The following is a 192,676-nucleotide window of genomic DNA, read 5'->3' as shown; positions in this document are numbered from 1 at the left end:
TGCTGGCAACATAGGACGAGGGTTGCGCTCGTTGCGGGACTTAACCCAACATCTCACGACACGAGCTGACGACAGCCATGCACCACCTGTATACCGACTAAAAGGGGCTCTATCTCTAGAGCTTTCCGGCATATGTCAAACCCAGGTAAGGTTCTTCGCGTTGCATCGAATTAATCCGCATGCTCCGCCGCTTGTGCGGGCCCCCGTCAATTCCTTTGAGTTTTAGCCTTGCGGCCGTACTCCCCAGGCGGGGCGCTTAATGCGTTAGCTGCGGCACGGAACCCATGGAATAGGCCCCACACCTAGCGCCCAACGTTTACGGTGTGGACTACCAGGGTATCTAATCCTGTTCGCTCCCCACACTTTCGCTCCTCAGCGTCAGGTAATGCCCAGAGAACCGCCTTCGCCACCGGTGTTCCTCCTGATATCTGCGCATTTCACCGCTACACCAGGAATTYCGTTCTCCCCTGCATACCTCTAGTCTGCCCGTATCGGAAGCAAGCCATGAGTTAAGCCCATGGTTTTCACTCCCGACGCGACAAACCGCCTACGAGCCCTTTACGCCCAATAATTCCGGACAACGCTCGCACCCTACGTATTACCGCGGCTGCTGGCACGTAGTTGGCCGGTGCTTCTTCTGTAGGTACCGTCACTTGCGCTTCGTCCCTACTGAAAGAGGTTTACAACCCGAAGGCCGTCATCCCTCACGCGGCGTTGCTGGATCAGGCTTCCGCCCATTGTCCAATATTCCCCACTGCTGCCTCCCGTAGGAGTCTGGGCCGTGTCTCAGTCCCAGTGTGGCCGGTCACCCTCTCAGGCCGGCTACCCGTCGAAGCCTTGGTAGGCCATTACCCCACCAACAAGCTGATAGGCCGCGAGCACATCCTCCACCGAAAAAACTTTCCACAACCAGTCCATGCAGACGGTCGTCATATCCGGTATTAATCCTAGTTTCCCAGGGCTATCCCGAAGTGAAGGGCAGATTACTCACGTGTTACTCACCCGTTCGCCGCTCGAGTACCACCGAAGTGGCCTTTCCGCTCGACTTGCATGTGTTAAGCACGCCGCCAGCGTTCGTCCTGAGCCAGGATCAAACTCTCCGTTGAAAAACAACAACCACACCAACCCGAGGGCCGATGCGGAAAAAGAGATGCCTCCTGACAGAAACAAACAACTAGCTCAACTCTTTCGAGTTATTGCCAGAATCATTGTTCTACCAAAGAAATCCGAATCCTCACATCCAAAGACATAAGAAGACGGGGCATAACAAACTAATTCGTCGACTATGACACACTGTTGAGTTCTCAAGAATCAGACGTACACCGGTTGTTTTGGGCCTTTCGGCTTCGCTTCCGGCGACTTTCCAAACTTTAGCGGGTTGATTTCGGCTTCGCAATTCGAAGCTTTCTCAGCCCATCCTGCGCACGCCACATCGACTCCGATTTCCGAGGGCACCTTGCGGGCACGTTCGAAGATCTTCGTTTATGTGAGTGGAGGTGGTCGTCGGGGGCCGGCCGCCCGATCTTGCGATCTTGCTGCCCGCCGCTCCCTGGCGACCCGGTGAACCTTAGCGGGTTGTTTTCCGCTTCGCAATTCGAAGCTTCCAACTTCCCTCACCTGCGCACGCCACATGGACTCCGACTTCCAAGAGCCACCCTGCGGGCGCACTCGAAGATCTTCGCTCTGTGTTGTGGAGGTGGTCATCGGGGGCCGGCCGCCCGATCTTGCGATCTTGCTGCCCGCCGCTCCCTGGCGACTCGGAGAAGATTAGGGGACCTGCGGGGGTTGTTCAAATCGAGCGGGCGTGACCCGGGCCACATACACGTTTTCGCAGGTCAGAGGCGGTTTCAGCCCTCTAGGACCGCGATCCCACGCGTGTCGGCGACCGTCCTGGCCCCCGCCAGGCGCATCGCCTCGACCGTCTCCTCGCGCAACCGGGCGTGCAGATCGGCCACGCCGCGCTCCCCGTCGACGAGGGCGAGCAGCGGCAACCGGCCAAGGAACGCCGCGTCGGCGCCGAGCGAGACGGCGGCCATGACGTCCAGTCCGGAGCGCAGGCCGCCGTCGACGTAGACCTCGGCCTCTCCCCCCACCGCGGTCAGCACCCCGTCGAGGCAGGAGACCGTCGTCGCGGCCCGGTCCAGCTGGCGACCGCCGTGGTTGGAGACCCACACCCCGCGGGCGCCGGCCTGCACGCACCGGCGGGCGTCGTCGGGGCGCAGCACTCCCTTCACCACGACCGGGAGGCCGGTCACCCCGGCGAGCCAGCCGATGTCGTGGGGCCCGAGGTCGAGCGCCTTGTCCGAGCCCGGCTGGTCGTCGTACCCGGGGTCGAAGTTGACCCGCACGATGGCGGGATCGACCAGGTCCCAGATGTTCTCGCCGGTGCCGTACTTGGTGGCGACCACCGGGGTGTCGACGGTGAGGACGACCGCCCGGGCGCCGGCCGCGACCGCGCGCTCGAGCAACGGCTCGGCCAGGGTGCGGTCCGCCGGCAGGTAGGCCTGGAGCCACCAGGCCACGCCGGTCGCGCCGATCTCGGCGAACGACGTGCCCGCGTTGCTGGAGACCACCATGACGGAGCCCGCGGCGGCGGTGGCCCGCGCCATGCCCAGCTCCCCGTCAGGGTGCACGGCCCGCTGCAGCGAGCTGGGGGCGACCGCCCAGGGCACCTCGAGCCGGTGTCCGAGCAGGGTCACCGAGGTGTCGACGTCGGTGACGTCGCGCAGCACGTGGGGGTGGAAGCGCACCCCGGCCCAGGCTCCGACCGCCTCGGCGGCGGACACCCCGTCACGGGCACCCGTGAGGACGTACTCCAGGACCGGGACGGGCAACGCGGCGCGGGCACGCTCCTCGAGAGCGCCCACCCAGCCTCCGTCCCCGGTCTGCGTCATGGCGGGTCAGCCGACCTCGACGCCGGCGAAGTTCTTCTTGCCGCGGCGCAGCACCAGCCAGGTGCCGCCGATCAGGTCGGCCGCGGTGGGCACCTGCTCGGGATCCTCCACCCGCTGGTTGTTCAGGTAGGCGCCGCCCTCGGAGACGGTCCGGCGGGCCTCGCCCTTGCTCTTGGCCAGCCCGGTCACCACCAGGAGGTCGACCACGCTGGGCAGCTCGCCGTCGATCCTGGCCGAGCCGGCCTCGCGGAGGGCGGCTCCCAACGTGTCGGGACTCAGCCCCATGAGGTCACCACCCCCGAACAGCGCGGCTGACGCCGCCTTCACCTGCTCGGTCTCGTCGCGTCCGTGGACCAGGGCGGTCACCTCGTCGGCGAGCCGCTTCTGGCCCAGGCGCAGGAAGGGCTTCTCGGCGTGCTGCGCCTCGAGGTCCTCGATCTCCTCGTGGGAGAGGAAGGTGAAGATGCGGAGCAGCTCCCCGATCTTCTCGTCCTCGACGTTCAGCCAGAACTGGAAGAAGGCATAGGGCGAGAGCATCTCGGGGTCCAGCCACAGGGCGCCGCCCTCGGTCTTGCCGTACTTGCTGCCGTCGGTCTTGGTGATGAGCGGCGTTGCGAACGCGTGGGCATGGCCCTGGTCGGCGCGGCGGATCAGCTCGACCCCGCCGGTGAGGTTGCCCCACTGGTCGGAGCCGCCGAACTGCAGCGTCACGCCGTGGTCGCGGTAGAGGTTGAGGAAGTCCATGGACTGGAGCAGCACGTAGCTGAACTCGGTGTAGGAGATCCCGGACTCCAGGCGGCGCTTCACGGTCTCGCGCCCCAGCATCCGGTTGACCGGGAAGTGCTTGCCGATGTCGCGGAGGAAGTCGATGGTCGAGAGGTTCTCGGTCCAGTCGTAGTTGTTGACCATCGTCGCGGCGTTCTCGCCCTCGAAGGACAGGAACGGCTCGATCTGGCGGCGTACGCGCTCCACCCAGTCCTTGACGGTCTCGAGGGAGTTCAGCGTCCGCTCGCCGGAGTCGCGCGGGTCGCCGATCATGCCGGTCGCGCCCCCCACGAGGGCGTAGGGCGTGTGGCCGGCCAGCTGGAGGCGGCGCGCGGTGACGATCTGGACGAGGTTGCCCAGGTGCAGGCTCGGCGCGGTCGGGTCGAAGCCGACGTAGAACCGGACGCTCCCCTCGGCCAGCGCAGCACGCAGGGCGTCGAGGTCCGTCGAGTGGGCGATGAGGCCGCGCCACTCGAGGTCGTCGAGGAGGGTCGGGTCGATCACGGCGGGTGCCTTCCGGAGCATCGGGTACGGAGGTGTCGGGTCCCAGCCTGCCGCATCGACCGTGCGGAGGACCAACGGGTTCGACCCGGGCCCTATCGTGGTCGGCGGCCCCGAGGAGGAACGGACACGTGATCGCAGGCAGGTACACGCTCGACCGCGAGATCGGTCGCGGCGGCATGGGCGCGGTGTGGCTCGGGCGCGACGAGGTGCTCGGCCGGTCCGTGGCGCTCAAGCGCATCGGCATGATGCCGGGCGGCTCCAGCCCCGACCTCGAGCGCGCCGAGCGGGAGGCACGCCTGGCGGCACGCCTCAACCACCCGCATGTCGTGGCCGTCTTCGACCTCGTCAACGACCAGGACCAGCAGTGGCTGGTCATGGAGTACGTCGAGGGGGTCACCCTCGCCGAGCTGGTCCGCCGCGACGGCGCACTCACCCCCGAGCAGGCCTCGCCCCTCGTCGCCCAGGCAGCGGACGCGCTCGCCGCGGCGCACGAGGCCGGGATCGTGCACCGCGACGTCAAGCCCTCCAACATCCTCGTCACGCCGCAGGGGCAGGTGAAGCTGTCGGACTTCGGCATCGCCCGCGCCCAGGCGGACGCGTCGCTGACCCAGACCGGGCTGGTGACCGGCTCGCCGGCGTACCTCGCCCCCGAGGTCGCCTCCGGCCAGACCGCCAACGGCGCGAGCGACGTGTGGTCCCTCGGCGCCACCCTCTTCCACGCCCTGGCCGGCCACCCGCCGTACGACGTGGGCGACAACCTGATGGGCGCGCTCTACCGGATCGTGCACGAGGACCCGCCGCGGCTCGAGGGAGCCGGCTGGCTCGCGCCGCTGCTCGAGGCCACGATGACCCGGGAGCCCGCGGAGCGCTGGTCGATGGCCCAGGTGCGCGACTTCCTCGCCGCCGGCCCCACGGGCACGGTGCTGCACCCCGTCCCGACCAACTCCGTGCCCGGGGCGGACCCCACCCGCACCCAGGTGCTGTCCGCCACCACCGCCGCACCCGCCCCGGTCGCCCCGGCCCCACCGGTGCCCGCGCGGCGCCGACCGGCACGCGCGCTCCCGGTGCTGGTCGGCCTGGCCGTGCTGCTCGTCGGCGGTCTCGTCGCCTGGGCCGCGCTGTCGGGCGGGGACGGGGGCTCGCAGACGCAGTCGCCACCCGGCGGCAGCTCCTCCTCCTCCTCGCGCACACCGTCGCCCTCGACCTCACCCAGCCCCTCGGAGTCGCCGTCCTCGAGCACCGGCGCCACGCCCGCCGGCATGGAGTCCTTCATCCAGGACTACCTCGCCACGGTCACCTCCGACCAGAAGGCCTCGTGGGAGATGCTCACGCCCAAGTTCCAGGAGGAGAGCGGCGGGTTCGGGAAGTACAAGGGATTCTGGAAGACGATCGAGTCCGCCCGCCCGACCTCCATCCAGGCCGATCCCGACACGCTCCAGGTCCACTACGGGGTGGACTACGTCCGCACGGACAGGTCCCGGGTGTCCGACACGGTCACCCTGCAGCTGGTCTACGACGCCGCGAACGACAGCTACCTGATCGACGGCGAGGCGTAGCCGCAGCACCCGACTGCCGCGTCCCGCCCACTCGGGGACGCCGGGCCCCCTATCGTTGGGCGGCAGGAGGGTCTGGATGGATCTGGCACGGCTGTATCGGGACATCGTGGAGACGTCACCCGACGGAATCTGGGTCTTCGACCTCGAGGGTCGGACCGTCTACGCGAACGCCCAGATCGCCCGGATGTTCGGCGTCGACCCGGCCGCCGCGCAGCGCCTGAGCTACTTCGACACGCTCGACGAGCTGGGCCGACAGCAGTTCCGTGCCCACCTGGACGACCTGGCCGAGGGGCGCTTCAACGACGGGGACGTCGAGAGCCAGTTCGTGCGACGCGACGGCTCGGTGTTCTGGGTGCTGGTCGGCGAGAGCCCGCTCCGCGACGAGCAGGGCCGGCTGACCGGGGTGCTGCACCGGATCAGTGACTACAGCGGGCGACGTACGACCGTCGACCGGCTCCGGGAGAGCGAGCGCCGGCTGGCCGAGGCCCAGCGCATCGCGCTGATCGGCAGCTGGGAGTGGGACGTCGAGCAGGACGAGATCACCGGGTCGGAGGAGCTCTACGAGCTCTACGGCCTCGACCCGGAGGGCTTCCCCGCGGCGTACGCCGACTTCCTCGAGATCGTGCACCCCGACGACCGGCGTGCCGTCCACGCCGAGGTGCAGAAGGCCGTGCGCGGCGCGGACGACTTCATGTTCGTCGCGCGGGTGGCGGGCCCCGGCGGCGTGTGGGTGTGGACCCGCGGCCGCGGCGTCTCGATCCGCGACGCCGAGGGCCGCGTCGTCGCGATGTCCGGGACCCACCAGGACATCACCGAGACCAAGATGGCCGAGCTGGCCCTCGAGGACTCGGTCAGCCAGAACACCCTGATGCAGGCGGTGGCGACTGCGGCCAACGAGGCGCGCACGCTCGAGGACGTGCTGAGCCAGGCCGGCGCGCTGGTGCTCCTGCACGACGACTGGGAGCGGGCCCGGGCCTTCGTGCCCTCCGCCGACGGGCGCGGCGTGGTCCCCCTCTACGTCTACGACGACGACCAGGACGTCGACCTCGACACGCCCGAGGTCGCCGCGATGGAGCTCGCGCTGGCCAACCGGGCCTTCCACGAGCGCTGCAGCGTGTGGGACGACGACCGGCTGACGATCGCGTTCACCGTCTCCCACCGCCACGAGGTGTGCGCCGTCGTCACCATCACGTCGGCGCCGCCGCTCTACCGCCACGCGATGATCCAGTCGATGGTCGAGCAGGTGGCCGTCCAGCTGGGCTTCGTGGCCGAGCGCGAGCGGGCCGAGCGCGCGCTCGCCGCCGCGCGTGACGGCGCGATGGAGGCCTCCCGGCAGAAGTCGGAATTCCTGGCCACGATGAGCCACGAGATCCGTACGCCGCTCAACGGCGTCATCGGGCTCAACGACCTCCTGCTCCGCACGGACCTGACCAGCGACCAGCTGCGGCTGGCCTCGGGGGTGCAGGTCGCGAGCCGGGCACTGCTCTCGGTCATCAACGACGTCCTGGACTTCTCCAAGATCGAGGCCGGGAAGCTCGAGCTCGAGCGGCTCGACTTCGAGGTGCGCCCCGTCTTCGACCAGGTCGCGAGCGTGCTGGCCGAGACGGCGCGGCGCAAGGGCCTGGAGCTGATGGTCTCCTGCCACCCCGACGTCCCCGAGGTGCTGGCCGGCGACCCGACCCGTCTGGCTCAGGTGCTGACCAACCTGGGCTCCAACGCCGTGAAGTTCACCGAGCAGGGCGAGGTGTTCATCCGCGCCACGGCGGACCTCCCCGTCGACGGCCGCACCGTGCTGCGCATCGAGGTGTCCGACACCGGGGTCGGCGTGGGCGACACCGACGTCGCGACGCTGTTCGACCCCTTCACCCAGGCCGACGCGTCCACGACCCGGATCTACGGCGGCACCGGACTGGGCCTGGCGATCTCGCGGGAGATCGTCGAGGCGCTCGGCGGGACGATCGGCCTCGAGCCCAACCCCGACGGAGGCACGCTGTTCTGGTTCACGGCCGTCTTCGACGCGCCCGCGGGCACCGCCACCGACCCCGACGACGTGTACGCCCGCAGCTGGCTGGCCGGGCGCCGGGTGCTGGTCGTCGACGACAACAGCCACAACCGGCTCATCCTGCAGGAGCAGCTCACGTGGTGGCAGGTCCGCTGCGCGGCCGTCGACGGCGCGGACGCGGCGATGGTCGCGCTGGCCGACGCCGCCGCGGCGGGTGACCCCTTCGACGGGGTGCTGCTCGACATGGCGATGCCGCGCCGGGACGGGCTCGACCTCGCCCTGGACCTGCGGAGCCGCCCCGAGTACGACGACCTGGTGCTGCTCATGCTCACCTCGCCCCCGGTCCCCGAGGGCGCACGGTTCGAGGCAGCACGGATCGCCGACTGCCTGAACAAGCCGGTCCTCTCCGGCAGCCTCCGGACCGCACTGCTCGCGCACCTGGCAGGGGTGGGCCCGCGACCGAGCGTGCCGGTCGCCGAGGTCGAGGACTCCGCCAAGCGACACCGGGTGCTGGTGGTCGAGGACAACCCCGTCAACCAGATGGTCGCCGTGGGCCTGCTCGAGGCGCTGGGCTACCACGCCACCACGGCGGATGACGGGCTGTCGGCGATCGACGTACTGCTCGAGGAGTCGTTCGACGTCGTCCTGATGGACGTGCAGATGCCGCGGATGGACGGCTATGCCGCGACCCGTGCGATCCGGGAGCGTCAGGACGGCGGGCCGCGGATCCCCGTCGTCGCGATGACCGCGGCGGCGGTCGAGGGCGAAAGGGAGCGCTGCCTGGCCGCGGGCATGGACGACTTCCTCACCAAGCCGGTGGACCCCTCCGCGCTCGCCGCGGTGCTGCAACGATGGATCGAGACCACCCCGGACGACGCGATGTCCCCGGACCGACAGAGGGAGACAGAAGTGCCGGACCGCGCCCCCATCGAGGGCCTGGACGAATCACGGCTCGACGAGCTGCGGGAGCTGGACCCCAGCATGGGCTACCTGAACCGGGCGATCGGCAACTTCGTGGGCAACACCCCCGAGACGCACCGCACGATCCGCGCGGCCCACGACGCCGGCGACGCCGCATCGCTCAAGGCCGTGGTCCACAAGCTCGCCGGAGGCGCGCTCAACCTCGGGGTGACCGCGGCCGGCCGGACCGCCCAGGAGATCGAGCTGCTCACCGACGAGGGTTCGCTCGAGGGCACCGCCGACCTGATCGACCGGCTCGGCGAGGAGCTCGAGCGCGGCCGGGACGCCCTGCAGGCCTATCAGGCAGCGCACCCCCCGACCGACGACTGAGCGCCGCGTGACCCCCGTCACCGCAGGGAGTGATCCCCTCGGGAACGGGTAATGAACCGGACATGAGGAACTTGATCGGCATCCTGCTCGTCGTCTGGCTCGTGATCGGTGCCGCGGCGGCCTTCCAGCGCGGCTACTTCGGCAGCGACCGCGACGTCAGCTGCAAGAGCACCGGCGACACCGTCCTGACCATCGTGGCCGGCCCGCTGAACTACGTCGGCGCCAACCCCAAGGTCGACTGCAACGTCAAGGCCCCCCGGCCCTCGAAGTGACGCCGTCCACGAGCTCCGGACGGCCGGCGACGTTCGGCTGAGCTCCACCCGGCCGAGGAGGGCCCGCAACCCCATAATTGGGTAAGCCTCGCGCGTGAAACCCCTGCCAACATGGGGGTTTCCCGGCGAGAGGTGGATCCGGCATGCGACGGAGAGGCGGCCCCCTGCGGCCACGCACGGCCGACCGTCTGGGGATCGTGGGGCTCACCATCGCGGCACTGGCCTGCGCCGGCGCGATCGTGGGTCTCCAGACCGCCGAGGGCGCCACCGGCGAGGACCCGCCGGACATGCAGACGATCATCCCGCTGAACTCGTTCAGCATCGTCAACGGCACGAACGGGCCGGAGTTCCGCTACACGCACTACGTCTTCAACGCCGGTCCGGGCCCGCTGCAGATCCAGCCGGAGTACAACCCGGCGTCCGGCCTCTACGACGGCCGCCAGCAGACCTACGTCTACAACAACGGCTGGCAGCTGGCGAGCACCCGGAAGCTGCCCGACACGTTCTTCTTCCACGCCGAGCACGGGCACTTCCACTACCCGCTCGCGTCCTTCGGCCTGTACGCCGTCGCGCCCGACGGCGGGCTGGGAGCACCGATCGTGGTCTCCCCGAAGAACGGCTTCTGCATCGCCGACTCGTTCGTCTACGACACCACGCTCCCGCACGCCGGGCAGACCGCGGTGCAGCCGGGCACCTGCGCGGACCCGACCACGATGCGTGGCATGAGCGTCGGCGGCGTGGACGAGTACGACTACCGCGACCCCGGCCAGGCCATCCCGTTCACCGGCGTCCCGGACGGGACCTACTGGTTCCGCGGCATGACCGATCCCAACAACGACATCGCCGAGACCAACGAGGCGAACAACGAGACCGACGTCCTCGTGACGGTCACGACCCAGGGCACCAACCGGGTCGTCACCACCGGCGAGGTGCGCCACCCCGACACGACGCCGCCGCCGCTCACCCTGTCCGCGCCGGCGGACGGATCCAGCGTCTCCGGCACCGTGAACCTGCAGGCCGACGCGGCTGCCGGGATGACCGTGCAGTTCCTCGTGGACGGCACCGTCGTGGGCACGTCGGCCTCCACCGCACCGCCGTACACCCTCAGCTGGAACTCGGGATCGGTCCTCGACGGCGAGCACTGGATCGCGGCCCGGACCACCGACGCGCTGGGTCGCACGAACACCACGGCCGCGGCCGCCGTGCAGGTCGGCTCCGGCGGCTCCTCGTCCACGTCGACGACCTCGGTCACCCCGGCCCCCGGCCCCCTGGCGGTCGTCGGCCAGGCCAGCCAGGACTCCTCGACGACCGGTGGCCCGACCCTGAGCAACGTCCCGGCCGGCGCGATGCTGCTCGCGTTCGTCTCGGCCGACGGCCCGCAGGCCGCCAACGCGCAGTCGAGCACGGTCACCAGCAGCGGCCTCACCTGGAGCCTGGTGAAGAGGAGCAACGCCGCCTTCGGCACCGCCGAGGTCTGGCGAGCCTTCACGGCGTCGGCCATGCCGACCGTGCAGGCGACGGTGGCACTCACCCGACCAGGCTTCCGGCAGTCCGTCGAGCTCGTCGCCTTCACCGGCGCCCAGGGCGTCGGGGCCGTGGGTGGCGCGTCGGCCACCACGGGCGCGCCCGCGACGACGCTGACCACGACGACCGCAGGCGGCTGGGTCTGGGGCGTCGGAAACGACTGGGACGGTGCCGTCGCGCGCACGCCACGCAGCGGGCAGGTCATCTCCCACCAGCTCGTCGACCAGCAGATCGGTGACACGTTCTGGATGCAGAACCTCAGCACCGCGACGCCCGCCGCCGGCACCGCCGTGACGTTCGGCGACACCGCGCCGACCAACCACCAGTGGAACCTCGCGGCCCTCGAGGTCGTGCCCGCCGGTGTGTCCTCGACGTCCACGTCCTCCACGTCCTCCACGTCCTCGACGTCGTCCACCTCGTCGACGTCGTCCACCTCGACGTCGTCCACCTCGTCGACGTCCTCGACCTCGTCGACGTCCTCCACGACTCCCCCCGCAGACACCCAGGTCCCGACGATCTCGATCACCGACCCGCAGAACGGCGCCACCGTGGGCGGCATCATGCAGATCGGCGCGATCGCCGCGGACAACGTGGGCGTCACCTCGGTCCAGTTCAAGCTGGATGGGGCCAACCTCGGAGCGCCGGTGACCGCACCCCCGTTCGCGACCACTTGGGACACGCGCACGGCGACGGCCGGGACCCACTCACTGACCGCCGAGGCCCGCGACGCAGCGGGCAACGTCGGCACGACAGCGACGCCGGTCGTCGTCACCGTCGACAACTCCGCCGCTCCCCCCGCCGTGATCTCGGTCGACCGGTCGGTCGTGATCAAGGCGCGCGGGAAGCTGACCTCGCCCACGCTGTCGACGACGGTGGCCGGCGAGACAGTGCTGGCGTTCGTCGCGTACGACGGCCCGACGACGGTCGGAACGCAACGCAGCACCGTCACCGGGGGCGGTCTCACCTGGTCCCTGGTCAAGCGGACCAGCGCCCAGCTCGGAGTGAGCGAGATCTGGAGCGCCAAGACGACCGGCCTGCTCAGCAACGCCCGGATCGTGGCCACACCGACCGTCAACGGCTACGACGGGATGCTGGACGTGGTGACGTTCAAGAACGCCAACGGCACCGGCGTGGCGGCCTCGTCGGCGGCAGCGTCGGGCGCCCCCGACGTCTACCTGCCGGGCGTCGCCACCGGCTCGTGGGTGTGGGCGGTCGGCAACGACTGGGACGGCGCGACCGCGAGGACCCCGGTCAGCGGGCAGGTGCTGCACAACCAGTGGATCGACACGCCCGTGGGCGACACGTTCTGGGTGCAGATGGTCGCCGGCCCCAACACCGGACCGCCGGGACTCGTCACGATCCACGACAACGCCCCCACCAACCACCAGTGGAACTACACGGCCGTGGAGGTCAAGGCCGCACCGGCCGGCTGATCAGGGTCGGACCTGCACCACGTCGAAGTCGGTGCCCGCAGGAGCACCGGGCCCGAACGGCGGCGGGAACCCGAGGTCGAAGCGGCCGTTGACGAGGGCGAGCGTGCTCCCGTGGCGAGCGACCGTCGTCGGGACCCGGAAGAGGTCGGAGTGGATCACCTGGGTCACCCGGCCGCTGGTGAGGTCGGGCGACAGACGCACCTCGGCCACCGCGTTGGCGAAGTTCTCCACCACCCAGGCGGTGCGCCCCTCGACCTGGAGGCCGTCGAGCGTGCCCGGGACGAGGGGGATGCCGGTGAGCGTGACCTGCCTGCTCGCCCCGGTGGCGGGGTCGACCAGCGCGAGGATCCCGAGGTCGGTGTGGTTGACCATGAGCAGGCCGGTGTCGGTGCTGTCGATCCCGTTCAGCCCGAACCCGGACGTCACCGCACCGGCGGGGCCGGTCACGGTGATCGGCTCGGTCGTCCCGAAGGTGCCGTCGGCCCGGATGGGCACCCGGTAGATCCGGGGCGCGAAGGTCTCGGTGAAGTAGAGCGCGTCGGGCGTGATCGCGACATCGTTGCTGAACGTGGAACCGGCAGGGCCCAGGACCAGGTCGGCCACGGTCGACCCGTCGGCGGTCGAGTAGACGTAGGCGTGACCGGTCGCCCCGCCCGCGACGACCAGCCACCCGCGTTCGCGGTCCACCCGCATCCCCAGGGCCTGCTTGCCGGTGTTGTCGACGAAGCGGGCACCCGCGCCGGTGCGCAGGTCGCCGCGGTAGATGTCGCCGTCGCGGAGCGAGCCGACGTAGAAGGTGTTGCCGGCGCCGACCGCGATGCCCTCGGGCTGGAAGTCCACGGGCAGGGGGACGGAGTCGGGCCTCGGAACGGCGGCCGCGGGGACGGCCAGGACGGGGACGACAGCGAGGGCGAGGAGGGCGGTGAGTGTGCGCATGGTGGGCTCCGGAGGCGGGGTTCTCCCGGCCCACACTGCTCCGCGGGCCGCCCGGCTGCATCCCTCAAACGGGCTACCGCCCGGTCTTGCGCCTCCGCAGCCCCGCGGCCCGCAGCCGGGCCACCAGCTCGCGCGAGGCCACCGGCTCGGCGCCGGCCGCCACGACCCGGTCGTACCACTCGGCCGGCACGTCGTAGTGGTCCCGGTCGAAGCCCCGCTCGGGGATCCCCAGGGCGCGGGCGAAGACGTGCAGCTCGTCGTAGGAGGTGTCCGAGGCGAGGTGCGACCAGAGCCGGCCGTGGCCCGAGGCGTTGGGCGGGTCGATCAGGATCATCCAGCGACGGTACGCGTCATCGTGTGGTCGAGCAGCAGCCGCCACGACCGGAGCAGACCCGCGTCCACGTAGCTCTTGTACGACGCCCCCGGCCGGACCTGGCGGTCGAGGTGGAACTGCGTCACGCCCGCCTGCACGAGCCACGGCACGTGCTCGGCGAGCAACCCGCTGCCGGGCATCAGCAGCCGGGCGAACTCCGGCGCGGACTGGGCGGTGGCGAGGAGGTCGTCGTACCCGACGGCCATGCCCTGCGGCGAGCCGGCCGAGCGGACCGCGACCAGGCCGGGCAGGCCGGCCAGCTGGCGCCAGGCGCGGGCCGGTTCGAGGGTCGCGTCGACGGCGTCGTGGAAGGTCCAGGGCACGCCGGGCAGCGAGTCGGCCAGGTGGGTGCAGACCTCGGTGTCGATCCGGAGGTCGCTGTCGAGGAAGCCGAAGGACACCCCGGCCGCGCCGCAGCGGAGGTAGTCCTCGGCCAGCCCGACCAGCCGGGTGAGCTCCCCGCCGGTGGTGGTCCACGAGTCGTTGAGCCGCAGCAGGACGAAGACGGGCAGGTCGGTCTCGCGGCAGACCGATGAGACGAGCGCGGGCTCGGGGGACAGACCGTGCGTGCCGTCGCCGGCACCGGCCAGGTGCAGGCGGTCGGCGCGGCCCTCCTCGGCCCCCGGCACGTCGCGCGGTCCGAGCACCGTCACCTCGAGCAGCGCGTCGCTCATGCCTCGACTGTAGGTCCGCGGCTCCCCCGCCCGTCGGAGGCGCGTCGGAGGCGCCGGGGGGACGCTCCCTTGCCCCCGAGGCATGATGGAGGACGTGGACGACACCCTGCTCTTCGAGGCCCGAGCCCGTGTCCTGGCCGACCTGCAGGCCCGCCACCAGGCCACCGCCGAGGCCGTGTCGCTGCTCGAGGACGCCTGCGCGGACCGGAGGTGGTGGGCCGAGCAGTGGCCGGCCGGCGAGGCGTACGTCGCCGGGCTGGTCGCCCAGGACGTGCAGGACGCACTGCTCGACTCCGTCGGTCGGTGGCCGCTGTGCCTGACCTGCGACACGGACGAGCCGCTGCACGCGCTGCACATCCAGCCGGACCTCGGCGGTCCCGACCCGGTGTGGGTCTGCGAGCAGTCCGACCAGGCGGTCGCCCCGCTGGGTGGGCTCTAGGCTCCTAGCCCTCTTGGCCGAGCTGGACCCAGAGGGTGAACCGGTCGGCGCGGTAGACCGAGCGGGAGACCTCGACGACCTTCTCGCCCACGAGCGCGCGGCGCGAGTGGCGCAGGACGGGGGCGCCGGCCTCGACCTCGAGGTGGCGGCCCTCCTCCTCGTTGGCCACGTCGGCGTTGATGGAGTCCTCGGCCCAGGTCGGGCGCAGACCGCGCTGGCCCAGGGCGTCGTAGAGGCTGGTGGGCATCCCGCTCTGCAGGAAGCCGGGGATCAGCACCTCGTTGAGGTAGGCGTCCTCGATGCACATGGGCACGCCGTCGGCGCGGCGCAGTCGCTTCCAGTGGATGACCGCGTCGCCCTCGGTGAGGGCCAGCGCGCGGGCCACGCCGGGGCCGGCCTGCTCGCGGCGGGCGAGGAGGGTCTGCGACTCGGCGAGCATGCCGCGGCGCGCCATCTCCTCGGTGAAGCAGGTCAGCCGGCTCGCCGCGCGGCGCGGGCGCGCCACGAACGTGCCGCGACCGGGGATGCGCTCGAGCAGCCCCTCCACGACGAGTGCGTCCATGGCCTGACGCACGGTCATGCGCGCGACGCCGAAGCGGTGCACGAGCTCGCGCTCCGACGGCGCCGGGCTGCCGGGGGCTGCTCCGGAGACGAGGGACCGGACGTACTCCCGCACCTGGACGTGCTTCAGCGCTCTGCCCTCGGACACCAGCACTTCCTCCACGTAGGGAAGCGTAAGCGGATATCACACCCCCCGTCCCCGGTTCCAGGGAGGTGAGGGCCAGATCTCATTCCGTGGCTCACTCCGTGGCGATCGCGCGCAGGATGTCGAGGCGGGCCGCGCGCCGCGCCGGGAACACCGCCGCGAGCACCCCGATCAGGAGCGCGAGGACGAGGAAGACGGCCAGCTGGGAGGTCGGCACGCTGATGACCTCCAGCCCCTGGTCGCGCAACGCGTACATCAGCGCGACGCCGAACCCGATCCCCAGGACGACGCCCAGCAGCGCCCCGAGCACGGCGATCACCACCGACTCCAGCGTGATCATCCAGCGCAGCTGCGCGCGGCTCAGCCCGATGGCGCGCAGCAGCCCCACCTCGCGGGTCCGCTCGATCACCGACAGGGCGAGGGTGTTGACGATGCCGAGGACCGCGATGACCAGCGCGAGGCCGAGCAGTGCGTAGATCAGCTTCACGAACTGGTCGATCGGCCCCCGCTGCCCCTGGGCGAACTCCGCCTCGTTCTTGACCGTCACGATGGGCAGGTCGGCCACCACCTGCTCGAGGTCGTGCTGGACGCCGACCTGGTCGCGGGCGAAGACCACCAGCGCGTTGTCCTGGTCGGGGAAGCCGGCGTCGGTCAGCGTCTTCAGCGTGGTCAGGATCGGCGTGAACACCAGCGGGTTGTCCTCGTAGGTGCCGACCACGCCGTAGGTCTGCTTGCCGGTCGGCATCTGGAGGGTGACCGAGTCGCCGACGCCGAGGTCGTGGTCGGCGGCCCACTTCTGCCCCAGCAGCACCGTCCCGTCGCGCAGGTCCGAGGTCGAGCCGGTCGGCGTCCGCAGGTTGAGCCCGTCGATCTCGGCGGGGTCGGTGGCGGCCATCCCCTGCCGGTCGCCGTCGCGCTTCACGAACGCGTAGCGCTCGCGCACGATCCGCTCCACGCCGTCCACCTTGGCCATCCGGTTGGCGATGCTCGGGGAGAACGGTCCGCCGAAGACGTTGCTGACCACGAAGTCGCCGATGAAGTTGTCCGCCACCGACTTGTCGATGCTCGACTTGGCCGAGTCGCCGACGATGGCCATCGTGCAGGCCAGGGTCAGCCCGATCATCAGGGCCGAGGCCGTCGCGGTGGTGCGACGGGGGTTGCGCAGCGCGTTCTGCCCGGCGAGCCGGCCGACCGACCCGAAGAGGGCGCCGTACGACGCACGGGTGAGGGCCAGGAACGGCTGGCTGATGACGGGGCTGGCCGAGGAGACGCCGAGCAGGATCGCGAGCACGCCGCCGCCGACGAGGTAGCCACCGTGCGGGGCGTTGCTGAAGAGCCCGAGGTAGAGCAGGCCGAGTCCGAGCACGGTGAGGATGGCGCCGAGCAGCAGCCGCCGGTGCAGCGCCGACTCGGGGAGGGCCACGTCGTCGCGGAGCGCCTGGACGGGCGCGATCCGGCTGGTCCGGCGGGCCGGCAGCCAGGCGGCCGCCATCGTGACGAGCACGCCGACGGCGTACGCCGCCACGACCGTCCGCGGCGCGAAGACGAGCGGCTGGCCGGACAGGTCGAGGCCGTAGCGGGCGAAGAAGGCCCGGATCCCCATCGCGAGGAGGACGCCGAGGCCCAGGCCGAGGGTCGAGCCGACCGCGCCGAGCACGAACGCCTCGAGCTGGACCGACCAGGTGACCTGGCGCTTGGACGCCCCCAGCGCGCGGAGCAGGGCCAGCTCGCGGCTGCGCTGCGCGACCAGCATCGAGAAGGTGTTGACGATGAGGAACGCCCCGACCACCAGCGCGATCCCGGCGAAGATGAGCAGGAAGGTCGTCAGGAACGAGATCGCGTCGAGCAGCTGGGAGGCGGCCTCGTCGGCGGCCTTGTCGCCGGTCACCGCCTCCACGGAGGCCGGCAGCACCGTGGCGACCTGGTCGCGGAGCTCGGCCTGGGAGACCCCTGCCCTGGCGGTGACCCAGACGTCGGTGAAGGCGTCCTTGCCCCCGAGGAAGAGGTGCTGGGCCGTCGCGGTGTCGAAGATCGCCAGGGTCGCGCCGTTGAGCGAGCCCCCGTGCTCGAAGTCGGCGATGCCGACGAGCCGCGGGGTGAGGGAGGCCCGGTTGGCGGCGGTGACGAGGTGGACCCGCTCCCCCACGAAGTAGTCGGCCTTGGCGGCGGTCCGGGCGTCGAGGACGACCTCGTCGGACCCGTGCGGCTCGTGCCCGACGGTGATCGAGAGGCCCTCGAGTCCGTGGCCGGCCGGCGCGGTGGTCCAGTTGGCGCCGATCGCGGGTGGCCCGAAGCCGCCGACCACCTTGTTCTTCTTGTCCACCACGAAGACGCCGAAGGCATTGACGTTGCCGTCGACCCGCGCGGCCCCAGGCAGGGTGCGGAGCTCGTCGAGGAGGGCCGCCGGCACCGTGCGCGTCGACGGGGTGCCGTCGACGGTCTGCCCGCCGACCGGGCGGACCACGACGTCCCCGACGGTCGAGGCGAACAGTGCGGTGAAGCTGCGCGACAGCGTGTCGGAGAAGACCAGCGAGCCCGCGACGAAGGCGACCCCGAGCACGATCGCGAACGTGCTCATCAGCAGCCGCAGCTTGCGGCCGAGCAGGCTCTTGAGGGCGGCCCGGACCATCAGGCGCCCGCCTCGGCCATCCGGGTCATGATCTCCAGGACCTGGTCGCGGCTCGGGTCGCGGATCTCGTCGACCACCCGGCCGTCGGCCAGGAACACCACGCGGTCGGTCCAGGCCGCGGCGACGGGGTCATGGGTGACCATCACGATCGTCTGGCCGTGCTCGGTCGCGCTCTTGCGGAGCAGCTCGAGCACCTCGGCGCCGGAGCGCGAGTCGAGGTTGCCGGTGGGCTCGTCGGCGAAGACGATCCGTGGGCGGCTGACCAGCGCGCGGGCGACCGCGACCCGCTGCTGCTGGCCGCCGGACAGCTCGTTGGGCTTGTGCGACAGCCGGTCCCCCAGGTTGACCGTCGCCACGACGGCGTCGTACCACTCCCGGTCGGGCTTGCGGCCCGCGATGGCCAGCGGGAGCAGGATGTTCTCCTCCGCGGTCAGGGTCGGCACGAGGTTGTAGGACTGGAAGACGAAGCCGATCTCGTCGCGACGCAGCCGTGTGAGGGCCTTGTCCTTCAGGGTCGTCAGGTCCTGCTCGCCGATGAAGACGTTGCCGGAGTCACCGGTGTCCAGCGCCGCGCAGCAGTGCATCAGCGTCGACTTCCCCGACCCGCTCGGTCCCATCACCGCGGTGAACTCGCCCTCCTCGAGGTCGAGGCTCACGTCGTCCAGGGCGGTCACCAGGGCCTGCCCGCTGCCGTAGGTCTTCGTCAGGTTGCGCACGCGGGCGGCCGCTGTCATGGGTCAACGATCCCGCAGGGCGCCAACTCCCACCACCGGGATCGCCCTGAGGGATCCCCGAACCTCCGCGACACTCTCGAACAATTGTTCGATCCCGCGCTATCCTCGAGGGCATGGACTTCCAGGGTTCGCTCTTCGCCCCGCCCACGGGCGGGCTCTCCTTCGAGGACGTCGCCCGGCACCGCCTCACCCGGGGCGCCTGGGTGGACGTGACGCGCAGCTGGCTCCCCGACGCCGACGACGTGTTCCGCGCGCTGGTCGCCGACGTCCCGTGGCGCGCCGAGCGACGGCAGATGTACGACCGGGTGGTCGACGTGCCGCGCCTGGTCCACACCTACGTGGCCGGGGAGGACCTCCCCCACGCGGCGCTCACCGCGGCCCGCGAGGCACTCACCGCCCACTACGAGCCGGAGCTCGGTGAGCCCTTCGTGACCGCCGGGTGCTGCTACTACCGCGACGGCCGCGACAGCGTCGCCTGGCACGGCGACACCATCGGCCGCGGCCGGACGCAGGACACCATGGTCGCGATCGTGTCCGTGGGCGACCCCCGCCGCCTGGTGCTGCGGCCCCGGGGCGGCGGGGAGTCGACGTCGATCGTAATGGGCCACGGCGACCTGGTGGTCATGGGTGGCTCGTGCCAGCGCACCTGGGAGCACGCCGTCCCCAAGGTCGCCCACGCCGGGCCGCGGATCTCGGTGCAGTTCCGCCCGCTCAATGTCTTTTGAGACGAGCAGCGTCGCCCGAGGAACGAGGGCGGCGCGTGGGCTCGGCCAGGTTGAGCAAGCCGCGCGACCGAGGAACGAGGTCGCGACCGGCGCGTCGAAACCCCTGTGACGTACGCAGGGCGGCGACCCCTGGGGGTCACCGCCCTGGCGCGCCTCGCACCTCAACCAACGAGAGGATCAAAACTTCACGGTCGGGGCGACTTCCTGGCCGTCTGGGGCGTCGTAGAACTCCCGCTTGTGGACGTTCGCGATGCCGGTGAGGAACATCCACGGGACGGTCTGGGTCAGCTTGTTCAGCGACGCGACGGCGTCGTTGTAGTACTGCCGGGCGAAGGAGATCTGGTTCTCGGTCTCGGCGAGCTGCTTCTGCAGGTCGAGGAAGTTCGTGTTGGCCTTGAGGTCGGGGTAGGCCTCGGCGACCGCGTTGAGCTTGATGAGCGACTGCTGGAGCTCGGCGTCGGCGGCGGCCTTGGCGGGCACGTCGTCACCCTTGGCGGCGGCCTGGACTCCGGCGCGGGCCCGGGTGATCTCCTCGAAGACACCCTTCTCGTGCGCGGCGTACCCCTTGACCGTCTCGACGAGGTTGGGGATCAGGTCCGCGCGACGGGTCAGCTGGACGTCGATGCCGCCGAGCGCCTCCTGGGCGCCGATGTCGCTGGTGCGGAGCTTGTTGAAGCCGCTGATGACGAAGCCCACCAGGGCCACGAGCACCACGACTGCCACGATGGCGTAGAGCATCAGTCATTCCTCATTTCTGGGTTGTACGACGAGTGTGGGTCACCACGAGCCGCCGCCGCCACCGCCGCCACCGCCGCCGCCCGAGAAGCCTCCGCCGCCGGACGAGGAGCTCTGGGTGGCCTGGTAGGACGAGATTGCGGAGTCCACGGTCGAGGAGAAGTCGTCGACCATGGAGGACACGGGATCGTTGTAGTGGCTGCCGACGTAGGCGCCGGCGAGGTAGGACGGCACCGGGGGCTCAGAGCCGGTCTCGGTGCGGTACTTGTCGGCCCACTCCTTGGTGCAGCCGAGCGCGACGGCCCACGGGATGTAGGCCGTGTAGAGCTCCTGGCGGCCGGCGAAGTCGAAGCGGTCCTTGCTCGACGGGGTCGACAGGACCCGGTGGAAGCCGCCGATCCGCGACCAGAGGTCGCGCCCCGAGGCGGTGCGGCGCGTGCCGGAGCCGGTGCGCACCAGCGGGAAGGCGCCGATCGCGAACGCGCCGGGGACCAGCCCGACCATCGACATCGAGAGCGGGTTGAAGATCGCGACGGCCAGCGCCGCCAGCAGGCCGGCGATGACCACGAGTGAGCCGGCGCCGCCGAGGCCGCTGGTCACCATGTGGCCCGAGGTCCTGGCCCAGCTCTTGACCGAGTCGTCGAACGTCCCGATCTCGGACTTGAGGCGCTTGCCTGCCTCGACGTCCTTCTTCGACGCCACGAAGGTCGTGCCCGGGCCGCCGAGCAGGTGCGCCACACCGGAGGAGACCGGGTCGAGGCCTGCCCAGCCCTCGGCGCCCTTCTGGTCGGTGATCGACCAGGTGTCGCCCTCGCGGTCGAGGCTGACGGCGCCCTTCTCGGCGGCGTACATCAGGGTCCCGACGTACGCCGAGCGGTCGACGTCCTCGGTGAGGAGGTACTGCGCCTGGGCCGGGCCGATGCCCTCGGGCGGGGCGTACATGAGCGGGAACTGCGGGTTGGTCTCGCGGGCGCGGGCCGCGATCCGGGCACCGAGGCCGAAGGCGGCCAGGCCGAGCAGGACGACCAGCCCGAGCAGGATCGCGTCGGGTCCGAGCACCGGGTCGAGCGCCGGCACCCACGGCCGGGTGTCGCCGGCGGGCGGCGTGGCCATGTCGAGACCCGCCTTGACCGTGACGGGGGTGTTGGCCGGGAGGTGGCCGGTGCGGACGTGGAGGGTGGTGCTGCCCTCGCCCTTGGCCGTGCAGCCGCTCGTCGCACCGGACCCTGTCGCGCACTGGACGTGCTCGGCCGCGACCGGGAGGTGCACGGTCAGGTTGGTGGCGTCGATCTCCTGCTTCCAGCCACCCGGGACGAGGTTCCAGTAGAACTGCGACCGGCTCCCGTCGGTGCCGGGCTCGATCACGCCGTCGATGGAGTAGCGGATGACGTAGACGTGCTCGCCCGGCGTCACGGTCTCGGTGGGGGAGCCGATCTTGGCGATCTTGAAGCGGCCGTGGTCCTCGGAGAGGTACTCCACCGGGACGGTGCCGTCGTCCAAGGAGACCGAGATGTCGTGCACGACGCGGCGTGCGTGCGGCGCGCTCGGGTCGGCCCGGTCGAAGAACCGGAAGATGCCGTGCCGGCCGTAGGGGAAGTCGACGGTGAGCTTCTCCACGACGGCGAGGTCACCGGACTCGTCGAGGGTGAAATCGGCGACGTAGGAGGTGATGGTCGTCGACTCGGGGCTGTTGTCGGCGGAGCCGTAGTTGAACAGGGCCGCCGGGATGAACAGGACGGCCACGAGCACCGCGAGGCCCACGGCGTACCCCACGACACGCTTCATGGCTGGAGCCTAGGGCTCGGCGCCTCGTCCCGTCGGAAAACCGCGTGCCCGCTGTCGGTGGCCACTGGGAGACTGCTCGGCGATGAGCACCCCGACCGCCGCCCCCCGTCCGACCCTCGCCTCCTTCTGGCACGACCTGCCGCGCGAGGGCAGGCTGATGCTGTCCGTGGTCGTCTTCGAGTTCCTCGGCACGGGCCTGGTCCTGCCGTTCCACGTCGTCTACCTCCACGAGGTCCGCGGCTTCGCGCTCAGCGACGTCGGCCTGCTGCTCGGCCTGCCGCCGCTGGCCGGCTTCCTCGTCGTCGGGCCGGGTGGGGCCCTCATCGACCGGCTCGGGGCGCGGGTCATCGTGCTCACGGTGCTGTCGCTGCTGATCGCGGGCGACGTCCTGCTCGCCTTCGCCGAGACCCTGCCCGTCGCCGGCTTCGCGCTGATGCTCTCGGGCATCGCCTTCGGCGTCTCGTGGCCGGCCTTCCAGAGCTTCATCGCCGCGGTCGTGCCGCCCGAGCTCCGGCAGCGCTACTTCGGGGTCAGCTTCTCCCTGCTCAACCTCGGCATCGGGATCGGCGGCATCGTCGGCGGCGTGGTCGTCGACGTCGACCGGGCCGTGACCTTCCAGGGCATCTACCTCGCCGACGCCGTGAGCTACCTGCCCTCCCTGTTCCTCATGCTGGTCCCGCTGCGCCACGTGGCGGGGCGCGTCCAGCACGACCCTGAGGAGGTGGCCGCATCGGGCGGCGGTGGCTACCTCGCCGTGCTGCGCCGACCGGCCGTGGCGCCGCTCATGGTGCTGTCGTTCGTGTCGTCCTTCGTCGGCTACTCCCAGCTCAACGCGGGCATGCCCGCCTTCGCGCGGGCCGTCGGCGAGGTCTCGACGCGCGGTCTCGGCTTCGCCTTCGCGGCCAACACCGTGGTGATCGTGCTCCTCCAGCTGGTCGTGCTGCACCGCATCGAGGGCCGCCGCCGCACCCGCGTGATCGCGGTGATGAGCGTGCTCTGGTCGCTGTCCTGGCTGCTGCTCGGCGCCTCGGGCCTGGTGCCCGGCACGCTCGGGGCGACGCTGCTCGTCGCCGCCTGCGCCTCGGTCTTCGCGCTCGGCGAGACCCTGCTCCAGCCGACCATCCCGGCCCTCGTCAACGACCTCGCGCCCGATCACCTGCGGGGCCGCTACAACGCCCTGAGCTCGGCGTCCTTCAGCCTGGCCGCGATCATCGCGCCGCCGATCGCCGGCGCGCTCGTGGGGCACCACCTCGGCAACGTCTACATCGGCCTGCTCGTCGCCGGCGCGCTGGTCTGCGGCGCGCTCGCCGTCCTGCACGTCGAGCCGCAGCTGCCGCCGGCCGTCAACGGCGTCCGCCCGCCCACGACCGCGGACGCCGAGGAGCCTGCCTTCGTGCCGACCCCGACCGGCGTCCCGGCCGGCACGCTCGAGTCCTCGGGATAGTCCCCACCGCAATTGCTGTCGATCGGGCGATTTCACGACAATTGCGTTGGGGACTATCCGTCACATCAGTCCCGCCCGCTGAGCCACCAGATCACGAGCGCGACCACGGCGAGCACAGCCGCGACCGGCTTCCAGTAGGCCCGCAGCAGGATCGGGAGGGCGGTCGCGCCGAGGTCGAGCGCGTCGTCCCCGTCGTACGCCGGGGGCGGAGGCGGCGCGACCGCCGGCGATGGCCGGGGTGACGGAGCCGGCTCCGGAGCCGCAGCCGCGGGTACGGCAGCGGGTGCGGGCCCGGGCTCGGGCTCGGGCTCGGGCGAGAGCCGGTTCTCCAGGCAGGCGACGAACTGACCGAGCAGCTTGTCGGAGACGTCCTGCATGACGCCGCGCCCGAACTGCGCCGGCTTGCCGGTGATCGCGAGGTCGGTGACGACCTCCACGTCGGTGGACGTCGGATCGGCGGCGCCGGCCGCCATGGCCAGGGTGACCGTGGCGCCCGCCGTGCCGTTGCCGCGCTTGTCCTTGCCGTTGGCCTCGACCACGAAGCGGTGCGCCGCCTCGTCCTTCTCCACGAACGTGCCGGACCCGTTGTAGACCAGCGCGATCGGTCCCAGCTTGACCTTGCAGGAGCCCTGGAAGGTGTCGCCCTCGACCGAGGTCACCGTGGCGCCCGGGAAGCAGGTCGCCAGGCCGGCGATGTCCTGGAAGTGCGCCCAGGTCTCCTCGACCGGGGTGGGGACGGTGAAGCGGTGGGTCAGGTCCACGGGCCTCAGGCCCCCGCGGCGGCGAGCACCGCTCGCCGGGTCAGGACCGTCGCGAGGTGCCGCCGGTAGTCGGCGTCGCCGTTGAGGTCCGAGGGCGGGTTGGCGCCATCGGCAGCATGCGCCGCGGCCGACCGCACGGCCTCGTCGGTCGCAGGCTGGCCGGCCAGTGCCTCCTCGACCGTACGGGCCCGCAGCGGGGTCGAGCCCATGTTGGTGAGCCCGACCCGGGCCTCGGCGATGGTGCCGCCCTCGACCCGGACAGCGGCGGCGACCGCGACGATCGGCCACTGGTGGGCGACGCGCACGAACTTCTCGTAGTGGGCGCCCCAGCCGGTGTGCTTGGGGATCCGGACCTCGGTGAGGATCTCGCCCTCGGCGATCGCGGTCTCGAAGAGGTCCACGAAGAAGTCGTCGGCCGCCACCGTGCGGGTGCCGCCGCCGCCGGCGATCACGAACTCCGCCCCGAGGGCGAGCGCCGGCGCCCCGAGGTCCCCCGCGGGGTCGGCATGCGCGAGCGCGCCGCCGAACGTGCCCCGGTGGCGCACCTGCGCGTCGGCCAGGTGCTCGACCGCCTTGGCGATCAGGGCTGCGTGCCGCGCGACGAGCGGGTCGGTGCCGACGGTCGCGTGCGGCGTCATCGCGCCGATCACGATCGCGTCGCCGTCCTCGCGGATGCCGCGCAGCGACTCGATCCGCCCGAGGTCGACGACGACCTCGGGCGCGTTGAGCCGCATCCGCAGCACCGGCAGCAGGCTCTGCCCGCCGCCCAGGACCTTGGCGTCGTCGCCGTGCTCGGCGAGCGCGGCCAAGGCCTCCTCCACCGACGTGGGCGCGAGGTAGTCGAACGCTGCGGGAATCATGCGCCCGCTCCTTCCGTGCTGTCCTGACCGGGTTCGCCGTGACCGAAGTGCGGCATCGCCGCGCCCTCCGTCGAGCCGCCGGAGCCGGCACTGTTGATGGCCTTCCACACGCGCTCGGGGGTGCACGGCATCTGGATGTCGTTGACGCCGAGGTGGCGCACGGCGTCGACCACCGCGTTGACCACCGCCGGGGTGGAGGCGATCGTGCCGGCCTCGCCGACCCCCTTGGTGCCGAGCGTGTTGGTCAGCGACGGCGACGTGGTGTGGTCGATGTCGAAGCTGATCGTGTCCGCCGCGGTCGGCAGCAGGTAGTCGACGAAGGAGCCCGACACCAGCGTGCCGGCGTCGTCGTGCACCGCCTCCTCCCACAGCGCCTGTGCGATGCCCTGGACGAGGCCGCCGTGCACCTGCCCCGCGACGATCAGCGGGTTGATGATGTTGCCGATGTCGTCGCAGCAGACGTACTTGCGCATCCGCACCGCCCCGGTCTCGGTGTCGACCTCCATCGCGCACAGGTGCGTGCCGTGCGGGAAGTTGAAGTTCACCGGGTCGTAGGTCGCCTCCGAGTCCAGCGACGGCTCGACGCCGTCGGGCAGGTTGTGCGCGGCGAAGACCGCGGTCGCGATCTCGCCGATGGCCAGGCCCTGGTCGGTGCCGCGCACCGAGAACCGGCCACCGGAGAACTCCAGGTCGTCCACGGACGCCTCGAGCAGGTGGGCCGCGATCGGCCGGGCCTTCTCGATGACCTTGTCCACCGCCTTGACCAGCGCCTCCCCACCCACGACGAGCGAACGGGAGCCGTAGGTGTCCAGGCCCTTGTGGGCGATCTGGGTGTCGCCGTGCAGCACCTCGACGTCCTCGAAGGCGACCCCGAGCCGGTCGGCCACGATCTGGCTGAACGCCGTCTCGTGACCTTGCCCGTGCGCGGAGGCGCCGGTGACGACCTCGACCTTGCCCGTTGCGAGCATCCGAACGCTCGCGTGCTCCCAGCCGCCGGCTCCGTAGTTGAGCTGGCCGAGCACCCGGCTGGGCGCCAGGCCGCACATCTCGGTGAAGGTCGAGACGCCGATGCCGAGCTGGACCGGGTCGCCGGACTCGCGTCGGCGCCGTTGCTCGGCACGCAGCTCGTCGTACCCGAACATGTCCATCGCCCGGGCCGTCGCTGCCTCGTAGTTGCCGGAGTCGTACTCCAGCCCGGCGACGGTGGTGAAGGGGAACTCCTCGTGCCGGATCCAGTTCTTCTCGCGCACGGCGATCGGGTCGACCCCGAGCTCGGCGGCCAGCTCGTCCATCAGCCGCTCGATGGCGTACGTCGCCTCCGGGCGCCCGGCGCCCCGGTAGGCGTCGGTCCAGGTCTTGTTGGTGAAGACCGTCTGGCAGTTGAACCGGTAGGCCGGGAACTTGTAGATCGCGTTGAACATGAACGCGCCGAGGACCGGCACGCCGCCGCCGACGATGGCGACATAGGAGCCGAGGTCGGCCAGCAGGTCGACCTTGAGGCCGGTGACCCGGCCGTCCTTGGTCGCGGCGAGGGTGAGCTTCTGCCACTGGTCGCGGCCGTGGTGGGCCGAGACGAGCGACTCGCTGCGGGTCTCGGTGTACTTCACCGGCTTGCCCAGCCGGCGCCCGACCGCGAAGGCGATCATCTCCTCGGGCGTCTGCTGGAGCTTGCCTCCGAAGCCGCCGCCCACGTCGGGCGCGATCACCCGGATCTTGGACTCCGACACCCCGGTGGTGGCGGCCAGCGCAAACCTCAGGATGTGCGGGATCTGGGTCGCCGACCACACGGTGATCTGCTCACCGGTCGGGTCGACCACGACCGACCGGGGCTCCATGAAGGCCGGGATGAGCCGCTGCTGGCGGTACTCCCGCTCGATCAGGATGCCCTCGGAGCGGGCCCGGTCGATCGCCTCGTCGACGTTGCCGCCGGTCCCGGCATCGGCCGAGTCGAAGCTCCAGAACGCCGACTTGTTGGTGCCGAGGTCGGGGTGGGCCAGGACCTTGTCCTCGGCGGCCTCCTTGAGGTCGAGCGCGGCCGGCAGCACGTCGTAGTCCACGTCCACGAGCTCGGCGGCGTCACGGGCCTCGGCGGCGCTGCGCGCGACCACCACGGCCACGATCTCGCCCGCGAAGCTGACCCGGTCGCTCGGCATCGGCAGGTGCGTCGGCGTGAGCTGCTCGGTGGTGATCGCCCAGGCGTTGATGCAGACACCCTGGGACTCGCCGAGGTCGGCGCCGGTCAGCACCGCGACGACGTTGGTCGCGGCCTGCGCGGCGCTGGTGTCGATCCCGGTGATGCGGGCGTGTGCGAAGGGGCTGCGCACCATCGCGAGGTGCAGCATGCCCGGCAGCGTGATGTTGTCGGTCCAGCGCGTGCGGCCGGTGATCAGCCGCTGGTCCTCCTTGCGGCGCCGGTCGCGGCCGATCTCGCGCTCGACCTCGGGGCGTTGCTCGACCGCGGTCATGACGTCGCCCCTGCGGTGGCGCCGGCCGCGTGCTGCACGGCCTTGACGATGTTGTGGTAGCCGGTGCAGCGGCACAGGTTGCCCTCGAGCCCGAAGCGGATCTCCTCCTCGGTCGGGTGCGGGTTCTCCTTGAGGAGGTCGACGCTCTGCATGATCATGCCGGGCGTGCAGAAGCCGCACTGGAGGCCGTGGCACTCGCGGAACGCCTCCTGCACCGCGTGCAGCTGGCCGTCCTGCGCGAGGCCCTCGATGGTGGTGACCTCGTGGCCGTCGGCCTGGACGGCCAGGACGTTGCACGACTTCACGCTCGTGCCGTCGAGGTGGACCGTGCACGCGCCGCAGTTGCTGGTGTCGCAACCGATGACGGTGCCGGTCTTGCCGAGTCGCTCGCGGAGGTACTGCACGAGAAGCATGCGGGGTTCGACGTCGTCGGAGACCGATGCTCCGTCGACGGTCAGGCTGATGCGCGTCATGGACGACTCCCTGGGCATGGCCGGATACGTGTGATGCCGATCACGCTAGGAGCACGGGGTTGCCAACAGGTTGGCTAGGAGCGGGCGACCGCCAGCCGGCCCTTGAGCAGCGGCACGGCGGGATGCCGGCGCCCCGCGAGCGAGGCGAGGCAGACCTCGATCACCTCGGCGTCGTACGGCGCGAGCTCGCTGTAGCGGACCACCGCATCGGGCTCGGGGTCGGCCAGCAGCGCCTCGCGGACGGCCACGGCGACGTACTCGGCCAGCTCCCCCAGCGCCGGGGAGTTGGTGCCGGGGAGCAGGTCGCCGCCGTAGGCCTCGACAGCCGCCCGGACGTGGCCGCGGCGGAGCAGGCCGAGGACGTGCTCGACGTCGGTGACGACCGGCATCATCAGCCGGTAGGGCCGCGAGGACAGCTGCCCGCCGAGCGCCGATCGCAGGTGGGAGACCTCGGCCTTGAGGGTCGAGAAGGTCACCGCCTGGTCGCCGTAGACGAGCGCGTGCAGCTGCTCCAGCGACAACCCCTCCGGGTGCATGGCGAGCAGCGCGAGCACCTCGGTCTGGCGGCGGTTGAGCAGCAGGCGCTGGCCGTCGAGCCGCGTCTCGGCGGTGCCGAGCAGGGTCATGACCAGGCCGGGGTCGTCGGTCTCGTCGGCGACGACGCCCGGGTGGTGCGCGGAGTGGGGCATGGCGGTCTCGATCAGCGCGGCCATCACGCGGGCCGTCGCGAGCCCGATCGGGTGGGTGCGGTCCCAGGTCGTCGACAGGTCGAGGACGCCGAGCTGCGCGCCCGTGACGGGGTCGTGGACCGGGGCGGCCCAGCACACCCAGTTGTGCACGATCGGCGCGTAGTGCTCGGCGCTGAAGACCATCGCCGGCCGGTCGAGCCGGTTGGCCAGGTCGAGGGCGTTGGTGCCGACGCTCTGGTCGTCCCAGCGGCCGCCGGCCACGAAGTTCACCGTCTCGGCCTTGCGCCGCATGACCCGGCCGCCGTAGGTCCACAGGATCCGGGTCTGCGCGTCGGTGACCGCGATGACCAGGTCGCCGTCCTCGGCCGTGCGGCGCAGCTCGGCCTCCACCCGCTGGACCGCTGTCTGCAGCGGGGAGCCGCGCCACAGCGCGGCGGTCTCGCCCTCGTCGGCGAGCGGGGCGTGCGTGACGTCGTGGCTGATGGCGGCCTCGGAGCGGGCCCAGCTGCTCAGGATCTCGGGCCGGACGAGCGGCTCGGCCTCGTCGCCGTCCTCGACGAACGCGGTCCAGGCGCGCATGGCCTCGACCCTGCGTCCCTGCAGCTCGCTGCGCGCCACGGTCCCCCCTGGGAGTCGTCGTTGCCGCAAAACTAGCACCGGCCAGGTGACGGGCGTCACAGTCCGTCTGGGTCTGCCCGGGTCAGGCCAGGTCGCGGTGGATCCGCCCCTCGGTGGTGCCGAGCCGCTCCCCCGAGCCGCCCCACCGGCCGGCGATGATCTCGGCGGCGATGCTGATGGCGGTCTCCTCCGGGGTGCGGGCGCCGAGGTCGAGGCCGATCGGGCTGGAGAGCCGGCCGAGCTCCTTGTCCTCCAGGCCCGCCTCGCGCAGCCGCGCGACCCGGTCGTCGTGGGTGCGGCGCGAGCCCATCGCGCCGACGTACGCCACGTCGGGGAGGCGGAGCGCCACCTCGAGGAGGGGTACGTCGAACTTCGGGTCGTGGGTCAGCACCGTGATCACCGTGCGGCTGTCGATGCGGCCGGCGTCGCGCTCGGCCTGGAGGTAGCGGTGCGGCCAGTCCACGACCACCTCGTCGGCCTCGGGGAACCGGGTGTTGGTCGCGAAGACGGGCCGGGCGTCGCACACGGTCACGTGGTAGCCGAGGAAGGAGCCCACCCGGGCGACCGCCGCGGCGAAGTCGATCGCCCCGAAGACCAGCATCCGCGGCTTCGGCGCGAACGCCCACACGAACACCCGCATCCCCTCGCCGCGGCGCTCGCCGTCGGGGCCGTAGGTCAGGGTCGCGTTGTGGCCGCTCGCGAGCAGGCCGAGAGCGTCGTCGTGGACGGCGTCGTCGGCGCGCGTCGAACCGAGCGATAGTCCGGCACGTTTCTGTTGTTGCGGATCGGTCCCACCAACGATTTCGTGACGGACTATCCCCTCGTCGGGGCGGACAACGAGCCGGCGCCCGAGCCAGGCCGGGTCGGGGTGCTCGATGACGGTGGCGAGGGCGACCGGGCGGCCCGCCTCGATGTCGGCGGCGATCTGCCCGAGCTCGGGGAAGGTGTGCTGGTCGACCTTTTCGACGTAGACGTCGAGGATGCCGCCGCAGGTCAGCCCGACCGCGAAGGCGTCGTCGTCGGAGACGCCGTACCGCTGGAGGACGGGGGTGCCGGACGCGACGACCTCGCCGGCCAGCTCGTAGACGGCGCCCTCGACACAGCCCCCGGAGACCGACCCGACGGCGTCGCCGGAGGGCCCGACCAGCATCGAGGCACCGGCCGGGCGCGGCGCGGACTGGAAGGTGGCCACCACGGTGGCGACGCCGACGGTCTCGCCGGCCCGCCACCAGGTCAGCAGCTCGGTCAGCACGTCACGCACGGGAGACCACCTCCACGAGGTCGGCATAGGTCGCCAGCGAGTGGCCGGCGAGGAAGTCGTCGACGTGCGGCAGGACTGCCAGCACGCCCTGCTGGACCGGCTCGTAGCCGGCCTTGCCGCGGTGCGGGTTGACCCACACCACGCGGTGGGCGACGCGGTGCAGCCGCTCGACCTGCTCGGCCAGCAGCGCCGGGTCGCCGCGCTCCCAGCCGTCGCTGAACACCACGACGACGGCGCCACGTGCCATCCCGCGCTGCCCCCACCGGTCGAGGAAGATCTTGAGGGTCTCGCCGAGCCGGGTGCCGCCGGACCAGTCGGGCACGGTCTCGCCGGCCGCGACCAGCGCCCGGTCGGGGTCGCGCAGCCGCATCGCCCGGGTCAGGTGGGTCAGGCGGGTCCCGACCGTGAACGTCTCGACCACGCCGCGACGGCGCCCGGTCGCGCCCGCGACCGTGAAGCGGTGGGCCAGACGCAGCAGGGCGTCGGCGTACCCGCTCATCGAGCCGGACACGTCGACCAGGAGCACCAGCCGCCGGGGCCGGACCCCGCGACGGCGCCAGGAGATCTCCGCCGGCTCCCCCATCCGGCGCAGCGAGGAGCGCAGGGTGCGGGAGGCGTCGACCTGGCCGCGACGCCAGGGTTGGTGGCGGGCCGTGCGACGCACCGGCGGCCGGGGTCGCAGGGTCGCGAACATGCCGGCGAGCCGCTGCCGCTCGGCCGGGGACAGGCGGGCGACGTCGCGGTGCCGCAGCACCTCGGCGGCGCTGGCGCGCGCCCGCACCACCTCCTCGGACTCCTCGCCCTCCCCCTCCCCGTCGGTCTCCGGAAGGTCGGAGAACGCCGGCACGGTCGGCGGCGCCGGGCGCGAGCGCGGCAGCCCGTCGCGGGCGTTGAAGTAGGCCTCGAAGACCTGGCCGTAGCGCTCGAGGTCGTCCGGGCCGGCACAGAGCGTGGCCCGCCCCGCGTCGTACGTCGCCCTCCGGTCGGCAAGCCCCAGCAGCGCGACCGCCTCGAGGAAGCCGTGGGACCGGTCCTGGGTGACCGGCACTCCGGCCGCCCGGAGCGCACGCGTGAAGCCGAGCAGCACCTCGTCGGCGCCGCGCACCCAGCCGGCGTCGGTGGTCGAGCCTGTCGAGACCGTCATGTGCGCAGCATCTGGTCCAGGGCGTGCCGGACCCGGTCGGCGTCCTCGCGGTACTTCACGAGCGCGCCGAGCGTCGCGGCGGCGGTCGCCAGGTCGAGGTCGGTCGTGCCGAGGTGGTGCAGCGCCCGGGCCCAGTCGAGGGTCTCGGCGACACCGGGCGGCTTCTGCAGGTCCTGGCGGTCGCGGAGCTGCTGGACGACCTCGACGACCTGGCGGGCCAGCCCGGCCGCGACCTCGGGCGCGCGGGAGCGGACGATCTCGACCTCGCGCTCCAGGCCCGGGTGGTCGATCCAGTGGTAGAGGCAGCGGCGCTTGAGCGCGTCGTGCAGCTCGCGAGTGCGGTTGGAGGTGAGCACCACGATCGGCGGGGTCGCGGCCCGCACGGTCCCCAGCTCGGGGATCGTCACCTGGTAGGTCGACAGCACCTCCAGCAGGAACGCCTCGAACTCGTCGTCGGCGCGGTCGACCTCGTCGACCAGCAGCACCGCGGGGCTCTGCTGGAGCGCGGCCAGCACCGGGCGGGCGAGCAGGAAGCGGGCGTCGTACAGGCTCTTCTCGGCCTCCTCGACGTCGGCGGTGCCGCCGGCCGCCTCGAGGGCGCGCAGGTGCAGGATCTGCCGCGGGAAGTCCCAGTCGTACAGCGCCTGGGTGGCGTCGATCCCCTCGTAGCACTGCAGCCGCACCAGCGGCAGGTCGAGCGCCTCGGCCAGCGCCTCGGCCAGCGCGGTCTTGCCCGTGCCGGGCTCACCCTCGAGCAGCAGCGGCCGCTGCATCTTCAACGCGAGGAAGCCGACGGTGGCCAGCGACTCGTCGCAGAGGTAGCCGGTCCCGCCCAGGGCGGCGGCCACGTCGCCGGTCGACTGCAGATCCATGTGTCGAGGCTACTTCGGGGCGCGTTGGCGCTGGGTTGGCGGCCGGCCGGCGGCCGATCAGGCAGGGGTGTCGCGGTCGCGGCCCGTGGCCAGGTCGCCGCACTCGACCAGGAAGACCATGTGGGTCGCCAGGTAGTCGCGCGCGCCGCGGTCACCGGTCGCCGTCTCCAGCACGCCGTGCCAGTGGTCGCGGCCGATCAGGACCGGGTGGCCCGGCTCCCCGTCGTACGACGCCCGCGCGAGCGTGCCGTGGTCGGTGCCGAGATCGGTGACCCGCCGGACCACGTCGGCCGAGACATCCGGTAGATCGACGAGCGAGACCACAGCGGCCGAGGCGTCCCCGTCGGCGACCGAGGCGAGGCCGGCGCGCAGCGAGGCGGACATGCCCTCGGCCCAGTCCTCGGCGACGACGACCGCGACGCCGAGGTCGCCCAGCAACGGGGAGGCCTCGTCGGCGGCCGCGCCCAGGACCACGGTCACGTGGTCGCAGCCGCCCTCACGCAGCGCCCGGACCCCTTGGACGAGCCACGGCTCGCCGCCCTCGTCGCGGACCAGCGCCTTCGGCTGGCCCATGCGGGTGCCGGCACCGGCGGCGAGAAGGATTCCCTGGAGCGTCACGCGCCCACCTTGGCAGACGGACCCCGATCAGCCGGGGAACGCCTCGGCGTAGAGCGCCGCGAGCCGGGCGTCGTAGGGGCCGCTGAGCCCGCAGACCGTGACCCGGCCGTCGGTGGCCGAGACGAGGTAGCGGCCGCCGTCCTGGAACTTCACCGCCCCGACGAGGGCCTGCATCACCTCCGGGTCGGCCTGGACCTTGACCAGGTCGGTGGCGTCGCCGGCGTAGAAGTGGGTCGGGACCAGCGTCACCAGGTCGGCGGAGATGTCGGTGACGGTGCCGTCGAAGGCGATCGCCTGCGTCGAGAGGATCCGCGCGGACGGGACCATGCACTTGCCGCTGGTGGCGGCCGGCGCGGAGAGCTGGGTCACCGTCGGGTCGCCGCCCGCGCTGGGGACCTCGTCGCCGGCGTCGTGCCTGAGGAACCCGAAGACCCCCACGCCGGCGATCAGGACGACCGCCGCGGCGGCGACGATCCAGGTCAGCAGGCCGCGGCCGTGGGTGCCGTCCTCGCGCGTCTCGGGCGGCTCGTAGTGGTGCACGTCGGCGTGCAGGTCCTCGGTCCGGTCAGTGGCCATCGTGTCCTCCAGGAGTCTGGCCACCCGAGACGGGTCAGCCGGTGGCAGGTCGGACGCCGGGTCGATCGCGCGCAGGCGGGCCAGCAGCGCGTCGTCCCGGTCGAACTCGTCGAGCTCGCTCATGACGTCCTCCCTTCTCTCGACTCCTCATGTCCGGCCGGCCCGGAGACCTTTCGCAGGGCCTCCTTCAGCTGCTGCCGGGCCCGGTGCAGCCGGATCGAGGCCGCGTTGGAGGTGATGTCCATGACGGTCGCGATCTCGCTCGGCCCCAGCTGCTCCCACGCCCACAGGCGCAACAGCTCGGCGTCGTCGGGGCGCAGCCGGCCGAGCGCCTCGGTGAGCAGGTCGTCGGCGCCCTCCCCCGGCCCGGGCACGGTGGCACGGGGCGGGTCGACCGCCGCGATCTTCGCGGCCAGCCGCTCCTGGCGCCGCGCGCTGCGCTGGGCGTTGGCCAGGCAGTGGCGGGCCACGCCGTAGGCGTAGGGCAACGGCTCGGCGGGCAGGTCCTCCAGCCGCCGCCAGCAGACCAGGAGGGTCTCGGCCAGCACGTCCTCCGCCGTGGCGGGGTCGGTACGCCGGGCCAGGAACCGCCGCAGCGGCTCGACCAGACCGGGCGCGGCCCGCTCGAAGCGGGCGCGCCGGTCGTTGCTGTGTCGATCGTCGTGTCGGTCGTCCCCGTGTCCGTCCACCTGCCCCACGGTGTCACATGTCCGGACGGGGGCCGATACTTTCACCGCCGCGCGGACGAGTGCCTGCGGTAGTGGTCGCGCCAGATCAGCCGGTGCACCGGGATCCACCGCGGAATGTCACGCAGACCCGGGATCAGCGGCAGGAACATCAGGCCCAGGGTGAGGACCATCATCAGTCCCCACACGAGCGCATCGGCGTTCTCCGAGGTGGAGAACGGCTGCACCTGGTACCAGAACGTGTAGAGCCACATCCACGGCTGCCCCGGGTAGTTGCCCGTCTCGTTCATCATGCCCCACTGGTCACCGCCGAGCTTCTGCACGACCGCGAGGTCCTCCAGGTAGGCGCCGTCCGAGAGCAGCAGCATGGCCCGGGTCTGGTCGCCTCCGTAGAAGTTGCCGGACGACGTCAGCCCGCCCTCGAGACCGCCCGACTGCGCCACGGCGAGGAGCCCTGCGGCCAGCGCCGGCACGGGGCCGTAGTCACCGGTCGCGGCCTTGGCCGGGTCGCCGCCCGGTGCGGCGGCCAGCGCGTCGGAGTAGCCGGTGGCCCACGCCTGCTGCTGGGTGGCCGACGCGGCGCGCCACTGCTGGACCGCCGACGTGACGGCGGCGTTCCCCGTCTGGGCCTCGAGCGGCTGGAGCACCAGGTCCGCGGAGTCGACCGGGATCCGGACCCCGCCCCACTTCTGCAGGGAGAGCCCGAGGAGCTTCTGGCCGTCGCTCGCGTGGTTGTACGGCGCGCCGTACGTCGCGCTCGTGGTCGTGCCGGCCAGCTCGGCGGTGGCCGTGGCCACGACGTCGGCGGGATCGGCCGTGGCCCAGCCCTGCATCGTGATCGCCTTCTCGTCCGGGGAGGAGAAGGCGGCGGCCAGGACCGCGGTGAGCAGCGTCATCGCCACCAGTGCGATGACGAACTCCTTCACCAGGTCGTAGGGGCGGGTCGGGAAGTCGTGGGAGTCCGGGGTGCTTCCCCGCGCTCCCCGCGGCGTCCGGACGGCGATGGTGACCATGTCAGCGTCCTTCCTCATCCAGCGGCGGCACGACGCCGTGGCGACGGACCAGCACGATGTGCCACACGACGATCGCCACGACCACGACGGGCACGAGCACCGCGTGCCACAGCAGCATCTGACCCGGGTTGAGCACGTTGAACCAGGCGCCGACGCCGATGGAGTTGATGCCGTCCTTGGCCTCGGCGCTGATCCACTGCGAGTCGAAGTTCGACTGCGACAGGTAGCCCGTGAACGCCGCGCCGATCGAGGTCACGAAGGCCACGACGCCGGTGCTCCAGGTCAGCGCGCGCCGGCCGCGCCAGGCCGCCATCCAGAACTTGCCCCAGAGGTGGACGACCATGGTGGCGAAGAAGAGCTCCACGCTCCACAGGTGCATCGAGTTCACGAAGTGCCCCAGCGACGACTCGTGCCACCAGGCCGCGCCGCCCACGGCGAGCGCGGCACCCGTGCCGAGCACCACCAGCAGCGAGGCGAGCGAGAGCACCCCGAAGACGTAGATCCAGGAGGCTACGTACGCCGGCTGCCGGTCGGGCAGGGCCTGTCCCGGCGGGACGAGCGTGGACAGGCGCGTGCGCAGCCCGACGGTCCAGCTGCGCTGGTCCTCGGGTGCGACCCGGGTGCTCATCGCGGGTCCCGGTCCGTCGGGTCCTCACGCTTCCCGTGCGGGAAGGGCAGGACGATCGCGAGCAGGAAGACGACGACCATCGACACGATGATCGAGGCGTTGGTGGCGCTGATGCTGATGACGCCCCAGTGGAGGTAGTGCCCCGCCGCGAGGGCGGTGGAAGGGTGGAACCACATGACCGGTCACCTCGAGCCCCGGGTGCCGGGTGGCGCCCGCTGGCTCCAGCGTGGGCCGCGGATCGGGCGACCGGTAGGGCCGATGGCCCGGGCCGAAGGTCACCTCGTGGGTCAGCCGACCCGGTCCCAGCCCCGCCGCGGCCGGTGGCTGCCGAGCTGGACGTCCCGGCTGCGGTAGACGATGTAGGGCCGGGTCAGGTAGCCCAGCGGCGCGCTGAAGACGTGCACCAGCCGGGTGAAGGGCCAGAGCGCGAACAGCCCGAACGCGACCAGCGCGTGCAGCTGGAAGCCCAGCGGGGCGTCGGCCATCAGGGACGCATCGGGGTTGAAGGCGAGGAACGAGCGGTACCAGACCGAGACGCCCTCGCGGTAGTTGTAGTCGCCGCCGACGGTGAGGATCGAGCCGGCCACGGTGTTCCACATCCCCAGGACGATCACCGCGGCCAGGAAGGCGTACATGACCTTGTCCATGGGGGTGGTCGCGGAGAAGACCGGTCCGGTGGTGCGGCGACGGTAGATGAGGATCGCCATGCCGACCACGGTCATCACGCCGGCGAGCAGTCCGCCGGCGACCGCCACCAGCAATGGCGCGAAATCGGCCGCCCCTCCCGGGAGACGGCAGCAGGGCCCCGGTCCGAAGACCGGGGCCCTGCTGGTGGAGCGTGTGGTGAGGCGGGACTCAGAAGTCCATGCCGCCCATGCCACCGGACGGGTCGCCCATCGGGGCGGCCTTCTCCGGCTTGTCGGCCACGACGGCCTCGGTGGTGAGGAACAGCGCGGCGATCGACGCGGCGTTCTGCAGCGCCGAGCGGGTCACCTTGGCGGGGTCGATGATGCCGGAGGCGATCATGTCGACGTACTCGCCGGTGGCCGCGTTGAGACCGTGACCGGGGGTCAGGTTGCGCACCTTCTCCGCCACGACGCCGCCCTCGAGGCCGGCGTTGATCGCGATCTGCTTGAGCGGGGCGTCGGACGCGAAGCGCACGATGTTGGCACCGGTCGCCTCGTCGCCGACGAGCTCGAGCTTGTCGAACGCGGTGGCCGCAGCCTGCACGAGCGCCACGCCGCCACCGGCGACGATGCCCTCCTCGACGGCCGCCTTCGCGTTGCGAACGGCGTCCTCGATGCGGTGCTTGCGCTCCTTGAGCTCGACCTCGGTGGCCGCGCCGACCTTGATGACCGCAACGCCGCCGGCCAGCTTGGCCAGGCGCTCCTGCAGCTTCTCGCGGTCGTAGTCGGAGTCCGACTTCTCGATCTCGGCGCGGATCTGGTTGACCCGACCCTCGATCTGGGCGGTGTCGCCGGCACCCTCGACGATGGTGGTCTCGTCCTTGGTGATGACGACCTTGCGGGCCTGGCCGAGCATCTCGATGCCGGTCGACTCGAGCTTGAGGCCGACCTCCTCGGAGATGACCTGGCCGCCGGTCAGGATCGCGATGTCCTGCAGCATGGCCTTGCGGCGGTCACCGAAGCCCGGGGCCTTGACGGCGACGGACTTGAAGGTGCCACGGATCTTGTTCACGACGAGCGTGGACAGGGCCTCGCCGTCGACGTCCTCGGCGAGGATCAGCAGCGGCTTGCCGGACTGCATGACCTTCTCGAGGAGCGGCAGCAGGTCCTTGACCGAGGAGATCTTGGAGTTGGCGATGAGGACGTAGGGGTCCTCCAGCACGGTCTCCATGCGCTCCGGGTCGGTCACGAAGTACGCCGAGATGTAGCCCTTGTCGAAGCGCATGCCCTCGGTGAGCTCGAGGTCGAGCCCGAAGGTGTTGGACTCCTCGACGGTGATGACACCTTCCTTGCCGACCTTGTCCATCGCCTCGGCGATGATCTCGCCGACGGTGGTGTCAGCGGCGGAGATCGAGGCCGTGGCCGCGATCTGCTCCTTGGTCTCGATGTCGATCGCCATGTTGGACAGCTGCTCGGAGACAGCGGCCACGGCGGCCTCGATGCCGCGCTTGAGGCCCATCGGGTTGGCACCCGCGGCCACGTTGCGCAGACCCTCGCGGACCATCGCCTGGGCGAGAACGGTCGCGGTCGTCGTGCCGTCGCCGGCGACGTCGTCGGTCTTCTTGGCGACCTCCTTGACGAGCTCGGCGCCGATCTTCTCGTAGGGGTCCTCGAGCTCGATCTCCTTGGCGATGCTCACACCGTCGTTGGTGATCGTGGGGGCGCCCCACTTCTTCTCCAGGACGACGTTGCGGCCCTTGGGACCGAGGGTGACCTTGACGGCGTCAGCGAGCGTGTTCATGCCACGCTCGAGGCCGCGCCGGGCCTCCTCGTTGAAAGCAATAAGCTTGGGCATTTCAGCCATTCCTCACGCGTATGAGTTCATGGGGACCCGATCGGTGGGCTGCCCGCGACGGACGGTCGAGACTTGCTGGCGAACCCTTTCTCGCCAGGGTCTGGACCTCAACGTCACCGATCCGGTGTTGTCACTCTCATGCTACGAGTGCCAGCGTCATGTTTAGCACTCGACCCCCGAGAGTGCAAGGAGATCGCGGCTACCGTGGGGGTCATGCACCTGCCCGACCAGCTCCGCACCCCCGTCCCCCTCATCGGCGCCCCGATGGCCGGCCCGGGCGGCGGCCGGCTCGCCCACGCGGTCGGCGCGGCCGGCGGCCTCGGGATGATCGGGGTCGCGGCCACCCGCGACGGCGGCTGGATCCGCGGGCAGGCGGCGATCGCCGGCGCCGACGGGACGCCGTACGGCGTGGGCCTGATGGCCTGGGCCCTGCCCGACGCCCCCGACCAGCTCGAGGCGGTCCTCGAGCTGCGCCCGGCGCTGGTCTCGGTCTCCTTCGGCGAGTACGCCGGCCCCCTCGGCCGGCTGCGCGAGGCCGGGATCCTGACCGCGACCCAGGTCGGGTCGCTCGACGACCTCGAGGCCGCCCTGGACGCGGGTGCCGACGTCCTGGTCGTGCGGGGTGCCGAGGCGGGCGGCCACGGACGCAACGCGATGGCCACGCTGCCGCTGCTCCAGCTCGTGCTGGACCGGACCAACCTGCCCGTCTACGCCGCCGGCGGGATCCTGAACCACCGCGGGCTCGCCGCCGTGGTGGCGGCCGGTGCCGCGGGCGCCTGGGTCGGCACCGCCTTCCTCGGCTGCGTCGAGACCGACACGTCCCCGCGGGCCCGGCAGGCGCTGTTCGCCGCCACCGAGACCGGCTACGGCCGGGTCTTCGACGTGGCCCAGCAGGCGGCCTGGCCCCGCGAGTTCGGGGGCCGTGCCGTGGCCAACGCCTACTTCGACGCGTGGGTCGGCCACGAGGACGACCTCGACGAGGCGGCGCGCGAGCGCCACCGCAAGGCCGTCGAGGCCGAGGACTTCACCACCGCCCACCTCTACGCCGGCGAGGGAGTGGTCGCGCTGGAGCACGAGCTCACCGCCGCCGACGTGGTGGCGGAGTTCGCCCGGGCACTGCCCTCAGCGTGAGAGCCGGGCCGCGACGGCCTCGGCGAACGGGATCGCGTTGAGGGGCATCACGTCGAGGTAGAGCCCGGGCTCGGTCACCTCGATCTCGCTGACCACCAGCCTGCCGTCGTGCCGCATCATGTCGACGCGGCCGTAGACGATCTCGGCGCCGATCAGGTCCGCCGCCGCGGCGACGGCCCGGGCCGCCAGCAGCGCGGCCTCGTCGGTCAGCTCGACCGGCCGGGAGCGGCCGCCGAAGTGCTCGTGCACCCGGATCTCCCCCGAGGCGGGACGCTTGTCGACCTGGCTCACCGGTCGGCCGTCGATGACGAAGACCGAGGTCTCGCCAGTGTCGCGCACCGACTCCACGAGCGGCTGCACCACCCACGGCCCGCCCGGGCTGTCGGCCGCGGGCAGCCAGGTTCGGGCGTCGTCGACGACCTCGACACCGAAGCCCCCGGCGCCGACGCGGGGCTTGACGACCGAGACGCCGTAGCCGGCCGCGGCGAGCCGGACCTCCTCGTCGTCGTCGGCGGTCCGGGTCGGCACGACGGGAAGGCCGGCCTCGGCGAGGTCGACGAGGTAGCCCTTGTCGGTGTTCCAGCGGAACACCTCGACCCCGTTGAGCAGGGCGGGGCCGACCCCCGCTGCCCAGCCGAGGAACTCCCCGAGCCGGCTGGTGTAGTCCCACGTCGACCGGACGGCCACGACCCGGGCCGCAGCCCAGTCGACCGACGGGTCGTCCCACAGCACCCACCGGCTGGCGATGCCGGCTGCGTCCAGGGCCGCGTCGAGGGCGACGTGGCCGGGCTCGCCGTCGGGCCAGTCCGCACACGTGACGAGCAGGACGGGAGGCGGGCTGGTCACCCCACGGACCCTACCGATCCGACGGCTGTGCCGGGGGCTGGTGACCGAAGGGCACGTGTTCCTCCACGCCCAGGGCGGCCAGCACCGACGGCAGCATCGCCCTGGCGGTCCGCTTGTAGCCGAGCGCACTGGGGTGGAACCGGTCCAGGCTGAACATCTCGTCGGGGTTGGTGATGAAGAACGGGCCGACCACGTCGGCCAGCGACACCGCGTGCGCGCCGGACCGGACCGCCGCCGACGCCTGCGCGGCGGCCAGCTGGCGCGAGGCCCGCGAGCCCAGGGAGCGCAGCGGCTGCGGCACCGGCCGTAGCGCGCCGAGGTCGGGGCAGGTCCCCACGACCACCGCGCTCCCCCGCTCCCGCAGGACCGCGATCGCCTCCTCGAGGTGCTTGACCGAGTCCGCGACGGGCACCCGGTGGGTCACGTCGTTGCCGCCGACCACGATCACGGCGACGTCCGGCACGTAGCCCGGTCGCAGCCCGGCGATCTGGGCGCCGAGCATCGAGGACTCCGACCCGACCACGGCCCCGGTGGTCAGCCGCACCGACCGCTGCGTCGCCTTGGCCAGCCGGGTCGCGAGGCGGGCCCCGAAGGTCTCCTTCGGCAGGTCGGCCCCGAGCCCGGCCGCGATCGAGTCGCCGAGCACGAGCAGCTCGATCGGGTCGCCGTACTTCTTCTTCCAGACCTTGTCGGCGCGGGGTGCCTGCTCGCCGAGCGGCTTGCCGATCATCCGGCGCGCGGCCTCGGCCTGGCGGTGCAGGAGCTCGCGGGCGCCGTACCCGATCCCGCCGGTCGCCAGGCCCACGGCGGCGGCGCCGATGCCGAGTCCGAGCAGGCGTTGGAGGAGTCGTTCGCGATTCACCCCCCAGTGGAACCACGGCGACCTGAACAGTCCCCGACGAGATCGTGTGCGGGACGTGTCGATTTCGCCCGCCCTCGCCCGTCATCTCGGTGACAGACTCCTTCACACCACCTTGAGAGGACCGACCATGACCGAGTACGTCGTGCTGATTCCGGGCAACGAGAGCAGCTGGCTGAACGCCACCGAGGAGCACAAGGCGCAGATGTACGCCAAGCACGGCGAGTTCCACCGCCTGCTCGGCGAGCGTGGCCACAAGGTCGTCGGCGGCAACGAGCTCACCCACTCCGGCACCGCCAAGGTGGTGCGCGGCGAGCTCGACGCGATCACCGTCACCGACGGCCCGTACGCCGAGACCGTCGAGCAGCTGACCGGCTACTACGTCGTCGACACCGACGACCTCGACGACCTGCTGCAGGTCTGCGGCATCCTGGCCGGCGCCGAGGGCGCCATCGAGGTCCGCGGCACCGTCGACCACTCCGGCGGGATGTGACCGACCCGCTCGCCGCCGTCCTGCGCGACGAGTGGGGCCGACTGCTGGCCCTGCTCGTCGCGCAGTTCCGGCGGCTCGACCTGGCCGAGGACGGCCTGGCCGACGCCTTCGAGGCCGCCGCCCGCACCTGGCCCGGCGACGGGGTCCCCGCCAACCCGCCGGCCTGGCTGCTGACCACCGCGCGCCGCCGGATCATCGACCGGCTGCGCACCGAGACGGTCGCGGACCGGGCGCTGCCGGTGCTGGCCGTCGAGGCCGACCTGACCGAGGAGGCGCAGCGCACGATGGCCTTCCCGGAGGGCCCCGACGGGCCTCCCGGCCGGATCGGCGACGAGCGGCTCCGGCTCGTGCTGCTGTGCGCGCACCCCTCCCTGCCCCGCGAGGCGGCCGCCGCCCTGACCCTGCGGCTGGTGCTGGGCGTCCCGACCGAGGACGTCGCGCGGCTCTTCCTCGTCAGCACGCCCACGATGGCGGCCCGGCTGACCCGGGCCCGCAAGCGCCTCGCCGGACAGCACTTCGCCGTCCCGTCCGGCGCCGAGCTCGACGCCCGGGTCGGGGTGGTGGCCGACGTCGCCTACCTGGCGTTCACCACCGGCTACGCGCCCGCGTCCGGGGCCGATGTCCTCCGCGCCGACGTCGCCGGGGAGGCGATCAGGCTCGTCCGGGTCCTGCGGGACGTGCTGCCGCCGGACCACCCGCGCGCCGAGCTCGACGCGCTGCTCGCACTGATGCTGCTGCAGCACTCCCGCCGCGACGCCCGGGTCCGCGACGGCGCGATCGTGCTGCTCGCCGACCAGGACCGGTCGCTGTGGCGGCACGAGGACGTCGACGAGGCGGTCGAGCTGCTCACCCCGCTGGCCCACGCGCCGGCGGCGCCGTACCTCCTGCAGGCGTTGATCGCCGCGGAGCACGCCATCGCGCCGGACCCCGCGGCGACGGACTGGTCCCGGATCGCGGACCGCTACCGCGAGCTCGACGAGCTCACCGGCTCGCCCGTGGTTCGGCTCAACCGGGCCGTGGCGGTGGCCGAGGCGGACGGTCCGCTCGCCGGGCTGCGGCTGCTCGAGGGGCTCGCCCTCCCCGGCCACCGGCTGCCGGCGGCCCGGGCCGAGCTGCTCGCCCGGGCGGGACGTGGCGACGAGGCGCGCACGGCGTACGACGAGGCGATCGGCCGCTGCCACAACCTGGCGGAGCGGGCGCACCTGGTGCAGCGCAGGGCCGAGGTCCCCCCGGGCTGAGCCCATGTCCTCCTGCGCGCGACCGGTCGCCCGCGGCACGCTGGGCACATGACCACCGACGCACCGACGCGCGGGCAGGTCCCGGTGAGCCCGGGGCAGCTCGAGTGGCTCACCCACGAGATCAGCACCTGGCAGGGCGAGGGGCTGCTGACCGAGGCACAGGCTGCCGCAATCGCCGGCCGCTACCGGGCCGGCCGGCGCTTCTCGATCGGGCGGCTTCTCCTCACCCTCGGCGCGATGTTCGTGGGGGTCGGGCTCATCTGGCTGGTCGCCGCGAACCTCGACGCGCTCTCCCCGCTCGGCCGCTTCGTCGCGGTCGCCGCGATCTGGCTGGCCGTGCTGGTCACGGGCGAGGTGCTCGCCCGTCGCCGGACGAGCCACCCCGGGATCCCGGCGGCCGTGGTGGGGGCAGTGCGCCTGCTGGCCGCGCTCGCCTTCGGGGCGGTCGTCCTCCAGGCCGCCGACAGCCTGGACTCCTCCACCCAGACTGGCCTGGCCGGCTACTGGGCGCTCGGCACGCTCGTGCACGCCTACGCCGCCCGGGCGACCATGCCGCTGCTGGTCGGCATCGCCACGGGGGCCTTCTGGGTCCTCACGCGGTCGGGGAACGACCCGAGCGGACTGGCCGTGGTGCTGTGCCTGACCGGCGCCGCGGTGCTGGCGGTCTCACTCGCCGTGGTGCACCAGCGCTGGCTGCGCGGGTTCGCGGCCCCGTGGCGGGAGGCGGGTGCGCTGCTGGCGCTCGTCGGCCTGTTCGTGGCCGCCCTGCCCTTCGTCGACGCCGCGCACTTCGCGTGGACCCCGGCCCTGGCGATGGTCGTGGCGGCGGCCGGCGCCGCGGCCGTGGCCGCCCTGGTGCTCGCCTCGGGCACCGACCGGTTCGAGCCGCTCGGCGCGCTGGCGGTGAGCGGGATCGCCATCGGCCTGGTCCTCTGGGACGCGGGCAGCGACACCGACGCACCGCTGACCACGGGCGCGGTCCTCCACGCCGTCCTCAGCGTCGTCGTCTACGTGCTCGCCGCCGTGGCTGTCGCCGTCGTCGGCACCCTGCGGGACAGCTGGCGGCTGACCGGCCTCGCGACCGCGGCCCTCGTGGTCTTCACGACCTTCCAGAGCTTCGCGGTCTTCGCCCGCGTCATCACCGGCGCCTGGCTGTTCCTGCTGCTCGGGCTGGTCTTCCTCGCGACCGGCGTGCTCTTCGACCGGGCCCGCCGGGAGATCGCCGCCAACCTCGAGGACGCGGACTGAGCAGTCCCCGGTCGGTCAGCCGCCGGCGACGGCGGGGATGACGGAGATCTGGGTGCCGTCGGGGGTCGCCGTGGCCAGGTTGTCGAGGAACCGGACGTCCTCGTTGCCGACGTAGACGTTGACGAAGCGGCGCAGCTGGCCGGCCTCGTCGAGGATCCGGCCCTTGATCCCGGCGTAGCTGGCGTCGAGGTCGTCCAGCACCTCCGCCAGGGTGCCGCCGGCGGCGGTCACCTCGGACTCGCCGCCGGTGTAGGTGCGGAGGATGGTCGGGATGCGGACGGACACGCTCATGGGGGCTCCTGTCGGGGTGGTCGGGCGGGGCTCAGGCCGTGCTCAGGCCAGGCCGGTCGCCGCGAAGGCGGCGTACGACGGGTCGATGGTCGCAGCGGGACCGACCGAGTCGGCGACCGCGTCGAGGGTCTTCAGGCCGTGGCCGGTGTTGATGACGACGGTCTCGAGGCTGGTGTCGAGCTGACCGGTCTCGACGAGCTTCTTCAGGACGCCGACGGTGGTGCCGCCCGCGGTCTCGGTGAAGATGCCCTCGGTGCGGGCCAGCAGCACGATCGCCTCGCGCACCTGGTCGTCGGTGATGTCCTCGACGGCACCACCGGTGCGGCGGCAGATGTCGAGCACGTAGATGCCGTCGGCGGGGTTGCCGATGGCCAGGCTCTTGGCGATCGTGTCCGGCTTGACCGGGCGGATCGCGTCGACGCCGGCCTTGTAGGCCACCGACACCGGGGAGCAGCCCTCGGCCTGGGCGCCGTACACCTTGTAGGGCTTGTCCTCGACGAGCCCGAGCTTGATCAGCTCCTGGAAGGCCTTGTCGACCTTGGTCAGCTGCGACCCGGACGCCACCGGGATCACGATCTGGTCGGGGAGCCGCCAGCCGAGCTGCTCGGCGATCTCGTAGCCCAGCGTCTTGGAGCCCTCGGCGTAGTAGGGGCGGACGTTGACGTTGACGAACGCCCAGCCGTCCTCCTCGCCCGCGATCTCCGAGGCGAGCTTGTTGACGTCGTCGTAGTTGCCGTTCACGGCGATCAGCGAGTCGGTGTAGACGGCCGAGTTGACCTGCTTGGGCTTCTCGAGGTTGCTCGGGATGAAGACCACGGTCTTGATGCCGGCGCGGGCACCCGCCGCCGCCACCGCGTTGGCCAGGTTGCCGGTGCTGGGGCAGGCGAAGACCTTGGCGTGGAACTCCGTGGCGGCGCTCAGCGCACAGGCCACGACCCGGTCCTTGAAGGAGTTGGTGGGGTTGGTGCTGTCGTCCTTGACCCACAGGTTGTCGATGCCGAGCTCGCGGCCGAGGTTGTTGGCCCGGAGCAGCCGCGTGAAGCCGGGCTCCATGTTGGGGCTCTGCTCGATGTCGGACGGCACGGGCAGCAGCGCCTTGTAGCGCCAGATGTTGGCGGGTCCGGCCTCGATCTCCTCGCGGGTCACCTGCGGGAAGTCGTAGGCGATCTCGAGCGGACCGAAGCACTCCGGACACGCGTAGTGCGGCCCCAGCTCCACCTCGTGCCCGCACTCGCGGCACGAGAGTCCCTTGGCGTGCCCGAAGGCACCCTCGCGCAGGGTCGGCTCGGACGGGGTGGTCGTTTCGGCAACGACAGTGCTCATGAGTCCTCCTTCTCATCTTCCCCACCGCGTCTCTCGCGCCGGGCCGGAATTAGCACCGTTTCCACGAACCGCTTCCCGTCACGGACGACGGTGGGCGGAGGCTCGTGGCGGTTGCCGGGACTTCACTGGGCCGTTCCCTCAGTCCCTCTCGATGAGCTGGTGGAAACAGTACGGCGTGCGTCTCAGCATGTGCACGTCGAGTCCACATGGTGGAGGTTGCTTGCCGCGTTGTTTGTCGCCCGCTTCGCGGGCGGGGTGCCGCTGCGCGGGGCAGCCTCCCCGGGGGTTCCTCCACCCGGCTGGGCCGGCGGGACGCTCCCGTGGACCCCACGCACGGCGCAGGGTCGGACGCGTCGCCGCCCACGACGTCCGCCGTGGTTGCGGTCCGCTGGGGCGGCGCCACGCACGACTTTTACGCGCCGTGCGTGGGGTCCCCGTCCGCGCCCCACCGTCCCGGCTGCTTCCCGGCCACCGGGCGGGCGGGGATCAAGGGTCGCCCAGCTGACCCGTTCCGGGCTGACGCGGCATGTCCCCTGTCATGCGGCAGCGCGGACCGGGTGGTCGACCGGACCTTGTTCCCCGCCCGCCCGAGAGCCCGGGTACGGCCCGGGGACGGCGGGGCGAGCACGCGGGCCCCTCGCGAGGTCCCGTAAAAGGTCGGCGTGGCGCCGCCGACGGCGAACACGGAAGGAAACCGCCTGTAGCGGCGACACGGCGACCCAAGGGACTCGCGAGGGGACCGTGGGAGCGCCCCGTCGGCCCCACCCCGGAGCCCGACGTCCCGGGAAGGCAGCCCCGCGCAGCGGCAACCGCCCGCGAAGCGGGCGAGACCTAGTCGCGAAGCATCCGCGCATCGAGCGTCAGCTGCCGCAGCAGGTCCAGCACCCCCTGCGGCCCCTTCACGACCACGTCGCTCAGGGGGATCAGCGAGCTCTCCTCGTCCGAGGCCGAGCAGACCAGCAGCGTGGGCAGCCCCCGGCGACGCAGGTCCGCGACCGCCTCGAACGCCTCGACGTCCCCGAGGTCGTCGCCGGCGAACAGGAACCCGCCCGCCTCGAGCTGCTCCACGAGGCCCTCGACGACGAGCCCCTTGTGCATGCCGTGGGAGCGGATCTCCACGACGTTGCGGCCGGGCTCGACGACCAGGTCGTGGGCGGCGGCGAGGTCACGCAGTCCGGGGAGGACGCGCTCGAAGGCGCCCTCGGGGTCGGGGAGGCGGCGGGTGTGCACGGCCACGGCGAGGCCCTTGTCCTCGATGAACGCGTCCGCCGCGTCCGCCGCGCGGAGGGTGCGCGGCAGCTCCCGCAGGAAGCTGGCGAGGCCGGAGGGGGGCCGCGGGGAGATCACGCGGCGGTGGGTGGAGCTCCAGCGCTCGTTGCCGTACTGCCCGAAGAGGTAGAGCTCCTTGCCGGTGTCGCCGATCGCGTTGCCGACCTGCTCCAGCCCGCCGAGCGCGAGGGCCTGCCGGGCCGGGCGGCCGGTGATCACCGCGATCGCGGCGACCTGGGCGGCGAGCTCGACGAGGACCTCGGAGGCCTCGGGGTGGATGTGGGCCGCCTCGGGGTCGTCCACGATCGGCGACAACGTGCCGTCGAAGTCGAGCCCGACGACGGTGGAGGCGGCGGTGCGCACCAGCGCGGCGTACCGCTGCTCCCCCTCGACTGAGGTGAACTCCATGGCCCAACCCAATCACGACCGGGGGTCGCGGTGGGCGGGAGGGAAGGATCAGGCGGCGTCTGAGGTGAGGATCACGGTCAGCCGGTCGAGGCGCATCGGGTCGATGGCGGGCTCGAGGCGGCGGATGCCCAGGTCGAGGGCCAGCACCTTGGCGGCGGCCTTGAGCCGCTGCGGGTAGTAGACCGTCGAGCTCGGGATGGTGCCGTACCAGTTGTCGGAGCCGACGACCTGCCAGCCCGCGTCGGTGGCGCGCGAGGCGATCCGGCCGGCGAGGCCGGTGATGCCGGAGTTGTTGTAGACCTCGACGTAGACGGCCGAGCGCTTGACGGCCGGCTCGAGGTGGCGCGGCTTCTGCACCTTCTGGGGCGCGGCGGAGGCCGACGGGCTGGGCGCCGCGTGGGCGACGTTCGTGACCTTGCGCTCGGTGGGCGCGGGGTCGCGGGTGGCGACGAAGGCGATGCCGGCCATGGCGACGGCGATGATGCTCAGCATCACGACGGGCGAGGGGAAGACCACGCCCCGCTGGTTGCGGGGCCGGTGGGCGAGGCGGGACATGCTCAGACCTCGAAGCCCAGGCGGCGGGCGGAGCGCTGGCGCTGGCGGGCGGCCCGGAGGCGCCGCAGGCGGCGGACCAGCAGCGGGTCGGCCTCGAGGGCGTCCGGCCGGTCGATCAGGGCGTTGAGGACCTGGTAGTAGCGCGTGGAGCTCATGTCGAACTTCTCGCGGACTGCGGTCTCCTTGGCACCGGCGTACTTCCACCACTGACGCTCGAACTCGAGGATCTCGCGGTCGCGCTCGCTCAGGGTCGGCGCGGCCTCGGCCTCGAGGCCCTGCAGCGCGTTCGCGGCATCCATGCGCAATCTCCCCGTGTGATCAGATGGTGTTCCGACGCCAACTGTAGGCGACGAACCACATCGATGTCATTCGCTCCCGGCGAGTCGCGGGGAGCAACTGGGACACACCCGAGGAGGACCCGTGAGCGACACCTGCGGTTGGGGCGTCCTGGCCACCGGCCGGATCGCCCGGAGCTTCGCCACCGACCTCCGCGAGGTGCCCGGAGCCCGGCTGGCGGCCGTGGGTTCGCGCAGCCAGGAGTCCGCCGACGCCTTCGCACGGGAGTACGGCGACGCCGCGACGACCGCCCACGCCTCCTACGCCGCGCTGGTGCAGGACCCCGCGGTCGACATCGTCTACGTGGCCTCCCCCCACGCGCTGCACCTCGAGCACGCCCGGATGGCCTTCGAGGCCGGCAAGCACGTGCTGTGCGAGAAGCCGCTGACCCTCAACACCGCCGAGGCCGAGGAGATGGTCGCGCTGGCGGCCCGGCACGACCGGTTCCTCATGGAGGCCATGTGGATGGCCTGCAACCCGGTCATCCGGGCCCTCCAGGACCCCGACCGGTTCGGGACGCCGCGGCAGGTGCACGCCGACCTGGGGTTCGTGGTGGACCGTCCGGCCACCGACCGGCTGCTCGACCCGGCGCTCGGCGCCGGCGCCCTGCTCGACATGGGCATCTACCCGCTGACCTTCGCGCACCTGCTGCTGGGCGAGCCGACCCGACTCGCCGCGGTGGCCAACCTCAGCGAGAGCGGCATCGACCTCGACGTCGCGGTCGCCGGCCTGCATCCCGGCGGCGCGATCTCCGCGCTCAGCGCCTCGATGACCTCGGTCTCGCCCCGGACGGCCACGGTGGCGACCGACCGCGGGACGCTCGTCGTGCCGACGCAGTTCCACCACCCGACGTACGCCGAGTGGACGCCCGTCGGCGGCGAGACCGAGCGGATCGAGGGTGCCGAGCCGTTGCTCGGCAGCGGCCTGGGCAACGAGGCGGCCGAGGTGCAGCGCTGCCTGCGCGAGGGGCTGCGCGAGAGCCCGCTCGTCCCCCACGCGCAGACGTTGTCGCTGATGCGGCAGATGGACGACATCCGCGGGCAGGTCGGGGTCCGGTACGACGCCGACGGCGCTTGAGGTCCGTTGACTAGGGTTGGGGCCGTGCCAGCCGCCGGAACCGCCGATCTCGTCATCGTCGCCAACAGGTTGCCCGTCGACCGGGTGACCCTGGCCGACGGCAGCCCGGGCTGGCGCACGTCGCCCGGCGGGCTGGTGACCGCGATCGAGCCGGTGCTCCGCGCCAACGACGGCGTGTGGGTGGGCTGGCCCGGCGGCACCGAGCAGGACCTCCAGCCGTTCGAGTTCGACGGGCTCTCGCTCGTGCCGATGACGATGTCGGCCGAGGAGGTCAAGGACTTCTACGAGGGCTTCTCCAACGGCACCCTCTGGCCGCTCTACCACGACGTCGTGGCCAAGCCGGAGTTCCACCGCGAGTGGTGGGACGCCTACGTCGGCGTCAACCAGCGCTTCGCCGAGAAGGCCGCCGAGCTCGCGTCCGAGGGCGCGACCGTGTGGGTCCACGACTACCAGCTCCAGCTGGTGCCGCAGATCCTGCGCTCGCTGCGACCCGACCTGCGGATCGGCTTCTACCTGCACATCCCCTTCCCGCCCGCCGAGCTGTTCCAGCAGCTCCCGTGGCGGCGCCAGATCCTCGAGGGGCTGCTCGGCGCCGACCTCGTCGGCTTCCAGATGAACGGCGGCGCCCAGAACTTCGTGCGCCTCGTCCGCCAGCGGGTGGGACACAAGACCCACCGCGACCTCGTCTACCTGCCCGACGGCCGCACCGTGAAGGCGGCGGCGTTCCCGATCTCGATCGACGCGAAGGGCTTCGAGGAGCTGGCCCGCTCCGAGCAGGTGGAGAAGCGTGCGGAGACGATCCGCGACGCGCTCGGCAGCCCCCGCAAGGTCTTCCTCGGGGTCGACCGCCTTGACTACACCAAGGGCATCTACGCCCGGCTGCGCGCCTTCAGCGAGCTGATCATCGACGGGCACTTCGACGTCGAGGACGCCGTCTTCGTGCAGGTCGCGACGCCCTCGCGGGAGCAGGTCGAGCAGTACCGCATCCTGCGCGACGAGATCGACCGGCTCGTCGGCCACATCAACGGCGACCTCGGCCGGATCGGCCGCCCGGCGATCTCCTACCTGCACTCCTCCTACCCGCGCGAGGAGATGGCCGCGCTCTACCGGGCCGCCGACATCATGGTCGTCACGCCCTACCGCGACGGCATGAACCTCGTGGCCAAGGAGTACGTCGCGACCCGCTACGAGGACGACGGGGCCCTGGTCCTCTCGGAGTTCGCCGGTGCGGCCGACGAGCTGCGCCAGGCCTGGCTGGTCAACCCCTACGACATCAACGGCATGAAGACCGCCCTGCTCGAGGCCTACGCCGCCGACGAGCGCGAGCGCGGCCGTCGGATGAAGGCGATGCGCAAGACCGTGCTCCAGCACGACGTCGCCGCCTGGGCCGACGCGTTCCTGCTCGAGCTGGCCGCCGCCCGCGGTGCGCACGGCAAGACCGTGCGACCGGCCAAACGGTCGTGAGGTCGCGCGGGACGCCGTACGTCTGCGCCGGGGTGAGTCAGGCATGTGGCGCTTTCAACTGTCCATCCGGGCGCGTCGGACCGCGGGGTCCGGTAATTTTCGCCCCATGGATCTGATCCCCAAGGCCGATCAGGTCGTCTCCGCAGCGAGCAACGTCGCCCACAAGATGTTCTACGGCGGGCTGGCGGACCTCCGGCCGATGCCTCGCACGCTCATCGACGAGGGCACCCTGCGCGAGCTGTACCACTACCGGCCGGCCGCGAAGGTGCAGGAGCAGGGCGACCCCGTCCTGCTCGTGACCCCGCTCGCCGCCCCCGCGCTCTGCTTCGACCTGCGCCGCGGCTGCTCCCTCGTGGAGCACTTCGTGGCGGCGGGCCGCCCGACGTACCTCGTGGAGTACGGCGAGGTGTCGTTCAAGGACCGTGCCCTGGGCATGGAGCACTGGATCGACGAGGTCATCCCGACCGCGATCCGCGAGACCTCGATGCACGCCGGCGGCCGCCCCGTGCACGTGATCGGCTGGAGCCTGGGCGGGATCTTCTCGCTGCTCACCGCCGCCGACCAGCCGGACCTGCCGATCGCGTCGGTGACCGCCCTCGGATCGCCCTTCGACGTGTCGCTGGTGCCGCTCGTGGCGCCCCTGCGGCCGCTGCTCAGCATCGCCCCCGGCCGGGGCATCACCCGCACCTACCAGGCACTGGGCGGGGCCCCGAAGCCGCTGGTGAAGTGGGCCTTCCAGCTCTCGTCGTTCCAGAAGATGGTGACCAGGCCGCTGGCCGTGGCCACCCACCTCGACGACACCGAGTTCCTCGCGCAGATCGAGGCGGTCGACCGGTTCACCGCCAACATGATCGCCTACCCCGGCCGGACCTTCGGGCAGCTCTACCACCGCTTCGTGAAGGGCAACGCCCTCGTCGGCGGGTCCATCGACTTCGGCGACCGGACCATCTCGGTGGCCGACATCAAGGCCCCGGTCCTGGTCTTCGGCGGCGCCACCGACGGCATCGCCCCGATCCCGGCCGTCAAGGCGGTCGTGCCGCTGCTCTCCTCCTCGGAGGAGGTCCGCTTCGAGGTCGTCCCCGGCGGCCACCTCGGCATGCTCACCGGCCGCTCGGCGCGCACCTCGACCTGGCGGGTGATGGACGAGTGGATCTCGCAGTGGTCCTCCGACGCCGAGGACGAGCCGACCCCCGAAGCTGCCGCGAAGAAGGCCCCGGCGAAGAAGGCTCCGGCGAAGAGGACTCCGCCGAAGAAGGCCGCCCCGCGGAAGGCGGCGGCCTCTGCGGCGTCGAAGCACGGCGTGCCCGCGAAGAAGGCCGCCCCCGCGAAGAAGACCGCGAAGAAGTCCAGCCCGGACGCGATCGGGTCCAACCCGTCGCGTCGCTACGGCTCCGGTGGGTCGCGGGCGCTGACCCGCTGACGGCCGGCGGGCGGAATCACCGGTCAACCGGTGATTCCTGACGTTCTGGAGGGGGCGGGCTCAATCGGTGTTAGCAACGGTCATGCTGCTGCCGGGTTGGCGAGCAGTCGGGCGAGTGCTTGGGCTGGGGTCTGCATGTCGAGGGTAGGACGGGGCCGGGCGTTGAGCTTCGCGGCGACACGGGCGAGGTCGTCTGGGGTGTGGGTCGCCAGGTCGGTGCCCTTCTCGAACCAGAACCGCAGCAGCCGGTTGGTGTTCTCGTTCGACCCGCGCTGCCAGGGCGCGTGGGGGTCGCAGAAGAAGATCGGCATCTCCAGGGCGACTTCGATGTCGCGGTAGAGGGCGAGCTCGACGCCACGGTCCCAGGTCAACGAGCGACGCAGGTGGATCGGAAGCTGACTCATCTCCCGGATCATCGCCTCGGCCACGCTGGTGGCGTCGTGACGGCCCGGGAGATGGAGCAGGATCACGAACCGGGTCGAGCGTTCGACCAGGGTCCCGATCGCGGACTGGTTGCCGGCGCCCATGATCAGGTCGCCTTCCCAGTGCCCTGGCACGCCGCGGTCGGCGGCCTCCTCGGGCCGGTCCCGGATCGTGAACGCTTCGCGGTACAGGCTCTTCCCGCGGCCGTCGTTGTGCCCCTGGGGTTTGCGGGCACGTCGTTTGGTCAGCAGCTGCGCGGCCAGGTCCTTGCGCAGGCTGCCGCGGGTCTGGACGTACAGCGCCCGGTAGATCGTCTCGTGCGACACGCGTGCCATCCTCGCCTGCCCGTCACTGCCTGGATGGTCGGCCCGCAACGCCGCGGCGATCAGTTCGGGTGACCAGCCGTCGTCCATCCAGGTCTCGATCCGGCGACACAGCCCCGGGTTGTCGTGCAGCTTGAATGCTTTGGGGCGTCGGCGACGTTCGTGCGCGGCACGGTGCGCGACCGCACCCCAGTAGGAGCCGTCGGGGCCGCGGTTGCGAGTGACCTCGCGGCAGACCACCGACCTGTCACGGCCGATAAGCCGCCCGATCTGGGCGTAGGAACAGCCACACATCAACCCGACCGCGATCATCGAGCGGTCCTCGCTGGTCAACGGGCGCCGTGCCCGGGCCGGCTCGTCGGGTCCGCTCGCACCGGGCACCATCGACGGCACGGTCCCGGGCAGGCCGCCCCTCGCGCCGAACCGGATCACTGGAGTCACAAGACCCGAGGATCGCCACCACGATGAGGCAGTCTCTCGCGACACACCGACTCCGTCCGCGGCCCGTGACAGCGATGCACCGCCACAGACCAACTCGAAGAACTCAGCACGCGTCTCGTAGGAGAACAACTTCGGCACAACAACGCTCCCATCGGGTCAGCGTTGCTTCGACCGATTGAGCCCGCCGGGTTGCAACGCCCGAAAACGTCAGGAAGTGCCCGGTCGGTGGGGCTGGTGGGACGCGTGATGCACGGGCCCGACCCCCGTCACCGGGCCGGCGTGCTCCGCGCGAACTCCTCGACGGACTCCAACGTGTAGCTGCCGTGGTCGGTGCCGAGGCCCTGGGCGACGTGCGCGGCGGCGGCGCACCCGAGCTCGGCGGCGCCGCGGAGGTCCCGGCCGAGCGAGAGCCCGCGCAGGAAGCCGGCGGAGAAGGCATCGCCGCAGCCGGTGGTGTCCACGACCTCGATCGCGTACGCCGGCACCTCCACCACGTCGTCGGCGGTCACCACCAGCGCCCCCTTGGCACCCTGCGTCACCGCGACGCAGCCGGCCCCGGCGGCGACCAGCGCGCGGGCACCCTCCTCGAGCGACGCGGCGCCGGTGAACCCGAGCACCTGCTCGTCGTTGGGCAGGAGGTAGTCGGTGTGCGGCAGCGCGTCGGCGATCCAGGCCAGCAGGTCGGGGTCGCCGGGGGCGAGCACGTCGACGGACGTGGTCGCGCCGATCGAGCGGGCGTGGGCGAGCAGCTCCCCGGCGGCCGGACCGCCGAGGAACTCCGGCCCGCCCAGGTGCAGGTGGGTGATCCCGTCGAGCGCGGCCAGGTCGAGGTCGTCGAGGGTGAAGGCCCCGTTGGCGCCGATGCAGTGCCACGCAGGCCGGTCGCCGTTGGGTCGCACCGGGATCACCGACGCCGACGTCTGCTGGTCGGCCTTGCGCACCAGCCCGTCGACCGAGACGCCCTCGGCCGCCAGCATCGCGAGCAGGCTCGCGGCGATCGGGTCGTCCCCGACGGCGCCGTACGACGCCACCTCGGCGCCGAGCCTCGCCAGCACGACGGCGGTGCCGCCGGCGGTGCCGGCCGGGCTGAAGCGGATCGTCTCCACGAGCTGGCCCTCGGAGCCGTCGGGGATGCCGGCGATGCCGATGACGTGGGTGTCGAGGACGTGCACGCCGACGGTGGCGATCTTCATGCGGGGTTCTCCTGGGTCGTGCCGTACTGGCGGGCGATGGCCGCGACGATCACGGCCTCCTGCTCGGCGGGGGTGAGCTCGCGGGGCGTGCCGAGGGCGCTCGCGCGGTGGTGCAGGGCGGCCAGCCACTCCAGCAGCAGGGCGTGGTCGACGGCCTTGGCGAGGCTGGAGCCGATCGCGACCGAGCCGTGGTTGGCCATCAGCGCGGCCTGCCGGTCGACGAGCGCCTCCCGGACGAGCGCCGCGAGCTCGGGCGTCCCGAACGTCGCGTACGCCGCCACCCGGATCGGACCGCCGAGCAGCAGCTGCTGGTAGTGCAGCACCGGCAGCTCGTCGAGCACGCACGCGACCGCGGTCGCGAAGGGCGCGTGGGTGTGCACGACGGCGCTGGTGCCCGTGGCGGCGTACACGCCGAGGTGGAGGTCGAGCTCGGAGCTGGGCACCAGGGTGCCCTCGACCACCCGGCCGGAGAGCGTCACGACGGTGACGTCCTCGGGCGTGCAGTCGGCGAGCACCACGCCGGTCCCGGTGACGGCGACCAGGTCGCCGACCCGGGCGCTGACGTTGCCGGCGGTGCCGATCAGGAGCCCCTCGGCGGCGAGCCGTCGGGCGGCCGCGGCGACCGCCGCGACCAGGTCGCCCGTCACGCGCTCACCGGCGTCACCGGGGGATCCCGGCCAGCCCGGCCGCGGTCGCGTGCCGCTCGAGGTAGGCGGTGACCATCGTGATGCCCTCCTCGATGAGGACCGGATCGCCCTCGAAGTCGTGCTCGAAGGCCAGCTGGAAGACCCGGTCGCCCACCTCGACGGCCATCAGCGTCATCTGCTGGGTCAGGTCGGGGCCGGCGAGGCCGGCGTCGCGGGCGAAGGCGAAGAGGGTCTCGGCCACCCGGGCGTTGTGCTCGCGGCCGAACTGGTGGACCGCGGCGTTGGTGCGTCCGCGCAGGTAGATCTCCACGAAGGCGCGACGGCGGTGGTAGACCGTGACGAAGGCCAGCATCGTGGTGCGCACGACGCTGGAGACCGAGAGCACCTCGAGCTTCCCGAGGTCCTCGAGCACCTGGGCGTCCATCTCGTCCATGTCGCGCTGGGCGAGGGCGAGGAGGACGTCCTCCTTGTCGGCGAAGTACTGGTAGAGCGAGGCGACCGGGGCCCCGGCGGCCTGGGCGATGTCGCGGGTGCTCAGCGACTCGACGCCCTGCTCGACGACCAGCCGGGCCGCCGCGTCGAGGAGGCCCTCGACGCGGCGGCGGCTGCGCTCCTGCCGGGGGACCCGTCGCTTCGGGGGGGAATCGGAGGTCCGTACCGGAGGCATGGGCGTCAGCATACGACAGGAATAGAAAACTGACACATGTTCACGTTAGTATCGTTCAACTGCACCGCCCCCGCGCCGACGTACCGAGCCCCAGGAGCCGCCATGACCCAGCCCCAGCTCTCCCGCCGCACCCTGATCGGCAGCGCCTCCCTGGGCGGCCTGCTCGCCGGGGCCACCGTGGGCACCGGGGCCCTGACCGCCGGGGCCGACGCGGCCGCCGGGTCGCTGCAGGGCGCGCTCCCCCGCAAGGTCGACGTCGTCGTCGTGGGTGGCGGCATCTCCGGGCTCGTCGCGGCCCGCAAGGTCGCCCGCGGCGGCCGCAGCGTGCTGCTCGTCGAGGCCCGCAACCGCGTCGGCGGCCGGGTGCTCAACCACCACCTGACCGGCGTCGGCGAGCACGGCCAGACCATCGAGTCCGGCGGCGCGTTCATCGGCCCCACCCAGACCCACATCGCCGCGCTGGCCAAGGAGCTCGGCGTCGCGACGTTCAAGGAGTACAACACCGGCAACTCGGTCTACGTGTCCTCCACGACCGGCCGGATGGAGTACTCCGGCACCGTCCCGCCGGACCCGACGATCCTCCCGGACGCGGCCAACCTGCTCCAGCAGATCGACACGTACGCCGCGGAGATCCCCGTCGACGCCCCGTGGACCCACCCGCGGGCCGCGGAGTGGGACGCCATGACGCTCGGCGAGTGGATCCGCGCCAACGCCGCCAACAAGAACGGCGTGGAGAACCTGATCCGCTGCTGGACCCAGCCCGGCTTCGGCGCCGACCCCAGCGAGCTCTCCTTCCTCTACACGCTCTGGTACGTCGCCTGCTCGGGCGACGAGCAGAACGTCGGCACCTTCGAGCGCAACTCCGACACCGCGGGCGGCGCCCAGGAGCGTCGGTTCGTCGGCGGCTCCCAGCTGGTGCCGCTGCGCCTGGCCGAGAAGCTCGGCGACATCGTCGCGCTGGCCGCTCCGGTCCACCGGATCGAGCAGAAGGACCACGGCGTCACCGTCCACACCGTCCGGGGCAACGTCGTGGCCAAGCGGGTCATCGTCGCCGCGCCGCCGCCGCTGGTGCTCGACATCGACTGGTACCCCCACCTCCCGGCCCGCCGCCTCCAGCTGCTGCGCCACGTCGACATGGGCCAGCTGATGAAGTGCGACGCGATCTACAAGAAGCCCTTCTGGCGCGAGGCCGGGCTCAACGGCTTCGGCATCAACGACTCCGGCGCCTGCCGGGCCGTCTTCGACAACTGCCCCAAGCCGGGCGAGCCCGGCGTGCTGCTCGCCTTCGTCGGAGGCGACACCTGGCGCACCTACGGCGTGATGACCAAGGCCAAGCGCCGCAAGGCCGTCCTCGAGGGCTTCGCCGCGATGTTCGGCGACGAGGCGCTGCACCCGATCGACTACGTCGAGCACGACTGGACCCACGAGCGCTGGACCAAGGGCGGGCCGGTGGCCAACTACTCCCCCGGCACGATGCTGCAGTTCGGCTCGGCGATCCGGAAGCCGTTCGGCCGCGTGCACTGGGCCGGCACCGAGACCTCGACCTACTGGACCGGCTACATGGACGGCGCCTGCCGGGCCGGCGAGCGCGCCGCCGTCGAGGTGCTGGAGCAGCTGTGAGGCGACTGGTCGCGCTGCTCACGATCGTGGTCCTCGCGGTCTCTGCCGCACAGGGGACGGCAGAGGCCGCGCCGGCCCGCGAGAAGTGGGACACGCGGGTGTTCTCGCTGGTCCCGTCGCCGGGCTACCCGGCGTACGTCCTGGCGCACCGCAACGGACGCGTGTACGCCGGCAGCTACTCCAACCCGCAGGGCGACTCGCAGCGCTCGCGGGTCTTCGAGTGGTCGGGCTCCGGCGCGCTGCTGCGGTCGTGGACGGTGCCGGGCCAGGACCTGACGACCGAGCGCGGCGTGCAGGTGGCCAACCAGGACGCGCGCGGGCGGCTGGTGCTGCTGGAGAAGTCGCGCGCCCGGGTGATGACGCTCGACGTGCGGACCGGACACTTCCACACCTGGGCGACGCTGCCGGACCTGCCGACGTGCACGCCCGGCACCACCGGCCCCGACTGCTCCCCCAACGCCGCGGACCTGCCGGCGATCCCCAACTACGCGACATGGGGTCCGGGCGGGGCGCTCTACGTCACCGACTACGGCCAGGCGGTGATCTGGAAGATCCCGCGTGGGACGGTGGAGCCGCGGGTGTGGTTCGCCTCGCCGCAGCTCGACGGGTCCGACTTCGGGACGACCGGCATCGTCTTCCGGCCCGGTCGCCGCGACTTCCTGATCAGCCAGCAGTCGACGGCCGTCGACGCGTCGGTGCCGACCGACGGCAAGCTCTACGCCCTGCCGCTGCTGGACTCCGGGCGGCCCGGCACGCTCACGACGCTGTGGACCTCCTCCCCCGGCGACCTGCCCGACGGCTTCGGCATCGCCCGGTCCGGGCACGTCTACGTCGCCAACGCCGGCCTCTCCAACCAGCTCGTCGAGCTCGGGCCCGACGGCACCGAGATCGCCCGCTTCCCCGACGCGACCGCCAACGGCTCGACCGGCTCGTCGATCCCCTTCGACACCCCGTCCTCGGCGACGTTCTTCGGCACCCGGGTGCTGGTGGCCAACCAGTCGTACTTCGGCGACACCTCCCACCACGCGATCCTCGACGTTGCGGTCGGTGAGCGCGGGCGGGCGACGTACCTGCCGAGCTCCGCATTCTGGCGCTGAGCCGGGGAGGAATCACCGGTTAACCGGTGATTCCGGCAGGGGCTAACGTGGCCGCCATGAGCGCGCTGGCGGGACTGGTCGAACGCGGGCTGGTGGCGCCCGACTGGGCGGAGGCGCTGGCGCCGGTGGACGAGCAGATCGGCGCGATGGGGCAGTTCCTGCGGGCCGAGATCGCGGCCGGGCGCGCCTACCAGCCGAGCGGGGAGCACGTGTTCCGGGCGTTCCAGCGTCCGCTGGCCGACGTCCGGGTGCTGGTGGTGGGCCAGGACCCCTACCCCAACCCCGCGCATCCGATCGGGCTCAGCTTCGCCGTACGGCGTGACGTGACGCCCCTCCCGCCGAGCCTGGCCAACATCTACCGCGAGCTGGCCGACGACGTCGGCGTCACCCCGCCGCCGCACGGCGACCTGACCGCCTGGGCCGACCGGGGCGTGATGCTGCTGAACAGGACCCTCACCGTGCAGCCCGGGGCGTCCAACAGCCACCGCGGGAAGGGCTGGGAGCCCGTGACCGAGCGGGCGATCGTCGCGCTGGCCGAGCGGGGCGGCCCTTGCGTGGCGATCCTGTGGGGCTCCGACGCGCGCCGGCTCAAACCGCTGCTCGGCCCGATCCCCTCGGTGGAGTCGCCGCACCCGTCACCGCTGTCGGCGTACCGCGGCTTCTTCGGCAGCCGCCCCTTCAGCCAGGCCGACGCGTTGCTGGTCCAGCAGGGCGCGGCGCCGCTCGACTGGACGCTGCCGGTGGAATAAAGTTGATGCTTCAACCATTGGAGTGATCATGAACGATCGCATGCCCGCGCTGTACATCGGTCACGGCGCCCCTCCCCTCCTCGACGACCCCACCTGGTCCGGCCAGCTCGCCGCCTGGGCCGCCGACCTGCCGCGACCGAAGGCGATCCTGATCGTCAGCGCCCATTGGGAGTCCGCGCCGGTCAGCCTCACCGCCAGCGGCGCTCCCCTGGTCTACGACTTCGGCGGCTTCGACCCGAAGTACTACCGGATGACCTACGAGACGCCGGACGCCACCGCGCTGGCCACCCGGATCGCCGGACTGATGCCCGTCACCGAGCCGGTCCACCAGCACGCCAGCCGCGGCCTCGACCACGGCGCCTGGGTGCCGCTGCGGATCATGTACCCCGACGCCGACATCCCCGTGCTGCAGATGTCGCTGCCCACCCACGACCCGGTGCGCCTGATGGCGCTCGGAGAGCGGCTGCGACCGCTCCGGGACGAGGGCGTGCTCATCATCGGCTCCGGCTTCCTGACCCACGGGCTGCCGTTCCTCACCGACTTCCGCCTCGACGCGGCCGCCCCTGGCTGGTCGAAGGACTTCGACGCCTGGGCCGCCGACGCCCTCGCCCGCGGCGACGTGGACGAGCTCGCCAACTACCGTTCGAAGGCCCCCGGCATGCCCTACGCCCACCCGACCGTCGAGCACTACACGCCGCTCTTCGTCACCCTCGGCGCCGCGACGACCCCCGACGAGCCCGGCCTCCAGGTGATCGACGGATTCTGGCTGGGGCTCTCGAAGCGGTCCCTCCAGGTCGCCTGAGAGGTCGAATCGGGGCTTTCTGTCAGTCGAATCGGCACTTTCCGTCAACCCGTCGACCGAAAGTCCCGACTCGACTGACGAGAACTCCCGATTCGAGTGGTCAGAAGTCCCGATTCAACGCCTCAGGCCTCCAGCTGGAAGTGCCACACGATGCACGACGGCTTGCCGCGGAAGTTGGCGTTGGTGGCGGCGGGCGCCCACGGGTGCAGCTCCCAGATGCTGGCCGGCTCCTCGTCGCCGGCGGCCCATGGACGCACCGGCTCGTCGTCGAGGTACTCCGTGCCCGTGGCGTCGACCATGTCCTCGTCGCGGCCGACCTCCTCGCACGCCAGCACCCGCAGCCCCAGCGGCAGCGCGGCGTGCAGGAACGAGCTGGTCGAGTGCACCCACGAGCGCATGAAGCCCGGCTTGCCGTCCCGGTCCTCGAAGGCCATCGGGTAGAGCCGCGCCCCCTCCATCAGCCCGCGCGAGTCGCTGACGACGAGGTGGCCGCCGGGGCGCAGGACCCGCGCGAACTCCGCGAACACCGGCCTCAGGTCCGGCACGTGGTTGACCGCGAGGCCCGTCACGACGGTGTCCACGCTGGCGTCCGCGACCGGCAGGGCGTGCATGTCAGCGAGGTGCAGCTCGGCGTCGGGCAGCTTGGCCCGGGCCACGTCCAGCATCGCCGGTGACACGTCGGTGCCGATGATGGTGTGCCCCAGGCCCGCGAGGTACGCCGCGTGCCGACCCGTGCCGCACGCGACGTCGAGCGCCCGGCCCACCGGCAGTCGGTCGAGGATGGCGTGCACGAGCACCTGCTCGCGCTCGAGCATCAGGTTGCGGGGGCCGTCGTAGAACGGCGCCCATCCGTCGTACGCCTCGGCCGTGGGGATGACCGGTACGTCGATCCCGGCGCCGATCGAGTCCGCCGCGTCGAGGAGCGCGCGGATCTCGGCGATCCGCGCCTCGGCGTAGTCCCGGTCGAACTCGCCGTTCCACGCGCGGAACAGGGCGATCCCCTGGAGTCCGAGCAGGTAGGCCATCGGGTGCTGGCTGATCACGTCCGGCGCGAGGTCGGGCGCGGGTCCGGCAGGCAGGTGCTCCACGCGCCGAGTCTCGCCACGGTCGTCGGCAGCGGGCAACGGGTTATCCGGCGGTGATCTCGTCCAGCTCGACGAGGTCGGCCTCGGACGGCTCCCAGCGCAGCGCGGCCGCGTTGGCGCGGACCTGGTCGCCGGACGTGGCCCCCGAGATGACCGAGGAGACGGCCGGCTGGGCGGCGAGCCCCGCGATCGCGACGTCGAGGACGCTGACGTCCCGCGCGGCGGCGTACGCCTCGACCGCCTCGATCCGGTCCCAGTCGGCGGCGTCGAGCCAGGACGACCGCGACGGGTCCAGCGCGGCGCGCGAGCCGTCCGGGGCGGCCGCACCGCGGCGGTACTTGCCGGTGAGCAGGCCGTACTCCAGCGGGAAGAACGGCAGCACCCCCAGGCCGAGGTGCTCGCACGCGGGGACGACCTCGTCCTCGATCGACCGGTCGAGCAGCGAGTAGCGGTTCTGCACGGACACGAACCGCTCGAGGCCGGCCGAGCGGGCGGTCCAGTCGGCGTCGGCGACCTGCCAGCCGGCGAAGTTGGAGCAGCCGAGGTAGCCGATCTTGCCCTCGTGGACGAGGTCGGTGAGCACCGACAGCGTCTCCTCGATCGGGGTCAGCTCGTCGGGGGCGTGCAGCTGGTAGAGGTCGATGTGGTCGGTCTGCAGCCGGCGCAGCGACGCCTCGACCGCGCGGCGTACGTAGCGGCGCGACGCCCGGGCCCCGAAGTCCTCGCCGTTGGCGCCGCGCATGTCCATGCCGAACTTCGTCGCGAGCACGAACTCGTCGCGCTGCCCCTTGAGCGCCTGGCCAAGCAGCTCCTCGGACCCTCCGGCCGGGTCGCCGTAGATGTCGGCGGTGTCCAGCAGCGTCACGCCCACGTCGCGCGCCGCGGACAGGATGTCGGTGACCCCGTCGAGGTCGACGCGGCGGCTGAACGCGTTGCAGCCGATGCCGACGGCGCTGACCACCAGGCCCGAGTCGCCCAGCGGGCGATAGGTCATCTCACTCATGGGACGACCCTACGCACTAGCGGATACGGGTCCTCCGCATCATCCTCAAGCCCCCGATCATGCTCTTCACGTAGGCGTCGTAGTCCTGGCCGGGGCGGGCGCCCATGACCTGCTTCTTCAGGACGGCGAGGTTCTGCACGTCGGTGTACTTCAGCAGGCCCTGGTCACCGTGGCGGGCGCCGACCCCCGACTGCTTCACCCCGCCCGACGGCGTCCCCTTGGACGCGAACGCGGTGGCGAGGATGTCGTTGACGTTGACGTTGCCCGACTCGATCCGCCGCCCGACCTGGCAGGCGGTGGCCAGGTCGCCGCCCCAGACGGAGGCGTTGAGCCCGTAGTCGGTGTGGTTGGCCAGCGCGACCGCCTCGTCGACGGTGTCGTAGGAGTGCAGCGCGACGACCGGACCGAAGGTCTCGGTGACGCCGCAGAGCATGTCGCGGGTGACGCCCTCGAGGATCGTCGGCTCGAAGAACGCCGGCCCCAGGTCGGGCCGCGCGCGGCCGCCGGTGAGCACGGTGGCGCCCTTGGCGACGGCGTCCTCGACGTGCGAGGCCACGCGGTCCTTGTGGTCGGGAGAGACGAGCGAGCCCATGTCCGGCCCGAAGTCGTACGACGCCCCGATGGTCAGCGCCTCGGTCGCCGCGACGAACTTCTCCCGGAACTCCGCATAGCGCGAGGCCGGGAGGTACATCCGCTCGATGTGCATGCAGATCTGGCCGGTGTTGCCGAACGCGCCGAACAGCGCGCCCTGCACGACCTCGTCGAGGTCGGCGTCCTCGAGCACGATCATGGGGTTCTTGCCGCCGAGCTCGAGGCAGCAGCCGATCAGGTTGCGACCGGCCCGCTCGCCGATCACGCGCCCCGTGGCCGTCGACCCCGTGAACATCACGTAGTTGGCGTTGTCGATCAGGGTCGGCCCGACGTCGGGCCCCTCGCCGCAGACGACCTGGAAGAGGCCCTTCGGGAGCCCGGCCTCCTCGAGCAACTCGATGCCGTAGAGCGGGGACAGGGCGGTCTTGTTGTCGGGCTTGAGGACGATCGCGTTGCCGGCCATCAGCGCCGAGATCGAGTCGGAGATACCCGTGGCGAACGGGAAGTTCCACGGCGCGATGATCCCGACGACCCCCTTGGGCTGGCGGATCTCGGTCGAGGAGGACAGGAACGGCACCGGCCCGCCGCGCTTCACCGGGGCCAGCAGCTTCGGCGCGCGCTTGAGGTAGTGGCTCATCACCATCACCGGGTCGCAGGTCTCCTCGATCGCCATCCGCCGGTTCTTGCCGCTCTCGGCCTGGATCAGGTCGGTCGTGGTCTGGGCGTTGTCGAGGAAGAGCGTGTGGGCCCGCTTGAACACCGCGAGCCGCTCGGACAGCGGCCGCGCGGCCCACGCGCGCTGTGCGGTGCGGGCCACGGCGTACGCCGCCTCGATGTCGGCCGGTGTCGACTGTGGCAGCTCGACGAGCACGTCACCGGTGTAGACCTCGGTGAGCTTCCAGGTCCCGCCGCTGGTGGAGGGGACGCGCGAGACGAGCCGCTGGAGGAAGGCGTCGGTCAGCGACGCGGGACGGGTGAGGGTCATCGCAGCACCAGCTCCGCGGCCATCTCGCCGATCATGATCGCCGGCGCGTTGGTGTTGCCGCCGGTGATCGACGGCATGATCGAGGCGTCCGCGACACGCAGCCCGTCGATGCCCCGGACCCGCAGGTCCGGCGTGACCACGGCGAGCTCGTCGACGCCCATCCGGCAGGTGCCGACGCCGTGGTAGACCGACGTGGCCCGGTTGAGGATCGCGTCGCGCAGCGCCTGCCCGCGTACGGCGGCCCCGGGGTGGATCTCCTCCTTGACCGCGCCGCCGAAGGCCGCGCCGCCCATGATCTCGCGGACCATCTCCGAGCCCTCGGTGAGGACGTCGAGGTCGGCCGGGTCGGCGAGGTACTGGAAGTCGATCAGCGGCGCCGCGGTCGGGTCGGCCGACGCCAGCCGCAGGGTGCCCCGCGACCGCGGGTAGATGAGCGTCGTGAGGACGGTCAGCGCCGTCCGGGGGTCGACCTTGTGCCGGATCGGCGCGTCCTGGTTGGGCGAGACGTAGGCCCACGGCAGCAGGTGCAGCTGGAGGTCGGGGACGTCGGTGGCCTGGGAGGTGCGGAGGAACGCCAACACCTCGAAGACCGAGTTGGCCAGGAAGCTGCGGCCCGGCCGCACCGTCTCCTTCGCGAGGCCGGAGGCGAAGAAGAGGGCATTGCCCCTCATCCTCGAGCTGGTGGCGTGGAAGGTCAGCGCGTGGAAGAGGTGGTCGTGCAGGTTGTCGCCGACCGGCAGGTCGGCGAGGACGTCGATGCCGTGGTCGGTGAGGTGCTGGGCGTGGCCGATGCCCGAGAGCATCAGGATCTGCGCGGACCCCACGAAGCCGGCCGAGAGGATGACCTCCTTGCCGGCCCGGACGGTGCGCGTGCCGCCTCCCTTGCCGAGGTCGGTGACCTCGACGCCGGTCGCTCGGCCGTTCTCGATCACCACCCGGCGTACGAGCACCTCGGTCTGGAGCTCGAGGGTCGGCGGCGCGAGGTGGTGGACGTAGCCACGGGAGGCGCTGTAGCGCAGGCCGTCGGCGGCGTTCTGCTGCATCCGACTCACCCCCTCCTGCGACTCGGCGTTGTAGTCGTCGAGGACCTTCACGCCGAGCGCGTCGGACGTCGCCTGCAGGAACTGCAGCGAGCCCTCCTGCGGGATCTTGTTGCGGGTGACGCGGATCGGGCCGCCGGCTCCGCGGTAGTCGCTGGCGCCGTCCTCGAAGTCCTCCATCCGGAGGTAGGCGGCGTTGACGTCGTCGGCCGACCAGCCGGTGTTGCCCTCGGCGGCCCAGGCGTCGTAGTTGGCGCGGTTGCCGCGGACGTAGACCATGCCGTTGATCGAGCTGGAGCCACCGACGACCTTGCCGCGCGGGACCGGCATCTTCCGGTCGAGCAGGTGCTTCTGCGGGGTGGAGTAGTAGCCCCAGTCGACCCGCTTCTTGATCTCGGGCACGGCGTGCATCGGGCCGATCATGCCGGGCTTCTTCACGAGGTACTGCTCGTCGCTCTTGCCCGCCTCGAGCAGGATCACGCTCGCGCCGGACTGGGCCAGCCGGCCGGCGACGGTGGCGCCCGAGCTGCCGGACCCGACGACGACGTAGTCGGCCTCGCTGGACCGGTGGACCTGCTTGGGCATGGGGCACCTCGCGCTCGATCTGTACAAATCACGGGTCAACCCGTGATTTGCGCATAACTGTAACGCGTTCTAGTTTGCCCGTACAGGTCGTCCACGGGGAGACTCCCCGGGGTGAAGATCCTCTCCGTCCAGTCCTCCGTCGCCTACGGCCACGTCGGCAACTCCGCCGCCGTCTTCCCGCTCCAGCGGCTCGGCCACGACGTCTGGCCGGTGCTCACCGTGCACTTCTCCAACCACACGGGGTACGGCGCGTGGCGCGGGCCGCTGCTCGCGCCCGACGACGTCCGGGAGGTGATCGCCGGGATCGAGGACCGCGGCGTGCTCGGCGAGGCGGACGCGGTGCTCTCGGGCTACCAGGGCGACCCCGCCGTCGGCGGGGTCATCCTCGACACGGTCGCGCGGGTCAAGGCGCTCAACCCCGCCGCCGTCTACTGCTGCGACCCGGTGATGGGCGACGTCGGCCGCGGGATGTTCGTGCGGCCCGGGATCCCGGAGTTCATGCGCGACACCGTGCTGCCGGCCGCCGACGTGCTGACCCCCAACCACTTCGAGCTCGACTTCCTCGCCGGGCGGACCACGACCACGCTCGAGGAGGTGCTGGAGGCCGTCGACGCGGTGCGTGCGCGGGGACCCCGCGACGTGCTGGTCACCAGCGTGCTCCACGACGGCGTCCCCGACGGGTCGCTGGACGTCGTGGCCGTCTCGGACGCCGGCGCCTGGGCCGTCACCACCCCCCTGCTGCCGATCAGCCCCAACGGGTGCGGCGACGTGACGGCCGCGCTCTACCTCGCACACCTGACAGCGACCGGCTCGGCCGAGGTCGCGCTGGCCAGGACGACGTCATCGGTCTTCGCGATCCTCGAGGCGACCATCGCCGCCGGCACCCGCGAGATCCAGCTCGTCGCCGCCCAGGAGGCGATCGCGTCCCCGCCGGAGACCTTCGTGCCGCGCCGGTTGCGCTGAGGCAGTTCGGAGCCGGTGACAGGAGTCGAACCCGCGACATCCTCTTTACAAGAGAGGCGCTCTACCAACTGAGCTACACCGGCCTCGCCGTCGGCCCGAGGGTCGGCGGCGAGGCCACATGCTAGTTGGTCGCCCCGTGTGCCCCACGACGCGCCATGGCGCGTCCTCGGGCACACGGGGCAGGTCAGGCGGCGAGGAAGCCATCGAGGGACCTGCGGATCCCGGCGGCGTCGAGGCCGTGCGCGCGGACGTGCTCGCGGGACGTGCCGTAGTGCCGGTGCTCCTCGCGGCCGACACCGAGCGCGAGCAGCCGGTGCGGGACGTCGCGCAGCGCCTCGGCGACCACCCGCGACGACGTGCCGGCCAGCCACGGCTCGACGAGCACGACATCCGGCGAGCCGAGGACGGCCCGCAGCCCGCGCCCGTCGAAGGGCCGCACCGTGGAGGAGTACAGGACGGTGACATCCAGCCCGGCGGTCGCGGCCAGCACGTCGTCGAGCACCGGCCCGAGGGCGATGACGGTGGCGCCGGCACCGCGGCGTACGACGTGGAAGCGGCCGTGGGCGGGGTACGCCGCCGTGTTGGTCTGGCCGACCACCCGGACGTAGTGCAGGCCGTCGCCGGCCACGACGGTCCGCAGGATCGCGTCGACCTCGACGGCATTGGACGGGGCGTGCACGTGCACGCCGGGCAGGGTGTCGAGCAGGGCGACGTCGCCGGGCGCCTGGTGCGTGCGGCCGCCGCCGGGGATGTCGAAGGAGCCGCCCGCCCCCACGAGCACGCCCCCGACGTCCTGGTGGCCGAAGCCGAGCTTGACCTGCTCGAAGGCGCGCTCCACGAGGAACGAGCTGAACGTGTGCACGACCGGTCGCATCCCGGTCAGCGCCATCCCCGCGCCGACGTTGACGAGGAGCTGCTCGCGGATGCCGACGTTGACGACGCGGTCGGGGTGCCGGGCCTCGACGTCGCCGAAGTACTGGGCCGAGATCTCGGCGTAGACCAGCGCGACGGAGTCGTCGGTGTCGACGAGGTCGGCGGTGGTGCGGGCGAACTGCTGGCGGGCATCCATCACGACTTCTCCTCGACGGTGGCGATCACGGTGGCGACCACGGCGTTGGGGCGGCCGATCCCCCGGTGGGACAGGGCCTTCTCGAGCAGGTCGTGGTCGCGGCCGTCGACCGTGACGGTGTCCCAGCCCTCGACCTCGAAGCGGGCGGCGATCCGGCCCGGCACGGCGTACGACGTCGACCGGTTGTCGACGACCACGACCGTGAGCGCGTCGAGGCCCAGCGCGGCGGCGAGCTCGATCGCCTCGTGGTTGCTGCCCTCGTCGAGCTCGGCGTCGCCGACCAGCACGACGACGCGCGACGCGACGCCCTGCGCGCGCAGCCCCAGGGCCGTGCCGACCGCGAGCGGAAGGCCGTGGCCCAGCGACCCCGACGAGATCTCGACGCCGGGCACGAGATTGCGGTCGGGGTGGTAGCCGAGCGGCGAGTCGTAGGTCGCCCAGTCGGCGAGCCAGGACTCCGGGAAGAAGCCCTGGTCCACGAGGACCGCGTAGTAGGCCATCGGGCCGTGGCCCTTGGACAGCAGGAAGCGGTCGCGCGTCGGGTCGCCGGCGGTCGACGGCGAGACGTCGAGGACCCGTTCGTAGAGGACGCGGACCACGTCCAGCGTCGAGGTGGCGGCGTCGGAGTGCTTGTCGTCGCCGGTCATCAGGGACACCAGCCGGTGCAGCTCGGCGGCATGGGGATCGTGCGGTGTGGACATGCAACACAGGGTTCAACTTGAAGTCGAGTTGAAGTCAAGTCAGGCTCGACCCATGACCCAGCTGACGATCGGCCACCTCGCCGAGCGCGCCGGGGTCGCCACGTCCGCGATCCGCTTCTACGAGTCGCGCGGCCTGATCCGGTCGGTGCGGACGCCCGGCAACCAGCGGCGCTACGAACAGGCCACCCTGCGCCGGATCGCGTTCATCCGGACCGCCCAGCGCGTCGGGCTCAGCCTCGACGAGATCGCCGACGCGCTGGCGACGCTGCCCAACCACCGCACCCCCACCAAGGCCGACTGGTCCCGCCTGAGCCGCGCCTGGCGCCCCCGCATCGAGGAGCAGATCGAGCGCCTCGAGCGGCTCCGTGACAAGCTCGACGGCTGCATCGGCTGCGGCTGCCTGTCGCTGAAGAACTGCGCCCTGAACAACCCCGACGACGAGGTCGCGCCCCGCGGCCCCGGCGCCGTCTTCCTCGAACCCGACCGGACGGAACCCCGATGACGAGCCTCCTGCACGAGCCCCACCACGACGGATCGCCCCTGTACGTCGGCGACGAGGTCCCCACGCTCGGCTGGTCGACCCAGGTGCGGGTCCGCACCGCCGCGGACGACCCCGTCGAGGCGATGTGGATCCGGACGACGTACGACGCGGAGCCGACGTTCCACCCGTGCGCCGTGGTCGCCCACGAGGGGGACACGGTCTGGTGGGAGGGCACGCTCCCCGTGCACAACCCGGTGACGCACTACCGCTTCCTGCTGGCGCACGGCAGCGAGCAGCGCTGGCTGACCGGCGCCGGCGTGGCCGACCACGACGTGCCGGACGCCTTCGACTTCCGCATCACCGCGCACGCGGCGGCGCCGGACTGGGGCCGCGACGCCGTCGTCTACCAGATCTTCCCCGACCGGTTCGCCCGCTCGGCGGCTGCCGACGAGCGCCCGACCCCGCACTGGGCCGTGCCCGCGGCCTGGGACGACGAGGTCGTCTTCGAGGGCTCCGACCCGCACACGCCGCTGCAGTTCTTCGGCGGCGACCTCGACGGGATCGTCGACCACCTCGACCACATCGGCGAGGTCGGGGCGACGGTCGTCTACACGACGCCGGTCTTCCCCGGCGAGAGCAACCACCGCTACAACGCCTCCACGTTCGACGGCGTCGACCCGCTGCTCGGCGGCGACGAGGCCTACGCCCGGCTCAGCACGGCCGTGCACGAGCGGGGCTGGCGGCTGCTCGGCGACCTGACCACCAACCACACCGGCGACACCCACGAGTGGTTCACGTCGGCCGTCGCCGACCCGGAGTCGCCGACCCGCGACTGGTACTACTTCCGCCACGACGGCAGCTACGAGTGCTGGATGGGCCACGGCACGCTGCCCAAGCTCAACCTCGCGCACCCCGGCCTGCGGGCCGCGATGGTCGAGGGCCCCGACAGCGTGGTGGCACGGTGGCTGCGACCGCCGTACGACGTGGACGGCTGGCGGATCGACGTCGCCAACATGACCGGACGGCTGGGGCGCGTCGACGTCAACCAGGAGGTGGCGCGGGCGCTCCGCGCGACCGCCGACGCCGAGCGGCCCGACCCGCTGGTGATCGGCGAGCACAACCACGACGCGTCCAGCGACCTCGACGGCGACGGCTGGCACGGGACGATGAACTACTCCGGCTTCTCCTGGCCGGTGTGGTCCTGGCTCCGCGCCCCCGAGACGCCGGCGCGGCCCTTCGGCCGCCCGGTGCAGGTCCCCCGCCGCGGTGGGCCGCTCGTGCACCGCTCGCTGCGCGAGTGGCTGGCGCGCTACGGCTGGCGCGCCGCCTCGCAGTCGTGGAACATCCTCGGCTCACACGACTCCGCCCGGATCCGCACCGTCGTCGGCAGCGGCGAGGCGCAGCGGGTCGCGGCCGGGCTGCAGTTCACGCTGCCGGGCGTGCCGATGGTCTTCGCGGGCGACGAGATCGGGCTCGAGGGGGTGCTGGGCGAGGACTCGCGGCGCCCGATGCCCTGGGACCGGCCCGAGGAGTGGGACCGGGAGACGATGGCGACGTACGCCGCCCTCGCGCGACTGCGCACCGAGCACGACGCGCTGCGCCGCGGCGGGCTGCGGTGGGCGCACGTCGACGACGACGCGCTCGTCTTCGTGCGCGAGCACCCCGCCGGGTCGCTCCTGGTCGCCGCGCGGCGGGCCGCCGGCCCGGAGATCGAGCTCCCGTCCGGCCTGCTGGGGCTGGCCGACGGGTCGGCACTGCTCGACACCTCCGGTCGCCGGGAGAAGCTCGCGGCCGCCGACGGCGTGGTCACCCTCCCGGCCGTCGACGGGCCGACGCTCGCCGTGTGGGCCCTCTGAGCAATAGCCTCACGGGCATGGCACTTCGGATCGTCGCGAGCCGGCCGGACCCGGCGATCGTCACCCTCCCGTGGGACACCCCGCTGGAGGAGTGGACCGACGAGTACGTCGTGCCCCTGCCCCGCGGCCTGTCCCGGCACGTCGTGCGGATCGTGCGGCTGCGCGACCGGACCTACGCGGTCAAGGAGACGGTCGAGGAGATCGCCTTCCGGGAGTACCGCCTCCTGCGTGACCTCCAGCGGATGGGCCTGCCCGCCGTCGTGCCCCAGGGCGTGGTGACCGGCCGCGAGGACGCCGACGACGAGGAGCTCCCGGCCGCCCTGCTCACCGAGCACCTGCGCTTCTCACTGCCCTACCGCAGCCTGTTCTCGCACGGCATGACCGCGGCCAACCTGCCGTCCCTGATCGACGCGCTCGTCGTGCTGCTCGTCCGGCTGCACCTCGCCGACTTCTTCTGGGGCGACGTGTCGCTGTCCAACGTGCTGTTCCGCCGCAGCGCGGGCGGCTTCGCGGCGTACCTCGTCGACGCCGAGACCGGCGAGCTCAAGGAGAGCCTGTCGGCGAGCATGCGGGAGTACGACCTGACCGTGGCGACCGAGAACGTCTTCGCCGAGCTGCTCGACCTGTGCGCCAGCGACTCGGTCGTCGACGAGGAGCAGGCGTTCGAGATCGTGGGGCTGCTGTCCGACCGCTACCACGCGCTGTGGGACGAGCTGACCGCCGAGGAGCGGTTCTCCGCCCACGAGATGTGGCGCATCGAGCAGCGGATCGAGCGGCTCAACGACCTCGGCTTCGACGTCGACGAGCTCGACATCGTCACCGACTTCGACGGCGACCAGGTGATCATCCAGCCGAAGGTCGTCGAGCTCGGCCATCACCAGCGCGAGCTGCAGGGCCTCACGGGGCTCAACGTCGAGGACGCCCAGGCGCGGCGGCTGCTCAACGACATCGCGGCGTTCACCATGGGCCAGGACCTCGGTCGCGAGGACCGCTACCTGGTCGCCAACAAGTGGCTCGACCAGATCTACGAGCCCCTGATCGCGATGGTCCCGCACGAGCTGCGCGGCAAGCTCGAGCCGGCCGAGATCTTCCACGAGATCCTCGTGCACCGGTGGTACCTCTCCGAGGCCGCCGGCCGCGAGGTCAGCATCTTCGACACCGCCCGCGACTACATCGACAACGTGCTGACCCGCAAGCCCGAGGAGGCGCTGGCGGCGGACGAGATCTAGCTCGAGTCGATGCGGTCGAGCCGGCGTGAGGTGCCACGGCGTACGGGACTCACGCCGGCCCGACTGGTCTCAGGGGCGGCAGACGCGGCAGGTGGTGAGGTGCGCGTTGTCCTCGCCGACGGGGTGCAGGTCGGCGCGGTGGGCGATCAGCTGGCAGTCGCGGCGGTGCATCGTGGCGCCGTCGCCGGCGGTCACGGGCAGGCCGGAGACATCGAGCCCGTCGGAGCGGCTCGCCGCGGCGCGGGAGGTGACGTCGGCGAGGGCGAGGAGGGTGTCGGCGAGCCGCTTGGCGGTCTCCTTCTGGTCCGCCGCCATCCGGGCCAGCCAGGCCCCGAAGTAGAGGAACCCGCCGGCGAACGTCAGGCCGAGGCCGAGCAGGCCTCCGGAGACGAGGTAGGACAGCTGGTCGTACTGGTAGGGCGTGTTGGCGGCGCCGTACCAGCCGAGCACGATCACCACGAGCCCGAGCGGCAGCAGGATCGCGCCCGCCCAGAACAGCACGATCTGGAGCAGCTGGTAGTGGTTGTCCTTGAGCGGCGCGGCGCCCGAGGTGCCGCGGCTGGACGCCCGCGGGAGCGACGTGGCGGTGCTGGACGGTGCCGGCAGGGTGGTCATCTCTCAGGCCTTTCGGAGGTCGGGCAGGCCGCTGTCGAGGCCGTGCGAGCAGGAGCCGGCGCCGCCGAGGGCGAGCAGGCCGATCTTGCGGAGGTAGGTGCCGCCGGCGGCCGCGAGTCCGATGCCGCCGAAGAGGAGCACGCCGGGCAGCGAGTAGAGCGGCGGCAGGCCGGCTGCGGCCGGGGCCGCGTCGTCGAGCGTGCCGTCAGCGGCCGGGGCCGCCCCCGCGGGCGCGGCGGCGGGCGGGGCGGCGGACGGCGGGGCGACGCTGGTGCCGCCCCCGCCGCTGCTCCCGCCGGACGTCCCGGTCGACCCGTCGCCGCCGGTCGACGGCGGCGTGGTCGGGATGTCGATGCCCTGCACGGTGTCCACGACCGTGGTCGCCGAGCCGAGCGTGATCACGAACCGCGGCGAGAGGTGCACCGCCGCGCCGAGCAGGCTCTTGAGCTGCCCGGCCTGGTCGGGCACCGCGCCGACGATCTCGTCGAACGGCACCTGGTCGAGCATGCCGCGCAGCTGGTGGGTGTCGAGGGTGACCACGAGCCCCGCGACCGTGCTGGTGGCCTTGTCGCCGTCGCGTTCGTACGCCGGCTTGGGCACCGTGACCTGCACGCCCAGCTGGGCCAGCGCCTTGGCCGGGTCGTCGGGAAGTCCCGGGATCGGCAGGGAATGGCCGCCGCCCTCGATGCCGTCGGGCCCGATCGTGAACTCCTGCCCCGCGATCGCGAGCGTCCCGTAGCCGGCCTTGCCGCTGGGCTTCGCCTGCTCACCGTCGCTGGTCGCCAGCGACCGGGCGTGCACGCCCGAGATCGTGATGACCCCGCCGAGCAGGTCGATGTCCGACAGGGCCGCGCGTGAGGTCGCCGCGACAGTGGAGCCGTCGTTGGTGGAGGAGCTGGTCGATACGTAGCCGCCGAAGTCGACCAGCGCCGCCAGCTCGGCCGGGATCTGGCAGGACGTGTCCGGCTCCGCCGACTGCTTCGCGGACCCCTTCGTCGCGGCCGGCTGGGCCGCGGCCGGGGGCTGAACCACCGGCAGGCCCGGGAGCGGCGGGAGCCCGGGCAGGCCCGGCGTACCCCCGTCGCCGCCGTCGCTCGAGCCGTCAGCGCCCCCGTCGTCCACCTGGCAGTCGGTGGAGTAGCCGGTCGACGCCACGGTCCTGTCCGCCGACGCGTGTGTGCGCATCACCATGCCGGGGAACGGCTCGTCGGCCTGGGTGTCCTCCCCCGACGGCGAGCTGGAGTTCACCTGGTCGGGGTAGCCGCCGTCGGCGATCGGGCCGCTGAGCTCGGGGGGCAGCCCGAGGTTCTCCACGATCGTCTTGAAGCCCTCGCCGACCGCGTCGCCCGGCCAGACGTAGCTCGCACGGCCGCGCGAGCTGCCGGTGTCGGCCTGCACGGTGGAGTAGCCGAAGCTCAGCTCCGCCTGCGGGGTGGCCGGGATCGGGATCGTCGGCTCGTAGATCTCCACGTGGACCGGCGTCGCGGTCGCGAGCGTGCTGAACCCGCTGTACGCCGGGTCGCCGGAGTCGCCCGCCTGCGCGGGCCCGGCCGCGGCGACCGGGAGCATCGTGCCGACGACGGCCGCGGCGGCGAGGGATCGCGTCAGGCGTTGCCGGCTGGTGGTCATGCTGCTCCTCCGAGGATGACGTCGGACATCGTGGCGAGGATCTCGGCGGGCTCGCCGGTGGCGACGACGCGGCCGCCGGACATCACCGCCGCGTAGTCCGAGACGCGCAGGGCGGTGCGCGCGAACTGCTCGATGCACAGGATCGAGACGCCGCTGGCCGCGATCTGGGCGACGGTCTCGTAGAGCTCGTCGACGATCAGCGGCGCCAGCCCCATCGACAGCTCGTCGAGCAGCAGCAGGGCGGGATCCGAGGCCAGCGCCCGCGACATGGCCAGCATCTGCTGCTCGCCGCCGGACATGGTGCCGGCGAGCTGGGTGCGACGCTGATGGAGCCGCGGGAAGTAGGAGTAGGCCGTGTCGAGGACCGCGGCGGCCGGGACGCCGGCGTACGACATCAGGGTGAGGTTCTCCTCGACCGTCAGGTTGGGGAAGACCGACCGGCCCTCGGGGACCGTGCAGAGCCCGAGCCGCGCGAGCTCCTCGGGAGCGGCGCCGCGGACGTGCACGCCGCCGAGGTGGATGTCGCCCGACGTCGCCTGCTTCTGGCCGCTGATCACCTTCACGAGCGTGCTCTTGCCGGCACCGTTGGGGCCGAGCAGCGCCATCACCGCGCCCTTGGGCACGCTCAGGTCGACCCCGCGCAGCACCTCGATGCGGCCGTAGGCGGCGTGCAGGTCGACGACCTCGAGGATCGGGACGCTCATGCGGGGACCTCCTCGGAGTAGCCGAGGTAGGCCTCCTGGACGCGGCGGTCGGTGCGGATGTCGGCCGGCGAGCCGGACGCGATCACCTTCCCGAAGTCGAGGACGTGGATCTCGTCGCACACCGTCATCACCAGGTCCATGTCGTGCTCGACCATCAGGATCCCGCGCCCCTCGGCGGCCAGGCCGCGGAGCAGCTCGCCGAACGCGTCGGTCTCGGCCTCGTCGAGCCCCGACGACGGCTCGTCGAGCAGCAGCAGCGTGGGGTCGGCGGCCAGGCAGCGGGCCAGCTCCAGGAGCCGGGCGGTGCCGGTGGGGATGGCGTCGGCGCGCTCGTGGGCGTACGCCGCGATGCCGACCCGCTCGAGCAGCGCGTCGACGTCGGCGGCGACCGGCCGCACCAGCCCGGCCACGCCGCGGTGGATGTCGAAGGCGACCCGGACGTTGTCGCGGACCGTCAGCGATCCGAAGGCCTCGAGCCGCTGGAAGGTGCGCCCCATCCCGCGCTTCGATCGCCGGTGCACGGGAGTGCCGGTGACGGTCCGCCCGTCGAACCGCACCTCGCCGCGGGTCGGCTTCTGCAGCCCGCTGATCACGTTGAAGCAGGTCGTCTTGCCCGCCCCGTTGGGCCCGATCAGCCCGGTGATGCGGCCGGCCTGCGCCGCGAAGCTCGCGCCGTCGACGGCCGTGACCCCGCCGAACTGGACGACCACCTGGTCCACCTCAAGAAGCGACATGCGCGTGCACCTCTCCCGTCGTACGCCGCCCCGTACGCCGCCCGCCGAGCGGCAGCCGGTCGCGCAGGTCCCCGAGCCCGAGCCGGGCGTCGAGCCGGCGGCCGAGCCCGAAGAGCAGGTTGGACAGCCCGTTGGGGTCCCGGCCGAGCGCGACCGCGCCGAACCCGATCACCGCGAAGATCGCGCCGGCGGCCGACGGGTTTGACGACTGCAGGACCGGCAGCAGCATCAGGCCCACGCCGCCCAGCGCCGCCCCGGTCACCGACGTGACGCCGAAGACGACCGCGAGCAGCAGCAGCGGCAGGCTGTTGAAGAACTGGAAGTCCGCGGCGCCGATCGTGCCGCGCAGCCCGGCGAACAGCGCACCCGCCAGCCCGGCCATCCCCGCGGACGCCCCGAAGAGGCCGACCCGCCACCACCGCAGGTCGAGCCCGAGAGTGCCGCAGGCCTGCGGGCTGTCGCGCATCGCGATCAGCAGGCGGCCGAGCGCCCCGCGGCGCAGCAGGAGCAGCGCCAGTCCCATGAGGACGAAGAAGGCGACCATCACCACGACGTACGCCCCGGTGGAGCTGATCGACGCGCCCAGGATCGAGAGTCGGTCGGCGTGGAGCGTGCCGTTGTAGCCGAACGCGTAGTCGGCCTGGAAGATCATCTTGTCCATCAACACGCCGAAGGCGAGCGTGGACAGCGCGAGGTAGAGCCCCGTCAGCCGCAGCACGGGCAGCGCGACCAGCGCACCGACGGCGGCGGCGATCAACGCGGACAGCAGCAGGCCGTAGAGGTTGGGCTGGTCGAGCTTGGCGTAGGCCAGCGCACCGACGCCGGCGAAGGTGAACTGCGCGAGCGAGACGTGGCCGCCGTAGCCGGTGAGCAGGACCAGCGACAGCATCACCATGGCGTACGTCGCGGCCGTGCCCACCAGCAGCAGGTTGGCCTGCGACATGCCGGCCGCGAGCGCCATGGCCAGCAGCACGAGGCCGGAACCCCAGCCGAGCGCCTGCGTGGTCGACGGCAGCGGCGCGGACACGATGCCCTTGACCTGTCCGATCCGCAGCTGGGCCTGGGGCATCAGCACGATGACCCCGAAGAGGAACAGCGCCGGCACCACGGCGCGGATGCCGGACAGGGCGCCTTGCGAGGGCAGGTAGGCGACCGCGAACGACTGGAGGATGCCGAGCCCCATGGCCCCGACGAACGTCAGGGGCAGGCTCTTGAGCCTGCCGAGCATCGCCGCGGCGTACGCGTTGATGACGAGCAGCGTCAGGGCGTAGTAGTCGAGCCCGATGATCGGGACCAGCAGGATCCCGGCGAGGGCGGCGAGCGAGGTGCCGATCGCCCACGAGAGTGACGCGACCTGCTGGGGCTTGCCGCCGAAGAGCTTGAGCAGGTCGGGGTTGTCGACCGAGGCGCGCATGGCGGTGCCGATGCGGGTGCGGTTGAGCAGCAGGTAGAGCAGCAGCGCGACCACCGCCGACAGCACGATCGTGATGACCTGGTGGGCGGTCACGTAGGTGCCGCCGACCTGCAGGCCGCTGGCGGGGAAGAACGGCGGGACGGTGCGCGCTGCCGGCGGCCAGATCTGCTGGGCGAGGCCGATGCAGCCCACGAACAGGCCGACGGTGACCACCAGCGCGACGCTGACCGGCCCCTCGCCCAGGCCGCGGGTGACGTAGCGCTGGATGAACCAGCCGGTGCCCGGCGCGACCACGCCGAGCACGAGGACGAGGGCCAGCCAGGTCGGCATCCCCTGGCGCTGGCTGAAGTCCCAGAACGTGAAGGCCATGACCATGCCGAAGGCGCCGTGCGCGATGTTGAAGACCCGGGTCGTCGTGTAGGTCAGCACGAGGCCGCTGGCCGCGATGGCGTACGCCGCCCCCGTGAAGAGGCCCAGGATCGTGAACGACAGCAGCGAGCTCATGCCTCAGCCCACCGTCGTGACGCCGTTGCAGGTGTACTTGGTGCCGCCCACCGGCACCCAGCGACCGTGCTGCAGCTGGATGAACCGCCAGCAGTCACCGGTGTGCCTGGGGCCGACGTGCTGCGGGGAGTGCAGCCCGTTGGCCGTCCAGCCGTCGACCTTGGCGATGTCGGAGATCAGCGCCGGGCGGCTCAGCTTCCCCCCGAGGGCGGTGGCCCGCTCAACGAACAGCCGGGCCGCCGACCACGAGAACAGCCCGAAGAAGCTGGGCTCCGCGCCCGGCTTCACCTGCTGCAGCCAGCTCAGGTAGAGCTGCTCCTCCTTGTTGGAGGAGGCCTCCTCGAAGGGGGTGAAGTTGATGAACAGCGTGGTGCCCTCGACCGCGTCGCCGCCGCTCTCGACGTAGTCCTTGGTGTACGCCGTGGGGTCGAGCATGAAGACCTCAGGCTTGAAGCCCTGCTGCTGCATGGCCTGGGCGAGCCGGACGAACTGCGCCGTGGAGGCGATCATCTGGACGTACTGCACGCCCTTGTCCTTCATCTGCTGGACGTAGGGCGCGTAGTTGAACTCCGAGATGTCGATGCCCTGCACGTAGTCGAAGTGCATGCCGCGCTTGCCCATCGCCTCGGCCTGGAGCTTGCCGTTCTCGGCGGCCGCACCGGCGTTGATGTAGAGCATCGCGGCGTGCTTGGCGGCGTCCGGGTGGTTCTTGGTCACGTAGTCGGGGACGGCGTTCTCGAACTCGGTCGCCACGGTCGACTGGGCGCCGAAGCAGGTGGTGCAGCGGTCGCGGTCGCCGGTGACGGCGGCCGAGCGGAGGTCCGGCAGCCCGCAGGACTGGGCGGTGCTCGCGCCGCCGGAGTCGAAGGCCGACATCGAGCCGACCATCGCGAAGGTCTCGTCGCAGGCCTTGGTGTAGGCCTGCTGGTCGGCCGAGGCGTCGGTGCGGCTGTCGTAGGACTTCAGCTCGAGCTTGCGGCCGCAGATGTCGCTGGTGGCGTTGAAGTAGGCGACGTAGGCCTTCACCGCGTCTTGGCTGGCCTCGAACAGGCCCGGCACCGGGCCGGAGATGTCGGAGGAGTTGCCGATGGTGATGGTCGAGTCGGTGATCCCCGGGCCGTTCTTGAACCCGGCGCAGCTGCCCCCCTTGCCGCCGCCGGTCGCCGCGTTGTCACCGTTGCCCTGGGTGGTCCCGCCCCCGCCCGTCGCGCCGCTCGCCGAGGAGCCGCCGCCGGTGGACCCCGAGCCGCCACCGGCGGTCGACGTACCGCCGCCGGTGGTGGTGCCGCCGCCCGCCTGGGTGCCGGCACCGCCCCCGAGCGCACTGCCGCCCTGGACACCGCCGGCCGTGGTGCCGTTGACGCGGGCGACCGTCGCCGGGTCGAGCTGGCTGCCGCAGGCCGCCAGGACGAGGGACAGCAGCGCGACCCAGGCGGCGAGGGTCAGCGACCCGGTCCGGGGGGCCCGGCGGGGGCCGGGGCGGCGCTGGAGCATGCGAACCTCCGCATTTCTAGAACACGTATCAATTCACAACGACACATGCTCCAGAAGGTGACGGGGGCCACAGGGTGGTCCGATCCAGTCGGGCGGGCCTACCTCAGCGGAGGAGGTCCCGGCCGATCACCATCCGCTGGATCTGGTTGGTGCCCTCGAAGATCTGGGTCACCTTGGCGTCGCGGAAGAGCCGCTCGACGGGGTACTCCCGCGTGTAGCCGTTGCCGCCGAGCACCTGCACCGCGTCGGTGGTGACCCGCATCGCGGCGTCGGTGGCGGTCAGCTTGGCGATCGAGGCCTGCCGGGAGAACGGCCGGCCGGCGTCCTTGAGCCGCGCCGCGTGGAGGTAGGTCGCCCGCGCGCGCTCGACGTCCGCCGCCATGTCGGCGAGCAGGAACTGCAGGCCCTGCTGCTGGCCGATCGGCTTGCCGAACTGCTCGCGCTCCCCGGCGTACGCCACCGCGTGGGCGAGCGCGGCCTGGGCGATGCCGGTGCCGACGGCGGCGATGCCGAGCCGGCCGGCGTCGAGGGCGGACAGCGCCACCTTCATGCCGGCGCCCTCCTCGCCCACCATCTGGGCGGCCGGGATCCGGGCCCCCTCGAAGATCACCTGGGTGGTGACGTCGCAGGCCAGGCCCATCTTCTTCTCCGGCGCACCGAAGCTCATGCCGGCGGTGTCGGCGGGGACGATGAACGCCGAGAGGCCGCGCTTGGCGTCCTCGGAGGTCCGGGCGAAGAGGATGTAGTAGTCGGCGCACGAGCCGTTGCTGATCCACTGCTTGGTGCCGGTCACGACGTAGTCGTCACCGTCGCGGACGGCCTTGGTGCGGATGCCGCTCACGTCCGACCCGGCCTGCGGCTCGGACAGGCAGTAGGCACCCAGCCACTCCCCCGACAGCATCTTCGGAAGCCACACGTCGCACTGCTCGGGCGTCGCGTTGGCGGCCACGACGGTCGCGGTCAGGGAGTGCACGCTGGTCCCGACGCCGACGCTCGGCCAGGCCGCGGCGATCTCCTCGATCACCTGCAGGTAGACCTCGTAGGGCTGGCCGCCCCCGCCGTGCGCCTCGTCGAAGGGCAGGCTCATCAGCCCCGACTTGCCCAGCAGCCGGTAGGCCTCCGCGGGGAACGCCGCCGCCTCCTCCATGTCGTGCACCTGCGGTGCGAGCTCCTTGACGGCGATCTCGCGGGTCAGCGCGAGCAGCGCCTCGGCCTCGTCGGTGGGCAGCAGTCGGTCAACGTTGGTAGCCACACCCCGATCGTAGGACGTCCTAGGACCTGCCCCCATTCCGAGGCAACGCTCCCGGGGGCAAACGGTCGCCCCAGCACGCGATCAAGCCGAATTCGTCGCTGTTTGCCCCCGTGGGCGTCGATCACGCGAGAGAACGCAGGCACTCGAGCACCCAGTCGGGGTCGTGCATCACCTGTCGCCAGGTGAAGCGCAGCACCGTCCAGCCGGCCAGGACGAGCTCGTCGTAGCGGCGGCAGTCGCGGTCGTGGGCCTCCCGCCCCGTGTGGAACTCCCACGAGTCCGCCTCGATCACGAGGCGGCGCCGCAGGTCGACGAGGTCCGGATGGACCGTGCGTCCCGGCAGCCCGACCGGCTGCTGCGGGACGACGTCGAGCCCCGCCCGCAACGCGAGCTCGCGGAGCATCGACTCGAACGGGTTGAAGGCTCGCCCGTCGGCATGCGCGGCGATCCAGCGCACCTTCGCCGCACCCTTCCCGCGGACTCCGGCCGCCGCCACCTCCAGCTCGTCGCGGTCGACCGCACGGTGGCGCAGCGCCGAGTCGGCCACGGCCAGGGCGGGCCCGGGCGCCAGCCGCCGGCCGCAGTCCAGGACGGTCCGGAGTGGCGTGGTCACCGGCCTGCGCTCGTCGTCCAGGTCGGCCCAGAAGACCAGGCTCCCGCGGCGCTCCCGGACCTCCCTGTTGCGCGGCACGGTCACCCACGGACACGTGGGAGGGAACGCCACCTCCCAGCCGTGCAGCTGGGCCGCCGAGAGGTGCGACACGATCCCGCCGAACCGGGCAGCCGCGGCGATCGCCCGCTCGGCTCCGGGGAGCGCGTAGATCCCGCGCCGGAGGCGCACGACCGTCCCAGCCAGCCACGCGGCGCGCAGCCGAGCGGGGGTGGTGAGGCGCAGCAGGCGCTCGGTGGTGGCGATGCCGCCGAGCCGCTCGAGCGCGCCGACCGGATCCATGCCGGCCTCCTACCCACCAGAGGGGTAGGGCCGGACCGTCATCCACAGGGCGCCCGAAATCCGCGGGCAGGACGTGCGAAAAGCAGGCAGAGTGCCCCCGTGCCGAACCGCCATACCCGCCCCCTGACCCGCGACGACCTCGAGGCGTCTGTCCGCCTCGGCATGGAAGCCTTCGGAGCGCCGCCGAGCGACTTCGTGATGCCCGACCCGGCCGACTACCCCTACCCGGGCCGCCACTCCTGGGGCTCCTTCGAGGACGACGCCCTGGTCGCGCGGATGATCGCCCGCGACTACGACTCGTGGTGGCGCGGCGTGCACGTCCCCACGTGCGGGATCGCGGGTGTCACCGTCGTGGCCGAGCGCCGTGGTGCGGGCCTGCTGACCGACCTCTTCGCGGCCACGCTCGCCGACGCCGCCACCCGCGGCCAGGTGATCTCGACCCTCTTCCCGACCGCCCCGGGGATCTACCGCCGCTTCGGCTACGAGCTGATCGGCTCCTACGACACCGTCGAGGTCCCGACCGCCGCCCTCGCGTCGGTCGCCGCCCCGACGGGCACGACCACCCGCCGTGCCACCGCTGTCGACATGCCCGCCGTCCGCGTGGTGTACGACGCGTGGGCGGCCCAGCAGAACGGCCCGCTGACCCGCTCGGGCCCGTCGTTCCCCGCTCCGGACGAGGAGGTGGTCGGCGCGTTCACCGGCATCACGCTCGCCGAGGACGACACCGGCGTGGTCGGCTACGTGATGTGGCAGCGCGGCACCGGCTACGACGCCGCCGCCTCGATCGAGGTCGAGGACCTCGTCGCGCTGACCCCCGACGCCGCCCGCGCGCTGTGGCGGCTGCTCGGCAGCTTCGGCAGTGTCACCGGCCGGGTCCGCGTCCACACCAGCGGCGACGACCTGGCCCGCCTCGTGCTGCCCTTCCCCGAGTGGGAGGTCGTGCACCGCCACCCCTACATGCTCCGCGTGCACGACGTGGTCGGGGCGTTCGAGGCGCTGCCGCTGGTCGGGGTCGCCTCGATCGCATTCCGCGTCGCCGGCGACCCGCTCGGCACCATGGACGGCGGCTACCGGCTCGTCGTCGCCGACGGCCAGGCCAGCTGCACGGCGGGCGACGTACCCGACGGGGCGGCGGAGCTGACCCCGCAGGGCCTCGCGCTCGCCTACGCCGGCGCGCAGTCCGCGGGCAACCTGCGCCTCGCCGGACACCTCACCGGTGGCGACGCGGCGTTCGACGCCACGCTCGACGCGCTGCTCGGCGGCCGCCAGGTGCACATCCGCGACTACTTCTGAGCCGTCTCCACGCGCGACGGGGTGAGCACGAGGGGGATGTAGGCGGCGACGTGGAACTCGCCGGTCGTCCGCAGCGTCACCGGCTGGATCCCGACCGGCCGTCCGTCGCGGTACGTCACCAGGCTGATCTGGGCATCGCGGCGCGGCTTGCCCCCGATCGCGATGGCGTACGCCGCCCCGCCCGCCGTGCCGGTCGTGTAGGAGTACCCCACCTGGCCGTTGCTGCCCACCACCCGGGTCGGCCCCTCCTGGACGTGCAGGTGGCCGGCCAGGACCAGGTCGACGCAGCCGCGGGCGAGCGCGTCGGCGGCGAGGTCGGCGTCGTGCACGAGCATCGTGCTGACCCGCACCGGAGAGGCGCACGCGACGTCGGAGAGCCGCTGGCCCACCTCGTCGAAGCTCAGCCCGGTCTCGTCCCGCCAGGCCCCCAGGCCGCTGGATCGGGGGTCGTCGACGCCGAGCAGCGTCGCGCCGTCCGGCCCGTCGGTGACCTCGCCGTCCATCATCGTCCAGCCGTGGCTGTCGAGGTAGGACGAGACGAACGTGCCGTGGTCGTGGTTGCCGGCGACGCCGTAGCGCCGGAGCCCGTCGAAGGCCTGGGTCACCGAGTCGAGGCTGAACTCCTCCCACGACTTGCCGGCCGAGGTGTCGTCACCGGCGTCGAAGACGGCCGTGGCGCCCGCCGCGTCGCCGAGGGCGCGGGCGACCTGGTCCATGCCGATGTTGTCGTGCCGGTCGGCGACGAGCACGACGACCGTCTCGCCCTCCGAGGGCTGGTGCAGGTCGAGGGCCGCGGCATCGGTGGCGGCGGTGACGTACCAGCTCTTGCTCGACTCGTACTTGGAGATCGCGCTGGTGAGCAGGCGTCGGGTCTGGTCCGTGGTGACGTCACCGCGCACCTCGATCCCGGCCGCCTCCTCGGGCAGCGTGACGTCGGGGCCGACGAAGTCGCCCAGGGACATCCACGGGTGTTCGGACTCCACCACCGACTCGTTGCGCGTCCACGGCTGCCACGCCATCAGCACGAGGAAGACGACGAGCAGTCCGGCCAGCGCGCCCTGCGGCCCCAGGGCGCGGGCACCCAGGTCCCGCCGCCGCCTCCTGCCGAGGAGCAGCCAGACCAGGATCGGCACCAGGCCGACGACGGCGCCGCGGAGTGCGGCGTCCCACGCCATGTCGACCACGGCGTCCTTGACCTTGGCGACCTGCGCGTCCGGCTGTCCCGCGATGGAGATGTAGCGCCGGACGAGGTCGTCGGTCGAGCGCGCCTCGGTCTTGCCCAGGCGGATGTCGACGCCCAGGGTGTTGCCGGTGTCGAGCCGGAAGTCCGGCAGCACCGGCCCGGTGTGGACGACCACGTGTCCGCCGAGGTCGGGGCTGACCTGGGCGTCGTGGCTGGCCACCACGACCGTGCGGCTGCTGGACAGGAAGAACAGCAGACCGGCCAGGAAGGCGACGATCGTCCAGACCGCGACGTACGCCGTCAGCCGCGACACCGTCGCCGTGTGCCTGAGCACGCGCCCCCGCGCGTCCTCGGGCACACGACCCGTGGACTGCGGAGAGGAGGCCATGGTCAGGCGCGCGCCTGGGCGATGGCGTAGAGCGTCACCGACGCCGCCACGCCCGCGTTGAGCGACTCGACCTGGTTGGCCATCGGGATCGACACGAGCTGGTCGCAGGTCTCGGCGACCAGGCGGGACAGCCCGTTGCCCTCCGAGCCGACGACCACGACGAGCGGGCCGTCGGCCAGGTCGAGCTCGGGCAGCGTGATGTCACCGTCGGCCGCGAGCCCGATGACCATGCAGCCGGCGTCCTGGTAGGCCTTGAGCTGACGGGTCAGGTTGACCGTCTGGGCGACCGGGATGCGGGCGGCCGCGCCGGCGCTGGTCTTCCACGCCGAGGCGGTCATGCCGGCCGCGCGCCGCTCGGGGATCAGCACGCCGTGGGCGCCGAAGCCGGCCGCGCTGCGCACGATCGCGCCGAGGTTGCGGGGGTCGGTGACCTGGTCGAGCGCCACGATCAGCGGCTTCTCGCCGTTGGCCGCCGCCGCGTCGAGCAGGTCGTCGGGGTGGGCGTACTCGTAGGCGGGGATCCGCGCGCAGAGGCCCTGGTGCACGGCGCCGCCGGTCATCCGGTCCATCTCGTTGCGGGTGACCTCGAGGAGGTTCAGGCCCTTGTCGGCGGCGAGCTTGAACGCCTCACGCAGCCGACTGTCGCGCTCGGCGCCCTCGGCGACGTAGATGCCGTTGACCGGCACACCCTCGCGCAGCGCCTCGACCACGGAGTTGCGCCCGGCGATCCACTCGGCGTCCGAGCTCTTCGTCGTACGCCGCTTCGGGCGCGCCGCGGCCGACTTGTCGACCTTGTTGACCTGCTTGTAGACCTTGTGGTTGGGGCGGTCCTTGGCCTTGGGCGTGGGGCCCTTGCCCTCGAGACCACGGCGCACGCGACCACCGGAGCCGGCGGTGGGGTTGCCCTTGCCGGTCTTCTTGATCGCGCCCTTGCGCTGACTGTTCCCTGCCATTACTTCTTGCCTGCTTCCAGTGACCACGAGGGTCCGGTGGGGGTGTCTTCGATCTCGATGCCGGCGGCCTTGATCCGGTCGCGGATCGCGTCGGCGGTCGAGAAGTCCTTGCTGGCGCGCGCCTCCGCGCGCTGCTCGAGCAGCCCGCGGACGAGCACGTCCACGGCCTCGGTGAGCTGCTGCTCGTGGCCGCCGGTGCTGCTGGCCCACGCGACGTCGTCGGGCGAGAGGCCCAGCACGTCGAGCATCGCCAGCACCGATGCGGCGGTGCCGCGGAGGGCGGCGCTGTCGCCGCCGGCGAGGAGCTTGTTGCCCTCGCGGGCGACCTCGTGGATGGCGGCGACGGCGGCGGGGGTGCCGAGGTCGTCGTCCATCGCGTTGACGAAGTCGGCGCAGGGCATGCCGTCGGCCGGGATCTCGCCGAGCACCGCACGCGCGCGGGCCAGGAAGCCCTCGATCCGGCGGAACCCGACGGCCGACTCCTCCAGCGCCTCGAAGCTGAACTCGACGTGGCTGCGGTAGTGCGCGGACACGAGGTAGTAGCGCAGCTCGATGCCGCGGAAGCGGCCCAGGACGGCCGGGATCGTGAGGCTGTTGCCGAGCGACTTGCTCATCTTCTCGCCGGCGGTGGTGATCCACGCGTTGTGCATCCAGTACGACGCGAACGGGTGCCCGGCCGCGCGGGACTGGGCCTGCTCGTTCTCGTGGTGCGGGAAGCGCAGGTCGACGCCGCCGCCGTGGATGTCGAAGGCCTTGCCGAGGTACTTGCCGGCCATGGCCGAGCACTCGATGTGCCAGCCGGGACGTCCGGGCCCCCACGGCGAGGGCCACGCGGCGGTCTCGGGCTCGGAGTCCTTCTTCCAGCCCTTCCACAGCGCGAAGTCGCGGGGGTCGCGCTTGCCCCGCGGGTCGGCGTCCTCGGCCGCCTCCATGTCCTCGATGCGCTGGCGGGTGAGCTCGCCGTACTGCGGCCACGAGCGGACGTCGAAGTAGACGTCGCCCGAGCCGTCCTCGGCGGCGTACGCGTGCCCCTTGGTGATCAGCGCGGTGATCAGCTCGATCATCTCGGGGACGTGGCCCGTGGCGGCGGGCTCGTAGGTCGGCGGCGCGACGTTGAGCGCCGCGTAGGCCTTGTCGAGCTCGCGGTGCATCGCGTAGGCGAGGTTGTACCAGGGGCGGCCCTGCTCGGCGGCCTTGGCGAGGATCTTGTCGTCGATGTCGGTGGTGTTGCGGATGAACGTGACCTCGTAGCCGGCGTGCCGCAGCCAGCGCTGCAGGACGTCGAAGTTGACGCCCGAGCGCACGTGGCCGACGTGGGGCTCGCTCTGCACCGTCAGGCCACACACGTAGAGACCCGCCTTCCCCTCCTCGAGGGGGACGAAGTCACGGACTTCGCGGGTCGCGGTGTCGTACAGCCTGAAGGTCACCCGGCTCAGTCTAGAGTCGCGAGGTGCGTGCCCACACATCCGCGCTGGTGTCCCTCGTTCTCGGCCTCGCGGCGGTCCCGGGACTGGCCGCAGCCCCCGCCTCCGCCGCCCCCGCCCGCCCGATCGCGTACGCCGCGTGGGACACCGGTGCGGACCTCCGCACCGGCACCCTCGCCGGGGTCCGGGTCGCCCACGGCCGGCTCGTCCTCGGGACGCCGCTGGCCGCCCGGACCTACGACGGCCGCCACTACGACCGCGGCTCGTGGACCGGCCCCTGGACGACGTCGGCCTTCGCGCTGACCCAGCTCGTCGCCTCCTGGTCCGCGACCACCCCCGGCGACTCGTGGATCGAGGTGCAGGCCCGCGGCCGGTCGGCCTCGGGCACCACGTCGAGCTGGGACACGCTGGGCCGCTGGACCAGCGGCGACGGGTTCACGACGCGCACCTCGGTGGGCGGGCAGGGCGACGACCTGGCCGACGTCGACGTGGACACCCTCACCGCGCCGGGCGGCTTCACGTCCTGGCAGCTGCGGGTCTCGCTGATGCGGGTCGCGGGTGCGACGACCGCGTCCCCGGCCGTCGACACCCTCGGCGCGATGACCTCGCGGCTGCCCGCGGGTGACGCCGCGACCTCGCGGCCCGGGGTCGCGCGCGGGGTCGTCCTCGACGTGCCGCGCTACTCCCAGATGGCGCACCGCGGCCACTACCCCCGCTGGGGCGGTGGGGGCGAGGCCTGGTGCTCGCCGACGTCCACCTCGATGGTGCTCGGCTACTACGACGCGCTGCCCGACCCCTCGACCTGGGCGTGGGTGCCCAGCGGGCACACCGACCCGTGGGTCGACGAGGCCGCGCGGTCGACCTACGACGCGGCGTACGAGGGGACCGGCAACTGGCCCTTCAACACCGCCTACGCCGCTCCCCTGGCGGGGCACGCCTTCGTGACCCGGCTGCGGTCGCTGCGGGAGGCCGAGCAGTTCATCGTCGCCGGGATCCCGCTGGTCGCGTCCATCTCGTTCGGCAGCGGCGAGCTGTCCGGCGCCCCGATCTCGGCCTCCAACGGCCACCTCGTGGTGATCGCGGGCTTCACCGACACCGGCGACGTCGTGGTCAACGACCCGGCGGCGCGGACCCGCGACGGCGTGCGGCGCACCTACGACCGCGGGCAGTTCGAGGACGCCTGGCTCCCGCGCTCCGGCGGGCTCGTGTACGTCATCACCGACGACGCCCACCCGCTTCCGGGCGGCGTGCACACCAACTGGTGAAACGCGTCAGGCCTCCCCGGGTCACCGGGGAGGCCTGACGTCATGCGTGCTCGGACGTGCTGGAGGTCAGCGGGTCCCGCGACGCACGCCGGCTCCCGCGAGGACGAGCAGGGCACTGCCCGCCGTCAGGAGCAGCAGGCTGAGCGCGTTCCCCGTCGACGAGGTCGAGGCGACCGGGGCGAGCTTGGCCGTGGTGGTGCCGGGCAGGCCCGCGTCGACGACCGTCGGCAGCTGCGGCTGGTCGGTCTGCGAGGTGAGCTGCACGGCCTGGGTGCCCTTGACGTCGATGTGCGAGCAACGGCCCTGCTGGACCGGGGTGCTCGTGGTCGACGTCTGGGTCACGGTCTGGCCGGGCACCCACGTGTTGGTCGCGGCGTCGTAGACGAACGGCGTGGTCGAGGAGACCGTGGTGGTCACGATCTCGTCCGACGAGCAGTCCACGTGGCTCGTGGAGTGCGAGGTGTGGGTCGCGGGCGGCTGGTTCGGCTGGGTCGCGCACTGGTGGTGCACACCCTGCTGGACCGTCCACGGGGTGAAGACCAGGTTGCTGGTCATGGGGGTCGTGTCGGTGACCAGGTCCCACGTCTGCGTGGTCTCGTTGAAGACGTAGGTGTCGGTGTACTCCTCGTCGTAGGTCAGCACGCCGGCGCCGTACGTCGTGCCGTCCAGCTGCACCGAGCAGCCATCGAGCGACTGGTGGTCGACGCGGATGACGTCCGGGGGCGGGGTGCAGGCCGTGCCGGCCGGCTGGTTGCCGGGCAGGTCGGCGCACGCGTCGGCGGGCGTGCCGCACGGGCCGACCGAGCCGGAGTCGGCGAAGTGGTAGGTGCCGTCCTCGGCCTCGACCACGGCCGACCACGCCGTGGTGGCGCCGTCCTGCGGGACCGGGAAGGTCTGGTCGAACGACGACCCGAAGGTGCCGCTCTGCGTGGTGCCGTCGATGGTCACCGACCAGTGGTTCTGCATGGCGGCGTCGTACGCCGTGGCGCCGACGTGCACGCCGTCGCACGAGGCGGAGAAGTTGGGCGTGTGGGCCTCGGCCGGTCCGGCGACGAGGAGTGAGGCGCCGAGTGTGGCGACGGAAGCGGCGATGACCGCATAGATCTTCATGCTGGGTGGGTCCCCCTGGAGCTGTGGATGATCCGCTGCTCGACCCCGAGATGCTGCGGTGCTGATCTACCCGTGCCCGCTCACGCCCACCCCAACCTCTTGTGGTTGAGTGATCAATGTCTCGATATCAAGATTATCGACATTGAGAATTATTGCGGCGAGGCTGCCCCGCCCCCCCGTCAGGCCCTCGCGGTGAAGCCGATCGTGTGCCAGCCCGTCGCCCCGTCGGGCAGCACGTCGGCGACGGCCCCGGTCTGCACGAGACCGTTCTTGTCGGTGGCGCGCACCTTGAGCGTGTGGTCGCCGGGGGCGGCGGACACGGTGGCGGCCCACTGGACCCACGCGTCGTCGGTCGGCGGGTGCGAGATCTCGGCCGGCTGCCAGTCGCCGCCGTCGAGCGCGACCTCCACGGCGCTGATGCCCGTGTGCTGCGACCAGGCGACGCCCCCGACCCGGACGTCGCCGGGGTCGACCTTGTCGCCGAAGCGGGGCACGTCGATCCGCGAGGACATCTTCACCGGCCCCTGCTCGCCCCAGCCGCGCTGCGTCCAGTAGGCGCTGATCTCGGAGAACTTCGTGACCTCCATGTCCACGACCCACTTGCAGGCCGAGACGTAGCCGTAGAGGCCGGGCACGATCGTGCGCACCGGGAAGCCGTGGTCGATCGGCAGCGGCTTGCCGTTCATCGCGACGGCCAGCATCGCGTTGCGGTCGTCGGTCAGGGCGCTGACCGGAGTGCCGCAGGTCCAGCCGTCGTCGGAGGTCTGGAGGACGGCGTCGGCGTCGGGGTGCAGGCCGGCCTCGGCCAGCAGCTCGGCGAGGCGTACGCCGCTCCACCAGGCGTTGCCGATCAGGTCGCCCCCGACCGGGTTGGAGACGCAATTGAGCGTGATCCAGCCCTCGGTGAGCTGCCGGTCGAGCAGGTCCTGGTAGGTGATCTCGACCTCGTGGTCGACCAGGCCGTGGATGCGCAGCTTCCAGTCGACCGGCTCGATGGCCGGCACCACGATGGCGGTGTGGATCTTGTAGAAGTCGTCGGACGGCGTCATCCACGGGTGCAGGCCCGGCAGGTCCAGCCGCGCGCCGGCCGGCACGGTGGGCTGGGAGACTCCGGAGAGCCGGAGCAGGCGGCGGGTCTGCTCGACGTGGCGGCGGCCGGCGCCGACCACGCGGCCGACGCCGCTGAGAGCAATCGCCAGCGCGGCCATGGCGCCGGCACCGATCAGGAAGCCGCGGCGCGAGCGGCCCGCGGGCGCCTCCTCGCCGTCCACCGCCGTCGGGGCGGGCCGGCCCACCAGGGACTGCGAGAGCAGCGCCAGGCTGACCAGCCAGGTCACGAAGCCCACGACCACGGGGAGGAAGTCGACGCCGCTCGGGTTGTGCTCGCTCGCGACCGACCACGTGGCGACGCCGGCGAGGGCCGCGAAGAGGAGCGTGGACTTCCACCAGGCGCTGGCGGCGAGCCGGCCGGCGACCGCGAACAGCAGCACGCTGGCCACGAGGATCACGCCGACGAGGATCGGCTTGTCCTTGTGGCCGACGATCGAGATGGCCTTCTCGGCCCAGCGGCCGGGCGTCATCCGGATGACGAGCTCGGCGATCGCGACGACGGGCGAGGAGCGGATCGTCATCACCATCGCGACGAAGTAGCTGGTGGCCAGGCCGGTCAGGCCGGCCACGACGCCGGCCACCGCCCAGGCGCCGCGAGATGTCTTCACGACCTTCATTCTCCCTCCGCCACGTCAGGCATGATCACCCCGTGCCTTACGAGTCCCTTACGCCCCGCGTCGGCATCGGCACCGACGTACACCGCCTGGTCGACGGCGTGCCCCTCCACCTCGCTGGTCTCGCCTGGCCCGACGAGCCGCAGGGCCTCGAGGGCCACTCCGACGCCGACGTCGCCGCGCACGCCGCCTGCGACGCGCTCCTGTCCGCGGCCGGGCTGGGCGACCTGGGCTCGAACTTCGGTACGTCGGAGCCCGCGTGGGCCGGAGCCTCGGGCGCGACCCTGCTCGCGGAGACCGCCCGGCGGGTCCGCGCGGCCGGCTTCGAGGTCGGCAACGTCGCGATCCAGGTGATCGGCAACCGGCCGCGCCTCGGTCCGCGTCGCGCCGAGGCCGAACAGGCGCTGTCGGACGCCGTGGGAGCGCCGGTGTCGGTGTCGGCCACCACCACCGACGGGCTCGGCCTGACCGGCCGCGGCGAGGGCGTCGCCGCGATCGCCACCGCCCTGCTCTGGAACCCCTGACCGGTCAGGCGACGCTGACGGTCGCCGGGCGCGACGAGGTGGCCGCCCAGGCGAGGTAGCGCCGGGCGACGAGCTCCGCGACGAACCGGTGCGCGCCGATCACGTCGGCGACGACCCCGGCTCCGGCGGCTCGGGACTCGGTGGCCGCGCGGCCGGCGAAGTGCCCGTCGGCCAGGAGGTACGGCGAGACGACGGACCCGCGTCGCACCACCTCGGCCGGGCGACGGCCGCGCCCCGACAGCGTGGCGACGGTGACCGGTCCGGCCCAGGTCCGCGACAGCAGCTCGGCGGCCCGCGCGAGGTCGTCGTCGGCCGCGGGGTCGGTGGACCCGGCGGCCACGAGCACGACCGGCTGGCCGGGCCGGGCGCCGGCGGCGATCAGCCGGGCGGCCTGCGCGGCCGCGAGCAGCGGGTGCGGCCCCAGGGCCGGGGTGATCTCGACGGACCGGGGCGACAGCGCGGCCATCGCGGGCAGGTCGTGGCGGACGTGGTGGCCGGTCGAGAGCAGGAGCGGCACGACCACGGTCGGCCCGTACGACGCGGTCATCACGGTCCGCAGCAGCGGGGCGGCCAGCTCCACGAACGAGGTGGTCGCGGAGATCCCGAGCAGCTCGCCGGCGCGCTCGGTCACCTGTCGGGCGACCTCGTTGCCGGGGGCGTGCCGGGTGCCGTGCGCGACGGTCACGAGCCGTGGGGCGGTCATGGGGCCAGCCTGTAGCCGCGCTTGACCACGGTCTGCACGAGCCTGGTCCCGATGGCGGCCCGCACGCGCGCGACCGCCATCTCCACGGCGTGCTCGGAGCCGGACGCACCGCCGGGCAGCGCACACAGCAGCTCCTGCCGGGACACGACGTGGCCGGGGTTGACCGCGAGCCGTTGCAGCACCGCGAGCGGCCCGGCCGACATCCGCACCTCGACGCCGTCGAGCAGCACGGTGTCGCCGTGCAGGACGAGCAGGTGGCCGGCGACGGGGATCGCGGTGCCCGAGCGGCGGGCCGGGAGCTCGGTCTCCATCAGCTTGATCATGGCGGCGAGCCGCGACCGCGACGGCTGGATCGTCGGGACGCCCCACAGCTCGAACGCCGCGGCCGTCACCGGCCCCACGCAGGTGGCGACCACGTCGGCCTGGAACGCCGCCGCGACGGCGTCCCGGCGGCCCGTCACGCCGGCCGCGTCCATCAGGGCCGCCACCGCCGGGGCGGAGGTGAAGGTGACCGCGTCGAGCTTGCGGTCGGCGATCAGGTCGACCATCCGGAACATCGGGGCCGGGTCCTCCGCGCTGGCGACGCGGTAGACCGTCACGACGGTGACGTCGGCGCCCTGCCGGCGCAGCGCGTGCGAGGCCATCGACAGCGACTGGCCGTGCTCCTGCACCACGATCCGCAGCCCGGACAGGTCCCGGCCGCGCAGGTGGGCGAGCACGTCCTCGAAGCACTCCGACTCCGGCGCCCACAGCTCGCGCAACCCCTGTCGGCGCAGCGCGCCGACGCTCTTGGGACCACGCGCCAGGATCTCGGCCCGGCCGATCGTGGCGACCAGGTCCTCGAGCATCCCCCACCGCTCGGCCGCTCCGAACCACGCCTTCATCCCGACCCCGGTCGTGGCCAGGAACATGTCGACCGGCCGCGCGAGCACGTCCTCGGTGGCGGCGCGCAGCTGGTCGTCGTCGACGTGGTTGGGGTCCTGCGACAGCGCCGGCGCCCACTCGACCCGCGCCCCACGACGCTCCAGCAGGGCCACCTGCTCCTCGACCTTGCGAGCAGCGGTGACCCCGATGAGGAAGCCGTCGAGCGGACGGTCGGCGGGCGCGCTGGTCATGCCGCGTCCGGCTTGCGGTGCCCCACGAGCACGACGCCCTCGACCACGCGCACGTCGTACGCCGGCACCGAGACGTGCTGGTCGTCCAGGCAGCGCCCGGTCCGCAGGTCGAACGCGTGCTTGTGCATCGGCGAGGCGACGAACGGCACGTCGCCGCGGGTGCCCACGATGCCCCGCGCCAGGACCGAGGCCTTGGCGAAGGGGTCGTGGTTGCCCAGCGCGTAGACGGTGTCGTCGTGGGTGCGGAAGATGGCGACCGCCTGCCCGTGCACCAGGGCGGTGGCCCCGCGCTCGACCTCGAGCTCGACGACCCGGCAGACGGGCTGCCACTCCTCGGTGCCGCCTCGCGGCGTGGACAGGGCGGTCATGGCGCTCCCACGGGGATGGTCGGGCCGAGCACGACGGGCTCGGCGCTGGTCTCGGGCTTGATCTGGCCGCGCTCGGTGGAGAACGTGATGTTGGGGTCCGGGACCCCGGGGGCGTTGACGAAGGAGACGAAGCGGGCGATCTTCTCCGGGTCCTCCAGGGTCGCCTTCCACTCGTCGAAGTAGGAGCCGACGTGGCGCGCCATGGCGTCCTCGAGCTCGGCGCCGAGGCCGAGGGAGTCCTCGACGACGACCTCGCGGACCCGCTCGAGGCCACCCTCGAGGGAGTCGATCCAGGGCGCCGTGCGCTGCAGCCGGTCGGCGGTGCGGATGTAGTACATGAGGAAGCGGTCGAGGTAGCGCAGCAGCGTCTCGGTGTCGAGGTCACCCGCCAGCAGCCGGGCGTGGGCCGGGGTGGCGCCGCCGTTGCCGCCGACGTACAGGTTCCAGCCCTTCTCGGTGGCGATCACGCCGAAGTCCTTGCCGCGCGCCTCCGCGCACTCGCGGGCGCAGCCGCTGACGCCGCCCTTGAGCTTGTGCGGCGAGCGCAGGCCCCGGTAGCGCAGCTCGAGGGCGATCGCGAGCCCGACGGAGTCCTGGACGCCGTAGCGGCACCAGGTCGAGCCGACGCAGGACTTCACCGTCCGCAGCGCCTTGCCGTAGGCGTGGCCGGACTCGAAGCCGGCGTCGACGAGCCGCTGCCAGATCGCGGGCAGCTCCTCCATCCGGGCGCCGAACAGGTCGATCCGCTGGCCGCCGGTGATCTTGGTGTAGAGCCCGAAGTCCCGGGCCACCTCGCCGATCACGATGAGCTTCTCGGGGGTGATCTCGCCGCCGGGGATGCGCGGCACGACCGAGTAGGTGCCGTTGCGCTGGATGTTGGCGAGGAAGGCGTCGTTGGTGTCCTGGAGCGCGGTGGTCTCGTGGTCGAGCACGTGCCCGTTGAACTGGCTGGCCAGGATGCTCGCGATCGCCGGCTTGCACACGTCGCAGCCGCGACCCTTGCCGTGGGCCTCGACGATGTCGTCGAAGCGGCGGTAGCCGTGGACGGCCACGAGGTCGAAGAGCTCCTGCCGGGTCAGCGAGAAGTGCTCGCACAGGCCCTTGTCGACGACCCGGCCCTGCGACGCGTAGAAGTCCTCGATCAAGGCCTTGACCATCGGCTTGCAGGAGCCGCACGTCGAGCCGGCGCGGGTGGTGGTGTCGTCCGCCGCGGCGGCGAGCACGTCGCCCTTGCAGACGTTGTTGCACGAGCAGACGACCGCCTCGTCGGGCATCCCGACCACGCCGGCGGTCGTGCCGGCGCCGCGGGAGGCCGGCAGGATCAGGTCCTCGGGGTTGGCGGGGAGCTCGATGCCGGGGTTGGTCCCGGTCGCGACCATCGGGCGGAGGATGCCGTACGCCGAGGCATCGCCCACCAGGATGCCGCCCAGCAGCCGGGTGCCGTCCTCGCTCACGACGAGCTTCTTGTAGATGCCGGCGACCGCGTCGGCGAAGACCAGCTCGAGGGAGCCCTCGGTGGCCGCGAACGCGTCGCCGAAGGACGCCACGTCGACCCCGAGCAGCTTCAGCTTGGTGGACATGTCGGCGCCGGTGAACGTGCCCGGTCCGGCCAGCAGCGCGTCGACGACGACCTCGGCCATGGCGTAGCCGGGGGCCACGAGGCCGTACATCGTCCCGCCCGGCGCCGCGCACTCGCCGACCGCGAAGACGTGCTCGTCGGAGGTGCGGCACTGCTCGTCGACCAGGACCCCGCCGCGCTCGGCGACGTCGAGGCCGCAGTCGCGGGCCAGCTGGTCACGGGGCCGGATGCCGGCGGAGAAGACCACGATCTCGGCCTCGATCGTGCCGTCAGCGGTCTCGAGGCCGGTGACCCGGCCGTCGCCGAGGATCCCCTTCGTGGCCGCACCGGTGTGGACGGTGACGCCGAGCTTCTCGATGTGCCGCACCAGCGTGCTGCCGGCGGCCTGGTCGAGCTGGACCGGCATCAGCCGGGGCGCCATCTCGACGACATGGGTCTCCAGGCCGAGCTGCACCAGCGCGTTGGCCGCCTCGAGGCCGAGCAGGCCGCCGCCGATGACGATGCCGCGGGTGGCCGTGGCGGACGCCTCCCGGATCGCCTCGAGGTCCTCGATCGTGCGGTAGACGAAGCAGCCGTCCTGGTCGCGGCCCTCGATCGGCGGCACGAACGGCGCCGCGCCGGTGGCCAGCACCAGCGCGTCGTAGCCGATCACCTCGCCGTCGGAGAGCACCACCTTGCGGGTCTCACGGTCCAGCCCGGTGACCGACGTGCCGAGCACGAGCCGGACGCGGGGGTCGTCGTACCGGCCCTCGGGCAGCAGCGAGAGCTCGTCGGCGCTCTCGACGGAGAAGAAGGACGTCAGGGCGACCCGGTCGTACGCCGGCCGCGGCTCCTCCCCCACGACGACCACGTCGTAGGTCTCGGTGAGCCCGCGCTCCACGGCAGCCTGGACGAGGCGGTGACCGACCATGCCGTGGCCGACCACGACCAGGGTCTTGCGGAGGTGCGTCATCGGGAGGTCCTTCCGGGATGCGTCGACGGTAGGTCGACTGTGTTGTTGGGCTGTTTCGTCATGTTTCGGGCGTGAAAACGATCCGCGGCGCCGGCCGGCTCGAGGAGCCGCTGGACGACCTGCGTGCAGCCTCCGCAGCCGGTGGTGGCGCGGGTGCTCGCACGGACCCCGTCGAGGTCGGCGCAGGCGCGGATCCGGCCGGCGCTGACGCCCGCGCAGGCGCAGACCTCGGCGTCGTCGGTGAGGACGACCGGCGCGGCCGGCGACTCGGGGGCGAGCAGCTCGCCGGGCTCGTGCGGGCCGAGCACCGTGTGCCGGTCGTAGAGCTGGGTGATCAAGCCGATCCGGGACAGGTCGCCGACCAGGGCGGCGGCCACGATGACGCCGTCGCGCACGACGAGCTTGCGGAAGGTGCCGGCGAGCGGGTTGGTCATCTCCACGACCTCGCCGTCGGTGTGCTCGGGGTCGCCCAGCACCGCGACGTCGAGCCCGGTGGCGCGCAGCCGGGCGACGTTGCGGGACCCGGCGTAGGCCGCGTCGGAGCCGGTGAGGTGGTCGGCGAGGACGCCCGCCTGCTCCCAGGCCGGGGGCACGAAGCCCGTGGTCACGCCGCGGTGCTCGGCGCAGTCGCCGATCGCGTGGATGCGGTCGTCGGTGACCGAGGCGAGCGAGCCGTCGATGACGACGCCGCGGCGCACCATCAGGCCGGCGCGGCGAGCGAGGGCGGTCGAGGGGCGGCCGCCGGCGGTGAGGACGACGAGGTCGGTCTCGAGGGTGTAGCCGTTGTCCAGGACCAGGCCGTCGTCGGTGAGCCGGACGGCGCGGGTGCCGGTGTAGACCTCGGTGCCAAGCCGCTTGAGGTCGCGGGCCAGGACCTTGCCGCCCGGCTCGCCGACCTGGCTGGAGAGCAGGTGCTCGGTGCCCTCGACGACCTCGGTCGCCACGCCGCGGAGCGTCAGCGCGCGGGCCACCTGGAGGCCGAGCAGCCCGCCGCCGACCACGACTCCCCTCGTTGGTCGAGCCTGCCCCGTTGGTCGAGCCTGCCGAGACCCCGAGGCAATGGCCGCGTCGAGCCGGTCGCAGTCTGCCAGGCTGCGGAAGGCGTGCACCTTCGGGTGCAGCTGGCCGTCCATCCGGACCAGGCCGCGGATCGGCGGCAGGGTGGGGATGCTGCCGGTGGCCAGCACGAGCCGGTCGTAGCCCAGGCGCTCGCCGTCGACGAGCATCACCTCGCCGGCCTCGCGGTCGATCTCCAGGACGCGGCTGCCGGTGCGGACGGTGACGTTGCCGGCGTACCCCTCGCGCAGCGTGATCGCGCCGCGGGAGTGGGTGCCCTCGAGGACGGCGCTGAGCAGGATCCGGTTGTACGCCGGCACGGGCTCGTCGCCGAGGACGGTGACGTCGCCGGCGTACCCGCGGACCGTCAGCTCCTCGACCAGGCGGGTGGCGGCCATGCCGTTGCCGATGACCACGAGTCTTTCCCGGTGGTCGAGTCTTTCCCGGTGGTCGAGCTTGTCCCGGTGGTCGAGCTTGTCGAGACTCATGTCGTCACCGCCGCGGCGCAGACCTTGAACTCGGGCATCCGGCTGGCGGGGTCGAGGGCGTCGTTGGTGAGCCGGTTGGCGCCGACCCAGTGGAACGGCACGAAGACGGTGTCGGGGCGGATCGTGTCGACGACCCGGGCCGGGGCGGTCATCGTGCCGCGACGGGTGGTGACCCGGACGGTCGCGCCGTCCGCGGCGCCGATCCGGCCGGCCAGCATCGGGTGCATCTCGACGAAGGCGCCGGTGTCGGGGAGGTCGCGGACGCGGCGGGTCTGGGCGCCGGACTGGTACTGCGCGAGCACCCGGCCGGTCGTGAGGTGGACGGGGTAGTCCGCGTCGGGCTGCTCGGCGGCGCCGCGGTGCTCGACGGCGTGGAAGCGGGCCCGCCCGTCGGGGGTGGCGAACTCCTCGAGGAACATCCGCGGCGTGCCGGGGTGCTTCTCGTTGGTCGAGCCGTCTTCGGTGGTCGAGCCTGTCGAGACCGGGCACGGCCAGAACACGCCCATCTCCTCGGCGATCCGGGCGTAGGTGATGCCGGAGTAGTCGGCCTTGCCGCCGCGCGTGGCCAGCCCGAGCTCGGCGAAGATCTCCTCCGGGTCGGTCTCGAACGGGATCGGCGAGTCCAGGCGCTTGGCCAGCCCCTGGAGGACCTCGAGGTCGCTGCGCACGCCGCTGGGCGGGGTGATCGCCCGGCGACGCAGGATGACCCGGCCCTCGAGGTTGGTCATGGTGCCGGTCTCCTCGGCCCACTGGGTCACCGGCAGCACGACGTCGGCGATCGCGGCGGTCTCCGAGAGCACGATGTCGGCGACGACGAGCAGGTCGAGCGACTCCAGCCGGCGGGTGACGTGGCTGGCGTTGGGGGCCGAGACGACGATGTTGCTGCCGAAGACCAGCATCGCCTTCGGCCCGGCCTCGGTGCCGAGGGCGTCGAGGAGCTCGTAGGCCGACCGTCCCTTGCCGGGCAGCGACTCCGGCGGCACGCCCCAGACGCCGGCGACGTGCTCGCGGGCGGCCGGGTCGTCGATCATCCGGTAGCCGGGCAGCTGGTCGGCCTTCTGGCCGTGCTCGCGGCCACCCTGGCCGTTGCCCTGGCCGGTGAGGCAGCCGTAGCCGCCGTACGTCGTGCCGCACTGGCCCAGCGCGAGCGCCACGTTGATCCAGGCCAGGACGGTGTCGCTGCCCTGGCTGTGCTGCTCGGCGCCGCGGGCGGTGAGGACCATGACCTTGCGCGCACTTCCCAGCAATTGCGCGATGGCGCGCACCTCGGCGGCCGGCACGCCGGTCACCCGCTCGACCCGCTCGGGCCACCACGAGGCGACCGAGCGGCGGACGTCCTCGAAGCCGGTGGTGCGGTCCGCGACGTACTGCTCGTCGACGTGGCCGCCCGCGACCAGCAGGTGCAGGACGCCCAGGGCGAGGGCCAGGTCGGTGCCGGGGACGGGCTGGAGGACGACGTCGGCCCGGTCGGCGGTGGCGGTGCGGCGGGGGTCGATGACCACGACCGTGCCGCCGCGCTCGCGCAGGGCGTCGAGGTGGCGGGCCGCCGGGGGCATGGTCTCCGCGAGGTTGGAGCCGACGAGGACGGCCACGTCGGTCTGCTCGAGGTCCTTGAGCGGGAAGGGCAGGCCGCGGTCCAGGCCGAAGGCGCGGGTGCCGGCGGAGGCGGCCGAGCTCATGCACCAGCGGCCGTTGTAGTCGATCTGGCTGGTGCCGAGCGCGACCCGGGCGAACTTGCCGAGCTGGTAGGCCTTCTCGTTGGTCAGCCCGCCGCCGCCGAAGACGGCGACGCTGTCCGGGCCGTGCTCGGCCTTGAGCGCCGTGAGCTTCTCCGCGATGGTGTCGAGCGCCTCGTCCCAGCTCACCGGCCGAAACTCGCCCGTCGCCCGGTCCCGCACCAGCGGCGTGGTCAGCCGGTCGCGGTTGTTGTAGAGGCCGGCGGCGTTCCAGCCCTTGCGGCACAGCCCGCCCTCGTTGACGGGGAACTCCTCCCACGCGGAGACCTCCGGCGACCGGCGACCCGTCAGCCGCATCCCGCACTGCAGCGAGCAGTAGGGGCAGTGGGTCTCGGTCATCGGAGGTCTCCTACGTCGTTCGGTGGTCAGCCGGTCTTTCGGTGGTCGAGCCTGTCGAGACTCAGATGCGGGCGTCGGCGAGGCCGGCGACCCTGGCGACGGACGCCTTGCGGACGTAGACCGCCCAGGTGACGACCAGGCACACGACGTAGAAGGCGGTGAACACGCCGAACGCCGTCTTCACCGACTCGACCGGGTTGTCGATCCACGGGGCGCCGAAGGCCAGCGGGATCAGGAAGCCGCCGAGCGCGCCCACCGCCGAGGCGATGCCGATGACGGCCGAGGACTTCTTCGTGTCGCGCTTCCAGATCGCCGGGATCATCCGGAAGGTCGACCCGTTGCCGATGCCGGTCGCGGCGAAGACGAAGAGGAACGCCACGAGGAACAGCGGGAACATCGACTTGTTGTCGAGGGCGATCGCCGGGTCGGCGGTCGGGTTGGGGGCGAGCTGGGTGACGGTCCACAGCACCCCGAGGGTGCCGAGGATCATGGCGCCGAACGTCGCGAGGGTGACGCGGGCGCCGCCGTACTTGTCGGCGAGCCAGCCGCCGAACGGCCGCGTGATCGAGCCGACGAGCGCGCCGAGGAAGGCGTAGTAGGCGAAGTTGATGCCGGTGCCGGTCGGGAGCGGCTCGGGGACGAAGAACTCCAGCTTGATCAGCAGCGGCAGTGCCGCGGAGTAGCCGATGAACGAGCCGAACGTGCCGATGTAGAGGAACGAGACCACCCAGGTGTGCTTGTGCGTGACGACCGAGGCGACGTCCCTCGCGTTGGAGCGGGCCGAGGACAGGTTGTCCATGAAGAAGTACGCCATGATCGCGGCGACCACGGCGAGGGCGGCGTAGAGGTAGCCGGCGCGCTCGAGGTGCATCCCGCCGGTGCTGGCCTTGACGAGGCCGAAGAGGCCGGCGCCGCCGACCACGATCGGCAGCCCGAGCTGCAGGACCGCGACGCCGATGTTGCCGCCGGCGGCGTTGAGCCCGAGCGCGAGGCCCTTGCGCTTGGCCGGGTAGAAGAAGTTGATGTTGGCCATCGACGAGGCGAAGTTGCCGCCGCCGACGCCCGCGGTGGCGGCGATCAGCAGGAAGACCCAGTACGGCGTGGTCGGGTCCTGGACGGCGGTCGCGAACAGCAGCGTCGGGACCAGGAGGAGCAGTGCGCTGACGACCGTCCAGTTGCGGCCGCCGAACTTCGGCACCGCGAACGTGTAGGGCAGCCGCAGCAGCGACCCGACCAGGTTGGGCACGGCGACGAGCAGGAAGAGCTGCGAGACCGAGAACTCGAAGCCGACCTTGACCAGCAGCGCCGCGCTGACGCTCCAGAACAGCCAGACGGAGAAGCCGAGGTGCTCGGCGAGGATGGACCAGATCAGGTTGCGGCGGGCGACGGGGGCGCCGGTGGACTCCCAGAACTCGGGGTCCTCGGGGCGCCAGTCGTCGATCCAGCGGCCGGTACGCCGTCCGGTGTGCGGCGCGGCCGGGGGTGCGGTCACGGACATGGGTGCTCCTGGTGGGGGTTTCGGGGTGTGTCCCCCACTCTCGGGAGCCGACGTTTCGCATCCGTGCACGCAGGTTTCTCGGAAACATCAACTTGTCCTCACGACCTCACAACCCTCACGGCCTCACGGCCCGGGGACGCTCCGTACACTCCGGCGCATGCCTGCTGCCGTCGTCGTCCTCGCCGCCGGGTCCGGCACCCGCGTCGGCGCCGAGGTCAACAAGGTGCTGCTGCCGCTGGGCGACGCCCCGGTGGTCGCCTGGTCGGTGCGCGACGCGCTGGCGCTCCCCGGCGTGGCCCGGGTCGTGCTCGTGGTCCGCGCCGACGAGCAGGAGGCCGTGGCGGCCGCGGTGGCGCCGTACCTCGGGGACGGCGAGGTGGTCGTCCTCGCCGGCGGCGAGACCCGGCACGCCTCGGAGTGGAACGCGCTGCGCGCGCTGGTCCCCGAGATCGAGTCCGGCGCCATCGACGTGGTGGCCATCCACGACGGCGCCCGCCCGCTGTCCGGTACGTCGCTCCTCGCCGACACCATCGCGGCCGCGCGCGAGTCAGGCGGGGCGATCCCCGTCGTACCACTCGGTCACCTGCTGGCCCGCGACCCCTCCGTGGTCGTCCCCGCCGGCGAGCTCGTCGGCGTGCAGACCCCGCAGGCCTTCCGCGCCCCGGACCTCCTCGCCGCCTACCGGGCGGCCGATGCCGACGGCTTCGAGGGCACCGACACCGCGGCCTGCCTGGAGCGCTACGCCGACCCCGGGTTCACCGTCGCCGCCGTCCCCTCCAGCCCGGCCAACCTCAAGATCACGTTCCCCGAGGACGTGGCGCTGGCGGAGCGGCTGTCGGGATAGTCCGTCACCTATTGGTTGTGGATATCGACTGTCCACAACCAATAGGTGACGGACTATCCCCCCATCGCGGACTATCCCGACGTCAGCGCCTCGAGCACCCGCACGTCCTCCAGCGAGGCCACCCGCCGGGCAGTGGGGGGCGCCTCGACGAGCTCGACGGTGAACCGCTCCCGCAACGTGTCGACGAGGTCGGCGAAGTCCAGGGTCGGGAGCCCGTCGAGGGCGGCCACGACGGACGGCGGCAGCACGATCGGCGACGCGACGGACACCAGGGCGGACCGGTCCACGGTCGACCCGACGACACCGTCGGCGACCACCTTGACGGTGTCGGTCACGGGCCGCACGCCGACGACCACCACGTCGCGCTCGACGGCGGTGACCAGGCAGGAGGCGATGAACGCGGCGGGGGTCATCGGGCAGAGCGCGTCGTGCAGCACGAACGGCTCGCCGGAGTCGACCAGCCCGGCCCACTCGGTGCCGAGGTCGACGGGCGTCACGCCGGAGTCGCCGAGACCCCAGACGGCGCAGGTCACCAGCGCCTCGCCGTGGATCAGCGCGAACGGCAGCGAGCCGCGGTCGGCCTCGACCACGGAGCCGAGGGCGGGCGGGACGTCGGGGGCGTCGAACGGATCGTGGGTCATCTCCCCCACAAGGTAAGCCCCCGAGGTCCCCGGAAATGCACGATGCCCCCGGGATGGACCCGGGGGCATCGATCTCGACAAGCTCGATCACCGAGAGGGATCAGGAAGCGAGCACCTCGTCGAGGATGGCCTCGGCCTTGTCCTCGTTGGTGTGCTCGGCCAGGGCCAGCTCGGAGACGAGGATCTGGCGCGCCTTGGCCAGCATCCGCTTCTCGCCGGCCGACAGGCCGCGGTCACGCTCGCGGCGCCAGAGGTCACGCACGACCTCGGCGACCTTCATGACGTCGCCGCTGTGCAGCTTCTCGAGATTGGCCTTGTAACGACGCGACCAGTTGGTCGGCTCCTCGACGTGCGCGGCACGCAGGACGTCGAACACGCGGTCGAGGCCCTCCTTGTCCACGACGTCGCGAACCCCGACCAGGTCGAGGTTGCAGGCCGGCACGCGCACGACCAGGTCCTGCTGGGCGACGATCCGCAGAACGAGGTACTGCCGGTCCTCTCCCTTGATCGTCCGCATCTCGATGTCCTCGATGACTGCGGCCCCGTGATTTGGATAGACAACCGTTTCGCCGACGGTGAAAGTCATGTGTCAGGTACCCCTTCCTAGGTGACTAGTCTAACACGTCCCCGAAGGTGCCCCGACGACGTTTGTGCAGGTCAGGGCCACAATGCGGGCTTGACAGAACCCCTCCTCGTATGGTGGCCGGGGTCGTCCGTGACGGCCGCCACGGGCTGTGACGCCCGAATGCAGCCCTGACGGCGCCCCGTGACGGATACTGCGGGCATGGCCCTGACCCGACGCCTCCGCCGCTCGCGGGACACCTCGCCCGAGAGCCCGGACGACGCCGGTACGCCGGAGCAGCAGCTCCCGCCGGGGCCGGTCGGCGACTACGGCACGATCACGGCCACCGAGCCGCTCGTCTCGCCCGTCGCCGCGGCCCCCCAGCCGCAGCGTCGCGCCGAGCGCCGACTGTCGGTGGCCAACCTCGGCCCCATCCTCCTGCTCCGCACCGCCCACCCCCGCCAGGCCCTGATCACGGCCGCCGGGATCGCCGGCGCCGCGGCCCTGGCCGGGCGCACCAGCCGCGAGCTGGGGCTCGTCTTCGTGACCGCCCTCGTCGGCCAGGCGATCCTGGGCTGGCACAACGACCTGGTCGATGCCCGGCGCGACGCGCGCCACGACGCGGCCGGCAAGCCGATCGCTCTCGGCACCCTCGACGCCGGCACCGTCTGGTTCGCGCTGGCCTGCGGCGTCCTGCTCGTGATCCCGCTCTCGCTCTCCAACGGCATCACCGCCGGCAGCGCGTTCCTGCTGGCGATGGCGATCGGCCTGCTCGGCAACGTCGTGCTGCGCCGGGGGCTGCTGTCCTGGCTGCCCTGGGCCGCGTCGTACGCGCTCTTCCCGGCGTTCCTCTCCTACGGCGGCTGGGGCGGCGACTTCAAGGGCAACCCGCCGGAGATCGCGATCACCGTGCTGGCGGCGCTGCTGGGCGTCGGCGTGCACTTCCTGCGGGCGCTGCCGGGCCTGGTCGCCGACAACGAGGACGGCCTGCGCCACCTGCCGCTGCGGGTCGCGCTGAGGATCGGCGCCACCCGCCTGCTGGTGCTCTCGTCGGTCTGGACGGGCGCGGTGCTGGTCGCCCTGCTCATCACCGGGAACGCGGTCGGACTCTCGCAGTAGCGGCCCGCTAGCATGTGGCCACGCAACCGCCGACGACCTGCGAAGGCCTGAAGATGCTCCTCCGACGCAACATCGCGCTCACCGCGAGCGCGCTCGTGCTCGCCGCGACGCCCGTCCTCACCTCGTGTGGGTTCAACTACGCCACCGACCGCGTCTACACCCCGGCGGCCGGCGTCAACAACCGTGACGCCTCGGTCGACGTGCTCGCGGCCGTCGTGGTCTCGGCCCAGGACGACAGCGGCACGTTCATCGCCTCCTTCGCCAACAACAACGTCGACCAGGAGGCGACCGTCGAGTCGCTGGCCGGCGCTGACGGCAACACGCTCCAGCCCGGCTCCTTCTCGCCGATCAAGGTCCCGGCCGGCGGCCTGGTCAACCTCGCCAACGTCGGCGGCATCCCGATCTCGGGCACCTTCAAGGCCGGCGACTTCCTCCCCGTCACCATCGTGTTCGGCGACGGCGAGCGGGTCATCATGAAGGTCCCTGTCGTCCGCGCGGACGGCGACTACGCCGGCCTGGACGACTCCGCGAGCTCCGGGGCGAGCGACACCGCGTCGCCGTCGGAGTCCGCCTCCCCCACCAGCTGACCGGGAGCTCCACGTGACCTACACCCTGATCCTGCTCCGCCACGGCGAGAGCGAGTGGAACGCCAAGAACCTCTTCACGGGCTGGGTGGACGTCGCCCTGACCGACAAGGGCCGCGACGAGGCCGTCCGCGGCGGCGAGCAGCTGCGCGAGGCCGGACTCCTGCCCGACGTCGTCCACACCTCGCTGCAGCGGCGCGCGATCAACACCGCCGCGCTCGCACTGGACGCCGCGGACCGCCACTGGATCCCCGTACGTCGCTCCTGGCGCCTCAACGAGCGCCACTACGGCGCCCTGCAGGGCAAGGACAAGAAGCAGACGCTGGCGGAGTTCGGCGAGGAGCAGTTCATGCTCTGGCGCCGCAGCTTCGACGTGCCGCCGCCCCCGCTCGACGACGACAACGAGTGGTCGCAGGCCGGCGACCCGCGCTACGCCGACCTCGGCGACGAGATGCCGCGCACCGAGTGCCTCAAGGACGTCATCGCGCGGATGCTGCCCTACTGGCAGTCCGACATCGTCCCGGACCTGACCGACGGCAACACGGTGCTGATCGCCGCCCACGGCAACAGCCTGCGCGCGATCGTCAAGCACCTCGACGGCATCAGCGACGAGGACATCGCCGGCCTCAACATCCCCACGGGGATGCCGCTGGTCTACCGCCTCGACGAGGAGCTGAAGCCCACCGTCGCCGGCGGTGAGTACCTCGACCCGGAGGCGGCCGCAGCCGCCGCCGCGGCCGTGGCGAGCCAGGGCCGCTGAGGGGTCACGCCCTCAGGCGTCGACCGAGCGCGGGTTGGTGCCCGTGACGACGAAGACGATCCGGTTGGCCACCGACACCGCGTGGTCGGCGATCCGCTCGTAGTAGCGGCCGAGCAGCGCGATGTCGACCGCGGCCTCGACGCCGTGGCTCCAGTCGTCGGCGAGCAGCTCGACGAACGACGTACGACGGAGCTGGTCCATCTCTTCGTCGTCGCGACCGAGCGCGATGGCGGCCTCGACGTCGCGGCCGGTGATGATCTGGGAGACGCGGGAGACCATGTCCTCGGCGACCTCGGCCATCCGGCTCATGGTCGGCCGGATCTCCTCGGGCACGGCGACGTTGGGCACGCGCAGGCGGGCGATCTTGGCGACGTGGACGGACAGGTCGCCCATCCGCTCGAGCTCGCTGACCATCCGCAGCGCGGCGATGATCGTGCGGAGGTCGCCGGCGACCGGCTGCTGCAGGGAGAGCAGCGAGAACGCCTGGTCCTCGACCTTCTCGCGCGCCCGGTCGATCGCGACGTCGGCGCTGATCACCCTCTCGGCGAGCTCGGCGTTCCCGGTCAGGAGCGCCTCGGTGGCACCGGCCACGGCTTCCTCCACCAGCTTGCAGATGCCGGCGAGGTCGTCGAAGACGGTGTCGAGCTGTTCATGGAAAGCCTCACGCATGAACAGCAGGCTACTTGTGCAAGGTGTCCGGATGACGTCGAAGCGTGAACGCGGCATGAACGTTCGGAAGCCCGGCTCCCGTGGGCGAACTCGCGGTGAAACCCTGCGTACGATCGCGGTGTGGATCCGACGACGCAGGCGTTCCTGGCCGCGCTGATCGGGGCCGTCGTCGCGGGCGGTGCCGTCCTGGCGTGGCACGTCAGCGACCGCCAGCAGTACCGCATACCCCCGGTCGAGGAGCCCGTGGTCCCCGCGGGCGTGGCCACCGTGCTCTCGGTCCTGCGCAGCAGCGCGGTCGTGGTCGACGACGGCGACGTCGTCCTGAAGGCCTCCGCGCCGGCGTACGCCCTGGGCCTGGTGCGGGGCACCTCCCTGCTGTCGGAGGACCTCGCCGAGCTGGTCCGGCAGGTCCGCCGCGACGGCCAGATCCGCGAGACCGAGCTGCTGATGTCCCGCTCCGGGATGCCCTCGCGCCACGTCACCGCCCGCGTCGCGCCCCTCGGGTCGCGCCTCGTGCTGGCGCTGGTGGAGGACCGCACCCGCGAGCGCCGTGTCGAGGCCGTACGTCGCGACTTCGTGGCCAACGTGAGCCACGAGCTGAAGACGCCCGTCGGCGCCATCCGCCTGCTGGCCGAGGCCGTGGGCGACGCCGCCGACGACCCCGAGGCCGTCAAGCGCTTCGCCGGCCGGATGCTCACCGAGAGCGACCGCCTCTCGCGCCTGGTCCAGCAGGTCATCGAGCTGTCCCGCCTCCAGGGCGACGACCCGCTCGAGGCGCCGATGCCGGTCTCGCTCGACGACGTTATCTCGGTCGCCGTGGACACCAGCGCGATCGACGCCGACTCCAAGCGCATCCAGGTCGTCACCGGCGGGGTGCACGGCCTCGAGGTCTACGGCAGCCAGGAGCAGGTCACCGCCGCGGTCGCCAACCTGGTCGCCAACGCCGTGTCCTACTCCGGCAACGACTCGACCGTCCTCGTCACCGCCAAGGCAGACGAGCGGACCGTCGAGATCTCGGTGGTCGACCAGGGGATCGGCATCCCCGAGACCGAGATGGACCGCATCTTCGAGCGCTTCTACCGGGTCGACCCGGCTCGCCACCGCTCCACCGGCGGCACCGGGCTCGGCCTGTCCATCGTCAAGCACGTCGCCGCCACCCACGGGGGCGACGTACGTGTCTGGTCCGTCGAGGGGCAGGGGTCTACCTTCACCTTGACGCTGCCGAGGCACCTCTCCAGCACCTTCAACCAGGAGGCACTCCTGTGACCCGTGTACTCGTCGTCGAGGACGAAGAGAGCTACAGCGACGCCCTGGCGTACATGCTGCGCAAGGAGGGCTTCGAGGTCGCGATCGCCGCCGACGGCAACGCCGCCCTCACGGAGTTCGACCGCAACGGTGCCGACATCGTCCTGCTCGACCTGATGCTGCCCGGCATCCCCGGCACCGAGGTGTGCCGGCAGATCCGGGCCACGTCCAACGTGCCGGTGATCATGGTCAGCGCCAAGGACGACGAGGTCGACAAGGTGGTCGGCCTCGAGCTCGGCGCCGACGACTACGTCACCAAGCCCTACTCCCCGCGCGAGCTGGTGGCCCGGATCCGGGCCGTGCTCCGCCGCGGCCAGGACCCCGACCTGTCGCCCGTCACCCTCGAGGCCGGGCCCGTGCGGATGGACGTCGAGCGGCACGTCGTGACCGTCGACGGCCAGCAGCAGCGGCTGCCGCTCAAGGAGTTCGAGCTCCTCGAGATGTTCCTGCGCAACCCCGGCCGGGTGCTGACCCGCGGCCAGCTCATCGACCGGGTCTGGGGCTCCGACTACGTCGGCGACACCAAGACCCTCGACGTACACGTCAAGCGGCTGCGCGCCAAGCTCGAGCCCGACCCGAGCGAGCCGAAGTTCCTCGTCACCGTGCGCGGGCTGGGCTACAAGCTCGACCTCTGAGCCGGTCCCACTCGCCCGGTCGGGATCGCCGGTTCACCGGCGTTCCCGTACGTTCTGGAGGGTTGCAACCCTCCAGAACGTCCAGTTTCACCGGTCAACCGGTGATTCCAGCCGCCCGGACCGATGGCCGGATGTTGCGCATACAGGTCCGATAACCGCGTGTCGGGTGTCGGTGGGCATCCCTAGGCTGGAGCCGTGACGAGTACGACGACGGGCGCGGCCAGCACTCCTGGCACCCCGCAGACCACCCCGACCGACCCCCACGACGCCGCACCCGTGACGGCGCCGTGGCTGCCGGTCGCGGCGGTCGGGGTCACCCTGCTGCTGTGGGCCTCGGCGTTCGTCGCGATCCGCTACCTCGGCGACGACTTCACCCCCGGCTCCCTCTCGCTCGGCCGGCTCCTGGTCGGCGCGATCTGCCTCGGGGTCGCGGCGCTCACCCGCGGCCGACCCCACCTCAGCCGCGGCGACCTGGTCCGGGTCGTGGTGATCGGCGTGCTGTGGTTCGGCGTCTACAACGTCGCGCTCAACGAGGGCGAGCGCCGCGTCGACGCCGGCACCGCCGCGATGCTCATCCAGGTCTCCCCGGTCCTGATCGCGCTGCTCGCGGCCCTGTTCCTCTCCGAGCGCTTCACCGTCTACCTCGCGGTCGGCCTCGCGCTGGCGTTCGGCGGCGTCGCCCTGATCGCGCTGTCCACCTCGCCCGGCGGCAACCGCGACGTGCTGGGCGTGGTGCTCTGCATCGTCAGCGCGGTCGTCTACTCCGTCAGCGTGATCCTGCAGAAGCCGCTCGTCTCGCGCCACAAGGCCGTCCACATCACGTGGCTGGCCTGCACGGTCGGCGCGATCGCCTGCCTGCCGTTCGCCGGCGACCTGGTCCGCGAGACCGCCGACGCCCCGGCCAGCTCGATCCTGTGGGTGGTCTACCTCGGGGTCTTCCCGACCGCGATCGCCTTCACGACCTACGCCTTCGCCCTCAACCACATGAGCGCCAGCAGCCTCGGCGTGACGACCTACCTCGTGCCGCCGCTGACCATCGTGATGGGCGTGCTCTTCCTCGGCGAGGCACCGCCCGCCATGGCGTACGCCGGGGGCGCGCTCGCCCTGGTCGGCGTCTCGCTCGCGCGGCGCAAGAAGCGCACGCTCGCCGATGAGCAGCCACAGCCGGCGTAGTCCTGCCATGCTGCGGGCGTGAGCATCGTCGCCAACGTCCTGGTCGGCCTGGTGGCCGCGCTGCACCTGTACTTCCTCGTCCTCGAGATGTTCCTGTGGACCACGCCCACGGGGCGCAAGGTCTTCGGCCTCGAGCCGGGGTTCGCCGAGGAGAGCAAGGCGCTCGCGGCCAACCAGGGCCTCTACAACGGCTTCCTCGTCGCCGGCCTCGTCTGGGGCCTCGTCGACGACCGGACCGACGTGAAGCTGTTCTTCCTCGCCTGCGTGATCGTCGCCGGCGCCTACGGCGCGGTGACGGTCAGCCGACGCATCCTGGTCGTGCAGGCGGCACCGGCCCTGCTGGCGTTCCTGGCGGTGCTGGTCAGTCGTTGACGGCGGCGTCCGGCTCGTCGCCGGCCTCCAGCCAGCCGCGGAACGCCTCGAGGTTCTTCGTCGACTCCCCGCGCAGCTTGCGCCACTCCCACTCCTTGCGGATGGAGGAGGCGAAACCGAGCTCGAGGATCGCGTTGAACGACTCGTCGGCGTTGGACAGCACCGACCCCAGCAGCCGGTCGAGCTCGTCGGGCGTGACGGCCGAGAGCGGCAACCGCCCGTCGAGGTAGATGTCGCCGAGCCGGTCGACGGCGAACGAGACGGCGTACATCTTCAGGTTGCGCTCCAGCAGCCACCGGTAGACGCGCTCGTGGTTCTCGTCGGGCTTGCGGCAGACGAAGGCGTGCACGCCGAGCGCGTGGCCGCCGACGTCGAGCCGGACCGCGGTCTGGAGCTTCTTCTCCCCCGGCAGCGAGAACGAGAAGAGGCCGTCGGCCACCTCGTCGTACTCGATCTCGTTGTCGGTCAGGTAGTCGCGGATGACCTGGTGTGCGTCGTTCACGACACAGACTGTGCCATGAGGGCAGCGGCGCGCTCGTAGACCTCGAGGGTCCGCTCGGCCGTGCGCTCCCACGCGAACCGGCGCGCCTGCTCCAGCGCGCCCGCCTCAAGGCGCACCCGCAGCGCGGGGTCCTCGATGACGCGGCGCAGCGCGGCGGCCCAGTCGCGGGGCTCGTGGCTGTCGATCAGCAGGCCGCTGTGGCCGTCGCGGACGACGGTCGGCAGCCCACCGACGGCGGCGGCGAGGACGGGGGTGCCGGCGGCCTGCGCCTCGACGGCGACCAGGCCGAACGACTCGTTGTAGGACGGTACGGCGACCGCCGTGGCCGCGGCGTACCACCGGGCCAGCTCGTCCTGGGCGACCGGCGGGACGAACCGCACCACGTCGGTCAGGCCGAGCTCGTCGGCGAGCTGGGCCAGCGACTCGGGGTGCTCCAGGCCCGTGCCGGAGGGGCCGCCGACGACCGGGACGACCAGCTGGGAACGCAGCGAGGGGGTCTGGGCGAGCAGCTCGGCGACGGCGCGGAGCAGCACGTCGGGCGCCTTGAGCGGCTGGATCCGGCCGGCGAAGAGCAGCACGTGGGCGTCCTGCGGCAGCCCGAGCGCGGCCCGGGCGGCGGCCTGCTCGACCGGCCGGAACACCGACAGGTCGACACCGGGGTGCACGACCTCGACCCGGCCCGGGTCGGCGTCGTACAGGTTGATCAGCTGCTTGGCCTCGATGTCGGTGTTGGCGATCAGCATGTCCGCGGCCTCGACGACCTGCTCCTCGCCGATGATCCGGGCGGTCGGCTCGGGGGTGTCGCCGGTGGCGAGGGCGTCGTTCTTGACCTTGGCCATCGTGTGCATCGTGTGCACCAGCGGGACGCCCCAGCGGTCGCGGGCCAGCGCGCCGACCTGGCCGGAGAGCCAGTAGTGGGAGTGGACCGCGTCGTAGTGGCCCACCGGGTGGGCGGCCTCGGCGCGCAGCACCTCGCGGGCGAAGACGCACAGCTGGCCGGGCAGCTCGCCCTTGGTGAGCCCCTCGAACGGGCCGGCGTGGATGTGTCGCACCTGGACGCCGTCGAAGGCCTCCACGACGGGCGGCAGCGTGGAGCTGGTGGCGCGGGTGAAGATGTCGACCTCGATGCCCTGCTGGGCGAGCCTGCGGGACAGCTCGATCACGTAGACGTTCATGCCGCCGGCATCGCCGATCCCCGGCTGGTCGAGCGGGGAGGTGTGCAGGCTGATCATCGCCAGTCGCCTGATGCGGTCCACGTGGCTCCTTCGGTCTCCGGGCGTCCGCGCAACACGGGCCCAACCACTGTGAACCACTCGGGCGTCCCGACCATTCCCGGGCCGTTGCCGGGCATCACGCCTAGCGGGCGTGCGACCCCGTGGAGCGCGTGCCACGCGAGGCCCGGCGGGCGCCCGGCTTGGGGTCGGCGACCTTCTTCGCCTTCGGCGCGGGCTTCTCGTCCGGTCGCGACCGGACCAGCATCACGCCGAAGAGCACGAGGACCACCAGGCCGAAGGCGCCGTCGACCGACTCGGGGCTGGCGGCGGGGTGCAGCACCTCGAGCACCGACCAGACGAGCACCGGGTAGGCCACCGCGACGATCGCGCGGAGCCAGGGCGCCGACGTGCTGACGAGCGCGGCGCCGGTGCCGGCGAGGGCGAGGGCGAGCAGGACGAGTCCCGCCCAGTGGAGGGCATCGAGGGCGCCGCCGGAGGTGCCGGCGAGGTCCAGGACCCAGCGAAGGACCCACATGAGCCCTCCGACAAGGCCCGCCCAGCGAGCGATGAGGCGCAGGTCCATGGAGCTCCAACTTCAGGGTGAGACACGGAGGATCAACGGGCCATACTGCCACCGCGCTGCCGCGTGCCACCACGGCCCCGGCAGAATCTCAGGCATGACGACCACTCCCGCCACACCTGTCACCGCTGACCGAACGGATTCCCGCACCGCCGTCGTGACCGGGGCCAGCAGCGGCATCGGCGCCGCCACCGCCCGGGCCCTCGCGGCCGAGGGCTTCCGGGTCGTGTGCGCCGCGCGGCGCCGCGACCGGATCGAGGAGCTGGCCGCCGAGATCGGCGGGGTCGCGGTCGCCTGCGACGTCACGGACCCCGCGTCGGTGGCCACGCTGGCCGCGACCGTGGGCGAGGAGCTGAGCGTGCTGGTCAACAACGCCGGCGGGGCGTTCGGGTCCGGCACGGTGGAGACGGCCGACCCGGCGGACTGGCGGGCGATGTACGAGGTGAACGTCCTCGGCGTCCTGCACGTCACCCAGGCACTGCTCCCGGCCCTACGTGCGAGCGGCGACGGCCTGATCGTCAACGTCGGCTCGACGGCCGGCCGCATCGCCTACGAGGGCGGCGGCGGCTACACCGCAGCCAAGCACGGCACCCAGGTCGTCACCGAGACGCTGCGGCTCGAGCTGTGCGGCGAGCCGATCCGGGTCTCGGAGATCGCGCCCGGCATGGTCCGCACCGACGAGTTCTCCCTGGTTCGCTTCGACGGCGACCGGGCGAAGGCGGACGCGGTGTACGCCGGCGTACCCGACCCCCTCGTCGCCGAGGACGTCGCCGACGCCATCTCGTGGATCGCGACCCGTCCCAGCCACGTCAACATCGACGAGCTCGTGATCCGCCCGCGCGCCCAGGCCGCCCAGCACAAGGTCCACCGCGAGGCCTGAGCTCGCGAAGGCCTCACGCGGTGGAGGTCGAGCGAGCCCGCGACCGACGAAGGAGGTCGCGACGGCGGGTCGAGACCACCCGGTGACCGTCCGGCGGACCGACCCCGTCGGTGGTGCAAGACTGGCCGGATGCAGACCATCGGACTTGTCGGCGGGATGAGCTGGGAGAGCAGCGCGGTCTACTACCGCGACCTCAACCTGGGCGTGCAGAAGCGGCTCGGCGGGCTCTCCTCGCCGCGGCTCGTGCTGAGCACCGTCGACTTCGCGGAGCTGACCGACCTCGAGGACGGCCAGCGCTGGCCGCAGATCGGCGAGCTGCTCGCCGACGCCGCGCGGGGGGTGGAGCGGGCAGGCGCGGACTTCCTGCTGCTGTGCACCACGACCTTCCACAAGGTCGCCGACCAGGTCGAGGCGGCCGTCGGCATCCCGCTCATCCACCTCGCCGACGTGGTCGCGGAGGCCTGCCAGGCCCAGGGCGTCACCAAGGTCGGCTTCATCGGCACCAAGGTCGCGATGGAGGACGGCTTCTTCATCGACCGGCTCGCCCAGCACGGCGTGACCGCGATCGTCCCGGCCCAGGAGCACCACGACTGGCTCAACGCGGCGATCTACGAGGAGCTCGTGCACGGCCACGTGCTCGACCGCACCCGCCGCCGGGTCGTCTCGATCGTCGAGGAGCTGTGGGACGCCGGCGCCGCCGGCGTACTCCTCGGCTGCACCGAGCTCGAGCTGCTCATCAAGCAGGCCGACGTCGACCTGCCGGTCTTCCCCTGCACCTCCCTCCACGTCGAGGCGGCGCTGGACCGGGCCCTGGGCTGAGCCTGACGGGGCGGTAGTCCGTCACCTTTTGGTTGTGGAGATCGACTTTCCACAACCAAAAGGTGACGGACTATCCCAACACCAGCTCCACCAGCCGCCGCAGCTCCTCGGTCAGCAGCTGCTCCGGCACGGTCACCCGCGGCCCGGCCAGGTCGAAGGCGTAGATGAACATGTCCGGGTGCGGGTCACCCCCACGCAGACGTCGTACGTCGATCGCCGCCAGCAGGGCCCGTGCCTCGTCGACCCGCGGGTCGTCGCCGTCCAGGTCGAGGGACGCCTCGGCGACACGGCCGGCGAACCCGCCGGTCCGCCGGACCCGCACGAGCGACGACGGACCCGACGGGCCCGGCGACCCCGACGGCGCGAACGTCATGCGGACGGTGCCCGGTCCGGCGGGAAGCCGCCGGTCGCGATCGGCCCCCACGACGTCGGCGTGATCCGGATCAGCGACTTGCCCTGGCGACGCATCGCCTCGCGGTACTCCGCCCAGTCCGGGTGCTCGCCGGAGATGCACCGGAAGTACTCCACCAGCGCGTCCTCCGCCTCCTGCGACGGCATGTCCAGCACCTCGGCGGTCCCGTCGACCTGCACGTAGGGGTCGTTCCACTCGTCGGAGTGCACGAGCACCGACGCGGACGGGTCGCGGCGGAGGTTCACCGCCTTGGCGCGGTCGGGGTAGGTCGAGATGACGATGGCGCCCGACGCGGACACCCCGCCCGACACGGGCGAGAGCTGCGGGCGGCCGTCGCGGCGGGTGGTGACGAGCGTCATCCGGTGGCGCGGGCGGACGAAGTCGAGCAGCGCGGGCAGCTCGACACGGTCGGTGGTCGCGATCTGGGGCATGGTCCGACGGTAACCGGCGATGCGAGGGCCGAGCGCCCGGCGCCGTAGACTCGACGAGGCCTTCGGCCCGTCCGCACCCGCCACTGAAAGTGACGTCGTACCTCCCCATGACTGGAAACACTCTCCGCACCGACCTGCGCAACGTCGCCATCGTCGCGCACGTCGACCACGGCAAGACCACGCTCGTCGACGCCATGCTCCGCCAGGGCGGCGCGTTCACCGAGCACCAGGCCGAGGGTGTCGGGGACCGGGTCATGGACTCCGGTGACCTCGAGCGCGAGAAGGGCATCACCATCCTCGCGAAGAACACCGCGATCCACTACGCGGGTGCCGCGGCCGAGGGCAAGCCGATGACGATCAACATCATCGACACCCCGGGCCACGCCGACTTCGGTGGCGAGGTCGAGCGCGGCCTGTCCATGGTCGACGGCATCGTGCTCCTCGTCGACGCGTCCGAGGGCCCGCTCCCCCAGACCCGCTTCGTGCTGCGCAAGGCGCTCAACGCCGACATGCCGGTCATCCTGGTCGTGAACAAGACCGACCGCGGTGACGCCCGGATCGCCGAGGTCGTCGACGAGACCTACGAGCTGTTCATGGACCTGCTCGACGAGCACCACAGCCAGGACGCGCTCGACTTCCCGGTCGTCTACGCCTCCGGCCGCGCCGGTGTCGCCGGCCTCGAGGCGCCCGAGAACGGCGAGCTGCCGGACTCCCCCGACCTCGAGCCGCTGTTCAAGACGATCCTCGAGACGATCCCCGCTCCGACGTACGACGAGGGCGCGCCGCTCCAGGCCCACGTCACCAACCTCGACTCCTCGCCGTTCCTCGGTCGCCTCGCGCTGCTGCGCATCCACCAGGGCCACCTGAAGAAGGGCCAGACCGTCGCGTGGATCCGCCGCGACGGCACCTCCAAGAACGTCCGCATCACCGAGCTCCTCGTCACCGAGGGCCTCGAGCGCAAGCCCGGCGAGTCCGCCGGCCCCGGCGACATCGTGGCCATCGCGGGCATCCCGGACATCACCATCGGCGAAACCCTCGCCGACCCGGAGAACCCGAAGGCGCTGCCGCTCATCCACGTCGACGAGCCGGCCATCTCGATGACCATCGGCACCAACACCTCGCCGCTGGTCGGCCGGGTCAAGGGCTCCAAGGTCACCGCCCGCCTCGTCAAGGACCGCCTCGACTCCGAGCTCATCGGCAACGTGTCGCTGCGGATCCTCCCGACCGAGCGTCCCGACGCGTGGGAGGTGCAGGGCCGCGGCGAGCTGGCGCTGGCCATCCTGGTCGAGCAGATGCGTCGCGAGGGCTTCGAGCTGACCGTCGGCAAGCCGCAGGTCGTCACCAAGGAGGTCGACGGCAAGGTCCACGAGCCCGTGGAGCGCCTGACGATCGACGCGCCGGAGGAGTACCTCGGCGCGATCACCGAGCTGCTGGCCGTCCGCAAGGGCCGCATGGAGCAGATGACCAACCACGGCACCGGCTGGGTCCGCATGGAGTTCCTGGTCCCCGCCCGCGGCCTGATCGGCTTCCGCACGGAGTTCCTCACCGACACCCGCGGCACCGGCATCGCCCACCACATCTCCGAGGGCTACGAGCCGTGGGCCGGCGAGATCCGCAGCCGCAACAACGGCTCGCTCGTCGCCGACCGCAAGGGTGCCGCCACGGCGTACGCCATGACCTCGCTGCAGGAGCGCGGCGTCATGTTCGTCGAGCCGACCACCGAGGTCTACGAGGGCATGATCGTCGGCGAGAACTCCCGCGCCGACGACATGGACGTCAACATCACCAAGGAGAAGCAGCAGACCAACATCCGGTCCGCCACCTCCGACAACTTCGAGAAGCTCATCCCGCCGAAGAAGCTCTCGCTCGAGCAGTGCCTGGAGTTCTGCCGCGACGACGAGTGCGTCGAGGTCACCCCCGAGACGGTCCGGATCCGCAAGGTCATCCTCGACCAGAACGAGCGGGCCAAGATCGCGAGCCGGGCCCGCAAGTCCAAGTAGTCCAGAGCTCCACACACCGACCCGTCCGAGTCCCTCGGGCGGGTCGGTGTCGTTTCAGGGCGTGAAGAGGCGTACGACGTACCGGTGCCTGGCCGGCCCGCCGCCCCGGATGTCCCGCACGACCACCGTGTAGGTCCCGGTCGCGCGGACCCCGGCCACCTGGAAGACCAGGGTCGGCTGGCCGTAGCCGACTTCGGGCGTGAACCGGGTGACCTTGAGCCGTGTCTTCGTCGTGGTGCCGCGCTTGACCACCACGGTCGCGTGCGAGAAGTCGGCGGCGGCGTCGCCCGACGACAGCGACCACCGGCCGCCCGGCTCGAGCGGGCCGGGGAACCACCCGCGCGTCGGCCACGCGACCCACGCCGGGTTGGTGTTCCGGTCGTCCGTCGGCCCGAAGACGTAGAGCGAGTTGGCCTGTGCCGTCAGCCCGTTGCCCATCGTGTCGACGTACGGGTTGAGCACCCACCGCCGGTGCCCGGCCGCGTGGTTCCCGGGGCCGGGGTCGTCCATGTAGAGCTGCACCGACTGGCCCGCGTGCATCTCCCCCGAGGTCAGGGCGATGTTGGAGTGGCCGGCGGCGTCGTGCCCGGTCTGGGTCCAGCACTTCCAGTCGGACGGCGGGTCGTGGCTGAGCGCGTCGTTGGCGTCCATGATGAGCGCCGCGGCCTGCGCCTGCCGGTTGAGCTTGCCGCTGAAGCCGACCGGGTCGAGCCCGGCCATGGCCCGCACGAAGTTCACCGACTCCAGCGTCGCCTGCTGGGCAGCGTCCGAGGGGTGCCCGGGCGTGCAGTCGTCGGTGGACCCGGTCCAGCCCGACTCCACGTCGAGGTTGGGCGCCATGCGGGTGTTCCAGGCGTCCCGGACCGACGCTTTCGACGAGGTGTCGATCGCTCCGGAGGGAGTGGCGGCGACCGCCGGACACGCACCCAGCAGCAGCCCTGCACCGAGAGCGAGGGCCAACGTGCGACGGACCATGGCAAGTCCGCGCACCCCGAGAGGTGTGGCAGCCACGCGCCCCACCGTAGGACGGAACGGGCCGTGCGTGAAGCCCCTAGCGGACCCGTTGCGCGTTGTCCCGCGCGACCGCCTCGATGGAGATCCCGGCGAACGCGATGGCCAGCAGCAGCACGAACGAGCGCGACAGCAGGTCGGGCACGAGCTGGCTGATGAACACCGACCCGACGTGCGCGAGCATCACGATCGGCACCCAGGTGGGCGTCGTACGTGCCCGGAGCAGCGCGATCGCAAAGAGCGTCTCGCCGAGGAAGAACGCGACGATCCAGCCGTAGAGGAAGATCGCCAGCCCGGTCTCGTGCGCGAGGTCCTCGATGCCCTGGTCATGGATCGCGCCGGTGACGACCAGCGAGTGGAAGAAGACCATCAGCATCGCGTAGCCCGCGGTGCCCAGGAACCCGACCGCCAGCACCACGGCCGAGATCATGCTCAGCTGGCGACCCCGGCGCTCGAAGAGCGTGAGCGCGGCCGGCAGGCCCAGGGTCAGCGCGACCGAGGCGAGGAAGTAGATGGACGCGACGGCCATCCAGCGACCGCCGTCCTGCTGCACGATCGTCAGGGTGTCCGTCGTGCCGCGCGTGCTCGGCATGATCAGTGAGCCGAAGGTCAGCGCCATCGCGCCTGTCAGGAGGGCGGCGGCCGACACCGGTACCCAGTCAGAGCGCATGGCACCACCGTAGGGGTACGGCGGTCCACCCGTGGCATCTTGCCCGGTTGCCGGGGGTTCGAAGGGCCTTAGGGTCGGAGCCATGACGACCGACGACCTCGTCCAGCAGGCCCGGCAGCAGTCCCTCGGCGACCTCCCCCGCCGCACGGCGCGACGGTTCCCCGGCAAGACCGCGATCATCGACGGGGCCACGACCCTCACCTTCGCCGAGCTCGACGCGACCGTCGACCGGGCCGCGGCGGCCATCACGGCGGCCGGCCTGGTCAAGGGCGACCGGCTGGCGCTGCTGTGCCACAACTGCTGGCAGTTCGCGGTGCTCGACTTCGCCGCCGCCCGGGTCGGGGTGGTGCTGGTGCCGGTGAACTTCATGCTCGGCGCCCACGAGATCGCCTTCATCCTCGACAAGAGCCGCGCGAAGGCGTTCGTGGTCGAGGACGCCCTGCTGCCGGTGGCGACCGAGGCGCTGGCCGCGTCCGGGCGCGACGTGCCGGCGCGGGCCGTCGTACGCCTCGCAGGGTCGGCGGACGCGCTGCCGGACGGATGGGTGGACGCCCAGGACTGGTTCGACTTCGACGGCACGCCGCCGCGGGTGCACGTGGCCGACGACGACCCGGTGCGGATGATGTTCACCTCCGGCACGGAGTCGCGGCCCAAGGGCGCGCTGCTGTCGAGCCGAGCCCTGATGTGGCAGTACGTCTCGTGTGTCGTCGACGGCGGGATGAGCGCCGACGACGTCGAGCTGCACACGCTGCCGCTCTACCACTGCGCGCAGCTCGACTGCTTCCTCGGCGTCGACGTCTACCTCGGCGCGACGTCGGTGATCCTGCCCGGCCCGAACCCCGCGGCGGTGCTGGCCGCGATCGAGGAGCACCGGGTCACCAAGTTCTTCGCCCCGCCCACGGTCTGGATCGGGCTGCTGCGCGCCCCCGGCTTCGACGCGGCCGACCTGTCCTCGCTGCGCAAGGGCTACTACGGCGCCTCGCCGATGCCGGTGGAGGTGCTCAAGGAGATCCAGCAGCGGCTGCCCGACGTGGACCTGTGGAACTTCTACGGGCAGACCGAGATGTCCCCGCTCGCCACGATCCTCGGGCCCGACGAGCAGCTCTCGCACGCCGGCTCGGCCGGCCGCGCCGCGCTCAACGTCGAGACCCGGATCGTCGACGACACCGACGCCGACGTACCGCCCGGCACCGTCGGCGAGATCGTGCACCGCTCGCCGCACGCCACGCTCGGCTACTACGAGGACGACGACAAGACCGCCGAGGCGTTCCGGCAGGGGTGGTTCCACTCCGGCGACCTCGGGTACGTCGACGAGGACGGTCGCCTCTACGTCGTGGACCGCAAGAAGGACATGATCAAGACCGGCGGCGAGAACGTCGCCTCCCGCGAGGTCGAGGAGGCGATCTACCTGCTCGACGGGGTCGCCGAGGTCGCCGTCTTCGGCGTCCCGCACCCCACCTGGGTCGAGGCGGTCACGGCGGTCGTGGTGCCCAAGCCGGGCGTGACCCTGACGTCCGAGGCGGTCGTCGAGCACGCGCGGTCGGTGCTGGCCGGCTACAAGACGCCCAAGTACGTCGTCGTCGCCGACGCCCTGCCCAAGAACCCGAGCGGCAAGATCCTCAAGCGCGAGCTGCGCGACCGGCACGCGGGTCTGGCGGGATAGCCCGCCTCCAGCACAGGACCCCGGTCCACAGCATCCAGATCCAGAACAGCGGCACCGCGATGCCGAGGGCGTCGGCGGCGGAGCCGGCCGTGGGCGCCGCGGCGGCCAGGCCCATCAGGGTCCCGCCGACGCCGGCGACGAGCCCGACGCCGCACAGCACCCGCGGGAACAGCCCGGACCACCACATTGCGCCGGCCGAGCACAGGATCGCGACGCCGAGCGGGCCGAAGACGGTGCTGTTGAGCACGACGGCCGCCGCGTCCAGGCCGCGCACCACCTCGGGCGACCCGTCGTGGTCGAGGTACCATGCGCCGCCCGCGGTCACGGCGTACGTCGCCACCTCGAGCGCGACGCTGAGCGCCATCGCCGCCACGGCGAAGTCCATGATCCGCTGCGGGTGCCCCGAGTCGGCCAGCGCCGCCCGGATGCCGAGGACGAGCAGGACCCGCCCGAGGAGCACGACGCTGAACCACCCCGCGGCCCACCCCCAGGACGTGGCGACCCCCGAGTAGGACGAGGTGACGTGGGCGGTGGACGCGTCGGCGCCCAGGGGTGCATCGATGCCGGCGGCGATGATCGCCACCCACTCCAGGAGGTAGAGGACCGAGCCCACGAGGACGAGACGGTTGCCCACGAGGACCGGCCGCCCGGTGACGGGAATCGCGGTCATGGCCCCATGGTGCGGATCCGGGCCGGCGGCGGCCGGGGGCGTGCGGGAAATTCCTCCAGTTGGGGGCTGGGGCGCCCCGGAGGGATAGTCCGTCACCTTCTGGTTGTGGATATCGACTTTCCACAACCAGAAGGTGACGGACTATCCCGACCTCACGCGAACCGCGGCTTCTCCTTCGCCACGAACGCCCGAACGCCCTCGGCGAAGTCGGGGCCGGTGTAGACCTCGTGCAGCAGGGCCTCGTCGAAGTCCGGGTTGGCCTCGAGCAGGCGCGCGCGGGCCAGCAGCTGTCGCTTCGTGGCCCGCAGGGTCACCCCCGACGCGTGCCGCAGCCCGTCGACGACGGTCGCGACCTCGCCCGAGAGGTCGTCGGTGACGGCCATGAGCGCGCCGACGGCGTACGCCCGGTCGGCGTCGCAGAGCCGTGAGGTCAGGAGCATCTCGCGGGTGATCGACTCCCCGAAGACGGCCGCGCAGCGGTAGACGATCGAGGAGGAGAGGGCGTTGCCGAGGGTGCGCGCGATGGGATAGCCGAACCGCGAGTGCCGCGTCGCGATCCGCAGGTCGCAGTGGGTGGCGACCGCGAGCCCGCCGCCGACGCAGACCCCGTCGACCGCCGCGATCGTGACCTGCGGCAGCGCGAAGAGCGCCTCGAGCAGCTCGCGGATCCAGGTCTCGTACTCGACGGCGTCGGCCGAGAGGAAGTCCGTGATCTCGTTGCCCGCCGCGAACGCCCGCCCGCCGGCGCCGCGCAGCACCACGACCTTGACCGACGTGTCGTCGCGGAGCTCGGCGCACAGGTCGCGCATCCCGGCGTACATCGCGGTCGTGAAGGCGTTGTGCCGGTGCGGCCGGTCGAAGGTCACCTCGACGACGCCGTCGCCGCGCTCGACGCGCAGGTCGTCGGTCACGGCGTGACCAGCCAGCGGCCGAGCAGGGTGCCGTCCTCCTCGAGGAGCGTCGCCAGCTCGAGGTGTACGTCGATCTCCGGCCCGTCGGTGATCCGCGGGTGCGACCCGGCCACCATGCGCGGCACGAAGGTCGCCGTGAGCTCGTCGGCGGCGCCCTGCGCGACCAGGTCGCGGAGCAGGTGCGGACCGCCCTCGGACAGCAGGTGGGTCAGGCCGCGCTCGGCAAGCCGGGCCTTGAGGTCCGAGAGGTCGACGCGGTGGCTGCCGAGCACGTGGACGTGGTCGTTGCCGAGGAGGGTGCGGGCCTCCTCGAGGTGGTCGGCGGCCGCGCAGGTGGCCATCTGGACGAGGCCGGGCCCGGCGCCCCGCAGCTTCTCGGGCACCTCGGCGTGCCGGCTGACCACGACGGTCGGCTTGTCGGCCGGCCGGTAGCCCTCGATCCGCGCCGTCCCGGCGCCGACCACGATCGCGTCGGCGAGCCGGCGCAGGGTGTCGAAGACGCGCTTGTCGGCGTCGTTGTTGATCGAGCCGCTCTTGCCGGAGTCGCCGGTCGCGGACCCGTCGACGGTGCTGACCATGTTGACGCGCAGCCACGGCGTGGACGGTGGCGCGTAGACCTCCGCGAGCTGCTCGTCGGTCAGGTCCCCGGTGCCCGCGTGCGGGCCGATCAGTGCTCTCATCGTTGCTCCCCCTCGGTCTGCCAGCTCATCACCCAGTACTGCACGCCGAACGGGTCGTCGGCGTAGTGCACGGTCGGTCGGTCGTGCCCGGGCAGCAGCCCGGCCAGCTCGCGGAGGCCGGCCACGTCGGCCCACAGCTCGGTCGCCAGCGTCTCGTCCAGCGCCGCGAGCGCGTCCGCGTCGTTGGCCAGCAGGGCCCGCTCGATCGCCGCGTCGAACGCCGCCGCCCGCTCGTCGAGGTGCCCCGGCGCCTTCTCGGTCCGGCAGGCCGACCCGTTGGCGACGACGAGGTAGTCCCCGCGCACGGTGTCAGATCGACCGCACGCCACCAGCAACGACTCCCCCACCCGCACCCCCTGCGGCGTGCCGACGACGCTGACCGGCCCGTCGAACGAGGAGACGGCATCCAGGCACGCAGCGCGCAACGGAGCGACGGGGTCGACGAGGCCGGCGTACGACGGCAGCAGGGCCAGCACGCCCGGCACGAGCACGATCACTGCAACCCCCGGATCGCCCGCGCGGGCGGTCGTCGACCCGCGATCGTCCATGCCATGTCGACCACCTGGCGCGTCTCGACGACCTCGTGCACCCGGTAGATCCGCGCGCCCTCGAGAGCGCAGATCGCGGTCGCCGACAGCGTCCCGAGCAGCCGCTCCCCCACGGGCAGGTCCAGCGTCTCGCCGACGAAGTCCTTGTTGGACAGCGACACCAGCACCGGCCAGCCGGTGTCGACCATCTCGCCCAGCCGCCGCGTGACCTCGAGCGAGTGGAAGGTGTTCTTGCCGAAGTCGTGGGCCGGGTCGATCACGATCGACGACCGGGAGACACCAGCGGACAGCGCACGCGACGCATAGGCCACGGTGTCGGCGATCGCGGAGGCCACCACGTCGTCGTACTCGATCCGGTAGGGCCGGGTCCGCGGCGTGACACCGCCGGTGTGGGTGCAGATCAGCCCGGCGCCGTACGACGCCGCCACGTCGACCAGCTCCGGGTCGGCCCCGCCCCACGCGTCGTTGAGGACGTCGGCCCCGGCCTCGCACGCGGCTGCGCCAACCGACGCCCGCCACGTGTCGACCGAGATCACCAGGCCGGGGTACTCAGCACGCACCCGCGCCACGAAGTCGACGACCCGGTCGCGCTCCTCGGCCTCGTCGATGAAGACGCCGGGCGCCGCCTTGATGCCGCCGATGTCCACGATCTCCGCACCCTGCGAGACGACCAGGGCGACCCGCTCGAACGCCTTGTCCTCCGCCCAGGTCGCGCCCTTGTCGTAGAACGAGTCCGGGGTGCGGTTGACGATCGCCATCATCAGCGTCGCGTCGTCGGCGAACGCGTGCCGGCCCAGCTGCAACGTCATGCGAGGGACCCCGCCAGGAAGCCCGCGGCCGGCGGCCGCTCGCCCACCGCCACGACCCGGTCGACGGCTTCGATCGCACCGGGCGCCCCAGCCGAGGCCGGGTGGTACTGACGCAGCACGACGTCGCGGTGGTCGAGGCTGTCCCGCGACCCGCGGCGCAGCGCGGCGGCGGCCATGATCTGGGTCGCCATCGCGCCGAGGTCGCGCAGCGCCTGGTGGCGGTGGGCGCGACGCCCGAGGTCGACCTGCGCGATCGCATCGATGCCCAGCGTCGCGGCGGTGTCGGCCAGCGCGGCCAGCTCCACGGCGTACCCGGTCGGCACGCGCAGCTTCTCGAACAGCGACCGCCGCACGGCCCACTCCCCCGCCAGCGGCTGCACGAGCCCGCCGAGCTCGGGGAAGTCCAGCGCGATCAGCGGCCGGGCGACGAGCTCGGTGACCCGGCCGCCCTCATAGGCAGCCACGTCGGAGCCGGAAACCAGCGGCCGCTCGTAGAAGCCCTTCACCAGGGCCACGTCCGGACGCGTCAGCAGCGGCCCGAGCAGCCCCGGCACGAAGTGGGTGTCCCAGTCGAGCAGGTCGGCGTCCATGAACACCACGACGTCGCCGGTGGTCACGAACAGCGACTTCCACATCGCCTCGCCCTTGCCGGGCACGGACCCGAGGTCCGGCCGGATCTCGGAGGAGCGGTGCACGACGGCCCCCGCATCGGAGGCCACGGCGTAGGTGTCGTCGGTGGAGTCGGAGTCGATCACCACGATCTCGTCGAGCAGCTGCACGGTCTCCACCAGCGCCGAGCGGACCCGCGTCACGACGTCGCCGACGGTCGCGGCCTCGTTGCGCGCGGGCACCACGAGGCTCACCGTCGTCGACCCCTTGGCCGCGAGCAGCGACTCCAGCGTCCAGTCGTCCCAGTGGTGGGTGTTGCGGTCGAACCACGCCTGCCCACTCATGGCCGCGACACTATCCGGCGCTCAGAACCTGAAGAGAGGCTCCCTGCCCAGCTCGGCACGGGCCAGGGTGGTCAGGTGCACCTCGTCGGGTCCGTCGAAGAGCCGCATCGCGCGGTGCCAGCCCCACATGGCGGCGAGGGGTACGTCGTCGGTGACGCCCATCCCGCCGTGCACCTGGATCGCGCGGTCGATGACGGCCAGCACCGCACGCGGCACGGCGACCTTCGCCTCCGCGACGAGGTGCCGGGCGGCCTTGTTGCCTTGGGAGTCGATGACGTGGGCGGCCTGGTGGCACAGCGCGCGGGCCTGGTCGAGCTCGATCCGCGACTCCGCGATCCGCTCCTTCACCGCGCCCTGCTCGGCCAGCGTCTTGCCGAAGGCAACCCGCTCCTGCACCCGCGCGACCATCAGCGCCAGCGCCCGCTCGCCGGCGCCCAGCGCCCGCATCACGTGGTGGATCCGGCCGGGGCCGAGCCGGGCCTGGGCGGCCGCGAAGCCGCCGCCCTCCTCGCCCAGCAGGTTGGTCACCGGCACCCGCACGTCCTTGAACTCCGTCACCGGGTGGCCGTGCTGGTCCCAGTGGCCGAAGACCGGCACGTTGCGGCCGACGGTCACGCCCGGGGTGTCCCGCGGGACCAGGACCATCGACTGCTGCCGGTGGGTGGCGGCGGACGGGTCGGTCTTGCCCATCAGGATGAACAGCTCGCACCGCTCGTCGGACGCGCCGGACGTGAACCACTTGCGGCCGTTGATGACGTACTCGTCGCCGTCGCGCACGATCGAGGTCTCGATGTTGGTCGCGTCCGAGGAGGCGACCGCCGGCTCGGTCATCGCGAAGCCGGACCGGATCTCACCGACCAGCAGCGGCGTCAGCCACCGCTCCTTCTGCTCGGCGGTGCCGATCAGGTGCAGCAGCTCCATGTTGCCGGTGTCGGGCGCCTGGCAGTTCATCGCCTCGGGCGCGATCTCATTGGACCAGCCGGACAGCTCCGCGAGCGGGGCGTACTCCAGCTGGGTCAGCCCCGACTCCGAGGGCAGGAAGAGGTTCCACAGGCCCCGGGCCTTCGCGGACGCCTTCAGCTCCTCGACGACCGGAGGGAGCGTGGTGTCGCGCTCGCCCCTCTCGGCGCGATAGGCGGCGTACGACGCCTCCGCGGGGAAGACCTCGTCGCGCATGAACTCGACGAGCCGGGCGTGCAGGTCGAGGGCCCGCTCCGAGGGCTCCGGCATCGCGACGTACATCAGACGTCCGTGACCCGCAGTCCGGAGTGCGCCTTGTAGCGGCGGTTGATCGAGATCAGGTTGGCCGTGAACGCCTCGACCTGGTGGGCGTTGCGCAGCCGGCCGCCGTAGATGCCGCGGACACCCGGGATCGTGGTGCAGAGGTCCTGGACCAGGTCGGTCGCCTCGCGCACGTCGCCCAGCACGAGCACGTCGGTGTCGACCGACTCGACGGCCGGGTCCTCGAGCAGCACCGCGGAGACGTTGTGGAAGGCGCCCACGACGGTGGAGTCGGGCAGCAGCGCCTCGGCCTGCTGGGCGGCGGAGCCCTCCTCGACGTGCAGCGCGTAGGCGCCCTGCTTGTCGAAGCCGAGCGGGTTGACGCAGTCGACGACGACCTTGCCGGCCAGCTCGGAGGCCAGCGACTTGAGCAGGTCGCCGTGACCGTCCCACGGCACCGCGACGACGACGATGTCGCCGGCGCTCGCGGCGCCGGCGTTGTCGGCACCGGTGACGGTGCCGCCGACGTCGGAGGCCAGCGCGGCGGCGGCCTCGGCCGCGCGCTCGGCGGACCGCGAGCCGATCACGACGGGGAGGCCGGCGGCGGCGAACCGGCGGGCGAGGCCACGGCCCTGCGGGCCGGTGCCACCGAGCACGGCAACGGTGGTGCCGGCGAGCGAGTCAGGAAGCGTCATGCCGACACTGTCGCAGGAACGACCAACCCCCGGCACACGCGGTCGCACCGTGGAACGCGCGCGCTGACCGGACGTTGGTGTTCTAATCGGAGGGATGACCGATCCCTTCCACGCACCCAGACCTGCACGTGGGCGCCCCCGCAAGGAGGGCGCCGAGCAGCGCATCCTCGAAGCGGCGCTCGAGGAGTACGCCGAGCGCGGCTGGTCCGGCTTCACCATGGACGCCGTGGCCCGACGGGCCGGCGTCGGCAAGTCGACGGTCTACCTGCGCTGGAGCGACAAGGACTCGCTGCTCACCGACGCGGTCACGACCCGCTCCCAGGACATCGAGCAGGTCGACACCGGCTCCCTCCGCGGCGACCTCGAGCGGCTTGCCGCCAACCTGTTCCGCTACCTGCTCGACCCGGCCGGCTGGGCGACGCTGCGGATGGCGATGGAGGCCGCGATCGCGCCGACCCCGCTCGGGTCGTTCACCGAGGTCGTGAGCGGGCAGCACCTCGGCGCCGCGGGCGAGATCGTGCAGACCCACCTCGAGGCCGGCACGCTCCCCACCGACGCCCCGGTCCGCACGCTCGTGGAGTGCCTCTACGGCGCGGTCATCGTGCAGGCGCTCAGCCTGGCCGGCGACGACCGCAAGCTGACCGACGAGGACATCGAGGAGCGGGTCCGCCCCATCGTCGACCTGGTCCTCGACTCGCTGCGCACCGCGCAGCCCTAAACCGCCACCAGCTCCGCCCGCCGCAGCTCCCGCACCGACCGGCTGCCGAGCGTGGCGAGCGCGATCGCGGCGTACGCGATCCCACTGATCACCAGCACCTCCTTGAACCCGAACGTCACCCCGAGCGCCCCGTAGGCCAGCTGCCCCACCGGCATCGCGATGAGCGACCCGAGCGCGTCGTAGGAGTAGGCGCGCGAGAGCATCCGCTCCTCGACGTGCTCCTGCATGGCGAGGTTCCAGCCGAGGTTGAACACCTCGATCCCGGCGCCGGCGACGAAGGCGCCGATCACGACCGGTACGACGGCGTGCGTGGCGCCGAGCAGCACCAGCGGCAGTGCCAGCGCCGAGATCGTGAGCATGCCGACCAGCAGCGGCCGCTCGAGCCGCCGCCGCAGCATGATCGCCGTCGTCAGCAGCAGGCCGACCGACTCGGCCGACAGCGCGTAGCCCCAGCCCTTCGCGCCGATCGTCTCCTTCGCGACCGCCGGGCCGAGGGTCAGCCAGGCGCCGGCGTGGATCGCGTTGAGGAACGCGAACGCCAGCACGACCACCCACAGCCAGGTCGTGCTGCGGAAGAACGTCCAGCCCTCCCGCAGCTCGCCCAGCGTGGTCGTCTCCTCGCCGGTCCGGATCCGCGGCGGCACGGACACCCGCGCCATCAGCACCGACGCCAGCGCCCAGGTGATCGCGTCGACCGCCAGCGCCCAGCCCGCCCCGGCCCCGACCACCAGCCACGCGGCGGCCGTTGGGCCGAGGACGCGCAGCGTGCCCCGGGCGACCGCCTGCAGGACGTTGGCCTGCTGCAGCAGCTCGCGCGGCACGAGCTGCGGGAGGAGGCCGGCGTACGCCGGGAAGATCAGCGCCAGCGCCGTGCCGTTCAGTGCCTCGAGCACGATCAGCATCCACAGCTCGGCGGTCCCGCTGATCACGAGGTACGCCGCCAGCCCCTGCGTCGCCGCCAGCACGAAGCCGCCGACCTGGAGCAGCAGCGCCCGCGGCAGCCGGTCGGCGAGCACGCCCCCGGCCAGCAGGAAGACCACCATCGGGATCGTGCTGGCCGCCAGCACCGCGCCCAGCGCGCTGGGCGAGTCCGACACGTGGAGGACCGCGAACGCCAGCGCGACCGGCGCCATGGTGTTGCCGACCATGTTGACGGCGCTCGAGGCGTAGTACCACCGGAAGTTCTGTTCGCGCAGCGGTGCAAGCGCCGTCCCCCGGTCCATGCGGGACAACCTAACGTCGGGTATCCGCGAGCGCAGTCCGGTTTCGCGTCAAGCAACCCGTGTTAGATGGTCCAAGGCGTCTGCACAGCGCGGAGGCGGGCATGGAGCTGCGCGTTCTCGGTCCTCTGGAGGCGGCCGAGGACGGTCGCCCGGTGCGTCTCGGTGCCCGATTGCCCCAGGTCGTGCTGGCCGTGCTCGCCGTCCATGCGCCGCACACGGTCACCAGGGACGCGCTCATCGAGCAGGTCTGGCCGCACGACCCGCCGAACACCGCGGTGAATGCCCTGCAGATCTACGTCTCGCAGGTCCGCAAGGCGATCGGGAAGGAGCGGATCCGCACGACCGGCGCCGGCTATGCCCTGCACCTCGATCGGTCAGAGCTCGACGCATGGCGGTTCGCCGACCTGCTCCGTGACGGAATGCGCTCCCTGGACGCGGGCGAGGCGGTCGAGGCAGCGGAGCGGCTCCGCGCAGCACTCGCCCTCTGGCGCGGAACCGCCTACTCCGGCCTGGACACGAACGCGCTGCTGGCCACCGAGGCCGGGCGGCTCGAGGAGCAGCGACTCATCGCCCTCGAGGCGCGGATCGAGGCCGACCTGCAGTGCGGCCGGCACGCCGAGCTCGTCCCCGAGCTGGAGGCGCTGACCCGCACCCATCCCTTGCGCGAGCGACTGTGGGCCCAGCTGATGCGTGCCCTCTACGGCGCGGACAGGCAGGCGGACGCCCTGGAGACGTTTCGCCACGCACGGGACATCCTGCGGGACGAGCTCGGCATCGACCCCGGGCCCGAGCTGCAGGACCTGGAGCAGGCGGTGCTGCGCCACGACGTGCACCTCCGGGACGCGGTCGCGCCCGCGCTTCCCCCACTCCCCGCCGCCCTGGCGGCTCCGGGCCCCACCTTCGTCGGTCGCGACGCCGACCTGGCCTGGCTGCTCGCGGCGCTCGACCGCGCGGCGGCCGGCGAGGCGGTCACCGCCCTCGTGCAGGGCGCATCGGGGAGCGGGAAGACCCGGCTCGTCGCCGAGCTGGCCAGGGTCGCCCGCACCCAGCGGACCACCATCACCTACGCCCGGGGCCTCGAGGGGCTTGCGACCGCCGACGAGCGCCCCTCCGCGACGGACGAATCCGTCGACTCGACCCGGCTGGTGGTCCTCGACGACATCGCCACGCTGCCGTCCGCCGCCTCCCCCGTGCTCGCCCGGCTCCTCGAGACGCCGTCCGCGGGCACCCTGACCGTGTTGTGCCTCGCTCCGGAGGAGGCCCCGTTGCCGGTGCGCGTGGTCCTGGCCCGCTGCGAGAAGGACCGGCGTCTCGTCTCACGCACCCTCGGCGGACTCGCGCTCGACGACATCCGTCACGTCGCCCACACCTACGCCCCCAAGGCGGCTGAGGACGAGATCGACGACTTCGCCCGCTCGGCGCCGACCGACCCGCAGTCCGTGCACGAGGCCGCGAGTCAATGGGCCACGAGCCGCGCCGGCGCCCGCCTCACCGCGGCTGCTGCGAACATCCCCGATGCCGCGGCCCGCATGCGCGACAACCACGACACCGCGGTGACGGCGCTGCTCGAGGTGCGGCATGCCCAGGACCTGCGACGGGCTCACGAGGGTCTCGACCGGGCGCTGCTCACGCCGTACCGCGGCCTGGCGGCCTACCAGGAGGGCGACGCGGCCCTGTTCTTCGGGCGGGAGCGGGTCGTCGCTGATCTTCTGGTGGACCTCCTACGCACTCGCTTCCTGGCACTGGTCGGTCCCTCCGGGGCGGGCAAGTCGTCGATCGTGCGGGCGGGAGTGGTCCCGTCACTCCGGGCAGGGGCGCTGCCCGGGAGCGAGGGGTGGCACATCGAGGTGCAGACCCCCCTGGCGATCTCCGAGGGCGCCTGGCATCCCCCGGGCACGGGAGGGCGCCTCCTCGTCGTCGACCAGCTGGAGGAGGTGCTCACCGCCCTGCCGCCACCGAGCCGGGTCAGGTTCGAGCAGCTCCTCCTGGAGGCGTTGGACTATCCCGGGACCCGGGTCGTGGCCACCCTGCGGTCCGACTTCTACCCACGCCTGAGCGAGCTGCCCCGGTTTCGCGCATGGTTGGGCGAGGGCACCGTCCTCCTCGGATCGATCGGACCGACCGAGCTGCGGCAGATCGTGGAGCAACCGGCCCTGGTCGCGGGTCTGCAGCTGGAGCCCGGCCTGGTCGAGCAGGTCCTCGCCGACACCGGCGAGCTGTCGGGTGCGCTGCCCCTGCTGTCCACGGCACTTCTCTCACTGTGGGAACACCGCGACGGCGACAAGTTGACGCTGCGGTCCTACCGAGCCTCCGGCGGGGTTGCCACCGCCATCCGACGCGCCGCGGAGTCCGCGTTCTCGTCCCTCACGGCGGACGAGCAGACGGCCGCCCGTCGAGTTCTGGTGCGCCTCACAGACCCGGCCGAGTCCGAACGCTACGTACGTCGTCGCGCCCCGGCCGCGGAGCTGGCGCCGCCCGGCGACGCTGCCGCGGCTCGAGTCGTCGAGACCTTCGCCGGCCATCGACTCCTCACGGTCGACGCGGCCACTGTCGAGGTGGCGCACGAGTCGCTCTTCACCGAGTGGCCACGCCTCCACGACTGGCTCCGCGAGGACGCCGAGGGGCGTCGGCTCCGCCGGGAGCTCACGCCGGCCGTGACCCGCTGGGCCACCTCAGGTCGACAGCCGGGCGACCTGTACCGAGGGCCCCGGCTGGTCGCGGCCGTCGACTTCGCCGAGGCACACCCCGGCGACCTCACCCCACCGGAGCAGGAGTTCCTCCGGGCGAGCCGGGACCTCGACGAGCAGGACCGCGTACGGCGGGCGCGCAGCCTCCGCCGGCTCCGTGGCCTGGCCGCCGGGTTGGCGCTCGCCGTCGTCGCGTCGGCACTCGCAGCCGGGCTCGCGCTGCACCAGCAGCACCGCGCCGACGCGCAGCGGGCCGCCGCCCAGGCCAGCGCCCTGCGCGCCGACTCGCGACGCGTCGCCGCCCAGGCGCTGGTCGAGCGTCAGCCCGACACCGCCCTGCTCATGGCCGCTCAAGGGCTGCGGCTGGACACCAACTCCGACACCCGGGCGACCATGCTCACGCTCCTGCAGCGATTCGCGCCCCTGACCGCGGTCCTTCACCCGGGCGTCGGGGCGGCCTGGCACATCCGGGTGAGCCCCGATGTCCGGCTCGCGGCCGTGACGTCGGTGGTGGGTCGGACCGGAACCGCCCTGATCGACCTGCGCAGCCACGCGACCCTCGGGGTGGCGCCGGGGGCGGGAGTGGGCGAGTTCAGCCCTGACAGCCGGTTCCTCGCCCTGGTCGAAGACCGGGAGGTCCACGTCTACGACACGACCAGGCCGCTGGACCAGCAGGAGCCGCGCGTGGTGCGGGTGCCTCGCCCCTCGGGCGAGCTCGCCTTCGTCGACGAGGATCGCCGGCTCGTCGCGGCCGGATACAGCGGCGACTACCGCCACCTGAGTCTGGACAGCTGGCCGCTCGTCGGCGCGGGACGCCCGACGCACCTCGCCACCGTGGCGGCACCCCCGGACCGGACCCGGGACAACATTCCGCTGGGGGGCCTGGCCCACCCGAGCATCGAGTCCTTTGCGATCTGGAACCCGACGCCCGACGGCGGGCTGTTCGCCGTGCCGAGTCCCCTCACCGCGCACGAAGGTGACCAAGGTCGAGTCGTCGGAACGGTGTCGATCACCCCCAGCGGGTCCGTTCATCGCTCAGAACCGCTCAGGATCCCGCCCGCCTCGGGCACGTGGTCGACCTTCGCGCTCCGGCCCGACGGCAAGGTGCTGGCCACCCAGACGGACAGCGCTCTGGTCCTCACGACAGCGAGCACCGGTCGCACGCTGGGTGTCTACCACCACGCGACGGAAGCTCCCGGTCACCTCACCTGGTCACCCGACGGTCGGTACCTCGCCTCGGCCGGGCTCGGAGGCACGTCGATCTTCACCGGCCACCCCCTGAGGCTGGTCCAGGAGCTCCACGGTCACGACGGTGAGGTGACCGACGTGGGCTTCAGTGCCAGCGGTACGTCGTTGTACACCTCGGGGGCCGATGGCCAGCTGCTCACGTGGGATCCAGGGGTGACGGCCCTGTGGCACGCCCTGGGCCGGGGCGTAGCCATCGGCGACTCGATCGCCATCCTCTTCACGGTGCCTCCCCGTGGGGAAACGATCCTGGCGACAAGGGTCGACGGCCCGCGGACGGAAGTCCGCCTGTGCCCCCGGAACGACCCCGCGTGCACGTCGGGCACGCCGATCCACATCGTGGGTCAACTGGGTCGGGCGAGCAGCGACCGCGAAGGCACGCGGTTCCTCGTGGATGTCTCACCCCATGGGTCCCACGGGCCGCCGGTCTGGCACCTGCTCGACGACTCCGGTCGTGACACGGAGCTGACCGCCTCCGGCGTACGCGGCACTCGCTCGTTGAACCTCTCCCGGAGGGCAACCTGGACGAGGGCCCTGCTGACTCCCGACGGTCAGCACATCGCTGCCCGGCTGGCGGACGGCACGCTGGGCGTGTGGACGACGGATCCGTTCCGCCTCTCGCGCCGTGTCTCGCTCAGAACCGCTCCGCCTGCCCCCGCGGGCGCCACCACGCAGCCCCCCGGCCTCGTCGGGGTCACCACGGATTCACGACAGCTGGTGGTCGTCGACGGCCTCGGGCTCTACCTCGTGGACCTCACCACCGGGAAGTTCACGATGCCCCCGGAGCAGGGACCTGGAGGGCGGATCACCGCGTTCGCGCTGTCCGACGACGGCGGCCGAGCCGCCACCGGCTACAACGATGGACGCGTGCAGGTGTGGTCGACCTCGGACTGGGCCCTCGAGCCCTTCAGCCTCGAGCCACACCGCACGGCTGTGACGTCCCTCGCGTTCGCGGGCGACGAGCTGCTGACCGCGAGTCGCGACGAGGTGCGTATGTTCGACCTGTCCAGCCCCGCGCCCGCCACCGAACGGCTCACCGCACCGCCCTGGGCAGCCGAGCTGGAGATCGCTTCGCCCGGCCCGGGACGCCTGCTGGGCTACGGCCCCGGAATGGCGGGGCCGTTCGAACCGGTGACGTGGCAGATCGATCCCGCCACCCTCGTTCGCCGCGCGTGTGAGGTCGCGGGTCGTGACCTGACGGCGAACGAGTGGCGGCGGGTCCTGCCCGGCCGGGCCCAGGTGTCCACCTGCTCGTGAAGGAGCCCGACGGGGCGGTCGATCAGCGGATGACGCAGGGCGAGCCCCAGGCGGTCATCCAGCTGTAGCCGACCGACATACCGTTGAGGTAGGACGACGCGACGTTGGTGGCGTAGCTCCAGCCGCTCGTGGTGTACCACGCGTAGTCGATCCGGACCTTGTAGTCACCGACCGGGACGCTCCAGGTGTACGTCGGGAGCGACGCGGTCGGGGAGATCGCGTAGACCGGGTTGCCGTTGATGTCGTAGTACGACAGGTACGAGGTCGCGATCTTCGTCGACAGCCAGTTCCCGTTGTTGAGCTGCCGCACGACGGCGCCGGTCCGCGCATCCAGGACGTAGATGCGGTAGGCGACGCTCTGCCCCCGCTCCCAGCCGGTGCTGGTGCCCATCTGGGGCGTCGCGGAGACCTGGCGGTAGGGCGCGCTGCTGCAGGTGACGGCGGGATCGCCGTGGCGGCCCACGTCGTACCCCGACCGGTAGGTCTCGACGGCGTGGGCAGTCCCGGCCGGCGCGAGACCGAGCGTGGCGAGGGCCATGACGGCAGCCAGGGCCCGCAACCGCGGGAGGCAGCGGAGGGAGCGACGGGGTGACGGGGTCAATGCGTTCATGGGAAGGACCTTCTTTCTCGGGAACGGACCGGATGTCCGTGACCACACGCTCGGTCCGACGGCTTAAGCGACGCTGAAGCGGCCTCCTGAGCGGGTCGGGAGGCTCCCTTCAGCGGTCCTTCAGGACACCCGGGCACGCTCGACGCGATCGCATCCCGCCGATCACCACGGTCGTCCAGGAAGGAGCAGGCGATGTCGACACTCCCCATCGAGACGGAGTCCGGGACCTTCACCGGACGGCCGAGTCACCCGCACAACGGCTACTGGGCCGGGGACTTCTCCGACCCGACCCCGGCACCCGTCCTCACCGACTGGTTCGCGTGGGGGCGCGCCCGGGCCGCGTCGCGGACGAGTTCCCAGCAGGTCCTGTCCGCGGCACTGAAGGGCCAATCGCGCGAGCCGTGATGTCAGAGGACGAGCAGGCGCTCCTACAAGATCCACGGCCCCCGTCACGCCCGCGCCACCATCCGGACGGAGTGGTCCGGACCGCTGCTGTGACCCAGACCACCTACTCGTCAGTCACCTTTTCAGGGCAGGTCCGAGGTCCCTAACTTCTCTGCCACGGCGTGTTCGGGCCATGGGGACATTGCTCCGACAGAAACAGCGCCCACTGGCAACCCCATCCAGCAGCGGCACGCAGGCTTCATGCTGGTTTGCCAGGCCCTAGGCCCCACCCCCGCCCCCTCCTCCCAGGACCCGGCGGGGGTGGGTGCACCCCGGCCTATCTGCGGCGATGGAAGCGCCAGTCGCCCGGGCCGTGATGTCGCAGGATGAACTGGTCGTCATGGGCTCGCTGGTGATGCCAGAAGCAGAGCGGCAGCCCGTTGGCGAGATCGGTCGGACCGCCTTCCGACCAGGGCTCGGGATGGTGGATCTCGGTCCAGGCGAAGGGGCGTTCGCAGCCGGTGATCGCACAGCTGTCGTGGATCAGGGAGAGCCCGACCCGCTGGTGGTAGGAGTGCAACCGGCTTTCACGCCCGAGGTCCAGCGGCACGGAGTCGCCACCGAGGACGGCCGGGATGATGCCCGCGTTGCAGGCCAGGCGCCGCGCCTCCCCGGCGGTGATCGTGACGCCGGTGTCGAGGTGGGCCACCCCCAGCCCCGAGCGAAGCTCGTCGAGCCCCATCTTGACGATGAGGGTCACCCCGTTGGCCGCGTGGCCCACCGTCGGGAGGTGCTCGAGCAGCTCGAGGAAGGCCACACCGTTGGCCTCGTAGAGGTTCCACCCCGCGCCGGTCCCGGGCGCGCTCTCGTCGACGACCGGGCCGCCCGCCGCGTCGCGCGACAGCCGGCGGGGCGCGGTCAGCCGCTCGAGCGCGCTGCGCAGCAGCCGGCCGTGGAGTTCGGGGATCGTGAACTTGCCGCTGTAGGTGCCGTCGCCGTTGTCGTGCAGCTCGAGCCGGGTCTCGCGGACCGCGTGGCGCTGCTCCCGGCCCAGCAGGATCGCCTCGTGCCGAGCTGCCAGGTCGTGGTCGACCTGCCTGAACATCTGCCTCGCGGCCTGCCGGAGGCGCTTGGGGTTCATCGGCCGCCCGCTCCTGGTGCCGCTGCCCGTGCCCTGCGCCACCAGCCACGCCTCGGCCTCCGCGAGCTGCAGGGCAGTGGCCTCGGGCGGCGCCTGCTCGGCGGCGGCCACGATCACCTTGACCTGCGCCTTCAGGAGCTTGCCCGCGGCGAAGGCCTCACGGGTGGCGGCGTACTTGTCGCGCAGCAGCCCCGCCAACCGGAGCCCGCCGGCCAGCATCTCCCGGGTGTCGCCCGTCAGCTGCGCCGCCCACGCGTCCGTGCCCGTGGCAGCCTCGCGGGCCGCGAGCTCGCGCTGATCCGCCTCAGCCAGCAGCTCCAGCCGCCACGACTCCAGCTGGGCCTCGAGAGCCGACAGCTCCGCGATCGCCGGCCCGATCTCGTCGTCGGCCACGTGCGTGGTCGGCATCGCCATGCCCTGCGACACCAGCGATCGCGCCTCCGCAAGGAGGGGCGAGATCGGCGTGGGCCGGAGGGCGGCGACACTCATGGAGACATACTACTCGAATACCTGTTCGAACGCAATGCCTTCTCTGCTCCACGTTCCCGCAGGTCAGTCGTGCAGCAGCACCCGCGTCCGCGCGACCAGGTCGTCCACCGCAGCCGCCGCGGCCGGGCTGTAGGCCACCATGTCGACGAAGCCGTGGATCATCCCGTCGTACCGCGTCCGCGACACCCGCACCCCCGATTCCGACAGCGCGTCGGCGTACGCCTCGCCCTCGTCGCGCAGCGGGTCGAACTCCGCCGTCACCACGACGGCCGGCGCGACCCCGGACAGGTCGCCGAGCAGCGGCGAGTGGCGTACGTCGTCCGCCGCCACCTCGGCCGTGCCCGCGTAGTGACCGAAGAACCACTCCATCGTGGCCGCCTCGAGGAAGTACCCCTCGGCGTTCTCGACGCGGCTCGAGTAGTCCCCGAACGCATCCACCGCCGGATAGATCAGCACCTGCGACGACACCACGTCGCGCCGCGCCTGCGCGACCACGGCGGCGAGGTTTCCGCCGGCACTGTCACCCCCGACCGCCAGCACGGACGACCCACCCAGCTCCCCCAGGTGCGCGGCGGCCCAGTCGACCGCCGCCAGCGCGTCGTCGACGGCCGCGGGGAACGGGTGCTCCGGCGCGAGCCGGTAGTCGACCGACAGCACCACGACGTCGGCGCCAGCGCACAGCCGCCGGCAGAGCTGGTCGTGGGTGTCCAGGTCGCCGATCACGAACCCGCCGCCGTGCAGGTAGACCAGCGTCGGCAGCTCACCCGTCCCCTCCGGCCGATACACCCGCGCCGGCAGACCGGCCACCGACAGCGACGACACCGACCCCACGGGCACCGGCGACGACACCGTGTCGACGGTCATCGCGCGGTACGCCTTGCGGGCGTCCTCCGGCGTGCCCTCGTGCATCGGCGGGTAGCCGCGGCTCGCGATGAAGTCGAGCACGGCCTTGATCTCGGGGTCCACAGGCATGCGGGCCAACCTAGCTGCGACGAGAACGAAGACAACAGGGCGATCCCGGGCTTACCGTCGTCCGCGACGCCGAACCGGGGGAGGTCCGCGCCGTGCCGACCGAGCACCCCAGCATCGCCCGCCGCGCCGCCCTGAGGCGCGACCTCCAGGGGGTTCGCGGCCTCGGGATCATCTTTGTGGTCGTCGGCCACCTCTGGCGCTGGCCGCCCGGGGTCTTCGCCATGCTGGACATGTTCTTCGTGCTGTCGGGGTTCCTGATCACGGGCATCCTGATCGAGTCGTTCACCCGCTACGGCCCGCGGTTCTTCGTCGTCTTCTACCTCAGCCGCTTTCGTCGTCTGATGCCCGCCGCGGTGACGGTCATCGTGGTCACGGTCGGGCTCTGGTACCTGCTGATCAACTCCGCGGGCGGCGACCTGGTCCTCCACGACGGCATCTGGGCGCTCCTGCTCGCGGTCAACTGGCACTTCGCGGCGATGGGCACCGATTACTTCGCCAGCCAGCACGACTCACCGCTGCTGCACTACTGGTCGCTCTCGGTGGAGGAGCAGTTCTACGCCGTCTGGCCGCTCCTGGTGTTCGTCGCAGTGGTGGTCGCGACCCGGCGCGCGCGATCCGCGCAGCGCACGCTCCTGGCGCTGCTCGTCGTCGTCACGGGCGGCGCGTTCGCCTACTCGCTCTGGCACTCGGTCGCCGACCCCACGACGGCCTACTTCTCCACGTTCGACCGCACGTGGGAGTTCGGCATCGGCGGCCTGATCGCGGTGCTGAGCCCTCGTCTGGCGAAGCTGCCCACCTGGGCCGGTGCCCTGCTCGGCTGGGGCGGCACGGTCGGGCTGGTCATCACGCTGTTCCTCCTCCCCTACGGCGTCCCGTTCCCCGCGCCCTATGGGCTGTTCCCGGCGCTGCTGACCGCGGCGATCATGGCCGGAGGGATCGACCGCGACACCCGGTACATCCCCGTCCTCGACAACCGGGTGATGGTCTACCTCGGGGACACGTCGTACTCCATCTACCTGTGGCACCTGCCGGTCAACCTGCTGCTGCTCCCCTACTTCGCCAGTCAGGGCACGGGCTACTACCTCACCGCGATCGCCCTCACGATCGCGTCGGCGCTCGCCTGCTACTACCTGATCGAGAAGCCACTCAGGTACAACCGCTGGCTGATGACGCCCCCGGAGCGGATCCGACAGCTCCAGCGCAACCGGCCGTCGTACGACGTGCGCCGGTTGCAGCTCGGCTGGGCGGCCGTCGTGGTGGTCGTCGCAGGAGCGTTCACCGCGGCGGCCCTGACGGCGACCCCGTCGGCCTCGTCGGGCGGCCAGGTGACGCCCCGCCCCACGGCCACGCCCCACCTCAAGTCGACCCTGCTCGAGCGACACCAGGATCGGCTGATCACCGCCCTGGATCGCGGCACGTTCCCGGACTTCGACCCGCCCCTGAGCCACCTCGGGCTCGAGCAGTGGGGCGCCGACGAGGCCGCCTTCGGCTGCACCACCGTCACGGCGGACCAGGTCGACGACTGCCGGTTCGGCGACGTCGGGGCCCGGCACAGTGCCGTGGTGATCGGTGACTCCTATGCCATCGCCTGGATGCCGGGGATCCGGGCGGCACTCGAGCCGCGAGGTTGGAGCATCCAGCAGCTCACGGCCGCGGCGTGCCCCAGCTGGAGGCTGCCGAGCTACGTAACTCCCGACGGCAAGGCTTTCCCCGAGTGCGCGACGCATCATGAGCTCGTGCGGACGTTCCTCCAGGAGCACGTCCCGGACTTGGTCATCGTCGCGAGCGGGGCGGAGGAGGTGCGCAACTCGCAGCGGCAGGGCTTCACGGCGGACCCAGCCCTGCTCGCCTACCAAGGACTCCGAGCCACCCTGGCCCAGCTCCCGCCGGCCGCGCGGGTGGTCGTGCTGGCGCCGCCGCCCGAGCACGCCGACCTCGTGGATTGCGTGACACGCGTCGCCGGACCCGAGCGCTGCGTGTCACAGCCCGGCCCCGACTGGTACGACCACGTCGCCGGGGAGACCCGGGCTGCGGACGCCGCCGGAGCGCGCTACGTGCAGACCAGGGACTGGTTCTGCGTCCAGGACGACTGCCCCGCCTTCGTGGGCAACACCCCCGTCACTGCCGACGGATCCCACCTCACGCTGCAGTACGCGAGATCACTCTCGCCCCTGCTCGCCCGCGCGCTTACCGTCCGGTAGATTTCTCTCGTCTCCAAGGACCCGACGAACCCCCGTCCCCCGCGCTGCGGGGTCGGGGGTTCGCTGGTTGACAAGGAAGTCGCACGAGGCGCAGCGTCACCCGCGGTTGTCGTGCATCGGGGACATGCAGCCACACCACTCGTCATCGACGAGGTACAGCGCCTCGAGCGGGACCCGGCACGCGTGCGCGTGCGGCCGCAGCCGACGGAGCAGCAGCGTGGCCACCGAGGCGGCCGGAGGCTCAGCGGGGTGACCGCAGCTCAGACAGGTCGTGACGAGGCGACCGAGGGCCTGCGGCCTCGTCAGGGCGCGGGTACGCATACGGCAACGGAACCACCGGGCGGGTCGAGCCCCGGCCGCCCGCGGCGCCGTTCACCTCAATTGGGGAGACCGCAGCGGGACCGTCAGGCCGTCGCCCGCATGCGGGGCTGCGCGGCGGTGGACTCCTCGGCCCGCTCAGCGGCCGCGAAGGCCCGCCCGATCGCGACGGCGAGCGGCAGCGGGATCACACACCACGCCACCAGGATCACCGCGACTGTCCACCACATGCTTCGAGTCTTGCCATCCCTCGCGCCTCCCCAAACCTCGGTAATCCATGGATCACCAATATTGGGTACGCGACGATCTCAGCCCAGATAAGACCGGACGGCCCGAGCCAAGGCGTGCGCGTACGTCGCCCGACCACCAGACGACGTCATGAGGTGCGCGTCGCGCGGGTTGCGCATGTTGCCGAGCTCGACCATGACGGTCGGGATGTTCGACAGGTTGAGCGTGCCGAGGTCCGAGCGGAAGTCGAGACCGTCCCCGCCGGCGATGTAGTTGGCGACCGGCACGCCCGCACGATGGAGCGACGACCGGAGCACCAGCGCCAACCGCCGCGAGGACCGGTAGATGTCGTGCGTCCACGGCTTGCGGTCGGTCGGTGCGATGACGTGAAAGCCGTGCGCGCCCGACCGGAACGACCCATCGCCGTGGATGCTCACCTTCAGGTCCGCATCGACCGAGTTCCCCGAGCGCCCCCGCACGTCCACGCACGGACCCCACTGGTCCTGCCGGTTGCTGTGCCGGGTCATGACGACGCGGGCGCCCAGCCCGACGAGCCGCGCCTTGACCAGCCGCGCCACCCGCCAGGCGAACGTCGCCTCCGGGTAGCCGCCGTTGGTCGACGTACCCGTCGTGTTGCACGGCTTCTTGAAGCCCCCGGCCGGCACCAGGTGATTGATGCGCCGCGGGTAGTTGTGGTTGCCGAGCTGGTGCCCGGGGTCGAGGACGACCGTGCGGCCCGCGAGCGGACCGGCCGCCACGGCACGCGGGGCACCAACGGCACCCGGCGCGTATGGACCGGCCGCCACGAGGCTGACCTGGTCGCTCACTTCCGTACGCCTCCACGCGATCCCGCCGGCGACGGCGCCGACCAGCAGGACCAGCGAGAGGACCGACGCGACGCGACGGGCCGTCACTCGTACCCCAGGATCTCCTGGCGCTTCTCGCCCCAGGCGAGGGCCGAGGCGATCGCGTCGTCGAGACTCAGGGAGGTCCGCCAGTCGAGCAGCTCACGCGAGCGGTCGACGTTGGCGAAGGCGCCGACGGCGTCACCGGGGCGCGGCGGCGCCTCCGACAGCGGCACGGCCTTGCCGAAGACCTTCTCGAAGGACGCCACGAGCTCGCGCACCGTCACCCCGGCACCCGTGCCGATGTTGATCACCGTGTTCGGCGCACCCACGGTCGCCAACACCTCGTCGAACTTCTCGACCGCCCGGACATGCGCCTGCGCGAGGTCCCACACATGGATGTAGTCGCGGATGCCCGTGCCGTCGCGGGTCGGGTGCTCGACACCGGTGATCGTGAAGGTGTCCTTGAGGCCCCGGGCGGCCATCACGAGCTGCCCGATGACGTGCGAGGGCTCCTTGGCGTAGATGCCGGACTCCAGGTCCGGGTCGGAGCCGATCGGGTTGAAGTAGCGCAGGATGATCGCGCGCAGGTCGGTCGCGGCCGACATGTCCTGGAGGACCTGCTCCATCATCCGCTTGGTGCGGGCGTAGGGAGAGGTCGGCTCGAGGGCGTCGTCCTCGGTCACCTCGAAGGAGTCCTTGGTGGCGTAGAGCGAGGCCGAGGAGGAGAACAGCACCCGCGGCTTGCCCAGCGCGACCAGCTCGTCGAAGAGCTCCAGCGACTTCGCGACGTTGTCGCGGTAGTACTCATACGGCAGCGCCACCGACTCCGGTACGACGATCCGCGCGGCCATGTGGATGGTCGCCTCGATGTCCGGGTGCTCGGCCACGATCCGGCGCAGCAGCTCCCGGTCGGCGATGTCGCCCTCGTAGAAGATCCGGTCCTTGACGAAGACCCGCGGGCCCACCAGCAGGGAGTCGAGGATGACGGGCGTGTGGCCGGCCTCCTCGAGGGCCTTGGCCGTGATCGACCCGATGTAGCCGGCGCCGCCGGTGACCAGAACCTTCATGGCCGCCACCCTAACGGCCGACTGGACCACCTCGCCTCATCCCCAGATTTGGGGAGGAAAGACCCCGAACCGCTCAGGTCCTCCCACTCCTGGCCGACGGTGTGCATCAGGTCACGCACCGGCGTGTCGTCATGACTCGAGGTTCCGATGAGCTTCTTCACGATCCCCCCGACCGTCGCCCTCGGCGACGACCTCGCGGTGCACCTGACCACGCCGTTCGAGGACTGGTGCGAGTCGCAGGGCATCCACCCCGAGGCGTTCGGCGCCTGGGAGGGCTTCGAGGCTCACCGGTCGTCACCCACGCGGGCCGCCGGCTAGAGATTTTACTTTGGCTCGGCTCGGCGGAAGACTGGCCGACAGGTAGTCCACGGACGGCAACAGCGCCCATCTCGGGGCGGCGCCGGGCCGTTGGCTGATGGAGACCGAGAGATAGGGCCCGCCATGGCTCCCGCGAACCCCCGCCTCGAGCAGTCGTGCCGCCTGACCACCAGGTTCGAGGACTGGTGCGAGCAGCACCGCATCCACCCAGAGGCCTTCGGCGCCTGGGAGCGCTACGAGGCGCAGGTCCTCGCGCAGCCCGCGGCGGCCCGTCCGCGCTGACCCGGCATGGACCAGCCACCACATCCGCGCGGATCGGTGGCAGACTCCGTCCCCGGACGTCATCCATCGTTTACACAACCACTCGGGGAAACGGCTGCGGCCGAAACGAAAATCGACAAGGGTTGGAGCCTCGTGCCGAGGCACGCCCAGCACGGCCATTTCACCGGGGACTGAATTGGACAACGCATGACTCTCTTGTCGGTACGCCGCGAGCGCATCGCCTCGACGACACCGAGCCGTGCCTTGCGCTACCTGCCCGCGACCGCCTTCGTGCTCGACCTGGCGGTCATGCTCGGCATCGGCACGGTCGCCATCCTCGGCCGCGCCCACCTCGCGGTCTTCGACAATGCGACCGACGTCAGCAGCAGCCTGCGCGTGGCGGGCCCGCTGATGATGGTGGGCTGGCTGCTCGCCATCTCGACGGCCGGCGGCTACACCCGCAACGTGTTCGGCGCCGGCACTGACGAATACCGCCGAGTCCTCAACGCCAGCCTCGTCGCCGCCGGCCTCGCCGGCGTGGGGTGCTACCTCGCGAAGTTCTCGCTCTCCCGCGGCTTCTTCGTCCTGGCCTTCGCCCTCGGCATCCCCGCGCTGATCCTGGGCCGCTCGCTCCTGCGGCGCGCCGTGCACCAGGCCCGGCGACGCGGCGCCCTCCAGCAGCGCGTCCTGATCGCGGGCTCGCGATCCCACATCGACGAGATCGCCAGCGTGCTCCGGCGGGAGCCCTGGCTCGGCTACCACGTGGTCGGCGCCCTGACGCCCGCCTACGACCTCAGCGAGGAGACCAAATCGGGCATCCCCGTGCTCGGACACACCGACGAGGCCACCGAGGTCGTCAAGGAGGCCGGGGTCGACGTCATCTTCTTCGCCGGCGGCGGTGTCGGCTCGGCCAGCCAGATGCGCAAGTTCGTCTGGGAGGTCGAGCAGCACGACGTCCAGGTGGTCGTCGCGCCGAGCGTCACCGACATCTCCAGCGAGCGCATCCGGGTCCGCCCCGTCGGCGGCCTGCCGCTGATGCACATCGACCCGCCGACCGCGATCGACGCCTCCAGGATCGGCAAGCGGGTCTTCGACATGGTCGGCTCCCTGGCGCTCCTGCTCGTCTTCGCGCCGCTCTTCCTCCTGACCGCGCTCCGGGTCAAGGGCCATGACGGCGGTCCGGTGCTGTTCCGCCAGACCCGGATCGGTCGGGACGGGCGCGAGTTCGGCTGCCTGAAGTTCCGCACCATGGTGACCGACGCCGAGGAGCTGCTGGCGCGGCTGCACGCCGAGCACGGCCACGGCGAAGGCCTCTTCAAGCTGAAGGAGGACCCCCGCATCACGGGCCCCGGGCAGTGGATGCGCCGGTTCTCCATCGACGAGCTGCCGCAGCTCGTCAACGTGCTCCGCGGCGAGATGAGCCTCGTGGGTCCGCGTCCGCCACTGCCGCGCGAGGTGGCGACGTACGACGACGACACGCACCGGCGCCTGCGCGTACGCCCCGGCATGACCGGGCTCTGGCAGGTCTCGGGGCGCTCGGACCTGTCGTGGTCGGAGGCGGTCCGGCTCGACCTCTACTACGTCGACAACTGGTCGATGCTCCAGGACCTGACCATCCTCAGCAAGACGGTCGGAGCGGTCTTCAGCTCGCGCGGAGCCTACTGACCAGTAGTGGCAGAATCTGGCCATGCCCACCGCGCTCATCACCGGGATCACCGGCCAGGACGGCCTCTACCTCGCCGAGCTCCTCCTCGCGAAGGGCTACGAGGTCCACGGACTGATCCGCGGGCAGAACAACCCCAAGCGTGACCTGGTTGAGCGGCTGCTTCCCGCGGTGCGCCTACACAACGGCGACCTGACCGACATGTCGAGCCTGATCCGGGCGCTCCGTCTGTCCGATCCCGACGAGGTCTACAACCTGGGCGCCGTCTCGTTCGTCGCCTATTCCTGGGAGAACGCCGCGTTGACGACCGACGTCACCGCCAAGGGCGTGCTCAACATGCTCGAGGCGCTCCGGCTCCACACCGGGGACCGCATCGAGGGCGTCCGGTTCTACCAGGCGTCCAGCTCGGAGATGTTCGGCAAGGTCCAGGAGTCGCCCCAACACGAGCGCACCCTCCTGTGGCCGCGGTCGCCCTACGGCGTCAGCAAGGTCTTCGGCCACCACATGACGATCAACTACCGCGAGTCCTACGGCATGCACGCCTCCTCGGGGATCCTCTTCAACCACGAGTCGCCGCGACGCGGCCCCGAGTTCGTCACCCGCAAGATCAGCCAGGCCGTGGCGCGGATCAAGCTGGGCCGCCAGGAGGAGCTCGTCCTCGGCAACCTCGACGCCGAGCGCGACTGGGGCTTCGCCGGCGACTACGTCGAGGCCATGTGGCTGATGCTCCAACAGCCGGTCGGCGACGACTACGTCATCGCCACCGGGGAGACCCACTCGATCCGCGACTTCCTCAACGCGGCCTTCCGCCACGTCGGGATCGACGACTGGACGCCCCACGTGCGCCAGGACGCCCGCTTCATGCGCCCGGCCGAGGTCGACACCCTGGTCGGGGACGCCAGCAAGGCCCGCGAGGCCCTGGGCTGGAAGCCCCGGGTGTCCTTCCCCGAGCTGGTGGCGATGATGGTCGACGCCGACCTCGAGGCCTTCCAGCAGGGCTGGTGACATGACCCGCACCTTCGTCACCGGGATCAGCGGCCAGGACGGCCGCTTCCTGGCCGACCGGCTCCTGCATGAGGGCGTCGAGGTGCATGCGCTGGCCCACCTCGAGGAGCCCCTCCCCGACCTGCCGGGGGTCGAGCTCCACCGGGGCGACCTGACCCGCGTCGAGGAGGTGCGCAAGCTCCTCCTCGACCTCGCCCCCGACGAGGTCTTCAACTTGGCTGCCCTGAGCAGCGTTGCCCGGACCTGGACCGACCCCGACCTGACCGCCCAGGTCAACGGGGCCGCCGCGGTCGGGCTCCTCGAGTCGGCCCTGCAGGTCCAGGAGCGGAGCGGCCGACCGGTGCGGTTCGTCCAGGCCTCGAGCGCGGAGATCTTCGGCCAGCCGGCCACGACTCCCCAGGACGAACGGACCCCGATCCGGCCGGTCAACCCCTACGGCGCGGCCAAGGCCTATGCCCACCTCATGGTCGACGTCTACCGCCACCGCGGCCTGCACGCGGTGAGCGCGATCCTCTACAACCACGAGTCGCCGCTGCGCCCGCCCCAGTTCGTGACCCGCAAGATCACCTCGACCGTCGCGGCGATCACGCACGGCACCGCCGACCGCCTCGTGCTCGGCAACCTCGACGTCCGGCGTGACTGGGGCTGGGCGCCCGACTACGTCGACGCGATGGTGTTGGCGGCCCGCGCGGACACGCCAGACGACTACGTCATCGCCACCGGCGTCGGCCACACCGTGCGCGACTTCGTGGAGGCCGCCTTCCATCGCGCCGGCATCGACGACTGGGAGCGGCTGGTCAGCGTCGACCCGGAGTTCGTCAGGCCGACGGACGCCACCGACCTGGTCGGCGACGCGAGCCGTGCCCGGTCAGCGCTGGGATGGGCGCCCACGGTCGACTTCGAGGAGGTGGTGGGCAGGATGGTCGAGGCCGACCTCGCCCTTCACTCGTCGAGCAGTCCCAGCAGGTAGCGGCCGTAGCCGCTCTTGACCAGGGGCTCGGCGCGTTCGACCAGCTCGGCATCCGACAGGAAGCCCATCCGCCAGGCGACCTCCTCCGGCGCGCCGATCTTCGTGCCCTGCCGTCCCTCGATCGTCCGGACGAAGTTGCTCGCGTCGTTGAGCGAGTCGAAGGTGCCGGTGTCGAGCCAGGCGGTGCCGCGCGGCAGCACCTCGACCTGCAGCAGCCCCTCGTCGAGGTACAGCCGGTTCAGATCGGTGATCTCCAGCTCCCCGCGCTCCGAGGGCACCAGCGTCTTCGTCCTGGCGACGACGGTCCCGTCGTAGAAGTAGAGCCCGGGCACCGCGTAGTTGCTCTTGGGCTTCTCCGGCTTCTCCTCCAGCGAGACGGCTCGACGCTCCTCGTCGAACTCGACCACGCCGTACGCCGACGGGTCGGCCACCTGATAGCCGAAGACCGCCGCCCCCTCGATGTCCTCGAACCGCCGCAACCTCGTGCCGAGGCCGGTGCCGTAGAAGATGTTGTCGCCGAGGACGAGGGCCGCCGGCTCACCGTCGAGGTGGTCCTCGCCGATCAGGAACGCCTGCGCGAGCCCGTCGGGGCTCGGCTGGACGGCGTAGGTCAGGTTGATGCCGAACTGCGAGCCGTCCCCCAGGAGCCGCACGAAGGGCTCCGCCTCGTGGGGCGTCGTGATGACGAGGATGTCACGGATGCCCGCGAGCATCAGGGTCGACATCGGGTAGTAGATCATCGGCTTGTCATAGACGGGCACCAGCTGCTTGCTGATGCCCCGCGTGATCGGGTGCAGGCGTGAGCCCGTGCCGCCGGCCAGAATGATTCCCCGCATGGGCGCATCCTAGGGACGGCGCGTGACGGTCGAGCCGAATCCCACCAGACGTAACCAACCGGAAACGCCGGGTCTCCTTCCCCACCTAGGATCGCCCCATGGATCGTCTCTTGGTCACCGGCGGCGCCGGCTTCATCGGCTCCAACTTCGTCCACCACGTCATCGCCCACACGGATGCCGTCGTGACGGTGCTGGACAAGATGACGTACGCCGCGAACGCCGAGGCCTTGACCGGCCTCCCGGAGGACCGCGTCCGCCTGGTCGTCGGGGACATCGCGGACGAGTCGGTCGTCGAGCCGCTCGTCGACGGGCACGACGCGGTCGTCCACTACGCGGCCGAGTCGCACAACGACAACTCCCTCGACGACCCGTCGCCCTTCATCCGGACGAACGTCCTCGGCACGTTCACGCTGCTCGAGGCGGTGCGCAAGGCCGGGGTCCGCTTCCACCACGTCTCCACCGACGAGGTCTACGGCGACCTCGACCTGGACGACCCCAAGCGGTTCACCGAGGACACGCCCTACAACCCCAGCAGCCCCTACTCCGCCTCCAAGGCGGGCTCCGACCACCTGGTCCGTGCGTGGGTGCGCAGCTTCGGCGTGCGGGCCACGATCTCCAACTGCTCCAACAACTACGGCCCGTGGCAGCACGTCGAGAAGTTCATCCCCCGCCAGATCACCAACGTCGCTGACGGCGGCAGGCCCAAGGTCTACGGCGACGGCCTCAACGTGCGCGACTGGATCCACACCGAGGACCACTCCTCCGCCGTGCTCGCGATCCTCGAGCGCGGCCGCATCGGGGAGACCTACCTGATCGGCGCCGACGGCGAGAAGAGCAACCTCGAGGTCGTCCGGGCGATCCTGCGCCACTTCGGCCGCGACGAGGACGACATCGACTTCGTCAACGACCGGGCCGGCCACGACCGGCGCTACGCCATCGAGTCCGGCAAGCTCCGCGCCGAGCTCGGCTGGCGCCCGACGTACGACGACTTCGACGCCGGCCTAGCCGCGACGATCGAGTGGTACCTCGCCCACGACGACTGGTGGCGTCGCGCCAAGGCGTCGACCGAGGCCGCCTACGCCGCCAAGGGCCAGTGATGCCCGCTTCGGTGGTCGAGCCCCCTTCGGCGGTCGAGCTTGCCGAGACCCCCATCCCCGGCCTGCTCGTCGTGCGGATGCCGGTGCACGCCGACGAGCGCGGCTGGTTCAAGGAGAACTGGCAGCGCGAGAAGATGGTCGCCCTCGGCCTGCCCGACTTCGGTCCCGTGCAGAACAACGTGGCGTTCAACGCTCGGCGCGGGGCGACCCGGGGCATCCACACCGAGCCGTGGGACAAGTTCGTCAGCGTCGCCAGCGGCCGCGTCTTCGGAGCCTGGGTGGACATGCGCGAGGGCGACTCGTTCGGGGCCACGTTCACGATCGAGATCGACCCGTCGGTCGCAGTGTTCGTCCCCCGCGGGGTCGGCAACTCCTACCAGGCGCTCGAGGACGGCACCGTCTACAGCTACCTCGTCAACGACCACTGGCGACCGGGCACGGCCTACCCGGCGCTCGACCTGGCCGACGAGACCGCGGCCATCCCGTGGCCGATCCCGCTGACCGAGGCCGACGTCTCCGAGAAGGACCGCAACAACCCCTCGCTCGACGCGGTGACGCCGATGCAGCCCCTCCGCACCGTCATCATCGGCGCCGGGGGGCAGCTGGGACGCGCGCTAGCCGCGGAGTTCCCCGACGCGGAGACCCTCACACGGGCGCAGCTCGACGTCGCCGACGCGGCCGCCCTGGAGGCGTGGCCCTGGCACGACTACGCCCTCGTTCTCAACGCCGCCGCCTGGACGGCTGTTGACGCGGCCGAGACCCCCGAGGGCCGGAAGGGCGCGTGGGCGGCCAACGCCACGGGACCGGCCGTGCTTGCCCGCCTGGCCCGGGAGCACCGGTTCACGCTGGTGCACTACTCCACCGACTACGTCTTCGACGGCACGTCCCCCGAGCACCGTGAGGACGAGCCGCTCAGCCCCCTCGGCGTCTACGGCCAGTCCAAGGCGGCCGGCGATGCCGCCGTCGCGACCGCCCCACGCCACTTCCTCCTGCGGACGTCGTGGGTGGTCGGGGACGGCAAGAACTTCGTCCGGACCATGCAGGACCTCGCCGGCCGCGGGATCTCGCCGTCGGTGGTGGCCGACCAGACCGGCCGGTTGACGTTCGCGTCCGAGCTGGCTCGCGCGACCCGGCACCTGGTCGTGGCAGGCGCGCCGTACGGCACCTACAACGTCTCCAACGGCGGCCCGGTGACCTCGTGGGCCGACCTCGCGCGGGCGGTGTTCGAGCTGTCCGGACGTGACCCCGCCGACGTCACGGACGTGACCACGGAGGAGTACGCCGCCGGCAAGGACCTCGCGCCCCGCCCGGGTCACGGCGCGCTCGACCTGACCAAGCTGCGGTCGACCGGGTTCGAGCCGGAGGACGCCCTCGACGCCCTCAAGCGCTACTGCGCGGAGTCCCCGCGGCCGTAGTCGTCCTCGAGGCGGCAGATGTCGTCCTCGCCGGTGTATTCGCCACGCTGGATCTCGACGATCACGAGCGGCTCATCCTCGGCGTTGACGATCCGGTGGGCCTGGCCCAGCGCCACCTCGACGCAGTCGCCGGGGCCGGCGACGGTGGTCTCACCGTCGATGATGCAGGTCGCCTTGCCGGTCACGACCACCCAGTGCTCCGAGCGGTGCTCGTGGGTCTGGTAGCTCAGGCGCGAGTGCGGGTTGACCTCGATCCGCTTGACCTTGTAGCCCTGGCCCTCGTCGAGGACGTGCCACGACCCCCACGGCCGGTCTTCCGAATGCAGCGACATTGCTTCCTTACCCCCACGCAGGTGCCGACAGTTTCGGCACGTTTCAAGGCTATCCGCCGGACAGAGTCGCCCACCGGGGTGAACGCAGATTTAACGCCGGCGCAACCCGGCAAGGGCAGGGCGCACATCGGCGAGGAACACGAACGCCGCGATGGTGAAGGCGAGGTTGATGATGTTGATGGGCCCCGCACCCACCATCACGATCTGCACCACGAGCCCCAGGCCCAGGATGATCGCCCACGCGGGCTTGGTGAGCTTGCCGGCAGCCGTGTAGGCCTCGGCGGAGTAGGTCAGGCAGGCCACGATCGCGAAGATCTTCACGCCGAGCAGGATGACTTCCACGATGAGCGAGAAGTAGCCCTCGACGGCGAACACGGTGAACACGCCCCACAGCCTACGTGCCGCGTCCGGTGGTTGAGGAGCGAGCCAGCTCTTCGGTGGTTGAGGAGCGAGCGCCACCGCGCGTCTCGAAAGCCACCTCCGCCGAAACGGCCTCGTAGCACTTGTGACCTAGCATCGCGCCGTGAGCATGCGCGACCGAGTCAGCCCCAGGCCGAGCCGAGCCCGCATCGGCAAGGCCCCTGTCGTCGCGATCATCGGGACTCGGGGCTACCCCAGCTTCTACGGAGGCTTCGAGACAGCGGTTCGGCGCCTCGCGCCGGCCCTGGCCGACCGTGGCTGGCTTGTCCGCGTCTACGGTCGTCCCGAGGGCGCCTCTCCCACCAGGTCCATCGAGGCAGATCCGCGGGTGGAACGGGTGGTGACGCGCGGCGTCCAGTCCAAGGCCCTGAGCACGCCGACCTTCGGCCTGACGTCCGTGCTGCACGCCCTGTTTGCCAAGCCCGACGTGGCCCTGGTGATGAACGTGGCCAATGGCTTCTGGCTGCCCCTGCTCAAGTGGCGTGGCGTCCGCACCCTGGTCAACGTCGACGGCATCGAGTGGGAGCGCGACAAGTGGAGCCCCCTGGGCAAGGCGGTGTTCCGGTGGGGAGCGCGCTTCACGGCGCGCTTCGCCGATGAGCTGGTGTTCGACGCCGAGGCCATCGGCGACTACTGGCGTCGAGAGTTCGGGCGCGACGGGGTGTTCATCCCCTACGGCGGGGACTGGGTCGACGACACCACGCTCGACGAGGATCTGGAGCCCGACGCCTTCGCGCTGCTGGTCGCCCGCTTCGTGCCCGAGAACAGCATCGGCGAGTTCCTCGACGCAGCCCCGCACATCGTGGAGACGATGGACCTCGACGTCGTCCTCGTCGGCTCGGCGCCCCCGGGCGATCCGCTGTTCGAGGCGACCCAGGCGCTGGTCGCCGCGAACCCCCGGATCCACCACCTCGGCCACGTCAGCGACGACCGGCGACTCTTCGGCCTCTGGAAGCACGCGGCCGTCTACTTCCACGGGCACACCGTGGGCGGGACCAACCCCGCCTTGGTGCAGGCCATGTCGCTCGGCGCCAAGGTGGTCGCCCGGGACACGGTCTACAACCGAGAGGTCCTCGGCGAGGTGGGTCACTACTGCGACGGCTCCCGCGAGTCCATCCTCGCTGCCTTCAAGGAGACCCTGGGCGACGACCGCGCCCTGAGCGACATGGTCCGTGAGCGCGCCGGCGAGTTCTACTCCTGGCAGCTGGTGTGTGACCGCTACGCGGAGGCCCTCAGCACGCAGCTTCCCGCAGGGCGGGCCGCCGCACTCCAGACCGTCTGACGACGCAGAAGCCCCCGGGACCTCATACGTCCCGGGGGCCTCACGCAGTCAGAACAGCGTCAGCTGTCCTTCGTCATCTCTTCAGTCGCCAACCTTCGCGGCGGCGTCCGTGGTCGCCTCGGCCGCGGCGGTAGCGGTCTTCTTGGCGGCCGTGGTGGTGGCCTTGGCGCTGCTCGGCGCAGACGACGTCTTGGCCGTCTTCTTCGCAGCGGTCGTGGTCTTCTTCGCGGCCGTCTTGGTGGTCTTGGCGGCCTGCGTCTTGGTCGTCTTCGCCTTGGCGGTCGTCGTCTTGGCGGCGGTCGTGGTCGCCTTGGTCGACTCCTGCTTGCGGATGCGCGTCACCAGCGTCTCGCCGCGCTTGGCGAGATCGGTGTAGACGTCGGTGACCTTGGCGGGGAGCTCCTTCGCGTCGGCCTGGAGCTCGGCCACGCGGGCCTCGATCGCGGCGCGGCGGGCCTTGGCGTCGGCCGAGATGGCCTCGACGCGGGCGTTGACCACGGTGACGGCCTGGGTGCGGAAGGTCTCAGGCTTGAAGTCGGTGACGGTCTTCTGCACGTCGGCGACGCGGGTCGAGACGTCCTTCTGGACGCCGGTGAACTTCTTCTGCACGTCGGTGACGTACTCACGCACGACCTCGACGGCGAGGTCGGTGACGCCGACGCCGACGTACAGCGGGCGCGCGGCAACTGCGGGGATCTCGAGGGACTTGATGTCGAACTTGGTCTTGGCCATGTCGGGCTCCTTGCTCTGGTGCGGTGGGTCGTGCGGGTGGATTCAGCTCTCGGGCTGGGCGGAGTCCTCGGGGCGTCCGGCGTTGAGGGCCAGGAACGACGCGTAGACGTCCAGCAGTGACTGCTTCTGTCGCTCGGTGAGGCCGGTGTCGTTGAGGACGGCCAGCTCGACCGACCCCCCGACGCCGTCCTCGGGGCTGATGATCCCGGCGCGGATGTAGAGCTGCTCCGCGGAGATCCGCAGCGCCCGGGCGATCTGCTGCAGCACCTCGGCCGAGGGCCTCCTCAGACCGCGTTCGATCTGACTGAGGTAGGGGTTGGACACGCCTGCCTGCTCGGCGAGCTGGCGGAGGGACAGCCGCGCTGCGATCCGCTGTTCCTTCAGATAGTCGCCGAGTGACTCGACGGTCTTGCCTACCTTGCCCTTGGCCATGACTCCATAGTGCTAACTGGAGTTAGCAAATGCAAGCACGGGCGGCGAGAGACATGTCACGAGCGCACCAAAGAGCCCTTATTTTGTTGGCCGTTCGCTAGTCAGCCGTCTGCTAGCAACCAGCCCGCGACCGCCACCAACAGCCCCGCAACGCCCGCGAGGTCGCCGGCCGTGAGCCCATGTCCGGGCATCACGACCACGAGGACGTCACCCTCCATCGGGGAGTTCACGAGGAACCACAGCACCGAGACAGCGGCCAGCAGCAGCGCGCCGGTCCTCTTCAGGGGCAGAGCGACCGCAGCGCTCACCACCAGGGCGACGAGCACGAGGCCGGCGAGCACTAGTAGGAGGCCCGGATCTCGCCCACGGGCACGCCGCCACCGAGCAGGGGCAGCCGGCCGGTGTCCCGCACGGCGTCGGCGTCAACGCCCTCGGCCTCCAGCACGCCGCTGCGGCGCAACGCCTCGGCCATCAGCACCGGCCGCACCCGCGGGGCGCCGTCGTCGGTCTTGAGCGCGAAGGCGCGGCCGTCGGGCAGCGCCACGGCATAGACCGACTCCGCGCCGGCCTTGCCGATGGCACCGGGGATGGCGGCGAGCAGGACGCGCTCGTCGCGGTGCGTCCCGGACACGTACGCCGGGTGCTGCCGGATCGCGTCGGCCACCCGGGTCGATCGGTGGTCGAGCTTGTCGAGACCGTCCGTCCCGAGGGCCAGGCGCCTGAACGCCCGTGCCAGGCCGACCAGCGAGGCGGACAGCAGCGGAGCGCCACACCCGTCGATGGCAGTCGTCTCCACGGGCTCGCCGGTCATCTCGGCGAAGGTCTCGGCGATCGCCGCCTGCAGCGGGTGGTCGACGTCGCGGTAGTTCTTGGTGGGCCAGCCGTTGAGGACGCAGGTGGCGAGCATCGCGGCGTGCTTGCCGGAGCAGTTCATCAGGATCGGCGACCGGGTGCCGTTGGCCCGGATCACGATCTCCTTGGCGTCGTCGTCGAGCGGGTAGTCCGGGGGCGTCTGCAGGTCCGACTCGTCCAGACCGGCCCCGGCGAGGATCTTGCGGACGCCGTCGACGTGGAACTGCTCGCCCGAGTGGGACGCGCAGGCGAGCGCCAGCAGCTCGGGATCGAGGTCGAGGCCCAGTCGCACCATCGCGAGCGCCTGGATCGGCTTGTTGCTCGAGCGCGGCAGGATCGGGGCCTCCACCTGCCCCACCGACCAGTCGACCGACCCGTCCGGGGCGAGCGCCACCACGGATCCGTAGTGGTGCCCCTCGACGAATCCGGAGCGCACGATCTCGGCCACGACCACGGGGGAAGACATGCCCGCAGCGTAGTCAGCGCGCAATGGCAGGATGACCCCCGTGTCGACAACCCCCGCGCCGCAGCACTGCCCCACGCCCCGGGAGCTGGACGACCTCGAGCTCCTCGTCACAGGCGCCCTGGCTCCGATCCGGTCCTTCAACGAGCCGGGCAGCCCGGTCACCCTGACCCTGCCCGAGCCGGGCGAGGTCGAGCTGGTCGACCCGGAGGGCCTCCCGCTCGCCGTCGTCGCCGCCGACGGGGCGATCACCCCGCTCACCCACGCGCAGTACGGCCCGTTCCGCCGGCTCTACCTCTCCCCCGCGGCGGCGCGCGAGCAGTACGCCGGTCGCACGTTCGTGCCCGTCACCGACGCGCTGGACGATGCCCAGCTCGACGCCCTGCGTGCGGCCGGTCCGCTGGTCCTGCTGGCCCTCGTGGGCGCCGGCACCCCGGCCCTCTCCCCCGTCGCCCTCATCCGCGCCACGCTCGCGGCCGCCGACCTGCTCCCCGACGCCGCCGTCGTGGCCGTTCCCCTCGCCTCCCACGGCGATCCGTCGGTCGACCACGACCTCGGCGTCCAGGTCGTCACCAACTACGCCGCTGGCGACCCCGTCCTCGCCCTGCCCGATTCGGTGGTCGAAGGGTCGCCCGATTCGGTGGTCGAGGGGTCGCCCGCTTCGGTGGTCGAGGGGCTGCCTGATTCGGTGGTCGAGCTTGCCGAGACCTACCACCCGTCGATCCAGGCGATCATCGACGTCGACCAGCCGGCGCCGGACGAGCAGGGCCTGGTCCTCTTCTTCACCGGCCTGTCCGGCAGCGGCAAGTCCACCCTGGCCCGCGCCCTGATGGACCGCCTCCTCGAGCAGGGCACCCGCACGGTCACGACCCTCGACGGCGACGTCGTACGCCATCACCTCTCGGCGGGCCTGACGTTCTCCAAGGCCGACCGCGAGACCAACATCCGCCGGATCGGCTGGGTGGCCGCCGAGATCTCCCGTCACGGCGGGGTCGCGGTGGTCAGCCCGATCGCGCCGTTCGACGAGACCCGCCAGCAGGTGCGCGCGATGGTCGACGAGGCCGGGGGCGCGTTCTTCCTGGTCCACGTGGCCACGCCGCTGGAGGAGTGTGAGCGCCGCGACCGCAAGGGCCTCTACGCCAAGGCCCGCCGCGGCGAGATCCCCGAGTTCACCGGCATCTCCTCCCCCTACGAGGAGCCCGAGGACGCCGACGTCCGCGTCGACACGACCGGCCGCACGATCGACGAGGCGCTCGAGGACGTCGTCGATGCCCTCGCCGAGGCCGGCTACCTCGACCTCCGCACGTCCGCCCCCACCTCGGTGGCCCCTTCGGTGGTCGAGACTCCTGTTCCGGTGGTCGAGGCTCCTGCTCCGGTGGTCGAGCCTGCCGAGACCCTCAACGTCCTCTTCGTCTGCACCGCCAACATCTGCCGCTCGCCCTTCATGGAGCTGACGGCCCGCCACCTGGCCGGCCCGGACGCGAACATCACCTTCGCCAGCGCCGGCACTCACGGCTTCATCGACCACCCGATGGACGAGGTCATGTCGACAACGCTCGCGCCCCGCGGCGTCGACGGTGTGGAGTCGTTCCGGAGCCGCGCGCTGACCGCCGACATGGTCGCGTCGGCCGACCTCGTGCTCACCGCCGAGGCGGCCCACCGCACCTTCATCCTCGACGACCAGCCCGGCGCGTTCCGCAAGGTCTTCACCCTCGGCCAGTTCGCCGAGGCGGTCCGGGGAGTCGACCAGGAACTCCACGGCCGCAACCTGCTCGCGGCCATCGGCGACCGCCGCGGCACGGCCGACCCCAAGCTGGACGTCGTCGACCCCTACCGACGCGGCCCCGAGGCCGCCGAGTTAGCAGCCAGGGAGATCGAAGCCACGTTGCGCGCCGCTGTAACTGCACTACTTCCCTAAAGTAAGGTCAATCGGCATGGGCGATCTCATCACCACCACCTTCTTCCAGATCATGGCGGCCGGGTTCTTCGTCGGCATCGTGGTCGGCCTGACCGGCATGGGCGGTGGCGCGCTGATGACTCCGGCGCTGATCTTCCTGGGCGTCGGCGACGCGTCGACCATCGTCACGGCTGACCTCACCGCGGCCGCGATCTACAAGTCCGGCGGCGCGATCACCCACGCCAAGGAGGGTTCCCCGAACCTACCCCTGGCCAAGTGGCTGATCATCGGCTCCGTGCCGATGGCGCTGCTCGGCCCGTGGCTGATCCACGCGGTGGCCGGCTCCGAGCCCGACTCCCTCGACACCCTGCTCAAGGAGTGCATCGGCTTCGCCCTGCTCCTCGCGGCCGCCACCTACGCCCTGCGCCTCTACCTGAACCTCCGCCGCGTCCGCGGTGGTGGCGCCAACGCGGACCCCGACCCGCACATCCGGCCGCTCGCCACCCTCGCGGTCGGCGCCCTCGGCGGCCTGCTCGTCGGCATCACCAGCGTCGGCTCGGGCTCGGTCATCATGATCGCGCTGCTCATGCTCTACCCCGGCTTGTCCGCCGTGAAGCTGGTCGGCACTGACCTCGTCCAGGCGGTCCCGCTGGTCCTGGCCGCCGCCATCTCCAACATCGTGATCAACGGGCTCGACTGGACGATCCTGATCCCGCTCGTGATCGGCTCCGTCCCCGGCACCATCCTCGGCAGCCGCATCGCGCCGAAGGTGCCCCAGTCGTTCATCCGCCGCGGCATCGTGATCGTGCTGACGATGTCCGGCATCGCGCTCCTCGACAAGGCCGGCTGGCCGCCGCTCGGCAAGGACTCCGAGCACCCCATCCTCGTCGGCATCGTCGGCATCGTGATGGTCGTCGTCGTGCCCCTGATCTGGGGCGTGCTGCGCAAGGAGCAGGGGCTGCCGTTCATGGGCGCCCCGACCGTCGCCGAGCTCGAGGGCGACACCTTCCGCCGTCGCGCCAGGCGGGTCGAGCAGCAGTAGTTTCGAGACGGGCGCGGAGCGCCCTCCTCAATCACCGAAGCTCAGGGGCGGCCGAGCGCCCGGTAGTGCCAGCCGGCCGCCCGCCACGCGACGGGGTCCAGGCAGTTGCGTCCGTCGATGATCCGGCGCTCCCGCACGTGCGTGGCCAGCTCGGTCGGGTCGAGGGCGACGTACTCCGGCCACTCGGTGAGCAGCAGCACCACGTCGGCGCCGCGCACGGCCTCCTCGACGGTGTCGGCGAAGTTGAGCTCGGGCCACTTCTTGGCCGCGTTGTCGATCGCCTTGGGGTCGGTGACGGTCACCCGCGCGCCCTGCAGCTGCATCTGGGCGGCCACGCTGAGCGCCGGCGAGTCGCGTACGTCGTCGCTGTCCGGCTTGAAGGCCGCGCCGAGCACGGCCACCTGGCGGCCGACGATCGAGCCGCCCGACACCTCGCGGGCGAGGTCGACCATGCGGACCCGGCGGCGCATGTTGATCGAGTCCACCTCGCGTAGGAAGGTCAGCGCCTGGTCGACGCCCAGCTCGCCCGCCCGGGCCATGAAGGCCCGGATGTCCTTGGGCAGGCAGCCGCCACCGAACCCGACGCCGGCGTTGAGGAACTTCCGACCGATGCGGGCGTCGTGGCCGATCGCGTCGGCCAGCAGCGTCACGTCGGCGCCGGTGGCCTCGCACAGCTCGGCCATCGCGTTGATGAAGGAGATCTTGGTGGCGAGGAACGAGTTGGCCGCCACCTTGACCAGCTGGGCGGTCGCGAGGTCGGCCTCGATCTTCGGCGTGCCCTCGCCGAGCGCGACGGCGTACACCTCGTCGAGCTTGGCGACGGCCTCGCGTGCGGCGGCCGAGTCGGCGAACCCGTAGACCAGGCGGTCCGGGTGCAGCGTGTCCTTGACCGCGAAGCCCTCGCGGAGGAACTCCGGGTTCCAGACCAGCTCGGCCTCCGGCTGTACCTCGCGGATCCGCTCGGCAAGCTCCTCGGCGGTGCCGACCGGCACCGTCGACTTGCCGACCACCACGTCACCGGCCTTGAGCAGCGGCAGCAGTGCCTCGAGCGCCGCGCGCACGTAGGTGAGGTCCGCGGCGTTCTCGCCCCGCTTCTGCGGGGTGCCGACGCAGAGGAAGTGCACCGTCGCCTCCGCGGCCGCGGCCGGGTCGGTGGAGAAGGTGAGCCGGCCTGACGCCTTGCCCTCGAGCAACAGCTCGGGCAGGCCGGGCTCGAAGAAGGGGGCCTCGCCGCGCTCAAGCGCCTCCACCTGCTCGGGGAGGACGTCGATGCCCACCACCTCGTGACCCAGTCGGGTCATGCAGGCGGCGTGAACCGCACCGAGGTAGCCACAGCCGAAGACAGAGATGCGCACGCCCGGAGTCTATGTGGCGCGCGCCGCATTGCTCCGGGGTTCACAGAGCCGTTACGTGGGGCACAGTGGTGACCGTCACGGGCTCGAACCGGACGGTTCGCCGCTGCGCCGAGGCGGTGGCTACGATGAGCCCTGCTGTCCCGACGAGAGGTCCCCTGTCAGTCATGACCCAAACCCATGCCGACTACCAGCTGAGTCAGCTCGACCAGCTCGAGGCGGAGTCGATCCACATCTTCCGTGAGGTCGCCGCAGAGTTCGAGAAGCCCGTCCTGATGTTCTCGGGCGGCAAGGACTCCATCGTGATGCTCCGCCTCGCCGAGAAGGCGTTCTACCCCGCGAAGATCCCCTTCCCGGTCCTCCAGGTCGACACCGGCCTGGACTTCCCGGAGGTCCTCGAGACGCGCGACAACTGGGTCAACCGCCTCGGCGTCAAGCTCGTCGTGGCCAGCATCGACGACGCGATCGCCAACGGCATCGTGGTCGACGACGGCAAGACCAGTCGCAACCGCATGCAGATCGGCACCCTCCTCAACGCCATCGAGGAGAACGGCTTCACCGCCGCCTTCGGCGGTGGCCGCCGCGACGAGGAGAAGGCCCGCGCCAAGGAGCGCGTCTACTCCCACCGCGACGAGTTCGGCCAGTGGGACCCGAAGATGCAGCGCCCCGAGCTGTGGAGCCTCTACAACGGCCGCATCCACCAGGGCGAGCACATGCGGATCTTCCCGCTCTCCAACTGGACCGAGCTGGACATCTGGGACTACATCGGCCGTGAAGGCATCGAAATCCCCAACATCTACTTCTCCCACCAGCGCCGCGTCTTCGAGCGCGACGGCATGCTGATGAGCGAGACGCCCCTCAACCCGCTGCGCAGCGGCGAGGTCGTCGAGGAGCGCACCGTCCGCTTCCGCACCTGTGGCGACATCTCGCTCACCGGCTGCGTGGAGTCCACCGCCTCCACGGTCCCCGAGATCATCGAGGAGATCGCCGTGGCCACGCTCACCGAGCGCGGCGCCACCCGGGGCGACGACCGCTTCTCCGAGGCCGCCATGGAAGACCGCAAGAAGGAGGGCTACTTCTGATGGCCGACGAGATCATCACCGGCAACATGGACCTGCTGCGATTCGCGACCGCGGGCTCGGTGGACGACGGCAAGTCGACCCTCATCGGTCGCCTGCTGCTCGACTCCAAGTCGATCTTCGCGGACCAGCTCGAGGCCGTCGAGGCCACCAGCGCGTCCAAGGGCTTCGACTACACCGACCTCGCACTGCTGACCGACGGGCTGCGCTCCGAGCGCGAGCAGGGCATCACCATCGACGTGGCCTACCGCTACTTCGCGACGCCCAACCGCAAGTTCATCATCGCCGACACCCCGGGCCACGTGCAGTACACCCGCAACATGGTCACCGGCGCCTCGACGGCCGACCTCGGCCTCGTGCTCGTCGACGCCCGCCAGGGCCTCACCGAGCAGTCCCGCCGGCACGCCGTGCTGCTGTCGCTGCTCCGGGTGCCCCACCTGGTGCTGGCCGTGAACAAGATGGACCTCGTCGACTTCTCGCAGGAGGTCTACGAGAAGATCCACGCCGAGTTCACCCAGTTCGCGACCAAGCTCAACATCCCCGACCTCGAGGTCATCCCGATCTCGGCGCTCGCGGGCGACAACGTGGTCAACCGCTCCGAGAACATGTCGTGGTACTCCGGTCCCACGCTCATGCACCACCTCGAGCACGTCCATGTGGCCTCCGACCGCGACTTGGTCGACGTCCGCTTCCCCGTCCAGTACGTCGTGCGCCCCAAGTCTGACGAGTACCACGACTACCGCGGCTACGGCGGCATGGTCGCCGGCGGCGTCCTGAAGCCGGGCGACGAGGTCGTCGTCCTGCCCTCGGGCATGACGTCTAAGATCGCCGGCATCGACCTGCACGACAAGGAGCTCTCCGAGGCCTTCCCGCCGATGTCGGTGACGGTCCGCCTCGAGGACGACGTGGACGTCTCCCGCGGCGACATGATCGCCCGCGTCAACAACGCCCCGAAGCCCTCGCAGGACATCGACGCGATGATCTGCTGGATGACCAACGAGCCGCTGCGTCCGCGCCAGAAGCTCGCCATCAAGCACACCACGCGCACGGCCCGCGCCCTGGTCAAGGACATCCAGTACCGCCTGGACGTCAACACGCTGCACCGCGACCAGGAGACCAAGGAGCTCGGCCTCAACGAGATCGGCCGCATCCAGCTGCGCACCACCGTGCCGCTGCTGTGCGACCCCTACTCGAAGAACCGCACCACGGGCTCGTTCATCCTGATCGACGAGGCAACCGGCGTGACCGTCGGCGCCGGCATGATCAACAGCGGCAGCTGACCCACTCGAGCGGCTCCGGAGTCTGCACCATCCCAGTTTCGATGGTGCGCAAGGCACAGGGGGGCGGGGACCAATAAGTCCCCGCCCCCCGTTGGCAGTTGTCCTCGCTCTGCTGCCCCTGGCGACAGCCCGAAGTCTTGTCAGGCAACGACGTGACCCAGCCCTTGGGCCGACTGCCGCCTCCGCGATCCTGACTCGTCGGACCAAATATCCCCACGTTTAGGAGCGAACCCGCGCAAGCTCATCGAATCGCGTTACGTAATCCGCGACACAAGCGACCCACGAGTAATTTCGCGCGACTAACTCGCGGCCGTTGGCGCCAAGCAATGCTAGGCGGTCGGGGTCATCCAGCAACATGACAATCGCTTCCGCGAATTGTTCACCGGTCGACGCAACGACAGCATTCAGACCGTCAACAAGCCCAGCGATCGGAGCGGCTGCATTCTCGTTGAGAACAACTGGTGCGCCTGCACTCATGGCCCGCAGAGCCTTGAGGAGCACCCCGGCAGGAACCATACTCGGCGCAAGGTTCAGGGACGCCCTCGCGAACTCAATGTCGAGGTCGGGCACGTCAGATATGAGTTCAACTCGGGGATCGCCGGCGAGCACCCGCAGCGATTCTGGCGGTCGCGCACCGACGATCCGCAACCTGACTGCCGGATTCCTTCGCCACACGTGGGGCATCACCTCGCGCACTAGGAACTCAACCGAAAGCTGATTGGGGGCTCGCCATAGGGCTCCAGCGAATAGGCAAGTAGCAAAGTCGTCCGGAATCCAGGGGCTTGCCAGAGTGTCAACGCCTATGCGAACTACCGACGCATTCCCGCGTCGCGAGGCTAAGAACTGTTGATCGCGTTCGGAGAACACAAATATGTGCTGGGCGCGACGAACCAGTCGCCATTCCAGCAACCTTGTGGCGAGGTAATCCCGCCAGCTGATGATGGCCCGCCAGCCAGAAGCCTTACGGGCTGCCCCCAGCGCAATTCGCTGACTGACGTCGTGGAAAGTCGCCGTGACAGGGAGGGACTGAGCGTGCAGCGCGACCTCGGCGGGCTGCAGGTACTCAATGTGCAACACATCCGGGTCAAGAAGTTCGATCAGTTGGAGCACTTCGCGTGTGTGCTGCTTCTGCCAGTCGAATCGAAGTCCCGAGGGATAAGGCAATAGGTGCCTCCATCGCGAGACACGTCGAAGCGGAGTGGCCCCGTGCATGGTCAGAGTTGCACCACTTGGAGCTGTCCAAGGACCTCCAAGGGAATCATCCGCCGCGTAGACATGGAGTTCGACCTTGCCCGCCAAGTGGCCCAAGAAGGGCGCGGCGAGATCCCCGGCCGCATGGTCATGCACACCCCGAGGCGAATATGGCGTGACGACTAGAATCTTCATCTCAGTCCCACGAAGTTGTCGAGTGCCATCCCCCGGAGGGAGGCAAGCCGCTCTTGCACGACTCCGGCGATCGCCGGATCACGTGCAATACGTCGAATCGCCTCGACCGCCTCGCGTCCCAGCCCCACCGCCGGGGACAGGATGAAGTCATCGAGACCCGTCAGCGCCATCAGGCCCGATACCTTCCCCTGCGACGACAACACGGCAGCAGGCCGGGCAGCCAAGAGGCTGAAGATCGCTAGGTGCATTCGCCCACTGAGTGTCGCGAAGGCCTTAGAGGCCACCCAGGCCACCTGGGCCGGACTGAGAAGCTCGCCAATGAGCAAGACAGCGTCGTCGCCCTCGAGTCCCCGAACAACCGAGCGACACGCCGCTAGGTCATCATCGCCAGGGCGGATCACATGCGGAACCGCGAGCACTGCAAAACCGTCCGCAAGCATCGTCTCGACAAAATATCGATACTCATCCAGCAGCACCGTAGATGACATCAAGAGTCCACTGGCATTAACAATCACAATTCGGCGGCCAGCGATCGCCATCCGATCACACCAGCCGACTATGGGTTCGTAGGGTTCAGTCTGATTGAAGCAGAACACCATGTCGGAGACCTGCACAAGCTTTTCCAAGTGTAATGAGACTAATCGCTCGTACGAGTGCGGGTCACGTACACACAGTTCCGTTCCTGGCTGAGTCTGTCGAAGGGCCCTGACAACCGCGGGCGACGCGCGACCATTCCAACTGAAGCCTGTGACACGAGTGGAGAGCCCCGCCGCATTCGCTACGGTCAGCATGTTGAAGCGGAGCACGGCCTCCAACTTGTCATACCCACCGTCCATAATGTCGGCGCCAATGATCGACACCGTTCTCGAGGCAGGCAGCAAGCTGCGCAACGATGCTCTCAACCCGCGGCGACGCCACCAGGGTGCGTCGAGGAGACCTGGGGCCACTACGACATCGATTCGCGGGGCGTGCCGCCTTGGGATGCGATGGCTATCCACCCGGGCCAGCAATAGGGTCACGGGCCCATCCACATGATCCAACCAAGCCTCGAGCATCGCCTGATCGCCAATGTTGCCCATGCCCACAGTTGGCACAAGGAGGTGTCGCGGACCCGAGCGGCTTGGTACAGGGCGACTGACCAAGATCGAATCCCATCTAGCGACGAGAAGTTCGCAGCGTAAGGACACCCAGGAGCGCGCGAGCCGGTGTTCGAGGGCGAAGAGCCACCCCTTCGCCTTCGCCACCAAGCTAGAGCTGACTGGCTCCACCCACCTAAGCATGTCGCCACGCTACCCGTGACTTCTTCTTGCTGGAGCACAAGCGGCCATGGCCGTCCTCTCACCTGAGACCCAGCCAATCGATCCGGAAGATGCCGTACCATGTGGGGAAAAGCGCTGAGTTCTAGGCAGGTGGGCATGGGGCGCGTTGGCCTAGTAGCGCTGCTGATGTTTTGCGGCTTGGCGATAGGAACCATTGGGTGGCGGCGCAGCCTTGGTCTCGCGTTCTTGCTGTCGGCAGCCGGAGCAGGGACCGTCGTATATCGGAGCGCTACCTACAGCCGGCACTACGGCATCACCGATGCTTCGATTACTCTCAGCTCAACCTTGTTGCTACTCCTCGTTGCCGCAATCATCGTGGAGGCTCGCGGTGAGCGTGCTGTTCCCTGGGTGCCACTGTTTCTGTTCACAGTCGGCGGAGTTTCGCTCCTACTCCTTTACTGGGGGGACCAATCCCAGCAACGCGCAGGGTTGTTGCTCTACGTGTCCGCACTGCTAGCGTTCGGTGTTGGCAGGTGGTTGGGCGAAAACGCGACGCCGCGCTACGAAGTGCTAGTCGCAATCGGACTTAGTTCGGTGACCGCTGCCCATCTGGTTGCGGCCACATTCCAGTCACGCGGTGAACTCGTGGGAACCTCTGGCGACCCGGCGGCGCGCGACTGGGTTCTCAACTCGCACCGAATGCTGGGGTTCTACAACCATCCCTCCACCCTGGGGAAGACCACGTTCCTGCTGCTCTTCTTTCTCCTACCGCTGACCATGTCACGATCACGCGTGGCACGCGGCTCTGCCCAGATTGGTATCGTCCTCGGATTCATCGCGAGTTTCCTGACAGTGTCCCGCGCAAACGTCGCTGCGAGCGCGTGCGCCGTCCTTATCTGGATTCTGATCAACCGCAAAGCAGTATCGAATGGTGCTCGAATCGCAACCGCAGTCGCCGTCGGGGCCGCTACATTTGGCAACCTTGGCGCCATCTCTGCGCTCGAGACCAGAAACCAAGCCGATCCAACCGGCGGACCTCGAGACCAACTACTTAGTATCGGCCTCCACCAGATCGCAGACACTCCATGGTTTGGCGTTGGCGCGAACTACTACAGCGAGTTTGTGGGCAGGTACGACCCGTACGCTGCGACCGGCTTCCCCGTTCATAACACATTTCTCCTCGGAGTGGCGGAGTTGGGCATTCCACTCGCGGTGGTGTTCTTTTCGCCCGTTCTTCTGACAGTAATGATCGGTTGGCAGCGTTGGCAGCGCAATGGGTTCTTGGACGCACGGACTGCCGCCATGGTCGCCACGGTGCCCGGCACGCTGCTTATCACACTGACCGGCTGGGGCATGCTTTCTGAGGCATCACTACTCTTGTGGTACGCCGCACTCGGGAACCTTGCCACCCGCGGACCAGAAGTTCTCGTATCAACAGATAAGAGTTCCAACGGCGACGCAGCCGTTCCCGGCACATTCTCGTCTCATCCAGATGGCACGTCTCCAAGTGTGGCAACAATGAATGCGTCAAATTGACGCCGCCCAAGCCGCGCGGCGCAAGCTCAATTAGGCGGGGCGGACTAGTCACTGTCTGTGGACAACTTGCCAAGACCGTGATTCAGTTCCTAAGTCTTATCACATTGTCGAGAATACTCTCACCGCGCGACTTCGGGCTTGTCGCATTGCTAACTGTCTTCGTCATGCTTGGTGAGCTCCTTCGGGATTTCGGCTTGACCCAGGCCGCCATGCAAGCGAGATCTCTTACACGCGCCCAAGCCAGCAACTTGTTCTGGACGAACCTTGGCGTCGGCGCCGTCCTGGCCGGGATCCTCGCCAGCGCGGCGCCCCTACTCGCCTCGACACTGGATGAACAGGCGCTCGCCAAGATCGCGCCGTTCATCGCTCTGTCGTTGTTGCTCAATGCGGCACAGTCCCAGTTCCAAGTTCAACTGGCGCGCTCATTTCGTTTCATGGCCTTGACGCTGACCGACGTCGCGGCCCAAACGGCTGGATTCGCGAGTGCCCTAACCGCCGCCTTGTTAGGAGCCGGGTACTGGGCGTTGGTCGTCCAGATTCTCGTCGCACTCTCGGTCCTACTCGCTCTGCGGGCTGCAGCGTCGGGATGGACCCCTTTGCTGCCCACAAGAGGCGCAGGCATGCGCGAATTGTACCGCTACGGAATCGACGTGGGATTCGCGCAACTTGTTGCATATGGGGCATACAACACCGATTCATACATCATCGGGTTCAGGTATGGTGCTACGGCCTTGGGTGTTTACAGTCGAGCATTCACACTTCTGATGGTTCCCTTCAATCAATTACTCGGCCCACTAACGAACGTCGTCTTGCCCGTCCTCTCCAGGGAACGGCACGGATCCGGAGAGTTCACCCCTACGCTTCTCCGCATCCAATACGTCTTGGGCGGAGCACTGATCGGACTCTTCTCGATCGTCGTCGGCCTAGCTCAACCCATCGTTGAACTCGCGCTCGGAAGCGAATGGGCTCAATCCGCAATCTTTCTTCGCATACTTTCGGTCGGCGGGGCGTTCCAGGTTCTCAGCTACGTTGCTTACTGGGCATTTCTCGTAGCTGGCCAGACGCGACACCTGTTTTGGCAGAACGTCTTGACCAAAGCCGTGCTCGCGGCATGCGTAATCACAGGAGCCTCCATGGGGCACGGAATAGTTGGCGTTGCATCTGGTTACGCGATTGGGCTAGCCGTCTCTTGGCCAATTAGCCTGATCTGGCTGACAAGAACCAACTCACTATCGGGATACGAATTCGGCTCGTCCGGTGTCTACCTACTCGGTTGCGGCGCTCTCATCGCGTTGGCGTGCGCCGGCACTTTCGATATTCTTCGGCACCACTGGAGCCTCCCCCTACTCGGGAGCACACTCGGCGCGTCGACCTGTGGGGTCTCAACCTACGTCCTTCTTGCCCTCGCGTCGCCTGTTACTAGGGAACCTATTCAGGATATTTGGAAATCATTAGGAGTTGTGCTGGGTCGCAACGGGCGCCGTATCACTTCGGATACAAGTCGACGTGGAGATCGCGCAACTCGATGACCATCGCGACCATGTCCAATCGCAATCATCATGATCACAAGCTCATGATCTGGGATATCGAGCTCGCTTCGGAGACGGTCGAGCACGTCAGAATCCACACTCATGTTGAGCATGCACGTATCCAGTCCTACGGCATGCGCTGCCCAAACCAAGCTCATTGAGAATATCCCTCCCTCAATCCAGCCTTGGTTGCGTTCGCCCGAACCGCTCAGGAGTCGCGCATCTACCGTAACCAGCGCTACAACGGGTATTGATTCTCCGAATCCGGCGTTGCCGTTCTGGTATCGAAGTACAGTCGATGTCCTGTCGCCCTCATAGAACCGCACATGCCATGCTTGACGATTACATACGGACGGGCTGTGAATCGCTAGAGCAACCGCCCGCTCCAATAAGGTTGGTTCAACCAAACGATCCGAAAAGCTACGCACGCTGTGGCGACTCGTGAAGAATGCCTCGGGTTCGGCAACGGCGGCCGAGCTGGTTTTGCGCAGTGGACTCACATCGTCGTCGACGCCATCCCCACTGTTCCAACGCAACAACGCCGATAGCGCTGTCCTCGCGTGGCCAACATACGGGGGAACGGGTTCATGATTAGGTGTGAGTTGGGCAAGGCGTTCCGCCACCGTTAGACCGAATGGCAGCTTCGGTTCGAGAAGAGCGAGTCCTTTCTCGATTCTGTGGTAGTCCTTGGTCACCTGTCCCTCGAGATTTCGCCCGGTGAGGCCCTGGACCAGGTGATCTTCCGGGAACATGGCCCGCGCGTACCTCTGCCGATCGGCTTCGAACTCTCGCTTCAGCTTCCGACGAGCTCGGGATCTCTCCCGTGCGTCCTTGAGCAACTTCGGAGACAGATCACCGATCACACTCTTGATGCGCCTTCGCACGTTCACCCATCACCTTCGGTCTCGTAACTCAGTCTCGTCCGCTACTCCCAAACGCCAACCATCGCGGACAGCTCTGATCCGATCGCGTCCGGATGGCCGCAGGTCGCGTATGAACCATGACCAGACGCCCTTTGCTCCGTGCTCGATTGCGATCCGAACAGCCAAACTCCTCCGGGAGAGACGACGAGCAAGCAGTATCCGATTGCGAATGGCGTAGTAGAGGCCCATGGATCCGGGTTCCTGGTACGCCACGGCCTCGGCCAGAAGGACTACGCCACGTCCAGAGCGACGCATTCGCACGAAGTAGTCCACCTCCTCGAGATACAAGAAGTAGGGCTCGAACATGCCACCAATGTTGAAATGGTCACGCACGCGGACAAGAAAGCAACAACCGTCCACCCAATCCACTGGCGAGGCGCTCCACTCTTTGCGCGCCACGGGATAGCAATCCCGGAGCGAGAGGTCTCCACCTGCGGACCAAACTACCTCTGGGTCACTCTTGAGGTAAGTCAATGGCGCCGAGACCGCAACGCTTGGATCGATATCCAAAGCGGCGCTAAGCGCATTGAGGAGTCCCCGACGTGTCCGAACTTCGTGCGTGAGGACAAGCACGCGATCGGCGCCCTGATCTCGCGCATGCTTGACGCCCAAGTTTACACCCGCGCCATAACCGATATTGCCCTGTTCGCTCTGGACAATCTGAATATGAGGATGCAGAAGTGTCAACGCACCGAGCGCACCATCGGGAGATCCATTATCTACCAGAATCACGAACTCTTCCGGAATTCCTTCAGCCAAGCAATCGGATATTGTATCGAGCACGCTTGGCCAGTTCATGTAATGAACTATGGCCGCGTAGGTCTTCCCGTTCAACGCGCACAACTCTCGAGTCGAAGATCCGACACCGCTGCTGACACCGTCTTCCGAAACGCTTCAAAACCGAAGACCGATTCGAACTCTCGCCGGGGAACTCTCGGATACCGCGATAAGTCCGTTCCCAGGCGACCAAGATCGATTACGAACTTGCGCATCTCCCTGGGGAGGCCATCGCGCACGTGTGCGGTTCCGAAAACTGGCACCCCGTGCGCTAAAGCCTCTATCGCCTTGATCTTGATTCCGCTCCCGTGAGTAATTGGAACTACCGCAGCGTCGATATTGCCATAGAATTCCGCAACCTCGTCGACTGGCCCCATGACAGTGATCGGAAAACCCCAGGTCTTGGTGATTTCAGAGCCGTAACCGGCGACAACTATCTCAAACTTGGGATTGCTCAGAAGAGCCGAGTGTCTCGTGAGGAAATCTCGAAGCGAATACACGTTCGGGCCATAATAGAAGTTTCCAATGAAGCCCAGCCTTGTGACCCCGACGGAGCCGGCTGTGTGGGCAACCGGACGGTATGTTACGGGATTCGGCAACCAACGCATCGGGCGAGAACTTCCCTGCAGCATGGCCTCATACTCGGAATATCCCGCGATCGTGTTCGACCCAACCAGCGACGGATACGCTGCCTCGCGACGATTCCATATTCGCGCTTGTATGCGCCCCCCGGCGATGGACGATTGGCGGGCGTCGCCGATGGTTCTCGAGCTCACACTCCACAGGTCCATCCAGTCAAAGATCAGGCGATCGGAGGCCGAGGATCGGAGGGCAGATCGGAACACCGCCGGCACAGTAGCGACCACAAGATCCGACTGTTCAGCAATCTTAGGAAGTTTCTTGTCGAGGGGCATCGGAAGGAGTGCTTTCTTGAGGCGTCCAAGTGTCCCCACACCCTGCCCCTCAACTGCCACCTCACGTGTCCGCAAAGGCACAATCTGTGTGTCGAAGCCCAATTGTTCTATGGCGCGCGCCCAAGCCATCGCCCGGGCGCCACCACCGTCGGGACGCAACTCATCGCCAGCGTACCAATAGACGATTGACGCCTTATTCATCGAGCTGCGAACCTCGCCTTCACTTCGCCACGTCTCGGTTAGCAGCCTTGACGGATGGAATCGGAGTGACCACTCGGACTATGGCCTCGGCATAACGAGCAACCCCGTTGCGACTTAGTGCCGCGTCCCTGGCGTTCTCCACGAGTGAGGATGCCAACCCTGGGTCCTTGATGAGACGTTCAATTTGGTCTGCGAGGACTTCAGCGTCTCCTACTGGAAAGAGGAGCCCCGTCTTACCATCGTCAATTGACTCGCAATGTCCCTCCGCCGTACTCGCGACGACGGGGCGTCCGGAGTATTGCGCCTCGACAACAGAATTGCCATATGGCTCAACTCGGGAAGGCGCAATAACTATGTCCAATTGATCTAGGGCCCCCCAAATAGGTCTGACGTATCCGTGAAAGTGAACTGAGTCTGCCAATATCGGCTGGCTGGCCTCGGCCCGAAGATCTTTCTCGTAGGTCTCGTAACCTTCAAACGCACTTCCGTACAGATGTAGTTCAACGGGGTGTCCGCGCTCGCGCAGCAGGCGCACTGCGTCAAGCGCGTCCATCGTTCCCTTTCGCGGGGATAGCCGGGCCACTACACCGAGTGCGATCACATCTCCCCGCGGAGGGGGTGACACTGGTGTAGGGCGATCACGAACACCGTTGCGCACAAGAACGGACTTTCGCGCGATCATCGAGACAGTGTCGGTTGCTGACCTTAGTGCGGCCCTACTGATCATGATATTGGCGTGCGAAAGAGCCAGTGGTCCATACAGGCCCATTCGAGTGATCGCCCGATCATGGCCCTCAGCCTCATGAACGTGGCAGATCGTGCGCGCACCCGCCAAGCGTCCGGCGGCTAACCACCAAGGGAGGGTGACGGTGTTGACGTACACAACGGAAGCACGATGGCGACGGATACACAGCACGAGGCGGGGGAAGGCACGCGTCGCCCGGACGCCCAGGCTCAGAATTCCTCGAATCGACAGGTCTGTGCGCCGAAGGACCGGGAAGTTCAAGAATTCGGGAACTCCACCCGCATCCTCGATGTCCCCAGTCAGGGGCCCCGGCTCTGGTGTCACGACTACGACCCTCAGCCCCGCCGATGCCATTGCTTTGACACTTTCGATCATCTGAAGGTCCGACCCGTATACGTCAGACCCGGGATTGACCACCACGACGGTCAAGGTCGGAAGCCCGCGTCGCGTCGCAGAGACATGCTCCTTGATCACGTCGATGCCTTCACCAGGTCGCGCACCGATTGTTCAAGTGAGACCACTGGTTCCCACCCGAGGCTTGTATGGATTCGGCCGTTGTCCCCCCGCACGTCGGTCGGGTCGTTTGGGCGGAGCCGGGTTGGATCGACCTGCAACTGTGGAATGTCGACCGCCATGGCTCGGGCAATGTTGCCGAGGAGTTCATGCCCAGAGACGGACCGCCCAGAGCAGACGTTGAGGACGCCATGGCCGAGATCCGGGACCTCGAGCGCCAGACGATATGCACGCACGACGTCACGGACGTCCGTGTAGTCCCTTCTCGTGTCGAGATTCCCCACCCGCAGGTCCTCGCGCAAGAAGTGGGCTCTGCGGACCCCCGCAACCAGGTCCGGGAGGATGAACCCAGGGCCTTGGCCGGGACCGATGTGATTGAAAGGCCGCATCACGACGATGTCCAGGCCCCGCCTACGGTAGTACGCGGACTGAATCTCGGTCACTAACTTACTCATCACGTACGGAGACGTCGGGACGGTCGGCTCATCTTCCGCCAGTGGTTCGGAGGACGGACCGTAGACTGCGCCGGTGCTGACGACGACGATACGCGGCGAAGCGGGCGACGCCAGGATCGCTTCAGCCATGTGGGTCATCGGCGCACTGTTCGCTGCTATGTACTTCTGCGGATCGTCAAAGGACGGGCCGACCGCAGATAAGGCCGCGAGATGAACCACACCATCACACTCGACACCCGGCCACCCCGCAGTGAGGTCTCGGTCGAAGTAGTCGGTCAAGACCCCTGCCATCTCGGGTGTTACTGGTCCCAACCCGACCCCGACGACGGTATGCCCGTGGTTGAAAAGCTCGCGTCCGAGATGGCGGCCGACGAAGCCGTTGACGCCCGTCACGACGACCTTCACGTCTGCACTGCCCCGTGCATCATGAGCGACCGGCGAGATCGAGGTCGTGCCGGACCATCCTGGTGACCAGTCCCGCGAAGTCAACCTCCCTCTTCCATCCAAGGACCCGCTCCGCCTTGCTTGGGTCCCCCAGCAGGATGTCTACCTCCGCCGGACGCATGAACTGCTTGTCTTGGCGAACATGGCGTTTCCAATCGGTGATACCAACCACCGCGAAGGCGAGGGCAAGGAATTCTTCGATGGAATGCGTCTCTCCAGTGGCCAGCACAAAGTCGTCGGGCTCGTCGTGCTGGAGCATCTGCCACATGCCCCGGACATAGTCACCCGCATATCCCCAATCGCGCTTCGGCCACAGGTCCCCGAGCGTCACAAACTCCTGCTTGCCGAGGTGAATATTAGCGACGGCGTTGGTGATCTTGCGCGTGACGAACTCAAGACCTCGCCGCTCGCCCTCGTGGTTAAAGAGGATTCCCGTCGAAATGAACATCCCGTAACTCTCGCGGTAGTTCCGAGCAATCCAGTGGGCATACAGCTTTGCTACGCCGTAGGGGCTACGTGGATGGAACAGTGAGTCCTCGTTGTATCCATTGCCTGGCCTGTTGTAGTCGAGCCCCCCAAACATCTCTGACGTCGATGCTTGATAGAATCGCGCCTTGGACGAATAACCCGTGACACGCATGGCTTCAAGAAGGTTCAAGACGCCCTTAGCGGTGATGTCGGCGGTCAACTGCGGATTCCGGAACGAATATCCAACATGGCTAACGGCACCTAGGTTGTAAATTTCCTTGGGCTCCGACGTCAAGACGGCTTCGATCAATGACGTCTGATCTGTTAGATCAGCCTCGATGATGTTGATGAACGGGAACTCCGTTTCGAGCGCCTCCCGTCTGGCGTTTCGCTGGCCGCGCAGCAGACCGAAAACCTCGTAACCCTTTTCGTGGAGGAGCTCCGCGAGATGACCACCGTCCTGGCCCGTGATTCCTGTGATCAGCGCACGAGGACGTTCACCCGCCAAAGCCACACCTTCTAACTCGTTAGGCATGTCGTTCTCCTCTTCCATCGATCGGGGGTCGGCGTCGGTGACGGAGCACCAAACGGATTGCGAGAGGCAGATCCTTCATGCCCCACCCGACTCGGCGGAGTCGAGCCACCGTCAGCCCCCACGAGCCGGGTCGCGCCGTCGGTTGTTTTTCCCTGATCTCGGCCTCAGTCAGAACAAGGGACCTGAGGATCAGTCGTGGCCAGCGGCGCAGTGGAGCGCGCGAGAGCTCGAAAAGCGCAGGGACAGACTTGACTCCAGAAGAGTGTGTGAGCAGATCCCACTCCAATGGCAATGTGCGGTCGCCGAGGTGGGTGCTCTCGATCCCCAGGTCAGTAAGCACTTCAGCCAACACCGCAGATGATCCCGTTCGCTCTGACAACTCTTGTAGCTCGCGCTTTTCGGCGTCACTGAGGTCCTGCAGTACCCGGATGAGCATCTCCAGATCAGCGGATCGGCTGTCCCTGAGGCTATGGAGTGCGGCGACGAGTGCGTGGGCCAGACGATCGGGAACCCATAGGGACGCTCCGGCAAGGTGGACGGAGTGGCGGCGTTGCCAGAGAACTTCGAAGACAGCTTGAGGATCCGCAAAGAAACCCGGGTACCGATCGTGGATGTCTACCTCGCAGGGCCAACGTTCGTGCGCGACCGCCACTGAATGCAGGGGAAGGATCTGCGCGGAGGTCGGCGGAATGCGGACGATCCACCCGAGGCTCGCCATCCTCCGCCGGAAGTCCTCACACGTTGCCGGATCAACCCATATGTCGACATCCGAGGAGACATGTCCCCCGCGCAGCCCCTGAAGTTCCAGAGCCGGGCCTTTGATCGCTAAAGCACGGACTCCCGCGTCGCGAGCGACGCGGGAGACCATGGCGTAACCAAGGGGGACGGCCTCCGCGAGTTCGAGACTCGTCACGGCAGGCTGTCGTGGGTGGGACTCAGACGCTGTCCGAGTCCTGGTCCGAGGAGCCTTCGCCGATCACCGACACGGAGATCGTCGCGGCGGGCTTCTTCTTCGTCTTGCCGTTGAGGTCGATGTCAACGTCGAGCGGGCCCGTCTTCTCGCCCGGCTTCACGTGACCGTCGTTGGAGACGAACGTGAAGGCCCACGGGCCGTCGCCGTCACGACCAGCGAAGGTCCAGGGGCCGTGCGCGCTGACGAACTTCGGAGCCTTGCTGAACGGGCCCTTGTCCTTGACGGGGAGGGAGATGACGGCGGTGAGCTGACCGGCGTCGGACTTCCCCTTGTTCTTCACCGGGGACAGGGTGACGTGCAGGCCGGAGGCCCCACCCGTGTAGTTGGCCGAGAAGCCAGTGATCTTGATGAGGGCGGGTCCGGGCTGAGGCGGCGACACGGCGAGCGCCGGCGCGGCGGTCGCGAGCGTCACGGCCGGGACGGCCCAGGCGAGGTGGGCACCGGTCTTCACCACGGAGCGGCGGCTGACGCCGCTCGACGAGGTGTCGGTGGTGTCGACAGAGTCGAGGTCGTTGTGCATCTATATCTCCAAGGTGAGTGTCCCCATGCTTACGAGGCAGGACTCTATCCTCAATTTTGGGGATGTGCCGGATCGGTTTCAGATTTCACGCCGGCTTAACAAACGCCACGATCTGTCGTCCGCTGAGATCCTCCACGAGGGCTCGGACAGCGGGCTCCGAACTACTGTCATGGTCGGGCGCGCCGAACACACCCTCGAGGTGAGCAGCCAAGCTCTCCAGCATCAGCGGCCCGTCCGCGAGGGCGCGGAGCAGCTCGGAGGCCAGCTCCGAGAGCAGCAGGACCTGCTGGCCAGCCATCACCACCATCCGGCCGTCCGGTCCGGTCCAGGTGTCCTTGAGGTCGCCGATCGTGATCATCATGGTTCAGCCCTCCGACCCGGTTGCGAGCAGCCGGGCGACCAGCGGCTTGAGCTCGGCGGCGTCGCGGTAGGAGGCGCGTCGCAGCCCGCCTGCGTCCTCACACAGCGCGGCGAGGCGTTGCAGTGGGGCGTCGAGCTCGCCCAAGAAGGAGGTGTGCTCCGCGAGAAGCGCCACCCCCTCGACGGTGGGCAACCGCTCGACCGCGAACGGCTGCTCGGGCTGTCGGTCCAGCAGGAGCACCGCTGCCACACTGAGGTCGTCGCCCGGATTGACGAGGTTCAGGTCGTCCGGGGAGTGCTGCTCCTTCGCCGGACCACCCGCGCGGATGGACAGCGGCTTGGGATAGGCCACCAGGCGACCATCGGCAGTCACGGCAGCGGTCTCGTCGGTGACGTAGCCGAAGTCGCGCCCGAGGGTCCACGCGATCGTCGACTTGCCCATGCCGGAGGGCCCCACGAACAGCACGCACCGCCCCGTCGCCGGATCGGCGAGGGCACACGCGTGGAGCATCAGTAGCTCCCCGGCGCGGCGCGTCACCGCCTCGATCGTCACCTGCTGGGTCACGGCTTCCATCGCGCGCCCGAGCTCGTCGTCCTGCACCTCGGGGCCGTCGAGGTCGAGCTCGAGCGTCAGCGTCAGGTCGGCGGCAGTTGAGGAAGGCGCCAAGCAACGACTCCACGCCCTCGCGATGTCCCGCTCCAGACGTCCGGCAGCGCTCCCCACGCACTCGAGGCGGACAGCCACGTCGAGGGCCATGACCGTGGTCGCGAGCTCAGTCATTCGAGGTGCCTTCCGGGGTGTTCGTGTCGTACGCCTGCACCAGGCCTCGCCGGGTCAGGTCGGCGACGAAGCGCTGGACGTCGGGTGAGATCACATGGGGTTCTACGGCGTACTCCACGGCCAAATGCGCGACCACCTCGTCGAGCGTCCGGCTTCCGTCGAGCAGACGCCAGATGTGGGCGGCCGTGCCGGAGAGCACCACAGGAGGGTCCTGAAGGGCCGCGAGGTCGAGGAGCGCCACGCGCTCGTCGCTCTCGACGAACGCGACGTCCTCGGAGCGTCTCACTACGCCTCCCGACGACTCGGGGATCACGCCAGGGCCTTGGCCTTTCGGCCCTTGGCACGCCACCCGCGCTTGCGGCGACGCGACGAGGAGTCCTCGCCGTAGTACGACGCCTCGTAGTAGTAGTAGCCACCGGTGCTGCGCCGCGACGACTTGTTCATGATAATGCCGAGCGCCCGTCCGTTGACGGCGGAGAGGTGGCCCAGGGCCTGGGTGAGCTCGGCGTCGACGGTGCGTCCGGCGGAGATCACCACGAGGGCACCATCCGCGGCCGCGGTCAGGATCGCGGCGTCCGTCACCGGGAGCAGGGGCGGCGCGTCGACGATGACCATCGCGTGCTCGGCGAGCTGCTCGAGGAGCGCCCGCATCGCCTTGGAGCCCAGCAGCTCGCTGGGGTTGGGCGGGATCCGGCCGGCGGCCAGGACCTTCAGATTGTCGGTCACGCCAGACGGCTGGAGCGCGTCCGCCACCGAGAGCCGCCCCACCAGCACATCGGTCAGACCAATCTCCTCGTCGGCCTGGAAGGAACCGGCCACCGTCGGGCGGCGAAGGTCGCCGTCGACCAGGACCACGGGCTGACCACTCACCGCGACCGCCGCGGCCAGGTTGGCGGCCACGGTGGACTTGCCGTCGCCGGGCTGCGGGCTCGTTACCACGATCACCTTGGGCGGGCTGTCGACGTTCATGAAGATCAGGTTGGTGCGCAGCTTGCGGAACGCCTCGGACGCCTCGCGCTGGCGCTCCGCTCCGCCCCCCTCCAGGCCCTCGACGGCGAGCAGCGCGCGCTCGCCGGGGTTGCGGCCGAGCACGCCGGCCATGGGGACGCTGCCCATAACGGGTACGTTGAAGCGGTCCTCGACCGCCTTGGCGGTGCGGAGCCGCCGGTCGAGGTTGTGGCGCAGCAGCGCGTAGCCGTAACCGAGGAGCAGGCCCAGGAGCAGGGCCAGCGCCAGGTTGCGGGCCGGCTTGGGCGACACGGGAGTCGACGGCAGCTCGGCCGACTCGATGCTGATGACCCGCGGGACGCCGGCCCGCTGTGTGTTGCGCGGGTCCTCGATCTCCTGGACCTGCGTGGCGAGCGCGTCAACCCAGGCGTCGGCAAGCTTCTGCGCGCCGACCGGCGTCGAGTCCTGCGCAGTGATCTTGATCAGCACGGTGTCGAGCGGCTGCTCGACGGAGATCTGCCCGACCAGGGAGGCCGGGTCGGCGTCGAGGTGCAGGTCGTCGATGACCTGCTGGGCCGTGGCACGACTCTTGGCGATGTCGACGTACGACGTGGCGCGCGACTTCGCGAGCTCGTCGTTGATCGAGCCGAGGGCCGCGTTGGAGTTGCCCCCTGTGCTGACGAAGCCGTTGGCATCGGCGGCGTAGACCTTGGTGCGCGTGAACGTGTAGGCAGACGCACCGCCCACCACGAGCGCCGTGATGACGAGCACGCCCATCCAGTGCAGCACCAGCATCCGCAGGTGGTCACGCAGCTCCATCAGCAACACCATTCACTCGGTCGACGTTCGGGGCGAAGGCTAACCCACCGATGTCACGCCACCATTTCGCTGCGATGACGCGGACACAGGTCAGGAGGGTCATGGGCAGGAGGACGGGACGGTCTGGTCGGTCTGGCTCGAGCTGAGTCCCGGAGTGACGTCGAGACGGGCGTCGCCGGTCTGACCGCTGCCGCTCCTCATCGAGAACCGGATGGTCACGTGTCCGCCCGGTGGGAGCTCGACGTAGGCCGCCGCGGCGGGACGCCCGCCGTAGTCGACGGACCGTGCGTCGACGGCCTCACCATAGAGCAGGACTCGTCCGAGGGTGCCGCCGCGCGGCGCAAGGAGATAGACGACCAGCCCCTCGGTGCCTCGCGATGCACCCGGCAGGATGCCCCGCACGTAGTCGGGATAGGTCGCGATGTCGGACGGAGCCGACGACGAGAGCACCACGCGTCCGTGGAGGACCTGGGTGTCGTGCCGGCAGCTGTCGGATCGCACGTGCACGCGCGTGCGGAGGTAGTAGCTCATCTTGGACCCGTACTGGCCCGTGCGGTCGTTCAGGTACACACCGACCGCCGGGTCGTGGCTGCCGCCTTCGGGAAGGGCACCCTCGACGGCCGTCCCGGCGATCAGGGCCTGCTCATCCGTGTGGAACGAGTGCACCAGGAGGCGTCCTTCGTCCGCCCCCTGCTTCATCGCCTTGAGCAGCTCCTCCGGCTTGCCCGCCGAGGTAACGGCCGAGAACGCTCCCGCCCCGGCCTCCCGGAAGAAGGCGTCCTGCGCGTCGGCCCCCGGGATGCGCAGGTAGGCGCTGCTCAGCAGCTGATCGACCACGTTGTCCGAGGTCAGCGTGACCCCGGAGGCGGTGACGGGCCCCGTGGCCCGCATCAGGTAGGACAGGAGCACCGGGTCGGCACTCACGACCCCGTCGACGTCCTGGTCGAAGCGTTGCTTCCAGTGCGCCGCGAAGAGCTCGGCGTCGCGGGGGAAGTCGGGGATGGTGTTGGTGTCCACGAAGCGGGTGCCCGCACGGTCCCCGAAGAGCGCCGTCTCGGCGGGTGTCAGGGGGAGGACCGGCGCACCCAGCTCGCCGAAGGTCCTGCCGGCCACGGGGTGGGTCAGCTCGATGGCGCCGTGGTCGGCCTCGAGCAGGAACACGCTGCCCGGGAAGCCGCCAGTCGAGCGGATCTCGGCGTTGTTCTGGAGGACCAGGAGGTACTTCCGCGGGCCGTCGGCGCCCAGCATCGACGGCAGCAGCCGCACGACCTTGTCGGCGCGACCGAGGGTCTTCCTGGCCTTGGCGACGATCTCGTCGATCTGGGCGTTGGCCGAGGCGAGCGGACCGACGTAGGACGTCGGGTCGAGCCCGGCGAGCTGGGTGGCGGCGCGGTCGAAGGTCTGGCGGCTCTCGCGCACCGGCCCCTGCAGCTCCTGGATCCGGTCGACCGGGATGCGTCCCTGGTGGGGCGAGAGCTTGCCGTCGTCGAAGGACTGCACGATGTCGACCAGCGGCGCGATCCCCCGGTGGGACACCGAGTCGAGCACCGAGCTGAGCGTGTGCACGGCCGCGGCGTCGTCCCCGACCGCGGGCAGGTGACTCAGCCCGCCCCACACCGGCCCATCGGTCTGGTCGGCGGCGGCCGAGCTGTGGGCCTGGAAGTCGGCGAGCGCGACCTTTGCCCGGTCCACGTCGCGGGCGTCGAGCGCCGACTGCAGGTCGGTCGCTGCCGACTTGGCGGCGTTGAGCTCGGCGCGGACGTGCCAAGCACGCCACACGACCAGGAGGACCACGATGGCCGCCAGCAGCACGGCGACGCCGACGGCCAGGCGTGCAGGATGGCGCAGTCGCGTCGTCACGGAAGGGCTCCTCGCCGCGGTCGGTGGAGAGTCGGCGGCCAGCCTAACCGGCCGCCGACACGCGTCCGAGGCGCGGACGTCCGGATCGCGTCAGCCCATCGTGAGGGCCTTGAAGACCAAGACCATCACCACCAACAGGAGCGGGACCACGACCGCCCACTGGACCATCAGTCGCCGCCGATGCTCGTCGACCGGATTCTTGTACATCCCCCGTTGCCTTGCCATCTGTGTTGCCCTTCCACTGTTGCCCCGGCGGTTCCGGCAGAACCTTGGCACCACCGTGGCGGCTCCAGCAACGAATTCACGTCCTTGGCAGGTGAACTCGTTGTAACAAACCTCCGGCCCGCCGCGACGAGCGCGACGGGCCGGAGGTTTGGTCTGGAGCGGTCTGGACCTCAGATCGGGATGACGACCTCGGCGACCGAGCCGATCGAGGCGACCACGGTCTTGTCGACCGGCTCGGCCTTGGGGGCCAGGGTGCGGAGCGTCCACTCCCCCTCGCCGGCGAAGAACCGGAAGTGGCCGGTGGCCGAGGTGGGCACCTCGGCGGTGAACTCGCCGGTGCGGTCGAGCAGGCGCACGTAGGCGTTGCCGACCGGCTCACCGTCGCGCAGCACCTGGCCCTGGACGATCGCCTCCTTGGCGACGTTGATGCCGTCGAGCGACAGTCCGCCCTCGGTCGCGCCGCACATCAGGCGACACCCGGCTCGTCGCCGAGGGCGACGGGCACGCCGACGAGGGAGCCGTACTCGGTCCAAGAGCCGTCGTAGTTCTTGACGTTCGCCTGGCCCAGCAGCTCCTTGAGCACGAACCACGTGTGCGAGGAGCGCTCACCGATACGGCAGTAGGCGATGGTGTCCTTGCTCCAGTCGACGCCGGCCTCGGTGTAGATCGTCTTCAGCTCGTCGTCGGACTTGAAGGTGCCGTCGTCGTTGGCCGCCTTGCTCCACGGGACGCTGGCGGCGGTCGGGATGTGCCCGGCGCGCTGGGCCTGCTCCTGCGGGAGGTGGGCCGGGGCGAGCAGCCGGCCGGCGTACTCGTCGGGGCTGCGCACGTCGACGAGGTTCTGGGTGCCGATCGCGGCAACCGTCTCGTCGCGGAAGGCGCGGATCGAGGAGTCCTGCTCCTGGGCGGTGTAGGACGTCTTCTCGCGCGTGGGCAGCTCGTCGGTCAGCTCGCGGGAGTCGAGCTCCCACTTCTTGCGGCCGCCGTCGAGGAGCTTGACGTCCTGGTGGCCGTAGAGCTTGAAGTACCAGTAGGCGTAGGCGGCGAACCAGTTGTTGTTGCCACCGTAGAGGACGACCGTGTGGTCGTTGCCGACCCCGCGGTCGGACAGGAGCGCCTCGAACTGCGTCTTGTTGACGAAGTCGCGACGGACCTGGTCCTGCAGGTCGGTCGTCCAGTCGAGCTTGATGGCGCCCCGGATGTGGCCCTTGTCGTAAGCGGTGGTGTCCTCGTCGACCTCGACGAGCACGATCGACGGGTCATCGAGGTGGTCCTCCACCCACTGGGCGGTGACGAGCGAGTTCTCGCGGCTCATGTTCTTACCTTTCTGTGCACCGGTGGTGCGGTGGGGTCTGGGTGGGGTCTTGGTGGGTCGGTTGGCCAAGCGCTTGATGAGCAGATACATCTCGCAGCCGAGGCAAAACGCGAAGACCGCGTTGAGCAGGGCGGCGGCGAGGGCGAAGCCGGTGGCGACGAGGCCGACGACCGTGGCGCCGGTCAGGAACCCGACGAGCCCGACCACGGCGAAGGTCAGGCCGACCGCCTGCGCGAACCGCGGCGGCGCCGGGTCCTCGAGGTCGGACGGCGGGTCGAGCTGCGGCCGGACCAGGGTCCGGAACAGCCAGGCGTAGGGCGTGCGCGGGACCCCGAGCCCCGCACCGACCGCGAACAGCACGGCCTGGAGGGCGAGCAGCGCGACGCCGACCGGGTGCGGCGCCAGGAGCAGCACCGCCGCCAGCACCACCGACGTCAGCGCGGCCGCGAACTGCGGACCGCGCGGGTCGATGCCGGCGGTCGTGCCCGGGCTGGCGGCCCGGGGATGGCTGATGGTGGACATGTCTCTCCTGTAGGTCCTGGACGGGATCCGGGTCTCGACAAGCTCGACCACCGAAGGTCCAGCTCGCCGCACCGGGGACGGCACGGGCGCGTCACGGCTCGTCGTACGACGAAGGGCAACTCCCACGCACATTAGTCGAGTATTTGAGTCGACTAAAGCGGGGTTGGGGTGACGCGTCCCGTCAGGACATTCGACACAGCGACGAGCGCACGCGGCAGTGGTCCACTGCGCGGCGACGGGTCAGCATGGTCGAGGACATGAGAAGCACTCTAGGAGAACGCCGCCCTCGAATGCCTCATTCCATCTCGCATCATGGACGGCAGTCTCAATAAATGGACTTGCGAGGAGATGGCAACTCCAGCGCACCGTTGGACGACCAGGCCGGCGCGTCTGGGGGAGAGCTGCTTGGACGGGCAAGTCCCTAGTTGACTGCTCGGACCAGGCTGTCCGATGACCTAGCGCGAGTAGGTCGCTGTGAAGGTCGGACTCCAAGGGCGTCCGTTGATCACTGCATCTCGCGGGAGCAATGCCCGGAACTCGCGCAATGAAAGGAGTCTCGAGAACTCACCCCTCTTCCGTCGCCAACTCGGCAGCCAGTGAACGAACGCCACAGCCGTGTGCGACTCGATCGGGAACCACTTGTTGGGCGTTGTGATGACCCAGCAGCGCGACACGCGGACGTGTTCGGCGACGAACTTCCGCTGGGCTTCCTCGTCGCCGACGTGCTCAATGATCGCGTTGGACAGTGCGAAATCCACGAAGTCATCAGGGAAGGGCATAGCGCAGGCGTCCGCGATCATGAATGGGTATGGCGTGTCCTGGTGGTAGAGGTTGATGCCCATCTTCACCTCGCCCAACCCCATTATTCGATCCTCGACGATGCCGACGTTCGACCCGTCCTTTGCAGCGAGAGCACCGACCATGAGGATCGTCTTCGCGTCCTGGGCCGTCATCCAGGAGGCGATCATTTCGGCCTTCCGGTGACGATTGCGAATGCTGTACCGGGTGATGGCGCGGCGAAGCCGCGACTTCACGAAGGCCCCGAGAGTCATGCCGCGCACCGTACCCAGCAGGGAGGATGCGGGAAGAGTTCGTGCGGCTTGAACCACTCGGCACAACAATTCGGCTGGGCGACTCCGTCCATCAGCTCCGTGAGACGCACGCAGGCGCCCAGTCGCCGACTGGCGCGAGCACGCTTGCCCCCACTGTCACCTTCTCAGCTGTTCGCGGGCTTCGTCAGAGCCGCGAGCACTTGATCCTTGCGGGGAGCGCCCGCGGCGCGGCTGACCTCCACACCCCGACCGTCGAGGACGAGCGTGGTCGGCGTACGCAGGATGCCGAGGGCGCGGACGACTTCAAGATGGTGCTCGGCGTCGACCTCGACGTGCTTGACGCCCGGGACCACCGCAGCCACCTCGGACAGGGTGCGGCGGGTGGCGCGGCAGGGCGCGCAGAAGGCGGAGGAGAACTGGAGCAGGGTGGCGCGCTCCCCCGGCGCGATTGCGAGGCCATGGGTCTCGGCAAGCTCGACCACCGACGGGCGCTCGACTACCGAGGGGTTGGGGTTGCTTCTTGGCTCGCTGGGTTTCGAGACAGGCGCTAGCGCGCCTTCCTCAACCAGCGGCAGCGCGTGGGTGCCGGTGAAGCGGCCGTTGGTGGCGGCGCGGTAGAGGCCGAAGGTGAGGGCGCCGAGGACGGCGACGACGAGTACCCAGGCTCCGGCGGTCATGGTGGGGCCAACACCACGTGAGGCCGGGACATTCCGGTTACCGCGGCGTAGCATCCGTGGTGCCCAGGCGCCAGGCAGCCCACTGTCGTGGTGCCCGGGCGAGGACGGGGGTCCATCATGGGGTTCTTCACCGACCAACCGGCGTCACCGCACGCCGAGGTGCGCGGCGCGCAGCGTCGCACGACATCGCTCGCCGAGCTCGGCATCCTGGCCGCGCTCGGTCTCGTGGGCCTGGTGCTGGCGATCAAGTACGACGCCTTCGAGGGACTGCTCGAGTGGGCCGCGGACCACGACTGGCTCCAGTTCGACGAGATCTCCCTCATCGTCCTGCTCGAGAGCATCGGCCTCGCGCTCTTCGCGTGGCGCCGCTATCGCGAGGCGCAGGCCGAGACGCACCGGCTCGTCGCCGCCGAGCGGGACCTCGCGCACACGACCGAGCGCTACCGGTCCCTCTTCGAGGAGAACCCGCACGCGGTGTTCTCCCTCGACCTCGAGGGCCGCTTCCAGGACGTCAACGCCGCCGGCGTACGACTCGGGGGCAGGCCGGCGGCGGAGATGCGGGGCATGAGGTTCTCCTCGATGATCGAGCTCAAGGACCTCGATCGCGCGCGCGAGGCGTACGCCGAGGTCATGGCCCGACGCCCGCAGGAGTTCGAGGTCGGGGTGATCCACAAGGACGGCCACCACATCGACCTGCGCATCACCGGACTGCCGATCGTGGTGCACGACCAGGTGGTCGGCGTCTTCGTCATCGCCGAGGACATCACCGAGCACCAGCGGACCCGCCGCGAGCGCGACGAGGCGCTCGTCCGCGCCGAGCAGGCCAGCGAGGCCAAGTCGCTGTTCCTGGCCAACATGAGCCACGAGCTGCGTACCCCGCTGACGACCGTGCTCGGCACCACCGAGCTGCTGCTGGACACCCCGCTCGACTCGAGCCAGACGAAGTTCGTCCGGGTCGTCGAACGCCGGGGGCGCGAGCTGAGCCGGATGGTCGAGGACATCCTGGACTTCTCCCGGCTCGAGGCCCGCTCCACCCAGGTCGTGGACGTCTCCTTCGCGCTGAGCGAGGCGATCGACGGCGTCGTCGACGAAGCCCGGACCGCGGCCGAGCGTAAGGGCCTGGCCTTCACCGTCCACCTCGAGCAGTGCGTCCCCCAGCAGGTCGTCGGCGACCCCGGCCGGCTCGCGCAGGTCCTGCGGCACCTGCTGGACAACGCCGTGAAGTTCACCGACGCCGGCCGGGTCCGGCTGACCGTCACGCACGAGGACACCGAGCACCTGCTCTTCGCCGTGGACGACACCGGGATCGGCATCACTGCCGAGCACGAGGGGCGGCTCTTCGAGTCCTTCGCGCAGGCGGACCCGTCGGCGACCCGGAAGTACGGCGGCACGGGCCTGGGGCTGGCGCTCTGCCACGAGCTGGCCGTCCTGATGGGCGGCTCGATCCGGGTCGAGAGCAGCCACTGCGCGGGCAGCCGCTTCGAGCTCCGGCTGCCGCTGCGCGAGGCCTGAGCCGCGGGTCAGCTCGGACCGTCGGCGACCTCGATGTCGAACTTGGCGGTGCCGTCCTTGACCTCGGTGACGGTGACGCCCACGTCGTACTCGTCCTCGCCGACGGTCAGCGTGCACGTCATCGACGTGTCCTTGGTGGCCTCGAGGTCACCCGGGCAGCTGACGTCGTCGGGCTCCTGTCCGACCTGCGCGGCGAGCTGCGTGCTGATCTGGTCCTCGACGTCTGCCTGGGGGACGGACTTGGTCGACGAGCAGCCGGACAGGCTGGCCCCGGCCAGGGCGAGCAGGAGGGGGACGGCGGCGAACCTGCGCATGCGGACAGCCCTTCGGTCGGTGAAGGGCCATCCCAGCACCCACGGCGTACGCCGGTGACCGGAATGCGTACGCCGCGCGGGCTGGTCCAGTCGGGCGTGTCAGCCGCCGGCGAACGGCGGGAGGAACTCCACCGACGAGCCCGGCGGGACCATCACCTCGGCGGGGTCCTCGGCGGTGACGGGACGGTCGCCAAGCAGCGCCGAGCAGACCTGGAGCACGTCGGCCAGGCGGGTGCCGGGGTGCAGCGCGACGACGCGGGTGAGCACCTCGGAGAGCGAGATCGGGCCGTCGACGGGCAGGTGGTCGGCGTCCACGCCGGCGGCCGACTTGGCCGAGGCCCAGTAGCGGACGCGGATGGCCTGCGTCTCATCCACGCTCGAACTGCCGCTCATGACGCTCATATTTCGGTATTCTTGCCGATCAACAACCAGACCGAGGCCCAGCGCTGCGTTTCGGTCCCCGCCCGTCACCGGGAGGAGACCCACTTGTGAGCACCCTGCTGCTTCTGACGAGCGCCCTGCAGCCGTCCGCCGAGGTGCTCCCCGGTCTGGCGCTCCTGGGCCATCAGGTCAAGATCCTCCCGTCCGAGGGCAGCGCGCTGCTCGAGGCCCCCGAGTCCGACCTGCTGCTGGTCGACGGCCGCCAGGAGCTCGCCCACGCGCGGGACCTGTGCCGCCTGATCCGCACCACCGGCACCGACGTCCCCGTCCTCCTCATCGTCACCGAGGGCGGCCTGGCCGTCGTCACCCACGACTGGGGCATGGACGACGTCGTGCTGCACACCTGCGGCCCCGCCGAGCTCGAGGCCCGGATCAAGCTCGCCATCGGCCGGCTCAACGCCCGCCGCGACGCCGACGACCCCGAGTCGCACGTGATCCGGTCGGGCGAGGTCGTGGTCGACGAGGCGACGTACACCGCCAAGATCGGCGGCCGGCCGCTGGACCTGACGTTCAAGGAGTTCGAGCTCCTCAAGTTCCTCGCGCAGCACCCCGGCCGCGTCTTCAGCCGCCAGCAGCTCCTGCAGGAGGTGTGGGGCTACGACTACTTCGGCGGCACCCGCACCGTCGACGTGCACGTACGTCGCCTCCGCGCCAAGCTCGGCCCCGAGAACGAGACGCTGATCGGGACGGTCCGCAACGTCGGCTATCGGTTCGTGCTGCCGGCCAAGGAGGCCGCGGCCAAGGCCGACGCCGCCACGCCGGCACGGGCCGAGCTCGACGCCTGAGCCTGGTCGAGTCGGCGCAACTGCCGCCCACGACGAGCGAGGCCCCGACCGTCACCGGTCGGGGCCTCGTCGTGTCGCCCTGGGTCAGCCCACCCACGGGCGAGCGGCCGCTGCGGCCGCCGCCCGGTGGTGGTGCTTCGTCGTGACGACCAGGCGCACGGACCGGGAGGTGGCCCGGGCGCTGTCATCGCCGGCGACGTACCGCAGCCGGAGGTGGTGCACCCCCGTCGCGAGACCCCGCAGGCCGAGCTTCACCAGACCCGCCTTCGCCGCACCCAACGGAAGGGTGCGGACCACGCGCTGGCCGTCGAGGACGGACACCGTGCCCACCGGCGAAGCCACGCCGTCGACCCGGACGCGCCCCGTGAGGTGCGCGACCTGGCCGCGGAGGATCCGCGCCGACTGGAGACGCGCGGTCGCCGTGGCCGGCAGCCGGGAGACGAGCACCGAGGCGCTCATCGCCTCACCCGCGGCGTGGCCGGCCCGCGTGGCGCGCACCGTCACCGCCAGGGTGCGGTGGGCGTCGGCCAGGCCGACGACGTACGTCGCCTGGTCGGCTCCCGTGATCGGAGCACCGTCGCGGGTCCACTGGTAGGCGTAGGCTAGGTCGGGCTGGTCCCACTCACCCGAGGTCGCCGCGAGGGTCTCCCCCGCCAGCGCCGTGCCGGTCACCGACGGGGCCACCGAAGCCTCCGGCGCGTCACCCTCGACGGCCCGGACTCCCACACCGGTCACGTGACCGGTGTCGTGCCCGGTCAGGGCACCGGCCCAACGCACGCTCACGAGGTGGCCGAGGTCGGCCGCCCGCACGGTGTACGTCGCACCAGTGGCGTCCGCGATCGGAGCGTCGTCGACGTACCACTGGGTCGTGGTCATCACGCCCTCCAGCGACCAGGTCGGCTGGGGTGCGGTGAGCACCGTGTCGACCTTGCCCGAGCCGACCAGCGTCGGCACCGTCGCGACGGTCGGGGCGGAGGTGTCGGCACCCGTGCCGCCACCGCCACCGCCGGTGCCACCGCCGCCACCACCGCCGCCGCCGCCGGCAGCCGGGACGGCCACCGTCGAGGACGTCGCCGACGCGCTGGCGAAGTCGACGGGAGCGCCGCGACCACCCTCCTGGACGTACTGCGGACGCTGCGCCGTCTGGCGCACCGACAGCGCGTGCCCGGCGTCGGCCGAGGTCACCTGGTAGGTCGACCCGGTCGCGTTGGCGATCGGCTGGCCGTCACGCAGCCACTGGACGGCGACCGCGAAGGGCGCACCCCAGCTGCTGGTGTCGGTGCTCAGCGTGGAGCCGACAGCAGGCGACCCGGTCACCGAGGCGGTGCCCGTGGGCGCCGCCGCGGTGCAGGTGAGCTTCACCAGCAGGTCGACGCGCGCCGGCGGGACCTGCATCGGGTCGGTGGACGCCGTGGCGCAGCCCGAAGCGGCCGCCTTGACGCGGTACCACCCCTCCGTGACGTCCCACTGGAAGCCGCCGTTCGCCCCCGTGGTGCTCGGGTTGGCGCGGTTGTCCTCCGACATGATCGGCGAGCCGTTGGGCACCGGAGCGAACGGTCCACCCGCGGAGTCGGACCGCGACAGCGTCGCGGTGGCCCCGTCGATCGGCCGACCGTACTGGTCGGTGATCGTGCCCGACGGGTCGATGTAGACCGCCACGCTGGTCGGCGGGGTGTTCGGCGCACAGTCCGCGGGGACGTTCGTGGAGATCACGATGTCGCCGTGGCTGGGGTAGAACGCCGGGATGGAGGCGGAGTACGTCGCCAGCCCGTCCCCGCCGGCCGTGCCCTGGACCAGCGGTGCCGTCCGGGACGCGGTGCCGTCGGAGAACGTCACCGTGTAGGTCGGCAGCGCGATGCCCGCACACCCAGTCACCTGGAAGTCCTGGGCCTGCTGCCAGTACACGACCGGCGTGCCACCGATGTTCCAGGTGGACGTCGGGATCGAGACGTTCGCCGGCGGAGGCGTCGGCTTGGTGAGGTTGACCGTCACGTCCGTCGTCGCCCCCCGCGCCAGCGTGGTGCCGCGCCACTCGGCTGAGTGGTGGGTGTTGTCGGCGGGGTAGACGTAGACGGCGTACCGGGTGTTGGCCAGGGCCATGCCCGAGAAGTCGCCGTGCTGGTCGGTGCTGCCCCACAGGCAGGTCCACGTGACCTCGTCACAGGCCGTGACGGAGGCACCCGCGAGAGCCGACTGGTCGTCGGCGTCACGCACGTGGACCGTCATCGGGCTCAGCTCCGCGTCGGCAGGGATCACCGGGCCGGCGGAGGCCGACGCCGTGCCGTCGCGGTGACCCTCGGCGCTGGCGTGGACCACGACGGTGACGTACCCGCCCCGGTCGGAGGCGTCGGGCGTGAACGTCGACCCGACTCCCTTGCTGCGGCCGTCGACGAACCACTGGTAACCGAACTCGGCCTCGTGGCTCCAGGTGCCCGGGTCGACCGTCAGCGTCTGACCGACCTGCGGCGTGCCCTCGATGGACGGCTCCGTGGTGGTCGTGAGGAGCGGCATCCGCGGCGCACGCACGGCCGGCGAGGTCTCGACGATCGTCCCGTGGTTCGGGGCCGTCGCCGTGACCTGCACGGACAGCAGCTGACCGGCGTCACTGCCGGTCGGCTGGTACGACGTGGCGGTCGCGCCGTCGATGCTGTGGCCGTTGCGGCGCCACTGGTAGGCCAGCGCCACGTCGTCCGCAGCCAACCCGTCGCCGGGCATCCACTCGCCCGAGCCGGCAGTCAGCAGGTCGCCGTACGCCGGAGTGCCGGGGGTGATCCTCGGCTCGAGGCCCGTGACCGCGGGTGCGCCCTGGCTGATCAAGATCCGGCCGTAGCGCACCGCGATCCGGTGGCCCGGCAGGTAGCCCTCGACCTCCACGGTGATCGGACGCTTGTAGTCATCGGCGGTCACGGTGTAGGTGGCACCGCTGCCGACGACCGTGTCATCACGCCCGGCCAGCCAGGTGTAGATCAGGTCGACGTCACCGGTCTCGACACCGTGGATCGTCCACGGGTCGGAGATCGCCGTCAGGGTGCTGCCGACCGCCGGGCGCCCGGCGATCCGGGTCCAACCGCCGTCGGGCGCGGCTCCGTTGGTCACGAGCCCGCTGAAGTGGAAGACGTAGCGGCCGTCGGGCTGCCCGTCGGTGTGTCCCGACACGAGTGCGTGGGCGCCACCGTCGCGGTAGCCGCCGTCCTCCCAACCGGGGATGTAGCGCGCCGAGGAGCCGTGACGGCGCAGGCCGTCGGCCCAACCGGCGGGCTGGGACGCGGTCGTGACCGTGTCGTAGTTGTAGGTGACGTCGAACGCGCCGCCGTCCTTGGCGGTGACGAAGGCCTGGACCACGTCGCTCGCCCCGTCGGGCGTGACACCGAAGTCACCGCGGGTGCGGACGTCCCAACCATGGCGGACCCACTGCGCGCAGAGGGTGTCGCCGTCGGCCGAGACGCCCCACGTGCGCTGGTCGGCCCAGATGCCGGGAAGAGGTGCCAGCGCCACCGCGGAGTCGTCGACGAGGGACCCGTACTCCCCGTCCTCGACGCTGATCACGCCGTCGTACCCGATGAAGAGCGGGACGTCGTGGAAGGTGGTCTCGTTCGAGTGCTGCTGCGACAGGCAGTAGTCCTCCTGCTGGCCGGCGACCGTCCCGACCGAGCCCCAGTCGGGGGTCATCGTCAGGTCGTGGGTCAGGCCCTCACCGGCCACCGCGACCGCGTCGGCGTCCTCGGCCGGGTGGCTGAGGAGGCCGCTCCGGTCGGCCCAGAACATCAGGCTGCTGTCGGGCGCGACCCTGACCTCGTAGTGGCCCTGCTCGTCGGTCGTGGCGTAGACGTCACGGCGGCGGGTGAGGTGCGCGCCGTCCTCGGAACCCGACGTGTGGGTCTCCCCCACGTCGACCCGGACATCCGCCAGAGGGGCGCCGGTCGGCGTGTTGACGGTGCCCGAGACAGCAACGCCCCTGCTCAGCTCGAGTGCCGGCGCGGTCACGACGCCACCCTCGCCCATCTCGACGACGCCGGCGGCGTTCTGGACCAGTGGCGCATCGGTGCCTCCGATCCAGGTCGTCACGTAGCGCTGGTCGGACGACCACGGGTAGTTCGTGGCCGCGACGGCGTACGACCCGGCCGGGACGCCGGTGAACGCGTAGTGCCGTCCCGTCACCCACTGCTCGTTGAACCAGACGAACTTCTGGTCCGTGTCATCCCAACGCCAGAGCTCGACGTCCGTCTGACCCGCGACGGCCTCGCCATCGGCGGTGCTGACCACGCCCCGGAGGACGCTGTCGCGCAGCGACAGGACCAGGTCGTCGACTGCGATGCTGGCGGCATCCAGGGTGTAGTCCTCCGAGCTGGCCGGGAGCAGACCCTGGTCGTCCGCCGAGGCGTCGACCGACACGGTGTCGTAGGAGTAGAACCCGAGGTCGGGAAGGGCGAAGGTGTAGCGCCCCTGGTCGTCGGTCGTGGTCGAGCCCAGTTCACTGTGTCCACAGATCGTGCACCAGGAATAGCCCGCGTCGAGGGTGACGTCGGCGTCAGCGACGGGACCCTGGGAGTCGACGACCCGTCCGGCGACCATGTCGGGCTCGCCCAGGTCGATCTCTGCCCGCGTGTCCTCCGATCCGACGGAGATCGTCGCCGGGTCGTCGAGGCCAGCGGGACGCTGCCCGCCGTACCACGCACGGCGGGTTGTCGTGCCGTCCGAGATCGTCGCCCGGACGGCGTAGCGACCCGGGCTCACCGAGAACGCGACCTCGCCCATGTCGGAGCCGGACCGCCCGGCGTACATCAGCAGCTGCGGCGCGCCGTACCGCTCGGACCAGCGATAGACCTCGATGGTCGTGTGGTCCGACGACCCATTGAGGGCGATCCGCAGGTTTGCCATGGCGACCATGGCGAGGTCAGGAAGAACGGTGCGGTCACCCTCGACGACGAACGCACCATCGGCGTCCTCGACGGGCTGCGGCGCGTCATCGTTGTTCGGGGTCATGTAGGAGCGCTGGTTCCTCCAGTCGTCCGACCTCGCGGCGATGACGTAGCGCCCCGGGGCGACCCCGGTGAAGGCATACCGTGACGACCTCGTGCTGACCCGGTCCGTCCAGTCCCAGCCCTCGCCCGACCAGCGGTAGAGGACGAGCGAGGTCTCGCCGTAGAAGCCCTCCGGAAGGCCAAGGGCCCCTCGGACAACCCCGGAGAAGCGCTCCAGGACGACCGGGTCGAGAGCTGCGGGGTCGGTGAACCGGTGCGCCGACGTGTCCGAGTCACCGCCGCCCGCGTACGCCGAGCTGTAGCCGATCTCGCTGCCGTCCACCTTGATCGCGAACTGGTGGTAGCGCTTCAGGTCGCGTGCCGAGAGCGCGACACCGTAGTGCCCCTGGGCGTCCGTCTGGCTCTTCCCGACCCATCGGCCGCGGGATCCGGGGGTCCGGAACCCGTAGAGAGTCACGTCGGCGCCGTCCACCGGAGTGGTGTCACCGTCGACGACGGTTCCGCTGAAGGCCGGCTGGGTCAGCGCGAGGTGGATCGTTCCGGCGTCCAGCGAATCCGACGCGACGGTGACGAGATCGGCGTGGGTCGGGTCCGTGGTGTCGCCGAGCTAGGTCAGAACGCCGGTGGACCAGTCGTAGGCGCCGACGAGGTAGTCGCCCGAGGCCACACGGCCACTCCAGACACCCGAGTCCAGCGAAGCGAGCGACCTCACGTAGGTGACGCTCCCGTCCTCGTGACGACGCATGACCTGGACGCCCGTGTCGTTGGTGACCGGGACGCCGGCAGCATCGACGACGTGCACGCGCAGGCGCGGGGAGTCGTCCGCCCCGGCCCGGATCGTCAGGGGCTCGACCCCCGTCGAGTCGACGTGGAAGGTGCGGGCCGCGTCGGGGTCGAGCGTGTCCCCGAGGAACAACGCGTCGTAGTCGCCGTTCCAGTCGGCGTACGGGGTCGCCGACACCGTGTAGTCGTAGCCGGGGAGTGCGTTGACGACGAGATGACCGCCGTCGCTGGTGTAGGCGGAGTTGACGTACTCGAGGTCGCCGGGGCCGTTCACGAAGTACAGCGAAACCGCGGCGCCGTAGGGGCTCTCGCCGTGAGGCCCGACGACCGTGACGTCGATCGGAACGCCCGTGACGACGTGGACGGTCGGCACCGTCAGGGCCTCGTCGGTGTGGGCGATCGGGAAGGTGGTCGCCGCACTCAGGGTGGGGGCGTCACCGAGGAACGTGAGCGGGAGGCCGGTCCAGTCTCCGTCGGCGTCGTAGCTGGCGTTCACCTGGACGGTGTAGTTGTGCCCGCGCACCACGTTGGCAAAGGCGTAGTGGCCGGCCTCGTCGGTGGTCGCGGAGTCGATCCACGATCCGTAGCCGCCGGAGTAGGACCGGATGAGCGAGACCGAGGCGCCGGGCAGCGCGGCCCCGTCGGGACCGGTCACGAGACCGGTCACGGGGATCCCGGCCTCGGCGTACATCGTGACGTCGTCGAGGGTGACGGTGTCCCCGTCGGCAACCGTCACCGTGTCGCCGGCGCCACCGCCGTAGAAGACGGTCTGGAGCGGCCGGTCGGCGTCATCGAGGCTGGAGAACCGGACCAGGAAGGTTCCCGCCGGCACGTGCAGCGTGTAGGCACCGTGCGAGCTCACGTCACCGACCTCGTAGGTCAGGTCGCTCGCGACCGGCTCAGCACCGGGGTCCTCGGACGAGAACGCCTCGACCTGGACGTTGTCGAGCGCGTGGCCGCGCTCGCCGTAGACGACGCCCTGGATCACCGAGGTGGCCTCGGCGTCCGGAGCGATCCCGCGGGTCGCGGGACGGACGTTCGGGTCGTGGTGCGTCCGCGCCCTAGGAGCGGCAGAGGCCGCAGCCCCCACCCCCATGGCGAACATGGTCACGACCAGCGTGAGTGAGAGGGCGCGGCTGAGCGCGCGCAACAGCGACGACAATTGATATTCCCCCGTGGAATGTCGCAAGCGAGTAGCCGGAGACCCGGCCGGCGCATCTCATCGGTTCCTGCGTGACTCGCGTGCCGGATGTGCCAGGAATAGTCCGAACGGACTACGTTCTCGGTCTGGACCAGCAGGGGTTCGCGGTGCTGTGCGTCAGGCGAGCCCGAGCAGCGCCCGCGCCTCGGCGGGGGTCGCCGGGGTGCGCTGGGCGAGCGCGGCCAGCGCCACGGCCCGCTCGACGAGCTGGGCGTTGCTCTCGACGGGCACGCCGCGGCTGATGGTCAGCACGTCCTCCATGCCGACTCGCAGGTGGCCGCCCTTGGAGAGCGCGGCCAGGGCGACGGCGAGGGTGGAGCGACCGATGCCGGTGGCCGACCAGGAGGTCACCTCCGGCGGCATCGAGGCGACGGCGGCGACCAGGGAGTCGGCGGTGCCGTCC

178 protein-coding genes, 1 tRNA gene, 1 pseudogene, 1 riboswitch and 1 other annotated feature (1 of these 182 cut by a window edge) are annotated in these 192,676 nt (G+C 70.8%); of the genes and pseudogenes, 57 read left to right on the top strand and 123 right to left on the bottom strand.

Annotated features, from left to right (window positions below; genetic code table 11):
* Positions 1-246: 246 nt before the first annotated feature.
* Positions 247-1,098, bottom strand: a sequence feature (16S ribosomal RNA rRNA prediction is too short).
* A gap of 749 nt (positions 1,099-1,847) precedes the next feature.
* Together EJF31_RS13950 and tyrS are read right to left on the bottom strand one after the other, a co-directional pair.
* Positions 1,848-2,894 carry an alpha-hydroxy acid oxidase gene (locus EJF31_RS13950; protein ID WP_125037601.1) on the bottom strand — a complete coding sequence of 349 codons (1,047 nt, stop codon included), beginning with the start codon at positions 2,892-2,894 and terminating at the stop codon, positions 1,848-1,850.
* A gap of 6 nt (positions 2,895-2,900) precedes the next feature.
* Positions 2,901-4,184: a tyrosine--tRNA ligase gene (gene tyrS / locus EJF31_RS13945; protein WP_125037600.1), complete on the bottom strand. Its 1,284-nt coding sequence runs from the start codon at positions 4,182-4,184 to the stop codon at positions 2,901-2,903.
* Between the two features lie 107 nt (positions 4,185-4,291).
* Between tyrS and EJF31_RS13940 the strand changes: the two genes are divergently transcribed.
* The 4 genes from EJF31_RS13940 (at position 4,292) to EJF31_RS13925 (ending at position 12,240) form a co-directional block, all read left to right on the top strand.
* Positions 4,292-5,719 carry a serine/threonine-protein kinase gene (locus tag EJF31_RS13940; protein ID WP_125037599.1) on the top strand — a complete coding sequence of 476 codons (1,428 nt, stop codon included), beginning with the start codon at positions 4,292-4,294 and terminating at the stop codon, positions 5,717-5,719.
* Between the two features lie 76 nt (positions 5,720-5,795).
* Complete coding sequence (locus EJF31_RS13935) at positions 5,796-9,011, top strand: response regulator (protein WP_125037598.1); 3,216 nt, start codon at positions 5,796-5,798, stop codon at positions 9,009-9,011.
* Between the two features lie 62 nt (positions 9,012-9,073).
* Positions 9,074-9,283 carry a hypothetical protein gene (locus EJF31_RS13930; RefSeq protein WP_125037597.1) on the top strand — a complete coding sequence of 70 codons (210 nt, stop codon included), beginning with the start codon at positions 9,074-9,076 and terminating at the stop codon, positions 9,281-9,283.
* Positions 9,284-9,426: 143 nt separating this feature from the next.
* The gene (locus tag EJF31_RS13925) at positions 9,427-12,240 is read left to right on the top strand and encodes an Ig-like domain-containing protein (protein ID WP_125037596.1); all 2,814 of its coding nucleotides are present in this window, start codon (positions 9,427-9,429) and stop codon (positions 12,238-12,240) included.
* Here EJF31_RS13925 and EJF31_RS13920 read toward each other — a convergent pair whose 3' ends face one another.
* From EJF31_RS13920 to EJF31_RS13910, 3 genes are all read right to left on the bottom strand, one after another.
* A complete protein-coding gene (locus EJF31_RS13920; protein WP_125037595.1) occupies positions 12,241-13,176 on the bottom strand; it encodes a hypothetical protein in 936 nt (311 codons plus the stop codon).
* 73 nt (positions 13,177-13,249) lie between these two features.
* Positions 13,250-13,510 carry a DUF4031 domain-containing protein gene (locus tag EJF31_RS13915; RefSeq protein ID WP_125037594.1) on the bottom strand — a complete coding sequence of 87 codons (261 nt, stop codon included), beginning with the start codon at positions 13,508-13,510 and terminating at the stop codon, positions 13,250-13,252.
* Positions 13,507-14,223, bottom strand: a complete 717-nt coding sequence (locus tag EJF31_RS13910; RefSeq protein ID WP_125037593.1) for a copper homeostasis protein CutC — start codon at positions 14,221-14,223, stop codon at positions 13,507-13,509. The genes EJF31_RS13915 and EJF31_RS13910 overlap by 4 nt, the downstream gene beginning before the upstream one ends.
* Positions 14,224-14,317: 94 nt before the next feature.
* Here EJF31_RS13910 and EJF31_RS13905 point away from each other — a divergent pair, with 94 nt between their 5' ends.
* Entirely contained in the window at positions 14,318-14,662 is a 345-nt protein-coding gene (locus EJF31_RS13905) for a hypothetical protein (protein WP_373994714.1), read from the top strand.
* 4 nt (positions 14,663-14,666) lie between these two features.
* On the opposite strand, the gene EJF31_RS13900 is transcribed toward EJF31_RS13905, so the two are convergent.
* The 3 genes from EJF31_RS13900 to EJF31_RS13890 form a co-directional block, all read right to left on the bottom strand.
* Positions 14,667-15,371 carry a GntR family transcriptional regulator gene (locus tag EJF31_RS13900; RefSeq protein WP_260430838.1) on the bottom strand — a complete coding sequence of 235 codons (705 nt, stop codon included), beginning with the start codon at positions 15,369-15,371 and terminating at the stop codon, positions 14,667-14,669.
* Between the two features lie 91 nt (positions 15,372-15,462).
* Positions 15,463-17,997 (bottom strand): ABC transporter permease, encoded by a 2,535-nt coding sequence (locus EJF31_RS13895; RefSeq protein WP_125037591.1) that lies wholly within the window; start codon positions 17,995-17,997, stop codon positions 15,463-15,465.
* Positions 17,997-18,731, bottom strand: coding sequence for an ABC transporter ATP-binding protein (locus tag EJF31_RS13890; protein WP_125037590.1), 735 nt, complete (start codon positions 18,729-18,731; stop codon positions 17,997-17,999). Before EJF31_RS13890 ends, EJF31_RS13895 begins: the two co-directional genes overlap by 1 nt.
* Positions 18,732-18,844: 113 nt before the next feature.
* On the opposite strand from EJF31_RS13890, the gene EJF31_RS13885 reads away from it, so the two are divergent.
* Positions 18,845-19,456: an alpha-ketoglutarate-dependent dioxygenase AlkB gene (locus EJF31_RS13885; RefSeq protein ID WP_125037589.1), complete on the top strand. Its 612-nt coding sequence runs from the start codon at positions 18,845-18,847 to the stop codon at positions 19,454-19,456.
* A gap of 177 nt (positions 19,457-19,633) precedes the next feature.
* Here the strand turns inward: EJF31_RS13885 and EJF31_RS13880 are convergent, their stop codons facing one another.
* Positions 19,634-20,194: a LemA family protein gene (locus EJF31_RS13880; protein WP_125037588.1), complete on the bottom strand. Its 561-nt coding sequence runs from the start codon at positions 20,192-20,194 to the stop codon at positions 19,634-19,636.
* Between the two features lie 39 nt (positions 20,195-20,233).
* Positions 20,234-21,976, bottom strand: coding sequence for a DUF2207 domain-containing protein (locus EJF31_RS13875; protein WP_125037587.1), 1,743 nt, complete (start codon positions 21,974-21,976; stop codon positions 20,234-20,236).
* 82 nt (positions 21,977-22,058) lie between these two features.
* Here EJF31_RS13875 and EJF31_RS13870 point away from each other — a divergent pair, with 82 nt between their 5' ends.
* Positions 22,059-23,420, top strand: a complete 1,362-nt coding sequence (locus tag EJF31_RS13870) for an MFS transporter (protein WP_125037586.1) — start codon at positions 22,059-22,061, stop codon at positions 23,418-23,420.
* A gap of 65 nt (positions 23,421-23,485) precedes the next feature.
* Here the strand turns inward: EJF31_RS13870 and EJF31_RS13865 are convergent, their stop codons facing one another.
* The 16 genes from EJF31_RS13865 to groL form a co-directional block, all read right to left on the bottom strand.
* On the bottom strand, positions 23,486-24,181 hold the full coding sequence (locus EJF31_RS13865; protein ID WP_125037585.1) for an SRPBCC family protein: 696 nt from the start codon (positions 24,179-24,181) through the stop codon (positions 23,486-23,488).
* 5 nt (positions 24,182-24,186) lie between these two features.
* Positions 24,187-25,041, bottom strand: coding sequence for a xanthine dehydrogenase family protein subunit M (locus tag EJF31_RS13860; RefSeq protein ID WP_125037584.1), 855 nt, complete (start codon positions 25,039-25,041; stop codon positions 24,187-24,189).
* Positions 25,038-27,506, bottom strand: a complete 2,469-nt coding sequence (locus tag EJF31_RS13855) for a xanthine dehydrogenase family protein molybdopterin-binding subunit (protein WP_125037583.1) — start codon at positions 27,504-27,506, stop codon at positions 25,038-25,040. Before EJF31_RS13855 ends, EJF31_RS13860 begins: the two co-directional genes overlap by 4 nt.
* Positions 27,503-27,979, bottom strand: coding sequence for a (2Fe-2S)-binding protein (locus EJF31_RS13850; protein WP_125037582.1), 477 nt, complete (start codon positions 27,977-27,979; stop codon positions 27,503-27,505). Before EJF31_RS13850 ends, EJF31_RS13855 begins: the two co-directional genes overlap by 4 nt.
* Positions 27,980-28,053: 74 nt before the next feature.
* On the bottom strand, positions 28,054-29,247 hold the full coding sequence (locus tag EJF31_RS13845) for a transcriptional regulator (protein WP_125037581.1): 1,194 nt from the start codon (positions 29,245-29,247) through the stop codon (positions 28,054-28,056).
* Between the two features lie 121 nt (positions 29,248-29,368).
* On the bottom strand, positions 29,369-30,547 hold the full coding sequence (locus EJF31_RS13840; protein WP_185736261.1) for an XdhC/CoxI family protein: 1,179 nt from the start codon (positions 30,545-30,547) through the stop codon (positions 29,369-29,371).
* Positions 30,540-31,691 carry a VWA domain-containing protein gene (locus tag EJF31_RS13835; RefSeq protein WP_125037579.1) on the bottom strand — a complete coding sequence of 384 codons (1,152 nt, stop codon included), beginning with the start codon at positions 31,689-31,691 and terminating at the stop codon, positions 30,540-30,542. The genes EJF31_RS13840 and EJF31_RS13835 overlap by 8 nt, the downstream gene beginning before the upstream one ends.
* A complete protein-coding gene (locus EJF31_RS13830; protein WP_125037578.1) occupies positions 31,688-32,563 on the bottom strand; it encodes a MoxR family ATPase in 876 nt (291 codons plus the stop codon). The genes EJF31_RS13835 and EJF31_RS13830 overlap by 4 nt, the downstream gene beginning before the upstream one ends.
* 57 nt (positions 32,564-32,620) lie before the next feature.
* Positions 32,621-33,181, bottom strand: coding sequence for an NTP transferase domain-containing protein (locus tag EJF31_RS13825; protein ID WP_125037577.1), 561 nt, complete (start codon positions 33,179-33,181; stop codon positions 32,621-32,623).
* 27 nt (positions 33,182-33,208) lie between these two features.
* Entirely contained in the window at positions 33,209-33,880 is a 672-nt protein-coding gene (locus tag EJF31_RS13820) for a hypothetical protein (protein WP_125037576.1), read from the bottom strand.
* Positions 33,877-34,446 (bottom strand): RNA polymerase sigma factor, encoded by a 570-nt coding sequence (locus EJF31_RS13815; protein WP_125037575.1) that lies wholly within the window; start codon positions 34,444-34,446, stop codon positions 33,877-33,879. Before EJF31_RS13815 ends, EJF31_RS13820 begins: the two co-directional genes overlap by 4 nt.
* A gap of 41 nt (positions 34,447-34,487) precedes the next feature.
* A complete protein-coding gene (locus EJF31_RS13810; RefSeq protein ID WP_125037574.1) occupies positions 34,488-35,456 on the bottom strand; it encodes a hypothetical protein in 969 nt (322 codons plus the stop codon).
* 1 nt (position 35,457) lies between these two features.
* Positions 35,458-36,084 carry a cytochrome b N-terminal domain-containing protein gene (locus EJF31_RS13805; RefSeq protein ID WP_125037573.1) on the bottom strand — a complete coding sequence of 209 codons (627 nt, stop codon included), beginning with the start codon at positions 36,082-36,084 and terminating at the stop codon, positions 35,458-35,460.
* A complete protein-coding gene (locus EJF31_RS13800; protein WP_125037572.1) occupies positions 36,081-36,260 on the bottom strand; it encodes a hypothetical protein in 180 nt (59 codons plus the stop codon). The genes EJF31_RS13805 and EJF31_RS13800 overlap by 4 nt, the downstream gene beginning before the upstream one ends.
* Positions 36,261-36,371: 111 nt before the next feature.
* Entirely contained in the window at positions 36,372-36,839 is a 468-nt protein-coding gene (gene narI / locus EJF31_RS13795; RefSeq protein ID WP_260430836.1) for a respiratory nitrate reductase subunit gamma, read from the bottom strand.
* 100 nt (positions 36,840-36,939) lie between these two features.
* Positions 36,940-38,565, bottom strand: a complete 1,626-nt coding sequence (groL, locus tag EJF31_RS13790) for a chaperonin GroEL (protein WP_125037803.1) — start codon at positions 38,563-38,565, stop codon at positions 36,940-36,942.
* 213 nt (positions 38,566-38,778) lie between these two features.
* On the opposite strand from groL, the gene EJF31_RS13785 reads away from it, so the two are divergent.
* A complete protein-coding gene (locus EJF31_RS13785) occupies positions 38,779-39,696 on the top strand; it encodes a nitronate monooxygenase family protein (protein WP_125037571.1) in 918 nt (305 codons plus the stop codon).
* Here the strand turns inward: EJF31_RS13785 and EJF31_RS13780 are convergent.
* Positions 39,688-40,542 (bottom strand): RimK family alpha-L-glutamate ligase, encoded by an 855-nt coding sequence (locus EJF31_RS13780; RefSeq protein WP_185736260.1) that lies wholly within the window; start codon positions 40,540-40,542, stop codon positions 39,688-39,690. The two genes, EJF31_RS13785 and EJF31_RS13780, sit on opposite strands and share 9 nt — an antisense overlap.
* Before the next feature lie 10 nt (positions 40,543-40,552).
* Positions 40,553-41,404, bottom strand: a complete 852-nt coding sequence (locus EJF31_RS13775) for an SGNH/GDSL hydrolase family protein (RefSeq protein ID WP_260430835.1) — start codon at positions 41,402-41,404, stop codon at positions 40,553-40,555.
* Positions 41,405-41,531: 127 nt separating this feature from the next.
* On the opposite strand from EJF31_RS13775, the gene EJF31_RS13770 reads away from it, so the two are divergent.
* The 3 genes from EJF31_RS13770 to EJF31_RS13760 are packed head-to-tail and all read left to right on the top strand — an operon-like array spanning position 41,532 to position 44,380.
* The gene (locus tag EJF31_RS13770) at positions 41,532-41,894 is read left to right on the top strand and encodes a YciI family protein (protein ID WP_125037569.1); all 363 of its coding nucleotides are present in this window, start codon (positions 41,532-41,534) and stop codon (positions 41,892-41,894) included.
* Positions 41,891-43,132, top strand: a complete 1,242-nt coding sequence (locus EJF31_RS13765) for an RNA polymerase sigma factor (protein ID WP_125037568.1) — start codon at positions 41,891-41,893, stop codon at positions 43,130-43,132. Before EJF31_RS13770 ends, EJF31_RS13765 begins: the two co-directional genes overlap by 4 nt.
* Before the next feature lie 48 nt (positions 43,133-43,180).
* A complete protein-coding gene (locus EJF31_RS13760) occupies positions 43,181-44,380 on the top strand; it encodes a DUF2157 domain-containing protein (RefSeq protein ID WP_125037567.1) in 1,200 nt (399 codons plus the stop codon).
* Positions 44,381-44,395: 15 nt separating this feature from the next.
* Here the strand turns inward: EJF31_RS13760 and EJF31_RS13755 are convergent, their stop codons facing one another.
* The 5 genes from EJF31_RS13755 to EJF31_RS13735 form a co-directional block, all read right to left on the bottom strand.
* Positions 44,396-44,671 (bottom strand): MoaD/ThiS family protein, encoded by a 276-nt coding sequence (locus tag EJF31_RS13755; RefSeq protein WP_125037566.1) that lies wholly within the window; start codon positions 44,669-44,671, stop codon positions 44,396-44,398.
* 42 nt (positions 44,672-44,713) lie between these two features.
* Positions 44,714-45,994 (bottom strand): threonine synthase, encoded by a 1,281-nt coding sequence (gene thrC, locus EJF31_RS13750; protein ID WP_125037565.1) that lies wholly within the window; start codon positions 45,992-45,994, stop codon positions 44,714-44,716.
* Between the two features lie 9 nt (positions 45,995-46,003).
* A riboswitch (SAM riboswitch) is annotated at positions 46,004-46,152 on the bottom strand.
* Between the two features lie 673 nt (positions 46,153-46,825).
* Positions 46,826-47,671, bottom strand: coding sequence for a trehalose-phosphatase (gene otsB / locus EJF31_RS13745; protein WP_125037564.1), 846 nt, complete (start codon positions 47,669-47,671; stop codon positions 46,826-46,828).
* 48 nt (positions 47,672-47,719) lie between these two features.
* Positions 47,720-48,226: a LytR C-terminal domain-containing protein gene (locus EJF31_RS13740; RefSeq protein WP_125037563.1), complete on the bottom strand. Its 507-nt coding sequence runs from the start codon at positions 48,224-48,226 to the stop codon at positions 47,720-47,722.
* Positions 48,227-48,228: 2 nt separating this feature from the next.
* Positions 48,229-48,525, bottom strand: coding sequence for a DUF3263 domain-containing protein (locus EJF31_RS13735; RefSeq protein WP_125037562.1), 297 nt, complete (start codon positions 48,523-48,525; stop codon positions 48,229-48,231).
* A gap of 121 nt (positions 48,526-48,646) precedes the next feature.
* Between EJF31_RS13735 and EJF31_RS13730 the strand changes: the two genes are divergently transcribed.
* From EJF31_RS13730 to EJF31_RS13720, 3 genes are all read left to right on the top strand, one after another.
* Positions 48,647-49,639, top strand: a complete 993-nt coding sequence (locus EJF31_RS13730; protein WP_125037561.1) for a Gfo/Idh/MocA family protein — start codon at positions 48,647-48,649, stop codon at positions 49,637-49,639.
* Positions 49,640-49,663: 24 nt separating this feature from the next.
* Positions 49,664-51,103: a trehalose-6-phosphate synthase gene (locus EJF31_RS13725; protein ID WP_125037560.1), complete on the top strand. Its 1,440-nt coding sequence runs from the start codon at positions 49,664-49,666 to the stop codon at positions 51,101-51,103.
* A 106-nt stretch (positions 51,104-51,209) separates the two neighbouring features.
* On the top strand, positions 51,210-52,523 hold the full coding sequence (locus EJF31_RS13720) for an alpha/beta fold hydrolase (RefSeq protein WP_125037559.1): 1,314 nt from the start codon (positions 51,210-51,212) through the stop codon (positions 52,521-52,523).
* A gap of 80 nt (positions 52,524-52,603) precedes the next feature.
* Here EJF31_RS13720 and EJF31_RS13715 read toward each other — a convergent pair whose 3' ends face one another.
* From EJF31_RS13715 to EJF31_RS13700, 4 genes are all read right to left on the bottom strand, one after another.
* Entirely contained in the window at positions 52,604-53,848 is a 1,245-nt protein-coding gene (locus tag EJF31_RS13715) for an IS30 family transposase (protein WP_125037558.1), read from the bottom strand.
* Between the two features lie 128 nt (positions 53,849-53,976).
* On the bottom strand, positions 53,977-54,903 hold the full coding sequence (locus EJF31_RS13710; RefSeq protein ID WP_125037557.1) for a carbohydrate kinase family protein: 927 nt from the start codon (positions 54,901-54,903) through the stop codon (positions 53,977-53,979).
* Positions 54,900-55,550: a class II aldolase/adducin family protein gene (locus tag EJF31_RS13705; protein WP_125037556.1), complete on the bottom strand. Its 651-nt coding sequence runs from the start codon at positions 55,548-55,550 to the stop codon at positions 54,900-54,902. Before EJF31_RS13705 ends, EJF31_RS13710 begins: the two co-directional genes overlap by 4 nt.
* 13 nt (positions 55,551-55,563) lie before the next feature.
* A complete protein-coding gene (locus EJF31_RS13700) occupies positions 55,564-56,217 on the bottom strand; it encodes a TetR/AcrR family transcriptional regulator (RefSeq protein WP_185736258.1) in 654 nt (217 codons plus the stop codon).
* Positions 56,218-56,319: 102 nt separating this feature from the next.
* Here EJF31_RS13700 and EJF31_RS13695 point away from each other — a divergent pair, with 102 nt between their 5' ends.
* The 4 genes from EJF31_RS13695 to EJF31_RS13680 are packed head-to-tail and all read left to right on the top strand — an operon-like array spanning position 56,320 to position 60,485.
* Positions 56,320-57,837 (top strand): FAD-dependent oxidoreductase, encoded by a 1,518-nt coding sequence (locus tag EJF31_RS13695; protein ID WP_125037554.1) that lies wholly within the window; start codon positions 56,320-56,322, stop codon positions 57,835-57,837.
* A complete protein-coding gene (locus EJF31_RS13690) occupies positions 57,834-58,934 on the top strand; it encodes an SMP-30/gluconolactonase/LRE family protein (RefSeq protein WP_125037553.1) in 1,101 nt (366 codons plus the stop codon). The genes EJF31_RS13695 and EJF31_RS13690 overlap by 4 nt, the downstream gene beginning before the upstream one ends.
* Positions 58,935-58,990: 56 nt before the next feature.
* Complete coding sequence (locus tag EJF31_RS13685; protein WP_125037552.1) at positions 58,991-59,683, top strand: uracil-DNA glycosylase; 693 nt, start codon at positions 58,991-58,993, stop codon at positions 59,681-59,683.
* 28 nt (positions 59,684-59,711) lie between these two features.
* Positions 59,712-60,485 (top strand): dioxygenase, encoded by a 774-nt coding sequence (locus tag EJF31_RS13680; protein WP_125037551.1) that lies wholly within the window; start codon positions 59,712-59,714, stop codon positions 60,483-60,485.
* A gap of 122 nt (positions 60,486-60,607) precedes the next feature.
* Here EJF31_RS13680 and EJF31_RS13675 read toward each other — a convergent pair whose 3' ends face one another.
* Genes EJF31_RS13675 through EJF31_RS13660 form a run of 4 tightly spaced genes read right to left on the bottom strand, consistent with a single transcriptional unit; the run spans position 60,608 to position 65,774 of the window.
* A complete protein-coding gene (locus EJF31_RS13675) occupies positions 60,608-61,573 on the bottom strand; it encodes a class I SAM-dependent methyltransferase (RefSeq protein WP_260430833.1) in 966 nt (321 codons plus the stop codon).
* 40 nt (positions 61,574-61,613) lie between these two features.
* Positions 61,614-62,573: an aldo/keto reductase gene (locus EJF31_RS13670; protein WP_221767542.1), complete on the bottom strand. Its 960-nt coding sequence runs from the start codon at positions 62,571-62,573 to the stop codon at positions 61,614-61,616.
* Between the two features lie 16 nt (positions 62,574-62,589).
* Positions 62,590-64,149 (bottom strand): succinic semialdehyde dehydrogenase, encoded by a 1,560-nt coding sequence (locus tag EJF31_RS13665; protein ID WP_125037550.1) that lies wholly within the window; start codon positions 64,147-64,149, stop codon positions 62,590-62,592.
* Positions 64,146-65,774, bottom strand: coding sequence for a GMC family oxidoreductase (locus EJF31_RS13660; protein WP_125037549.1), 1,629 nt, complete (start codon positions 65,772-65,774; stop codon positions 64,146-64,148). Before EJF31_RS13660 ends, EJF31_RS13665 begins: the two co-directional genes overlap by 4 nt.
* 111 nt (positions 65,775-65,885) lie before the next feature.
* Here EJF31_RS13660 and pdxY point away from each other — a divergent pair, with 111 nt between their 5' ends.
* On the top strand, positions 65,886-66,737 hold the full coding sequence (gene pdxY / locus EJF31_RS13655) for a pyridoxal kinase PdxY (protein ID WP_125037548.1): 852 nt from the start codon (positions 65,886-65,888) through the stop codon (positions 66,735-66,737).
* Positions 66,738-66,747: 10 nt separating this feature from the next.
* Here pdxY and EJF31_RS13650 read toward each other — a convergent pair.
* The 3 genes from EJF31_RS13650 to EJF31_RS13640 all read right to left on the bottom strand — a co-directional run bounded on the left by EJF31_RS13650 (position 66,748) and on the right by EJF31_RS13640 (position 68,507).
* Positions 66,748-66,820 (bottom strand) — tRNA-Thr (locus EJF31_RS13650).
* A 101-nt stretch (positions 66,821-66,921) separates the two neighbouring features.
* Positions 66,922-67,806 (bottom strand): transketolase family protein, encoded by an 885-nt coding sequence (locus EJF31_RS13645; protein WP_125037799.1) that lies wholly within the window; start codon positions 67,804-67,806, stop codon positions 66,922-66,924.
* The gene (locus EJF31_RS13640; RefSeq protein ID WP_125037547.1) at positions 67,806-68,507 is read right to left on the bottom strand and encodes a thiamine pyrophosphate-dependent enzyme; all 702 of its coding nucleotides are present in this window, start codon (positions 68,505-68,507) and stop codon (positions 67,806-67,808) included. The genes EJF31_RS13645 and EJF31_RS13640 overlap by 1 nt, the downstream gene beginning before the upstream one ends.
* 52 nt (positions 68,508-68,559) lie before the next feature.
* Here EJF31_RS13640 and soxR point away from each other — a divergent pair, with 52 nt between their 5' ends.
* Genes soxR through EJF31_RS13625 form a run of 3 tightly spaced genes read left to right on the top strand, consistent with a single transcriptional unit; the run spans position 68,560 to position 72,073 of the window.
* A complete protein-coding gene (gene soxR / locus EJF31_RS13635; protein ID WP_125037546.1) occupies positions 68,560-69,009 on the top strand; it encodes a redox-sensitive transcriptional activator SoxR in 450 nt (149 codons plus the stop codon).
* Entirely contained in the window at positions 69,006-70,844 is a 1,839-nt protein-coding gene (locus tag EJF31_RS13630) for a glycoside hydrolase family 13 protein (protein ID WP_125037545.1), read from the top strand. The genes soxR and EJF31_RS13630 overlap by 4 nt, the downstream gene beginning before the upstream one ends.
* Positions 70,845-70,861: 17 nt before the next feature.
* A complete protein-coding gene (locus EJF31_RS13625) occupies positions 70,862-72,073 on the top strand; it encodes a DUF4032 domain-containing protein (protein WP_125037544.1) in 1,212 nt (403 codons plus the stop codon).
* A gap of 69 nt (positions 72,074-72,142) precedes the next feature.
* On the opposite strand, the gene EJF31_RS13620 is transcribed toward EJF31_RS13625, so the two are convergent.
* From EJF31_RS13620 to EJF31_RS13585, 8 genes are all read right to left on the bottom strand, one after another.
* Positions 72,143-72,688, bottom strand: a complete 546-nt coding sequence (locus EJF31_RS13620) for a hypothetical protein (protein ID WP_125037543.1) — start codon at positions 72,686-72,688, stop codon at positions 72,143-72,145.
* A 3-nt stretch (positions 72,689-72,691) separates the two neighbouring features.
* A complete protein-coding gene (locus EJF31_RS13615) occupies positions 72,692-74,317 on the bottom strand; it encodes a choice-of-anchor P family protein (protein WP_125037542.1) in 1,626 nt (541 codons plus the stop codon).
* On the bottom strand, positions 74,314-75,021 hold the full coding sequence (locus EJF31_RS13610; protein ID WP_125037541.1) for an ABC transporter ATP-binding protein: 708 nt from the start codon (positions 75,019-75,021) through the stop codon (positions 74,314-74,316). Before EJF31_RS13610 ends, EJF31_RS13615 begins: the two co-directional genes overlap by 4 nt.
* On the bottom strand, positions 75,018-75,755 hold the full coding sequence (locus EJF31_RS13605; protein WP_125037540.1) for an ABC transporter ATP-binding protein: 738 nt from the start codon (positions 75,753-75,755) through the stop codon (positions 75,018-75,020). Before EJF31_RS13605 ends, EJF31_RS13610 begins: the two co-directional genes overlap by 4 nt.
* A complete protein-coding gene (locus EJF31_RS13600; RefSeq protein WP_125037539.1) occupies positions 75,742-77,673 on the bottom strand; it encodes an ABC transporter permease in 1,932 nt (643 codons plus the stop codon). The genes EJF31_RS13605 and EJF31_RS13600 overlap by 14 nt, the downstream gene beginning before the upstream one ends.
* Before the next feature lie 3 nt (positions 77,674-77,676).
* Positions 77,677-79,167, bottom strand: coding sequence for an ABC transporter substrate-binding protein (locus EJF31_RS13595; protein ID WP_125037538.1), 1,491 nt, complete (start codon positions 79,165-79,167; stop codon positions 77,677-77,679).
* Positions 79,168-79,270: 103 nt separating this feature from the next.
* The gene (locus EJF31_RS13590; protein ID WP_260430830.1) at positions 79,271-80,419 is read right to left on the bottom strand and encodes an acyl-CoA dehydrogenase family protein; all 1,149 of its coding nucleotides are present in this window, start codon (positions 80,417-80,419) and stop codon (positions 79,271-79,273) included.
* Positions 80,420-80,540: 121 nt separating this feature from the next.
* Entirely contained in the window at positions 80,541-81,371 is an 831-nt protein-coding gene (locus EJF31_RS13585) for a DUF559 domain-containing protein (protein ID WP_185736257.1), read from the bottom strand.
* A 99-nt stretch (positions 81,372-81,470) separates the two neighbouring features.
* Between EJF31_RS13585 and eis the strand changes: the two genes are divergently transcribed.
* Positions 81,471-82,664 carry an enhanced intracellular survival protein Eis gene (gene eis, locus EJF31_RS13580; protein ID WP_185736256.1) on the top strand — a complete coding sequence of 398 codons (1,194 nt, stop codon included), beginning with the start codon at positions 81,471-81,473 and terminating at the stop codon, positions 82,662-82,664.
* On the opposite strand, the gene EJF31_RS13575 is transcribed toward eis, so the two are convergent.
* From EJF31_RS13575 to cysS, 3 genes are read right to left on the bottom strand one after another with little or no spacing between them, the layout of a single operon-like run.
* Positions 82,655-84,235, bottom strand: coding sequence for a metallophosphoesterase (locus EJF31_RS13575; RefSeq protein ID WP_260430829.1), 1,581 nt, complete (start codon positions 84,233-84,235; stop codon positions 82,655-82,657). The genes eis and EJF31_RS13575 overlap by 10 nt on opposite strands.
* 2 nt (positions 84,236-84,237) lie before the next feature.
* Positions 84,238-85,188, bottom strand: coding sequence for a 23S rRNA (guanosine(2251)-2'-O)-methyltransferase RlmB (rlmB, locus tag EJF31_RS13570; RefSeq protein ID WP_125037534.1), 951 nt, complete (start codon positions 85,186-85,188; stop codon positions 84,238-84,240).
* A complete protein-coding gene (gene cysS, locus EJF31_RS13565) occupies positions 85,188-86,654 on the bottom strand; it encodes a cysteine--tRNA ligase (protein WP_221767540.1) in 1,467 nt (488 codons plus the stop codon). The genes rlmB and cysS overlap by 1 nt, the downstream gene beginning before the upstream one ends.
* Between cysS and EJF31_RS13560 the strand changes: the two genes are divergently transcribed.
* On the top strand, positions 86,639-87,877 hold the full coding sequence (locus tag EJF31_RS13560) for a C39 family peptidase (RefSeq protein WP_221767539.1): 1,239 nt from the start codon (positions 86,639-86,641) through the stop codon (positions 87,875-87,877). The genes cysS and EJF31_RS13560 overlap by 16 nt on opposite strands.
* 66 nt (positions 87,878-87,943) lie before the next feature.
* Here EJF31_RS13560 and EJF31_RS13555 read toward each other — a convergent pair whose 3' ends face one another.
* Both EJF31_RS13555 and EJF31_RS13550 read right to left on the bottom strand, forming a co-directional pair.
* Positions 87,944-88,987 (bottom strand): hypothetical protein, encoded by a 1,044-nt coding sequence (locus EJF31_RS13555; protein ID WP_125037532.1) that lies wholly within the window; start codon positions 88,985-88,987, stop codon positions 87,944-87,946.
* Between the two features lie 179 nt (positions 88,988-89,166).
* Positions 89,167-90,705: a molybdopterin-dependent oxidoreductase gene (locus EJF31_RS13550; protein ID WP_221767538.1), complete on the bottom strand. Its 1,539-nt coding sequence runs from the start codon at positions 90,703-90,705 to the stop codon at positions 89,167-89,169.
* A 41-nt stretch (positions 90,706-90,746) separates the two neighbouring features.
* Between EJF31_RS13550 and ispF the strand changes: the two genes are divergently transcribed.
* Positions 90,747-91,235 carry a 2-C-methyl-D-erythritol 2,4-cyclodiphosphate synthase gene (gene ispF / locus EJF31_RS13545; RefSeq protein ID WP_125037530.1) on the top strand — a complete coding sequence of 163 codons (489 nt, stop codon included), beginning with the start codon at positions 90,747-90,749 and terminating at the stop codon, positions 91,233-91,235.
* A gap of 4 nt (positions 91,236-91,239) precedes the next feature.
* Here the strand turns inward: ispF and EJF31_RS13540 are convergent, their stop codons facing one another.
* The 7 genes from EJF31_RS13540 to EJF31_RS13510 all read right to left on the bottom strand — a co-directional run bounded on the left by EJF31_RS13540 (position 91,240) and on the right by EJF31_RS13510 (position 101,069).
* Positions 91,240-91,938, bottom strand: a complete 699-nt coding sequence (locus tag EJF31_RS13540) for a sirohydrochlorin chelatase (protein WP_125037529.1) — start codon at positions 91,936-91,938, stop codon at positions 91,240-91,242.
* A complete protein-coding gene (locus EJF31_RS13535; protein WP_125037528.1) occupies positions 91,935-93,053 on the bottom strand; it encodes a uroporphyrinogen-III synthase in 1,119 nt (372 codons plus the stop codon). The genes EJF31_RS13540 and EJF31_RS13535 overlap by 4 nt, the downstream gene beginning before the upstream one ends.
* The gene (gene nirD, locus EJF31_RS13530; RefSeq protein ID WP_125037527.1) at positions 93,050-93,421 is read right to left on the bottom strand and encodes a nitrite reductase small subunit NirD; all 372 of its coding nucleotides are present in this window, start codon (positions 93,419-93,421) and stop codon (positions 93,050-93,052) included. The genes EJF31_RS13535 and nirD overlap by 4 nt, the downstream gene beginning before the upstream one ends.
* On the bottom strand, positions 93,418-95,952 hold the full coding sequence (gene nirB, locus EJF31_RS13525; RefSeq protein WP_125037526.1) for a nitrite reductase large subunit NirB: 2,535 nt from the start codon (positions 95,950-95,952) through the stop codon (positions 93,418-93,420). Before nirB ends, nirD begins: the two co-directional genes overlap by 4 nt.
* A complete protein-coding gene (locus tag EJF31_RS13520) occupies positions 95,949-97,496 on the bottom strand; it encodes an FAD-dependent oxidoreductase (RefSeq protein WP_125037525.1) in 1,548 nt (515 codons plus the stop codon). Before EJF31_RS13520 ends, nirB begins: the two co-directional genes overlap by 4 nt.
* Positions 97,493-99,571, bottom strand: coding sequence for a molybdopterin oxidoreductase family protein (locus EJF31_RS13515; RefSeq protein ID WP_125037524.1), 2,079 nt, complete (start codon positions 99,569-99,571; stop codon positions 97,493-97,495). The genes EJF31_RS13520 and EJF31_RS13515 overlap by 4 nt, the downstream gene beginning before the upstream one ends.
* A 61-nt stretch (positions 99,572-99,632) precedes the next feature.
* On the bottom strand, positions 99,633-101,069 hold the full coding sequence (locus EJF31_RS13510; RefSeq protein WP_125037523.1) for an MFS transporter: 1,437 nt from the start codon (positions 101,067-101,069) through the stop codon (positions 99,633-99,635).
* Between the two features lie 157 nt (positions 101,070-101,226).
* On the opposite strand from EJF31_RS13510, the gene EJF31_RS13505 reads away from it, so the two are divergent.
* Positions 101,227-101,913 (top strand): 2-C-methyl-D-erythritol 4-phosphate cytidylyltransferase, encoded by a 687-nt coding sequence (locus tag EJF31_RS13505; protein WP_125037522.1) that lies wholly within the window; start codon positions 101,227-101,229, stop codon positions 101,911-101,913.
* A 71-nt stretch (positions 101,914-101,984) separates the two neighbouring features.
* On the opposite strand, the gene EJF31_RS13500 is transcribed toward EJF31_RS13505, so the two are convergent.
* Together EJF31_RS13500 and EJF31_RS13495 are read right to left on the bottom strand one after the other, a co-directional pair.
* Positions 101,985-102,554 carry a 2-C-methyl-D-erythritol 4-phosphate cytidylyltransferase gene (locus EJF31_RS13500; RefSeq protein WP_125037521.1) on the bottom strand — a complete coding sequence of 190 codons (570 nt, stop codon included), beginning with the start codon at positions 102,552-102,554 and terminating at the stop codon, positions 101,985-101,987.
* A gap of 100 nt (positions 102,555-102,654) precedes the next feature.
* Positions 102,655-103,140: a CarD family transcriptional regulator gene (locus EJF31_RS13495; RefSeq protein WP_125037520.1), complete on the bottom strand. Its 486-nt coding sequence runs from the start codon at positions 103,138-103,140 to the stop codon at positions 102,655-102,657.
* Positions 103,141-103,338: 198 nt separating this feature from the next.
* On the opposite strand from EJF31_RS13495, the gene EJF31_RS13490 reads away from it, so the two are divergent.
* From EJF31_RS13490 to EJF31_RS13480, 3 genes are read left to right on the top strand one after another with little or no spacing between them, the layout of a single operon-like run.
* Positions 103,339-104,235, top strand: coding sequence for a hypothetical protein (locus tag EJF31_RS13490; RefSeq protein ID WP_125037519.1), 897 nt, complete (start codon positions 103,339-103,341; stop codon positions 104,233-104,235).
* A gap of 53 nt (positions 104,236-104,288) precedes the next feature.
* A complete protein-coding gene (locus tag EJF31_RS13485; protein WP_125037518.1) occupies positions 104,289-104,822 on the top strand; it encodes a hypothetical protein in 534 nt (177 codons plus the stop codon).
* A 13-nt stretch (positions 104,823-104,835) separates the two neighbouring features.
* Positions 104,836-105,579 carry a phosphoglyceromutase gene (locus EJF31_RS13480; RefSeq protein ID WP_125037517.1) on the top strand — a complete coding sequence of 248 codons (744 nt, stop codon included), beginning with the start codon at positions 104,836-104,838 and terminating at the stop codon, positions 105,577-105,579.
* 12 nt (positions 105,580-105,591) lie between these two features.
* Here the strand turns inward: EJF31_RS13480 and phoU are convergent, their stop codons facing one another.
* Complete coding sequence (gene phoU / locus EJF31_RS13475; RefSeq protein ID WP_125037516.1) at positions 105,592-106,248, bottom strand: phosphate signaling complex protein PhoU; 657 nt, start codon at positions 106,246-106,248, stop codon at positions 105,592-105,594.
* 120 nt (positions 106,249-106,368) lie between these two features.
* Here phoU and EJF31_RS13470 point away from each other — a divergent pair, with 120 nt between their 5' ends.
* The 4 genes from EJF31_RS13470 (at position 106,369) to EJF31_RS13455 (ending at position 109,733) form a co-directional block, all read left to right on the top strand.
* Positions 106,369-107,514 (top strand): cell wall metabolism sensor histidine kinase WalK, encoded by a 1,146-nt coding sequence (locus EJF31_RS13470; protein WP_125037515.1) that lies wholly within the window; start codon positions 106,369-106,371, stop codon positions 107,512-107,514.
* Positions 107,511-108,188, top strand: coding sequence for a response regulator transcription factor (locus EJF31_RS13465; protein WP_125037514.1), 678 nt, complete (start codon positions 107,511-107,513; stop codon positions 108,186-108,188). The genes EJF31_RS13470 and EJF31_RS13465 overlap by 4 nt, the downstream gene beginning before the upstream one ends.
* A gap of 195 nt (positions 108,189-108,383) precedes the next feature.
* On the top strand, positions 108,384-109,361 hold the full coding sequence (locus EJF31_RS13460) for a DMT family transporter (protein ID WP_260430828.1): 978 nt from the start codon (positions 108,384-108,386) through the stop codon (positions 109,359-109,361).
* Positions 109,362-109,379: 18 nt separating this feature from the next.
* Positions 109,380-109,733 carry a DUF1304 domain-containing protein gene (locus tag EJF31_RS13455; RefSeq protein ID WP_125037513.1) on the top strand — a complete coding sequence of 118 codons (354 nt, stop codon included), beginning with the start codon at positions 109,380-109,382 and terminating at the stop codon, positions 109,731-109,733.
* On the opposite strand, the gene EJF31_RS13450 is transcribed toward EJF31_RS13455, so the two are convergent.
* The 3 genes from EJF31_RS13450 to EJF31_RS13440 form a co-directional block, all read right to left on the bottom strand.
* A complete protein-coding gene (locus tag EJF31_RS13450; protein WP_125037512.1) occupies positions 109,723-110,235 on the bottom strand; it encodes a YbjN domain-containing protein in 513 nt (170 codons plus the stop codon). The genes EJF31_RS13455 and EJF31_RS13450 overlap by 11 nt on opposite strands.
* Positions 110,232-111,467 carry a D-inositol-3-phosphate glycosyltransferase gene (gene mshA / locus EJF31_RS13445; protein ID WP_125037795.1) on the bottom strand — a complete coding sequence of 412 codons (1,236 nt, stop codon included), beginning with the start codon at positions 111,465-111,467 and terminating at the stop codon, positions 110,232-110,234. Before mshA ends, EJF31_RS13450 begins: the two co-directional genes overlap by 4 nt.
* Positions 111,468-111,591: 124 nt before the next feature.
* The gene (locus tag EJF31_RS13440; RefSeq protein WP_125037511.1) at positions 111,592-112,032 is read right to left on the bottom strand and encodes a hypothetical protein; all 441 of its coding nucleotides are present in this window, start codon (positions 112,030-112,032) and stop codon (positions 111,592-111,594) included.
* Positions 112,033-112,126: 94 nt separating this feature from the next.
* On the opposite strand from EJF31_RS13440, the gene EJF31_RS13435 reads away from it, so the two are divergent.
* The gene (locus EJF31_RS13435) at positions 112,127-112,909 is read left to right on the top strand and encodes an SDR family oxidoreductase (protein ID WP_125037510.1); all 783 of its coding nucleotides are present in this window, start codon (positions 112,127-112,129) and stop codon (positions 112,907-112,909) included.
* Positions 112,910-113,038: 129 nt separating this feature from the next.
* Complete coding sequence (locus EJF31_RS13430; protein ID WP_125037509.1) at positions 113,039-113,728, top strand: aspartate/glutamate racemase family protein; 690 nt, start codon at positions 113,039-113,041, stop codon at positions 113,726-113,728.
* Positions 113,729-113,798: 70 nt separating this feature from the next.
* On the opposite strand, the gene EJF31_RS13425 is transcribed toward EJF31_RS13430, so the two are convergent.
* Together EJF31_RS13425 and EJF31_RS13420 are read right to left on the bottom strand one after the other, a co-directional pair.
* Positions 113,799-114,101, bottom strand: a complete 303-nt coding sequence (locus tag EJF31_RS13425) for a protealysin inhibitor emfourin (RefSeq protein WP_125037508.1) — start codon at positions 114,099-114,101, stop codon at positions 113,799-113,801.
* Positions 114,098-114,571 (bottom strand): PPOX class F420-dependent oxidoreductase, encoded by a 474-nt coding sequence (locus EJF31_RS13420; protein WP_125037507.1) that lies wholly within the window; start codon positions 114,569-114,571, stop codon positions 114,098-114,100. The genes EJF31_RS13425 and EJF31_RS13420 overlap by 4 nt, the downstream gene beginning before the upstream one ends.
* A 107-nt stretch (positions 114,572-114,678) precedes the next feature.
* Here EJF31_RS13420 and typA point away from each other — a divergent pair, with 107 nt between their 5' ends.
* On the top strand, positions 114,679-116,571 hold the full coding sequence (gene typA / locus EJF31_RS13415) for a translational GTPase TypA (protein ID WP_125037506.1): 1,893 nt from the start codon (positions 114,679-114,681) through the stop codon (positions 116,569-116,571).
* Positions 116,572-116,625: 54 nt separating this feature from the next.
* On the opposite strand, the gene EJF31_RS13410 is transcribed toward typA, so the two are convergent.
* Both EJF31_RS13410 and EJF31_RS13405 read right to left on the bottom strand, forming a co-directional pair.
* Entirely contained in the window at positions 116,626-117,582 is a 957-nt protein-coding gene (locus tag EJF31_RS13410; protein WP_125037505.1) for a CAP domain-containing protein, read from the bottom strand.
* Positions 117,583-117,622: 40 nt separating this feature from the next.
* Complete coding sequence (locus EJF31_RS13405; protein ID WP_125037504.1) at positions 117,623-118,252, bottom strand: hypothetical protein; 630 nt, start codon at positions 118,250-118,252, stop codon at positions 117,623-117,625.
* An 82-nt stretch (positions 118,253-118,334) separates the two neighbouring features.
* On the opposite strand from EJF31_RS13405, the gene EJF31_RS13400 reads away from it, so the two are divergent.
* Positions 118,335-119,915: an acyl-CoA synthetase gene (locus EJF31_RS13400; RefSeq protein WP_125037503.1), complete on the top strand. Its 1,581-nt coding sequence runs from the start codon at positions 118,335-118,337 to the stop codon at positions 119,913-119,915.
* On the opposite strand, the gene EJF31_RS13395 is transcribed toward EJF31_RS13400, so the two are convergent.
* The 8 genes from EJF31_RS13395 to npdG form a co-directional block, all read right to left on the bottom strand.
* Positions 119,872-120,585 (bottom strand): hypothetical protein, encoded by a 714-nt coding sequence (locus EJF31_RS13395; RefSeq protein ID WP_125037502.1) that lies wholly within the window; start codon positions 120,583-120,585, stop codon positions 119,872-119,874. The genes EJF31_RS13400 and EJF31_RS13395 overlap by 44 nt on opposite strands.
* Before the next feature lie 152 nt (positions 120,586-120,737).
* Positions 120,738-121,496 (bottom strand): enoyl-CoA hydratase-related protein, encoded by a 759-nt coding sequence (locus EJF31_RS13390; RefSeq protein ID WP_125037501.1) that lies wholly within the window; start codon positions 121,494-121,496, stop codon positions 120,738-120,740.
* On the bottom strand, positions 121,493-122,176 hold the full coding sequence (locus tag EJF31_RS13385) for a dihydrofolate reductase family protein (protein WP_125037500.1): 684 nt from the start codon (positions 122,174-122,176) through the stop codon (positions 121,493-121,495). The genes EJF31_RS13390 and EJF31_RS13385 overlap by 4 nt, the downstream gene beginning before the upstream one ends.
* Complete coding sequence (locus EJF31_RS13380; protein ID WP_260430827.1) at positions 122,173-122,673, bottom strand: hypothetical protein; 501 nt, start codon at positions 122,671-122,673, stop codon at positions 122,173-122,175. Before EJF31_RS13380 ends, EJF31_RS13385 begins: the two co-directional genes overlap by 4 nt.
* Positions 122,670-123,533, bottom strand: a complete 864-nt coding sequence (gene folP / locus EJF31_RS13375) for a dihydropteroate synthase (RefSeq protein WP_125037498.1) — start codon at positions 123,531-123,533, stop codon at positions 122,670-122,672. Before folP ends, EJF31_RS13380 begins: the two co-directional genes overlap by 4 nt.
* Positions 123,530-124,486: a glucosyl-3-phosphoglycerate synthase gene (locus tag EJF31_RS13370; RefSeq protein WP_125037497.1), complete on the bottom strand. Its 957-nt coding sequence runs from the start codon at positions 124,484-124,486 to the stop codon at positions 123,530-123,532. The genes folP and EJF31_RS13370 overlap by 4 nt, the downstream gene beginning before the upstream one ends.
* A 21-nt stretch (positions 124,487-124,507) precedes the next feature.
* Complete coding sequence (locus EJF31_RS13365) at positions 124,508-125,728, bottom strand: acyl-CoA dehydrogenase family protein (RefSeq protein WP_125037496.1); 1,221 nt, start codon at positions 125,726-125,728, stop codon at positions 124,508-124,510.
* Positions 125,728-126,402 (bottom strand): NADPH-dependent F420 reductase, encoded by a 675-nt coding sequence (gene npdG / locus EJF31_RS13360; protein WP_125037495.1) that lies wholly within the window; start codon positions 126,400-126,402, stop codon positions 125,728-125,730. The genes EJF31_RS13365 and npdG overlap by 1 nt, the downstream gene beginning before the upstream one ends.
* Positions 126,403-126,496: 94 nt before the next feature.
* On the opposite strand from npdG, the gene EJF31_RS13355 reads away from it, so the two are divergent.
* Complete coding sequence (locus EJF31_RS13355) at positions 126,497-127,120, top strand: TetR/AcrR family transcriptional regulator (protein ID WP_125037494.1); 624 nt, start codon at positions 126,497-126,499, stop codon at positions 127,118-127,120.
* Here EJF31_RS13355 and EJF31_RS13350 read toward each other — a convergent pair.
* Positions 127,117-128,343 (bottom strand): MFS transporter, encoded by a 1,227-nt coding sequence (locus EJF31_RS13350; protein ID WP_125037493.1) that lies wholly within the window; start codon positions 128,341-128,343, stop codon positions 127,117-127,119. The genes EJF31_RS13355 and EJF31_RS13350 overlap by 4 nt on opposite strands.
* 101 nt (positions 128,344-128,444) lie before the next feature.
* On the opposite strand from EJF31_RS13350, the gene EJF31_RS13345 reads away from it, so the two are divergent.
* Positions 128,445-133,532, top strand: coding sequence for a BTAD domain-containing putative transcriptional regulator (locus EJF31_RS13345; protein ID WP_125037492.1), 5,088 nt, complete (start codon positions 128,445-128,447; stop codon positions 133,530-133,532).
* 22 nt (positions 133,533-133,554) lie between these two features.
* On the opposite strand, the gene EJF31_RS13340 is transcribed toward EJF31_RS13345, so the two are convergent.
* Complete coding sequence (locus tag EJF31_RS13340) at positions 133,555-134,142, bottom strand: hypothetical protein (protein WP_125037491.1); 588 nt, start codon at positions 134,140-134,142, stop codon at positions 133,555-133,557.
* A gap of 192 nt (positions 134,143-134,334) precedes the next feature.
* Here EJF31_RS13340 and EJF31_RS13335 point away from each other — a divergent pair, with 192 nt between their 5' ends.
* Positions 134,335-134,547 (top strand): hypothetical protein, encoded by a 213-nt coding sequence (locus EJF31_RS13335; RefSeq protein ID WP_125037490.1) that lies wholly within the window; start codon positions 134,335-134,337, stop codon positions 134,545-134,547.
* A 316-nt stretch (positions 134,548-134,863) separates the two neighbouring features.
* Here EJF31_RS13335 and EJF31_RS13330 read toward each other — a convergent pair whose 3' ends face one another.
* Together EJF31_RS13330 and EJF31_RS13325 are read right to left on the bottom strand one after the other, a co-directional pair.
* Positions 134,864-136,156: an HNH endonuclease signature motif containing protein gene (locus tag EJF31_RS13330; RefSeq protein WP_125037489.1), complete on the bottom strand. Its 1,293-nt coding sequence runs from the start codon at positions 136,154-136,156 to the stop codon at positions 134,864-134,866.
* A gap of 63 nt (positions 136,157-136,219) precedes the next feature.
* Positions 136,220-137,128 carry an alpha/beta hydrolase gene (locus EJF31_RS13325; RefSeq protein WP_125037488.1) on the bottom strand — a complete coding sequence of 303 codons (909 nt, stop codon included), beginning with the start codon at positions 137,126-137,128 and terminating at the stop codon, positions 136,220-136,222.
* Between the two features lie 92 nt (positions 137,129-137,220).
* On the opposite strand from EJF31_RS13325, the gene EJF31_RS13320 reads away from it, so the two are divergent.
* Positions 137,221-139,329 carry an acyltransferase family protein gene (locus EJF31_RS13320; RefSeq protein ID WP_125037487.1) on the top strand — a complete coding sequence of 703 codons (2,109 nt, stop codon included), beginning with the start codon at positions 137,221-137,223 and terminating at the stop codon, positions 139,327-139,329.
* A gap of 96 nt (positions 139,330-139,425) precedes the next feature.
* Here the strand turns inward: EJF31_RS13320 and EJF31_RS13315 are convergent, their stop codons facing one another.
* From EJF31_RS13315 to galE, 4 genes are all read right to left on the bottom strand, one after another.
* Complete coding sequence (locus EJF31_RS13315; RefSeq protein ID WP_125037486.1) at positions 139,426-139,650, bottom strand: hypothetical protein; 225 nt, start codon at positions 139,648-139,650, stop codon at positions 139,426-139,428.
* An 83-nt stretch (positions 139,651-139,733) separates the two neighbouring features.
* Positions 139,734-139,877 (bottom strand): hypothetical protein, encoded by a 144-nt coding sequence (locus EJF31_RS21910; protein ID WP_185736255.1) that lies wholly within the window; start codon positions 139,875-139,877, stop codon positions 139,734-139,736.
* Between the two features lie 78 nt (positions 139,878-139,955).
* Positions 139,956-140,789 (bottom strand): N-acetylmuramoyl-L-alanine amidase, encoded by an 834-nt coding sequence (locus EJF31_RS13310; RefSeq protein WP_260430825.1) that lies wholly within the window; start codon positions 140,787-140,789, stop codon positions 139,956-139,958.
* The gene (gene galE / locus EJF31_RS13305) at positions 140,786-141,790 is read right to left on the bottom strand and encodes a UDP-glucose 4-epimerase GalE (protein ID WP_125037485.1); all 1,005 of its coding nucleotides are present in this window, start codon (positions 141,788-141,790) and stop codon (positions 140,786-140,788) included. The genes EJF31_RS13310 and galE overlap by 4 nt, the downstream gene beginning before the upstream one ends.
* 147 nt (positions 141,791-141,937) lie before the next feature.
* Here galE and EJF31_RS21905 point away from each other — a divergent pair, with 147 nt between their 5' ends.
* The 5 genes from EJF31_RS21905 to EJF31_RS13290 all read left to right on the top strand — a co-directional run bounded on the left by EJF31_RS21905 (position 141,938) and on the right by EJF31_RS13290 (position 146,007).
* Positions 141,938-142,108, top strand: coding sequence for a hypothetical protein (locus EJF31_RS21905; RefSeq protein WP_185736254.1), 171 nt, complete (start codon positions 141,938-141,940; stop codon positions 142,106-142,108).
* A gap of 123 nt (positions 142,109-142,231) precedes the next feature.
* The gene (locus tag EJF31_RS21900) at positions 142,232-142,390 is read left to right on the top strand and encodes a hypothetical protein (protein ID WP_185736253.1); all 159 of its coding nucleotides are present in this window, start codon (positions 142,232-142,234) and stop codon (positions 142,388-142,390) included.
* A 186-nt stretch (positions 142,391-142,576) separates the two neighbouring features.
* Positions 142,577-144,034, top strand: a complete 1,458-nt coding sequence (locus EJF31_RS13300) for a sugar transferase (protein ID WP_125037484.1) — start codon at positions 142,577-142,579, stop codon at positions 144,032-144,034.
* A 22-nt stretch (positions 144,035-144,056) separates the two neighbouring features.
* On the top strand, positions 144,057-145,037 hold the full coding sequence (gene gmd, locus EJF31_RS13295; protein ID WP_125037483.1) for a GDP-mannose 4,6-dehydratase: 981 nt from the start codon (positions 144,057-144,059) through the stop codon (positions 145,035-145,037).
* Between the two features lies 1 nt (position 145,038).
* Complete coding sequence (locus EJF31_RS13290) at positions 145,039-146,007, top strand: GDP-mannose 4,6-dehydratase (RefSeq protein WP_125037482.1); 969 nt, start codon at positions 145,039-145,041, stop codon at positions 146,005-146,007.
* Here EJF31_RS13290 and rfbA read toward each other — a convergent pair.
* On the bottom strand, positions 145,980-146,843 hold the full coding sequence (gene rfbA, locus EJF31_RS13285; protein ID WP_125037481.1) for a glucose-1-phosphate thymidylyltransferase RfbA: 864 nt from the start codon (positions 146,841-146,843) through the stop codon (positions 145,980-145,982). The two genes, EJF31_RS13290 and rfbA, sit on opposite strands and share 28 nt — an antisense overlap.
* Positions 146,844-146,941: 98 nt before the next feature.
* Between rfbA and rfbB the strand changes: the two genes are divergently transcribed.
* Together rfbB and EJF31_RS13275 are read left to right on the top strand one after the other, a co-directional pair.
* The gene (gene rfbB, locus EJF31_RS13280; protein WP_125037480.1) at positions 146,942-147,940 is read left to right on the top strand and encodes a dTDP-glucose 4,6-dehydratase; all 999 of its coding nucleotides are present in this window, start codon (positions 146,942-146,944) and stop codon (positions 147,938-147,940) included.
* The gene (locus tag EJF31_RS13275; RefSeq protein WP_125037479.1) at positions 147,940-149,355 is read left to right on the top strand and encodes a bifunctional dTDP-4-dehydrorhamnose 3,5-epimerase family protein/NAD(P)-dependent oxidoreductase; all 1,416 of its coding nucleotides are present in this window, start codon (positions 147,940-147,942) and stop codon (positions 149,353-149,355) included. Before rfbB ends, EJF31_RS13275 begins: the two co-directional genes overlap by 1 nt.
* Here the strand turns inward: EJF31_RS13275 and EJF31_RS13270 are convergent.
* Together EJF31_RS13270 and EJF31_RS13265 are read right to left on the bottom strand one after the other, a co-directional pair.
* Positions 149,328-149,687, bottom strand: a complete 360-nt coding sequence (locus EJF31_RS13270) for a phosphomannose isomerase type II C-terminal cupin domain (RefSeq protein ID WP_125037478.1) — start codon at positions 149,685-149,687, stop codon at positions 149,328-149,330. The two genes, EJF31_RS13275 and EJF31_RS13270, sit on opposite strands and share 28 nt — an antisense overlap.
* A 90-nt stretch (positions 149,688-149,777) precedes the next feature.
* The gene (locus EJF31_RS13265; protein WP_185736252.1) at positions 149,778-150,071 is read right to left on the bottom strand and encodes a DUF2516 family protein; all 294 of its coding nucleotides are present in this window, start codon (positions 150,069-150,071) and stop codon (positions 149,778-149,780) included.
* 145 nt (positions 150,072-150,216) lie between these two features.
* Between EJF31_RS13265 and EJF31_RS13260 the strand changes: the two genes are divergently transcribed.
* Positions 150,217-151,389 (top strand): DUF1972 domain-containing protein, encoded by a 1,173-nt coding sequence (locus EJF31_RS13260; RefSeq protein ID WP_125037793.1) that lies wholly within the window; start codon positions 150,217-150,219, stop codon positions 151,387-151,389.
* Between the two features lie 81 nt (positions 151,390-151,470).
* On the opposite strand, the gene EJF31_RS13255 is transcribed toward EJF31_RS13260, so the two are convergent.
* The 4 genes from EJF31_RS13255 to EJF31_RS13240 all read right to left on the bottom strand — a co-directional run bounded on the left by EJF31_RS13255 (position 151,471) and on the right by EJF31_RS13240 (position 153,871).
* Complete coding sequence (locus EJF31_RS13255) at positions 151,471-152,121, bottom strand: hypothetical protein (protein WP_125037476.1); 651 nt, start codon at positions 152,119-152,121, stop codon at positions 151,471-151,473.
* A gap of 42 nt (positions 152,122-152,163) precedes the next feature.
* Positions 152,164-152,553: a helix-turn-helix domain-containing protein gene (locus tag EJF31_RS13250; RefSeq protein ID WP_125037475.1), complete on the bottom strand. Its 390-nt coding sequence runs from the start codon at positions 152,551-152,553 to the stop codon at positions 152,164-152,166.
* 101 nt (positions 152,554-152,654) lie between these two features.
* Entirely contained in the window at positions 152,655-152,894 is a 240-nt protein-coding gene (locus tag EJF31_RS13245) for a hypothetical protein (RefSeq protein WP_125037474.1), read from the bottom strand.
* Positions 152,894-153,871 (bottom strand): asparaginase, encoded by a 978-nt coding sequence (locus EJF31_RS13240; RefSeq protein WP_125037473.1) that lies wholly within the window; start codon positions 153,869-153,871, stop codon positions 152,894-152,896. The genes EJF31_RS13245 and EJF31_RS13240 overlap by 1 nt, the downstream gene beginning before the upstream one ends.
* Before the next feature lie 40 nt (positions 153,872-153,911).
* Between EJF31_RS13240 and cysC the strand changes: the two genes are divergently transcribed.
* Both cysC and EJF31_RS13230 read left to right on the top strand, forming a co-directional pair.
* The gene (cysC, locus tag EJF31_RS13235; protein WP_260430823.1) at positions 153,912-155,786 is read left to right on the top strand and encodes an adenylyl-sulfate kinase; all 1,875 of its coding nucleotides are present in this window, start codon (positions 153,912-153,914) and stop codon (positions 155,784-155,786) included.
* Between the two features lie 16 nt (positions 155,787-155,802).
* Complete coding sequence (locus EJF31_RS13230; protein ID WP_125037471.1) at positions 155,803-156,807, top strand: sulfite exporter TauE/SafE family protein; 1,005 nt, start codon at positions 155,803-155,805, stop codon at positions 156,805-156,807.
* Positions 156,808-156,848: 41 nt separating this feature from the next.
* Here EJF31_RS13230 and EJF31_RS13225 read toward each other — a convergent pair whose 3' ends face one another.
* A complete protein-coding gene (locus EJF31_RS13225; protein ID WP_125037470.1) occupies positions 156,849-158,162 on the bottom strand; it encodes a UDP-glucose/GDP-mannose dehydrogenase family protein in 1,314 nt (437 codons plus the stop codon).
* A gap of 164 nt (positions 158,163-158,326) precedes the next feature.
* Between EJF31_RS13225 and cysD the strand changes: the two genes are divergently transcribed.
* Positions 158,327-159,241 carry a sulfate adenylyltransferase subunit CysD gene (cysD, locus tag EJF31_RS13220; protein WP_125037469.1) on the top strand — a complete coding sequence of 305 codons (915 nt, stop codon included), beginning with the start codon at positions 158,327-158,329 and terminating at the stop codon, positions 159,239-159,241.
* On the top strand, positions 159,241-160,518 hold the full coding sequence (locus EJF31_RS13215; protein WP_260430822.1) for a sulfate adenylyltransferase subunit 1: 1,278 nt from the start codon (positions 159,241-159,243) through the stop codon (positions 160,516-160,518). Before cysD ends, EJF31_RS13215 begins: the two co-directional genes overlap by 1 nt.
* 219 nt (positions 160,519-160,737) lie before the next feature.
* Here the strand turns inward: EJF31_RS13215 and EJF31_RS13210 are convergent, their stop codons facing one another.
* Positions 160,738-161,730 carry a glycosyltransferase family 4 protein gene (locus EJF31_RS13210; protein WP_260430859.1) on the bottom strand — a complete coding sequence of 331 codons (993 nt, stop codon included), beginning with the start codon at positions 161,728-161,730 and terminating at the stop codon, positions 160,738-160,740.
* A gap of 170 nt (positions 161,731-161,900) precedes the next feature.
* Entirely contained in the window at positions 161,901-162,983 is a 1,083-nt protein-coding gene (locus tag EJF31_RS13205; RefSeq protein WP_185736250.1) for a polysaccharide pyruvyl transferase family protein, read from the bottom strand.
* Between the two features lie 774 nt (positions 162,984-163,757).
* Between EJF31_RS13205 and EJF31_RS13200 the strand changes: the two genes are divergently transcribed.
* The gene (locus EJF31_RS13200; protein ID WP_185736249.1) at positions 163,758-164,699 is read left to right on the top strand and encodes an O-antigen ligase; all 942 of its coding nucleotides are present in this window, start codon (positions 163,758-163,760) and stop codon (positions 164,697-164,699) included.
* A complete protein-coding gene (locus tag EJF31_RS13195) occupies positions 164,696-166,228 on the top strand; it encodes a lipopolysaccharide biosynthesis protein (RefSeq protein ID WP_185736248.1) in 1,533 nt (510 codons plus the stop codon). The genes EJF31_RS13200 and EJF31_RS13195 overlap by 4 nt, the downstream gene beginning before the upstream one ends.
* On the opposite strand, the gene EJF31_RS22570 is transcribed toward EJF31_RS13195, so the two are convergent.
* From EJF31_RS22570 to EJF31_RS13110, 18 genes and pseudogenes are all read right to left on the bottom strand, one after another.
* Positions 166,132-166,980, bottom strand: a complete 849-nt coding sequence (locus tag EJF31_RS22570) for a nitroreductase family protein (RefSeq protein ID WP_125037465.1) — start codon at positions 166,978-166,980, stop codon at positions 166,132-166,134. The genes EJF31_RS13195 and EJF31_RS22570 overlap by 97 nt on opposite strands.
* A 141-nt stretch (positions 166,981-167,121) precedes the next feature.
* Positions 167,122-167,985: a glycosyltransferase gene (locus EJF31_RS13185; protein ID WP_260430821.1), complete on the bottom strand. Its 864-nt coding sequence runs from the start codon at positions 167,983-167,985 to the stop codon at positions 167,122-167,124.
* Positions 167,982-169,043 carry a glycosyltransferase family 4 protein gene (locus EJF31_RS13180; RefSeq protein WP_125037463.1) on the bottom strand — a complete coding sequence of 354 codons (1,062 nt, stop codon included), beginning with the start codon at positions 169,041-169,043 and terminating at the stop codon, positions 167,982-167,984. Before EJF31_RS13180 ends, EJF31_RS13185 begins: the two co-directional genes overlap by 4 nt.
* A 19-nt stretch (positions 169,044-169,062) precedes the next feature.
* Positions 169,063-170,163, bottom strand: a complete 1,101-nt coding sequence (locus EJF31_RS22565) for a glycosyltransferase family 4 protein (RefSeq protein ID WP_373994723.1) — start codon at positions 170,161-170,163, stop codon at positions 169,063-169,065.
* A 95-nt stretch (positions 170,164-170,258) separates the two neighbouring features.
* A complete protein-coding gene (locus tag EJF31_RS13170; protein ID WP_185736246.1) occupies positions 170,259-171,161 on the bottom strand; it encodes a GDP-mannose 4,6-dehydratase in 903 nt (300 codons plus the stop codon).
* 19 nt (positions 171,162-171,180) lie between these two features.
* Positions 171,181-172,221, bottom strand: a complete 1,041-nt coding sequence (locus EJF31_RS13165) for a GDP-mannose 4,6-dehydratase (protein WP_260430820.1) — start codon at positions 172,219-172,221, stop codon at positions 171,181-171,183.
* On the bottom strand, positions 172,196-173,071 hold the full coding sequence (locus EJF31_RS22560) for a nucleotidyltransferase family protein (protein ID WP_125037460.1): 876 nt from the start codon (positions 173,069-173,071) through the stop codon (positions 172,196-172,198). The genes EJF31_RS13165 and EJF31_RS22560 overlap by 26 nt, the downstream gene beginning before the upstream one ends.
* A gap of 67 nt (positions 173,072-173,138) precedes the next feature.
* Entirely contained in the window at positions 173,139-173,696 is a 558-nt protein-coding gene (locus tag EJF31_RS13155; RefSeq protein ID WP_125037459.1) for a hypothetical protein, read from the bottom strand.
* An 85-nt stretch (positions 173,697-173,781) separates the two neighbouring features.
* Positions 173,782-174,057 (bottom strand): hypothetical protein, encoded by a 276-nt coding sequence (locus EJF31_RS13150; RefSeq protein ID WP_125037458.1) that lies wholly within the window; start codon positions 174,055-174,057, stop codon positions 173,782-173,784.
* 3 nt (positions 174,058-174,060) lie between these two features.
* A complete protein-coding gene (locus tag EJF31_RS13145) occupies positions 174,061-174,723 on the bottom strand; it encodes an ATP-binding protein (RefSeq protein ID WP_125037457.1) in 663 nt (220 codons plus the stop codon).
* 106 nt (positions 174,724-174,829) lie between these two features.
* The gene (locus EJF31_RS13140; RefSeq protein WP_185736245.1) at positions 174,830-175,123 is read right to left on the bottom strand and encodes a PqqD family protein; all 294 of its coding nucleotides are present in this window, start codon (positions 175,121-175,123) and stop codon (positions 174,830-174,832) included.
* A 23-nt stretch (positions 175,124-175,146) separates the two neighbouring features.
* Positions 175,147-176,604, bottom strand: coding sequence for a polysaccharide biosynthesis tyrosine autokinase (locus EJF31_RS13135; protein WP_185736244.1), 1,458 nt, complete (start codon positions 176,602-176,604; stop codon positions 175,147-175,149).
* Positions 176,605-176,703: 99 nt separating this feature from the next.
* Positions 176,704-178,464, bottom strand: coding sequence for a DUF4012 domain-containing protein (locus tag EJF31_RS13130; protein ID WP_125037454.1), 1,761 nt, complete (start codon positions 178,462-178,464; stop codon positions 176,704-176,706).
* A gap of 395 nt (positions 178,465-178,859) precedes the next feature.
* Positions 178,860-179,156 (bottom strand): DUF1416 domain-containing protein, encoded by a 297-nt coding sequence (locus EJF31_RS13125; RefSeq protein ID WP_125037453.1) that lies wholly within the window; start codon positions 179,154-179,156, stop codon positions 178,860-178,862.
* On the bottom strand, positions 179,156-180,004 hold the full coding sequence (locus tag EJF31_RS22140) for a sulfurtransferase (RefSeq protein ID WP_221767584.1): 849 nt from the start codon (positions 180,002-180,004) through the stop codon (positions 179,156-179,158). Before EJF31_RS22140 ends, EJF31_RS13125 begins: the two co-directional genes overlap by 1 nt.
* A gap of 81 nt (positions 180,005-180,085) precedes the next feature.
* Positions 180,086-180,526, bottom strand: a pseudogene (locus EJF31_RS22135) (DUF4395 domain-containing protein); the annotation flags it as partial.
* 455 nt (positions 180,527-180,981) lie between these two features.
* Complete coding sequence (locus EJF31_RS13115) at positions 180,982-181,578, bottom strand: methyltransferase domain-containing protein (RefSeq protein WP_125037451.1); 597 nt, start codon at positions 181,576-181,578, stop codon at positions 180,982-180,984.
* A 164-nt stretch (positions 181,579-181,742) separates the two neighbouring features.
* A complete protein-coding gene (locus tag EJF31_RS13110) occupies positions 181,743-182,255 on the bottom strand; it encodes a thioredoxin family protein (RefSeq protein WP_125037450.1) in 513 nt (170 codons plus the stop codon).
* A 117-nt stretch (positions 182,256-182,372) separates the two neighbouring features.
* On the opposite strand from EJF31_RS13110, the gene EJF31_RS13105 reads away from it, so the two are divergent.
* Positions 182,373-183,767, top strand: coding sequence for a HAMP domain-containing sensor histidine kinase (locus tag EJF31_RS13105; protein WP_125037449.1), 1,395 nt, complete (start codon positions 182,373-182,375; stop codon positions 183,765-183,767).
* 8 nt (positions 183,768-183,775) lie between these two features.
* Here the strand turns inward: EJF31_RS13105 and EJF31_RS13100 are convergent, their stop codons facing one another.
* Positions 183,776-184,081: a DUF4333 domain-containing protein gene (locus EJF31_RS13100; protein WP_125037448.1), complete on the bottom strand. Its 306-nt coding sequence runs from the start codon at positions 184,079-184,081 to the stop codon at positions 183,776-183,778.
* A gap of 99 nt (positions 184,082-184,180) precedes the next feature.
* Positions 184,181-184,474 (bottom strand): MoaD/ThiS family protein, encoded by a 294-nt coding sequence (locus EJF31_RS13095; protein WP_125037447.1) that lies wholly within the window; start codon positions 184,472-184,474, stop codon positions 184,181-184,183.
* 95 nt (positions 184,475-184,569) lie between these two features.
* On the opposite strand from EJF31_RS13095, the gene EJF31_RS13090 reads away from it, so the two are divergent.
* A complete protein-coding gene (locus EJF31_RS13090) occupies positions 184,570-185,307 on the top strand; it encodes a response regulator transcription factor (RefSeq protein ID WP_125037446.1) in 738 nt (245 codons plus the stop codon).
* Between the two features lie 84 nt (positions 185,308-185,391).
* Here the strand turns inward: EJF31_RS13090 and EJF31_RS13085 are convergent, their stop codons facing one another.
* From EJF31_RS13085 to EJF31_RS13075, 3 genes are all read right to left on the bottom strand, one after another.
* Positions 185,392-190,746 (bottom strand): carboxypeptidase-like regulatory domain-containing protein, encoded by a 5,355-nt coding sequence (locus EJF31_RS13085; protein WP_125037445.1) that lies wholly within the window; start codon positions 190,744-190,746, stop codon positions 185,392-185,394.
* A gap of 150 nt (positions 190,747-190,896) precedes the next feature.
* A complete protein-coding gene (locus tag EJF31_RS13080; protein ID WP_125037444.1) occupies positions 190,897-192,234 on the bottom strand; it encodes a carboxypeptidase-like regulatory domain-containing protein in 1,338 nt (445 codons plus the stop codon).
* A gap of 156 nt (positions 192,235-192,390) precedes the next feature.
* A protein-coding gene (locus EJF31_RS13075) for a 3-keto-5-aminohexanoate cleavage protein (protein WP_125037443.1) crosses the window boundary here: on the bottom strand, positions 192,391-192,676 show its 3' portion. 551 nt of this gene lie beyond the right edge of the window; the window shows 286 of its 837 coding nt (coding positions 552-837); its start codon lies off the right edge, out of view — the gene reads right to left on this strand; it ends in the stop codon at positions 192,391-192,393.

It is taken from the genome of Nocardioides sp. LS1, from assembly GCF_003865225.1.
Taxonomy (GTDB): domain Bacteria; phylum Actinomycetota; class Actinomycetes; order Propionibacteriales; family Nocardioidaceae; genus Nocardioides; species Nocardioides ginsengisegetis.
Note: the sequence above shows the minus strand (reverse complement) of the source record. Positions and strands in the feature narration are given on the sequence as shown.

Coding starts and splice junctions, on each gene's coding strand:
- EJF31_RS13485 (WP_125037518.1), top strand. CDS start 104,289: ATGCTCCTCCGACGCAACATCGCGCTCACCGCGAGCGCGCTCGTGCTC.
- EJF31_RS21900 (WP_185736253.1), top strand. CDS start 142,232: ATGGCTCCCGCGAACCCCCGCCTCGAGCAGTCGTGCCGCCTGACCACC.
- EJF31_RS22140 (WP_221767584.1), bottom strand. CDS start 180,004: ATGAGCCGCGAGAACTCGCTCGTCACCGCCCAGTGGGTGGAGGACCAC.
- EJF31_RS13585 (WP_185736257.1), bottom strand. CDS start 81,371: ATGGATCCGGTCGGCGCGCTCGAGCGGCTCGGCGGCATCGCCACCACC.
- EJF31_RS13180 (WP_125037463.1), bottom strand. CDS start 169,043: ATGAATAAGGCGTCAATCGTCTATTGGTACGCTGGCGATGAGTTGCGT.
- EJF31_RS13520 (WP_125037525.1), bottom strand. CDS start 97,496: ATGAGTCTCGACAAGCTCGACCACCGGGACAAGCTCGACCACCGGGAA.
- EJF31_RS13595 (WP_125037538.1), bottom strand. CDS start 79,167: ATGCTCCAGCGCCGCCCCGGCCCCCGCCGGGCCCCCCGGACCGGGTCG.
- EJF31_RS13490 (WP_125037519.1), top strand. CDS start 103,339: ATGGCCCTGACCCGACGCCTCCGCCGCTCGCGGGACACCTCGCCCGAG.
- EJF31_RS13615 (WP_125037542.1), bottom strand. CDS start 74,317: ATGACCACCAGCCGGCAACGCCTGACGCGATCCCTCGCCGCCGCGGCC.
- EJF31_RS13150 (WP_125037458.1), bottom strand. CDS start 174,057: ATGATGATCACGATCGGCGACCTCAAGGACACCTGGACCGGACCGGAC.
- EJF31_RS13535 (WP_125037528.1), bottom strand. CDS start 93,053: ATGACCAGCGCGCCCGCCGACCGTCCGCTCGACGGCTTCCTCATCGGG.
- EJF31_RS13510 (WP_125037523.1), bottom strand. CDS start 101,069: ATGTCCGTGACCGCACCCCCGGCCGCGCCGCACACCGGACGGCGTACC.
- EJF31_RS13670 (WP_221767542.1), bottom strand. CDS start 62,573: ATGAGTGAGATGACCTATCGCCCGCTGGGCGACTCGGGCCTGGTGGTC.
- EJF31_RS13135 (WP_185736244.1), bottom strand. CDS start 176,604: ATGGAGCTGCGTGACCACCTGCGGATGCTGGTGCTGCACTGGATGGGC.
- EJF31_RS13710 (WP_125037557.1), bottom strand. CDS start 54,903: ATGAAGATCGCCACCGTCGGCGTGCACGTCCTCGACACCCACGTCATC.
- EJF31_RS13860 (WP_125037584.1), bottom strand. CDS start 25,041: ATGATTCCCGCAGCGTTCGACTACCTCGCGCCCACGTCGGTGGAGGAG.
- EJF31_RS13110 (WP_125037450.1), bottom strand. CDS start 182,255: ATGACCGCCGGAGCCTGGGTACTCGTCGTCGCCGTCCTCGGCGCCCTC.
- EJF31_RS13405 (WP_125037504.1), bottom strand. CDS start 118,252: ATGCGCTCTGACTGGGTACCGGTGTCGGCCGCCGCCCTCCTGACAGGC.
- thrC (WP_125037565.1), bottom strand. CDS start 45,994: ATGAGCACTGTCGTTGCCGAAACGACCACCCCGTCCGAGCCGACCCTG.
- EJF31_RS13290 (WP_125037482.1), top strand. CDS start 145,039: ATGACCCGCACCTTCGTCACCGGGATCAGCGGCCAGGACGGCCGCTTC.
- EJF31_RS13425 (WP_125037508.1), bottom strand. CDS start 114,101: ATGACGTTCGCGCCGTCGGGGTCGCCGGGCCCGTCGGGTCCGTCGTCG.
- EJF31_RS22570 (WP_125037465.1), bottom strand. CDS start 166,980: ATGTTCCCGGAAGATCACCTGGTCCAGGGCCTCACCGGGCGAAATCTC.
- EJF31_RS13165 (WP_260430820.1), bottom strand. CDS start 172,221: ATGGAAGAGGAGAACGACATGCCTAACGAGTTAGAAGGTGTGGCTTTG.
- EJF31_RS13605 (WP_125037540.1), bottom strand. CDS start 75,755: ATGTCGCTTCTTGAGGTGGACCAGGTGGTCGTCCAGTTCGGCGGGGTC.
- EJF31_RS13820 (WP_125037576.1), bottom strand. CDS start 33,880: ATGAGCGAGCTCGACGAGTTCGACCGGGACGACGCGCTGCTGGCCCGC.
- EJF31_RS13645 (WP_125037799.1), bottom strand. CDS start 67,806: ATGGATGCCCGCCAGCAGTTCGCCCGCACCACCGCCGACCTCGTCGAC.
- EJF31_RS13805 (WP_125037573.1), bottom strand. CDS start 36,084: ATGAGCACCCGGGTCGCACCCGAGGACCAGCGCAGCTGGACCGTCGGG.
- EJF31_RS13625 (WP_125037544.1), top strand. CDS start 70,862: ATGGCACTTCGGATCGTCGCGAGCCGGCCGGACCCGGCGATCGTCACC.
- EJF31_RS13365 (WP_125037496.1), bottom strand. CDS start 125,728: ATGTACGTCGCGATGCCGGAGCCCTCGGAGCGGGCCCTCGACCTGCAC.
- EJF31_RS13240 (WP_125037473.1), bottom strand. CDS start 153,871: ATGTCTTCCCCCGTGGTCGTGGCCGAGATCGTGCGCTCCGGATTCGTC.
- EJF31_RS13685 (WP_125037552.1), top strand. CDS start 58,991: ATGAGCGCGCTGGCGGGACTGGTCGAACGCGGGCTGGTGGCGCCCGAC.
- EJF31_RS13600 (WP_125037539.1), bottom strand. CDS start 77,673: ATGAGCTCGCTGCTGTCGTTCACGATCCTGGGCCTCTTCACGGGGGCG.
- groL (WP_125037803.1), bottom strand. CDS start 38,565: ATGCCCAAGCTTATTGCTTTCAACGAGGAGGCCCGGCGCGGCCTCGAG.
- EJF31_RS13735 (WP_125037562.1), bottom strand. CDS start 48,525: ATGGATGCCGCGAACGCGCTGCAGGGCCTCGAGGCCGAGGCCGCGCCG.
- tyrS (WP_125037600.1), bottom strand. CDS start 4,184: ATGCTCCGGAAGGCACCCGCCGTGATCGACCCGACCCTCCTCGACGAC.
- EJF31_RS13855 (WP_125037583.1), bottom strand. CDS start 27,506: ATGACCGCGGTCGAGCAACGCCCCGAGGTCGAGCGCGAGATCGGCCGC.
- EJF31_RS13315 (WP_125037486.1), bottom strand. CDS start 139,650: ATGCGTACCCGCGCCCTGACGAGGCCGCAGGCCCTCGGTCGCCTCGTC.
- EJF31_RS13420 (WP_125037507.1), bottom strand. CDS start 114,571: ATGCCCCAGATCGCGACCACCGACCGTGTCGAGCTGCCCGCGCTGCTC.
- EJF31_RS13495 (WP_125037520.1), bottom strand. CDS start 103,140: ATGACTTTCACCGTCGGCGAAACGGTTGTCTATCCAAATCACGGGGCC.
- EJF31_RS13555 (WP_125037532.1), bottom strand. CDS start 88,987: ATGAAGATCTATGCGGTCATCGCCGCTTCCGTCGCCACACTCGGCGCC.
- folP (WP_125037498.1), bottom strand. CDS start 123,533: ATGACGTTGCAGCTGGGCCGGCACGCGTTCGCCGACGACGCGACGCTG.
- EJF31_RS13770 (WP_125037569.1), top strand. CDS start 41,532: ATGACCGAGTACGTCGTGCTGATTCCGGGCAACGAGAGCAGCTGGCTG.
- EJF31_RS13910 (WP_125037593.1), bottom strand. CDS start 14,223: ATGAGCGACGCGCTGCTCGAGGTGACGGTGCTCGGACCGCGCGACGTG.
- EJF31_RS13335 (WP_125037490.1), top strand. CDS start 134,335: ATGTCGACACTCCCCATCGAGACGGAGTCCGGGACCTTCACCGGACGG.
- mshA (WP_125037795.1), bottom strand. CDS start 111,467: ATGATCAGCCTGCACACCTCCCCGCTCGACCAGCCGGGGATCGGCGAT.
- EJF31_RS22565 (WP_373994723.1), bottom strand. CDS start 170,163: ATGATCGAAAGTGTCAAAGCAATGGCATCGGCGGGGCTGAGGGTCGTA.
- EJF31_RS13885 (WP_125037589.1), top strand. CDS start 18,845: ATGGACTTCCAGGGTTCGCTCTTCGCCCCGCCCACGGGCGGGCTCTCC.
- EJF31_RS13430 (WP_125037509.1), top strand. CDS start 113,039: ATGCAGACCATCGGACTTGTCGGCGGGATGAGCTGGGAGAGCAGCGCG.
- cysS (WP_221767540.1), bottom strand. CDS start 86,654: ATGTGTGGGCACGCACCTCGCGACTCTAGACTGAGCCGGGTGACCTTC.
- EJF31_RS13640 (WP_125037547.1), bottom strand. CDS start 68,507: ATGTCCACACCGCACGATCCCCATGCCGCCGAGCTGCACCGGCTGGTG.
- soxR (WP_125037546.1), top strand. CDS start 68,560: ATGACCCAGCTGACGATCGGCCACCTCGCCGAGCGCGCCGGGGTCGCC.
- EJF31_RS13620 (WP_125037543.1), bottom strand. CDS start 72,688: ATGACCACCCTGCCGGCACCGTCCAGCACCGCCACGTCGCTCCCGCGG.
- EJF31_RS13260 (WP_125037793.1), top strand. CDS start 150,217: ATGCGCGACCGAGTCAGCCCCAGGCCGAGCCGAGCCCGCATCGGCAAG.
- EJF31_RS13515 (WP_125037524.1), bottom strand. CDS start 99,571: ATGACCGAGACCCACTGCCCCTACTGCTCGCTGCAGTGCGGGATGCGG.
- EJF31_RS13100 (WP_125037448.1), bottom strand. CDS start 184,081: ATGCGCAGGTTCGCCGCCGTCCCCCTCCTGCTCGCCCTGGCCGGGGCC.
- nirB (WP_125037526.1), bottom strand. CDS start 95,952: ATGACGCACCTCCGCAAGACCCTGGTCGTGGTCGGCCACGGCATGGTC.
- EJF31_RS13680 (WP_125037551.1), top strand. CDS start 59,712: ATGAACGATCGCATGCCCGCGCTGTACATCGGTCACGGCGCCCCTCCC.
- typA (WP_125037506.1), top strand. CDS start 114,679: ATGACTGGAAACACTCTCCGCACCGACCTGCGCAACGTCGCCATCGTC.
- EJF31_RS21910 (WP_185736255.1), bottom strand. CDS start 139,877: ATGTGGTGGACAGTCGCGGTGATCCTGGTGGCGTGGTGTGTGATCCCG.
- EJF31_RS13155 (WP_125037459.1), bottom strand. CDS start 173,696: ATGCACAACGACCTCGACTCTGTCGACACCACCGACACCTCGTCGAGC.
- EJF31_RS13760 (WP_125037567.1), top strand. CDS start 43,181: ATGACCACCGACGCACCGACGCGCGGGCAGGTCCCGGTGAGCCCGGGG.
- EJF31_RS13250 (WP_125037475.1), bottom strand. CDS start 152,553: ATGGCCAAGGGCAAGGTAGGCAAGACCGTCGAGTCACTCGGCGACTAT.
- rfbB (WP_125037480.1), top strand. CDS start 146,942: ATGGATCGTCTCTTGGTCACCGGCGGCGCCGGCTTCATCGGCTCCAAC.
- gmd (WP_125037483.1), top strand. CDS start 144,057: ATGCCCACCGCGCTCATCACCGGGATCACCGGCCAGGACGGCCTCTAC.
- EJF31_RS13340 (WP_125037491.1), bottom strand. CDS start 134,142: ATGAACGCATTGACCCCGTCACCCCGTCGCTCCCTCCGCTGCCTCCCG.
- EJF31_RS13875 (WP_125037587.1), bottom strand. CDS start 21,976: ATGAAGCGTGTCGTGGGGTACGCCGTGGGCCTCGCGGTGCTCGTGGCC.
- phoU (WP_125037516.1), bottom strand. CDS start 106,248: ATGCGTGAGGCTTTCCATGAACAGCTCGACACCGTCTTCGACGACCTC.
- EJF31_RS13700 (WP_185736258.1), bottom strand. CDS start 56,217: ATGCCTCCGGTACGGACCTCCGATTCCCCCCCGAAGCGACGGGTCCCC.
- EJF31_RS13950 (WP_125037601.1), bottom strand. CDS start 2,894: ATGACGCAGACCGGGGACGGAGGCTGGGTGGGCGCTCTCGAGGAGCGT.
- EJF31_RS13205 (WP_185736250.1), bottom strand. CDS start 162,983: ATGGGCAACATTGGCGATCAGGCGATGCTCGAGGCTTGGTTGGATCAT.
- EJF31_RS13755 (WP_125037566.1), bottom strand. CDS start 44,671: ATGAGCGTGTCCGTCCGCATCCCGACCATCCTCCGCACCTACACCGGC.
- EJF31_RS13370 (WP_125037497.1), bottom strand. CDS start 124,486: ATGAGTGGGCAGGCGTGGTTCGACCGCAACACCCACCACTGGGACGAC.
- EJF31_RS13695 (WP_125037554.1), top strand. CDS start 56,320: ATGACCCAGCCCCAGCTCTCCCGCCGCACCCTGATCGGCAGCGCCTCC.
- EJF31_RS13800 (WP_125037572.1), bottom strand. CDS start 36,260: ATGTGGTTCCACCCTTCCACCGCCCTCGCGGCGGGGCACTACCTCCAC.
- EJF31_RS13610 (WP_125037541.1), bottom strand. CDS start 75,021: ATGAGCGTCCCGATCCTCGAGGTCGTCGACCTGCACGCCGCCTACGGC.
- EJF31_RS13540 (WP_125037529.1), bottom strand. CDS start 91,938: ATGACCGCCCCACGGCTCGTGACCGTCGCGCACGGCACCCGGCACGCC.
- EJF31_RS13630 (WP_125037545.1), top strand. CDS start 69,006: ATGACGAGCCTCCTGCACGAGCCCCACCACGACGGATCGCCCCTGTAC.
- EJF31_RS13395 (WP_125037502.1), bottom strand. CDS start 120,585: ATGACCGCGATTCCCGTCACCGGGCGGCCGGTCCTCGTGGGCAACCGT.
- galE (WP_125037485.1), bottom strand. CDS start 141,790: ATGAAGGTTCTGGTCACCGGCGGCGCCGGCTACATCGGGTCGATCACG.
- EJF31_RS13935 (WP_125037598.1), top strand. CDS start 5,796: ATGGATCTGGCACGGCTGTATCGGGACATCGTGGAGACGTCACCCGAC.
- EJF31_RS13920 (WP_125037595.1), bottom strand. CDS start 13,176: ATGCGCACACTCACCGCCCTCCTCGCCCTCGCTGTCGTCCCCGTCCTG.
- EJF31_RS13835 (WP_125037579.1), bottom strand. CDS start 31,691: ATGACGGTCTCGACAGGCTCGACCACCGACGCCGGCTGGGTGCGCGGC.
- EJF31_RS13435 (WP_125037510.1), top strand. CDS start 112,127: ATGACGACCACTCCCGCCACACCTGTCACCGCTGACCGAACGGATTCC.
- EJF31_RS13720 (WP_125037559.1), top strand. CDS start 51,210: ATGGATCTGATCCCCAAGGCCGATCAGGTCGTCTCCGCAGCGAGCAAC.
- EJF31_RS13810 (WP_125037574.1), bottom strand. CDS start 35,456: ATGGTCACCATCGCCGTCCGGACGCCGCGGGGAGCGCGGGGAAGCACC.
- EJF31_RS13125 (WP_125037453.1), bottom strand. CDS start 179,156: ATGTGCGGCGCGACCGAGGGCGGACTGTCGCTCGACGGCATCAACGTC.
- npdG (WP_125037495.1), bottom strand. CDS start 126,402: ATGACGCTTCCTGACTCGCTCGCCGGCACCACCGTTGCCGTGCTCGGT.
- EJF31_RS13895 (WP_125037591.1), bottom strand. CDS start 17,997: ATGGTCCGGGCCGCCCTCAAGAGCCTGCTCGGCCGCAAGCTGCGGCTG.
- nirD (WP_125037527.1), bottom strand. CDS start 93,421: ATGACCGCCCTGTCCACGCCGCGAGGCGGCACCGAGGAGTGGCAGCCC.
- EJF31_RS13830 (WP_125037578.1), bottom strand. CDS start 32,563: ATGGATCTGCAGTCGACCGGCGACGTGGCCGCCGCCCTGGGCGGGACC.
- EJF31_RS13210 (WP_260430859.1), bottom strand. CDS start 161,730: ATGCACGGGGCCACTCCGCTTCGACGTGTCTCGCGATGGAGGCACCTA.
- rlmB (WP_125037534.1), bottom strand. CDS start 85,188: ATGGCAGGGAACAGTCAGCGCAAGGGCGCGATCAAGAAGACCGGCAAG.
- EJF31_RS13575 (WP_260430829.1), bottom strand. CDS start 84,235: ATGGCCTCCTCTCCGCAGTCCACGGGTCGTGTGCCCGAGGACGCGCGG.
- EJF31_RS13660 (WP_125037549.1), bottom strand. CDS start 65,774: ATGCCCAAGCAGGTCCACCGGTCCAGCGAGGCCGACTACGTCGTCGTC.
- EJF31_RS13300 (WP_125037484.1), top strand. CDS start 142,577: ATGACTCTCTTGTCGGTACGCCGCGAGCGCATCGCCTCGACGACACCG.
- EJF31_RS13880 (WP_125037588.1), bottom strand. CDS start 20,194: ATGCTCTACGCCATCGTGGCAGTCGTGGTGCTCGTGGCCCTGGTGGGC.
- EJF31_RS13930 (WP_125037597.1), top strand. CDS start 9,074: ATGAGGAACTTGATCGGCATCCTGCTCGTCGTCTGGCTCGTGATCGGT.
- EJF31_RS13925 (WP_125037596.1), top strand. CDS start 9,427: ATGCGACGGAGAGGCGGCCCCCTGCGGCCACGCACGGCCGACCGTCTG.
- EJF31_RS13785 (WP_125037571.1), top strand. CDS start 38,779: ATGCACCTGCCCGACCAGCTCCGCACCCCCGTCCCCCTCATCGGCGCC.
- EJF31_RS13350 (WP_125037493.1), bottom strand. CDS start 128,343: ATGGACCGGGGGACGGCGCTTGCACCGCTGCGCGAACAGAACTTCCGG.
- EJF31_RS13500 (WP_125037521.1), bottom strand. CDS start 102,554: ATGACCCACGATCCGTTCGACGCCCCCGACGTCCCGCCCGCCCTCGGC.
- EJF31_RS13105 (WP_125037449.1), top strand. CDS start 182,373: ATGGGGTTCTTCACCGACCAACCGGCGTCACCGCACGCCGAGGTGCGC.
- EJF31_RS22560 (WP_125037460.1), bottom strand. CDS start 173,071: ATGGTCTCCCGCGTCGCTCGCGACGCGGGAGTCCGTGCTTTAGCGATC.
- cysD (WP_125037469.1), top strand. CDS start 158,327: ATGACCCAAACCCATGCCGACTACCAGCTGAGTCAGCTCGACCAGCTC.
- EJF31_RS13215 (WP_260430822.1), top strand. CDS start 159,241: ATGGCCGACGAGATCATCACCGGCAACATGGACCTGCTGCGATTCGCG.
- EJF31_RS13740 (WP_125037563.1), bottom strand. CDS start 48,226: ATGTCCCGCCTCGCCCACCGGCCCCGCAACCAGCGGGGCGTGGTCTTC.
- EJF31_RS13115 (WP_125037451.1), bottom strand. CDS start 181,578: ATGACTCTCGGGGCCTTCGTGAAGTCGCGGCTTCGCCGCGCCATCACC.
- EJF31_RS13665 (WP_125037550.1), bottom strand. CDS start 64,149: ATGACCCTCACCCGTCCCGCGTCGCTGACCGACGCCTTCCTCCAGCGG.
- EJF31_RS13505 (WP_125037522.1), top strand. CDS start 101,227: ATGCCTGCTGCCGTCGTCGTCCTCGCCGCCGGGTCCGGCACCCGCGTC.
- EJF31_RS13440 (WP_125037511.1), bottom strand. CDS start 112,032: ATGGACCTGCGCCTCATCGCTCGCTGGGCGGGCCTTGTCGGAGGGCTC.
- EJF31_RS13870 (WP_125037586.1), top strand. CDS start 22,059: ATGAGCACCCCGACCGCCGCCCCCCGTCCGACCCTCGCCTCCTTCTGG.
- EJF31_RS13915 (WP_125037594.1), bottom strand. CDS start 13,510: ATGATCCTGATCGACCCGCCCAACGCCTCGGGCCACGGCCGGCTCTGG.
- EJF31_RS13850 (WP_125037582.1), bottom strand. CDS start 27,979: ATGACGCGCATCAGCCTGACCGTCGACGGAGCATCGGTCTCCGACGAC.
- rfbA (WP_125037481.1), bottom strand. CDS start 146,843: ATGCGGGGAATCATTCTGGCCGGCGGCACGGGCTCACGCCTGCACCCG.
- EJF31_RS13270 (WP_125037478.1), bottom strand. CDS start 149,687: ATGTCGCTGCATTCGGAAGACCGGCCGTGGGGGTCGTGGCACGTCCTC.
- EJF31_RS13890 (WP_125037590.1), bottom strand. CDS start 18,731: ATGACAGCGGCCGCCCGCGTGCGCAACCTGACGAAGACCTACGGCAGC.
- EJF31_RS13230 (WP_125037471.1), top strand. CDS start 155,803: ATGGGCGATCTCATCACCACCACCTTCTTCCAGATCATGGCGGCCGGG.
- EJF31_RS13400 (WP_125037503.1), top strand. CDS start 118,335: ATGACGACCGACGACCTCGTCCAGCAGGCCCGGCAGCAGTCCCTCGGC.
- EJF31_RS13845 (WP_125037581.1), bottom strand. CDS start 29,247: ATGCGCGCCTGGACCGCGTTCGTCGAGGACGGCGACGAGGCCGAGCCG.
- EJF31_RS13255 (WP_125037476.1), bottom strand. CDS start 152,121: ATGGCCAAGACCAAGTTCGACATCAAGTCCCTCGAGATCCCCGCAGTT.
- EJF31_RS21905 (WP_185736254.1), top strand. CDS start 141,938: ATGAGCTTCTTCACGATCCCCCCGACCGTCGCCCTCGGCGACGACCTC.
- EJF31_RS13095 (WP_125037447.1), bottom strand. CDS start 184,474: ATGAGCGGCAGTTCGAGCGTGGATGAGACGCAGGCCATCCGCGTCCGC.
- EJF31_RS13325 (WP_125037488.1), bottom strand. CDS start 137,128: ATGCCTGTGGACCCCGAGATCAAGGCCGTGCTCGACTTCATCGCGAGC.
- otsB (WP_125037564.1), bottom strand. CDS start 47,671: ATGGAGTTCACCTCAGTCGAGGGGGAGCAGCGGTACGCCGCGCTGGTG.
- EJF31_RS13275 (WP_125037479.1), top strand. CDS start 147,940: ATGCCCGCTTCGGTGGTCGAGCCCCCTTCGGCGGTCGAGCTTGCCGAG.
- EJF31_RS13385 (WP_125037500.1), bottom strand. CDS start 122,176: ATGAGAGCACTGATCGGCCCGCACGCGGGCACCGGGGACCTGACCGAC.
- EJF31_RS13355 (WP_125037494.1), top strand. CDS start 126,497: ATGACCGATCCCTTCCACGCACCCAGACCTGCACGTGGGCGCCCCCGC.
- EJF31_RS13345 (WP_125037492.1), top strand. CDS start 128,445: ATGGAGCTGCGCGTTCTCGGTCCTCTGGAGGCGGCCGAGGACGGTCGC.
- EJF31_RS13330 (WP_125037489.1), bottom strand. CDS start 136,156: ATGAGTGTCGCCGCCCTCCGGCCCACGCCGATCTCGCCCCTCCTTGCG.